This window comes from Isoptericola sp. NPDC057653, assembly GCF_042799955.1.
Classification (GTDB): Bacteria; Actinomycetota; Actinomycetes; order Actinomycetales; family Cellulomonadaceae; genus Isoptericola.
The window spans coordinates 1,440,111-1,667,581 of record NZ_JBHVHP010000001.1; the positions used below are offsets into that span (position 1 = coordinate 1,440,111).

Annotated in this window: 206 protein-coding genes, 4 tRNA genes and 1 pseudogene (1 of these 211 only partly in view); 151 read left to right on the forward strand and 60 right to left on the reverse strand. The window is 74.0% G+C overall.

All coding sequences use genetic code 11. From position 1 onward, the window contains the following. Positions 1-193 precede the first annotated feature (193 nt). Both ACFU9A_RS06470 and ACFU9A_RS06475 read right to left on the reverse strand, forming a co-directional pair. Positions 194-1,240: a GNAT family N-acetyltransferase gene (locus ACFU9A_RS06470; RefSeq protein WP_430574434.1), complete on the reverse strand. Its 1,047-nt coding sequence runs from the start codon at positions 1,238-1,240 to the stop codon at positions 194-196. A 223-nt stretch (positions 1,241-1,463) separates the two neighbouring features. After that, positions 1,464-2,132 carry a GntR family transcriptional regulator gene (locus ACFU9A_RS06475; protein ID WP_430574435.1) on the reverse strand — a complete coding sequence of 223 codons (669 nt, stop codon included), beginning with the start codon at positions 2,130-2,132 and terminating at the stop codon, positions 1,464-1,466. Between the two features lie 174 nt (positions 2,133-2,306). Here ACFU9A_RS06475 and ACFU9A_RS06480 point away from each other — a divergent pair, with 174 nt between their 5' ends. Genes ACFU9A_RS06480 through ACFU9A_RS06495 form a run of 4 tightly spaced genes read left to right on the forward strand, consistent with a single transcriptional unit; the run spans position 2,307 to position 6,496 of the window. Beyond that, positions 2,307-3,731, forward strand: coding sequence for a hypothetical protein (locus tag ACFU9A_RS06480; protein WP_430574436.1), 1,425 nt, complete (start codon positions 2,307-2,309; stop codon positions 3,729-3,731). Further along, positions 3,728-4,519: an SDR family NAD(P)-dependent oxidoreductase gene (locus tag ACFU9A_RS06485; protein ID WP_430574437.1), complete on the forward strand. Its 792-nt coding sequence runs from the start codon at positions 3,728-3,730 to the stop codon at positions 4,517-4,519. Before ACFU9A_RS06480 ends, ACFU9A_RS06485 begins: the two co-directional genes overlap by 4 nt. 7 nt (positions 4,520-4,526) lie before the next feature. Then, complete coding sequence (locus ACFU9A_RS06490) at positions 4,527-5,687, forward strand: enolase C-terminal domain-like protein (protein ID WP_430574438.1); 1,161 nt, start codon at positions 4,527-4,529, stop codon at positions 5,685-5,687. Next, the gene (locus ACFU9A_RS06495) at positions 5,684-6,496 is read left to right on the forward strand and encodes an SDR family NAD(P)-dependent oxidoreductase (RefSeq protein WP_430574439.1); all 813 of its coding nucleotides are present in this window, start codon (positions 5,684-5,686) and stop codon (positions 6,494-6,496) included. The genes ACFU9A_RS06490 and ACFU9A_RS06495 overlap by 4 nt, the downstream gene beginning before the upstream one ends. A gap of 9 nt (positions 6,497-6,505) precedes the next feature. Here ACFU9A_RS06495 and ACFU9A_RS06500 read toward each other — a convergent pair whose 3' ends face one another. Both ACFU9A_RS06500 and ACFU9A_RS06505 read right to left on the reverse strand, forming a co-directional pair. Beyond that, a complete protein-coding gene (locus ACFU9A_RS06500) occupies positions 6,506-6,835 on the reverse strand; it encodes a nuclear transport factor 2 family protein (RefSeq protein ID WP_430574440.1) in 330 nt (109 codons plus the stop codon). A 44-nt stretch (positions 6,836-6,879) separates the two neighbouring features. Then, the gene (locus ACFU9A_RS06505; RefSeq protein WP_430574441.1) at positions 6,880-7,647 is read right to left on the reverse strand and encodes an SDR family NAD(P)-dependent oxidoreductase; all 768 of its coding nucleotides are present in this window, start codon (positions 7,645-7,647) and stop codon (positions 6,880-6,882) included. 93 nt (positions 7,648-7,740) lie between these two features. Between ACFU9A_RS06505 and ACFU9A_RS06510 the strand changes: the two genes are divergently transcribed. Both ACFU9A_RS06510 and ACFU9A_RS06515 read left to right on the forward strand, forming a co-directional pair. Next, entirely contained in the window at positions 7,741-8,742 is a 1,002-nt protein-coding gene (locus tag ACFU9A_RS06510) for a C-terminal binding protein (RefSeq protein ID WP_430574442.1), read from the forward strand. Positions 8,743-8,786: 44 nt separating this feature from the next. After that, positions 8,787-9,641, forward strand: coding sequence for a fumarylacetoacetate hydrolase family protein (locus ACFU9A_RS06515; protein WP_430574443.1), 855 nt, complete (start codon positions 8,787-8,789; stop codon positions 9,639-9,641). A 15-nt stretch (positions 9,642-9,656) separates the two neighbouring features. Here ACFU9A_RS06515 and ACFU9A_RS06520 read toward each other — a convergent pair whose 3' ends face one another. Together ACFU9A_RS06520 and ACFU9A_RS06525 are read right to left on the reverse strand one after the other, a co-directional pair. Beyond that, complete coding sequence (locus tag ACFU9A_RS06520) at positions 9,657-10,523, reverse strand: SMP-30/gluconolactonase/LRE family protein (RefSeq protein ID WP_430574444.1); 867 nt, start codon at positions 10,521-10,523, stop codon at positions 9,657-9,659. A 107-nt stretch (positions 10,524-10,630) separates the two neighbouring features. Continuing rightward, positions 10,631-12,565, reverse strand: a complete 1,935-nt coding sequence (locus ACFU9A_RS06525) for a phosphoenolpyruvate carboxykinase (GTP) (RefSeq protein WP_430574445.1) — start codon at positions 12,563-12,565, stop codon at positions 10,631-10,633. Positions 12,566-12,698: 133 nt separating this feature from the next. On the opposite strand from ACFU9A_RS06525, the gene ACFU9A_RS06530 reads away from it, so the two are divergent. Further along, complete coding sequence (locus tag ACFU9A_RS06530; protein WP_430574446.1) at positions 12,699-14,192, forward strand: helix-turn-helix domain-containing protein; 1,494 nt, start codon at positions 12,699-12,701, stop codon at positions 14,190-14,192. A 24-nt stretch (positions 14,193-14,216) separates the two neighbouring features. Here the strand turns inward: ACFU9A_RS06530 and ACFU9A_RS06535 are convergent, their stop codons facing one another. Beyond that, positions 14,217-15,539: a hemolysin family protein gene (locus ACFU9A_RS06535; protein ID WP_430574447.1), complete on the reverse strand. Its 1,323-nt coding sequence runs from the start codon at positions 15,537-15,539 to the stop codon at positions 14,217-14,219. Positions 15,540-15,702: 163 nt separating this feature from the next. After that, positions 15,703-16,494, reverse strand: coding sequence for an ABC transporter ATP-binding protein (locus tag ACFU9A_RS06540; protein WP_430574448.1), 792 nt, complete (start codon positions 16,492-16,494; stop codon positions 15,703-15,705). Between the two features lie 181 nt (positions 16,495-16,675). Between ACFU9A_RS06540 and ACFU9A_RS06545 the strand changes: the two genes are divergently transcribed. Further along, the gene (locus tag ACFU9A_RS06545; protein WP_430574449.1) at positions 16,676-17,059 is read left to right on the forward strand and encodes a YybH family protein; all 384 of its coding nucleotides are present in this window, start codon (positions 16,676-16,678) and stop codon (positions 17,057-17,059) included. Positions 17,060-17,086: 27 nt separating this feature from the next. Here ACFU9A_RS06545 and ACFU9A_RS06550 read toward each other — a convergent pair whose 3' ends face one another. Next, complete coding sequence (locus tag ACFU9A_RS06550) at positions 17,087-18,403, reverse strand: alpha/beta fold hydrolase (protein ID WP_430574450.1); 1,317 nt, start codon at positions 18,401-18,403, stop codon at positions 17,087-17,089. Positions 18,404-18,458: 55 nt separating this feature from the next. Here ACFU9A_RS06550 and ACFU9A_RS06555 point away from each other — a divergent pair, with 55 nt between their 5' ends. Both ACFU9A_RS06555 and ACFU9A_RS06560 read left to right on the forward strand, forming a co-directional pair. After that, positions 18,459-19,190, forward strand: a complete 732-nt coding sequence (locus ACFU9A_RS06555) for a hypothetical protein (RefSeq protein ID WP_430574451.1) — start codon at positions 18,459-18,461, stop codon at positions 19,188-19,190. After that, positions 19,174-19,767 (forward strand): TetR/AcrR family transcriptional regulator, encoded by a 594-nt coding sequence (locus tag ACFU9A_RS06560; RefSeq protein ID WP_430574452.1) that lies wholly within the window; start codon positions 19,174-19,176, stop codon positions 19,765-19,767. The genes ACFU9A_RS06555 and ACFU9A_RS06560 overlap by 17 nt, the downstream gene beginning before the upstream one ends. Positions 19,768-19,967: 200 nt before the next feature. On the opposite strand, the gene glpK is transcribed toward ACFU9A_RS06560, so the two are convergent. From glpK to ACFU9A_RS06575, 3 genes are all read right to left on the reverse strand, one after another. Continuing rightward, positions 19,968-21,482, reverse strand: coding sequence for a glycerol kinase GlpK (glpK, locus tag ACFU9A_RS06565; protein ID WP_430574453.1), 1,515 nt, complete (start codon positions 21,480-21,482; stop codon positions 19,968-19,970). 77 nt (positions 21,483-21,559) lie between these two features. Then, positions 21,560-22,321 carry an MIP/aquaporin family protein gene (locus tag ACFU9A_RS06570; protein ID WP_430574454.1) on the reverse strand — a complete coding sequence of 254 codons (762 nt, stop codon included), beginning with the start codon at positions 22,319-22,321 and terminating at the stop codon, positions 21,560-21,562. A 111-nt stretch (positions 22,322-22,432) separates the two neighbouring features. Beyond that, the gene (locus ACFU9A_RS06575) at positions 22,433-24,178 is read right to left on the reverse strand and encodes an FAD-dependent oxidoreductase (RefSeq protein WP_430574455.1); all 1,746 of its coding nucleotides are present in this window, start codon (positions 24,176-24,178) and stop codon (positions 22,433-22,435) included. Positions 24,179-24,279: 101 nt separating this feature from the next. Here ACFU9A_RS06575 and ACFU9A_RS06580 point away from each other — a divergent pair, with 101 nt between their 5' ends. Together ACFU9A_RS06580 and ACFU9A_RS06585 are read left to right on the forward strand one after the other, a co-directional pair. Beyond that, the gene (locus tag ACFU9A_RS06580) at positions 24,280-25,233 is read left to right on the forward strand and encodes a sugar-binding transcriptional regulator (protein ID WP_430574456.1); all 954 of its coding nucleotides are present in this window, start codon (positions 24,280-24,282) and stop codon (positions 25,231-25,233) included. 57 nt (positions 25,234-25,290) lie between these two features. After that, on the forward strand, positions 25,291-25,809 hold the full coding sequence (locus ACFU9A_RS06585; protein ID WP_430574457.1) for an amino-acid N-acetyltransferase: 519 nt from the start codon (positions 25,291-25,293) through the stop codon (positions 25,807-25,809). 28 nt (positions 25,810-25,837) lie between these two features. Here ACFU9A_RS06585 and ACFU9A_RS06590 read toward each other — a convergent pair whose 3' ends face one another. Continuing rightward, positions 25,838-26,755, reverse strand: a complete 918-nt coding sequence (locus tag ACFU9A_RS06590; RefSeq protein WP_430574458.1) for an A/G-specific adenine glycosylase — start codon at positions 26,753-26,755, stop codon at positions 25,838-25,840. A gap of 764 nt (positions 26,756-27,519) precedes the next feature. On the opposite strand from ACFU9A_RS06590, the gene ACFU9A_RS06595 reads away from it, so the two are divergent. Beyond that, positions 27,520-28,374: a hypothetical protein gene (locus ACFU9A_RS06595; protein ID WP_430574459.1), complete on the forward strand. Its 855-nt coding sequence runs from the start codon at positions 27,520-27,522 to the stop codon at positions 28,372-28,374. A 90-nt stretch (positions 28,375-28,464) separates the two neighbouring features. Here the strand turns inward: ACFU9A_RS06595 and disA are convergent, their stop codons facing one another. Beyond that, positions 28,465-29,550 carry a DNA integrity scanning diadenylate cyclase DisA gene (gene disA / locus ACFU9A_RS06600; RefSeq protein WP_380321471.1) on the reverse strand — a complete coding sequence of 362 codons (1,086 nt, stop codon included), beginning with the start codon at positions 29,548-29,550 and terminating at the stop codon, positions 28,465-28,467. A gap of 9 nt (positions 29,551-29,559) precedes the next feature. Next, positions 29,560-31,005 carry a DNA repair protein RadA gene (gene radA, locus ACFU9A_RS06605; RefSeq protein ID WP_430574460.1) on the reverse strand — a complete coding sequence of 482 codons (1,446 nt, stop codon included), beginning with the start codon at positions 31,003-31,005 and terminating at the stop codon, positions 29,560-29,562. Positions 31,006-31,065: 60 nt separating this feature from the next. On the opposite strand from radA, the gene ACFU9A_RS06610 reads away from it, so the two are divergent. The 6 genes from ACFU9A_RS06610 (at position 31,066) to ACFU9A_RS06635 (ending at position 35,569) form a co-directional block, all read left to right on the forward strand. Next, positions 31,066-31,782 (forward strand): DUF2087 domain-containing protein, encoded by a 717-nt coding sequence (locus tag ACFU9A_RS06610; RefSeq protein WP_430574461.1) that lies wholly within the window; start codon positions 31,066-31,068, stop codon positions 31,780-31,782. Between the two features lie 97 nt (positions 31,783-31,879). Then, positions 31,880-32,506 carry a hypothetical protein gene (locus tag ACFU9A_RS06615; RefSeq protein ID WP_430574462.1) on the forward strand — a complete coding sequence of 209 codons (627 nt, stop codon included), beginning with the start codon at positions 31,880-31,882 and terminating at the stop codon, positions 32,504-32,506. 46 nt (positions 32,507-32,552) lie between these two features. Further along, positions 32,553-33,416: a pyrroline-5-carboxylate reductase gene (gene proC / locus ACFU9A_RS06620; RefSeq protein ID WP_430574463.1), complete on the forward strand. Its 864-nt coding sequence runs from the start codon at positions 32,553-32,555 to the stop codon at positions 33,414-33,416. Positions 33,417-33,437: 21 nt separating this feature from the next. Further along, a complete protein-coding gene (locus ACFU9A_RS06625; RefSeq protein ID WP_430574464.1) occupies positions 33,438-34,067 on the forward strand; it encodes a TetR family transcriptional regulator in 630 nt (209 codons plus the stop codon). A 39-nt stretch (positions 34,068-34,106) separates the two neighbouring features. Further along, positions 34,107-34,850: an ABC transporter ATP-binding protein gene (locus tag ACFU9A_RS06630; RefSeq protein ID WP_430574465.1), complete on the forward strand. Its 744-nt coding sequence runs from the start codon at positions 34,107-34,109 to the stop codon at positions 34,848-34,850. Further along, a complete protein-coding gene (locus tag ACFU9A_RS06635) occupies positions 34,847-35,569 on the forward strand; it encodes an ABC transporter permease (RefSeq protein ID WP_430574466.1) in 723 nt (240 codons plus the stop codon). Before ACFU9A_RS06630 ends, ACFU9A_RS06635 begins: the two co-directional genes overlap by 4 nt. Positions 35,570-35,591: 22 nt before the next feature. Here the strand turns inward: ACFU9A_RS06635 and ACFU9A_RS06640 are convergent, their stop codons facing one another. After that, complete coding sequence (locus ACFU9A_RS06640) at positions 35,592-36,263, reverse strand: potassium channel family protein (RefSeq protein WP_430574467.1); 672 nt, start codon at positions 36,261-36,263, stop codon at positions 35,592-35,594. 49 nt (positions 36,264-36,312) lie between these two features. Next, a complete protein-coding gene (locus ACFU9A_RS06645; protein WP_430574468.1) occupies positions 36,313-37,704 on the reverse strand; it encodes a TrkH family potassium uptake protein in 1,392 nt (463 codons plus the stop codon). Positions 37,705-37,768: 64 nt separating this feature from the next. On the opposite strand from ACFU9A_RS06645, the gene ACFU9A_RS06650 reads away from it, so the two are divergent. Then, positions 37,769-38,944 (forward strand): acetoin utilization protein AcuC, encoded by a 1,176-nt coding sequence (locus ACFU9A_RS06650; protein ID WP_430574469.1) that lies wholly within the window; start codon positions 37,769-37,771, stop codon positions 38,942-38,944. A gap of 39 nt (positions 38,945-38,983) precedes the next feature. Here the strand turns inward: ACFU9A_RS06650 and ACFU9A_RS06655 are convergent, their stop codons facing one another. After that, positions 38,984-40,222 carry an MFS transporter gene (locus ACFU9A_RS06655; RefSeq protein WP_430574470.1) on the reverse strand — a complete coding sequence of 413 codons (1,239 nt, stop codon included), beginning with the start codon at positions 40,220-40,222 and terminating at the stop codon, positions 38,984-38,986. 15 nt (positions 40,223-40,237) lie between these two features. On the opposite strand from ACFU9A_RS06655, the gene ACFU9A_RS06660 reads away from it, so the two are divergent. Together ACFU9A_RS06660 and ACFU9A_RS06665 are read left to right on the forward strand one after the other, a co-directional pair. Then, entirely contained in the window at positions 40,238-40,822 is a 585-nt protein-coding gene (locus tag ACFU9A_RS06660) for a TetR/AcrR family transcriptional regulator (protein WP_430574471.1), read from the forward strand. A 133-nt stretch (positions 40,823-40,955) separates the two neighbouring features. Next, positions 40,956-41,054, forward strand: a complete 99-nt coding sequence (locus ACFU9A_RS06665) for a 30S ribosomal protein bS22 (RefSeq protein WP_003792170.1) — start codon at positions 40,956-40,958, stop codon at positions 41,052-41,054. Positions 41,055-41,188: 134 nt separating this feature from the next. Here ACFU9A_RS06665 and ACFU9A_RS06670 read toward each other — a convergent pair whose 3' ends face one another. Continuing rightward, positions 41,189-41,992 carry an HAD family hydrolase gene (locus ACFU9A_RS06670; protein WP_430574472.1) on the reverse strand — a complete coding sequence of 268 codons (804 nt, stop codon included), beginning with the start codon at positions 41,990-41,992 and terminating at the stop codon, positions 41,189-41,191. A gap of 71 nt (positions 41,993-42,063) precedes the next feature. Here ACFU9A_RS06670 and ACFU9A_RS06675 point away from each other — a divergent pair, with 71 nt between their 5' ends. Both ACFU9A_RS06675 and ACFU9A_RS06680 read left to right on the forward strand, forming a co-directional pair. Beyond that, on the forward strand, positions 42,064-42,303 hold the full coding sequence (locus tag ACFU9A_RS06675; RefSeq protein ID WP_430574473.1) for a glutaredoxin family protein: 240 nt from the start codon (positions 42,064-42,066) through the stop codon (positions 42,301-42,303). Between the two features lie 19 nt (positions 42,304-42,322). Continuing rightward, entirely contained in the window at positions 42,323-42,985 is a 663-nt protein-coding gene (locus ACFU9A_RS06680; RefSeq protein WP_430574474.1) for a redox-sensing transcriptional repressor Rex, read from the forward strand. 93 nt (positions 42,986-43,078) lie between these two features. Here the strand turns inward: ACFU9A_RS06680 and ACFU9A_RS06685 are convergent, their stop codons facing one another. Next, entirely contained in the window at positions 43,079-43,627 is a 549-nt protein-coding gene (locus ACFU9A_RS06685) for a YceI family protein (protein WP_430574475.1), read from the reverse strand. Between the two features lie 103 nt (positions 43,628-43,730). Here ACFU9A_RS06685 and ACFU9A_RS06690 point away from each other — a divergent pair, with 103 nt between their 5' ends. From ACFU9A_RS06690 to ccsB, 6 genes are all read left to right on the forward strand, one after another. After that, positions 43,731-44,306, forward strand: a complete 576-nt coding sequence (locus ACFU9A_RS06690; protein WP_430574476.1) for a MarR family winged helix-turn-helix transcriptional regulator — start codon at positions 43,731-43,733, stop codon at positions 44,304-44,306. A gap of 61 nt (positions 44,307-44,367) precedes the next feature. After that, positions 44,368-45,012: a histidine phosphatase family protein gene (locus ACFU9A_RS06695; RefSeq protein WP_430574477.1), complete on the forward strand. Its 645-nt coding sequence runs from the start codon at positions 44,368-44,370 to the stop codon at positions 45,010-45,012. Further along, positions 45,009-45,647, forward strand: a complete 639-nt coding sequence (locus tag ACFU9A_RS06700) for a TlpA family protein disulfide reductase (protein WP_430574478.1) — start codon at positions 45,009-45,011, stop codon at positions 45,645-45,647. The genes ACFU9A_RS06695 and ACFU9A_RS06700 overlap by 4 nt, the downstream gene beginning before the upstream one ends. Beyond that, positions 45,647-46,423, forward strand: a complete 777-nt coding sequence (locus tag ACFU9A_RS06705; RefSeq protein ID WP_430574479.1) for a cytochrome c biogenesis CcdA family protein — start codon at positions 45,647-45,649, stop codon at positions 46,421-46,423. Before ACFU9A_RS06700 ends, ACFU9A_RS06705 begins: the two co-directional genes overlap by 1 nt. Next, complete coding sequence (locus tag ACFU9A_RS06710; protein WP_430574480.1) at positions 46,423-48,165, forward strand: cytochrome c biogenesis protein ResB; 1,743 nt, start codon at positions 46,423-46,425, stop codon at positions 48,163-48,165. Before ACFU9A_RS06705 ends, ACFU9A_RS06710 begins: the two co-directional genes overlap by 1 nt. A gap of 2 nt (positions 48,166-48,167) precedes the next feature. After that, the gene (ccsB, locus tag ACFU9A_RS06715; RefSeq protein WP_430574481.1) at positions 48,168-49,157 is read left to right on the forward strand and encodes a c-type cytochrome biogenesis protein CcsB; all 990 of its coding nucleotides are present in this window, start codon (positions 48,168-48,170) and stop codon (positions 49,155-49,157) included. Between the two features lie 127 nt (positions 49,158-49,284). Here ccsB and ACFU9A_RS06720 read toward each other — a convergent pair whose 3' ends face one another. Continuing rightward, positions 49,285-49,641 (reverse strand): PLD nuclease N-terminal domain-containing protein, encoded by a 357-nt coding sequence (locus ACFU9A_RS06720; RefSeq protein WP_430574482.1) that lies wholly within the window; start codon positions 49,639-49,641, stop codon positions 49,285-49,287. A gap of 55 nt (positions 49,642-49,696) precedes the next feature. On the opposite strand from ACFU9A_RS06720, the gene ACFU9A_RS06725 reads away from it, so the two are divergent. Continuing rightward, positions 49,697-50,059, forward strand: a complete 363-nt coding sequence (locus tag ACFU9A_RS06725; RefSeq protein ID WP_430574483.1) for a DUF4229 domain-containing protein — start codon at positions 49,697-49,699, stop codon at positions 50,057-50,059. Here the strand turns inward: ACFU9A_RS06725 and ACFU9A_RS06730 are convergent. After that, the gene (locus ACFU9A_RS06730) at positions 50,056-50,925 is read right to left on the reverse strand and encodes a 1,4-dihydroxy-2-naphthoate polyprenyltransferase (RefSeq protein WP_430574484.1); all 870 of its coding nucleotides are present in this window, start codon (positions 50,923-50,925) and stop codon (positions 50,056-50,058) included. The two genes, ACFU9A_RS06725 and ACFU9A_RS06730, sit on opposite strands and share 4 nt — an antisense overlap. A gap of 50 nt (positions 50,926-50,975) precedes the next feature. Beyond that, positions 50,976-52,202, reverse strand: coding sequence for an AMP-binding protein (locus ACFU9A_RS06735; RefSeq protein ID WP_430574485.1), 1,227 nt, complete (start codon positions 52,200-52,202; stop codon positions 50,976-50,978). A 117-nt stretch (positions 52,203-52,319) separates the two neighbouring features. Here ACFU9A_RS06735 and ACFU9A_RS06740 point away from each other — a divergent pair, with 117 nt between their 5' ends. Both ACFU9A_RS06740 and ACFU9A_RS06745 read left to right on the forward strand, forming a co-directional pair. Beyond that, a complete protein-coding gene (locus tag ACFU9A_RS06740) occupies positions 52,320-53,426 on the forward strand; it encodes a DUF3048 domain-containing protein (protein ID WP_430574486.1) in 1,107 nt (368 codons plus the stop codon). 73 nt (positions 53,427-53,499) lie between these two features. Beyond that, positions 53,500-54,558, forward strand: a complete 1,059-nt coding sequence (locus tag ACFU9A_RS06745) for a DUF3048 domain-containing protein (protein WP_430574487.1) — start codon at positions 53,500-53,502, stop codon at positions 54,556-54,558. A gap of 34 nt (positions 54,559-54,592) precedes the next feature. On the opposite strand, the gene ACFU9A_RS06750 is transcribed toward ACFU9A_RS06745, so the two are convergent. The 5 genes from ACFU9A_RS06750 to ACFU9A_RS06770 are packed head-to-tail and all read right to left on the reverse strand — an operon-like array spanning position 54,593 to position 60,954. Further along, positions 54,593-56,218: a PQQ-binding-like beta-propeller repeat protein gene (locus tag ACFU9A_RS06750; protein WP_430574488.1), complete on the reverse strand. Its 1,626-nt coding sequence runs from the start codon at positions 56,216-56,218 to the stop codon at positions 54,593-54,595. Between the two features lie 9 nt (positions 56,219-56,227). After that, entirely contained in the window at positions 56,228-57,811 is a 1,584-nt protein-coding gene (locus ACFU9A_RS06755; protein WP_430574489.1) for a PQQ-binding-like beta-propeller repeat protein, read from the reverse strand. A 22-nt stretch (positions 57,812-57,833) separates the two neighbouring features. Then, the gene (locus ACFU9A_RS06760) at positions 57,834-59,489 is read right to left on the reverse strand and encodes a PQQ-binding-like beta-propeller repeat protein (RefSeq protein ID WP_430574490.1); all 1,656 of its coding nucleotides are present in this window, start codon (positions 59,487-59,489) and stop codon (positions 57,834-57,836) included. Between the two features lie 50 nt (positions 59,490-59,539). Further along, on the reverse strand, positions 59,540-60,517 hold the full coding sequence (locus ACFU9A_RS06765) for a 1,4-dihydroxy-2-naphthoyl-CoA synthase (RefSeq protein ID WP_430574491.1): 978 nt from the start codon (positions 60,515-60,517) through the stop codon (positions 59,540-59,542). A 38-nt stretch (positions 60,518-60,555) separates the two neighbouring features. After that, positions 60,556-60,954 (reverse strand): winged helix-turn-helix transcriptional regulator, encoded by a 399-nt coding sequence (locus ACFU9A_RS06770; RefSeq protein WP_430574492.1) that lies wholly within the window; start codon positions 60,952-60,954, stop codon positions 60,556-60,558. A gap of 202 nt (positions 60,955-61,156) precedes the next feature. Between ACFU9A_RS06770 and ACFU9A_RS06775 the strand changes: the two genes are divergently transcribed. The 5 genes from ACFU9A_RS06775 to ACFU9A_RS06795 all read left to right on the forward strand — a co-directional run bounded on the left by ACFU9A_RS06775 (position 61,157) and on the right by ACFU9A_RS06795 (position 66,482). After that, positions 61,157-61,423 carry a DoxX family protein gene (locus tag ACFU9A_RS06775; protein ID WP_430574493.1) on the forward strand — a complete coding sequence of 89 codons (267 nt, stop codon included), beginning with the start codon at positions 61,157-61,159 and terminating at the stop codon, positions 61,421-61,423. Between the two features lie 76 nt (positions 61,424-61,499). Then, complete coding sequence (locus tag ACFU9A_RS06780; RefSeq protein WP_430574494.1) at positions 61,500-61,667, forward strand: hypothetical protein; 168 nt, start codon at positions 61,500-61,502, stop codon at positions 61,665-61,667. 64 nt (positions 61,668-61,731) lie between these two features. Next, on the forward strand, positions 61,732-62,748 hold the full coding sequence (locus ACFU9A_RS06785; RefSeq protein ID WP_430574495.1) for an o-succinylbenzoate synthase: 1,017 nt from the start codon (positions 61,732-61,734) through the stop codon (positions 62,746-62,748). Then, a complete protein-coding gene (menD, locus tag ACFU9A_RS06790) occupies positions 62,745-64,565 on the forward strand; it encodes a 2-succinyl-5-enolpyruvyl-6-hydroxy-3-cyclohexene-1-carboxylic-acid synthase (RefSeq protein WP_430574496.1) in 1,821 nt (606 codons plus the stop codon). Before ACFU9A_RS06785 ends, menD begins: the two co-directional genes overlap by 4 nt. A 96-nt stretch (positions 64,566-64,661) precedes the next feature. Then, positions 64,662-66,482, forward strand: coding sequence for a S1C family serine protease (locus ACFU9A_RS06795; RefSeq protein ID WP_430574497.1), 1,821 nt, complete (start codon positions 64,662-64,664; stop codon positions 66,480-66,482). A gap of 104 nt (positions 66,483-66,586) precedes the next feature. On the opposite strand, the gene ACFU9A_RS06800 is transcribed toward ACFU9A_RS06795, so the two are convergent. Next, positions 66,587-67,195, reverse strand: a complete 609-nt coding sequence (locus ACFU9A_RS06800; RefSeq protein ID WP_430574498.1) for a TetR/AcrR family transcriptional regulator — start codon at positions 67,193-67,195, stop codon at positions 66,587-66,589. Between the two features lie 154 nt (positions 67,196-67,349). Here ACFU9A_RS06800 and ACFU9A_RS06805 point away from each other — a divergent pair, with 154 nt between their 5' ends. Then, positions 67,350-67,940: a DUF6230 family protein gene (locus ACFU9A_RS06805; protein WP_430574499.1), complete on the forward strand. Its 591-nt coding sequence runs from the start codon at positions 67,350-67,352 to the stop codon at positions 67,938-67,940. Positions 67,941-67,968: 28 nt separating this feature from the next. After that, entirely contained in the window at positions 67,969-69,528 is a 1,560-nt protein-coding gene (locus tag ACFU9A_RS06810; protein WP_430574500.1) for a DUF6114 domain-containing protein, read from the forward strand. Between the two features lie 124 nt (positions 69,529-69,652). Here ACFU9A_RS06810 and ACFU9A_RS06815 read toward each other — a convergent pair whose 3' ends face one another. The 3 genes from ACFU9A_RS06815 to ACFU9A_RS06825 all read right to left on the reverse strand — a co-directional run bounded on the left by ACFU9A_RS06815 (position 69,653) and on the right by ACFU9A_RS06825 (position 74,107). After that, entirely contained in the window at positions 69,653-71,068 is a 1,416-nt protein-coding gene (locus ACFU9A_RS06815) for an isochorismate synthase MenF (protein ID WP_430574501.1), read from the reverse strand. Between the two features lie 70 nt (positions 71,069-71,138). Continuing rightward, on the reverse strand, positions 71,139-72,599 hold the full coding sequence (locus tag ACFU9A_RS06820; protein ID WP_430574502.1) for a nucleobase:cation symporter-2 family protein: 1,461 nt from the start codon (positions 72,597-72,599) through the stop codon (positions 71,139-71,141). Between the two features lie 152 nt (positions 72,600-72,751). Then, complete coding sequence (locus ACFU9A_RS06825) at positions 72,752-74,107, reverse strand: 8-oxoguanine deaminase (RefSeq protein WP_430574503.1); 1,356 nt, start codon at positions 74,105-74,107, stop codon at positions 72,752-72,754. Between the two features lie 180 nt (positions 74,108-74,287). On the opposite strand from ACFU9A_RS06825, the gene ACFU9A_RS06830 reads away from it, so the two are divergent. Beyond that, the gene (locus ACFU9A_RS06830; RefSeq protein ID WP_430574504.1) at positions 74,288-74,983 is read left to right on the forward strand and encodes a demethylmenaquinone methyltransferase; all 696 of its coding nucleotides are present in this window, start codon (positions 74,288-74,290) and stop codon (positions 74,981-74,983) included. A 97-nt stretch (positions 74,984-75,080) separates the two neighbouring features. Here the strand turns inward: ACFU9A_RS06830 and ACFU9A_RS06835 are convergent, their stop codons facing one another. Next, a complete protein-coding gene (locus ACFU9A_RS06835) occupies positions 75,081-75,275 on the reverse strand; it encodes a YtxH domain-containing protein (protein WP_430574505.1) in 195 nt (64 codons plus the stop codon). 290 nt (positions 75,276-75,565) lie between these two features. Here ACFU9A_RS06835 and ACFU9A_RS06840 point away from each other — a divergent pair, with 290 nt between their 5' ends. The 16 genes from ACFU9A_RS06840 to ACFU9A_RS06915 all read left to right on the forward strand — a co-directional run bounded on the left by ACFU9A_RS06840 (position 75,566) and on the right by ACFU9A_RS06915 (position 94,748). Then, positions 75,566-76,879, forward strand: coding sequence for a geranylgeranyl reductase family protein (locus tag ACFU9A_RS06840; RefSeq protein WP_430574506.1), 1,314 nt, complete (start codon positions 75,566-75,568; stop codon positions 76,877-76,879). Between the two features lie 82 nt (positions 76,880-76,961). Continuing rightward, positions 76,962-77,324, forward strand: a complete 363-nt coding sequence (locus tag ACFU9A_RS06845) for an NADH-quinone oxidoreductase subunit A (RefSeq protein WP_430574507.1) — start codon at positions 76,962-76,964, stop codon at positions 77,322-77,324. Positions 77,325-77,448: 124 nt separating this feature from the next. Then, on the forward strand, positions 77,449-78,000 hold the full coding sequence (locus tag ACFU9A_RS06850; protein ID WP_380245150.1) for a NuoB/complex I 20 kDa subunit family protein: 552 nt from the start codon (positions 77,449-77,451) through the stop codon (positions 77,998-78,000). Continuing rightward, entirely contained in the window at positions 77,997-78,731 is a 735-nt protein-coding gene (locus ACFU9A_RS06855; protein WP_430574508.1) for an NADH-quinone oxidoreductase subunit C, read from the forward strand. The genes ACFU9A_RS06850 and ACFU9A_RS06855 overlap by 4 nt, the downstream gene beginning before the upstream one ends. Beyond that, entirely contained in the window at positions 78,728-80,071 is a 1,344-nt protein-coding gene (locus ACFU9A_RS06860; protein ID WP_430574509.1) for an NADH-quinone oxidoreductase subunit D, read from the forward strand. The genes ACFU9A_RS06855 and ACFU9A_RS06860 overlap by 4 nt, the downstream gene beginning before the upstream one ends. Next, complete coding sequence (gene nuoE / locus ACFU9A_RS06865; RefSeq protein WP_430574510.1) at positions 80,068-80,925, forward strand: NADH-quinone oxidoreductase subunit NuoE; 858 nt, start codon at positions 80,068-80,070, stop codon at positions 80,923-80,925. Before ACFU9A_RS06860 ends, nuoE begins: the two co-directional genes overlap by 4 nt. Further along, entirely contained in the window at positions 80,918-82,252 is a 1,335-nt protein-coding gene (nuoF, locus tag ACFU9A_RS06870; RefSeq protein ID WP_430574511.1) for an NADH-quinone oxidoreductase subunit NuoF, read from the forward strand. The genes nuoE and nuoF overlap by 8 nt, the downstream gene beginning before the upstream one ends. Continuing rightward, positions 82,252-84,918 carry an NADH-quinone oxidoreductase subunit G gene (locus tag ACFU9A_RS06875; protein ID WP_430574512.1) on the forward strand — a complete coding sequence of 889 codons (2,667 nt, stop codon included), beginning with the start codon at positions 82,252-82,254 and terminating at the stop codon, positions 84,916-84,918. The genes nuoF and ACFU9A_RS06875 overlap by 1 nt, the downstream gene beginning before the upstream one ends. Further along, positions 84,915-86,267 carry an NADH-quinone oxidoreductase subunit NuoH gene (gene nuoH, locus ACFU9A_RS06880; protein ID WP_430574513.1) on the forward strand — a complete coding sequence of 451 codons (1,353 nt, stop codon included), beginning with the start codon at positions 84,915-84,917 and terminating at the stop codon, positions 86,265-86,267. The genes ACFU9A_RS06875 and nuoH overlap by 4 nt, the downstream gene beginning before the upstream one ends. Then, positions 86,264-87,064, forward strand: coding sequence for an NADH-quinone oxidoreductase subunit NuoI (nuoI, locus tag ACFU9A_RS06885; RefSeq protein WP_430574514.1), 801 nt, complete (start codon positions 86,264-86,266; stop codon positions 87,062-87,064). The genes nuoH and nuoI overlap by 4 nt, the downstream gene beginning before the upstream one ends. 47 nt (positions 87,065-87,111) lie before the next feature. After that, entirely contained in the window at positions 87,112-87,960 is an 849-nt protein-coding gene (locus tag ACFU9A_RS06890) for an NADH-quinone oxidoreductase subunit J (RefSeq protein ID WP_430575350.1), read from the forward strand. Beyond that, the gene (gene nuoK / locus ACFU9A_RS06895; protein ID WP_380241969.1) at positions 87,960-88,259 is read left to right on the forward strand and encodes an NADH-quinone oxidoreductase subunit NuoK; all 300 of its coding nucleotides are present in this window, start codon (positions 87,960-87,962) and stop codon (positions 88,257-88,259) included. The genes ACFU9A_RS06890 and nuoK overlap by 1 nt, the downstream gene beginning before the upstream one ends. 13 nt (positions 88,260-88,272) lie before the next feature. Then, a complete protein-coding gene (gene nuoL / locus ACFU9A_RS06900; protein WP_430574515.1) occupies positions 88,273-90,198 on the forward strand; it encodes an NADH-quinone oxidoreductase subunit L in 1,926 nt (641 codons plus the stop codon). Between the two features lie 25 nt (positions 90,199-90,223). Then, positions 90,224-91,852 carry an NADH-quinone oxidoreductase subunit M gene (locus ACFU9A_RS06905; protein WP_430575351.1) on the forward strand — a complete coding sequence of 543 codons (1,629 nt, stop codon included), beginning with the start codon at positions 90,224-90,226 and terminating at the stop codon, positions 91,850-91,852. Beyond that, the gene (gene nuoN / locus ACFU9A_RS06910; protein ID WP_430574516.1) at positions 91,849-93,597 is read left to right on the forward strand and encodes an NADH-quinone oxidoreductase subunit NuoN; all 1,749 of its coding nucleotides are present in this window, start codon (positions 91,849-91,851) and stop codon (positions 93,595-93,597) included. Before ACFU9A_RS06905 ends, nuoN begins: the two co-directional genes overlap by 4 nt. 95 nt (positions 93,598-93,692) lie before the next feature. Beyond that, a complete protein-coding gene (locus ACFU9A_RS06915; RefSeq protein ID WP_430574517.1) occupies positions 93,693-94,748 on the forward strand; it encodes a polyprenyl synthetase family protein in 1,056 nt (351 codons plus the stop codon). A gap of 64 nt (positions 94,749-94,812) precedes the next feature. Here the strand turns inward: ACFU9A_RS06915 and ACFU9A_RS06920 are convergent, their stop codons facing one another. Together ACFU9A_RS06920 and ACFU9A_RS06925 are read right to left on the reverse strand one after the other, a co-directional pair. Beyond that, complete coding sequence (locus ACFU9A_RS06920) at positions 94,813-95,385, reverse strand: prepilin peptidase (RefSeq protein WP_430574518.1); 573 nt, start codon at positions 95,383-95,385, stop codon at positions 94,813-94,815. Positions 95,386-95,469: 84 nt separating this feature from the next. Beyond that, positions 95,470-96,303 carry a UbiA family prenyltransferase gene (locus ACFU9A_RS06925; protein WP_430574519.1) on the reverse strand — a complete coding sequence of 278 codons (834 nt, stop codon included), beginning with the start codon at positions 96,301-96,303 and terminating at the stop codon, positions 95,470-95,472. 87 nt (positions 96,304-96,390) lie between these two features. Here ACFU9A_RS06925 and ACFU9A_RS06930 point away from each other — a divergent pair, with 87 nt between their 5' ends. The 20 genes from ACFU9A_RS06930 (at position 96,391) to ACFU9A_RS07025 (ending at position 137,144) form a co-directional block, all read left to right on the forward strand. Next, positions 96,391-97,467, forward strand: a complete 1,077-nt coding sequence (locus ACFU9A_RS06930; RefSeq protein ID WP_430574520.1) for a type III polyketide synthase — start codon at positions 96,391-96,393, stop codon at positions 97,465-97,467. A gap of 8 nt (positions 97,468-97,475) precedes the next feature. Then, entirely contained in the window at positions 97,476-98,003 is a 528-nt protein-coding gene (locus ACFU9A_RS06935; protein ID WP_430575352.1) for an isoprenylcysteine carboxyl methyltransferase family protein, read from the forward strand. A 7-nt stretch (positions 98,004-98,010) separates the two neighbouring features. Then, on the forward strand, positions 98,011-99,060 hold the full coding sequence (locus tag ACFU9A_RS06940) for an NAD(P)/FAD-dependent oxidoreductase (RefSeq protein ID WP_430574521.1): 1,050 nt from the start codon (positions 98,011-98,013) through the stop codon (positions 99,058-99,060). A 172-nt stretch (positions 99,061-99,232) separates the two neighbouring features. Beyond that, on the forward strand, positions 99,233-105,223 hold the full coding sequence (locus ACFU9A_RS06945; RefSeq protein ID WP_430574522.1) for an Ig-like domain-containing protein: 5,991 nt from the start codon (positions 99,233-99,235) through the stop codon (positions 105,221-105,223). 267 nt (positions 105,224-105,490) lie between these two features. Further along, positions 105,491-111,454 carry an Ig-like domain-containing protein gene (locus ACFU9A_RS06950; RefSeq protein ID WP_430574523.1) on the forward strand — a complete coding sequence of 1,988 codons (5,964 nt, stop codon included), beginning with the start codon at positions 105,491-105,493 and terminating at the stop codon, positions 111,452-111,454. A gap of 191 nt (positions 111,455-111,645) precedes the next feature. Then, entirely contained in the window at positions 111,646-117,705 is a 6,060-nt protein-coding gene (locus ACFU9A_RS06955; RefSeq protein WP_430574524.1) for an Ig-like domain-containing protein, read from the forward strand. Between the two features lie 68 nt (positions 117,706-117,773). Beyond that, positions 117,774-118,748, forward strand: a complete 975-nt coding sequence (locus tag ACFU9A_RS06960; protein ID WP_430574525.1) for an AAA family ATPase — start codon at positions 117,774-117,776, stop codon at positions 118,746-118,748. Positions 118,749-118,809: 61 nt separating this feature from the next. After that, entirely contained in the window at positions 118,810-120,159 is a 1,350-nt protein-coding gene (locus tag ACFU9A_RS06965; RefSeq protein ID WP_430574526.1) for a DUF58 domain-containing protein, read from the forward strand. Further along, positions 120,152-122,725, forward strand: coding sequence for a transglutaminase family protein (locus ACFU9A_RS06970; RefSeq protein WP_430574527.1), 2,574 nt, complete (start codon positions 120,152-120,154; stop codon positions 122,723-122,725). The genes ACFU9A_RS06965 and ACFU9A_RS06970 overlap by 8 nt, the downstream gene beginning before the upstream one ends. After that, positions 122,722-124,206, forward strand: coding sequence for an RDD family protein (locus ACFU9A_RS06975; RefSeq protein ID WP_430574528.1), 1,485 nt, complete (start codon positions 122,722-122,724; stop codon positions 124,204-124,206). The genes ACFU9A_RS06970 and ACFU9A_RS06975 overlap by 4 nt, the downstream gene beginning before the upstream one ends. Next, entirely contained in the window at positions 124,203-125,039 is an 837-nt protein-coding gene (locus ACFU9A_RS06980) for a PP2C family protein-serine/threonine phosphatase (protein WP_430574529.1), read from the forward strand. The genes ACFU9A_RS06975 and ACFU9A_RS06980 overlap by 4 nt, the downstream gene beginning before the upstream one ends. Beyond that, on the forward strand, positions 125,036-126,835 hold the full coding sequence (locus tag ACFU9A_RS06985) for a hypothetical protein (RefSeq protein WP_430574530.1): 1,800 nt from the start codon (positions 125,036-125,038) through the stop codon (positions 126,833-126,835). The genes ACFU9A_RS06980 and ACFU9A_RS06985 overlap by 4 nt, the downstream gene beginning before the upstream one ends. Continuing rightward, positions 126,836-128,449 carry a serine/threonine-protein kinase gene (locus tag ACFU9A_RS06990; protein ID WP_430574531.1) on the forward strand — a complete coding sequence of 538 codons (1,614 nt, stop codon included), beginning with the start codon at positions 126,836-126,838 and terminating at the stop codon, positions 128,447-128,449. It abuts the gene before it with no gap. Further along, positions 128,446-129,159, forward strand: a complete 714-nt coding sequence (locus ACFU9A_RS06995; protein WP_430574532.1) for a hypothetical protein — start codon at positions 128,446-128,448, stop codon at positions 129,157-129,159. The genes ACFU9A_RS06990 and ACFU9A_RS06995 overlap by 4 nt, the downstream gene beginning before the upstream one ends. Beyond that, positions 129,156-129,419: a hypothetical protein gene (locus ACFU9A_RS07000; protein WP_430574533.1), complete on the forward strand. Its 264-nt coding sequence runs from the start codon at positions 129,156-129,158 to the stop codon at positions 129,417-129,419. The genes ACFU9A_RS06995 and ACFU9A_RS07000 overlap by 4 nt, the downstream gene beginning before the upstream one ends. Positions 129,420-129,487: 68 nt before the next feature. Then, positions 129,488-133,960, forward strand: a complete 4,473-nt coding sequence (locus ACFU9A_RS07005; RefSeq protein ID WP_430574534.1) for an FtsK/SpoIIIE domain-containing protein — start codon at positions 129,488-129,490, stop codon at positions 133,958-133,960. A 139-nt stretch (positions 133,961-134,099) separates the two neighbouring features. After that, on the forward strand, positions 134,100-134,372 hold the full coding sequence (locus tag ACFU9A_RS07010; protein WP_430574535.1) for a hypothetical protein: 273 nt from the start codon (positions 134,100-134,102) through the stop codon (positions 134,370-134,372). Between the two features lie 14 nt (positions 134,373-134,386). Beyond that, on the forward strand, positions 134,387-135,850 hold the full coding sequence (locus tag ACFU9A_RS07015) for a hypothetical protein (protein WP_430574536.1): 1,464 nt from the start codon (positions 134,387-134,389) through the stop codon (positions 135,848-135,850). Further along, the gene (locus tag ACFU9A_RS07020; protein ID WP_430574537.1) at positions 135,847-136,482 is read left to right on the forward strand and encodes a hypothetical protein; all 636 of its coding nucleotides are present in this window, start codon (positions 135,847-135,849) and stop codon (positions 136,480-136,482) included. Before ACFU9A_RS07015 ends, ACFU9A_RS07020 begins: the two co-directional genes overlap by 4 nt. Continuing rightward, positions 136,479-137,144, forward strand: coding sequence for a hypothetical protein (locus ACFU9A_RS07025; RefSeq protein ID WP_430574538.1), 666 nt, complete (start codon positions 136,479-136,481; stop codon positions 137,142-137,144). The genes ACFU9A_RS07020 and ACFU9A_RS07025 overlap by 4 nt, the downstream gene beginning before the upstream one ends. A 16-nt stretch (positions 137,145-137,160) precedes the next feature. Here the strand turns inward: ACFU9A_RS07025 and ACFU9A_RS07030 are convergent, their stop codons facing one another. Then, positions 137,161-137,415, reverse strand: a complete 255-nt coding sequence (locus ACFU9A_RS07030; RefSeq protein ID WP_430574539.1) for a hypothetical protein — start codon at positions 137,413-137,415, stop codon at positions 137,161-137,163. 172 nt (positions 137,416-137,587) lie between these two features. Here ACFU9A_RS07030 and ACFU9A_RS07035 point away from each other — a divergent pair, with 172 nt between their 5' ends. The 6 genes from ACFU9A_RS07035 (at position 137,588) to htpX (ending at position 142,756) form a co-directional block, all read left to right on the forward strand. Next, complete coding sequence (locus ACFU9A_RS07035) at positions 137,588-138,415, forward strand: hypothetical protein (RefSeq protein WP_430574540.1); 828 nt, start codon at positions 137,588-137,590, stop codon at positions 138,413-138,415. 136 nt (positions 138,416-138,551) lie between these two features. Next, complete coding sequence (locus ACFU9A_RS07040; protein ID WP_430574541.1) at positions 138,552-138,848, forward strand: WXG100 family type VII secretion target; 297 nt, start codon at positions 138,552-138,554, stop codon at positions 138,846-138,848. A 244-nt stretch (positions 138,849-139,092) separates the two neighbouring features. Beyond that, entirely contained in the window at positions 139,093-139,389 is a 297-nt protein-coding gene (locus tag ACFU9A_RS07045; protein WP_430574541.1) for a WXG100 family type VII secretion target, read from the forward strand. Between the two features lie 136 nt (positions 139,390-139,525). After that, positions 139,526-140,107 carry a hypothetical protein gene (locus tag ACFU9A_RS07050; protein ID WP_430574542.1) on the forward strand — a complete coding sequence of 194 codons (582 nt, stop codon included), beginning with the start codon at positions 139,526-139,528 and terminating at the stop codon, positions 140,105-140,107. A 197-nt stretch (positions 140,108-140,304) separates the two neighbouring features. Beyond that, positions 140,305-141,717 carry an FAD-dependent oxidoreductase gene (locus ACFU9A_RS07055; RefSeq protein WP_430574543.1) on the forward strand — a complete coding sequence of 471 codons (1,413 nt, stop codon included), beginning with the start codon at positions 140,305-140,307 and terminating at the stop codon, positions 141,715-141,717. Positions 141,718-141,862: 145 nt separating this feature from the next. After that, positions 141,863-142,756: a zinc metalloprotease HtpX gene (htpX, locus tag ACFU9A_RS07060; protein WP_430574544.1), complete on the forward strand. Its 894-nt coding sequence runs from the start codon at positions 141,863-141,865 to the stop codon at positions 142,754-142,756. Between the two features lie 31 nt (positions 142,757-142,787). On the opposite strand, the gene ACFU9A_RS07065 is transcribed toward htpX, so the two are convergent. Further along, positions 142,788-144,656 (reverse strand): hypothetical protein, encoded by a 1,869-nt coding sequence (locus ACFU9A_RS07065; protein ID WP_430574545.1) that lies wholly within the window; start codon positions 144,654-144,656, stop codon positions 142,788-142,790. A gap of 105 nt (positions 144,657-144,761) precedes the next feature. Here ACFU9A_RS07065 and ACFU9A_RS07070 point away from each other — a divergent pair, with 105 nt between their 5' ends. Continuing rightward, a complete protein-coding gene (locus ACFU9A_RS07070) occupies positions 144,762-145,673 on the forward strand; it encodes a potassium channel family protein (RefSeq protein WP_430574546.1) in 912 nt (303 codons plus the stop codon). Here the strand turns inward: ACFU9A_RS07070 and ACFU9A_RS07075 are convergent. From ACFU9A_RS07075 to rarD, 3 genes are read right to left on the reverse strand one after another with little or no spacing between them, the layout of a single operon-like run. Next, on the reverse strand, positions 145,637-146,578 hold the full coding sequence (locus ACFU9A_RS07075) for an HAD family hydrolase (protein ID WP_430574547.1): 942 nt from the start codon (positions 146,576-146,578) through the stop codon (positions 145,637-145,639). The genes ACFU9A_RS07070 and ACFU9A_RS07075 overlap by 37 nt on opposite strands. Next, the gene (locus ACFU9A_RS07080; RefSeq protein WP_430574548.1) at positions 146,575-147,072 is read right to left on the reverse strand and encodes a YajQ family cyclic di-GMP-binding protein; all 498 of its coding nucleotides are present in this window, start codon (positions 147,070-147,072) and stop codon (positions 146,575-146,577) included. Before ACFU9A_RS07080 ends, ACFU9A_RS07075 begins: the two co-directional genes overlap by 4 nt. A 21-nt stretch (positions 147,073-147,093) precedes the next feature. After that, positions 147,094-148,032 carry an EamA family transporter RarD gene (rarD, locus tag ACFU9A_RS07085; protein WP_430574549.1) on the reverse strand — a complete coding sequence of 313 codons (939 nt, stop codon included), beginning with the start codon at positions 148,030-148,032 and terminating at the stop codon, positions 147,094-147,096. Between the two features lie 114 nt (positions 148,033-148,146). On the opposite strand from rarD, the gene ACFU9A_RS07090 reads away from it, so the two are divergent. From ACFU9A_RS07090 to ACFU9A_RS07120, 7 genes are all read left to right on the forward strand, one after another. Next, a tRNA-Tyr gene (locus tag ACFU9A_RS07090) sits at positions 148,147-148,228 on the forward strand. Positions 148,229-148,371: 143 nt separating this feature from the next. Continuing rightward, a tRNA-Thr gene (locus ACFU9A_RS07095) sits at positions 148,372-148,444 on the forward strand. A gap of 64 nt (positions 148,445-148,508) precedes the next feature. Then, positions 148,509-148,582 (forward strand) — tRNA-Met (locus ACFU9A_RS07100). 91 nt (positions 148,583-148,673) lie between these two features. Then, on the forward strand, positions 148,674-148,844 hold the full coding sequence (gene rpmG / locus ACFU9A_RS07105; protein ID WP_079572326.1) for a 50S ribosomal protein L33: 171 nt from the start codon (positions 148,674-148,676) through the stop codon (positions 148,842-148,844). A 29-nt stretch (positions 148,845-148,873) separates the two neighbouring features. Then, complete coding sequence (locus tag ACFU9A_RS07110) at positions 148,874-149,332, forward strand: MaoC family dehydratase N-terminal domain-containing protein (protein WP_430574550.1); 459 nt, start codon at positions 148,874-148,876, stop codon at positions 149,330-149,332. Further along, positions 149,332-149,757, forward strand: a complete 426-nt coding sequence (locus tag ACFU9A_RS07115) for a MaoC family dehydratase (protein WP_430574551.1) — start codon at positions 149,332-149,334, stop codon at positions 149,755-149,757. Before ACFU9A_RS07110 ends, ACFU9A_RS07115 begins: the two co-directional genes overlap by 1 nt. 165 nt (positions 149,758-149,922) lie before the next feature. Beyond that, positions 149,923-152,136, forward strand: coding sequence for an N-acetylmuramoyl-L-alanine amidase (locus ACFU9A_RS07120; protein ID WP_430574552.1), 2,214 nt, complete (start codon positions 149,923-149,925; stop codon positions 152,134-152,136). Between the two features lie 60 nt (positions 152,137-152,196). Here the strand turns inward: ACFU9A_RS07120 and ACFU9A_RS07125 are convergent, their stop codons facing one another. Beyond that, a complete protein-coding gene (locus tag ACFU9A_RS07125; protein WP_430574553.1) occupies positions 152,197-153,516 on the reverse strand; it encodes a C39 family peptidase in 1,320 nt (439 codons plus the stop codon). Positions 153,517-153,663: 147 nt separating this feature from the next. After that, entirely contained in the window at positions 153,664-155,736 is a 2,073-nt protein-coding gene (locus ACFU9A_RS07130) for a HelD family protein (protein ID WP_430574554.1), read from the reverse strand. A gap of 208 nt (positions 155,737-155,944) precedes the next feature. On the opposite strand from ACFU9A_RS07130, the gene ACFU9A_RS07135 reads away from it, so the two are divergent. Genes ACFU9A_RS07135 through ACFU9A_RS07155 form a run of 5 tightly spaced genes read left to right on the forward strand, consistent with a single transcriptional unit; the run spans position 155,945 to position 164,187 of the window. Then, on the forward strand, positions 155,945-157,513 hold the full coding sequence (locus tag ACFU9A_RS07135) for a pyridoxal phosphate-dependent decarboxylase family protein (RefSeq protein WP_430574555.1): 1,569 nt from the start codon (positions 155,945-155,947) through the stop codon (positions 157,511-157,513). After that, positions 157,510-158,898 (forward strand): lysine N(6)-hydroxylase/L-ornithine N(5)-oxygenase family protein, encoded by a 1,389-nt coding sequence (locus tag ACFU9A_RS07140; RefSeq protein ID WP_430574556.1) that lies wholly within the window; start codon positions 157,510-157,512, stop codon positions 158,896-158,898. Before ACFU9A_RS07135 ends, ACFU9A_RS07140 begins: the two co-directional genes overlap by 4 nt. Continuing rightward, positions 158,895-161,366: a GNAT family N-acetyltransferase gene (locus ACFU9A_RS07145; RefSeq protein WP_430574557.1), complete on the forward strand. Its 2,472-nt coding sequence runs from the start codon at positions 158,895-158,897 to the stop codon at positions 161,364-161,366. The genes ACFU9A_RS07140 and ACFU9A_RS07145 overlap by 4 nt, the downstream gene beginning before the upstream one ends. Next, entirely contained in the window at positions 161,363-163,543 is a 2,181-nt protein-coding gene (locus ACFU9A_RS07150) for a penicillin acylase family protein (RefSeq protein ID WP_430574558.1), read from the forward strand. Before ACFU9A_RS07145 ends, ACFU9A_RS07150 begins: the two co-directional genes overlap by 4 nt. Beyond that, a complete protein-coding gene (locus ACFU9A_RS07155) occupies positions 163,540-164,187 on the forward strand; it encodes a GNAT family N-acetyltransferase (protein WP_430574559.1) in 648 nt (215 codons plus the stop codon). Before ACFU9A_RS07150 ends, ACFU9A_RS07155 begins: the two co-directional genes overlap by 4 nt. A 27-nt stretch (positions 164,188-164,214) precedes the next feature. Here the strand turns inward: ACFU9A_RS07155 and ACFU9A_RS07160 are convergent, their stop codons facing one another. After that, positions 164,215-165,363: a LacI family DNA-binding transcriptional regulator gene (locus ACFU9A_RS07160; RefSeq protein WP_430574560.1), complete on the reverse strand. Its 1,149-nt coding sequence runs from the start codon at positions 165,361-165,363 to the stop codon at positions 164,215-164,217. Between the two features lie 97 nt (positions 165,364-165,460). Here ACFU9A_RS07160 and ACFU9A_RS07165 point away from each other — a divergent pair, with 97 nt between their 5' ends. Then, positions 165,461-166,735: an MFS transporter gene (locus ACFU9A_RS07165; RefSeq protein WP_430574561.1), complete on the forward strand. Its 1,275-nt coding sequence runs from the start codon at positions 165,461-165,463 to the stop codon at positions 166,733-166,735. After that, positions 166,732-167,964 carry a UDP-N-acetylmuramate dehydrogenase gene (locus ACFU9A_RS07170; RefSeq protein WP_430574562.1) on the forward strand — a complete coding sequence of 411 codons (1,233 nt, stop codon included), beginning with the start codon at positions 166,732-166,734 and terminating at the stop codon, positions 167,962-167,964. The genes ACFU9A_RS07165 and ACFU9A_RS07170 overlap by 4 nt, the downstream gene beginning before the upstream one ends. A 37-nt stretch (positions 167,965-168,001) precedes the next feature. Here the strand turns inward: ACFU9A_RS07170 and ACFU9A_RS07175 are convergent, their stop codons facing one another. From ACFU9A_RS07175 to ACFU9A_RS07195, 5 genes are all read right to left on the reverse strand, one after another. Continuing rightward, a complete protein-coding gene (locus ACFU9A_RS07175) occupies positions 168,002-169,027 on the reverse strand; it encodes a L,D-transpeptidase family protein (protein WP_430574563.1) in 1,026 nt (341 codons plus the stop codon). A 249-nt stretch (positions 169,028-169,276) separates the two neighbouring features. Further along, positions 169,277-169,561 carry an SHOCT domain-containing protein gene (locus ACFU9A_RS07180; protein ID WP_430574564.1) on the reverse strand — a complete coding sequence of 95 codons (285 nt, stop codon included), beginning with the start codon at positions 169,559-169,561 and terminating at the stop codon, positions 169,277-169,279. A gap of 129 nt (positions 169,562-169,690) precedes the next feature. Further along, positions 169,691-170,356, reverse strand: coding sequence for a response regulator (locus ACFU9A_RS07185; RefSeq protein ID WP_430574565.1), 666 nt, complete (start codon positions 170,354-170,356; stop codon positions 169,691-169,693). Beyond that, positions 170,353-171,552, reverse strand: a complete 1,200-nt coding sequence (locus tag ACFU9A_RS07190; protein WP_430574566.1) for a sensor histidine kinase — start codon at positions 171,550-171,552, stop codon at positions 170,353-170,355. Before ACFU9A_RS07190 ends, ACFU9A_RS07185 begins: the two co-directional genes overlap by 4 nt. 10 nt (positions 171,553-171,562) lie before the next feature. After that, entirely contained in the window at positions 171,563-172,606 is a 1,044-nt protein-coding gene (locus ACFU9A_RS07195; RefSeq protein WP_430574567.1) for a DMT family transporter, read from the reverse strand. Positions 172,607-172,677: 71 nt separating this feature from the next. Here ACFU9A_RS07195 and ACFU9A_RS07200 point away from each other — a divergent pair, with 71 nt between their 5' ends. The 3 genes from ACFU9A_RS07200 to ACFU9A_RS07210 all read left to right on the forward strand — a co-directional run bounded on the left by ACFU9A_RS07200 (position 172,678) and on the right by ACFU9A_RS07210 (position 176,188). Then, positions 172,678-173,571 carry a LysR family transcriptional regulator gene (locus tag ACFU9A_RS07200; protein WP_430574568.1) on the forward strand — a complete coding sequence of 298 codons (894 nt, stop codon included), beginning with the start codon at positions 172,678-172,680 and terminating at the stop codon, positions 173,569-173,571. Between the two features lie 37 nt (positions 173,572-173,608). Next, the gene (locus ACFU9A_RS07205) at positions 173,609-174,715 is read left to right on the forward strand and encodes a DNA glycosylase AlkZ-like family protein (RefSeq protein ID WP_430574569.1); all 1,107 of its coding nucleotides are present in this window, start codon (positions 173,609-173,611) and stop codon (positions 174,713-174,715) included. Positions 174,716-174,808: 93 nt separating this feature from the next. Then, positions 174,809-176,188, forward strand: a complete 1,380-nt coding sequence (locus tag ACFU9A_RS07210; RefSeq protein ID WP_430574570.1) for an aminoglycoside phosphotransferase family protein — start codon at positions 174,809-174,811, stop codon at positions 176,186-176,188. 79 nt (positions 176,189-176,267) lie between these two features. On the opposite strand, the gene ACFU9A_RS07215 is transcribed toward ACFU9A_RS07210, so the two are convergent. From ACFU9A_RS07215 to ACFU9A_RS07255, 9 genes are read right to left on the reverse strand one after another with little or no spacing between them, the layout of a single operon-like run. After that, positions 176,268-176,828: a hypothetical protein gene (locus ACFU9A_RS07215; protein WP_430574571.1), complete on the reverse strand. Its 561-nt coding sequence runs from the start codon at positions 176,826-176,828 to the stop codon at positions 176,268-176,270. Between the two features lie 46 nt (positions 176,829-176,874). Beyond that, positions 176,875-177,531, reverse strand: a complete 657-nt coding sequence (locus tag ACFU9A_RS07220; protein ID WP_430574572.1) for a response regulator transcription factor — start codon at positions 177,529-177,531, stop codon at positions 176,875-176,877. A 10-nt stretch (positions 177,532-177,541) separates the two neighbouring features. Beyond that, the gene (locus tag ACFU9A_RS07225) at positions 177,542-179,077 is read right to left on the reverse strand and encodes a sensor histidine kinase (protein ID WP_430574573.1); all 1,536 of its coding nucleotides are present in this window, start codon (positions 179,075-179,077) and stop codon (positions 177,542-177,544) included. Further along, complete coding sequence (locus tag ACFU9A_RS07230; RefSeq protein ID WP_430574574.1) at positions 179,077-179,445, reverse strand: hypothetical protein; 369 nt, start codon at positions 179,443-179,445, stop codon at positions 179,077-179,079. The genes ACFU9A_RS07225 and ACFU9A_RS07230 overlap by 1 nt, the downstream gene beginning before the upstream one ends. A gap of 7 nt (positions 179,446-179,452) precedes the next feature. After that, the gene (locus ACFU9A_RS07235) at positions 179,453-180,529 is read right to left on the reverse strand and encodes an adenosine deaminase (RefSeq protein ID WP_430574575.1); all 1,077 of its coding nucleotides are present in this window, start codon (positions 180,527-180,529) and stop codon (positions 179,453-179,455) included. 28 nt (positions 180,530-180,557) lie between these two features. Then, on the reverse strand, positions 180,558-181,211 hold the full coding sequence (locus ACFU9A_RS07240) for a response regulator (protein ID WP_430574576.1): 654 nt from the start codon (positions 181,209-181,211) through the stop codon (positions 180,558-180,560). Further along, positions 181,208-182,485 (reverse strand): sensor histidine kinase, encoded by a 1,278-nt coding sequence (locus ACFU9A_RS07245; protein ID WP_430574577.1) that lies wholly within the window; start codon positions 182,483-182,485, stop codon positions 181,208-181,210. The genes ACFU9A_RS07240 and ACFU9A_RS07245 overlap by 4 nt, the downstream gene beginning before the upstream one ends. After that, complete coding sequence (locus ACFU9A_RS07250; protein ID WP_430574578.1) at positions 182,472-183,344, reverse strand: ABC transporter permease; 873 nt, start codon at positions 183,342-183,344, stop codon at positions 182,472-182,474. The genes ACFU9A_RS07245 and ACFU9A_RS07250 overlap by 14 nt, the downstream gene beginning before the upstream one ends. Further along, positions 183,341-184,303 carry an ABC transporter ATP-binding protein gene (locus tag ACFU9A_RS07255; RefSeq protein ID WP_430574579.1) on the reverse strand — a complete coding sequence of 321 codons (963 nt, stop codon included), beginning with the start codon at positions 184,301-184,303 and terminating at the stop codon, positions 183,341-183,343. The genes ACFU9A_RS07250 and ACFU9A_RS07255 overlap by 4 nt, the downstream gene beginning before the upstream one ends. Before the next feature lie 221 nt (positions 184,304-184,524). On the opposite strand from ACFU9A_RS07255, the gene ACFU9A_RS07260 reads away from it, so the two are divergent. The 5 genes from ACFU9A_RS07260 to rplA all read left to right on the forward strand — a co-directional run bounded on the left by ACFU9A_RS07260 (position 184,525) and on the right by rplA (position 187,261). Continuing rightward, positions 184,525-184,600, forward strand: a tRNA-Trp gene (locus tag ACFU9A_RS07260). Between the two features lie 129 nt (positions 184,601-184,729). Further along, positions 184,730-184,990 (forward strand): preprotein translocase subunit SecE, encoded by a 261-nt coding sequence (gene secE, locus ACFU9A_RS07265; RefSeq protein WP_430574580.1) that lies wholly within the window; start codon positions 184,730-184,732, stop codon positions 184,988-184,990. A 62-nt stretch (positions 184,991-185,052) separates the two neighbouring features. Continuing rightward, a complete protein-coding gene (gene nusG / locus ACFU9A_RS07270) occupies positions 185,053-185,877 on the forward strand; it encodes a transcription termination/antitermination protein NusG (RefSeq protein ID WP_430574581.1) in 825 nt (274 codons plus the stop codon). A 111-nt stretch (positions 185,878-185,988) separates the two neighbouring features. Continuing rightward, positions 185,989-186,420: a 50S ribosomal protein L11 gene (gene rplK / locus ACFU9A_RS07275; protein WP_430548497.1), complete on the forward strand. Its 432-nt coding sequence runs from the start codon at positions 185,989-185,991 to the stop codon at positions 186,418-186,420. A gap of 130 nt (positions 186,421-186,550) precedes the next feature. After that, entirely contained in the window at positions 186,551-187,261 is a 711-nt protein-coding gene (gene rplA, locus ACFU9A_RS07280) for a 50S ribosomal protein L1 (RefSeq protein WP_430574582.1), read from the forward strand. Between the two features lie 105 nt (positions 187,262-187,366). On the opposite strand, the gene ACFU9A_RS07285 is transcribed toward rplA, so the two are convergent. Together ACFU9A_RS07285 and ACFU9A_RS07290 are read right to left on the reverse strand one after the other, a co-directional pair. Next, positions 187,367-187,948 carry a hypothetical protein gene (locus ACFU9A_RS07285; protein WP_430574583.1) on the reverse strand — a complete coding sequence of 194 codons (582 nt, stop codon included), beginning with the start codon at positions 187,946-187,948 and terminating at the stop codon, positions 187,367-187,369. Beyond that, on the reverse strand, positions 187,945-188,352 hold the full coding sequence (locus ACFU9A_RS07290; protein WP_430574584.1) for a DUF4383 domain-containing protein: 408 nt from the start codon (positions 188,350-188,352) through the stop codon (positions 187,945-187,947). The genes ACFU9A_RS07285 and ACFU9A_RS07290 overlap by 4 nt, the downstream gene beginning before the upstream one ends. Positions 188,353-188,643: 291 nt before the next feature. On the opposite strand from ACFU9A_RS07290, the gene ACFU9A_RS07295 reads away from it, so the two are divergent. The 44 genes and pseudogenes from ACFU9A_RS07295 to ACFU9A_RS07510 all read left to right on the forward strand — a co-directional run. Continuing rightward, positions 188,644-189,279, forward strand: a complete 636-nt coding sequence (locus ACFU9A_RS07295; RefSeq protein ID WP_430574585.1) for an RNA polymerase sigma factor — start codon at positions 188,644-188,646, stop codon at positions 189,277-189,279. Further along, complete coding sequence (locus tag ACFU9A_RS07300) at positions 189,276-189,791, forward strand: hypothetical protein (protein WP_430575353.1); 516 nt, start codon at positions 189,276-189,278, stop codon at positions 189,789-189,791. The genes ACFU9A_RS07295 and ACFU9A_RS07300 overlap by 4 nt, the downstream gene beginning before the upstream one ends. After that, positions 189,788-191,671 carry a S8/S53 family peptidase gene (locus tag ACFU9A_RS07305; RefSeq protein WP_430574586.1) on the forward strand — a complete coding sequence of 628 codons (1,884 nt, stop codon included), beginning with the start codon at positions 189,788-189,790 and terminating at the stop codon, positions 191,669-191,671. The genes ACFU9A_RS07300 and ACFU9A_RS07305 overlap by 4 nt, the downstream gene beginning before the upstream one ends. Positions 191,672-191,747: 76 nt before the next feature. Next, on the forward strand, positions 191,748-194,345 hold the full coding sequence (locus ACFU9A_RS07310; protein WP_430574587.1) for a CHAT domain-containing protein: 2,598 nt from the start codon (positions 191,748-191,750) through the stop codon (positions 194,343-194,345). A gap of 101 nt (positions 194,346-194,446) precedes the next feature. Next, a complete protein-coding gene (locus ACFU9A_RS07315; protein WP_430574588.1) occupies positions 194,447-194,569 on the forward strand; it encodes a hypothetical protein in 123 nt (40 codons plus the stop codon). Between the two features lie 289 nt (positions 194,570-194,858). Beyond that, positions 194,859-195,389, forward strand: a complete 531-nt coding sequence (gene rplJ / locus ACFU9A_RS07320; RefSeq protein WP_380322286.1) for a 50S ribosomal protein L10 — start codon at positions 194,859-194,861, stop codon at positions 195,387-195,389. A gap of 83 nt (positions 195,390-195,472) precedes the next feature. Beyond that, positions 195,473-195,862, forward strand: a complete 390-nt coding sequence (rplL, locus tag ACFU9A_RS07325; protein ID WP_430574589.1) for a 50S ribosomal protein L7/L12 — start codon at positions 195,473-195,475, stop codon at positions 195,860-195,862. Between the two features lie 459 nt (positions 195,863-196,321). Next, positions 196,322-199,834 carry a DNA-directed RNA polymerase subunit beta gene (gene rpoB / locus ACFU9A_RS07330; RefSeq protein ID WP_430574590.1) on the forward strand — a complete coding sequence of 1,171 codons (3,513 nt, stop codon included), beginning with the start codon at positions 196,322-196,324 and terminating at the stop codon, positions 199,832-199,834. 57 nt (positions 199,835-199,891) lie between these two features. Next, positions 199,892-203,773 carry a DNA-directed RNA polymerase subunit beta' gene (locus ACFU9A_RS07335; RefSeq protein WP_430574591.1) on the forward strand — a complete coding sequence of 1,294 codons (3,882 nt, stop codon included), beginning with the start codon at positions 199,892-199,894 and terminating at the stop codon, positions 203,771-203,773. Between the two features lie 445 nt (positions 203,774-204,218). Beyond that, on the forward strand, positions 204,219-204,593 hold the full coding sequence (gene rpsL / locus ACFU9A_RS07340; RefSeq protein WP_430574592.1) for a 30S ribosomal protein S12: 375 nt from the start codon (positions 204,219-204,221) through the stop codon (positions 204,591-204,593). After that, positions 204,593-205,063 carry a 30S ribosomal protein S7 gene (gene rpsG, locus ACFU9A_RS07345; RefSeq protein ID WP_430574593.1) on the forward strand — a complete coding sequence of 157 codons (471 nt, stop codon included), beginning with the start codon at positions 204,593-204,595 and terminating at the stop codon, positions 205,061-205,063. Before rpsL ends, rpsG begins: the two co-directional genes overlap by 1 nt. Before the next feature lie 113 nt (positions 205,064-205,176). After that, positions 205,177-207,279: an elongation factor G gene (gene fusA, locus ACFU9A_RS07350; protein ID WP_430574594.1), complete on the forward strand. Its 2,103-nt coding sequence runs from the start codon at positions 205,177-205,179 to the stop codon at positions 207,277-207,279. A 128-nt stretch (positions 207,280-207,407) separates the two neighbouring features. Next, a complete protein-coding gene (gene tuf / locus ACFU9A_RS07355; RefSeq protein WP_430574595.1) occupies positions 207,408-208,604 on the forward strand; it encodes an elongation factor Tu in 1,197 nt (398 codons plus the stop codon). A 482-nt stretch (positions 208,605-209,086) separates the two neighbouring features. Beyond that, entirely contained in the window at positions 209,087-209,395 is a 309-nt protein-coding gene (gene rpsJ, locus ACFU9A_RS07360) for a 30S ribosomal protein S10 (protein WP_013837837.1), read from the forward strand. Between the two features lie 13 nt (positions 209,396-209,408). Next, complete coding sequence (gene rplC / locus ACFU9A_RS07365; RefSeq protein WP_416342460.1) at positions 209,409-210,062, forward strand: 50S ribosomal protein L3; 654 nt, start codon at positions 209,409-209,411, stop codon at positions 210,060-210,062. Positions 210,063-210,067: 5 nt separating this feature from the next. Next, complete coding sequence (rplD, locus tag ACFU9A_RS07370) at positions 210,068-210,766, forward strand: 50S ribosomal protein L4 (RefSeq protein WP_430574596.1); 699 nt, start codon at positions 210,068-210,070, stop codon at positions 210,764-210,766. Further along, positions 210,763-211,065, forward strand: a complete 303-nt coding sequence (gene rplW / locus ACFU9A_RS07375) for a 50S ribosomal protein L23 (RefSeq protein WP_079572420.1) — start codon at positions 210,763-210,765, stop codon at positions 211,063-211,065. The genes rplD and rplW overlap by 4 nt, the downstream gene beginning before the upstream one ends. A 29-nt stretch (positions 211,066-211,094) precedes the next feature. Further along, positions 211,095-211,931 carry a 50S ribosomal protein L2 gene (gene rplB, locus ACFU9A_RS07380; protein WP_380321622.1) on the forward strand — a complete coding sequence of 279 codons (837 nt, stop codon included), beginning with the start codon at positions 211,095-211,097 and terminating at the stop codon, positions 211,929-211,931. Between the two features lie 15 nt (positions 211,932-211,946). Further along, positions 211,947-212,228, forward strand: coding sequence for a 30S ribosomal protein S19 (gene rpsS / locus ACFU9A_RS07385; RefSeq protein ID WP_075829208.1), 282 nt, complete (start codon positions 211,947-211,949; stop codon positions 212,226-212,228). Positions 212,229-212,286: 58 nt separating this feature from the next. Continuing rightward, positions 212,287-212,655 (forward strand): 50S ribosomal protein L22, encoded by a 369-nt coding sequence (rplV, locus tag ACFU9A_RS07390; RefSeq protein WP_079572426.1) that lies wholly within the window; start codon positions 212,287-212,289, stop codon positions 212,653-212,655. Then, positions 212,655-213,488: a 30S ribosomal protein S3 gene (gene rpsC, locus ACFU9A_RS07395; protein WP_430574597.1), complete on the forward strand. Its 834-nt coding sequence runs from the start codon at positions 212,655-212,657 to the stop codon at positions 213,486-213,488. Before rplV ends, rpsC begins: the two co-directional genes overlap by 1 nt. A 2-nt stretch (positions 213,489-213,490) precedes the next feature. Next, positions 213,491-213,910: a 50S ribosomal protein L16 gene (gene rplP, locus ACFU9A_RS07400; protein WP_380244191.1), complete on the forward strand. Its 420-nt coding sequence runs from the start codon at positions 213,491-213,493 to the stop codon at positions 213,908-213,910. Beyond that, positions 213,910-214,149: a 50S ribosomal protein L29 gene (gene rpmC / locus ACFU9A_RS07405; RefSeq protein ID WP_380321628.1), complete on the forward strand. Its 240-nt coding sequence runs from the start codon at positions 213,910-213,912 to the stop codon at positions 214,147-214,149. Before rplP ends, rpmC begins: the two co-directional genes overlap by 1 nt. Before the next feature lie 7 nt (positions 214,150-214,156). Then, entirely contained in the window at positions 214,157-214,447 is a 291-nt protein-coding gene (gene rpsQ, locus ACFU9A_RS07410; RefSeq protein ID WP_380244189.1) for a 30S ribosomal protein S17, read from the forward strand. A gap of 145 nt (positions 214,448-214,592) precedes the next feature. Next, the gene (gene rplN / locus ACFU9A_RS07415; protein ID WP_380321634.1) at positions 214,593-214,961 is read left to right on the forward strand and encodes a 50S ribosomal protein L14; all 369 of its coding nucleotides are present in this window, start codon (positions 214,593-214,595) and stop codon (positions 214,959-214,961) included. A gap of 2 nt (positions 214,962-214,963) precedes the next feature. Beyond that, positions 214,964-215,305, forward strand: coding sequence for a 50S ribosomal protein L24 (gene rplX / locus ACFU9A_RS07420; RefSeq protein WP_430574598.1), 342 nt, complete (start codon positions 214,964-214,966; stop codon positions 215,303-215,305). After that, on the forward strand, positions 215,305-215,880 hold the full coding sequence (gene rplE / locus ACFU9A_RS07425) for a 50S ribosomal protein L5 (protein WP_430574599.1): 576 nt from the start codon (positions 215,305-215,307) through the stop codon (positions 215,878-215,880). The genes rplX and rplE overlap by 1 nt, the downstream gene beginning before the upstream one ends. A 1-nt stretch (position 215,881) precedes the next feature. Continuing rightward, positions 215,882-216,067, forward strand: a complete 186-nt coding sequence (locus ACFU9A_RS07430) for a type Z 30S ribosomal protein S14 (protein WP_069386379.1) — start codon at positions 215,882-215,884, stop codon at positions 216,065-216,067. Between the two features lie 73 nt (positions 216,068-216,140). Beyond that, positions 216,141-216,539: a 30S ribosomal protein S8 gene (gene rpsH / locus ACFU9A_RS07435; protein ID WP_430574600.1), complete on the forward strand. Its 399-nt coding sequence runs from the start codon at positions 216,141-216,143 to the stop codon at positions 216,537-216,539. Positions 216,540-216,558: 19 nt separating this feature from the next. Next, complete coding sequence (rplF, locus tag ACFU9A_RS07440; protein ID WP_430574601.1) at positions 216,559-217,095, forward strand: 50S ribosomal protein L6; 537 nt, start codon at positions 216,559-216,561, stop codon at positions 217,093-217,095. Beyond that, complete coding sequence (gene rplR, locus ACFU9A_RS07445) at positions 217,095-217,466, forward strand: 50S ribosomal protein L18 (protein WP_430574602.1); 372 nt, start codon at positions 217,095-217,097, stop codon at positions 217,464-217,466. Before rplF ends, rplR begins: the two co-directional genes overlap by 1 nt. Before the next feature lie 43 nt (positions 217,467-217,509). Further along, positions 217,510-218,187, forward strand: coding sequence for a 30S ribosomal protein S5 (rpsE, locus tag ACFU9A_RS07450; RefSeq protein WP_430574603.1), 678 nt, complete (start codon positions 217,510-217,512; stop codon positions 218,185-218,187). Further along, positions 218,187-218,369 (forward strand): 50S ribosomal protein L30, encoded by a 183-nt coding sequence (gene rpmD, locus ACFU9A_RS07455; protein WP_079573239.1) that lies wholly within the window; start codon positions 218,187-218,189, stop codon positions 218,367-218,369. Before rpsE ends, rpmD begins: the two co-directional genes overlap by 1 nt. Before the next feature lie 2 nt (positions 218,370-218,371). Next, positions 218,372-218,836 (forward strand): 50S ribosomal protein L15, encoded by a 465-nt coding sequence (rplO, locus tag ACFU9A_RS07460; RefSeq protein ID WP_430574604.1) that lies wholly within the window; start codon positions 218,372-218,374, stop codon positions 218,834-218,836. Positions 218,837-219,149: 313 nt separating this feature from the next. Then, positions 219,150-220,448, forward strand: a complete 1,299-nt coding sequence (gene secY / locus ACFU9A_RS07465) for a preprotein translocase subunit SecY (protein WP_430574605.1) — start codon at positions 219,150-219,152, stop codon at positions 220,446-220,448. A gap of 101 nt (positions 220,449-220,549) precedes the next feature. Further along, complete coding sequence (locus ACFU9A_RS07470; RefSeq protein ID WP_430575354.1) at positions 220,550-221,107, forward strand: adenylate kinase; 558 nt, start codon at positions 220,550-220,552, stop codon at positions 221,105-221,107. Between the two features lie 13 nt (positions 221,108-221,120). Then, positions 221,121-222,005: a type I methionyl aminopeptidase gene (gene map / locus ACFU9A_RS07475; RefSeq protein ID WP_430574606.1), complete on the forward strand. Its 885-nt coding sequence runs from the start codon at positions 221,121-221,123 to the stop codon at positions 222,003-222,005. A gap of 239 nt (positions 222,006-222,244) precedes the next feature. Beyond that, positions 222,245-222,466: a translation initiation factor IF-1 gene (gene infA, locus ACFU9A_RS07480; RefSeq protein WP_012867920.1), complete on the forward strand. Its 222-nt coding sequence runs from the start codon at positions 222,245-222,247 to the stop codon at positions 222,464-222,466. Between the two features lie 70 nt (positions 222,467-222,536). Next, positions 222,537-222,650 carry a 50S ribosomal protein L36 gene (gene rpmJ / locus ACFU9A_RS07485; protein ID WP_009740505.1) on the forward strand — a complete coding sequence of 38 codons (114 nt, stop codon included), beginning with the start codon at positions 222,537-222,539 and terminating at the stop codon, positions 222,648-222,650. A 194-nt stretch (positions 222,651-222,844) separates the two neighbouring features. Beyond that, positions 222,845-223,219 (forward strand): 30S ribosomal protein S13, encoded by a 375-nt coding sequence (gene rpsM / locus ACFU9A_RS07490; protein ID WP_380321661.1) that lies wholly within the window; start codon positions 222,845-222,847, stop codon positions 223,217-223,219. Positions 223,220-223,293: 74 nt separating this feature from the next. After that, positions 223,294-223,698 carry a 30S ribosomal protein S11 gene (gene rpsK, locus ACFU9A_RS07495; RefSeq protein ID WP_380321664.1) on the forward strand — a complete coding sequence of 135 codons (405 nt, stop codon included), beginning with the start codon at positions 223,294-223,296 and terminating at the stop codon, positions 223,696-223,698. A gap of 162 nt (positions 223,699-223,860) precedes the next feature. After that, positions 223,861-224,877 carry a DNA-directed RNA polymerase subunit alpha gene (locus tag ACFU9A_RS07500; protein ID WP_380243303.1) on the forward strand — a complete coding sequence of 339 codons (1,017 nt, stop codon included), beginning with the start codon at positions 223,861-223,863 and terminating at the stop codon, positions 224,875-224,877. A 76-nt stretch (positions 224,878-224,953) separates the two neighbouring features. Then, entirely contained in the window at positions 224,954-225,475 is a 522-nt protein-coding gene (rplQ, locus tag ACFU9A_RS07505) for a 50S ribosomal protein L17 (protein WP_430574607.1), read from the forward strand. Between the two features lie 164 nt (positions 225,476-225,639). Then, positions 225,640-226,212, forward strand: a pseudogene (locus tag ACFU9A_RS07510) (alpha/beta fold hydrolase); the annotation flags it as partial. A 108-nt stretch (positions 226,213-226,320) separates the two neighbouring features. On the opposite strand, the gene ACFU9A_RS07515 reads toward ACFU9A_RS07510, so the two are convergent. Beyond that, positions 226,321-227,133, reverse strand: a complete 813-nt coding sequence (locus ACFU9A_RS07515; RefSeq protein ID WP_430574608.1) for an ROK family protein — start codon at positions 227,131-227,133, stop codon at positions 226,321-226,323. A gap of 30 nt (positions 227,134-227,163) precedes the next feature. On the opposite strand from ACFU9A_RS07515, the gene truA reads away from it, so the two are divergent. Beyond that, a protein-coding gene (truA, locus tag ACFU9A_RS07520; RefSeq protein WP_430574609.1) for a tRNA pseudouridine(38-40) synthase TruA crosses the window boundary here: on the forward strand, positions 227,164-227,471 show its beginning. The gene runs 589 nt beyond the window's last position; the window shows 308 of its 897 coding nt (coding positions 1-308); its start codon is at positions 227,164-227,166; its stop codon lies off the right edge, out of view.

The window sequence follows — 227,471 nt, forward strand, 5'->3', positions numbered from 1 at the left end:
CCCGGGGCTGCGGGTGGTCGGCGAGCGGTCCTGCGGGGCCGGGCGGGTCCTGCGGTGCGCCGACGGTGGTGCGCGTCGTTGCGCCGTCCCGAGCAGAGTAGCCAAATCCTATAGCAACGTCAACGGCTGACCGAGGAGCGTTTATGCAGGTCAGAGCGCTGAGGGCATCTCGTCGATGCCATAGCATCCGAGATCAGACGTAGTCTCCCGGCCAGTGGAACCCGGCGCCGACGGCGGACGGCGACCCCCGGAGCGCGTCCACCTCCGCCCGGCCGGCACCGACCGGCCGGAGCATCCCCGTCGCGTCGACCGACGGCGTGGCCTCGGCCAGCACCGCCCGGGCGAACGCCAGGCCGGCCGCGTCCTGCGGCAGCCGGACCTCGACCGAGGCGGCGCGGTGGTGACGGGCGCGGGCCAGCGCGGCGTCCGCGAGGGCGGTCGTGGCCGCAGGGTGCCCGGGGGCGGCCGGGTCGACGGCGAGCTCGCGGACCCGCAGGGTCGGGCCCGGCTCGAGGACCACGTACCCGATGACCTCGCCACCGGTCGCGCGCGCCGTGAGCAGCTCGCACGACCGGAACCACAGCGGGACCCGCCGCTGCCAGTGGTCCTCCGTGCGGACGGTGGCGAGGGGGCGGCGCCGGCCGTCGTCGCCCGTGTCGGCCGCGTCGTGCAGGCGGGCGAGCGCCCGCCACGGAAGCGCCGGGCCCCAGCCCTGGTCCCACGGGTCGCCCGGCAGGCGGTCGACGCGGACCGCGGGCGGGCCGGCGGGCCGGTCGTCGAGCAGGTCGGGAGCCGGGAGGTCGGGGGTCGTCGGGGCGGGGCGCGGGGGCCCGGTGAGCACGGGCACGCCGAACGTCTCGAACCCGCTGGACCGGTAGACGCCCGGGGTGCCGGTGAAGAGCAGCGCGACGTCCGTGCCGACCGCCGCCATCTGCTCGAGCGCGACGGCGAGCGCGCGGCGCACCAGACCGCGGCCCCGGGCCTCCGGCGCGGCCGCCACGTTCGCGACGCACCCGGCGCGCAGTGCGCGCGTGCCGTCCGCCGAGGTCACGACCCGTGGCGTCCAGTACACCGACGCCAGCACGGCGCCGTCCCGGCCGGGCGCGACGGCGAGGACGGTGCGCCCCAGGCGGCCGTCGTCGGACTCGTAGACCGGGACCATGAGGGGGGCGTCGAACGCCCGGGCCCACAGGGCGTAGAGCGCCGCGGCGTCGGCGGCGGAGGCGGTCCGGAGCTGCACGGCTGAGATGGCTGACCCCTTCCTGGCGGAGGCGCGGCGCCACCTGTTGACGGTTTGCTATAGCAGGATTAACGTCGGCCGCACGTTCGTCGGCGAGCGACGGACGAGCATCGCGCGGAGGGTCGGGCTGGCCCCTCGTCGCACCAGGACGGCCGCGCCGGGCGCGCCGCGGCCGTCCGCACCGCCCGTGCCGCCCGTGCCCCGCCGTCGCGCTCCGGAGCGCTCAGTCGTCGTCCTGCGTGTGCGGGGCGAGGCGTGCCGCCGCCGCCCCGACGTGCTCGGCCATCACCCGGCGGGCCGCCTCGGGGTCGCCCCCGGCGATCGCGTCGACGATCTCCTCGTGGGTCTGCGCGTGCGCGACGCGCGCGGCCGGCTCCAGCGCCACGTTCGCCGCCCGCAGGAAGCCCGTGATCCGGCTGCGGAGCTGCGCGTTCAGCGCCATGAGCATCCGGTGGTCGGCCATCTCCCAGATCTGCTCGTGGAAGCGCCGGTCCAGCTCGAAGACGCGCGCGGCGCTGCCCTTCTCGGCCGCCTGCACCATCTGCTGCACGATCTTGCGCAGCCGCGCCTCCTTGGCCGCGTCCCAGTCCTGCTGCACGCGGACGACGGCGAACTGCTCCAGCAGGGTGCGCAGGCTGGAGATCTCCTCGAGGTCCCGGCGGGTGAGCGCCGCCACGCGGGCGCCGCGGTGGGGGAGCCGTTCGACGAGCCCCTCCTCGGTGAGGCGGGTGAGCGCCTCGCGCACCGGGATGTGGCTCGTCCCCAGGCGCTCGGCGAGCTTGCGCTCCACCAGTCGTTCGCCGGGTTCCAGCTCGCCGGAGAAGATCGCCTCCCGCAGCTCCACGGTGACGCGGTCGGCCACGTTGAGGTCGGGCACGTTCTTCAGCGCCATTGCTACTCCGTCGGTCGGGTGGGGCAGGGGCCGGTTCCGGTTCGGTGGTGGCGCCGGCGGGGGTCGCCGCGCCTGTGGCGCGCCCCGCGGTCCACCCGGGTACGGCGCCTGGCCGGGGCCCGGCGCCGAGACGCACATGCTATAGCATCGGCGGCGTCGACGACTGGAGGATCGATGGCGACTCTGCACGACCGGGTGCCCGTGCCCGCGTTCCACGGCCTGGCCGGCGTCGCGACGCGTGACGTCAGCCCACCTGTGGGGATCCGCGCCCGCAACTGGGGGCCCGCGGACTGGGACGCCGCCGAGGGGCAGCACCGGTCCATGAGCCTGACGGCGGTGGCCCTCGCCGGGGCCGACGGCGACCCGGTGGTGACGATGACCGTCGACGGCACCTGGTGGCGCCGCGTCGACGACGAGGCCGGGGTGCGCCACCGCGTCCTCGAGGCCCTGGGCCTGCCCGCCGAGCGGCTCCTGATCTCCCTGTCGCACACCCACGCCGGCCCGGTGCTGTGCGCGGGCGACGCCGACCTGCCGGGCGGTGACCTCGTTCCGGGGTACCTCGACGCGCTCGCCGCCGCGGCCGTCGACGCCGGGCGCGAGGCCCTCGGCGCGCTGCGCCCCGCCGTCCTCGAGTGGACCACCGGCCGCTGCGCCCTCGCGGCCGACCGGGAGCTGCTCGTGGAGACGCCGGACGAGCCGCGGCCCGTCGTCGGCTGGAACCCCGAGGTGCCCGCCGACGACACCGTGCTGGTCGGCCGCCTCACCGCCGCCGCCGACGGCGACGGGCCCGGCCGACCGCTCGCCACGATCGTCAACTACGCCTGCCACCCGACCACGCTCTCGTGGCAGAACCGGCTCGTCTCCCCGGACTACGTGGGCGCCATGCGGGACCTGGTCCAGGGGGCGACGGGGGCGCCGGTCGCGTTCCTCCAGGGGGCGTCCGGCGAGCTCGCCCCGCGCCAGCAGTACACGGGCGACCTCGCGGTGGCCGACCGGCACGGCGAGGCGCTCGGGCACGCCGTGCTCGCCGCGCTCGCCGAGCTGCCCCCGCCCGGCACGTCCTGGGAGCTCACGCGGGTGGTGGAGTCCGGCGCGCCGCTGGGCGTCTGGGAGCCGGCGCCGTCCGCGGGGTCCACGACGCTCGCCGTGCGGCAGGAGGACGTCGAGCTCGACCTGCGCCCCCTGCCGACCATCGCCGAGCTCGAGCAGGAGTGGGCCGGCATCGACCCCGGCTCGCGGGAGGAGCGCCTGCGCCGCGCGCGCAACCTGCGCGACGGCTACGTCACCGGGCCCACCGTCCGGCACCCCGCGTGGGTCTGGCAGGTCGGCGACGCGATCCTCGTCGCGCACCCGGGGGAGGCGTACTCCCGGCTCCAGCGGACCGTCCGGGAGCACGCCGCCGGCCGACCCGTCGTCGTCGCCAACCTCACCAACGGGCCGGGCTTCGTCTACCTGCCCACCGACGTCGCGTACGAGCGCGGCGCCTACCAGGCGTGGCAGACGCCCGTCGCCCCCGGGTCCCTGGCCCGGCTCGAGGCGCACGCCGCCCGGCTCATCGACACCCTGCCCGGCACGCCGGGCGAGAAGGAGGACCAGTGACCGACCCGACCCCGACCCGGGCGCCGCTCGCGATCGTCACCGGCGGCGCCGCCGGCATCGGACGGCAGGTCGCCGAGCGGCTCGCCGCCGAGGGCCACCGCGTCGTGTGCCCCGACGTCGCGCAGCACGACCTGCCCGCCCTCGGCGACGGCCCCGTCCCGACGGCCGCGGGGCTCGTCTGGACGTCCCTGGACGTGACGGACCCCGAGGCCGTGCGCGCGACCTTCGACGACCTCGCCGCGCGGTTCGGCGGGATCGACGTGCTGGTGAACAACGCGGGCATCCAGCGCCACCGCGGCCTGGAGGACCTCACATTCGCCGAGTGGTCGGCCGTGGTGGACGTCAACCTGCACGGCGTCTTCTCGTGCCTGCAGGCCGCCGGCCGGCACATGCTCGCGGCCGGGCGCGGGGCCGTCGTCAACATCTCGTCGGTGTCCTCGCGCGGCTCCGCCGGCCGCGCCCCGTACGCCACGACCAAGGCCGCGGTGATCGCGCTCACGGCGACGGCCGGCGCGGAGTGGGCGGCGCGAGGCGTGCGCGTCAACGCGGTGGCGCCGGGGTACATCGACACCGGGGTGTTCCGCCAGGGCGTCGCGGCGGGGACCCTCTCGGAGGAGACGATCCTCGCGCGCATCCCCGCCGGCCGGCTGGCCGACGCGTCAGAGGTGGCGAACGCCGTCGCGTTCCTGGCCTCCGACCAGGCGTCCTACGTGGTCGGGCAGACCCTCTACGTCGACGGCGGCTTCATGGTCGACTACGGCGTGCCGCTCGCGAAGAAGCCGGAGTGACGCGCTGATGGCCCGCGTGACCGAGGTCCGCACGCACACCGTCGCCGTGCCGTTGCCGCAGCCCCTGCCGCTGGGCGCGATGACCGTGACGCGGCGCGAGTACGTCGCCGTGGAGGTGCTCGCCGAGCCGGAGCCCGGGGAGGCGGACGGCCCGCTGGTCGGCGTCGCCTACGCGCTCACGCGGGAGGCGCCGATGGCGGAGCTCGTCGAGCGACTCGTGGCGCCGCACGTCGTGGGGCGCCGGGTCGCGGGTCCCGACGACGTCCGCGCCGCCTGGGACGCGATGCTGCGCGGCTCGGCGATCGTCGGGCGGGTCGGCCTGGTGCGCCGGGCGATCGGGCTCGTCGACGTGGCCCTGTGGGACGTCGCCGGGCAGGCGACGGGCCGCCCGGTCTGGAGCCTGCTGGGCGCCGACCGCGCCCCGCGCCCGGCGGTCCTCGTCGCCGCGTACCCGACGCCGGGGCGCACCGCCGCCGACGTCGCCGACGAGGTGCTCGGGCACGCCGCCGAGGGGTGGCCGCTGCTGAAGATCTCGCGCTCGCCGGACCGCGCGCTCATGCGCGACGTGATCGCCCGGGTGCGGGCGGGGCTCGCGGAGCGCGGCCGGCGCACGGTCCCGGGCCGGGAAGGCCTCGTCGTCGACGTCGGCTTCGGCTGGCGCGACGCGGAGGAGGCACTCGCCGACCTCGCCGCCTGGGGCGTCGCGGCACCGGGCGGCGAGCCCGCCCTGGCGTGGCTCGAGGACCCGCTGCTGCCGGAGGACGCGGCGGGTGCGGCCCGGGTCCGGGCCGCGACCGGGCTGCCGCTGAGCATCGGCGACGAGGTCACCGACCCGGAGGTCCACGCCCGGCTCGCCGCGCTCGGCGCCCTCGACGTGCCGCGGGTCGACGTCGTCGCGATCGGCGGCCTCACGCCGGCCGCCGGGCTCGTGCGTTCCTGGCGCGGCGCCGGGGCGGCGCCGTCGAGCCACGTCTACCCGGAGGTCAGCGTGCACCTGGGCGTCGGGGTCGAGACCTTCGACCGGTCCCCCCACGGCAACCCCTACGACCCGGCGCCCCTGCTCGTGACGGGCGGGCCGACGTTCGAGGGCGGCCGCGCGACGCCGCCGGCGACGCCGGGCCTGGGCTTCGGCCTGTCCCCGCGGTTCTTCCCGGGGGCGGCACGATGAGCGCGCGCAGCGTCGTCGTCACGGGCTCCGGCAAGGGCATCGGCCGGGCGATCGCGGCCCGGCTCGCCGCCGACGGCTGGGTCGTGGTCGGCGTGGAGCGGAGCCGGGGGTCGGGCAGCGTCGAGGACGGGGTCTGCGCCGCCGTCGTGCTGGGCGACTCGCGGGAGCGCGGGGTGCACCGCGAGGCCGCCCGCCGGGCGCGGGAGCTCGCCCCGCTGGCGGGCTGGGTGAACAACGCCGGGGTCACGCGGACCACGCCCCTGCACGCCCTCGCCGACCCGGCGCGCGAGGCCGAGGTGGAGGCCACGGTGCGCGAGATCGTCGACATCAACGGCCTGGGCTACCTCTGGGGCGCGGCCGCCGCGGTGGAGGCGTTCACGGACCAGGTCTCGGGCGGGGCGATCGTCAACGTCGGGTCCATCCACGGGCGGGCCTCCTTCGCCGACCACGCCGCGTACGAGCTCACGAAGGGTGGGATCGACGCCCTCGCGCGCAGCGTCGCCGTCACGTACGGGCGCTACGGCATCCGCGCCAACACGGTCGCGCCGGGCGGTGTCCGCACGCCCCACCTCGAGGCGCAGATCGCCGCGGCCGCCGACCCCGCGGCCGAGGAGCGGCACCTGTCGCAGGGGCCGCCCCTGGGGCGGATCGCGACGGCCGAGGAGGTCGCGGCGGTCGTCGCGTTCCTGCTGTCCGACGAGGCGGCCTACGTCTCGGGGCAGTCGCTCGCGGCGGACGGGGCGTGGACCGCGTCCTTCGGCACGCCGCCGTCCGACCCGGAGCTCGACCGGCGCTACGGGCTGGCCTGAGGCCGCGCGTCAGGCCTTGAGCATGCTGGCGCGGGCGATGGCGCCGTCGGTGACGTCGAACGTCGCCACCGTCTCGCCCGTGCCGCTCGTGCTCGTCACGAGCTCGCGCGCCACGAGCCACCGCTCGCCGAACGCGACCGACGTCGTGATCTCGCAGTGCAGGGCGGGATCCTCGAAGCGCCCCGCGTAGAAGGTGCGCAGGGCGTCGCGGCCCACGAGGGGCTCGGGCGTCACGCCGGTCACGACGGCGTCGGCGGCGTACGTGGTGAGGAAGCGGTCGAGGTCGCGGGCGTTGAAGGCGTCGACCTGCTCGGCGACGACGGTGGCAGCGGTGGGCACGGGTCCTCCGGGTGGTGGGGTGATGGGGCGGTGGGGCGGCGGCCTCAGTCGATCCGGACGCCGCCGTTGACGTCGTAGGTGGCGCCCGTGACGAACGCGGCGCGCGGGTCGGCGAGGGAGCCGATGACCCAGGCGACGTCCTCCGGGGTGCCGAAGTCCCCGAGGGGGATGGACGAGGTGAGCGCGGCGCGCCCGGCGTCGTCGAGCTGGTCGGTGATGCGGCTGGTGACGGGGCCGGGGGTCACCGCGTTCACGCGGATGCGCTCGTCGGCGAGGATGCGGGCGAAGGACCGCGTGATCGCGAGGATCGCGCCCTTGGACGCCGCGTAGTGGACGCCCGTCCTGAGGGCGCCCTGCTGGCCGGCGATCGACGCGACGTTGACGATGGCGCGGTCGTCGTCCGAGCGGTCGGCGGCGTCCCGCCCGGCGCGCAGGAGCGGCAGCGCCGCGCGGGACAGCACGAAGGTGCCGCGCGCGTTGGTCTCCATGACCTGGTCCCACTCGTCGAGCTCGATGTCGTCCAGCGCGCGGTACGGGCAGGTGCCGCCGTTGTTGACGAGCACGTGCAGCCGGCCCCAGGTCGCGGTCACCTCGTCGACGAGCGCCGCGACGGACGCCGGGTCGCGCAGGTCGAGGCGGGACACGCGCACGTCCGCGCCCGCCCCCGCGCAGCGCTCTGCCGTCGCCGTCGCGCCCGCCTCGTCGTGGGCGTAGGTGAGCCAGACGTCGTGGCCCTGCTCGGCGAGGTGGACGGCGGACGCGGCGCCGATGCCGGAGCTGGCGCCGGTGATGAGGGCGAGTCGTCGGGACATGGACGGAACGCTATAGCACCCGGAAGGCGCCGCGCACCCGGTTCGAGGGCCGGGCGGTTGGGTGAGGAATGCTATCTGCTATAGCATTCCCGCATGAGCTCCGACACCGTCGTCATCACCGACTGCGACCTGCCGTCCACCGCCTGCGAGGACACCGTCGGAGCCGCCGGCCTGCGCGCCGTGCGCGCCGCGGCGCGCACCGAGGAGGAGGTCGTCGAGGCCGTGCGGGCGGCCGGGGGCGCCCAGGCGCTCGTCGTCCAGTGGGCACCGATCACGGCCCGCGTGCTCGACGCGGTCGGCGGACCCGGGGGCGTGCGCCTCGTCTCCCGGATGGGGATCGGCTACGACATGGTCGACGTCGCCGCCGCCACCGAGCGCGGCATCGCCGTCGCGAACACCCCGACCTACTGCATCGAGGAGGTCGCGTCGCACACGCTCGCGATGGTGCTCGGACTCGGGCGCGGGCTCGTCGGGTACGACCGTGACGTGCGGGCCGGTCGCTGGGCGCCCACCGCGGCCCGTCCCGCCGCCGTCCGTCCGTCGACGACGACGGTCGGCGTGGTGGGGTACGGCCGCATCGGCTCCGAGGTGGCGCGGGGCCTGGCCGCCCTGGGCTTCCGGGTGCTCGTGCACGACCCCGTGGTCCCGGCGGCGGACGTCGAGGCCGCGGGCCACCTGCCGGCGTCCTTCGAGGAGCTGCTCGCCGCCGTCGACGTCATCACCCTGCACGCGCCGCTCACCGACGACACCCGGCACCTGCTGAACCGCGACACGCTCGCCGCGGCGCGTCCCGGCGTCCTCGTCGTCAACACCTGCCGAGGGCCGCTCGTGGACGAGGAGGCCCTCGCGGACGCGATCGAGGCCGGCCACGTCGGCGGCGCGGCGCTCGACGTCTTCGCCCACGAGCCGCTGCCGGCCGGCAGCCGGCTGCGGTCGCTCGACACGGTCGTGCTGACCCCGCACGCCGCCTGGTTCTCGCCCGAGGCCATGGCCGACCTGCCCGTCCACACCGCGCGCAACGCCGTCGACTTCCTCGCGGGCCGGCCGGTGCCCTCGGTCGTCAACCCCGGGTTCGCCCGCGTGCTCGCGCGCTGACGCCGCCCCCTCCGCCCCCGCCGCCTCACGCCCCTGGAGCCTCCGTGCAGCTCGTCCGTCTCGGCCCCGCCGGCCAGGAACGCCCCGCCGTCCGCCACGACGGCGGCACGTACTCGCTCTCCCCGCTCACGCGCGACGTCGACGGGGCGTTCCTCGCGGCGGACGGCGTCGCGCGCACGCGCGCGGCCCTCGCCGCCGGAGGCCTGCCGGTGCTCGACGGGGCCGAGTTCCTGCGGGTCGGGCCGCCGGTGGCGCGGCCCACGGCCCTCGTCTGCGTCGGCCAGAACTACGCGGCCCACGCCGCCGAGTCGGGCGCCGCCCCGCCCGAGGCGCCGATCGTCTTCTGGAAGCACTCGAACACCGTGGTCGGCCCCTACGACGACGTCCTCGTGCCGCCGGGCGCCACGACCGTGGACTGGGAGGTCGAGCTCGGCGTCGTCGTCGGGCGCCGCGCCCGGTATCTCGCCTCGCCCGAGGAGGCGGCCGCGCACGTCGCGGGGTACGTCCTCTCGCACGACGTGTCGGAGCGCGACTACCAGCTCGAGCACTCCGGCGGGCAGTGGTCGAAGGGCAAGAGCTGCGAGACGTTCAACCCTCTGGGGCCCTGGCTCGTGCCGGCGGACGAGGTCGACGCCGGCGGGCTGCGCCTGCGTTCGTGGGTCAACGGCGAGGCGCGCCAGGACTCGACGACGGCCGACATGATCTTCGACGTGCCGTTCCTCGTCTGGCACCTGAGCCGGTACATGGTGCTCGAGCCGGGCGACGTCATCAACACCGGGACACCGCAGGGCGTCGCGCTGTCCGGCCGGTTCCCGTACCTGCGGGACGGCGACGTCGTGACCCTCGAGATCGACGGGCTGGGGCGCGCGGAGCAGCGCGTGCGCGACGCCGTCGTCTGACCCGACGGCGCGGGCTCAGCCGGCGAAGGGCAGCGCCGGCAGGCCGCGCACCCCCACCTCCACCCGGAACAGGGAGCCGGCCTCCGGCTCCGCGCCGGCCGCGAGACCCTGCCTGGAGGTCGTGACGTACAGCGTGTCGAGCCGCTCGCCCCCGAAGGCGCAGGCTGTCACCTGGGAGGCCGGCAGCCGGACCTCGGCGTCGGGCCGCCCGTCGGGCGCGTAGCGCCGCACGACCGACCCGCCCCAGAGCGCGACCCAGACCCCGCCCTCCGCGTCCACGGCGAGCCCGTCGGGGACGCCGTCTGCGGGGTCGACCGTGGCGAAGGGCCTCCGGCCCACCAGGCCCCGCGGGTCGACCGACGCCGCGACGACGTCGAGGAGGTCGACCCGGTGCGCGGCCGTGTCGACGTAGTAGGCGAGCGTCCCGTCGGGCGAGAAGCCCAGCCCGTTCGAGCAGCCGATGCCGTCGAGCACGACGCGGGTGGTGCCGTCGGGGTCGATCCGGTGCAGGGACGCCGTGGCGCCGGGGCCGGTGACCATCCCGCCCGCGTACAGCGCGCCGTCCGGCGCGGTCGCGCCCTCGTTGAGCCGCACCGCGGGGCCGTCGTCCAGCCGGGCGAGGGGGCGCAGCGGCCCGTCGTCGTCGTCCGCGACCGCGACCTCGCGCTCCAGCGCGACGACGAAGCCGCCGGCGGCGCGCGGCCGCACCAGCGCCGCGACGTCGCCCACGTGCCGGCGGTCGACCGCGCCGTCGGGGCGCACCGTCAGCAGGTCGCCCGCGAGCATGTCGACGAAGCGCAGCCCGCCCCACGCCGGCCACCAGACGGGGCCCTCGGCGTGGTGGGCGACGGGGCCCGTGACGTTCTCGGGGGTCGCGGTCATCCCGCGATTCTGCCGCCTCCCGGGGCGGCGTCCGGCACGCGGTGGTGCCGGGCGTGCCACGGGCCCGCCGGTGCCTCTCCGGCGGGCCCGAGCCTGAGGTGGCGCCGTCAGCGCTCCGCGCCGAGCCGGTCGCGCAGCAGGGACAGCTGCGCCCAGAGCTGGTCGGGCACGCGGTCGCCGAACGTCTCGAAGAACTCGCCGGTGAGGGCCGCCTCGGCGCGCCACGGCGCGACGGGGACGTCGAACAGCGCGGCGAGGTCGTCGTCGGACAGGTCGAGGCCCTCGGTGCGCAGGGCGCCCGGCGCGGGGAGGAGCCCGACGGGGGAGTGCACGGCGCCGGCGTCGGTGCGCAGGCCGCGCGAGCGGTCGAGCTGGGTGACGACCCACTCCACGACGCGCGAGTTCTCGCCGAACCCGGGCCACAGGAAGCGGCCGTCCTCGCCCTTGCGGAACCAGTTCACCTGGAACACCTTGGGCCGCTTGTCGGCGTCGAGCGCCTTGCCGACGCGCAGCCAGTGCGCCCAGTGGTCGGCCATGTTGTAGCCGCAGAACGGCATCATGGCGAAGGGGTCGCGGCGGAGCTCGCCGACCGTGCCCTCGGCCGCGGCGGTGCGCTCGGAGCTGATGGTGGCGCCCATGAAGACGCCGTGGTCCCAGCTGGTCGCCTGGGTCACGAGCGGCACGTTCGAGGCGCGGCGGCCGCCGAAGACGATCGCGTCCACGGGCACGCCCGCCGGGTCCTCCCACGCGTCCGCGATGGACGGGCACTGCGCCGCGGCCACGGTGAACCGGGAGTTCGGGTGCGCGGCGGGGGTGTCGGAGTCCGGCGTCCAGTCCTCGCCCCGCCAGTCGACGAGGTGCGCGGGGGCCTCGGGGGTGAGGCCCTCCCACCACACGTCGCCGTCGTCGGTCAGCGCCACGTTCGTGAAGATCACGTCGTGGGTGAGGGTGTCGATCGCCGTCGGGTTGGTCTCGACGCCGGTGCCGGGCGCGACGCCGAAGAAGCCCGCCTCGGGGTTGATCGCGCGCAGGCGGCCGTCGGGGCCGGGGCGCATCCAGACGATGTCGTCGCCGAGCGTCTCGACCGTCCAGCCGGGGATGGTCGGGCGCAGCATGGCGAGGTTCGTCTTGCCGCAGGCGCTCGGGAACGCGGCGGCGAGGTGGTACTGCCGCTGCTCCGGCGAGGTGACGCGGACGAGGAGCATGTGCTCGGCGAGCCAGCCCTCGTCGCGGGCCATCGCCGAGGCGATGCGCAGGGCGAAGCACTTCTTGCCGAGCAGCGCGTTGCCGCCGTAGCCCGAGCCGTACGACCAGATCTCCCGCGTCTCCGGGTAGTGGACGATGTACTTGGTGTCGTTGCACGGCCACGGCACGTCCTGCGCGCCGTCGGCCAGCGGGGCGCCCACGGAGTGCACGGCCGGCACCCACTGCTGGCCGCCGTCGATGAGGTCCAGGACGGCGGGGGAGACGCGCGTCATGACGTGCATCGACACGACGACGTACGGCGAGTCGGTGATCTCGATGCCCACCTGCGAGATCGGGCCGCCGACGGGGCCCATGGAGAACGGCACCACGTACATGGTGCGGCCGCGCATCGAGCCGGCGAACACGTCGGCCAGCTCCGCGCGCATCGCGGCGGGGGCGCGCCAGTTGTTCGTGGGGCCGGCGTCCTCCTCGTGCTCCGCGCAGATGAACGTGCGCGACTCGACGCGCGCGACGTCGGACGGGTGCGAGCGGGCGAGGTAGGAGTTCGGCCGCCTGGCCTCGTCCAGCTTGATCAGCGTGCCGGCCTCCACCATGCCGTCGAGCAGGCGCTGCTTCTCCGCGGCGGAGCCGTCGCACCAGACGATCTCGTCCGGCCGGGTCAGCGCGGCGACCTGCCGCACCCACGCCCGCGCGTCCTGCGGGGCCTGTGCCCGGGCGGCCGGTGCGGTCGCGGCGCCGGCGTGCTCCGCGGGTGCCAGCGCGTGCGGGGCCAGGGCGTCCGGGGCGAGCTCGGCGATCGCGAGGCGCGTGCGGCGCGGGTTCGCGGTGAAGGTCATCGGGTGCTCCGTCCGTCGGATGGGCCCCCGGCGTGCGCTGCCGGGTGGGCTGACTCCAGCGTCTCGCACCCCGGAACCGGCTTTCCAGCAGATCACCCGTGAAGATTCGCCGATCTTCACGTACCGTCAAACCATGGCGACGAAGGACGGCCCGGCGGCCGAGTCCCCGGACCTCATCACCCTCGGGCGGCGCATCCGGCACGCCCGCACGGCGCGGGGCCTCACGCTCGAGGCGCTGGGGGAGCGGGTGGGCTCGGCGCCCAGCCTGCTGTCGCTCGTGGAGAACGGCCGACGCGAGCCCCGGCTGTCGCTGCTGCGGTCGCTGGCCGAGGCGCTGGACGTCGCCGTGCCCGACCTCCTCGCCGACGAGCCCCCGTCGCGCCGCGCCGAGCTGGAGATCTCCCTCGAGCGGGCGCAGCGCGGGCCGCTGTTCGGGGCCCTCGGCCTGCCGTCGGTGAAGCCGAGCCAGAAGCTCCCGATGCCGGTGCTGGAGCAGCTCGTCGGCCTGCACTCCGAGCTGTCGCGCCGCGAGGAGGAGGCCATCGCCACGCCCGAGGAGGCCCGGCGGGCGAACACCGAGCTACGCAACGAGCGGCAGGGGCGGGACAACTACCTGCCCCAGATCGAGGCCCTCGGCGAGGAGCTGACCAAGCGCGCCGGGTACGCGGGGGCGGGCGCCCTGACGCACCGCACGGTGGCCCGCATGGCCGAGCAGCTCGGGCTGACCCTGCTGCACGTGGACGACCTGCCCCGGTCCGCACGCTCCGTGACCGACCTGGAGAACGGCCGGATCTACCTGCCGCCGGCGTCGATCCCGGGCGGGCACGGCCTGCGGTCCCTCGCCCTGCAGGCGATCGCGCACCGGGTGCTGGGGCACGACCGCCCGCGCAGCTACGCCGAGTTCCTGCGCCAGCGCGTCGAGATCACGTACTTCGCCGCGTGCTGCCTCATCCCGCAGTCGGTGGCCGTGGAGTTCCTCCAGCGCCGCAAGCGCGAGAAGGACCTGGCGGTCGAGGACTTCCGCGACGCGTTCGGCGTCACGCACGAGGCGGCCGCGATGCGGCTGACCAACCTGGCCACCGTGCACCTCGGCATCCCGCTGCACTTCCTGCGGGTGGGGGACGACGGCGCCCTGTTCCGCGGCTACGCCAACGACGGCCTTCCGCTGCCGCAGGACGTCACGGGGGCGATCGAGGGGCAGCTCGTGTGCCGCTGGTGGGCGGGCCGCGAGGCGTTCACGCGCCGGGACCGCGCCACCGAGTCCTACCAGTACACGGACACGCCGGCCGGCACGTTCTGGGACTCCGTACAGACGGGCACGGGCGCCGACGGGCGGCAGTTCTCCATCACGGTGGGGGTGCCGTACGCGCACGCCAAGTGGTTCCGCGGCCGGGACACCCAGGTGCGGCACAGCTCCACCTGCCCCGACCCGGCGTGCTGCCAGCGCCCGCCGGCGGACCTGGCCGAGCGCTGGGACGGCGTCGCCTGGCCCAGCGCCCGGATGCACCAGCAGGTGCTGGCGGCCCTGCCCCGCGGCGCGTTCCCCGGCGTCGACGACACGGACGTGTTCGCCTTCCTGCAGCGCCACGCCCCGGCCGCCGGCCCGGCGGACGAGACCGCGGGCTGAGGCCGGCGGGGACCGGGGGCCTCCTCAGCCCCGGTCCAGCCGCACCTCGCGGATGCGCCGGTCCTCCACCTGCGTCACCCGGAGCGTGCTCGCGGCCCTGCCGTCGCCGTCGCCCGGGTCGTCCAGGCCGTCCGCACCGTCCGCGCCGTCCAGGACGACGACGTCGCCCTCCTCCGCGAGCCGGCCCAGCCGGGCGAGGACGTAGCCCGCGACCGTCTCGTACGGCCCGTCGGGGAGCTCCACGCCGGTCGCGCGGGCGAACTCCTGCAGCGTGAGGCCGGCGTCGTAGGTGCCGGCGACGTGCACGGCGGCCAGCGGGTCGTGCTCGTCGCGGATGTCGCCGACGAGCTCCTCGACCAGGTCCTCGAGCGTCACGATGCCGTCGGTGCCGCCGTACTCGTCGACGACCAGCGCGAGGTGGGTCCGCGTGCGCCGCATGTCGGCGAGCGTGGGCAGCAGGCGCCCGGTGGCCGGCAGGTCGAGCACCGGCCGGGCGACCTCGCGCACGGTGCGCCGCCCGTCCGCCGGGTCGCCCGCGGCCCGGGCGAGGTCGCGCACGTGCACGAAGCCGAGCACGTCGTCGACGTCCGTGCCCGTGACCGGGTAGCGCGAGTAGGGCAGGTCGCGGGTGCGCTCCTGGGCCTCGGCGAGGGTGAGCGTCGCGTGCAGGAAGACGACGTCGCCGCGGGGGCGCATCACCTCGCCGAGCGTGCGTTCCGTCGCGGCGAACACGTCCGACAGGATGCGCCGCTCGTCCTCGTGGAGCCCCGGGTGGGCGGCGACGAGGTCGCGCAGCTCCTGCTCGGTGATCTCCTCGGACCGCTGGGTCGGGTCGCCGCCGAGCAGACGCACGACGGCGTCCGTCGAGCGCGAGAGCAGCCAGATGACCGGCCGCATGAGCACCGCGAAGCGGTCCAGCGGGGGCCCCACGACCAGCGCGACCTGCGCGGAGCGCTGCAGCGCGATCCGCTTCGGCACCAGCTCGCCGAGCACCAGCGACGCGTAGGCGATGACGAGGGTCAGCCCGACCAGGGCCACGGTCGCGGACGCGCCGGCGGGCAGGCCGGCGGACTCCAGCGCGGGCGCCAGGTCCGGCGCGAGCGTGGACGCGCCGTACGCGGCCGAGAAGAAGCCGGCCACGGTGACGCCGATCTGCACGGCGGCGAGGAAGCGGTTCGGGTCGCGCGCGATGGCGGCCACCCGCCGGCCGCGCGTCCCCTGCTGCTCCAGCCGGTCCAGCTGCGTGCTGCGCAGCGAGACCAGCGCGAACTCCGTCCCGGCGAACACCCCGCCCAGGAGGACGAACAGGAGCACGAGCGCGATGTTCCACCAGGTGTCCGCGTCCACCGGGGTCCTCTCCGTCGGTCGCCGGCCCGCGGGGGACCGACGGTCGCCGGCCCCGGCGTCGCTGCGGGTGCGTCACGGGGAGAACGCCCCGTGCCGGGTCCCGGTTCCGGCGCCGGCGCCGCGGTGCCGGTCGGACGCGGGTCAGGCGCGGGTCAGACGCGGGTCAGCGGAAGCGCTGCGCCGCCAGCGGGGCGGCCTCGGCGAGGCCGCGCACGGCCGGGTGGGCGTCGTCGTCGGCGCCTGCGGCGAGCACGTCGCTCATCGACCCGGACGCGACGAACGTGCCGTCGGCGAGCACGTGCACGGTGGGGCAGAGCCGGCCGACCAGCTCGACGTCGTGCGAGACCAGCAGCACGGCGGTGCCCTCGGCGCGGGTGGCCTCGGTGAGGCGGCGCACGATCTCGCCGCGCATGGCCGGGTCGACGGCGGTGAGCGGCTCGTCGAGCAGCATGGCGTCGGGCCGGGTGGCGAGGGCGAGCGCGAGGGCGAGGCGCTGCTTCTCCCCGCCGGACAGGGAGTGGATGGTGCGGCGCGCGAACTGCGGCTCCAGCGCGACGTCGTCGAGCAGCTCCTCGACGGTGCGGCCGCTCGCCCGGCCGGCCTTGCGGGCGTCGGACAGCGCGCCGGAGACGGCGCGCTCCACCGTCCACCGCGGGTCGGCGTCGAGCCCGTTCTGCGCGACGGTGCGGACCGCGGCGCGGAACTTCTTCTTGTCCCGCCGGCCCAGCTTGCCGACCGTGCGGCCCTCGAACGTCACGTGGCCCTCACGGATCCGCAGCTGCCCCAGCAGCGCCTGCACCAGCGTGGACTTCCCGGTGCCCGACTCGCCCACGACGCCCACCGGCTCCGCGCCCGGCAGCAGCGCCAGGTCGATCCCCTCCAGGATCGCCGGGCCGCCGTACCCGACCACCAGGTCGGCCGCGCGCAGGATCGGGGTGGGGGAGGTGGTGCTCATGAGGTCGCCTTCTGCTTCGCGTGGCGGGCCCGGGCGGGCGCCGCCGGTACGTCCGACGAACGACGGTACCCCGCGGTTCCCGCACCCCGGCGCGGTCGTCCAGATCTCCGCGGCGGTCCTGATCCCGGCGAGGTGGTCCAGAGCTCGGCGGGGGAGTCCCTGCGGCGGGCATACTGCGGAGATGGCAGCGGACCGGGAGTCGGTACGGCGGTGGGTCGCCGGGTACGAGGCCGCGTGGCGGGCCGGCGACGCGGACGCCGTCGAGAAGCTCTTCACCCCCGACGCCCGGTACGCGCGCTCGCCGTACGACCCCGAGGAGCTCGTGGGGCACGAGGCCGTCCGCGGGTTCTGGACCGTCGACGAGGACGCGTCGTTCACGATGACGGCCGAGCCGCTCGCCGTGGAGGGGGACGTCGCCGTCGTCCGCCTCGAGGTGCGCTACACCGCACCGCGCGAGCAGGAGTACCGCGACCTGTGGGTGCTGCGCTTCGCCCCCGACGGCCGCGTGGCCGACTTCGAGGAGTGGGCGTACTGGCCCGGGAAGGCCTGGACCGCGGCGACGTGAGTCAGGCGCCGACGTCCCCTGGCCGGCTCACGACCGTGCGCCGCCGCGGGCGTCCATGCGGGCGAGGAGCTTGGGGAGCACGTCGCCGAGGCGCAGGCCGTCGTGCTCGAACTCGTTGGTCACCCAGGCGCGGGCGTTCCCGACGTGCCCGGCGGTCTCGAGGGACAGGCCCGCGTCGACGAACATGTCGTCGTGGTAGACGGCCGCCTCGAGCGGGGCCTCGTTGCGGGCGAGGACGTCGAGGTCGTACAGGTCGTCCCAGCCGTCGCGCGCGGCGAGCGCGTCGGCGGCCGGGCGGAAGGGGCGCAGCGCGGCGACCTGCTCGAACATCCAGGGGTAGATCATCTCGCCGGTGAACAGCAGCGGCCGCGCGTCGGCGGCGAACGACGCGTCCCCGTCGCGCACGCGCTGCGCGGACCACGCGGTCGCGCCGGTGCCGGACTGCGCGTAGATCGACTCGTGCAGGACGGCGTACATGGCGTTGGTGGCGAAACCGGTGGCGGCCTCGACCTCCGCGAGGAACGTGTCGCTCAGCTCGTCGGGGGCCGCGTCGTCGAACGCCTCGTCGACGATCCAGTGCACCCGCTCGAAGCCGGGGCCCATGCCGAACGCCGTGCCGAGGGTCTGGAACCGCTCGACGGACAGGAGGTCCCCGCCGGGCAGGCGGACGTCGCCCACGGCGATGCGGTCGGCGATCCGGGCCACGCGCTCGACGTCGTCGGGGTACCGCTCGCGGTAGAGCGCGTTCTTGGCGACGACGCGCGGCTGGGTGCGCCGGTAGACGTCCTCGGCGCTCGCGGTGAGCCCGGCGAGGCCGCCGGTGACGTACGACGCGGCCACGGCCTCGGGCGCGCGCGACAGGTAGGTGAGGGTGAGGAAGCCGCCGTACGACTGGCCGAGGGTGGACCAGCGACGCCCGCCGTAGACGGTCTCCCGCACGTGCTCGGCGTCGTCGACGATCGCGTCGGCGCGGAAGTGGGAGAGGTGCTCGGCCTGGGCGTCGGCGGACCCGAGGGCGGTGAGGGCGCCCGCGCGCACCGCCGTCGACCGGCCCGTGCCGCGCTGGTCGAGCAGGACGACCCGGAAGCGCTTGATCGCCTCGCCCACCCAGCCGTCCGGGCCGGTGGGGCGCGGGCCCTTGCCGCCCGGGCCGCCCTGCAGGAAGACGAGCAGGGGCAGGTCGTCGCCCTGGCGGGTGGGGTCCACGAGCTCGCGCACGAAGAGAGAGATCGTGCGGCCGTCCTCGGGGTGCGACCAGTCCAGCGGCACCGTGAGGGTGCGGTCGGTGACGTGGACGCCGGGGATCGTGTACTCGCGCGTGGTAGTCCTGCCCGTGGTGCTCACCGGCACAGCCTAGGCCGGGTTGCATTAATGGAGTGCGTGCTCCAACAATAGGGTCGTGCCCCGAACCGCTCCCGCGTCCGTGACCGAGGTCCGACAGCCGCGTGCCGTGCCCCTGCTCGTCCTCGCGGCGACCGTCCTGCTCGCCGTCGGGCTGGGCTTCGGCCTCCCGCCGCTCGCCCGCTGGCTGGAAGGGGTCCTGGAGGCCGGCCCGCTGCCGGTCCTCGGCCCGGTCGAGCTGCTCGCCGGGCTGCCGCTGACCTGGTCCGTCCCGATCCTCGGCGGCCTCGGTGTGGTGGCCGGGACGCTGCTGGCGCTGTCGACGATCGGGGAGGCGCTGCGCCTCACGGTCGCCGCCGACCACCTGGAGCACCGCACGGACGACCAGGAGGGCTGGGTGGAGCGGAGCGACGTCGCCGACGTCTTCCGCGACGGCCGGTACCTGGTCCTCCTCGGCCCGGGCGGCGCACCGCGCGCCCGGCTGGACGCGGACACCCTCCGCAAGGCCGAGGTGCGGGGCGCCTTCGAGGCGCGCGGCTGGCCGTGGCGCGACGCCGACCCGCACGAGCACGAGTACGAGCGGTGGGTGGACGGCCGTCCGGGCTTCGCCCCCGCAGAGCACGCGCTGCTGCGCCGCCGGCTCGCGGAGCGCAAGGACGCGGGCGCCGTGGCGGAGGTCGACGCCGAGCTCGGCGCCCACGGGATCGCCGCGCGCGTCCAGGGTGACCGGCTCCAGGTCCGCCGGTGCGGCGTCCCCACCGTCGAGGACGCCCGTGGCACGCACCGTTGACCCGGCGCGCCACGAGGCGCGCCGCCTCCAGATCGTCGCCGCCGGGCTGACCGTCCTCGCGGAGCGCGGGTACGAGGGGGCGACCACGGCGGCGATCTGCCGTCAGGCCGGCATCGGCTCGGGCACGTTCTTCCACTACTTCGCCACGAAGACGGAGCTGGTGCTCGCGATCCTGGAGCTGGGCACGGCCGAGACGGTCGAGAAGGCGGCCGCCCTCGAGGGCCGCACCGACCCGCTCGGCGTCCTGCTGGATCTCCTGGAGGGCTGGGCCGACGACGCCGCCGACCCGCGCATCCCCGGCTTCGTGCGCGCCGTCGCCGGCGTCATGCACCTGCCGGCGGTCGCCGCGGCCCTCGCGGCCGACGACCAGGCCCAGCGCGACCTCCTCGTCCCGTGGATCGCCCGCGGCCAGGCCGCGGGCGGGGTCCGCACCGACCTCGCGCCCGCCCGCATCGCCTCGTGGCTCGTCCTGCTCTCCGGCGGCTTCCTGGAACGCGTCGCCACCGACGACCGCTTCACCGTCGACGGCGAGCGCGCCCTCCTCCTCGCCACGGCGCAGGACTTCCTCCGCGGGTGACCGCGCGGCGGGCAGGTCCGCGCCGCCGTGCGGATCCCAGCTCCGGCAGCAAGCCACACCCCGGGCAGAGCTCGAACGCAGAGCGGCGGGGACGGACCTCGTGCGGGCGGTCGTAGGTGTTCCCGAAGTGGAGGGCGCCCTGGCGCCCGTGAACGCGACCGCCCGCACGAGGTCCGTCCCCGCCGCGGGTTCAAGCAGAACTACTGCACGTCAGCATCAACCCAGTCGAAGGTCTTCGACACGGCCTTCTTCCAGGACCGGTAGAGGCGCTCACGCTCGTCCTCGGCCATGGCCGGCGACCAGCGCTTGTCCTCCGCCCAGTTCGCGGTGACGTCCTCCTCGCCCTTCCAGAACCCGACGGCGATGCCGGCGGCGTAGGCGGCGCCGAGCGCCGTCGTCTCGGCGACCTTGGGCCGCACGACGTCGACGCCGAGCTGGTCCGCCTGGAACTGCATGAGCAGCTCGTTCTGGACCATGCCGCCGTCCACCTTGAGCTCCGTGAGGTCGACGCCGGAGTCCAGCTTCATCGCGTCGACGACCTCGCGGGTCTGGAAGGCCACGGCCTCCAGCGCCGCGCGCGCGATGTGGTTGCGGTTGACGTACCGCGTGAGGCCGACGAGCGCGCCGCGCGCGTCGGGCCGCCAGTAGGGCGCGAACAGGCCGGAGAACGCCGGCACGAAGTAGGCGCCGCCGTTGTCCTCGACCTTGCGGGCCAGCCACTCGACGTCGGGGGCGTCCTCGAACATGCCGAGGTTGTCCCGCAGCCACTGGATGAGCGAGCCCGTGACGGCGATGGAGCCCTCGAGCGCGTACACCTGGGGGGCGTCGCCGATCTTGTAGCAGACGGTGGTGAGCAGGCCGTTCTTGCTCGGCACCTTCTCCGTGCCGGTGTTGAGCAGCATGAAGTTGCCCGTGCCGTACGTGTTCTTCGCGGTGCCGGTCTCGAAGCAGGCCTGGCCGAACGTGGCCGCCTGCTGGTCGCCGAGGATGCCGGCGATCGGCACGCCGGGCACGAGGCCGCGGGGGCGGCCCTGCCCGTACACCTCGGAGGAGGAGCGGATCTCGGGCAGCATCGACATCGGGATGCCCATGTCCGCGGCGATGTCCTCGCGCCAGCTCAGGGTGTCGAGGTCCATGAGCATGGTGCGCGACGCGTTGGTCACGTCGGTGACGTGGACGCCACCGTCGGGGCCGCCCGTCATGTTCCACAGCACCCAGGTGTCGGTGTTGCCGAAGAGGAGGTCGCCGCGCTCGGCGGCCTCGCGCGCGCCCTCGACGTTGTCGAGGATCCACTTGACCTTGGGGCCGGAGAAGTAGGTCGCCAGCGGCAGGCCGACGATCGCCTTGTACTTCTCGGGGCCCTCGGAACCGCCGAGCTCGTCGACGATCGCCTGCGTGCGCGTGTCCTGCCACACGATGGCGTTGTAGACGGGCTTGCCGGTGTTCTTGTCCCACACGACGGCGGTCTCGCGCTGGTTGGTGATACCGATGGCCGCGAGGTCCGTGTGCGCGAGGTTGCCGCGGGTGAGCGCGAGCCCGACGACCTCGCGCACGTTGCTCCAGATCTGCTCGGCGTTGTGCTCGACCCAGCCCGCCTTGGGGAAGATCTGCTCGTGCTCGAGCTGGCCGGTGGAGACGATCCGGCCGGAGTGGTCGAAGACGATGGCACGCGAGCTCGTCGTGCCCTGGTCGATGGCGAGGACGTAGTCAGCCATGGGGGATGCCCTTCACGTCGGTGTGGTGGAAGAGGGGGACCGGCCGGGCCCGGTGGGGGCCCGGCCGGCGGGGTCGGTCAGGAGTAGGCCGCGCCGAGCAGGCCGGCGAGCACGCCACCCACGAGGGGCCCGGCGACGGGCACCCAGGAGTAGGCCCAGTCGCTGGAGCCCTTGCCCTTGATGGGCAGGAAGGCGTGCGCGATGCGGGGCCCGAGGTCACGTGCAGGGTTGATGGCGTACCCCGTGGGTCCACCGAGGGAGGCGCCGATGCCGACCACGATCAGTGCGACCGCGAGCGGCCCGAGCCCGGAGGGGGACTTGCCCGAGACGACGACGAAGAACACCAGCACGAAGGTCGCGATGACCTCGGTGATGAAGTTCCAGCCGTACGAACGCAGCTCCGGCCCGGTCGAGAACACCGCCAGCTTGGTGGCGGCGGGGGCCTCCTGGTCGAAGTGCTTCTTGTACACGATGTACGCGAGCACGGCACCGATGATCGCGCCGATCATCTCGGCGCCGAAGTAGATGAACATGTTGCTCACGGTGGGCTCGATCGTCGCGGTCACGCGGCCCTCCGGGCCGGTGAGCGTGGCGAACGGCAGCTGTGCCGAGTAGAGGCCGATGGTGACGGCCGGGTTGAGGTGGGCGCCCGACTTGTACGCGGTGAACACACCCGCGAACACCGCGAGACCCCATCCGAAGTTGATGAGGAGCCAGCCGCCGTCGAAGCCCTTGGTTCTCGGGAGTATCACGTTGGCGACGACGCCGGCTCCCAGCAGGATCAGCGTCGCGGTCCCGAGAATCTCGGACCAGAACGCCTGCATGATCAATGAGTCCATCGTCGGTTCTCTTTCTCTTGAGGGACCACGTTGTCCTCTCCGGGACCGGAGAGCCCGCGACGGGCGGCGACGCCCTGCGGGTGCCCGGCCGGTCGCCCGGCCGGGATCGGATCAGCCCCGCAGGGGCTGCATGGCGGCGACGTCGGGCGCACGCAGGCGGACGGCCTCCGCGCTCGAGTCGTCGGGCTGGAGCTCCGCCTGGTCCTCGGCCTGGGCCCGGGCGGTGTAGGCGTCGACCTCGGCCTGCCGCGCGGCGGCGTCCCAGCCGAGGAGCGGCGCGGCGATGTCGGCGATCTCGTCGAGCGCGGCCAGGCCGCGATCGGACACCTCGTAGACGAGGCGGGTGCGGTGCAGCAGCAGGTCCTCGAGGTGCAGGGCGCCCTCGTGGCTGACGCCGAAGTGGATCTCGGCGCGCAGGTAGGCGGGGGCGTGCTCGAGCGGGCGGGCCAGCGACGGGTCCTGCTCGCACAGGTCGACCAGCTGGCGCAGGGACGACCCGTACCGGTGCAGCAGGTGGTCCACCATCGCGGGCTTCCACCCGAACTTGGCCGCCCAGGTCCGTGCCAGGCGCCGCGTGGCCTGCAGGCCGACCGCGCCGAGCAGCGGGATCTGGTGGGTGATCGACGGGAGCGCGGCCGCGCGCTGCCCGATGGCGAAGTCCACGGCGTCCTTCGCCATCACGCGGTAGGTGGTGAGCTTGCCGCCGGCGATGACGGTGAGGCCGGGCACGGGGCTCGCGACGGTGTGCTCGCGCGACACCTTGGCGGAGCTGGTGCCCTCCTTGGTGCCGGGCTGCAGCAGGGGGCGCAGGCCGGCGTACGTGCCGATGATGTCGTCGCGGCTCAGCGGGTGGGCGAGCACGGCGTTCGCGTGGTCGAGGATGTAGTCGATGTCCTGCGCCGTGGCGATGGGGTGCGTCGGGTCCTGGTCCCAGGGGGTGTCGGTGGTGCCGACCACCCAGTACCGGGACCACGGGATCACGAACAGCACGGACTTCTCGGTCTGCAGGATGAGGCCGACGGTGCCCTTGATGCGCTCGCGCGGGACCACGATGTGCACGCCCTTGGACGCCAGCACGCGCAGGCCGCCCTCGTCGCCGGCGAGCGCCTCCGTGTCCTCGGTCCACACGCCGGTCGCGTTGATGACGTGCCGGGCGCGCACGGTGATCTCCTCGCCGCTCTCGAGGTCGACGAGCACGGCACCGTTCACGGCGCCCGTCGCGCCCTTGGTGAGCCCCACGACCTGGGTGCGGGCGGCGGCGTGCGCGCCGTAGCTCACGGCCGTGCGCACGAGCGTGGTGACGAGGCGGGCGTCGTCGACGGAGGCGTCCCAGTACTGCACGGCCCCGATGGCGGCGTCGTGGGCGAGGTCCGGGAACTTGCTCGACATCTGGCGCCGGCTGAGGTGGCGGTGCAGCGGCATGGCGCGGCGGCCCGGGGCCAGCGAGGCGAGGGTGTCGTAGAGGGCGATGCCGGCGCCGACGTACGCGCGCTCCCACACCCGGTGCTCCAGGGGGTAGAGGAACGGGACGGGCTTCACCAGGTGGGGCGCGATGTCCTTGAGCAGGAGGTCCCGCTCGGTCAGCGCCTCCTTCACCAGGTGGAAGTCGAGCATCTGCAGGTAGCGCAGTCCGCCGTGGACCAGCTTGCTGCTGCGGCTCGACGTGCCGGAGGCCCAGTCCTGGGCCTCGACGATCGCGGTCGACAGGCCGCGGGTGGCGGCGTCGAGCGCGATGCCGGCGCCGGTGACGCCGCCGCCGATGACGAGGACGTCGAGCTCACCGCTCGGGGACTGGGAGTCCTTCAGCGCGGCGAGCGCCTGGGTACGCGACTCGGCCGTGAGGCGGGTGGAGGCCATCGGGGGGTTCCTTCCGATCGACGACGACGCTCCCAGGGCAGCATCCCCAGCACGTCCGCGCAAGCCAGGTGCACGAACGTGCAGGATGAGAAACTGGGGCCATGGCGAGCTACCGGGAACGCGACGTCGTCATGGCGGCGACCATGTACTACCTGCAGGACATGAAGATGGAGACGATCGCGCGCCATCTGCGCACCTCGCGGTCCACCGTCTCGCGGCTCATCAAGCGGGCCCGGGAGACCGGCGTCGTCGAGATCACGTTGCGTCCCGGGCCGTCCCGGGCACCCGGCCTCAGCCAGGAGATCGCCGAGCGGCACGGCATCGACGCCTACGTGGTGCCGGTCGCCGACTCGGCCAACGACGACGACCGCCTGCAGCAGGTGTCGATCACCACCGCCCGACTCCTGGCCCGCTGGTTCGACTCCGACATGGTGCTCGGCGTCGCCTGGGGCACGACCCTCGCCGCCATCACCGAGCACCTGCCGCACAAGCCGACCCGCGGGGCCGCCGTCGTGCAGCTGAACGGCGCCGCCAACACCAGGACCTCGGGCATGACCTATGCCGGCGACCTGATCGCGGGCTTCGGGACCGCCTTCGACGCGTCCGTCCACTACTTCCCCGTCCCCGCGTTCTTCGACTTCGCCGAGACCAAGGCGGCGATGTGGCGCGAGCGCTCCGTGCGCCGCGTGCTCGACGTCCAGTCCCGCGCCGACATCGCCCTCTTCTCCGTCGGCGCGCTCACCGGCGGCGTCCCGTCGCACGTGTACTCGGCCGGGTACCTCGACCCCGACGACGTCGCCGTCCTCGACGCCGAGGGGGTGGTGGGCGACGTCTGCACCGTCTTCATGCGCTCGGACGGCACCTACCGCGACATCACCCTCAACGCCCGCGCCACCGGCCCCGCGCCGGCCGAGCTGCGCCGCATCCCGCGGCGGCTGTGCGCCGTCGCGGGCGACAACAAGGTCGTCCCGCTGCAGGCGGCGCTCGCGGCCGGCGTCGTGACCGACCTGGTCATCGACGAGGCCACCGCCGTCGCACTCGTGGAGGAGTCGTGAACGTCCGTGCACCGGGACGCCCGCGCCCGCCGCGGCGCACGCTCGTAGAGTGACGCCGTGCCCCAGGACCACGGCGCGTCGTACGCCGTCCGCCCCGCTCTGCCGGCCGACATGCGGGCGGTGCGCCGCCTGGTGGAGCCGTACGCCGAGCGACGCATCCTCCTGGCCAAGGAGATGGTCGGGTACTACGAGGCCGTGCAGGAGTTCCTGGTGGCCGCCGATCCCGACGGCGAGGTCGTGGGCTGCGGCGCCCTGCACGTGATGTGGGACGACCTCGCCGAGGTGCGCACCCTCGCCGCCGACCCGGCGTGGCGCGGGCACGGCGTCGGGCACGCGATCGTCGAGGGGCTCGTCGGCCGAGCACGCCAGCTCGGGCTGCGCCGCGTCTTCTGCCTCACCTTCGAGGTCGGCTTCTTCCGCACCCACGGCTTCCGTGAGATCGACGGCACGCCCGTGACGACCGACGTCTACGCCGAGCTGCTGCGGTCCCACGACGACGGCGTCGCCGAGTTCCTCGACCTCGCGCGGGTCAAGCCCAACACCCTCGGCAACACGCGGATGCTGCTCGAGCTCTGACCGCCTCGCCCGGCCGCCCGCGACCCGCCTAGGTCGGCAGGTGGTACCGGCCGGCGTCGTCCTGCTCGACGAGGCCGTCCTCGACGAGGCCCGCGAGGCAGCGGTCCACCTGCGCCTGGTCGGGGCCGGAGTCGGCGAGGAGCGCGCGCGGCAGCGGGTCGGTGGCGGTGCGCAGCGCGGCCATGACGCGGCCCCGCACCTGGCGGTCCGTGCCGTGCCAGGCCTGGGTGCGGCGGCGGTGCGCGTGGGCGTCGGGCGGGTGCCCGGCGGCGCGCCACGCGCACAGGTCGGCGACGGGGCAGGCGCCGCAGCGGGGCGCGCGGGCGGTGCACACGACGGCGCCCAGCTCCATCGAGGCGCCGGCCCAGCGGGCGGCGGTCGCGTCGTCGCCGGGCACGACCGCGGTGGCGAGGGCGCGCTCCGCGGCCGTGGGCGACGGCGCGCCGAGCGCCGTGCCACCACGGGTGCGGGCCAGCACGCGCCGCACGTTGGTGTCGACCACCACGGAGCGGCGGCCGAACGCGAACGCGCGCACCGCCGCGGCCGTGTACTCGCCGATGCCGGGCAGCGCGCGCAGCTCCTCCTCGTCGTCGGGAACGGCGCCGCCGTGCCGCTCGACGATCGCGGCCGCGCACTGCTGCAGGCGCAGCGCCCGGCGCGGGTAGCCGAGCCGGTCCCAGGCGCGCAGCACGTCGGCGGTGGAGGCGGCGGCGAGGTCGGCGGGCGTCGGCCACCGCTCCAGCCACGCGCGCCACACCGGCTCGACCCGCACCACCGGGGTCTGCTGCAGCATCACCTCGCTGACCAGCACGCCCCACGGCGTGCGGTCGGGGCGTCGCCACGGCAGGTCGCGGGCGGCGTCGTCGAACCACGCGACCGTCCGCGCGACCAGCGGGTCGGGGGACACGGTGGCCGACGTCGGCGGGGCGGGGTGGACGGGCGGCACGGTCGCCCATTGTGTCCCATCGAGTGTCAGACCTCGCCGCCGGCAGGTCACGGGTGCGGTGGCCGGCGGCGCGGCTCCGCGAGCGGCGAACCGGCGCGTCGTACGGTGGCGCCGCAGCACGGTTCGAGACGGAGGAGTGGCCCGTGGCACGTGCGGACGACGGGCGTCGGGGTGGCAGCACCTCGCGCGGCGCCGGCGCGCGCTCCGGCGCAGGTCGGGCGGGCGGTTCCGGCGCGTCCGGGCGCTCGGGCGGCACGTCGTCGGGCAAGCGGACCTCGGCCGGGTCGTCGCGGTCGACGACGTCGCGCGGGTCGACCACCGGCGCGGGCAAGGGCGGCGCGAAGCCGGCCGCGAAGAAGCCCTCGACGTCCGCCCCCCGGAGCGGCTCGAAGGCGACGCCGAAGCCCGCCCCCCGGAGCGGCTCGAAGGCGACGTCGAAGCCCGCCGCGAAGCAGGGACCGAAGGGCGCTGCGCGCGGCGCGGGCGCCCGGTCCGGGTCCGCGGCCGGCGCGCGGTCCACGGGGACGGAGGCCTCGTCCGCGCGTTCGTCGTCGACACGTTCGTCCTCGACACGTTCGTCCTCGACACGGTCGTCGTCGACGAGGTCGTCGGGGTCCCGCGGCGGCAACCGCCGGGTGGTCACGGCGTCGCAGTTCGTCGCACCCGGTGCGTCGCGCGGCGGTGCGCGCTCGGCATCGGCCGGCCGCACGGCGTCCCGGCCCGCCAGGTCGCGGACGGCGCCGCGTCGTTCACGCCGTTCGACCGTGGTGTCGCTCCTCGTCGTGGTGCTGCTGTGCGCGACGGGCGTGGTCGGCGGCTACGGCGTCGGGCGTGCGGTCGACGGCGTGCGGGGGATGCTCGCCGGGCCGGAGAGCCTGCCCGCGGACAAGGTCGCCGCGCCCGAGCCGCTGAACGCCGGCGGCCCGTGGACGACGTGCGCCCCGGAGAACGTGGAGCTGCGCCTGTCGTCGAGCGCGTCGACCGTGACGGCCGGCTCGCCGCTGTCGTTCATGGTGCGGGTGACCAACGTGGGCCGCGTGCCGTGCACCTTCAACGGCACCGCCGCGAGCCGCGCGGTGACGATCACCGACGCCACAGGCAAGGAGCGCGTCTGGTCGTCGTCCGACTGCGCGGACGGCTCGCGGATGCTGCTCCTGGGGCCGGGTGACCTCAACGCGGGCGAGGTGCACTGGAAGTCGCAGACGTCCGGGAAGGGCTGCACGGGGCAGCCCGCGGTGCCCGCCGGCACGTACCAGGCGACGGCGTCGCTCGTCGACGTGCCCGGCGCGAAGAGCGACCCCGTCACCTTCACCGTCGCCGCGAAGGCGAAGGCCAAGGCCGACACCGCGACGGACGACGCCGACACCCAGGACGCGAAGGGTGACGGCGCCGCCGCGACCGATGACGCCGCGGATGACGCGAAGACCGGTGACGCGAAGACCGGTGACGAGAAGGCCGGTGACGAGAAGACCGGCGACGCGGCCGACTCGTCGTCCGACGGCGCCAAGGGCGACGACGCGCAGGGCGAGGACACCGACCGGGGCGGGAAGGACGAGGGCGCCGGGCGCGCCGCCGACCGCAAGGCGGCGGCCGACGAGAAGGCGTCCGAGCGGGGCTGATACCGACGTGGCCGACGGGCTGCCCGACCTGCGTGCGCGACCCGCAGGCCGACGCCGGGAGCCGGCGCGCCGGGTCAGGTGCGGCTCAGGTCAGACGTAGCGCTCGAGGATGCTGGACTCGGCGAGGCGCGACAGGCCCTCGCGCACGGCGCGCGCCCGCTGCTCGCCGACGCCGTCGACGGCCATGAGGTCGTCGACGCTCGCCGCGAGGAGCTTCTGCAGCCCGCCGAAGTGCCCGACCAGTCGCTCGATGATGGCGGCGGGCAGGCGCGGCACCTTGGACAGGAGCCGGTAGCCGTGCGGCGCCACCGCGGCGTCGAGGGCGACGCCTCCGCCAGGCAGCTCCAGCACGCGGCCGATGTGGCCGAGGTCGAGGAGCTGCGCGGAGTCGAGGGCGGCGAGGTCGGCCTGGACCCCGGTGAGGGAGCGGCCGCTGCGCTCGAGCTCGACGTAGTCGCGGACCACGAAGTCGCGGTCGGCGCCGATGCCGCCGATGAGCTCGTCGAGCTGCAGGGCGAGGAGGCGGCCGTCCGCTCCGAGCTCGACGACGTACCCGTCGATCTCCTCCGAGATGCGGCGCACCATCTCCAGGCGCTGGACGACGGAGCAGACGTCGCGCACGGTGACGAGGTCCTCGATCTCCAGCGCGGACAGGGTCCCCGACACCTCGTCGAGGCGGGAGCGGTAGCGCTCCAGGGTGGCGAGGGCCTGGTTCGCGCGGCCGAGGATGGTGTCCGGGTCCTCGAGGACGTGCCGGTGCGACCCGACGTAGATGGCGATGATCCGCATCGACTGGCTGACGGAGATCACCGGCAGGCCGGACTGCTTGGCGACGCGCTCCGCGGTGCGGTGGCGGGTGCCGGACTCGCTGGTCTCGATGGACGGGTCCGGCAGCAGCTGCACGGCGGCGCGGCGGATGCGCGTGGCGTCGTGGTCGAGGACGCACGCGCCGTCCATCTTCGACAGCTCGCGCAGGCGCGTGGCCGAGAACTGGACGTCGAGCTCGAAGCCGCCGGAGCACATCTGCTCCACGGTCTTGTCGAGGCCGAGGACGATGAGCGCGCCCGTGCGGCCGCGCAGGATGCGCTCGAGGCCGTCGCGCAGCTCGGTGCCGGGGGCGACCGCGGCAAGCGTCTCCCGGAGCAGGGCATCGGAGTGCACGGAGGAGGGAGCCACGGGGGAATCCTACGACGCGGAGGGCCGCTCGCCCCGGCGATCCGCCGATCGGACGCCGACCCCCGCGAGGTCGACGGCCTCGGCGAGGTGCCGGGCCTCCAGGAGCTGCATCCCCGCAGGCGCCTTGACCGACGCGCCGGCCGGCACGACGGCCCGGACGAAGCCGAGGCGCGCGGCCTCGCCGACCCGCCGGTCGAGCCCCGTGACGGGCCGGATGTCGCCCGCCAGACCCACCTCGCCGAGCGCGACCGTGCCGGTGGGCAGCGGCTCGCCGGTGCGCGCCGACACGATGGCGAGGGCGGTGGCCAGGTCGGCGGCGGGCTCGGTGACCCGGGCGCCGCCGATCGTCGAGACGTACACGTCCTGGTCGGCGAGCCGCAGGCCGGCGTGCCGGTGCAGCACCGCGAGGATCATCGCCAGGCGGGACGACTCGACGCCGCTCGTCGTGCGCCGCGGGTTCGCCAGGGGCGACGGCGCGACCAGGGACTGCAGCTCCAGCGCGAGCGGGCGCCGGCCCTCGAGCGTCACCGTGACGCAGGTGCCCGGCACGCCCGCGCCGAGGTGGGAGAGGAACAGGCCGCTCGGGTCGCTGAGGCCGATGATGCCCTTCTCGGAGAGCTCGAAGCAGCCGACCTCGTCCGTGGGGCCGTAGCGGTTCTTCACGGCGCGCACCATGCGCAGCCGCGAGTGCCGGTCGCCCTCGAACTGGCACACGACGTCGACCAGGTGCTCGAGCGTGCGCGGGCCGGCCACCGTGCCGTCCTTGGTGACGTGCCCGACGAGCAGCACCGGCACCTGCCGCTCCTTCGCGACGGCGATGAGCGAGGCGGCGACCTCGCGCACCTGGCTCACGCCGCCGGGCGCGCCGTCCACCTCCGCCGACGCGATGGTCTGCACGGAGTCCACGACCAGCAGGTCGGGCTGGTTGGCCTCGATGTGGCCCAGCACGGTGCCGAGATCGGTCTCCGCGGCGAGCAGCAGCGTCGGCGCCAGCGCGCCCACCCGCTCCGCGCGCAGGCGGACCTGCCCGGCGGACTCCTCGCCCGTCACGTAGAGCACGGTGCGCGCGTCGCGGCCGTCGGCGCCGCGCGCGTAGCTGGCCGCGACGTCGAGCAGCAGGGTCGACTTGCCGACGCCCGGCTCGCCCGCCAGCAGCACGACCGCCCCGGGCACGAGCCCGCCGCCGAGCACCCGGTCCAGCTCGGGCACCTGCGTGGGCGCCGCCTGCGCGGCCGCGACGTCGATGTCCCCGATCGGGCGCGCCGGCGCGCGGCCCGGGCTGGTCGCGACCGTGCGCGGCCCGGCCGACGCCGGGCCCTCGTCCGTGACCGTGCCCCACTCCTGGCACTCGCCGCAGCGGCCCACCCACTTGGGGGTGGTCCACCCGCACTCCGTGCAGCGGTAGCCGGGGCGGGACTGCTTGGCGCGGCTGCGGGACGACGTCGTGGTGCTCACGTCGACAGACGCTAGGCCCCGGCACCGACACCGGCGCAGGGAGCGCGCGATGATGGCCGGGTGGCCCCCGAGAACCCCGACGTGACCCGGTTCCTGCACGACGGGCGCCTGCTGGCGATGCCGCGGCGGTGGGAGCACCGCAGGGCGGTGGCGCGCTGGCTCGCGCACGCCACGCTGCCCGACCTGCTGGAGCCGCTGGGGGAGCGCGAGCTCACGGACCGGCTGGCGGAGCTCGCCGCGGACCCGGTCGGCGCGCGGCGCGCGATGGTCGACCTGGGGACGGTGCACCGCACCCGCGACGGCGCCGAGTACTGGCGCACGGAGCTCACGGAGTACGACGGGCTCACCCCGGACGAGGTCGTCGAGGACGTGGACACCTCCGAGGGCCTGCACCGCACGCTGCACCTCGACGGCCGCCGGGTCGACTCCGTCGCCACGTTCTACGACGAGCTGAACCGCGTCTTCATGGCGGGCGAGGACTGGGACCTCGGGCCGAGCCTCGACGCCCTGGACGACCTGCTGCACGGCGGGTTCGGCGCCGCGCACGGCGCGGACCGGGTCACGGTCGTCTGGCACGCCTTCGACCGCTCCCGCGACGCCCTGGGCTTCGCCGCGACGCGCGCGTACTACCTGGCGAAGCTCGGCGACCCGCGGTTCGACGCCGCCCTGTTCCGCGGACGCCTCGCCGACCTCGAGGCCGGGCGCGGCCGGACGTACGCCGAGCTCGTCCTGGAGGTGTTCGCCGACCACCCGGACGTCGAGCTCGTGCTGCGCTGAGCCGGGGCGCCTCGACACGCGCCGGAGGAGCCGCCGACACCGGGACGCGCGCCCTAGGCTGCGTCGTGCACCGCCGCCGACCCCGCAGGAGGACATCGTGAGCCAGGCACGCACGGGCGGGAACGGGCGCCCGTCGCCGGAGGTGTTCCGCCGTCGTCGGATCGTGGTGGCGTCGGCCGCGGGCGCGCTCGTGCTGGTGGTGGTGCTGCTGACGGCGTTCGTGTGGCCGGGGTTCGCGCGCGAGGAGCCGGAGCCGCAGGCCACGGTGACGGCGCCGGTCCCGACGCCGACGATCGCGCCGAGCGGGCGCCCGGAGTCGCAGACGGCGTTCCTCAAGGCGCAGCCCGACACCGTGCTGGCGCTGGCGCTGCAGGGCGTGACGGAGGACAAGGACCGCGAGAAAGAGGCCGACGCCGTCGAGGCGTGGCAGCTCACGTACGCGGACGGCGCGGGCGACGCCGCGACGACGGTGCAGGTCGAGGCCGGCCAGTGGGAGGACGACGACGCCGCGTCCGCGGCGTACGAGGCGCTGGTCAAGGCGGCCGGCGAGCCCACCGGTGAGGGCGACGTGACGGTGGACGGCAAGACCGTCGGGGCGTACGTCGTCACCCCGGGCTCGGCGACGGGCACCGCCGTCGTCACGTGGCGCAACGGCACGGCCGTGCTGCAGGCCACGGGCCCGGCGGACCTGGTCGAGGACTTCTACTCCGCGTACCCCCTGTAGCCCGCGCGTCGGCCCCGAGGGTCGCGCGGGACGTACCGTGGTGCCCGTGAGCGAGCAGACTGACGAGCAGGCCGGCGCCCCGACGAACAGCCGGACGGACGGCGTGAAGATGGCGTTCCTGGGGACGGGCAACATGGGCGAGGCGGTGCTCGCGGGGGCGCTGTCCGCGGGGGTCGCGCCGCAGGACGTGGTGGCCACCTCCCGCCGTGCCGAGCGCGGCGCCCACCTCACCGAGCGCTTCGGGGTGCGCGCGACGACGGACAACGTCGCCGCCGTCGAGGGCGCGCACGTCGTCGTCGTCGGCGTGAAGCCGAAGGACGTGGGGGCCATGCTCGACCGCGTGGCCGACGCGCTCGAGCCGGGCGCCGTCGTGGTGAGCGTCGCCGCCGGCCTGCCGCTGTCGTTCTTCGAGCAGCGCCTGCCCGCCGGCACCCCCGTGGTGCGGGCGATGCCCAACACCCCCGCCCTGGTGGGCGCCGGCGTGACCGCGGTCGTCGGGGGGTCGGCCGCCCGCGAGGACGACGTCGCCCTGGTGGAGCAGGTGCTCGCCGGCTCCGGCCACGTCTTCCGCGTCGCCGAGAAGGACATCGACGCGTTCGGCGCGCTCGCGGGCTCGGGCCCGGCCTACGTCTTCTACGTGGTCGACGCGATGGCGGAGGCCGGCGTGCTGCTCGGCCTCACCCGCGACGTCGCGCGGCGCCTCGCGGTCGAGACCGTGCTGGGCTCGGCGAAGCTGCTCGACGAGACGGGCGAGCACCCCGTCCTGCTCCGCGAGAAGGTCTCCTCGCCCGGTGGCACCACGGTGGCCGCGCTGCGCAAGCTCGACGACGGCGGCGTGCGTGCCGCGTTCCTCGACGCGCTCGAGGCCGCGCGCGACCGGTCCCGCGAGCTCGCGGCCGAGCACGGCTGAGCCGGGCCGGAGGGTGGCGGGATGACGGGCGACCTGGCGGACGGTCCGGAGGCGGCCGCGCGCCGCGGCCGACGGCCCGCGGGCGCCGGCACCCGCGAACCGGTGCTGGCGGCCGCCCGCGAGGAGTTCCGCGAGCGCGGTTACGAGGGCGCTTCCGTCCGTTCGGTCGCCCGGCGCGCCGGCGTCGACCCGGGCACCGTGCGCCACTGGTTCGGGGACAAGACGCACCTGTTCACCGCCTCAGTGGGGCTGGCCGACGTCGACCCTGCGGCGATCATGCGCGCCGCGACCGAGGGCGGCCCGGTCGAGACGCTCGGTGTCCGGCTCGTCCGCTCGGTCGTGGACGTGTGGGACGCGGACTACGGCGAGACGGTGCGGCTCGTCGTCCCGGCGGTCATGTCGGACCCCGGACTGCGCGCGCTGCTGCCGCAGTTCCTCGGTGCGGAGCTGCTCGGGCCGATCGTGCGCCGCCTCGACGTCGACGACGCACGTCTGCGCACGGGGCTCGTCGCCTCGCAGATGGTGGGCGTCCTCATGACCCGGTACCTCGTCCCGCTCGAGCCCCTGGCGTCGCTGCCGGCGGACCGGGTCGCCGCGCTGGTCGGGCCGACGGTGCAGCGCTACCTCACCGGCGAGCTGGTGCACGGCTGACCGTTGCGCGCAGTGTCGTCGAGGAGCACAATTCACCACATGGGGAATAATGACGGGGCCATCCGGGTCCGCGGCCTGCGGGTCGAGCGGGGCGGCCGGCCGATCATCGACGGCCTGGACGTCACCGTGCCCGCGGGCCAGGTGGTGGGGCTGCTGGGGCCGTCCGGCTCCGGCAAGACGACGCTGCTGCGCGCGGTCGTCGGGGTCCAGGCCCGGGTCGCGGGTGAGGTGACCGTCCTGGGCGAGCCCGCGGGCGCTCCGGCCCTGCGCCGCCGCGTGGGCTACGTGACGCAGGCCGCCTCGGTGTACACCGACCTCACGGTGCTGCAGAACCTGCGCTACTTCGCCCGGCTCGCGGGGCTGCCGGCCGCGGGGGCGGAGGCGGCGGTGCGCCGCGCCGTCGCCGCCGTCGACCTGGGCGGGCACGAGAAGCAGCGGGTCGCCACGCTGTCCGGCGGCGAGCGGTCGCGCGTCTCGCTCGCCGCCGCCCTCGTCGGCGACCCCGAGCTCCTGGTGCTCGACGAGCCCACGGTCGGCCTCGACCCCGTGCTGCGCCGGGACCTGTGGGCGATGTTCCGCCGCCTCGCCGGGGAGGGGCGGGCGCTGCTGGTCTCGAGCCACGTCATGGACGAGGCCACCCAGTGCGACCGGCTCCTGCTGCTGCGCGACGGGGCGCTCGTCGCCGACCTCACGCCCCCCGAGCTCCTCGCCCGCACCGGCGCCCCCGACGCCGAGCGCGCGTTCCTCGCGCTCATCGACCAGCAGGCGGAGGAGGCCCGATGACCCTCACCCTCACGACCGCGAGCCGGGTCCTGGCGCAGCTGCGCTTCGACCACCGCACCGTCGCGCTCATCCTCGTGCTGCCGTGCCTGCTGCTGGGGCTCATCGCCTGGATGTTCGACGGCACGCCCGTGCTCGACCAGTTCGGCCCGATGCTCGTGGGGCTGTTCCCGCTGATCGTGATGTTCCTGGTGACGAGCGTCGCCACCCTGCGCGAGCGGCAGTCGGGCACCCTCGAGCGGCTCATGACGACGCCGCTGCGCAAGGGCGACTTCGTGGCCGGCTACGCGCTGGCGTTCGCCGCGCTCGCGCTGCTGCAGTCGCTGGTGGTGGTGGGCTTCGCCCTCGTCGTCGGGATGGACGTGCTCGGCCCGCTCTGGCTGGTGATCGCCGTCGCGATGCTCGACGCCGTCCTCGGCTGCTGCCTGGGCCTCGCCGCGTCCGCGCTCGCCCGCAGCGAGTTCCAGGCCGTGCAGATGATGCCCGCGGTGATCTTCCCGCAGCTCATCACCTGCGGCCTGCTCATGCCGCGCGACCAGATGCCCGAGGTGCTCGAGTGGCTCTCGCGCGTCTTCCCGCTCACCTACGCGGTGGAGGCCATGCAGACGCTCGCCGCCGGCGGCGAGTGGGCGGACGTGCAGGGCGCGGTGGGCGCCATCGCGCTGTTCATCGTCGGCGCCGTCGTCCTCGGCGTCGCCACCCTGCGCCGTCGGACCGCCTGAGGGTCCCGTCTCCCCGGGGGCCTCAGGGGCGGGCGGAGAACCGCTCCAGCAGGTCGGCGTGGCCGGAGCAGACCAGCAGGTCGTTGGCGCTCACGCGGGTCTCGGGCGTCGCGTAGGTGAACTCGACGCCGGGCGACTTCACGCCGATGACGGTGACGCCGTAGCGCTTGCGGATGTCCGACTGCGCGAGCGTGAAGCCCTGCATCTCCTTCGGCGGGCGCATCTTGACGATCGTGAAGCCGTCCTCGACCTCGATGTAGTCGAGCATCTTGCCGCTCACGAGGTGCGCGACGCGGGAGCCGGCGTCGGCCTCGGGGTAGACGACGTGGTGCGCGCCGATCCGGGTGAGGATGCGGCCGTGCTCCGCCGAGATGGCCTTGGACCAGATCTGCGGCGTCCCGAGGTCCACGAGGTTGGCCGTGATGAGCACGGACGCCTCGAGCTCCGTGCCCACGCCGACGACGGCGACGCCGAAGTCCTTGGCGCCGAGCTGGATCAGGGCCTCCGACTCCGACGCGTCGGCCTCCACCAGGGGCAGGCGGCCCGACCACTGCGCCACGAGCTTCTCGTCGCGCTCGACGGCGAGCACGTCCTGCCCGAGCCGGTCCAGCGTCGTCGCGAGCGACGAGCCGAAGCGCCCCAGGCCGATGACGAGCACGCCCGCGTCGCGCGCGGGAGCCTTCTTGTCCGCCACGGTTCTCCTCTTTCCGGCAGGTCGTCTTCACGCAGGTCGTCAGGTGGGGTCACCCGATGATCGGGCGTTCCTCGGGGAAGCGTACGATGCGTCGCCGGTCGCGCAGCGCCAGGGCGCCGAGCAGCGAGATGACGCCGACGCGCCCCACGAACATCAGCGCGCACAGCAGATACTTCGCGGCGTCGGGCAGGCCCGCGGTGACGCCGGTCGACAGGCCCACCGTGGCGTACGCGGAGATGACCTCGAACAGCGCCTCGGACAGGCGCAGGTCGGTGAGACGCAGCAGGGCCAGGCACGACACGAGCACGGCCGTGGCGCCCACGAAGACGACCGCGATCGACAGGCGCAGGGTGTCGCGGGGGATGCGGCGGCCGAACACCTCGGTGTCGGCGTCGCCGCGGGCCTCGGCGACGATGGCGAGGAGCATCACGGCGAAGGTCGTGACCTTGATGCCGCCCGCGGTGGACGCGGAGCCGCCGCCCACGAACATCAGGGCGTCGGTGAGCAGCCAGGTCTCCTGCGTCATCTCGTGCACCGGCACGGAGCTGAAGCCCGCCGAGCGCGGCATCACGGACGCGAAGACCGACGACAGGATCTTGGTCGCGAAGTCCTGGTCGCCGAAGGTCGCGGGGTTGTTCCACTCCATCGCGCCGATGAGGATCGCGCCGGCCACGAGGAGCGCGAGGCTGGTGGTGACCGTCAGCTTGGTGTGCAGCGACAGGGCCCGGACCCAGTGCTTGTGCTTGCGGCGGCGGTTGGTGATGACGTTGAGGATGACGGGGAAGCCGAGCGAGCCGATGAACACGCCGAGGGCGATCGGCACCAGGACGAACCAGTCGGACGCGAACGGGAGCAGCCCCTCCTGCGTCGGCACGAACCCCGCGTTGTTGAACGACGAGATGCCGTAGAAGAGCGCGTGCCAGGCCGCGGTCCCCGCATGGTCGCCGAGGGCGAGGAAGCGGGGGAAGAGCAGCAGCGACAGGCACAGCTCGATGGTCGTGGCGGTGATGATGATGGTGCGCAGCAGCGCGCCGACCTCGCCGAGCCGCTCGGTCTTCGTCTCCGACGCCGTCAGCAGCTTCTGCGTGAGGCCCAGCCGGCGCGACACGGCGAGGCCGAGCAGCGACGCCAGCGTCATCACGCCCAGGCCGCCCACCTTGATGCCGACGAGGATGACGACGTGCCCGAACTCCGACCAGTAGGTGGCGGTGTCCTGCACGACGAGGCCGGTGACGCAGACCGCCGACGTCGCGGTGAACAGCGCGTCGACCATGGAGGCGCCGCGGCCGGACGCCGTCGCCCACGGGGTGAGGAGCAGCAGCCAGATCACCGTGATGACGGCGGCGAACACCGTCATGGCGAGCCTCGCGGGGTACTCGCGGGCGGCGCGGTTGGCCCAACCGCGCAGCGAGAGCCCGCGACCGCCCCACGTCCCCGGCACCCTGTCCCCTCTCGCCCTTCAGTCGCTGGGCACAGCCTGCCACGCCGTCGGCTACCGTGACGGGATGCGCGTCGCCCGGCTGCTGTGGAGCCCTGAGCTCCTGCGCTACGACTTCGGCCCCGGGCACCCGATGGCGCCCGCCCGGCTCGACCTGACCATGCGGCTCGTGGCGGAGCTCGGCCTCCTCGACGAGCCCACGCTGGAGCTGGCCGACGTCGAGCCGGCCCCCGACGAGGTCATCGAGTCGGTGCACGACGCCGCCTACGTCGCGGCGGTGCGCCGCGCGGCCGCGACGGGCGCCCCGGACCTCGCGCGCGGGCTCGGCACCGAGGACGACCCGGTGTTCCCGACCATGCACGAGGCGGGCGCCCGCCTCGTCGCCGCGTCGGTGGACGCCGCGGAGTCGGTGTGGTCGGGGCACGTGCAGCACGGCGTGAACATCGCGGGCGGCATGCACCACGCGCAGCGCGGCGCGGCGTCCGGGTTCTGCATCTACAACGACGCCGCGGCGGCCGTGCAGCGGCTGCTCGACCTCGGTGCGGAGCGCGTCGCGTACGTCGACCTGGACGCCCACCACGGCGACGGGGTCGAGTCGATCTTCTGGGACGACCCGCGCGTCCTCACGGTGTCGGTGCACCAGGACGGGCACACGCTGTTCCCGGGCACCGGCAACGCGGGCGACACGGGCGGCACCGCGGCGCAGGGCACGGCGGTGAACGTCGCGCTGCCGCCCCGCACCGACGGGGCGCACTGGCTGCGGGCCGTGGACGCCGTCGTGCCGGCGGTGGTCCGCGAGTTCCGGCCGCAGGTGATCGTGTCGCAGCACGGCTGCGACGCGCACGGCAACGACCCCCTCACGGACCTCGACGTGGGCGTGGCGGCGCAGCGCACCGCCGCCCGGTGGGTGCACGCCCTCGCGCACGAGCTCGCCGACGGCCGCTGGGTGGCGCTCGGCGGCGGCGGGTACGCGGTGGTCGACGTCGTGCCGCTGGTGTGGGCGAGCCTCGTCGCGGAGGCCGCGCACGCGCCCCTGCCCGCGTGCCTGGAGCTGCCCGAGTCCTGGCGCCGCGAGGTGGAGGAGCTCTCCGGGCTCGACCCGGCCGAGCGGCTCGCCGGCGGCGAGATCTCCTGGCGCCCCTGGGGGGACGGCTACGACCCGGCCGACGACGTCGACCGTGCGATCCTCGCCACCCGCCGGCACGTGTTCCCCACGTGGGGGCTGGACCCGTACCGGGACTAGGGGACCGGCCGGCCGGACGGCCCCGCGGCCCCGCGAAGGTCACGTGGTCCGGCGCCCGCGCGGTCCCCGCCGCGGTGCCGCGAGGAGCAGGGCGGCGGCCGTCACGAGCCCGGCGACGATCGCGGCGGCGCTGAACACCCGCAACGAGGCGGCGCCGACGACGACGCCGGCGAGCAGCGGGCCGACGGCGGAGCTGGTCTGCCCGAGGGCGGTGACGACGCCGAACACGTGGCCCTGCTGGTGGCGCGGCACGGTCGCGTACTCGACGTTGACGAACATCGTGCCGTAGACCCCTCCCGCGGTCCCGAAGACGAAGGCCACGGGGAGGAGGGCGCCCAGCGGCGCGGCGGTGCCGAGCGCCAGGAACATCGGCACGACCGCCGTCACGACGGCGAGCGGCGCGAGGCGGCGGCGGGACAGGCGGCGCTCGACCCGTGCGCTCGACCACGCACCCAGGATGCTGCCGACACTCTGCGCGGTGAGCACGAACCCGAGGGCGGCCGGGCTGCGCAGGACCTCCGTCCCGTACACGGGAGCGATCACGGTGGCCCACGCGGACGACAGCAGCCCCAGCACCAGGGACCCCGCGAGCATCAGCCGCAGCACCGGGCTCCGCCCGATGACGCGCAGCGCGCCGGCGACCGTCGGCGGCCGCTCCTGCGCGTCCTCGGGCTCGAACCGGGGCAGGAAGGCCCGGACCAGCAGTGCGGACACCAGGAACGTCACCGCGTCCGCGACGAGGACCAGCGGCGCGCCGGCCGCGGCGATCGCCGCGCCGGCGACCGGTGCCCCGATCGCCCCGGCGAGCGCGAGGGACGCCAGGTTCGGCCCGCTCACGGCGCCGGTCGTCGTCCCGCCGCGCTCGGCGGCTCCCGCGAGCAGCAGGTAGCTCGCCGCCACCGCGGGAGTCCGCAGGAACCCGTTGACGGCGACGAGGGCGAGCAGGAGCCCGAAGGGGAGCGCGCCGAGCTCGAACAGCGCGGGGACGGCCAGGACGGCGACGCCGCTGACCACGTCCGACAGCACGCGCGTGCCGCGGGCGCCGAGCCGCTGGATGAACCACCCTGCGCAGGCCGAGGCGACCACGACGGCGGTGAACTCGCACGCGGCGACGACACCGGTGAGGGCGGGGTCCCGGGTGATCGAGAAGGCGAACCACGGCAGCGCCACCAGGCTCATCGCGCCGCCGACGGTGGACACGAGGTTGGCGACGACCAGCATCACGAGCGGCACGCGCGACGGCGCACGCACGAGCTCGGGGAGTCCGGACCGGGTCATGCGTACACTGTATACATGGCGGGGAAGAAGCAGCAGACGGCCGTCCGGCGCGAACAGATCCTCCGGGCGGCGCTCGAGCTCACGGACGAGGTCGGGGTGGAGCGGCTCTCCATGCGGACCGTCGCCGAGCGGGTGTCGCTGTCGGCCATGGGGCTCTACCGGCACTTCGCCGACAAGGCGGAGATCCTCGACGCCCTCGTCGGCCGGGTGCTCGCCGACGTCGCCACCGGCGACCTCCCCGCCGAGTGGCGGCCCCGCCTGCACGCCGTCGCGCAGCAGCTGCTCGACGCCGCCGTCCGGCACCCCGAGGCGTTCCTGCTCGTGCTCAACCGGCCGTACCGGGCTCCCGAGGCGATCCGCGTCATGGAGGCGACGTACGGGATCCTGCGGGACGCCGGCGTCGACCCCGACCAGCTGCCGCGCGTCGAGCGCCTCGTGAGCACCGCCCTGATCGGCTACGCCGCCGCGGTGGGCAGCGGGGCGTTCTGGTCGGGCGGTTCCCCCGACGGCCCCCCGATGGAACCCGGGGCGCCGGAGTGGAGGGACGAGCTGCGCCGGAACGTCGACGACCTCGGTGCCGTCATCCTGCGCGCGCGGTAGCCGCCGGGTCAGGCAGCCCCTCAGCATCGGGTACCCTGGGGGACGGACTTTTCCGCGTTGGTCGGCTGCTCCTGGAGACAGGGCTCCTGGGACCAACCGTGTTCCACCGACCGACAAGCATTGTGAGGACCTCATGGGCTCCGTCATCAAGAAGCGCCGCAAGCGCATGGCGAAGAAGAAGCACCGCAAGCTGCTGCGGAAGACGCGTCACCAGCGTCGCAACAAGAAGTGAGCTCGTCCGCCGGCTGATCCCGGCGGGCAGCGAGCACGAACGGGCCCGGCACCTCCACGGAGGCGCCGGGCCCGTTCGCACGTCCGGACCGGTGTCGCCCGTCCGGACGTGCCGCCGGCGTGGCGAGGGTGCCGTCAGCGGCCGCGCAGGCGCTTCTGGATGCTGCGCAGGGCCAGGCCCGCCACCCAGGCGGCGCCCGCCCACGACGCGGTCTTCATGCCCCGGCCCGCGACGCGGCGCCCGCGCCCGCGGAACTCGCGGATGGGCCAGCCCACCTCCTTGGCGTGCCGGCGCAGGCGGGTGTCGGGGTTGATGGGGCACGGGTGCCCCACGGTGCGCATCATCGGCAGGTCGTTGAGCGAGTCGCCGTACGCGTACGAGGCGGACAGGTCGATGCCCTCGCGCTCCGCGAGCTCGCGCACGGCGGCGGCCTTCGCCTCCCCGTGCATGAGGTCGCCCACGAGGCGGCCGGTGTAGAAGCCGCCGGAGTGCTCGCCGATGGTGCCGAGGCAGCCGGTCGCGCCCAGGCGGCGCGCGATGAGGCCGCCGATCTCCACGGGGGTCGCGGTCACCAGCCACACCTGGTCGCCGGCGGCGAGGTGCTCGTCGAGCAGGCGCTTGGTTCCCGGGAAGATGCGCAGCTCGAGGACGGTGTCGTACACGTCCTCGCCCACGGCGGTGATCTCCGCCACGGAACGGCCGGCGATGAGCGACAGGGCACGGCTGCGCACCGACTCGATCTGCGTGCGCGACTCCCCGAACACCAGGTACTTCGCCTGGATGAGCGCGAACCGCACCAGGTCGCGGGTCCCGAAGAACCGGCGCTGGTAGAGGGCGCGTGCCAGGTGGAACGCGCTGGCGCCGCGGATGATCGTGTTGTCGACGTCGAAAAACGCTGCGGCGCGCACCGGCGTGGACGACTCGGCGGGCGACGGCATGCGGTCCACTGTATCGGCGCGGCTAGGCTTGGTAGGTGAGCATGCCGCAGGGATCCGCAGGTGAACCCCGGGTGCTGCTGTACACGAAGCAGGGCTGCCACCTGTGCGAGGACGCTCGGGCGGTCGTCACGGACGTGTGCGAGGCGGCGGGGGAGGCATGGCGCGAGATCGACATCGAGGTCGACGACGCGCCGGGCGGTGATCTGGTGGAAAGGTACGGGGACTACGTGCCCGTCGTCGAGGTGGACGGCGTGCAGCAGGGTTTCTGGCGGGTGGACGGCGCGCGGCTGGCGCGCCGTCTGGCACGCTGAGCCCGGGGAGGACGACGGAGTGATCGAGCTCGGTGAGGCGACGGTGCCGGCCGCGACGGTGGCGCGGCTGCCGTACTACCTGCGCGCCCTGCGTGACCTGGCGGAGGCCGGGGTGACGACGACGTCGTCGTCGGAGCTGGCGGAACGGTCCGGGGTGGGGTCGGCGCAGCTGCGCAAGGACCTGTCCTACCTGGGGTCGTTCGGCACGCGCGGCGTGGGCTACGACGTGCAGTCGCTGGCGCAGTACATCGCGACGGCGCTGGGGCTCGAGTCCGAGCACCGGCTGGCGATCGTCGGCATCGGCAACCTGGGGCACGCCCTGGCCAACTACTCGGGCTACGCGGCGCGCGGCTTCCAGGTGGTGGCGCTGCTCGACGCGGACCCGCAGGTCGTGGGCCGGACGGCGGCGGGCCTGACCATCGAGCACGTCGACCGGCTCGAGGAGGTGCTGGCGCGCACGGGGGTGTCGATGGTGGTCCTGGCCACCCCGGGGCCGGTGGCGCAGCCGATCGCCGAGCGCATCGTGGGCTGCGGCGTGCGCGAGATCCTGTCGTTCGCGCCCGTCGCGCTCCAGCTGCCCGACGACGTGGTCGTGCGCTCGGTGGACGTGGCCGGCGAGCTGCAGATCCTGGCGTTCCACGCCGCCGCCCGCGCGGCGACGAACGGCACCGCCGCGAGATAGCGGCCGCGCCGGGGTGGTACGAGAGAGCGCCGAGGTCGTCCGGCTCGGACGACCTCGGCGCTCTGCGAGCTGCCTCGCGGGGAGGGAGCGGGCTCAGGCCTGCTTGATGGCCGAGACGTCGAGGGCGATCTTGACCTTGTCGCCCACCAGGACGCCGCCGGTCTCGAGCGCGGCGTTCCACGTGAGGCCGTACTCCTTGCGGGAGATCTCGATCTGCGACTCGAACCCGGCGCGGGCGTTGCCGAACGGGTCGGTGGCGGTGCCGGTGAACTCGGTCGGGAGCTCCACGGAGTTGGTCACGCCGTTGATGGTGAGGTCGCCGGCGATCGTGTAGTCGTCGCCGTCCGTCGAGATGCCCTTGGAGACGAAGCTCCAGACCGGCTTCTCCTCCGCGTGCCAGAAGTCGGCGCTGCGCAGGTGGTTGTCGCGGTTCTCGTCGTTCGTGTTGACCGACGCCGCGTCCAGCTCGGCCGCGACGTTGGAGGACTCGAGGTCGTCGCCCACGGTGATCGAGCCGCCGGTGATCGCGATCGTGCCGCGCACCTTGGCGATCCCCGCGTGACGCACGGAGAAGGAGGCGGTGGAGTGGGCGGTGTCGATGGCGTAGGTACCGGTGTTCAGGCCTGCGGGCAGCGCGGTCATGGGTGTCTCCTCGGAGTAGGTCGTGCGGTCGGTGTCACTAGGTAGTTGAGCACTCAACTACCGTCACGAGGGGGAGAACACGCCGGTCTCGTAACCTATTCCCGTGGGCGGGACGAACGAGGCGCGGCAGCGCGAGGACGCGGAGACGCGATGGCTCGACGAGAGCCAGCAATGGGCGTGGCGACGCTTCCTGGAGGGGACGGCGCGCTTCTTCGAGGCGCTGGGCACCGCGCACGACGAGGGGCTGCCGGTGACGCTCGGCGAGTACCACCTGCTGGTCCAGCTCTCCGAGGCGCCCGAGCGCACGCTGCGGATGTCGGCGCTCGCGGAGTTCCTCGCCCTGTCGCGCAGCCGGCTCACGCACACCGTCGACCGCATGGAGCAGCGCGGGCTCGTGGTCCGCACCCCCGTGCCGGGCGACCGGCGCGGCGTGAACTGCGTCATGACCGACACCGGGTACGCCGCGCTCGTCGACGCCGCGCCGGGCCACGTCACCGCCGTCCGGCGGCTGCTGGTCGACGCCCTCGACCCCGCCGAGATGGCGGTCCTGGGCCGCGCGATGGCGAAGGTCGCCGCCACCGCGAAGGGTCTCGACCCCGCCGTGGAGCTCGCGGGCGAGCCGGGTGCGGGCGTGCCTCCCGCCGAGTCGCCGCAGGACGGTCCCGCACCCGGGGCGTGAGCGCCGTCACCCCTGGCTGGACGGGACCTGGGTACCCCGGAGTTCTGGGACACTGGGACCCATGGCCACCACCACCGTCCATCTCGTGCGGCACGGCGAGGTCCACAACCCGGACGGGGTCCTCTACGGGCGCATCCCCGGCTACCGCCTGTCCGACCGCGGTCAGGCGATGGCGCGCCGCGTGGCGGAGCACCTGTCCGGCACGGGCCACGACGTCGCCGGCGTCGTCGCGTCCCCGCTGCAGCGCGCGCAGGAGACCGCGACCCCGACGGCCCAGGCCTTCGGCCTGACCCTCGCCACCGACGACCGCCTCGTCGAGGCCGGCAACCACTTCGAGGGCACGACGATCGGGAGCAACCCGGCGCAGCTTGCCCACCCCCGCTACTGGCGCTTCCTGTGGAACCCGCTGCGCCCGTCGTGGGGCGAGCCGTACGCCGAGCAGGTCGCGCGCATGCGCGCCGCGGTGGACGACGCCCGCCGCGCGTACGCCGGCCACGAGGTGGTGCTGGTCAGCCACCAGCTGCCCGTGTGGGTGACGCGGCGCTCGTTCGAGGCACGCTCGCTGGCGCACGACCCGCGCCGGCGCGAGTGCTCCCTGGCGTCCATGACGTCGCTGCGGTTCGAGGGCGACACGTTCGTCGGCCTGCACTACACCGAGCCCGCCGCCGACCTGCTCGCGGGCGCCGACCCGGTGCCGGGGGCATGATGCGCACCACCTCCTCGCGCGCGCTCCGGCGCGCGTCCGCGGCGGTCGGCGCCGTCCTCGGCCTCGGCCTCCTCGCCGCGTGCGGCGCGCAGGACTCGGGCGCCGGCGACGTCGTCGGCCAGGGCTTCGTCTCCGGCGACGGCTCGGTGAAGCAGTGGGACGCGGGCGACCGCGGCGACGTGGTCACCGTGCAGGGCACCACCTTCGAGGGCGACGACGTCAGCACCGCCGACTGGCTCGGCGACGTCGTCGTCGTGAACACCTGGTACGCCGGCTGCGCACCGTGCCGCGCCGAGGCCCCCGACCTCGTGGCTCTCGCGAACGACCGCGAGGCGGACGGCGTGCGCGTCCTGGGCATCAACACGGAGGACGAGGCAGGCGCCGCCACCTCGTTCCAGCGCACCTTCGACGTCCCGTACCCGTCCGTCGCGGACAGCACCGGGAAGGTCGTGGCCAAGCTCTCGGGGGTCGTGCCGCTGCAGGCCGTCCCGTCCACCGTCGTGCTCGACGCCGAGGGCCGCGTCGCGGCGCGCGTCATCGGGCAGGCGGAGGCGTCCACGCTCGACGCGATCGTCGACGAGGTGCTCGCCGAGTCGTCCGGCGGCTCGGGCGACGGCGCGGCGAAGGGCGCCTGATGGGTGACACCTTCGCGGTCACGGCGTTCAGCGGCTCGATGCTGCTGGCGCTGCCGGTGGCGCTGATCGCCGGCCTCGTGTCGTTCGCCTCGCCGTGCGTGCTGCCGCTCGTGCCCGGCTACGTCGGGTACGTCAGCGGGATGGCCGCCGCCACGGCCGGCGGGTCGCAGGCCCGCCCCGGGGCGCCGCGGGACCCGGGCCGCCGGCGCGTCGTCGCGGGCGTGGCCCTGTTCGTGCTCGGTTTCACCGCGGTGTTCGTGGCGCTCATGGCCGCGGCCGGGGCGCTCGGCTCGTACCTCGTGCAGTGGGAGACCACGATCATGCGGGTCCTCGGGGTCGTCGTGATCCTCATGGGTCTCGCGTTCCTCGGGGCGATGCCGTTCCTGCAGCGCGAGCGGCGCATGCACCTCAGCCCCCAGGCGGGCCTGTGGGGAGCGCCCCTCCTCGGCGTCGTGTTCGGCCTGGGCTGGACGCCCTGCATCGGCCCCACCCTCGCCGCCGTCCAGGCGCTGTCGCTCGACCAGGCGTCCGCCGGGCGCGGCATCGCGCTGGGCATCGCGTACTGCATCGGGCTGGGCGTGCCGTTCCTCCTGGTCGCGCTCGGGCTGCAGTCGTCGCAGCGCATGCTCGGCTTCCTGCGTCGCCACCGCCTGGCCATCCAGCGCGCCGGCGGCGCCCTGCTGGTGCTGGTCGGCCTGGCGCTGGTCACGGGCCTCTGGGCCGCGTGGACCAGCCAGCTCCAGGGCTGGGTCAGCGGATTCGCGACGGTGGTGTGATGAGCGAGAAGGCGACCTACCGCCCCGAGGGCATCAACGACGCGTTCGTCGAGGGCCGTCCGGACGACGCCCCGTCCGCGCCCGCGGACGGGCCGCAGAAGCCCGGTGGCACCCCGACCCTGCCCTCCCTGGGCTGGCGCGGCACGCTCCGCTGGACGTGGCGTCAGCTGACGAGCATGCGCGTGGCGCTCATGCTGCTCATGCTGCTCGCCGTCGCGGCCGTGCCCGGCTCGATCCTGCCCCAGCGGGGCCAGGACGCCGCGGCCGTGCTCGAGTACCTCGGCGACCACCCGACCCTGGGGGAGTGGCTGGACCGCTTCGGCTTCTTCGAGGTCTACAGCTCAGTCTGGTTCTCCGCGATCTACCTGCTGCTCTTCATCTCGCTGGTGGGCTGCATCCTGCCGCGCACGATCGCGCACGCCCGCGCCCTGCGGAACCGCCCGCCGAAGACCCCGGTGCGGTTCGGCCGCTTCCCCGCGACGGCGGAGGCCGGCACGACGGCGTCGCCGGACGAGGTGGTCGACGCCGTCGCCACCCACCTGCGCGGGCCGCTGCGCCGGCTGCCCACCTTCCGGGTGGACGTCGGCGCCGAGGAGCCCCGCCTCGGGCGCCCGGCCACCCGCACCGTCGCCGCCGAGCGCGGCTACCTGCGCGAGTCCGGCAACCTCCTGTTCCACCTGGCGCTGCTCGGCCTGCTCGTCTCCGTCGCCCTCGGCCAGCTCATGCACTACCGCGGCCAGGCGATCGTCACGGAGGGCCGCGGCTTCGCCAACGCCGTCGTCGACTACGACACCTTCGACAAGGGCGCCTGGTTCCGGCCGTCGTCGCTGTCGCCGTTCTCCATGACCCTCGACTCGTTCGAGTCGACGTTCGCCTCCGACACGGTGGCGTTCGCCCAGGCGCGCGACTTCACCGCGTACGTGACGGCCACCGAGCCCGACGGCTCGTCGCACGCCGAGACGATCAAGGTGAACGAGCCGCTCACGGTCGACGGCGCCAAGATCTACCTGCAGGGCAACGGCTTCGCGCCCGAGATCACGGTGAAGGACGGCGCCGGCGAGCTGGCGTTCTCCGGCCGGGTCCCGTTCCTGCCCGAGGACACCATGTACACGTCGCGCGGCGTCGTGAAGGTGCCGGACGTGTCGAAGGGCCAGGAGCAGATCGGCCTGGTCGGCTACTTCCTGCCCACCGCCGTCGTCGACGCGGACGGGTCCGCCCGCTCCGTCTTCCCGCAGCCGCAGAACCCGCTGATGGTGCTCGAGGTGTACCGCGGCGACCTGGGCCTGGACGACGGCGTGCCGCAGAACGTGTACCGCCTCGACACCGCGAGCCTCACCCCGTCGGTGGACGAGGACGGCGCGACGATCAAGCTCCTGGTGAAGCCGGGGGAGACCGTCGAGCTGCCGGACGGCCTCGGCACGGTGACGCTCGGCGAGGACGTGCCGCGGTACGTCGCGCTCGACCTGCGCCACGACCCGTCGCTCGCCTGGGTGCTCACCTTCGCCCTGCTCGCCCTGGGCGGCCTCGCGATCTCGCTGTTCACGCCGCGCCGTCGCGTGTGGGTGCGATCATGGGAGACCACGGACGACGACGGTCGGTCCGTCACGCACGTCGAGCTCGCCGGGCTCGCGCGCGGTGACGACGCCGGCCTGCAGCGTGAGGTCGACAAGGCCCTGGCGTCGGTGCCGGGCCGGGTGGACGACACGCCCGACGACAACCCGAAGACAGCCACGGAGGACTGACCATGCAGATCGCCGAGCTGAGCGTGCTGCTCGTGTGGGGCGCGGCCACGGCGCTCACGATCGCGCTCGTCGCGTTCGCGATCGACCTCGGCCGCCGCACCGAGCAGCGGGCCGACGCCCGCGCCGAGGCGCGCACCCCGGTCGCGGTGGGGGCCGGTGCTCCGGCGCCGGAAGCGCCCGCCGACGCGAAGGGCGGTGGGGCGGCGCCGCCGGCCCCCGCCCGCCGACGCGCGGCCGGGATCGCGATGTCGACGACGTGGCTGGGCACCGCCATGCTGCTCGTCGCGATCGTGCTGCGCGGCATCGCCGCGGGCCGCACGCCGTGGGCCAACATGTACGAGTTCACGCTGGTGGGCTCCTTCATGGCCCTCGCCGTGTTCCTCGGCATGAACGTGCGCAAGGACTTCAAGTTCCTCGGCGCGTTCGTCACCGGCCTGGCGGTGCTGTTCCTCGTGCTCGGCCTGAACGTCTTCTACGTGGCCGCGACCGGCGTGCAGCCGGCGCTGCAGAACTACTGGCTCGTCATCCACGTGGGCGTGGCGATCAGCGCCACCGGCATCTTCACGGTGGCGTTCGTCTCGTCGGTGCTGCAGCTCGTGCGCGACAGCCGCGACTCGGGCTCGCCGTACCTCCAGCGCCCGGGCTTCCGCTGGCTCGACCGCGTGCCGACGCCGACGTCCCTGGAGGCGCTGTCCTTCCGCCTCAACGCGGTGGGCTTCGTGCTGTGGACCTTCACCATCATCGGCGGCGCCATCTGGGCCGAGCACGCCTGGGGCCGCTACTGGGGCTGGGACCCCAAGGAGGTCTGGAGCTTCGTCATCTGGGTCGTCTACGCGGCCTACCTGCACGCCCGCACCACGCGGGGCTGGGACGGCCGCCGCGCCGCCTGGTTCGTGATCGTCGGCTACCTGTGCGTGCTGTTCAACTTCACCGGCGTGAACCTGATCTTCAACGGCAAGCACTCGTACTCGGGCCTCAACACCGACGCCTGACCCGCCAGGGCTTCGGGGCACGACAGAGGGGACCGTCCGGCACCGGACGGTCCCCTCTGTCGTGCCCACGGTTCAGGGCCGTCGCCCTCGCGCCTCAGGGGGCGTCGCCCCCAGTGCCCCAATGCCCTCAGGGGGCGTCGCCGTTGCCGCCGGACTCGCGCTGGCGGCGGCGCTTCTCCTGCTCCAGGCGCCAGAGGAACTCGGGGTCGTCGTCGGGGGCCACGGGCCCGGAAGGGCGGCGCGGGCCGGAGGGGCCGCGGCGGCCCGGCCGCGAGGAGTCCCCACGGCCGCCGGAGGCGCGGCGGCTCGCCTGCTTGACGACGATCCACGCGACGGCGCCGAACAGCGGCAGCAGCACGATGATCACCGCCCACAGCCACCGGGGGAGGCCACCGCGCTCCTCCTCGTCGGAGCCGGCGAGGTCGAGGAGGGCATACAGGGCGAGCCCCACCACGAGCAGCGGCAGGATCACACGCGCGAACATGCCCCCAGCCTAGTTCGGCGTCGGAGTGCTCAGGAATCGCGCCTACCCTGGACGGGTGCCCCTCGTGATGTACACCGTCTGGCGGATCCTGCTGTTCGTCGCCGCGCTCGGCGCCGGCTACGTGCTCGGCCTGCGCAGCTGGCTCCTCGTCCTCGTCGCCGCCGTCGTGGCGTTCGCCGTGTCCTACCTGGCGCTCGCCGGGCCGCGCGAGGCCGCGGCCGTCTGGCTCGCGGAGAAAGAGCAGCGCCGCAAGGACGGCTCGGCCAAGCACGACGTGGACACCGACTTCGAGGACGCCGTCATGGACCGGGAGTCGGCTGAGTCCGCTGAGTCCGCTGAGCCCGCTGAGCCCGCGGAGCCCGCGGACGGTGCCGGCAGCACCGGGACCGCCGCAGGCGGCTCCGAGCGCCGGGCCTAGAGCGCCAGGCCCAGCCCCAGCAGCACGCCGTACGCCAGCTCGAACATGCCGGTGCCGGCGAGCACCCGCACCAGCAGCGGCCCGCGGGCCCCGGCCATGACGGGGACCACCAGCAGCGCGGCCGGCAGCAGCAGCACGGTGACGAGCATCGCCCACGGCGACCACGCCGCGCACACCATCCCCAGCACCACGGGCAGCACGATGCACGCCGCGTACCAGCGGCGTGCGCGGTGGTCGCCCAGCCGGACGGCGAGGGTGCGCTTGCCCGCGACGACGTCGGTCGGGATGTCGCGCACGTTGTTCACCATGAGCAGGCCGCAGGCGATCATCCCGACGCCGACGGCGCCCAGCACGGACGGCCAGGTGAGGGTGTCGGCCTGCGTGTACGTGGTGCCGAGCGTCGCGACGAGCCCGAAGAACACGAACACGCCGACCTCGCCGAGGCCCGCGTACCCGTAGGGGTGCTTGCCGCCGGTGTAGAACCAGGCCGCGAGCACGCACAGCACGCCCACGGCCAGCAGCCACCAGTGCCCGGTCACGGCGCACAGGGCGAGCCCCAGGACGCCGGCGACCGCGAACGAGCCGAACGCGGCGCCCTTGACGCGGCCCGGCGCCGCGATGCCGGAGGCCGTGAGCCGCAACGGGCCCACACGGTCGACGTCGGTGCCGCGGACGCCGTCCGAGTAGTCGTTGGCGTAGTTGACGCCCACCTGCAGGGCGAGCGCGACGCCGAGCGCGAGCACGGCGGGCAGCCAGGCGAAGGCGTCGATGTCGGCCGCGGCCCCGGAGCCGATGAGCACGGGGGCCGCCGCCGCCGGCAGCGTGCGGGGTCGTGCGCCGGCGATCCACTCGCTCGAGCTGGCCATGGTTCTCCGTCCGTCGGTGCGGCGCCCGGGCGTCGCGGGTCGCGAGCAGGTCAGGCGCGCGCCTCGTGCTCGCGGACGAGGGCGACGACGCCGCCGCGGTCCACCTTGCCGGGACCGCGCAGGGGGAGCGCGGGCGCCCGGTACACGCGGCGGGGCGCGGACGGCGCACCCAGCCTAGTCGCGACGGCGGCCCGCACCCGCGCCACGTCGTCGGGGGCGAGCGGCGCGAGCACGCTCGATGCGGAGGGGAGCGCGACGACGGCGACGAGGGCCTGCCCCCACTCCGGGTCCGGGACGCCGACGACGCACGCCTCGCCCCCCAGCAGCTCGCCGACCAGCGCCTCCACGGGCGCGGGGGCCACGTTCACGCCGCCGGTCACGACGACGTCGTCCGCGCGACCGAGCACCTGCAGCGTGCCGTCGGGGGCGAGCCGGCCGAGGTCGGAGGTGCGGAACCAGCGCGACCCGTCGTCGTCGGTGCGGAACGCGGCGGCCGTGGCGGCGTCGTCGCCCAGGTACCCCGCGGCAAGGGTGGGCCCGCCGAGCTCCACGACCCCCACGGCCCCCGAGCCGTCAGGCTCGGTGCTCGGTACACCCCGCGCCGGACCTGACGGGTCGGCGGGACGCACGCGGACCCGCACGCCGCGCAGGGGCGCGCCGTCGTAGACGCACCCGCCGGCGGTCTCGGACATGCCGTACGTCGTGACGACGCGCACCCCGGCGTCCGCGGCCTGCGCCAGCAGCGCGGGCGGGGACGCGGCGCCGCCGAGCAGCACCGCACCGCACCGGGCCAGCGCCGCCAGGCCGCGGGCGGCGCCGTCGCGGGCCGCGGCCAGCAGCCGGTGCACCTGCGTGGGCACGAGGGAGACGTACACGGGCCCGTCGCCGGCGAGGGCGGGCTCCAGCAGGTCGGCCAGGCCGTCGGGCGTGAAGCGGGCGTCGGGGTCGGCGGCCGTCAGCGGCGTCCCCGCCAGGGCCGACCGCACCAGCACCTGAAGGCCGGCCACGTGGGTGGGCGGCAGCGTCAGCACCCAGTGCCCGGCACCGCCGAGCCGCTCGTGCGTCGCCGTCGCCGACGCGCGCAGGGCGTCGGCCGTCAGCGCCACCTCGCGAGGCGTGCCCGTCGAGCCGGACGTGCGCACGACGAGGGCCGTCCCGGCGGGCGGCGCGCCCGTCGTCGTCCGGGGGAGCGGGACGACGGCGGGGCCGCCGTCGAGGGCGGCGCGCAGGGCGTCGCGGAGCGCGCCGACGGGCGGGGGGAGCGAGGGACCGGGCACCGCACCAGGGTAGGTCCGGGCCGGCGGCGGGCTGCCGTAGGGTGGTCCGGTCCCGGCCCGGGGAGCCCGCGGGCCGACGCCGGACGCACGTCGAGGAGGACGTCGAGGATGCCCACGATGCCCCGCACCCCGGCCCGCGGTGCCCGCCGCGCCCGGACCGGAGCCGCCGCCGCGCTCGTCGCGCTCGCGCTGGTGACCACGGCCGCCTGCGGCGCGGGCGAGCCGGCCGCCCCGCCCACCGTCACCGCGGCCCCTGACGTCGCCGTGCCCAAGGCGACCCCGCCCGACCCCGTGAAGCCCAAGCCCAAGCCGAAGCCGGTGGTGTGGCCGCTGACGGGCAAGCGGACGGGGACCGCGAAGGTCCCGGCCCGCCCCGCCGTCGCCGTGAAGATCGAGAACTCCACCGCGGCGCGCCCGCAGCGTGGCCTGCAGTCGGCAGACATCGTGTGGGAGCAGGTGGTCGAGGGCGGGATCAGCCGCTACGTCGCCGTCTACCACTCGTCCCTGCCGTCCGCCGTCGGCCCGGTCCGGTCCGTGCGCCCGATGGACCCGGCGATCGTGGCCCCGATGCACGGGATCCTTGCCTACTCGGGCGGGCAGCCGCCGTTCATCCGCGCCGTGGGGAAGGCGGGGGTGCAGTCCGTGACGATGGACAGCGGTGACCCGGGCTTCTGGCGCAGCGGGGACCGCTACGCGCCCCACAACGTCTACGGCTCGGTGAAGACGTTCGCCAAGCAGGCGAACAAGAGCCGCGCGACGCCGCCGCGCGCGCAGTTCTCGTACGCGGCGAAGGCCGGGCAGGGGTCGGCCGCGACCCACGACCGCCGCGGTCACGTCGCCGACGTCCGGCTCTCGCCGGCGCAGCGCACGGTGTGGCGGTGGAAGGCGAAGACCGCGACCTACGCGCGCTACGACGGCTCCACCCCGTCGATGTCCTCCGGGAGCCAGCTGCGGGCCCGCAACGTGCTGGTCCTGTCCGTCGCGATGAAGAACACGAAGTACCGCGACCCCAGCGGCGCCCCCGTCCCCGAGACGCAGATGGTCGGCACGGGGAAGGGCGTGCTGCTCACCCGGGGCAAGGCGCTGAGCGTGACCTGGAAGAAGAAGGGCACGCGCTCGCGGATCGTCCTCACGACGCCCGGCGGGAAGCCGGCGAAGCTCGACCCGGGCAACCTGTGGATCGAGCTGGTGCCGCGCGGGAGCGGGTCCTGGCGGGTGAGTTGACGCCGGATCCGGGGGCCGGCGACATACGGTGAGGTGTGACCGCGAGCACAGCCCGCCGCCCTCCGGAGGACGCATGACCGCCACGCACCGCACGCCCCACGTCCGCGCCGCGGCCGCCCTCGCGGTGGCCGCCGTCCTGGCGCTCGGGGCGTGCTCGTCCGGCGGGCCCGCGCCCACCGCGTCGCCGGACACGACCGCGGACAAGGGCGCTCCGCCCGCGCCGGAGATCCCGCCGGCCTGGCCTCTCACCGGCGTGCCGTCGGACGAGGTCGCCGCCCGTCCGGCGCTCGCCGTCAAGATCGAGAACGCGCCGCAGGCCCGGCCGCAGACGGGCCTCGAGGACGCGGACATGGTCTGGGAGGAGGTCGTCGAGGGCGGCATCACGCGCTTCGTCGCCGTCTACCACTCGCACGTCCCGAAGACGGTGGAGCCCGTGCGCTCGGTGCGGCCGATGGACCCCGACGTCGTCGCCCCGCTCGGCGGCATCCTCGCCTACTCGGGCGGGCAGGCGCCCTTCATCAAGGAGGTCGAGAAGTCCGGCACGCAGTCCGTGATCATGGACCGCGGCGACGCCGGCTTCTCCCGCGACCCGGACCGCGCCGCCCCGCACAACGTCGTCGGCGACATGCAGGCCTTCCTCGACCAGGCGGACGGCGACCGGAAGGCGCCCCCGCCCGCCCAGTTCCGGTACGCGGACGCGGCGGGAGAGGGCACGGCGAGCGCGGACGGGTCGGCGGCCGCCACCGTCGACGCGAAGCTCAGCCCGGCTCAGCACAGCGTGTGGGACTGGTCGGGCAAGCAGAAGCAGTGGCTGCGCAGCGAGGGCTCGCAGGAGTCGGTCTCGTCGGCGGGGAAGCGGCTGGCCGCCACCAACGTGCTGCTGCTGTCCGTCGACGTGGTGAACACGACGTACAAGGACCCGGCCGGCAACCCCGTGCCCAAGACCGAGCTGGTCGGGAAGGGCAAGGGCGTGCTCGCCACGGGCGGCAAGACGGTCCCGGTGCAGTGGTCGAAGAAGGACCAGAAGTCCCCCGTGGAGCTGACGCGGGACGGCGAGCCCGTGGAGCTCGACCCGGGCAACACGTGGATCGAGCTCGTCCCGAAGGACGGCGGGAGCTGGGAGATCTCCTGAGCGCGCCGCCCCTGCGCCGCCCTCAGCCCAGCCCTCAGCCCAGCCCGGACACGGTCTCGCCGCCGGTCACGAGGTGGCCGCCCACCGTGTACATGCCCCACAGGTCGTGGTCGTCGGCGCGCGACTCCCACGCGATCGTGCCGTCCCGGAGGTCCGCGGCGACCAGGCGGAAGCCGGAGCGCATCTCGCCGGTCTCGGCGTCCATGACCGTGGCTGCGGGGATCGCCAGCAGCAGGCGCGTCCCGTCGGTCGCCCTGCCGGCGACGTACCCCTCGGTCGTCGGGTCGTCGGCCATCTGGTCGAGCGACCACCGCTCGACCCCGGTGTCGGCGTCGAGCCCGGTGATCGACGACTCGTCCGCGACGACCACCGTGTCCCCGACCCGCGCGAGGGGCACGCTGAGCGTCGTGATCGGGTGGGCCCACAGTGCCTCGTCGTCCTCGCCGACGGCGACGAGCGTCGCGGTGTCGCCGTCCGGTGTGGCGCGCAGGGCGAGCACGGGGCCGTCCGGTGCGGTGTCGAGCGCGGGCGTCACGACCCATCCGTCCACGGTCGAGCGGACCTCGGCGTCGGCGTCGAGGAGCGTGCTGGTGTCGCCGGACACGAGATAGCCGCCCCCCGCGATCGAGGAGATCGAGGCCGCGACGTCGTCACGCTCGATCTCGGCCCCGGTCGCGGTGAGGACGCGCGAGACGTTGCACGCGCTGACGACGGTGTAGGTGGGCATGGCCGTGACGTAGGCGTCGAGGGACAGCCTGGACCCGGCGGCGTCCTCGATGATGCCGCAGGCCGTGAGGTCGTGGGGGCTCAGCGCGACGGTGACCTCGGCGCGGACCTCGCCGGTGCGGGCGTCCTCGAGCCGCAGCGTCGGGTCGCGCCAGCCCGCGGCGCGCAGGCTGCGCAGTGCGGCCGCCGGGTCGTCCCCCTCGTGCCACTCGACGGAGGACGTGTCGCCGGTGCGGGTGTCGAGCAGGGCGACGGCTCCTCCGGCCGCCGGCCACGCCTGGCGGTGGACGGGGCGGGCCCCGGACCGGATGAGGTCGCTCCAGTCCAGCTCACGCTCGGCGACCACCGAGCCGTCGGCGTCGAGCACTGTCGCGGTGGACCCGGCGTCGCTGACGCAGACCACGGTCTCCGTGATCTCGGGCGCCTCGGGCGGAAACGCGGGGGAGGTCCCGCACCGGCCACCCCCGTCGAACACGTGCTCCCACACCGTCTCGCCGGTGCCGGCGTCCACCGCGGTGACGCCTCGCCCGTCACCGGCGACGAGCACCCCGTCCGGGAGCACGGCTTCCAGGTCCGAGCCCCCGGGCAGCGACCAGGTCGGGGCGACCGGCTCCGACAGGTCGTCGACGGCGCCGGGCAGGCCGCGGACGGCGTCGGCGCGCTGGCGCTGGTCGTGGGCGTCGAGCACGCCGGGGCCGACGGCGGCGGTGGTCGCGGCGAGCAGGACGACGGCGGTGGACGCGGCGATCGTGGCACGGCTGCGTCGGGACAGGCGCCGCCATCGTGTGACGGCGCGGTCGCGGAGCGCGGCGAGGCGGCGGGGCCGGTCGTCGTCGGGGTCGGGCATGCCAGGCAGGTCGTCGGGCTCGCGCTCGTCGTCGGGCACGAGCTCGAACGTGGTCATCGGCTCGGGGCGACGGAACCTCGGCGGCATGGCCGGAGGCTATCGGCCGAGACCATGGGCGGCCGCGCCGTCCGTGCCCAGCAGCACCGGGTGTCCCCCCGCGGCGACGATGCGCTGCGGCGACGCCTCGAGCTCGCGCGTCCACGCGACGGCACCGTCGCGAAGATCGACGGCGACCAGCCGGGTGGTGCCGTCCAAGGTCGTCGAGACGAGGAGGACCCGCGTCCCGTCGGTGACCGCGCCGAGGACGTACTCGCCGGGGCCCTCGGCGCCGCCGCGCATCACCTTCTCCCCGGCCCAGCGTTCCTCTCCCGTGGCGGCGTCGAGGCCGACGACGCGGCCACCGTCGACGAGGACCAGGGTCCCGCGCACGCGGGCCACGACCGAGGTCAGGGTCCGGACGTCGTGCGACCACACCACGTCGCCCTCGTCGGTCACGGACGTCAGCCGCCCGTCGACCTGCCCGGTCCGGTCCACGCCGATCGCGACGAGCGGGCCGTCGGGCTGGTCGTCCACGAGGGGCGACATCACCGCGCCGGGCACCGTCGCGACGAGGGCTCCGGACGTGTCGAAGATCCGGCTCTGCCGGCCGGGGACGGACACGCGCCCGTCGGGCAGCGACGCCGGCCAGCCCGCGAGGTCGTCGTCGACCGGGATCTCGGCTCCCGTGGAGGTGAGCGCGACGACGGCGTCGCAGACCTGGGTCGTCGTGAGGTCGCCGGCGAAGGTCCAGGGGTCGAGCTCCAGGATCATCTCGGAGTCCCCGCCGTCCTGGTAGCCGCAGGTCTGCAGGTCCACGTCGTCGAGGGCGATGGACGCCACGCCCCGCACATCCCCGGTGACGGCGTCCTCGAGCCGCAACGTCACGGCGTGCCATCCGGCGCGCTGCACCGCCCGGAGCCGCTCGGCCTCGTCGGCCTCGACCGGGACGGAGACCGACAGGCTGGACGTCGTAGCGACGACGGCGACGGCTCCGTCGCCGGCCGGCAGGACCTCCCGCCCCTGGACCGTGCGCGTGCCGAGCACCTCCCCGGACGGGTCGAGCGCCGTGACCTGCGGACCGCCCGCTGCCGCGCCGACGCAGACGAGCACGTCGGGGGCCACGGCCGGTCGCACCGCGCCCATGGTCACGGCGGCCCCGCACCGCGGGGCCTGGCCCACCGGGCGGCGCCACCGCTCCCGGCCCGTCGTGGGGTCGGCGGCGACGGCGTCCTCGCCGTCGGTCACGACGACGGTCCCGTCCGCGAGGACGGTCCCTGTGGTGCCGCCGCTCCCGAGGTCCCAGGTCTCCGCCAGGGGCTGGGACAGGTCGTCGACGGCGCCGGGCAGGCCGCGGACGGCGGCGGCGCGCTGGCGCTGGTCGTGGGCGTCGAGCACGCCGGGACCGACGGCGGCGGTGGCGGCGGCGAGGACGACGACGGCGGTGGACGCGGCGATCGTGGCACGGCTGCGGCGGGACAGGCGGCGCCAGCGGTCGGCGACGCGGTCGCGCAGCGCGGCGAGGCGGCCGGGTCGGTCGTCGTCGGGGTCGGGCATGCCGGGCAGGTCGTCGGGCTCGCGCTCGTCGTCGGGCACGAGCTCGAACGTGGTCATCGGCTCGGGGCGACGGAACCTCGGCGGCATGGAGGGAGGGTATCGAGCCTGCTCAGCCGAGGCCGCGGGCGCCCGTCCCGGTGCCCGAGATCATCACCACGTGCCCGTCGACGGCGACGAGCGTGCCCAGGTTCCCCCGGAGGTCCGCCTGCCAGACGGTGCGGCCGTCGCGGGCGTCGAGGGCCAGCAGCCGCGGGTCGGAGCCGGTCTCGTCGGAGATCGCGAGCAGCACGCGGGTGCCGTCGGTGACGACGCCGTCGACCTGCTCGCCCACACCCTGGTCGTCGCGCTCGAGGGTGTCGTCGAGCGACCAGCGCTCGGCTCCGGTCGCGGCGTCGACGGCGAAGACCCGGGCGTCGTCCGTGACCACGACCGTGCCGGCCACCCGTGCCGCCACCGACGGGAAGCCCTCGGTCGGCACCGACCACAGCGCGCTGCCGTCGCGGCCGGACGCCGTGAGGCGGAGGCCGCTGCCGCCGTCCCGCGTGGCGGCCCCGCTGTCGACACCGAGGCCGGCCTCGTCCTGCGCAGGGCCCTCCAGCGAGAGGAACGCGCCGTCGGGGTCGGTGTCGACCGGCGGCGGGAGGGGCCAGCCGGGCACCGTGGCTACCTCGTCCCCGGCGGCGTCGTAGTAGGTGCTGCTGCTCTCGCCGGGAACCACGGTGCCCCCGCCGGGCAGGGTCTCGGGAGCGCCTCCGGCCGTGGCGAGGTCGCGCACCGCGCCGTCGGCGGCGACGCTGACGCCCCCGCCGCAGACGTAGAGGTTGGTCCAGGTGGCCGACGTGTCGACCCACGGCACGGCTTCCACGGTGACCTTGCCGTCGTGCTCCTCGTAGCGCTCGCAGCCTTCGAGCTGGTCGTTCCGCAGCCGCACCGTGGCCTCGGCGACGGTCTCGCCGGTGAGCGCGTCCTCGAGCCGCAGGGTGGGGTCGGTCCACCCCGCGCCGCGCAGGGCGCGCACGAGGGCGTCCGGGGAGTCGTCGTCGGGCTTCGGCACCGTGACGGCGGTCAGGGGGGCGACGACGGCGATCGTCCCGTCCGCCGCCGGCCACGCCTGCGGCTCGGTGGAGGCGACCCCGACGAGAGGGTCTCCCACGCCGTCCAGGTCCCGCGTGCCGACGACGGTGCCCGCGGCGTCGAGCACGGTGACGACGCGGCTGCGGTCGGGGCCGCCGAAGCACACGACGCGCTCCGCCGGGAGTGCGCCGCGCGGCCCGAACGTCTGTCCGGGCGCGCAGGTCGGGTTCTCCCCGACGTCCTGCTGCCAGATCTCCGTGCCGGTGCCGGAGTCGATCCCGGTGAGGACCGTGCCCTCGGAGGTGAGCAGCACGCCGTCGGCGAGGACGGCGACACCCCCCTCCCCGGCCGCCACCTTCCACGTCTCGGCGAGCGGCTCGGTCAGGTCGGTGACGACGCCGGGCAGGCCCCGCGCGGCGTCGGCGCGCAGGCGCTCGGCGCGGGCCTCGAGCATCCCGGGGACCACGGCGGCGGCGGCCACGGCGACCACGACGACGGCGGCCGACCCCGCGACCAGGACGCGCCCACGGCGGGAGAGCCCGCGCCAGCGCTCGGCGGCGCGGTGGCGCAGCGGGGCCGCGTCGGGGGCGTCGTCACCCGCCGGGCCGGGGCGGCCGTCGTCCTCCCGCTCGTCGTCCGGCACGAGCTCGAACGTCGACATCGGCTCGTGGCGACGGAACCTGGGCGGCATGTCCGGAGGCTACCGGCGACGGGCGCAGGCAGCCCCCGCAGGGTCGGCCGTCAGAAGGCGTACGGGAAGCGCGACCAGTCGGGGTCGCGCTTCTCGAGGAAGGCGTCGCGGCCCTCGACGGCCTCGTCCGTGAGGTAGGCCAGGCGGGTGGCCTCGCCGGCGAACACCTGCTGGCCCATGAGGCCGTCGTCGGCGAGGTTGAACGCGAACTTCAGCATCCGCACGGCCTGCGGGGACTTGCCCGCGATGGTCCGCGCGTACTCGATCGCGAGGTCCTCGAGGTCGGCGTGCTCGGCCACCTCGTTGACGCCGCCCCAGCGCTCGGCGTCGTCCGCGGAGTACTCGCGGGCGAGGAAGAAGATCTCCCGTGCCCGCTTCTGGCCCACCTGGCGCGCGAGGTACGCCGAGCCGTAGCCGCCGTCGAACGAGCCGACGTCCGCGTCGGTCTGCTTGAACCGCGCGTGCTCCCGGCAGGCGATCGAGAGGTCCGCCACGACGTGCAGGGAGTGCCCACCGCCCGCGGCCCAGCCGTCCACGACGGCGACGACCACCTTGGGCATGGTGCGGATGAGGCGCTGCACCTCCAGGATGTGCAGCCGACCGGCGCGGGCGGGGTCGACGGCGTCCGCGCCGTGCTGCGCGCCGCCGCCGTCCTCGGCCGTCGTGTACTGGTAGCCGGACCGGCCGCGGATGCGCTGGTCGCCGCCGGAGCAGAACGCCCAGCCGCCGTCCTTCGGCGACGGCCCGTTGCCCGTGAGCAGCACGGTGCCGACGTCGGACGTCATGCGGGCATGGTCGAGGACGCGGTACAGCTCGTCGACGGTGTGCGGGCGGAAGGCGTTGCGCACCTCGGGCCGGTCGAAGGCGACGCGCACCACCGGCAGGTCGCGCACGACGGCACCGTCCGCGTCGCGCTCCACCCCGCGGTGGTACGTGAGGTCGGTGAGCCCCTCGAACCCGGCGACCTCGCGCCAGCGGGCGGGGTCGAAGGTCTGGGACACGGGCCGGGGGAGTGGTGCGCTGCTCACGGCGTCACCCTAGCCTCGGGCCGGCGACGGCGGCGGGGTCAGGGCGCCGCCGGCTCGCCGGACGCGTGGCGGCGGTCGTACTCGGCGTGATGCCGCTCGATCTCGGGGTTGTGCTCGACGGCCCACTCGGCGAGCGTGACGGCGGGACCGATCAGGGTGCGGCCCGTGGCGGTGAGGTCGTACTCGACACGCGGCGGCACCTCGGCGTGCACGGTGCGCCGCACGAGCCCGTCGCGTTCGAGCCCGCGCAGCGTGCGCGTGAGCATGCGCTGGGAGATTCCGGAGACGCTTCGCTGGAGCTCGGTGAAGCGGAGCGAGCCGCCGTCGAGGGTGGCGATGACGAGCAGGCTCCACTTGTCCGCCACGCGGTCGAGCACCGCGCGGATGGTCCGGCCGCCGTCCCCCCGGATCAGGCAGGCCTTCTCGTACGACGACATGTGGACCTCCCTGGCCGTCACGCACACGGGTGTGCCTTTTGTGAGCTCTGCCCCACGGACTCATCATGGGGCCACTTACCAAGCGTAACCAAGGAGCTCGTCATGGCCGTCGCCTACTGGGTCGTCGTCGCACTGCTCGCCGTCGTCTACCTCTATTCCGGGGGGGAAGAAGGTCGCGCAGAGCCGCGACCGGCTGCGCCCGATGATGGCGTGGGTCGACGACCTGCCGCTGGGCCTGACCCGGACGATCGGTGCGCTCGAGCTGCTGGGCGTGGTCGGCCTCGTCGTGCCGCCCTTGACGGGCGTGGCGCCATGGCTCGCGCTCGTCGCCGCCGTCGGCCTCGTCGCGCTGCAGGTCGGGGCCACCACGCTGCACCTCGCGCGTCGGGAGGCCGGGGCGATCTGGCTCAACGTCGGCCTGCTCGTGCTGGGCGGGCTCGCGGCCTGGCTGGCGACGGTCTGGCTCTGACGGTCGCGACGAACGGGGTCGCGGCGCGCCCGACGTCATCCTGGTCCTGGGTGCTCCCGGGGCGCACCCTGGAGGCATGAGCACGCGGGAACCCGACGACGACGTGGTCGACCCGGAGGACGTGGCGCACGAGATCTTCGTGTACGACGCCGAGACGGTCCGCCGCGACGCGCAGCGCATCGGTGGACGCCCCGCTCCCAGCCCGCTGTCGTTCGAGCCGGGTCTGACGGAGTTCACCGACTGACCGGGGCGTCCCCGCGGACGGGGCCACCCGGCGTCCCGGCGCGCGCGCCGCGTAACCTGAACGCGTGCAGCTCCTCCGTGAACTGGTGTACCGCACCCCGCTGACCACCCGGTTCCGGGGCCTCGACGTCCGCGACGGCCTGCTGCTGCGGGGCGACGCCGGCTGGGGCGAGCTGTCCCCCTTCTGGGACTACGACGACGCGGAGTCCGCGACGTGGCTGCGCGCCGCGCGCGAGGCCGCCGACGTCGGCTTCCCCGCCCCCGTGCGCGACCGGGTTCCCGTCAACGTCACCGTGCCCGCCGTCGGCCCCGAGCGGGCCCGCGAGATCGTGCTCGCGTCCGGCGGCTGCCGCACCGCCAAGGTGAAGGTCGCCCAGCGGGGCCCCGTCGCGGGCGGGCGGCCCGGGCCCCTCGAGCCGCTCGCCGAGGAGGAGGCGCGCGTCGCCGCGGTCCGCGCCGCGCTCGACGAGCTGCACGGCCCGGGCGTCGGCGCGGTCCGGGTGGACGCGAACGGGGGCTGGTCCACCGCCGAGGCGCTGGCCCGCATCCCCGTGCTCGACGCCGCCGCCGGCGGCCTGGAGTACGTGGAGCAGCCGTGTGCCACCGTCCCCGACCTGGCGGCCGTGCGCCGCGGCCTGCGCTCGCCCGTCCCGGTCGCCGCGGACGAGTCGATCCGCCGCGCCGCCGACCCCTTGCGCGTGGTGCGCGAGGACGCCGCGGACGTCGTCGTGCTCAAGGTCCAGCCGCTCGGCGGCGTGCGCGCCTGCCTCGACCTCGCCGAGCAGGTGGGCCTCCCCGTCGTGGTGTCGTCGGCGCTGGAGTCGTCCGTGGGCCTCGCGGCCGGGGTGGCGCTCGCGGCCGCGCTGCCCGACCTGCCGTACGCGTGCGGCCTGGCGACCTCGCAGCTGCTGGTGCACGACGTCGTGGCCGAGCCCCTGCTCCCTGTCGACGGCGCCCTGCCGGTCCGGCGACCCGCGCCCGACGCCGACGCGTTCGCGGCCGCCGAGGCCGACCCCGGGACCCGCGACCGCTGGCTCGCCCGCTACGGGCGCCTCGCCGCGCTCCTCGAGGAGGCCGCATGAGCGCCGCCCTGCCGCCGTCGGTCGTCGCCGCGCGGGCCGTGGTCGCCGACCTCGTGCAGCAGGGCGTGCACGACGTCGTCCTGGCGCCGGGCTCGCGGTCCGCGCCGCTCGCGTACGCCCTGGCCGAGGCGGCCGAGCGGGGGTGGCTCACGCTGCACGTGCGCGTCGACGAGCGGTCCGCCGGGTTCCTGGCGCTCGGCCTCGCGCGGGGCAGCGAGCCCCTGCTGCGGCACGCCGGCGGAACGCCGGTCGAGGTGACGCGCCCGGTGGCCGTCGTGACGACGTCCGGGACCGCGGTGGCCAACCTCCACCCGGCGGTCCTGGAGGCGCACCACACGGGCGTGCCGCTGGTGCTGCTCACCGCCGACCGGCCCCACGAGCTCCGCGGCACCGGCGCCTCGCAGACCACCGACCAGGTGGGGATCTTCGGCACCGCCGTCCGGTACGCCGTCGACGTGCCCGCCCCGGACGGACGCGACGGCGAGGTGCGCGACCTGCTCGGCACGCTCGGTCGCGCGCTCGTCGCGGCCCAGGGGCTGCGCGACCGCCACCCCGGCCCCGTCCAGGTCAACCTCGCGTTCCGCGACCCGCTGCACCCGCCCGCCCCGCTGTCCCCGCTCCCGCCCGAGGAGACGTGGCCCGAGGGCTTCCGCCGCACGACCGTCGTCCCGCCCGCCCCTGGACCGGGGAGCGACCCGGCCCTGCAGGGCGACCCCGCCCGCACGCTCGTCGTGGCGGGAGACGGCGCCGGGCCGGACGCGCGCGCCGTCGCGGAGGCGCAGGGCTGGCCGCTCCTCGCCGAACCGTCCTCCGGGGCGTGCGGAGGCCCGAACGCCGTCGCCGCGTACCGCTCGGTGCTGGGGGTCGCTGAGCTGGTCCAGGACGTGCAGCACGTGGTCGTCTTCGGCCGCCCCACGCTGTCGCGGCCCGTGCAGCGGCTGCTGGGGCGGCCGGGCGTCGTGGTCACAGTCGTGGCGCCCGACGGCGGACCGTGGCCGGACGCCGCCCGGAACGCGGAGGCCGTCGTGCCCCGGCTCGCCGACCGATGGTCGTCGCCCGCGACGAGGTCCGGGAGCGACGACGGCTTCCTCGCGCGCTGGCAGGCCGCCGGTCGGGCGGCGGCCGACGTCGTGGCCGCGGCGACGAGCGACGACGCCCTGGCGGCCGGGCTCCACGAGTCGCGGCACGCGGCGCTCGCCGTCGCGCGGGCGGTGGCCTCCGTCCTCGGCCCGGACGACGTCCTGGTCGTGGGGTCCTCCAACCCGGTCCGCGACCTCGACCTCGTCCTCGGGCTCGACCACCCGCAGGCGGGCGACCTGCCGGACGTGCTCGCCAACCGCGGCCTGGCCGGCATCGACGGCACAGTCTCGACCGCGACCGGCGTCGCGCACGCGGTCGCCCGCCAGGGCCGCCGCACGCGGGCGCTGGTCGGCGACCTCACGTTCCTGCACGACGTCGGCGGGCTGCTGCGCGGTCCGCACGAGCCGCCCGTCGACCTCGAGATCGTGGTGGTCAACGACGACGGCGGGTCGATCTTCGCCACCCTCGAGCACGGCGAGCTGGCGGCGTCGGACGACGGCGCGGCCACGTTCGAGCGGGTCTTCGGCACGCCGCACGGCGCGAGCCTCGGGCCGCTGTGCGCGGGGTACGGGGTCGACCACCAGCTGGTGCTGGACGTCGGGTCGCTGCGGCACGCGCTGCAGGCGCCGACCCGCGGCGTCCAGGTCATCGAGGTGCGGGTGCCGCGCGCCGACCGCCTCGCGGAGTCCAGGGACCTGGCCGCGAAGGTCGCGGCCGCGGTCCGTGCGACTCTCTGACCTGCGACGACATGATTCGCAGGAACTTCTCAGGTTGATTCAAGGACCACATCAGGATGGGCTGGTGTCCTAGGGGCACACATCGAGGAGGGCATCATGAGCACCGACAACCCGGGCGCACCGCAGCCGTCGGGCGCCGACGAGCCGAACCGCAGCGCGAACCAGCCCGCCGAGCACCCGGCCGAGCAGCCGGGCGCCGCGGAGCAGGCCGCCCCGCAGCCGGCCTCGCAGGACACCCAGCACCTCGCCGTGCAGCCGACCCAACAGCTGCCGACGACCCCGGCGCAGCAGCCGACGCCGCCGCAGCCCACGCAGCAGCAGCCCGCGCAGCAGGCCGCGGCGCACCAGCAGCCCGCGGCGCCGCAGCCGCGCTACGGGCAGATGGCCGGCGGATCGCCGTACTACGCGCAGCAGCAGCACCAGCAGCAGCCGTACGGTCAGCAGCAGCCTTACGGGCAGCAGGGCCAGCACGGCCAGCACGGCCAGCAGCACGGCCAGCAGCCCGGCCAGCCCTACGGCCGGCCCGGTGACCCGTACGCGACCTCGCAGCACCCGTCCCAGGGCGGGCCTCAGGGCGGCGCGACCGCGCAGCGCCAGCGCCCGGTGTGGGTGCCGGTGACGGTCGCCGCGGTCGCGGCCGCCATCCTGGCGAGCCTCGGCACCGCCGCCGCGACCGGCGCGTTCGACGCGGGCAACCCGTCGTCGCTGGCCAGCGTCGGCTCGTCGTCGAACCAGTCGGCCGACGAGGCACCGGTCAAGAACTCGACGTCGACCAACCCGAACTGGGAGGCCGTCACGACGGCCGTCGCCCCGTCCGTGGTGGCGATCCAGGTGCAGAGCCAGGCCGGCGGCGCCGAGGGATCGGGCGTGGTGTACGACGACAAGGGCCACATCCTCACCAACAACCACGTCGTGTCCGGCGCCCAGAACGACACGGTGCAGGTCACCCTGTCCGACGGTCGCCTGTTCGAGGCGACCATCGTGGGCACCGACCCCACCACCGACCTGGCCGTCGTCCAGCTGAAGAACCCGCCGGACGACCTGAAGCCGGCGTCGTTCGGCTCGAACGACGAGGTCAAGGTGGGCGACGCCGTGCTGGCCGTCGGCAACCCGCTGGGGCTGGCGAACACCGCCACGACGGGCATCGTGTCGGCGCTCGACCGGCCGGTGTCGGCCTCCGGCGAGGACGGCAGCACGCAGGTCGTCACCAACGCGATCCAGATCGACGCCGCGATCAACCCGGGCAACTCCGGCGGCCCGCTGTTCAACGCCCAGGGCCAGGTCATCGGCATCACGTCGTCGATCGCCACCCTGTCGGGCGGCTCGAGCAGCAGCCAGTCGGGCTCGATCGGCCTCGGGTTCGCCATCCCGGTGGACCTCGCGACCAACATCGCGGACCAGCTGATCAAGGACGGCACGGCGCAGCACGCCTTCCTGGGCGTGACGATGCAGGACGCGACGGCCACGGCCGACGGCGTCACGCGCCGCGGCGCCGAGGTGATCGACGTGTCCTCCGGGTCGCCGGCGGCCGACGCCGGCCTCAAGCAGGGCGACGTCATCGTCGCGATCGACGACAACGCCGTGAACGGCGCAGAGTCGCTCACCGCGTACGTGCGGGAGAAGGCGGCCGACCAGAAGGTGACGCTGACCTACGTCCGCGACGGCAAGACGCAGACCGTCGACGTCACGCTGGCGGTCAAGGACGAGTCGTCGACCACCGGCCAGGGCGGCCAGGACCAGAACGGCCAGAACGGCCAGGACGGTCAGGGCGGCCAGAACGGTCAGGACGGCCAGGGTCAGGGACAGGACGGCCTGGACCAGGGCGGCCAGAGCCAGGGCGACGGCTCCGGATCGACCGACCCGGGCAGCCTGCCGAGCTGGCTGCAGGATCTCCTCCAGGGCGGCAACGGCAGCTGACCGGACCACAGACAGCCCCGCGGGCCCGCGACCACCTCCCCCTCCCCGTCGCGGCCCGCGGGGCTTTGCCGTGCCCGGCCGCGTCGACGTCGCGGCCGGCGGGGTCAGCCGGCGGTGGCGGGCGTCGGCCGCAGGGCGGCGAGGACGCCCAGGGCGCTGCGCTCGAGGAAGTCGGCGAGGTCCGACGGAGGGATGCGGGGGTCGGTCGCGGCCTCCACGAGAGCCTGCTCGGCGAACGAGATCCAGGCGTGGAGGGCCACGTCGAGCAGGGGGCTCGGGGAGACGCCGATCTCCTGGAAGGCGTCGCGCAGGTGGCCGGCGAGGACGTCGCGGGCGTGCTGCACCGTGGTGCGCACCTCCTCGTCGCCGGAGGCCGCGCCGCGCACCAGGGAGTAGAAGGTCGCGTCGTGGTCGTGCACGAACTCCACGAACCGGTCGAGGGTGTCGCGCAGGCGCTCGCGGGGCGGCAGCTCGGGGCGTGGCTGGGTCGCGTGCAGCATGGCGTCGCGCGCGGTGCGGACGATGGCGGAGTGCAGGCCCTGGCGGTTGCCGAAGTAGTAGTGCACGAGGCCGGGGGAGACGCCCGCCTGGGCCGCGAGGTCCTCGACGGTGACGGCCTCCAGCGGCCGGTCGGCGAGGGCCGCGACACCCAGGGCGACGAGCTGCTGCCGACGTTCGTCGGGGCTCATCCGGGTGCGTCGCGCGGCTGCCATGACCAGAGCATATGACCGTTCCGTGAGGTCGTGGGCGTGCCGGGACCCGGGCCGGGACATGCCGCTGGGGTTCTATTGACGGCGCCTCAGTAAGGGGCGTACCGTCGCCACTCGTCGGCGACACAGGGGTCGCCATGTCGTCTGTGGAGGGGAAATGAAGCTCAGCGCACTGACGCGCACGCGCCGAGGCCGTGCCATGCTCGCCGCGGTCCCGACGGTCGCGGTCATCGGTGTCCTCATGGGCGGCGTCGCCCAGGGAGCGGTGCCCGTGTCGATGGCCATCTCGGGCCAGCAGTTCAAGATCGCCGCGGACTCCCTCGAGGGTACCGGCTTCTCGCAGTACGCCGGCCAGGCCAAGGACGCCGACGGCAAGGCGCAGCCGGTCGCGATCGCGAACATCAAGGACGCGACGCTGCACAACCTCTGCCAGTCGGTGAAGGTGCCCGGCATGCCGCTGGGCCTGCTCATCTCGGCGGGCACCAACCCGAAGAACCCCGTGAAGGCCACGGACCTCCAGATCGGCATGAGCGACCTGCGCGGCACCGCGACGTTCAACCAGATCCGCATCGGCGTGGACGCCTCGACCGTGAACACCAAGGAGCACGGGAGCAAGGGCGACTTCGCCATGGACTCCGACGCCATCGACATCCAGAACCTCAAGCAGGTCTCGTCGAGCACGTCGGCCGCGGTCTTCAAGCTCACCGACCTGCACCTGAAGATCTCCGACGGCACCGAGTGCTTCTGAGTCGCCCCGGAGCCATGGAGGAGTCCGCGTGAGCGACGAGAACACCTCGACCCCCGAGGCGTCCCCCGAGGCGCCGGCCGCGACCCGCCGTCAGCGGTTCGCCGCCTGGCGGAGCGGCCGGCCCTTCTGGGGCGGCACGCTGGCGGTCCTGGCCGGCCTGGTGCTGTGGTTCTCCGGCCGGCTGCAGCTCGACAACTTCGAGATCCAGCTCGGCATCGAGGGCATGCAGACCACGCTGCTCCCGGTGGCCCTGGTGCTCCTCGGGGTGCTGGTCACGACCCAGCCGCAGTTCCGGGTGTTCTACGGCGTCATCACGCTGGCGATCTCGGTGTACTCCCTGCTGGCGGTCAACCTGGGCGGGTTCGGGGTCGGCATGATCCTGGGCGTCGTCGGCGGCATCCTCGCCGTGTCGTGGATGCCGCGCACCGCCGCGGGGCCCGAGGAGGCCACGGCCTCCGACGACGAGGCGGTCGCACCCTCGGCGGACCCCGCCCCCGAGGCGGGCGTCGAGCCCGCCGACCCGCGGGCCGACGGCGAGGAGGTCACGCTCGCCGAGCTCCTGCCCTTCGAGGAGAAGCCGGCCCGGAGCGGACGGCACGCGGCCGTCGCGGCCGCGGTGGTGGTGCTCGCCCTCGGCAGCACGGGTGCGACGGCGGTCCAGTCCGGCGCTGTCGTCCCGGCGCAGGTGCGCACCGCGTCGGACTGCTGGGACCCGCTCGGCTGGCTCGAGTGGATCTGCGGCACCGCCGACGAGCCGGAGGCGACGCCCAGCCCGTCGCCCTCGGCGACGGGCGACGTCGGCGGGTCCGGCTCGACCGACGACGGCACGGCGACCGACGGGGGCGCCGCCACGGAGCCTGGCGGCTCGTCGTCCGACGACGGCACCGCGACCGACGCCGGCGAAGGAGCCGACGGCGGCTCGACCCCCCAGACGGCCGGTGACGCGGCGGGCGGCAAGGACGCGAAGGGCGACAAGGGCGACAAGGCCGACGAGAAGACCGACGGCGAGCAGCCGACGGAGAAGGAGGCGAAGGAGTCCGTCCAGGAGGAGGCCCGCCTCGAGCTCGGTCCGTGTGCGCGGATCACGTTCGGCGGCGAGTACGACATCAACGTCTCGCTCCCGGGCGACTGCGGGAAGCGCGAGGACGCGAACACCTTCTCGCTCGACGGCGACCTCGAGACGCGCGACCTGCAGCTCCCGCTCACGGGCATCAACGGGATCGACGTCGTCAACGTCCCGGTGACGAACGACGGCCCCCGGCGCGACGCGCTGCGGCTCTCCGTCGACTCCGTCAAGGTGCCCGGGTTCTGGCTCAAGACGTACGCCGACAACGACGGCACGCTGGGCGGCACGGTCACGGACGCCGACTACGTGTCGATGCAGGGCAACGCGCAGATGTACATCTCCTCCATCCACGCGAACCTCCCGGACGGCGACGACTGGGCGGAGCTGGGGGAGCAGCTGACCAGCGGCGCGTCGCTGGTCGAGATGCTGCTGGCCCTCACGGACGCGCGGATCGGCCTCATGGGCGCCACCTCCGACGTCCAGGTCTGGTCCGACTTCCGCGAGCAGGTCTGGGAGGACTGACCGCCGAGGAGGTCCGAAGGGCGTCGAGGTAGCTCGCGCCGGCGGGTGGGCATCGTGCCCCACGCCGGCACGCGAACCACCTCGACGCCCTTCGTGCTCCCCCGGCCTCGGGGGAGCGGGCGGGTCAGTCCGCGCCGAGCGCCCAGCGCATGGGGACGAGCTTGGCCTCGGACTCGGCGAGCTCGGCCTCCGGGTCGGAGGCGGAGACGATGCCGCACCCGGCGAACAGGCGCACGTGCCGCGGGTCGGTGGGGGAGAGCTCCGCGGAGCGCAGCGCGATGCCCCACTCGCCGTCGCCGTCCGCGCCGACCCAGCCGACGGGCCCGGCGTACCGGGACCGGTCCATGCCCTCGATCTCGCGGATGAGGTCGCGCGCGACGACGGTCGGCGTGCCGCAGACGGCGGCCGAGGGGTGCAGCGCGGCCGCGAGCGTCAGGGACGACGGCGGCCGGTCGTCACCGCCCGGTGCCACGCGGTCGAGGACGCCCGTGACGTCGGACGCGAGGTGCATGACGTTCGGAAGGTGCAGCACGAACGGCGCGTCGGGGACGTTCATCGAGGAGCAGAAGGGCTCCAGGGCGCGGGCCACGGAGCGCACGGCGTACTCGTGCTCCTCGAGGTCCTTGGAGGAGCGCGCGAGCTGCGCGGCGTGCAGCAGGGCGTCGTCGTCCGACATCCCGGCCTCGCGACGGATCGTGCCGGCCAGCACGCGTGAGGTGACCAGCCCCTTCTCGCTGCGCACCAGGAGCTCCGGGGTGGCGCCGACCATGCCGGAGACGGAGAACGTCCAGCAGGCCTCGTACCGGTCGGCGAGGCGGCGCAGCAGCCACCGGGGGTCCAGCGGGTGCTCGGTGGTCGCGAGGACGTCGCGGGCGAGCACCACCTTCTCGAGCGCGCCCGACTGGATGCGGGCCACGCCCTCGCGCACCACCGCGGGCCAGTCGTCCGCCGCGACGGCGCCGTCGGAGAACCGGACGCGGCCCGGCGCGGGCACCTCCGTGCGGGGCTCCCGGCGCAGCGCCTCGGTGCCGGGGGCGGCGTCGATGCTCGCGCCGGGGGCGATGGTGGTCATCCACGTCACGCCGCCGCGCCGTCCCACGACGACCCGCGGCACCACCAGGGATCCGTCGGGTCGTCCGTGACCGACGTCGTCGCCGTCCTGGTCGTCGAGCTGGCCGGCGTCGTCGAAGGCGAAGGTGCCGAAGGCGACCGGGCCCGTGCCGGGCAGGTGCACCTCGTCGCGGACGACGGCGCGCGCGAGCGTGGCCTGCCAGGCGGCCTCGGCGTCGGCGAACCGGCCGGGCCCGAACGTGTCGAACCGCAGGGCCTCGCCCCAGCCGACGATGCCGTCGCCGCGCCGCACCCAGCTGAGCGGCCGGGCGTCGGGCAGGAGGTCGACGAGGGCGGTGAGGCCGCCGGGGAGGTCGTCGATCCGGGAGGTGCGGACCAGGAGCGCGAGGGGCTCGGTCGCGGGATCCGGGGTGGTGCCGGTGGCCGCGCCCGGGAGGGGTCGCGGAGCCGGCAGGGGCGTGGCGGACATCGGCTCCAGGGTACGCCCGGAGGCCCGCCACGCCCCGCTCACGGTGCGCTGCTCACCCGCGCCGCGCGGGTCAGGAGGTGGACGCGCCGTCGCGCCGCTCGTTCGAGCGGTTGAGGACGCCGTCGTCGGCCAGGTCCTCGAGCTGGTCGTCGTCGACGGCCTTGCTCGCGGTGCCCTTGACGAACACCGAAGGGTTCTCCGGCGTGCCCGCCTTGATGTGGTTGAACAGGATGTTCAGCAGGATCGCCATCAGGGCGGCCGAGCTGATCCCCGAGTGGAAGATCGTGCCGAACCACGTCGGGAACTGGTCGTAGAAGTCGGGCTTCGCGATCGGCACCATGCCGAACGAGATCGACGCCGCCACGATGACGAGGTTCATCGAGTTGCTGTAGTCCACCTTGGCGAGCGTGCGGATGCCCGACGCCGCCACGGAACCGAACAGGACGACGCCGGCGCCGCCCAGCACGGGGGTCGGGACGGCGGCCACGACGCGGCCCAGGATGGGGAGCAGGCCGAGGACGACGAGGATCACTCCGCCGGCCGACACCACGAACCGCGACTTGATGCCGGTGATCGCGACCAGGCCGACGTTCTGCGCGAACGCGGACTGCGTGAACGAGCCGAACACCGGCGACACGACCGACGACGCCATGTCGGCGCGCAGGCCGTTGGCGATCCGCTTGCGGTCGACCTTGGTGCCCACGATCTCGCCGACGGCGATGATGTCCGCCGTCGTCTCCGTGAGCGTCACGAGGATGACGATGAGCATCGACACGATCGCGGCGACCTCGAAGGTCGGGGTGCCGAACGCGAACGGTGCGGGGAAGGCGAAGATCGGGCCCTCGCCCACGCCGGCGAAGTCGGCCTTGCCGAGCGCGAGGGCGATGAGCGTGCCGGCCACGATCGCGATGAGGATCGACAGCCGCGAGACCGTGCCGGAGCCGACCTTCGACAGCAGGATGACGATCGCGAACGTGAGGAACGCGAGGCCGATGTTCCCCACCGAGCCGTAGTCGGGTGCGTCGGCGTTGCCGCCCATCGCCCAGTTCGCCGCCACCGGCATCAGCGTGAGGCCGATGGTCGTGATGACGACCCCGGTGACGACCGGCGGGAAGAACCGGATGATCTGCGCGAAGAACGGCGTGATGAGGAACCCGATGGCGGAGGCGACCAGCACCGCGCCGAGCACGGCCCGGATCCCGCCGCCGCCGCCCACGATGGCGACCATCGTCGACACGCCGGCGAACGACACCCCTTGCACCAGCGGCAGCTGGGAGCCGAAGAACTTGATGCCCCACGTCTGCAGGACGGTCGCGAGCCCGCCCATGAACAGCGAGGCGGCGACGAGCGTCCCGATCTCGGCCGGGGTCAGGCCGGCCGCGCTCCCGACGATGAGCGGCGGGGCGATGATGCCGCCGTACATCGTGAGGACGTGCTGGAAGCCGTACCCGAACGTGGCGCCGAGCGGCAGGCGCTCGTCCTCGGGACGGGTCGGGCTGGTCGCCGGCCGGGTGGTTGCGGACCGTGACATAGCGGACCTCCTTGTTCGCTATCAGAGTCGTCTATCTTCCGGCTAGTGGAAGAAGCCTTCCACTATTCGACCGGCAAAGTGTGATCTGTGTCAACCCCTTCCGGATCGCGGATCGGGGTCTTCGTGCGGTCTGCGGTGGGGGGCGCCGCGTGTCAGCCGGCGACGAGGCGGCGTGCGGCGTCGCGGTGCTCGGCGAGCAGCGCGGGCAGGTCGAGGTCGACGACCGCGCCCTCGACGACGCGCCAGTCGCCGCCGACCATCACGCGGTCGGCGCGGTCGGCGCCGCACAGGAGGAGGGCGGCGACCGGGTCGTGCGAGCCGGAGAACCGCGGCTCGTCCAGGCGCCACAGCGCGAGGTCCGCCTGCCTGCCGACGGCGAGCACGCCGAGGTCGTCGCGGCCCAGCACGCGGGCCGAGCCGCGGGTCGCCCAGCCGAGGGCGCGCGCCACCGGCACCGACGCGCCGTACTTGAGGCGCTGCAGGTAGAGGGCCTGGCGCGCCTCGAGGATCATCGTCGACGCGTCGTTCGAGGCCGAGCCGTCGACCCCGAGCCCGACGGGCACGCCCGCGTCCTCGAGCTCCAGGACGCGCGCGATGCCGGACGCGAGCCGCATGTTCGACGTCGGGCAGTGCGCCACGCCCGTGCCCGCCGCGCCGAGGCGCGCGATCTCCTGGTCGTCGAAGTGGATGCCGTGGCCCAGCCAGGCGCGGTCGGTCAGCCAGCCCACCGACTCCAGGTAGTCGACGGTGCGCATGCCGAAGCGTTCGCGGAGGAAGTCCTCCTCGTCGATCGTCTCGGCGAGGTGGGTGTGCAGGCGCACGTCGAGGCGGGCGGCCAGCTCGGCCGTGTCCTGCATGTTCTGCGTCGTCACCGAGAACGGCGAGCACGGCGCCAGCGCGATCTGGACCCGCGCCCCCGGGCCGCGCTCGTGGTAGGCCGCGACCAGGCGCTCGGAATCCGCCAGGATCGTGTCGGCGTCCTGCACCACGGACTGCGGCGGCAGGCCGCCGTCGTCCGTGCCGAGCGTCATCGAGCCGCGCGTGAGCGTCGCCCGCATCCCGAGCTCGCGGACCGCCGCGACCTGGATGTCGATCGCGTCGTCCAGGCCCGCGGGGAAGACGTAGTGGTGGTCCGCGGCGGTCGTGCAGCCGGACAGCAGCAGCTCGGTCAGCGCGACCTTCGTCGCGAGCTCGTGGGCGCGCGGCGTGAGGCGCGCCCACACCGGGTACAGGTTGACCAGCCAGGGGAACAGCTCGGCGTCCGCGACGGGCCCCCAGGCCCGGGTGAGGGTCTGGTAGAAGTGGTGGTGCGTGTTGATCAGGCCGGGCGTGACCACGTGCTCCGACGCGTCGAACGTCTCGTCGACCGTGGTGGCGGGGGTCCCGCCGGCGGCGACCAGCTCGGTGATCACGCCGTCGTCCACGACGACGCCGCCGCGCGCGTCGGGCGCCTCGGGGGAGTCGTCCGCGGTGAAGACGGCCAGCGGGTTCTTGATCCAGGTGCTCATCGGTGCCTCCTGACGGCGGCGTCCTGGGACCGGCGCCGCGTCGCGCCGGCTCAGTGGGCCTGTCTGCCGATCCAGGGAGCCACGGCCGCACGCCGTCCTCGACCCGGACGCTAGGCGAGGCGCGCGGCGCCGTCAACGGGTCGCGCGGGCCGCGCGGGCCGTCGTGCGACGATGACGTCCATGTCGCGCGCCAGCCTGGAGAAGAAGCCCGCCGAGGTCGCGTCCATGTTCGACGGCATCGCGCGGCGCTACGACCTCGTCAACGACCTCGTCTCTCTCGGGCAGGACCGCCGCTGGCGCCGGGCCGTCGTCGAGGCCGTCGCCGCCGTCCCCGGCGAGAAGGTGCTCGACCTGGCGGCCGGCACCGGCACGTCCAGCGAGCCGTTCGCCGCCGACGGCGCGCTCGTCGTCCCCTCCGACTTCAGCCTCGGCATGCTCACGGTGGGCAAGGCGCGCCGCCCCGACCTCTCGTTCGTCGCGGGCGACGCCACCCGGCTGCCGTTCGCCGACGGCGCGTTCGACGCCGTGACGATCAGCTTCGGGCTGCGCAACGTGGTCGACACGGACGCCGCGCTGCACGAGATGCTGCGGGTAGTGCGGCCCGGCGGGCGGGTCGTCGTCTGCGAGTTCTCCACGCCCACCTGGGCGCCGTTCCGCGTCGTGTACCAGGAGTACCTGATGCGGGCGCTGCCCGTGGTGGCGGGCGCCGTGACCCGCGACCGGGGCTCGTACGACTACCTGGCGGAGTCGATCCGCGCCTGGCCCGACCAGGCCGCGCTCGGCCGCCGGCTCCTCGCCGCCGGGTGGGAGCGGGTGTCGTACCGCAACCTCGCCGGCGGCGTCGTCGCCCTGCACCGGGGCGTCCGCCCGGCCTGAGGCGGCGCCGGGGCCGGGCTTTGCTCTTCGGCAGGTGGTGGATCTCTTCGGTCCGCGGTCGTGCCGAACAGGTCCACCACCTGCCGAACGGATGCCCTCAGCTGCCGGCGGTGCGCTCCTTGGCGAAGTCCGTGACCGTCGAGGTGACGTCCGAGACCTTGGCCTGCACGCGCGGGTCGTTCCACGTCTCCGTCGCCCAGTCCTTGGCCTTGTCGAGCTGCTGCCGGCCCTTCTCGGTGCCGAGCAGGTAACCGAGTGCTGCGCCGACGACGAATGCGGGTCCTGCCTTCATGGGTGGAGCCTCCTGGAGATCTCGCTGCGGTCGATGTCGCGGGTCGTGGGCACGACCGTAGGCACGTCGGGGCGGGCACGCACCCCGCGACATGCCGATGTCCGCACCCTTGCGGACCTGCGGCGACGCAGGCCCGGGGCCGTGCCGCGGGAGGTGCCGCGGCAAGGAAGGGTTACCTTCCTACACATCGCCCCGCGAACGTGACTAGAGTGCTCGACAAGAGTTGTGATGGGGTTCACAAATCGACTCCGGCACCGTCGCCGGGGCGCTCGAGGGAGCGAGGTGAGCACGTGCGCGCAGGTCGTTCGGACGACGCTGACGTGATCGTGGTGGGCGCCGGCCCGGCCGGGACGTCCACCGCTCACTGGTGCGCGTCCGCGGGCCTCGACGTCCTCCTGCTCGACAAGGCGTCCTTCCCCCGCGACAAGGTCTGCGGCGACGGGCTGACGCCCCGCGCGGTGGGGGAGCTGGCCCGCATGGGCCTCGGCACCCGCGCCGAGGACGGGTGGATCCGCAACGAGGGTCTGCGGGTGGTCGCCGGTGCGCGCTCGTGGGAGCTGCCCTGGCCCGACCTCGACTCCTACCCCGGCTACGGCATGGCCCGGGCCCGCACGTCGCTCGACCACCGCCTCGCCCAGCACGCGCAGGCCAGCGGCGCCAAGCTCCTCGAGCGCACCAAGGTGACCGGCCCGCTGCTCGACGACCGCGACGGCCGGGTCGTGGGCGTCCGCGCGCAGCCGCTCGACGGCCGGGGCCGCGCCGACGGCGACGAGGCCGTGTACCGCGCGCCCGTCGTCGTCGCGGCCGACGGCGTCTCGTCGCGCTTCGCGACCGGGCTCGGCATCACGCGCCGCGACGACCGCCCGCTGGGCACGGCGGTGCGCACCTACTTCCGCACGGAGGGCACGTCCCGCCACGAGGACGCGTGGATGGAGTCGCACCTCGAGCTCTGGGACGGGGCGCCCGGCGCGTCGAACCTGCTGCCCGGCTACGGCTGGATCTTCGCCCTCGGCGACGGCACGGCCAACGTCGGCCTCGGCTCCGTGAGCTCGACGCCCGCCCGCCAGTCCGCCACCGGGCACGACTACCGCGGCATGCTCCAGGCCTGGATGCGCAACGCCCCCGAGCACTGGGGGTTCACCCCGGAGAACCAGGTGGGTCCGGTGCGCGGCGCGGCGCTGCCGATGGGCTTCAACCGCAGCCCGCTGTACTCCGGCGGCGCGCTCCTCGTGGGCGACGCGGCCGGCATGGTGAGCCCGTTCAACGGCGAGGGCATCGCCTACGGCCTCCAGGCCGGGCGGGTCGCCGCCGACGCGATCGCGCAGGCGCGCACCCGCACCACCGACGACGCGCGGGAGCGGACGCTCGCGTCCTACGCGGACCGGATGCGCGCGGACCTCGGCGGCTACTACACGCTGGGCCGCTGGTTCGTGCGGCTCATCGAGCACCCGCAGATCATGCGGCTGTGCGTCCGGTACGGGCTGCCGCGGCCGGTGGTCATGCGGTTCGTGCTCAAGCTGCTGTCCGACTGCTACGAGCCGCGCGGCGGTGACTGGGTGGACCGGGTCATCGCGGGGCTCACCAGGGTGGTCCCGGCGGCATGAACGCACACGAGCACAAGGGAGTGGTCGAGATGCACGAAGTCGGTCGCGGCAGCGGCGAGGCGGCGCGGACGGGGGGCCTGCGATGACGAACCCGTACGTGCCGGTCCTCATGCTCATGGGCGTGGCCCTGGTGCTCGCCGTGGGCGGCGTGGCGGCGAGCGCCGTCATCGGCCCCAAGCGCTACAACCGCGCCAAGCTCGACGCGTACGAGTGCGGCATCGAGCCGACGCCGCACGCGGTGGGCGGCGGGCGCCTTCCGGTCAAGTACTACCTGGTCGCGATGACGTTCATCGTCTTCGACATCGAGGTGGTCTTCCTCTATCCGTGGGCGGTGGACTTCGCGGCGCTCGCCGGCTTCGGCGTGGTGGCGATGCTGTCCTTCCTCGCCCTCATCACCGTGCCCTTCGTCTACGAGTGGCGACGCGGCGGCCTGAGCTGGGTCTGACCCGGCGCACGGCAGCACCACCCGGCACGACCTGCACGACCAGCACGACCCAGAACGACACGGCACTACGGACGGCGACGATGCCGGCACGATCCGGCACCGATGCTCACGAAGGGGAGGGGTCATGGGCCTGGAAGAGGCTCCGTCGGGCTTCCTGCTGACGACGATCGAGGACCTGGCCGGCTACCTGCGCAAGGCGTCCGTGTGGCCGGTGACGTTCGGGCTGGCGTGCTGCGCCATCGAGATGATGGCGGCCGGCGCGTCGCGGTTCGACCTGTCGCGGTTCGGCATGGAGGTCTTCCGGGCGTCGCCGCGGCAGGCCGACCTGATGATCGTCGCGGGCCGGGTGAGTCAGAAGATGGCGCCGGTCGTGCGGCAGGTCTACGACCAGATGAGCGAGCCCAAGTGGGTGCTGTCCATGGGCGTGTGCGCGTCCAGCGGCGGCATGTTCAACAACTACGCGATCGTGCAGGGCGTCGACCACATCGTGCCGGTCGACGTGTACCTGCCCGGCTGCCCGCCGCGCCCGGAGATGCTCATCAACGCGATCCTCGCGCTGCACCAGCACATCCAGGACTCGCCGCTGGGCGTCAACCGCCGCGAGGCGGCCGCGGCCGCGGAGGCGGCGGCGCTCGAGGCCACGCCGACGTTCGAGCTCAAGGGGCTGCTGCGATGACGGGGGAGGTCGTCGCCGGCGGCGAGCCGGCCGCGGACGGTCGCGGGCCCGAGGTCGTCGAGGTCCGTCAGGGCATGTTCGGCGTGCGGGGCTCGGGCGACACGTCGGGCTACGGCGGCCTGGTCCGCCCGGTGGTGCTGTCCGGCCCGGCGACGCGCCCGTACGGCGGCTGGTTCGACGAGGCCGTGGACGTGCTCGCGGAGGTGCTCGGGGAGGCCGGGGTCGCGTTCGACGACGCCGTGGAGCGGGTGTCCGTCGACCCGCAGACCGCACCGCCGAGTCCGGACGCGGAGCTGACGCTGCACGTGGCGCGCGAGCACCTCGTGGCCGTCTGCCGGGCCCTGCGCGACGACCAGGACCTGCGCTTCGAGCTCAGCCTCGGCGTCTCGGGCGTGCACTACCCGCAGGACGAGGGCCGCGAGCTGCACGCCGCCTACCACCTGACGTCCGTGACCCACGGGCGCCGCGTGCGCCTCGAGGTGTCGGTGCCGGACGCCGACCCGCACATCCCCTCGACCACCGGGGTGTACCCCACCAACGACTGGCACGAGCGCGAGACCTGGGACTTCTTCGGCATCGTCTTCGACGGCCACCCGGGCCTGGCGCGCATCGAGATGCCGGACGACTGGCCCGGGCACCCGCAGCGCAAGGACTACCCGCTCGGCGGCATCCCCGTGGAGTACAAGGGCGCCACGGTGCCGCCGCCGGACACGAGGAGGCAGTACTCATGACCTCGGGGACATTCAGCGCCACCAAGGCGCCGACGGACGAGTTCGACCCCGGCATCCCCGGGTTCGAGGCGTCCGGCGGCGACTGGGACGAGATCGCCCGCGAGGCCGTGGGCGAGGAGCGCATCGTCGTCAACATGGGCCCGCAGCACCCCTCCACCCACGGCGTGCTGCGCCTCATGCTGGAGATCGACGGCGAGACGGTCACCGAGGCCCGCTGCGGCATCGGCTACCTGCACACCGGCATCGAGAAGAACATGGAGTTCCGCACCTGGACGCAGGGCACCACGTTCTGCACCCGGATGGACTACCTGGCGCCCCTCTTCCAGGAGACGGCGTACTGCCTCGCCACGGAGAAGCTGCTGGGCGTCACGGACGACGTGCCCGAGCGGGCGTCGATCATCCGGGTGCTGATGATGGAGCTCAACCGCGTGGCCTCCCACCTCGTGTGCCTCGGCACGGGCGGCAACGAGATGGGCGCGACCACGGTCATGACCATCGGGTTCACGGCCCGCGAGGAGATCCTGCGGCTGTTCGAGGCCGTCACCGGACTGCGCATGAACCACGCGTACGTGCGGCCCGGCGGCGTCGCGCAGGACGTGCCGGAGGGCTTCGAGGACCAGGTGCGCGGGGCCCTGCCGAAGATCCGCACGTACCTCGGCCAGCTGGGCGACCTCATGCTCGCCAACCCGATCTTCAAGGCGCGCCTCACGGACGTCGGGGTGCTCAACCTCGCCGGGTGCATGGCCCTCGGCATCACCGGCCCGGTGCTCCGCTCCGCGGGCCTGCCGTACGACGTGCGCAAGGCGTTCCCGTACTCGGGGTACGAGACCTACGACTTCGACGTGCCGACGTCCACCGACGCGGACTGCTACTCGCGGGTCGTGCTGCGGATCGAGGAGTGCTACCAGTCGCTGCGGATCGTGGAGCAGTGCCTCACGCGGCTCGAGGACACCGCCGGCGCGCCGGTCATGGTCGCGGACAAGAAGATCGCGTGGCCGGCGCAGCTCGCGGTCGGTGCGGACGGCCAGGGCAACTCGCTCGACCACATCCGCCAGATCATGGGCACCTCGATGGAGGCCCTGATCCACCACTTCAAGCTCGTCACCGAGGGCTTCCACGTCCCGGCCGGGCAGACGTGGCAGACCGTCGAGCACCCGCGCGGCGAGCTCGGCGTGCACGCCGTGTCCGACGGCGGCACCAAGCCGTACCGGGCGCACTTCCGCGACCCGTCGTTCAACAACCTCCAGGCGGTGTCGGTGATGTGCGAGGGCGGCCAGGTGGCCGACGTCGTCGTCGCCGTCGCGTCCCTGGACCCCGTGCTGGGAGGGGTCGACCGATGACGGCAGAACCCACGAGCGCGCGCTCGCAGGCCCGGTACGACGCCGACACGCTGGCGTCGCTCACCGCCGACGCCGCCGCGATCAAGGCGCGCTACCCGGACCCGCGCTCCGGCCTGCTGCCGATGCTGCACCTGGTGCAGTCGGTGGACGGGTACGTCAGCCGCGACGGGATCATGTTCTGCTCCGAGCAGCTGGAGCTGACGCCCGCCGAGGTGAGCGCCGTCGCCACCTTCTACACGCAGTACAAGCGGCACCCCAACGGCACCTACACCGTGGGCGTGTGCACCAACACGCTGTGCGCAGTCATGGGCGGCGACGCCATCTTCGACGAGCTCAGCGAGCGACTCGGCGTCGGGCACGACGAGACCACCGACGACGGCGCGATCACGCTCGAGCGCGTCGAGTGCAACGCGGCCTGCGACTACGCGCCGGTCGTGATGGTCAACTGGGAGTTCTTCGACAACCAGACGCCGGAGTCGGCCACGGACCTCACCGACCGGCTGCGGGCCGGGCAGGAGGTCGCGCCGACGCGCGGCGCGTCGTCCGTGTGCTCCTTCAAGCAGATGAGCCGCGTGCTGGCCGGGTTCACCGACGGCCGCGCCGACGAGGGCGTCGGGGCGGGGGAGCCGACGCTGGCGGGCCTGCGCCTCGCCCGCGCCGCGGCGGCCGTCGACGCGGTTCCGGAGGGTGCGGGGGAGTCCCCGTCGTCCCCGGACACCCCGTCCTCGGACAGCCCGCCCGCGGTCGCGGACCCGGCGGAGGTGCCGCCCGAGACCGGTGGCGCGCAGTCGTCGGCCGAGCGGAAGCCCGCGACCGAGGAAGACGTCGAGCCGAAGGGTGGCAGCGATGACTGACCTGATGCCGGTGCTCACGGACACGTGGGACGCGGAGCGGTCGTGGAAGCTCGCCGCGTACGAGGCGGCCGGCGGGTACGCGGGGCTGCGCAAGGCGCTGACGATGGAGCCGGGCGACGTCGTGCAGACGGTCAAGGACTCCGGCCTGCGCGGACGCGGCGGCGCCGGGTTCCCGACCGGGATGAAGTGGGGCTTCCTGCCTCCTCCGGACGGCGGCCCGCGCTACCTCGTGGTCAACGCGGACGAGTCCGAGCCGGGCACCTGCAAGGACATCCCGCTGATGCTCGCCAGCCCGCAGCACCTGGTGGAGGGCATCGCGATCACGAGCTACGCGATCGGCTGCCACCACGCGTTCGTCTACGTGCGCGGCGAGGTGCTGCACGTGTACCGGCGCCTCATGGCGGCGGTGCAGGAGGCGTACGACGCAGGGTTCCTCGGCAAGGACGTGCTCGGCTCCGGCTTCGACCTGGAGGTCACCGTGCACGCCGGGGCCGGCGCGTACATCTGCGGCGAGGAGACGGCGCTGCTCGACTCCCTCGAGGGCAAGCGCGGTCAGCCGCGCCTCAAGCCGCCGTTCCCCGCCGTCGCGGGCCTCTACGCGCGGCCCACGGTGGTGAACAACGTCGAGTCGATCGCGTCGGTGCCGGGCATCGTCGCGCGCGGCGCGGACTGGTTCGCCGGCATGGGCACGGAGCGGTCGCAGGGGCACGGGCTGTTCTCGCTGTCCGGGCACGTGACCCGGCCGGGCCAGTACGAGGCGCCGCTCGGCATCACGCTGCGCGAGCTGCTCGACCAGGCCGGCGGCATCCGCGCCGGGCACCAGCTGAAGTTCTGGACGCCCGGCGGCTCGTCGACGCCCCTGTTCACGGCGGACCACCTCGACACCCCGCTCGACTACGAGTCGGTGGGCGCGGCGGGGTCGATGCTCGGCACCCGCGCCCTGCAGCTCTTCGACGAGACGACGTGCGTGGTGCGGGCGGTCAGCCGGTGGACGGACTTCTACGCGCACGAGTCGTGCGGCAAGTGCACCCCGTGCCGCGAGGGCACGTACTGGCTCAAGCAGGTGCTGCACCGCATCGAGGCGGGCCGGGGCGAGGAGCGCGACGTCGACCTGCTGCTCGACCTGTGCGACAACATCCTCGGGCGCGCGTTCTGCGCGCTCGGCGACGGCGCGACGTCCCCCGTGACGTCGAGCATCCAGCTCTTCCGCGACGAGTACCAGGCGCACATCGACGGCCACGGCTGCCCGTTCGACCCGAGCGCCAGCGCCCTCTTCGCGTACACCCCCAAGCAGACGCCGGCGCTCGCCGGGGCGGGAGGTCACTGATGACGGCGACCACGGACAAGCCGGGCACGGGCGGCGGCCAGGTCGACAAGCCCGTGGAGACGGTGACGCTCACCATCGACGAGGTCGAGGTCACCGTGCCGAAGGGCACGCTGATCATCCGGGCGGCCGAGCAGGTGGGCATCCAGATCCCGCGGTTCTGCGACCACCCCCTGCTGGAGCCGGCCGGCGCGTGCCGCCAGTGCCTGGTCGAGGTCGCGATGCCCGACCGCGAGGGCAACGTGCGGCCGATGCCGAAGCCGCAGGCCTCCTGCACGATGACGGTGACGCCCGGGATGGTCGTCAAGACGCAGCGGACGTCCGCCGTGGCCGACAAGGCGCAGCACGGGGTCATGGAGCTGCTGCTCATGAATCACCCGCTGGACTGCCCCGTGTGCGACAAGGGCGGCGAGTGCCCGCTGCAGAACCAGGCGATGAGCAACGGCCGCGCCGAGTCCCGGTTCGAGGACGTCAAGCGCACGTTCCCCAAGCCGATCGCCGTCTCCACCGAGATCCTGCTCGACCGCGAGCGGTGCGTGCTGTGCCAGCGCTGCACCCGGTTCAGCGACGAGATCGCGGGCGACGCGTTCATCGCCCTGCAGGAGCGCGGCGCGCACCAGCAGATCGGCCGCTTCGACGAGACGGTGCTCGACTTCGCGCCGCCGCAGGGCGAGCCCGCGGAGGCCACGTTCGGGTCGGCGGCCGTCACGGCCGGCGGCCAGCCGTTCGCGTCCTACTTCTCCGGCAACACCGTGCAGATCTGCCCGGTGGGCGCGCTGACCGGCGCCGCCTACCGGTTCCGCTCCCGGCCGTTCGACCTCGTCTCGACGCCGGGGATCTCCGAGCACGACTCCTGCGGCGCGGCGATCCGCGTCGACCACCGCCGGGGCGTCGTCCTGCGCCGCCTGTCGGGCGAGGACCCGGCGGTCAACGAGGAGTGGATCACCGACAAGGACCGCTTCGCCTTCACCTGGCAGGCCGCGCCGGACCGGCTCACCGCCCCGCTGGTGCGGGACCGGCAGCTCGACGCCGACGGCACGGTCGTCTCGCGCGGGGAGCTGCGGCCGGCGTCGTGGGTCGAGGCGTTCGAGCTGGCGGCCGAGGGCCTGGCCGCCGCGCGGGCGGCCGGCGGCGTGGGCGTGCTGCCGGGCGGCCGCCTCACGGTCGAGGACGCCTTCGCCTGGTCGCGCTTCGCGCGCACCGTGCTCGGCACGGACGACGTCGACCAGCGGGCCCGCGTGGGCTCCGCGCAGGAGACGGCGTTCCTCGGGCACGCGGTGGCCGGCACCGGGACGGGGGTGACCTTCGGCGACGTCGAGGCCGCGCCCGCGGTGCTGCTGGCGGGCCTCGAGGCCGAGGAGGAGGCCGGCATCACCTTCCTGCGGCTGCGCAAGGCCGTGCGCGCCCACGGGACGAAGGTCTGGTCCGTGGCGCCCTTCGCGAGCCGCGGGCTCGCCCGCCTCGACGGCACCCTGCTGCCCGCGGCCCCGGGCACCGAGGCCGAGTGGCTGGGCATCCTCGCCACCCGCGCCGACGGCGGCCTCGTGCCCGCCGACTCCGACGCCGCGACGCTGGGCGCGGTCGCCGAGGGGCTCGCCGCCCCCGGCGCGCTGATCCTCGTCGGCGAGCGGCTCGCGTCGTCGCCCGGTGCCTACGGCGCCGCGCTGCGGCTCGCGGCGGCCACCGGCGCGCGGGTCGCGTGGATCCCGCGCCGCGCGGGGGAGCGCGGCGGCCTGGAGGCCGGGCTGCTGCCCGGGCTGCTGCCCGGCGGCCGCCCCCTGACGGACCCGGCCGCGCGCGCCGAGGTCGCCGAAGCGTGGGGGATCGACGCCGACGCCCTGCCGGCCGCGCCCGGCCGCGACGCCGCGGAGATCCTCGACGCGCTGTCCGTCGGGCAGCTCGGCGGCGCCCTCGTCGGCGGCGTCGAGCTGGCCGACCTGCCCGACCCGGCGCACGCGCGGACGGCCCTCGAGGCCGCGGGCTTCGTGGTCTCGCTCGAGGTGCGCCGGTCCGAGGTCACGGAGCTGGCCGACGTCGTGCTCCCCGTCGCCCCGCCCGCGGAACGGGCCGGGTCGTACTGGAACTGGGAGGGGCGCGTGCGCGCGTTCGGCCAGGCGCTGGACTCCGCCGCGCTGCCCGACCACCGCGTGCTCGACGCGCTGGCCGCGCAGGCCGGCGTCGCGCTCGGCGCGGCGACGCCGTACGACGCCCACCGGGCGATCGCGGCGCTGCCCGCCTGGGGCGGTGCCCGGGTCGCGGCCCCCGCGGGGGAGCCCGTGGAGCCGCCCGAGGTGCCCGCCGGCTCGGCCGTCCTCGCGACCTGGCACCTGCTGCTCGACGACGGTGCCCTGCAGGACGGGGAGCAGTTCCTCGCCGGCACGGCCAAGCGGCCGGTCGCGCGGATGTCCGCCGCCACCGCCGCCGCCGTGGACGTCTACGACGGGGACCGGGTGACCGTCGCGACCGACCGTGGGTCGCTCACCGTCCCCGTCGCGATCACCGAGATGGTCGACCACGTGGTCTGGCTGCCGCTCGCGTCGCGCGGCAGCCGCGTGCACGACACGCTCGGCGCCGTGCCGGGCGACCTGGTGCGCATCGGGCCGCCCGCCGAGCCGGTCGGCGCGGGCGCCCCGGCAGGCTCGACCGACGAACAGGGAGGGGCCGCATGATCCCCGGGGTCGCCGCCGACTTCAGCAACGACTGGTTGTGGGTCTCGCTCATCAAGGCCGTGCTCATCGTCGTCTTCCTGCTGACGAGCGTGCTCTTCGCGATCTGGTTCGAGCGGAAGGTCGTGGCGCGCATGCAGGTGCGCCCCGGCCCCAACTGGCACGGGCCCTTCGGCCTGCTGCAGTCGCTCGCCGACGCGATGAAGCTGCTGCTCAAGGAGGACGTCAACGTCACCCGCGCGGACCGGGTCGTGTACCTGCTGGCGCCGATGATCTCCGTGTTCTGCGCGCTGCTCGTCTTCGCGGTGATCCCGTTCGGCCCCGAGGTGACGATCCCGTTCACCGACTACTCGACGCCGGCGCAGCTCACCGACTTCCCGGTCGCGATCCTCTACGTGCTGGCCTGCGCGTCGATGGGCGTCTACGGCATCGTGCTCGGCGGCTGGTCGTCCGGCTCGACCTACCCCCTGCTCGGCTCCGTGCGCTCCACGGCCCAGGTCATCTCCTACGAGCTGGCGATGGGGCTCTCCCTGGTCAGCGTGTTCATCATGGCCGGCTCGATGTCGACGTCGCAGATCGTCGCGTCGCAGGCGGGCATCTGGTGGTTCCTGCCCCTGCTGCCCGCGTTCGTCGTCTACGTCATCTCGATGATCGGCGAGACGAACCGCCTGCCCTTCGACCTGCCCGAGGCCGAGGGCGAGCTCGTCTCCGGCTACATGACCGAGTACAGCTCGATGAAGTTCGCCTGGTTCTTCCTGGCGGAGTACATCAACATGCTCAACGTCTCGGCCGTCGCGACCACGCTGTTCCTCGGCGGGTGGCGGGCGCCGTGGCCGCTCTCGGCGATCAACGACGGGATGTTCAACACCGGCTGGTGGCCGGTGCTGTGGTTCCTCGCCAAGCTCTGGCTCGTCATGTTCGTGTTCGTGTGGGTCCGCGGCACCCTGCTGCGCCTGCGCTACGACCAGTTCATGTCGTTCGGCTGGAAGGTGCTCATCCCGGTCGCGCTGTGCTGGGTCGTGGTGCTCTCCGTCTTCCAGTACCTGGGCCTCGCCGGCATCACGCGCACCCAGCTCATCACCGGCGTGGCCGTCGCGGCCGTGGTCGTCGTCGCGCTGCTGTGGTTGTGGCCCGAGCGCAAGAAGCCGTCCGGCGCCGCCGCGTCCGGGCAGCCACCGGGCGGCGCGCGCCGGCCCGCCGGCGAGTTCGACGCCTTCGCCGACGGCTTCCCCGTGCCGCCGCTGCCGGGCCAGACCCTGCCGCCGTCGCCCCGCGCCCGCCGGCACGTCCCGCAGGCCGCCGACGTCCCGGCCGCCGCCTCCGCCGTCGACCGATCCGAGGAGACGCGATGACCGACAAGCCGTACGAGCCGCTGCGCCCGAGCAAGGGTCCGCTGGGCGACCTGTTCGCCCCGGTGGCCGGGTTCGGCGTGACGTTCTCCTCCATGTTCCGGCCCACCGTGACGGAGCAGTACCCGCGCAAGAAGACGCCGCCGCAGCGCCGCTACCACGGCCGCCACCAGCTCAACCGGTACGCCGACGGGCTGGAGAAGTGCATCGGGTGCGAGCTGTGCGCGTGGGCCTGCCCCGCGGACGCGATCTACGTGGAGGGCGCGGACAACGCCGACCTGCCCGACGGCGAGCACATGTCGCCCGGCGAGCGGTACGGCCGCGTCTACCAGATCAACTACCTGCGCTGCATCTTCTGCGGGCTGTGCATCGAGGCGTGCCCCACCCGGGCGCTGACGATGACCAACGACTACGAGCTGGCCGGGCCCGACCGCGCGGGGATGATCTACGAGAAGCAGGACCTGCTCGCCCCGCTCGCCGAGGGCATGCTCGCCGCGCCGCACCCGATGGTCGAGGGCACCACGGACACCGAGTACTACCGGGGCGAGGTCACCGCGCCCACGGCCGAGCAGGTGGCCTGGGTGCGCGAGCACCGGCCCGACGACGCCACGCTGGACGCCGCCGAGCGGGTGGTGCACGGCGACGCGCCGCCCCCGACGCCCCGCCGGCACCGGCTGCGCGGCAGCGCCACCAAGGCGGCCGTCGCGACCCGGCAGGCCGCGGAGGGCGGGCACGTCTCGGACGGCACGGCCGGCGGCGCGTCCGGCGGCGTCGCGCCCACCGCCGGAGCCCGGTCGTGACCGCCTCGGGCGCGGAGGCCGCGCTCTTCTGGGTGCTCGCGCCGCTCATGGTGCTCGCCGCGCTCGGGCTGCTCTTCGCCCGCAGGGCGGTGCACGCCGCGGTCTGCGTGATGTTCGTGATGGTCGGCCTGGCCATCTTCTACGTCGCGCAGGAGGCGCCGTTCCTCGGCGTCGTGCAGGTGGTCGTGTACACGGGCGCCGTCATGATGCTCTTCCTGTTCGTGCTGATGCTGGTGGGCGTCGACGCCGCCGACTCGCTGACCGAGACGATCCGCGGCCAGCGCTGGGTGGGCGTCCTGTTCGGCCTCGGGCTGGCGGTCGTGCTGCTCGGCGTCATCGCGCAGGCGACGTTCCCGCCCGCGGTCGGGCTCGCCGAGGCCAACGCGGTCACCAACCCCGTGGCGCTCGCCCGGGTGCTGCTCGGCGACTACGTGCTCGCCATGGAGGTGGTCGGCGTCCTGCTGGTCACAGCGGCGCTCGCGGGCCTCGTGCTCACCCACCGCCGCCGGCTCAGCGTGCGGCCCACCCAGCGGGTGCTCGCCGCCGCGCGGGTCGCCGGCATCGAGCAGGGCCGCACGCTCACGCCGCTCCCGGCGCCGGGCGTGTACGCGCAGAACAACGCGATGGACACGCCCGCCCTCGGCCCGGACGGCGCCCCGCTGCCGCACTCGGTGCCCCGGGTGCTGCGCATCCGCGGCCAGGAACGGTCGGCCACGGCGGTGCTCGCCGAGGAGGAGACCCTCGTGCCGCGCGACGACCTCCGCCTCATCGGCGTCGGGCCCACTCCGGGCACGGCGGTCGAGCAGGCCGGCGACCCGGTCGCGACGGGTACGGCCGGTCCGACGCCGTCCGACGACACGGACGGTGCGGACGACGAGGACGGGGAGGTGCGCTGATGGAGATCACCAACTACCTGGGGCTGGCCGCGATCCTGTTCGCGATCGGCGCGACGACGGTGCTGCTGCGGCGCAACGCCATCGTGGTGTTCATGGGCGTGGAGCTGATGCTCAACGCCACCAACCTCGCGTTCGTGACGTTCGCGCGCATCCACGGTGACGTGACGGGCCAGGTGCTCGCCTTCTTCGTGATGGTGGTCGCCGCCGCCGAGGTCGTGGTGGGGCTCGCGATCATCATCACGATCTTCCGCTCCCGCCGGTCGGCCTCGGTCGACGACGTCAACCTGCTGCAGAGCTGAGAGGCCTCCGACGATGCAGACTCTCTCCCTCGCCCCCTGGCTGGTCGCGACCCCGATGGCCGGCGCCCTCGTGCTGCTCCTCGCGGGGCGCCGCAGCGACCGGTGGGGCCACTGGCTGGGCGTGCTGGCCAGCGCCGCGACGTTCGTCGTGGGGCTGGTGATGCTGCTCGACATGCTGGGCACGCCCGCCGACCAGCGCGTGGGCACCCAGACCGTGGGCACCTGGATCGAGACCGGGCCGCTGCACGTGGACCTCGGGTTCCAGGTGGACCCGCTGTCGATGACGTTCGTGATGCTCGTGACGTTCGTCGGCACGCTCATCCACGTCTACTCGGTGGCCTACATGGACCACGACGTCGACCGGCGCAGGTTCTTCGGGTACCTCAACCTCTTCGTCGCGGCGATGCTGCTGCTGGTGCTCGCCGACTCCTACCTGCTGCTGTTCGTGGGCTGGGAGGGCGTGGGCCTGGCGTCGTTCCTGCTCATCGGGTTCTGGGACGGCAAGCGCGAGAACGCGGTCGCCGGCAAGAAGGCGTTCGTCATGAACCGCGTGGGCGACATGGGGCTCATCGTCGCGATGATGCTCATGCTCGCGACGTTCGGCGCCGTGGACTTCGCGACCGTGCTCCCCGCCGCGGGCGAGGGCGCGGCGGCGGCCGGCCAGGGCACGATGACGGCCATCGGCCTCATGCTGCTGCTGGCCGCGTGCGGCAAGTCCGCGCAGCTGCCGCTGCAGGCCTGGCTCGGGGACGCGATGGCCGGCCCGACGCCCGTGTCGGCGCTGATCCACGCGGCCACGATGGTGACCGCCGGGGTGTACCTGCTGGTGCGATCCGGGCCGATCCTGGAGGTGGCGCCCGACGCCCAGCTCGTCATCGCCGTCGTCGGCGCGCTCACGCTGCTGTTCGGCGCGATCGTCGGCTGCGCCAAGGACGACATCAAGAAGGCCCTCGCGGCGTCGACGATGTCGCAGATCGGCTACATGATGCTCGCCGCGGGCCTGGGCCCGGTCGGCTACGCGTTCGCGATCTTCCACCTGCTGACCCACGGCTTCTTCAAGGCGGGGCTGTTCCTCGGCGCCGGGTCCGTGATGCACGCGATGGACGACGACGTGAACATGCGCCGCTTCGGAGGCCTGGCCCGGCTGCTGCCGGTCACGGCGATCACGATGGGGCTGGGCTGGCTCGCCATCCTGGGCGTGCCGCCGTTCTCCGGCTTCTGGTCGAAGGACAAGATCATCGAGGCGGCGTTCGTCGGCGAGGGCTGGCGGCCGTGGGTCTTCGGCATGGCGGCGCTGCTCGGCGCGGGGATCACCGCGTACTACATGTCGCGCCTGTTCTTCATGACGTTCCTGGGCCGCCGGCGCTGGAGCGACGGCGGGCCGGGCGACGACGGCGCCCCGGTGCGGCACCCGCACGAGTCCCCGCGCCTGATGACGTGGCCGATGATCGTGCTGGCCGCGGGGTCCGTGGCCCTCGGCGGCATCCTGGCGCTGGGCGACCGGTTCGTCACCTGGCTGGAGCCCGTCACCGGGCAGGCGGAGCACCACGAGCCGGTGCTCCCGGTGTGGCTGCTCATGACGCTCACCCTGCTGCTCGTGGTCGTGGGCGCGCTGCTCGCCTTCCGGCAGTACGCGGTGGCGGCCGTCCCGGTCGAGCCGCCCCCGGCGCCCGTCCTCGTGCGGGCCGCGCGCGTCGACCTGCACCAGGACGACGTCAACGAGTCGCTGGTCATGCGGCCGGGGCAGTACCTGACGCGCTCCCTGGTGTACCTGGACCGCGCGGCGGTGGACGGCGGCTGGCTCGGGCTGGCCGGCGGGATCGGGCGGTTCGGCGCACGGCTGCGCCGGCTCCAGAACGGCTACGTGCGCTCGTACGCGGCGACGATGCTCGGCGGCCTCGGGGTCGTGGGGATCGTCGTGTGGGCGCTGGCGAGCTGAACGGACGAGGACGGAAAGGATGACGATGTCCACAGGGTTCCCCTGGCTCACGGTCCTCATCGTGTGGCCCCTGGTCGCGGCGGCAGCCACGGCCCTCACCGGCGTGGGGCGCGGACGCCCCGCGGCGGGCGCGGTCACCGGGGCGGGGAGGTTCGGGGCGGGCACGGCCCGCACGGTCGCGCTGGTCGGCGCGCTCGTCGAGGTGGCGCTGCTGGTCGGGGCGTTCGCCGCCTTCGACACCGGCGACGCCGGCACCCACCAGCTCACCGAGACGCACTCCTGGATCCCGGCGCTCGGGGCCAGCTACGCGGTCGGGGTCGACGGCGTGGGCCTGCTGCTCGTCGCGCTGTCGGTGGGCCTCGTGCCGCTGGTGATCCTCGCCGCGTGGAAGGAGCAGGGCGGCGACCACGCGAAGCTGCGCCGCTACCTCGCCACCGTGCTGGTCCTCGAGGCGTTCATGGTGACGGTGTTCGCGGCGCGCGACGTGTTCCTCTTCTACGTGGTCTTCGAGGCCATGCTGATCCCGGCGTACTTCCTCATCGGCGGGTTCGGGCAGGGGCCGCAGCGGAGGTACGCCGCCGTCAAGTTCCTGCTGTTCTCCCTGGCGGGCGGCCTCGTCATGCTGGTCGGCGTCATCGCGCTCTACCTGCAGGTGCCGGCGGGGGACCGCGGACCCGCGACGTTCCTCACCGACAACCTCACCGGGCTGGCGCTCGACCCGACGGCCGAGAAGCTCATGTTCTGCGCCTTCTTCCTCGCGTTCGCGATCAAGGCGCCCATGTTCCCGGTGCACAGCTGGCTGCCCGACGTCACGCAGAACGCGACGCCCGGCACGTCGACGCTGCTGATCTGCGTGCTCGACAAGGTGGGCACCTTCGGAATGCTGACCCTGTGCCTGCCGCTGTTCCCCGAGGCCAGCCGGTGGGCGGCACCGTTCGTCGTCGTGCTCGCGGTGATCTCGATCCTGTACGGCGCGATCCTCGCCATCGGGCAGAGCGACGTGCTGCGCCTCATCGGCTACACCTCGGTGTCCCACTTCGGCTTCATCATCCTGGGCATCTTCACGTTCACGTCGCTCGGCACCGCGGGCTCGGGCCTCATGATGCTCAACCACGGCATCTCGACCGGCGCGCTGTTCCTGATCGCCGGGTTCGCGATCGCCCGGCACCCGCGCCAGAGCCAGCTCATCGGCGACTACGGCGGCCTGCGGAAGGTGGCGCCGATCCTGGGCGGCACCTTCCTCGTGGCCGGCCTGTCCGCCGCGTCGCTGCCCGGCCTCGCGACGTTCGTCTCCGAGATCATGGTGTTCCTCGGGTCGTACTCGCGCTGGCCCGCCGCGGTCCTCGTGGCCGTGCCCGCCGTCGTCCTCGCCGCCGTGTACGTGCTGCTCACCTACCAGCGCATGTTCACCGGCGCGACGACGCCCGAGCTCGAGAGCGCGCGCGACCTCGACGGCCGCGAGAAGACGGTGGCCGGGGTGCTCGTCGGCGCGCTGCTGGTGCTCGGGCTCGTGCCCGGCCCGGTGCTCGACTACGTCCGCGCGCCGGGCGAGGTCTCCGTCCAGCAGGTCGGGGAGACCGACCCGCCGCCCGTGATCCAGTCGTCGGCCGTGGACGCCGCCTCGTCCGCCGCCACCGAGGGGAGCCAGCTGTGAACGACTTCGTCGCACCGCCCATCGACTGGGCGGCCGTCTCCCCGGTGCTGATCGTGCTGGCCGCCGGCGTCCTCGGGGTCCTGCTGGAGGCGTTCGTCCCCGCCCGCGCGCGGCGCGCCACGCAGCTCACGCTCACCCTCCTGGCCCTGGTCGGGTCGCTGGTGGCGGTGGGCCTGCTGTGGGGCCGGGTGCAGGACGGCGCGGTGTCGGTGGTCGGCGGGTCGTACCTGCTGACGCCGTTCGGCCTCGGCGTGCAGGCCGTCGTCGCGATCTGCGCCGTGCTGGGCGTGCTGGTCGTCGCGGAGCGCACCACCGCCGGCCAGGACGCGTTCGCCCCCTCGGCCGCGGCCGTGCCGGGCACCGCCTACGAGGACGAGACCCGGAGGGCGGGCCTGCAGCAGACCGAGATCTTCCCGCTGATCCTGTTCGCGACCGGCGGCATGCTGCTGTTCCCCGCCACGGACGACCTCATCGTGATGTTCGTGGCGCTCGAGGTGCTCTCGCTGCCGCTGTACGTGCTGTGCGCGACGGCGCGCCGCCGGCGCCTGCTCAGCCAGGAGGCGGCGTTCAAGTACTTCGTGCTCGGCGCCTTCGCGTCCGCGCTGTTCGTCTTCGGGGTCGCGCTCGTCTACGGCTTCGCCGGCACGGTGCGCCTGCAGGAGATCGTCGCGGTGCTCGCCGACCCGGCGACGTCGCCGCTCGGCACGATGCCGGCGCTCGTCGTGGTGGGGCTGCTGCTCGTGCTCAGCGGCCTGCTCTTCAAGATCGGCGCGGCGCCCTTCCACGCCTGGACGCCCGACGTGTACCAGGGCGCCCCCACGCCCGTCACCGGCTTCATGGCGGCGTGCACCAAGGCCGCGGCGATCGGCGCGCTGGTGCGGGTGCTGTTCACCCTCGCCAACGGCCTGACGCCCGAGTTCCGGCACGACCTCGAGGTCGCCCTGTGGGCGGTCGCGATCCTCACGATGCTGGTCGGCACCGTCGCCGGTGCCGTGCAGACGGACGTCAAGCGCATGCTCGCGTACTCGTCGATCGCGCACGCGGGGTTCCTCGTGGTCGGCCTGGTCGGGATGGACGAGGTCGGCTCCCGCGCCGTCCTCTTCTACCTGCTCGCGTACGGCCTGGCCACGATCGGCGCGTTCGCCGTCGTCACCCTGGTGCGCGAGCGCACGGTGACCGGCGACGAGTCGCCGGGCGACGGGCCCGTGCCGGACGACGGGGTCGTGCTCGGCGAGGCCACGCGCCTGGCGCAGTGGGCCGGGCTCGGCCACCGGGCGCCGTGGCTGACCGCCGCGTTCTCCCTGTTCCTGCTGTCGATGGCGGGGATCCCGCTCACGGCCGGGTTCGTCGCCAAGTTCGGCGTGTTCTCCGCCGCGGTGGAGGCGGGGGCGTGGCCGCTCGCCCTGCTCGGCGTCCTGGCCTCGGCCGTCGCCGTGTTCTTCTACGTGCGCGTCATCGTGCTCATGGTGCTGACCCCTCCGCCCGGGCGCGACGCCGTCGCGGCGGCGGGCTCGACGGCGGCCGGGGAGGGCGGGCCGGAGGCGGGGTCCTCCGGCGGCGGCACGGCGACGCTCACCGGCGCGGCGACCCGCACGCTGGTGTCGCGGACGGTGGTGACGGTCGTCGGCTCGCGGGGGCCCGCGGCGTTCGCGATCGCGGTCTGCGCGGTGGGCGTGCTGCTGCTCGGCATCCTGCCGGCGGGGGCGCTGGACCTCGTCGGCCAGGCGGCGCAGTTCCGGCCCTGAGCGGCGGCCGCGGCGGGGTGATCGTGAGCGACCCGACGCGTCCGGCGGGCGGTTTCGGTGCGGTGTTCCGGGCCGGGGACGGATAGGTTCGGACCGTGACTCGCGCACCTTCCGCGCCGGCCTCCGGGTCGGGGCACACGCCGCCCTCGCCGCCGCCGGCGATCCCGCTGTCCGACCCTGCGCTCGCCGCACGGCTCGCCGAGCGGATGACGCTGGTCGACGCGGCGCTCGACGAAGCCGTGGCCTCGGCCGACACGCTCGCCGACGACGCGTCGCGCCACCTCGTCGCGGCGGGCGGCAAGCGGTTCCGTCCGCTGCTGACGCTGCTCGCGGGGGAGCTGGGCGACGGCTCGCGCCCGGAGCTCGTGGACGCGGCCGTGGTCGTGGAGCTCACCCAGGTCGCGTCGCTGTACCACGACGACGTCATGGACTCCGCGCCCGTGCGCCGCGGCGCGCCCGCCGCGCACACCGTGTGGGGCAACTCGGTGGCGATCCTCGTGGGCGACCTCCTCTTCGCGCGCGCGTCGGCGCTCGTCGCGGGCCTCGGCCCCGAGGCGGTGGTGCTGCAGTCGCGGACGTTCGAACGCATGTGCCTCGGCCAGCTCCACGAGACCATCGGCCCGCGCGACGGCGAGGACCCGGTGCAGCACTACCTGCAGGTGCTCAGCGACAAGACGGCGTCGCTCCTCGCGACGTCGGCCAAGCTGGGCGCGATGTTCGGTGGCTGCGCGCCGCAGACGGTGGACGCGGTCGGTGCCTACGGCGAGAAGGTGGGCGTGGCGTTCCAGCTCGCCGACGACGTGCTCGACATCGCCTCGTCCGGTGACGAGTCCGGCAAGACGCCCGGCACCGACCTGCGCGAGCACGTGCCCACGATGCCGGTGCTGCTGCTGCGCCAGCGGGTCGCGAGGGGCGAGGGCACGGACGAGGACGCGGCGCTCGTCGCACGGCTCGACGGCGACCTGTCGGGCGACGACGCCCTCGCCGCGGTCGTCGCGGACCTGCGCGCCCACGAGGTGCTCGCCGAGACCCGCGAGGCCGCGGCCCGCTGGGCGCGCGAGGCCGCCGCCGAGCTCGGCCCGCTGCCCGCGGGCCCGGTCCGCGAGGCGCTGGCGGACCTCGCCACGGCCCTGGCGGACCGCACCGTCTGAGCACCCGCGGGACCCCCGTGGCGTCCCGGCGGCGGGTTCGGGCGCCGACCGTCGGGGGCAGCGGTCACGCGAGGCGGGCGGCCGTGAGCGCCACCGCCGCGCCCGCCAGCATGAAGGGGCCGAACGCGATCGCCGTCGTCCGCGACGCCCGGCGGGTGGCGAGCAGCACGAGGGCGGCGAGCCCGCCGAGCAGGAACGGCAGCAGGGCGGCCGCGGCCCAGGTGGCCCAGCCGGCCCAGCCGGTCGCCACGCCGAGCAGCACCGCGAGCTTGACGTCCCCGAGCCCCATCCCGGCCCGGTGGACCAGGTGCAGCAGCAAGTACACCGCGCCGAGCGCGAGCCCGCCCGCGAGGGCGCGGACCAGGGCCGGCCCGTCGCCCGTGGCGAGGGCGGCGACCCCGAGCAGCACGACGACGAGCGCCGTCCCGGGGCGGGTGAGGGCGTCCGGCAGCCGGTGGGTGCGCAGGTCGACCACCGCCAGGGCGACGCCCACGCAGGCCAGGACGACGAAGGCCGGCGTGGCCCAGCCCGGTCCGCTCGCCCACACGGCCCAGACCGCGGCGGGGAGCGCGCCCACGCCGACGGCCCGGCGGACGGGGGCGAGCTCGCGCCGGGCGCGGTCGAGGGGCGAGGGCATCCGAGCATGCTAGGGGCGTCGCCCCGGGCGACGGAGCGCCCGTCCACAGGCACGCGCCAGGTCCGCAGGTCAGGGTCCGGAGGGCTAGAGGGACACGGCGAGCACGAGCTGCCCGAGGCACACCACCGCGACCGCCATGCTCAGGAGGAACGGCGCGCGGCTGCGCGGCCGGACGACGCCCACGACCCCGGCGCCGACCGCGAGGGCCACGGCCGCGCCGGTGAGGGCGACCGCCGTCGGGCCGGGAGCCCCCTCCGGCCCGACGAGCGCGACCACGCTGCCCGCGGCCAGCACCACCGGGGCCAGGACGCTGGAGGCGCGTCGTCCGAGGCGGTGGGGGAGGCCGCGCACGCCGGTCGCGTGGTCGTCCTCCAGGTCGGGCAGCACGTTGGCCACGTGGGCCCCCACCCCGAGCAGGGCCCCCGCGCCGACCAGCCAGGCGGGCACGGCGGGCCGCCCGGCCGCGAGCACGACGAAGGCGGGCAGCAGGCCGAACGAGACGGCGTAGGGCAGCCACGAGGCCACCGTCGACTTGAGGCCGGCGTTGTACGCCCACGCGCTCGCGACGGCGGCCAGGTGCAGCAGCCCGGGCCGCAGCCCGGTCGCCAGGGAGAGCAGCGCGCAGGCGGCCAGCGCGCCGAGGGCCGCGGCGCGCAGCGTCGCGGGGGAGACGGCGCCGGTCACCGTGGGCTTGTCGCGGCGTCCGACGCGGGCGTCCCGCGCGGAGTCCAGCCAGTCGTTGCTCCACCCGACGGAGAGCTGGCCCGCCCCGACCGCCGCGGTGACCAGCAGGGCGCGCGGGAGGGTCGCCCCGGCGCCGAGCGCCAGCCCGAGGCCGAGCAGCGTCACCACGGCCGCGGGGGGCGCGTGCGCGGCGACGAGGAGCCCGCGCCACCGCGCCGTCACGCCGACCGTCATGACCGGAACCTAGCGCGGTCCGGCGCCGTCGGCAGGTGGCGGGCCCGCGCCCGCGCGGGCGACCCCGAGCGGTGCCACGATGCCCCCATGTCGCGAGTCCTGGCCGTCGCACCCGTCCTGCCCGGCCCGGCGCACCCGCAGGAGCGGATCGACGACGTCGTGCTGCCGTTGCTCGCGGCCGACGCGTCGCGCCGCGCCCTCGCGCGCCGGCTGCACGCGTCGTCGGGGGTGCGCACCCGCCACCTGGCGCTCCCGCTGCCCGCGTACGCCGGGCCGACGTCCTTCGCGCAGTCCAACGCGCACTTCGTCCGGGAGGGCACCGACCTGGCGGAGCAGGCCGCGCGCACGGCGCTCGCGGCCGCGGGGGTCGACCCGCAGGACGTCGACCTGCTGTTCTTCACCTCGGTGACCGGGATCGGCGCGCCGTCGATCGACGCGTCCCTCGTGGGCCGGCTCGGGCTGCGGCAGGACGTGCGCCGGGTGCCGTCGTTCGGGCTGGGGTGCTCGGGCGGCGCGGCGGGCCTCGGCCTGCTGCACGAGTACCTGCGCGGCCGTCCGCGGGGCAGGGCGCTCCTGGTCTCGGTGGAGCTGTGCTCGCTGACGTTCCAGCGGGACGACGCGTCGACCGCCAACCTCGTGTCGTCGGGCCTGTTCGGGGACGGGGCGAGCGCCGTCGTCCTCGGGGGCGAGGACGTCGCGGTCCCGGCCGGCCGGCCGGTCCCCGAGGTCGTGGCGACGCGGAGCCGGCTCTACCCGGGTACCGAGGACCAGCTCGGCTGGGACGTGCGGGACAGCGGGTTCGGCATCGTGCTCTCGGCGGAGCTGCCCCACCTGCTGCGCGCGCACCTCGCCGGCGACGTCAAGGACCTCCTCGCCGCGCACGACCTGGAGGTGGCGGACGTCGGGACCTGGGTGGTGCACGCGGGCGGGCCGAAGATCGTCGACGCCGTCCGCGACGCGCTGGGCCTCGACGAGGCGGCGCTGGCCCGCACCCGCTCGACCCTCGAGGCGCAGGGCAACCTCTCGTCGTCGTCCGTGCTGCACGTGCTGGCCTCGACGCTCGACGACGGCGCGCCGCCGCCCGGGGGGTGGGCGGTGCTCATGGCGTTCGGACCCGGCGTGTCCGCCGAGCTCGTCCTCCTGCGCGGGCGGGAGGTCGCGTGAGCACGTCGGTGGCGCTGTACGTCGCGCTGGTCCTCGCGACCGGGGCCGAGCGGGTCGCCGAGCTCGTCGTCTCGGCCCGGCACGCCCGCTGGTCGTTCGCGCGCGGCGGGGTCGAGTCGGGGCGCGGCCACTTCCCGGCGATGGTGGCGCTCCACACCGGGCTGCTGCTCGCGTGCGTCGCCGAGGTGGTGCTGCTGGACCGGCCGTTCCTGCCGTGGCTGGGCTGGCCGATGCTGGCGCTGGTGCTCGCGAGCCAGGCGCTGCGCTGGTGGTGCATCGCGACGCTCGGGGAGCGCTGGAACACCCGCGTGATCGTGGTCCCGGGGCTGCCGCTCGTGTCCGGGGGGCCGTACCGGTGGTTCCGGCACCCGAACTACGTGGCGGTCGTCCTCGAGGGCGTCGCGCTGCCGCTGGTGCACACCGCCTGGCTGACCGCCGTCGTCTTCACCGTCCTGAACGCGTGGCTGCTGCTCGGGTTCCGCGTCCCCGCCGAGGAGCGCGCGCTGCGCCTGGCGGACGACGCGCGCGCCGGGTGAGCGCGCCGTGACCCCGGACGCCGACGTGGTCGTGGCCGGCGGCGGGCCGGTCGGGCTGGCGGCCGCCCTCGAGGCCCGCCGCGCGGGGCTCGACGTCGTGGTCCTCGAGCCCCGGCCGGCCCCGGTCGACAAGGCGTGCGGCGAGGGGCTCATGCCGGGCACGCTCGCCGCGGTCCGCCGGCTCGGCGTCGACCCGCCCGGTCACGACCTGGGTGGCATCTCCTACCGGCAGGGCGACGTCGTCGCGGACCACCGGTTCGCCGCCGGCCCCGGACGCGGGGTGCGCCGGACGGTGCTGCACGCGGCGCTGCACGAGGCGGCCCGGGACGCGGGGACGGTCGTGCTGGCGCGCCGGGTCACGACCGTCGAGCAGCGCGGGGGGCTGGTGACGGCGGGCGGCCTGCGGGCGCGGTGGCTGCTCGCCTGCGACGGGCTGCACTCCCGGGTGCGGCGGGAGACGGGTCTGGAGGTCGTCGCGCCGCGCGCGGTGCCGGGCCGGGGCCGGCGGGCGGCGGACCGGCGGCGCTTCGGCCTGCGGCGGCACTACCGGGTGGCGCCGTGGTCCGACCTGGTCGAGGTGCACTGGGGCCCGCGCGTCGAGGCGTACGTGACCCCTGTGGCCGCGGACCTCGTCGGCGTCGCGCTGCTGGGCCCGGCCGGCGTCGACTTCGACGCCGAGCTCGCCACGCTGCCGCGGCTCGCCGCGCGGCTCGAGGGAGCGGCGGCCGGGCCGCTGCGCGGCGCCGGACCGTTGCGCGTGCGCTCCGCGGCCCGCACCGCGGGGCAGGTCCGGCTGGTGGGCGACGCCTCCGGGTACGTCGACGCGCTCACGGGGGAGGGGCTGCGCGTGGGGCTGGCGCAGGCGCGCGCGGCGGTCGAGCACCTCGACGACCCGGCCGCCTACGAGCGCCGCTGGGCGCGCGTCACCCGGGACTACCGCCTGCTGACCACCGGCCTCGTCGCCGCCGCGGGCTCGCCGCTCCGGAGCGCGGTCGTGCCCGCCGCCGCGCGGCTGCCGCGCGTCTACGGGACAGTGGTGGAGCGGCTGGCGCGCTGAGCGGACGGGTGCCCGGGGTATCAGGTGCGCGACGGGGCGCTCCCTGTGGACAGACGGGGACAAACCCCTGTCGCCTGTGGGTGGGGTCTGCCTATCCTGGGCCGGCGATCGCACGGGGGCGTCACCGCCTCGTGTCGGGTGTCTGCCCAGGTCATCGTCCTCCGGGGGAATCTTGAGCTTGCTGACGCGGCTGCGCGCCGACCGTCGTGCGTCCGTCTCCACCGCTGTCGTCGTCGCCGTCGCCGGCGGCGTCGTGACGGCTGCCGTGCTGTACGACGGCCAGGCGACGGCGGACGTCGACCTCGACGACTCGGGCGTGTGGGTGACGAACCAGGCCTCGGGCCTGGTGGGTCGGTTCAACACCGAGGCCAAGGCGCTGGACGGCACGATGCTGGCGGGCAGCTCGGCGTTCGACGTGGACCAGCAGGCGGGTCAGGTGCTCGTCGCGGACGACGGCAGCAGCGCCGCGAACGTCGTGGACGTCGCGCGGCTCAAGTTCCACGCGACGACGCAGCTGCCGGCGGGCGCCGAGGTCTCGCTCGGCGGTGGCCGGGTGTCCGTGGTGGACGACGAGTCGGGCTCCCTGTGGGTGACGTCGCTCGAGGGGCTGTCCTCCCTGGACACGGAAGAGACGGACCCGACGGCGGAGCTGGACGGCGCGGCCACGTCCGTGGTCTCGGAGTCGGGCGTCACGTACGCCGTGGTGCCGGGCCGGGACGTGCTGTGGACGGTGGCGCCGGGCGAGGAGCCGTCGACCACCGAGCTCGGGATGCTGTCCGAGGGCGACGACGTCGTGCTCACGACCGTCGGTGACGACCTCGTGCTCCTCGACCGGACCACCGGCGAGCTGCGCCTGCCCGGCGGCGACGTGGTGGACGTGGCCGACGCGCAGGGCGCCCGGCTGCAGCTGCCCGGCCCGTCGTCGTCCTCCGTCGCGTACGCGACCTCCGCGGAGCTGGCGCTGCAGCCGCTGGGCGGCGGCACGGCCACGTCGCGCAAGGCCTCGGGCACGCCGGCGTCCCCCGTGCAGCTCGGCGGCTGCCTCTACGGCGCCTGGTCGGGCTCCGGGCAGATCGTGCGCGACTGCGAGGGCACGGACCGCGACGTCGACGAGGTCCTCGAGGGCATCGACCGGTCCACGGAGCTCGAGTACCGGGTGAACCGGAACAACGTGGTGCTCAACGACCTCACCGCGGGCACGCTGTGGATGGCGCTCGAGGACTACCAGAAGGTGGACGACTGGGACGTCCAGCTCCCCGAGCAGGCGGAGGGCTCCGACGAGGACGCGGAGGACGCGAAGCCGGAGCTGGTCGACAACACCGTGGTGGACCGGGAGAAGCAGGACCCGCCCGTGGCGAAGGACGACGACCTCGGGCTGCGGCCCGGGCGCACCACCGTGCTCGACGTGCTGTCGAACGACCTCGACCCGGACGGCGACGTCATCACGGCGTCGCTGGTGGGCGAGCAGCCGGGCGGGCTGCGCGTGGAGCGGGTCATGGGCGGCAAGGCGCTGCAGGCGGTGGTGCCCGCGGACGGGACCGGCTCGACGACGTTCACCTACGAGGCCGACGACGGCCGCGGCGGCACCGACCGGGCCACCGTGCGGCTGCGCGTGTCGCCGGAGGACGAGAACGCCGCGCCGGAGCAGGAGGGCAGCCCGGTGCTGCGGGTGCAGCAGGGCAAGACGGCGACCATCAAGGTGCTGCCGTACTTCCGCGACCCCGACGGCGACGACGTGTACCTCGCCACCGCCCGTTCGACGGTGCAGGGCGACGAGGTGCGGGCCTACCCGGACGGCACGGTGGAGTTCCGCGACGGCGGCACGTCGACCGGGCGCAAGAAGGTCAGGCTGACCGTCGGCGACGGGCGGGGCGAGGTCGTCGAGGGCACGCTGGACGTCGACGTGCTCAGCGAGGGCAACGAGCCGCCGGTGGCCGTGGGCGACCACGTCGTCGCGACCGCCGGCCAGCCGGTGACGATCGAGCCGCTGACGAACGACACCGACCCCAACGGCGACGAGCTGCGCCTCTCCAAGGTCAGCCCGGCCGCCCCGGCGGAGATCACGCCGAACCACGACGCGGGCACGTTCACCTTCCTGGCGCAGGAGCCGAAGTCCTACGACGTGCTCTACCAGGTCAGCGACGGTCCGTCGTCGACCACCGGCGTGGTGCGCGTGGACGTGCAGGACCCGAAGGAGGCGAGCGGCGCGCCGATCGTCGTGAGCGACGCGGCGATGCTGCCCGCGGGCGGGTCCGCCCTCGTGGACGTCCTGGCGAACGACACCGACCCGACGGGCGGCGTCCTGGTGGTGCAGTCGGTGCGGGTGCCGGACGACGCGGGCGTGAGCGTCGCGGTCCTGTCCCACCAGATGCTCCGGATCACCGAGACCCGGCGCATCTCCGAGCCGGTCGTCCTGGAGTACACGGCGTCGAACGGCAACGACACGTCGACCGGGCAGGTGCGCGTGCTGCCGGTGCCGCCGCCGGACCGGCTGCAGCCGCCGAACGCGGCACCGGACGAGGTCACGGTGCGCGTGGGCGACTACGTCAACATCGACGTGCTGGCCAACGACTCCCACCCCGACGGCCTGGAGCTGACGCTCGGCGAGGAGCTGGAGCAGTCGGTGGACCCGGAGCAGGGCGACCTGTTCGTCTCCGAGGACCGGCTGCGGTTCCGCGCCGGCCCCGAGGCCGGCACCGCCTACGCGATCTACACGGTGCGCGACCCGAACGGGCAGGAGGACTCCGCCCAGGTCACGATCCACGTCCGCGGCGGCAAGGACAGCGCGGCGCCCGTGCCGCACGACGTCGACGCCCGCACGCTCGCGGGCGGGACGGTGCGGATCCCCGTCCCGCTGGACGGCATCGACCCCGACGGCGACTCCGTGCAGCTCACGGGCCTCGCGACGGGGCCCGCGCAGGGTCGTGCCGAGGTGGTCGACGGGTACGTCGACTACGAGGCGAGCGAGGACGCCCGTGGCCTCGACTCCTTCCGGTACACCGTCCAGGACGCCCGCGGCGAGGTGGCCACGGGCGTGGTCCGGGTCGGCATCGCGCAGCCGCCCGCGACGAACCAGCCGCCCGTCGCCGAGGACGACGAGATCACCGTGCGCCCCGACCGGCGCGTCGCGATCCCGGCGCTGGGGAACGACTCCGACCCCGACGGCGACCAGGTGGGCCTGGTCCCGGGGTCGCTGGAGGGCGGCGACGACCTCAGGGCCAAGGTGTCGGAGGACCGGATCGTCGTGCAGACCCCGGGCGAGGAGGGGACCACGACCTTCTTCTACGCGATCGAGGACACGTACGCGGCGCGCGGCTCGGCCGCCGTGAGCGTGACCGTCGCGAAGGACGCGCCGCTGCAGCGGCCGGTCGCGCGCGACGACTCCGTGCCGGTGGCGGACCTGCTCGGCAAGACGACGGTGACCGTCCCGGTGCTGGACAACGACGAGGACCCGGACGGGTCCACCGACGACCTCGAGCTCGAGACCGACTCGTCCGCCGCGACGGTGACGCCCGACGGCGAGGTGCAGGTCGAGCTCGCCGAGCAGCGGCAGGTGATCACCTACACCGTGACGGACGTGGACGGGCAGAGCGCGAAGGCGTTCGTCGTCGTCCCCGGCCTCACGTCGGTGCAGCCGATCCTCAGGCCGGGGCAGGCGCCGCTCGAGGTGCCCTCGGGCGAGTCCCTGGACGTCGACATCGCCGACCACGTGCTGGTGGTCGAGGGCCGCAGCCCGCGCCTGACGACGGCGGACGAGGTGACCGGCCTCGAGGGCGAGGCCGAGGTGACCGGCACGACGACGCTGACGTACACGCCGCGGGAGGACTTCACCGGACCGGCGGGGGTGACCTTCGAGGTGACGGACGGCGACGGCCCCGACGACCCGGAGGGGCACACGGCGGTGCTGACGCTGCCGATCACCGTGCTGCCGCCGGACAACCTGCCGCCCGAGCCGGGCTCCCCGTCCGGCCAGGTCGCGGCGGGGGAGGAGAACGTGGTCGACCTCGGCCGGTTCGCCAAGGACCCGGACGGCGACGACCTGCGGTTCGAGCTCGGCGCGCTGCCGAAGGGGCTGCGCGCGACGACGGCGGGCTCGCGGGTCACGCTCGAGGCGTCGCCCGACACCCCCAAGGGCACCACGCTGACGGTGCCGTTCACCGTGACCGACGACGAGCACCCGCCCGTGGACGGCGAGCTCGCCGTCGAGGTGGTGGCCTCGACCCGGCCGCTGGCGCGCGCCGTCGACGACACGGTCGACGACGCCCACCAGGGCCGGGCGGTCTCCGTGCCGGTGCTCGCCAACGACTCCAACCCGTTCTCCGACCGCGGGCCGCTCGAGCTCGTCGGCGACGCCGTCCTCGAGACCGGGCAGGGCGGCACCACCGTGGACGGCGACCAGGTGGTCGTCACCCCGCAGGCCGACTTCGTGGGCACGATGGTGGTGCGGTACACGGTGCAGGACGCCACCAAGGACCCCGACCGGCAGGTCGAGGGGCGCATCACGGTGAACGTCGTCGGCGCGCCCGAGGCCCCGGCGACGCCGGTCGTGGAGGAGGTGCGCTCGGAGACGGTCGTGCTGTCGTGGACCCCGCCGGGCAACAACGGCTCCGAGATCACCGGGTACACCGTGACGTCGAGCCGCGGCGACACGTTCGACTGCGCCACGACCACCTGCACGCTGGGCGGCCTGACCAACGACGTGACCTACACGTTCACGGTGGTCGCGACCAACGACGTCGGGCCCTCGAAGAAGTCGCCGCCGTCGGCGGAGGCGCGTCCGGACGAGAAGCCGGACCCGCCGGCCGCGCCCCAGCTGGAGTTCGGGGACGGCTCGCTGACGGTGACGTGGGACAACGCGACGTACTCCGACCGGTCGCAGATCTCGTCGGTGACCCTGGAGATCTCGCCGGCGCCCGCGAACGGCCAGACGCAGAAGGTGGGCGTCACCGGCGAGCGCATCGCGTGGGACCACCTGACGAACGGCACGGCGTACAAGGTGCGGATCCAGGCGGTGAACTCCGCGCCCGACCCGTCGGACTGGGGCGCGTGGTCCACCACGATGGTGCCGGCCGGCCCGCCGGACGCCCCCGCGGCGCCGTCGGCCTCGCGCGTCGACGACGCGCTGGGCGGCCAGGTGAAGGTCACCTGGGGCGCGCCGGAGGACAACGGCGACGCCGTGAAGAAGTACTACCTCGACGTCTTCAAGAACGGCTCGAAGGTGGAGACCCGCACGGTCTCCGGCACCTCGCAGAGCCTCGAGGGGCTCGACCGGAAGGGGAGCTACGCCTTCGCGGTGACGGCCGAGAACAAGGCGGGCAAGGGCGGCACGAGCGGGAGGTCGAACGCGGTGACGCCGTTCGGCAAGCCCGGCGTGCCGGGCGCCGCGAGCGCGAAGGTCGGCACGGGGATGAGCGGCCAGGCCGCCGTCTCGTGGGGCGCCGCGAACGACAACGGCAACCCCGTCACGTACACGGTGGCGACCGACAAGGGCGGCAGCACGACGACCACCGGGACGTCGACGCGGTTCTCCGGGCTGTCGAACGGCACCGCCTACCGGTTCCACGTCCAGGCGTGCAACGCGGCGGGCTGCTCGGACTGGACGGCCTGGACCGGCGCGGTCACGCCGTTCGGCCCGGTGCCCGCGCCGTCGGTGAGCGCCACCGGCCAGAGCAACGGCGTGAAGTTCACGTGGGGCACCACCGAGAACGGCCGACCGGTCACCGTGAGCGTCACGGGGGCGTTCACCTCCTCCGCCGGGTCCGGCACGAAGACGGTCACGGTCGACCCGGGCCAGAACAAGCGGGTCTGCGTCACGGCGAAGGACAAGGAGGGGCAGTCGAACCAGACCTGCAAGGACGCCTCCGCCCTCCAGGCGGACGCCTGGGTGACCCGCGGGCCGAGCGCGAAGGGGCAGCCGGGCTGCACGGACGGCTCGTGCGCGTACTTCGTGGTGAACACGAAGAACTTCAAGCCCGGCACCCACCACGTGAACTGCTACGGCGACGACCGGGACGGGTGGAGCGACATCACCGAGTCCGGCGCGGGCTACGACATCAGCCTGCCCGAGTCGGGGAAGAAGCAGCTCCTGTGCTACTTCGGCTACCCGGGCAAGCAGGTGGCGGTGAAGATCGACGGCAAGGAGTACCGGCGCACCACCTGGTGACGGGCCCTCCCGGGGGTCCGCGGGCCCGGCCACGGGGACCTGCATGGGGACCTCTCCCCATGCCCGGGGACCGGGATTCCTTGCCTCGGGCGGGTGAATTCTGGCTATCCTGTCCGCGCGATCGCACCGCGCCGACGTCGGCCCGGGCGGGGGGAGTTCGACCCGGGTCGTCGGCCAACAGGGGAGTCATTCAGCGTGTTCACGCGTCTGCGCGGAAACCGTCGCGCGTCGGTCTCGACGGCAGTGGTCCTGGCAGTCTCCGCGGGCATGGTGACCGCGGCGGTGCTCTACGAGGGCCAGGCGACGGCGGACGTCGACCTCGACGACTCGGGCGTGTGGGTGACGAACCAGGCCTCGGGCCTGGTGGGTCGGTTCAACACCGAGGCCAAGGCGCTGGACGGCACGATGCTGGCGGGCAGCTCGGCGTTCGACGTGGACCAGCAGGCGAGCCAGGTGCTCGTGGACGACAAGGGCACCCATGCGGGGAGCGTCGTCGACGTCGCGCGCCTGAAGTTCGGCTCGACGACGAAGCTGCCGGGCGCCGCCGAGACCTCCATGGGCGGCGGGCGCGTCGCCGTCGTGGACGGCGAGTCCGGGTCCCTGTGGGTCACCACCGTGGACCGCTTCGCCGGCCTCGACACGCAGAAGGCGGACCCGACGGCGGAGCTCGACGGGGCGGCGTCCGTCGTCGTGTCCGAGGGGGGCACCGCGTACGCCGCCGTGCCGGCCCGGGACGTGCTGTGGACGGTGGCGCCGGGCAAGGACCCGGCCACGACGAAGCTCGGGATGCTGTCCGAGGGCGACGACGTCGAGCTGACCACGGTGGGCGACGACCTCGTGCTCCTCGACCGGACCACCGGCGAGCTGCGCCTGCCGGGCGGCGACGTCGTCGACGTCTCCGGCGCCCAGGACGCGCGCCTGCAGCAGCCTGGCCAGGGTTCCGGCTCGGTGGCGTACGCGACCGCGGACTCGCTGGTGGTGCAGCCGCTGGGTGGCGGCGCGGCCACGTCGCGGCAGGCGTCGGGCACCCCCGCCGCGCCGGTGCAGCTCGGCGGCTGCCTGTACGGCGCGTGGTCGGGCTCGGGGCAGATCGTGCGCGACTGCGAGGGCACGGACCGCGACCTCGACCAGGTGCTCGAGGGCATCGACCAGTCCACGGAGCTCGAGTACCGCGTGAACCGCGGCAACGTGGTGCTGAACGACCTCACGGCGGGCACGCTGTGGATGGCGCTGGACGAGTACGAGAAGGTCGACGACTGGGACATCAAGCTCCCGGAGCAGGCCGAGGGCTCCGACGAGGACGCGGAGGACGCCAAGCCCGAGCTGGTCGACACCACCGTCCTCGACCGGAAGAAGGAGGACCCGCCCGTCGCGAAGGACGACGACTTCGGCGTCCGCCAGGGCCGGGCGACGGTGCTCGACGTGCTCTCGAACGACCTCGACCCGGACGGCGACGTGATGACCGCGTCCCTCGTCGGCGACCAGCCGGACGGCGTGCGCGTGGAGCGGGTCATGGGCGGCAAGGCCCTGCAGGCGGTCGTGCCCGCCGACGCCACCGGCTCGGCCACGTTCACCTACGAGGCCGACGACGGCCGGGGCGGCACCGACCAGGCCACGGTCAAGCTCCGGGTGGTGCCCGAGGACGAGAACGCCGCGCCCGAGCAGGAGGGCAGCCCGGTGCTGCGGGTGCAGCAGGGCAAGACGGCGTCGATGAAGGTGCTGCCGTACTTCCGCGACCCGGACGGCGACGACGTCATCCTCCTCACGGCCGCGCCGACGGTGCAGGGCGACGAGGTGCGGGCCTACCCGGACGGCACGGTCGAGTTCCGCGACGGCGGCACGTCCACGGGACGCAAGAAGGTCAAGCTCACGGTCGGCGACGGCCGGGGCGAGGTCGTCGAGGGCGTGCTGAACGTCGACGTGCTCGGCGACGGCAACCAGCCGCCGGTCGCGGTCGGGGACCACGTGGTGGTCACGGCCGGCCAGCCGGTGACGGTGGAGCCGCTGAAGAACGACACCGACCCCAACGGCGACGAGCTGCGGCTGGCCAGCGTGGCCGACGCCGCGCCCGCCGAGATCACCCCGAACTACGACTCGGGCACGTTCACGTTCCTGGCCCAGGAGCCCAAGTCCTACGACGTGCTCTACCAGGTGAGCGACGGCCCGGAGGCCACGACGGGCGTCGTGCGGGTCGACGTGCAGGACCCGGACGCCGCGCAGGGCGCGCCCGTGGTGGTCGCGGACACCGCGCTGCTGCCGTCGGGCGGCTCGACCCTCGTGGACGTGCTGGCCAACGACACCGACCCGGCGGGCGGCGTGCTCGTGGTGCAGTCGGTGGACGTGCCGGACGACGCGGGGGTGAGCGTCGCGGTCCTGGGGCACCAGATGCTGCGCATCACCGAGACCCGGCGCATCTCCGAGACGGTCACGCTGCGCTACACCGTCTCCAACGGCACCGAGACCGCCACGGGCCAGGTGCGCGTGCTGCCCGTGCCGCCGCCGGACCGCCTGCAGCCGCCGAACGCCGCGCCGGACGAGGTCACCGTGCGCGCGGGCGACTACGTGAACGTCGACGTGCTGGCCAACGACTCGCACCCGGACGGCCTGGAGCTCACGCTGGCCGACGAGCTGGAGCAGTCGGTGGACCCGGCGCAGGGCGAGCTGTTCGTCTCCGAGAACCGCCTGCGCTTCCGCGCGGGGTCGAAGCCCGGCACGGCGTACGCCATCTACAAGGTGCGCGACCCGAACGGGCAGGAGGACTCCGCCCAGGTCACGATCCACATACGCGGCGGCAAGGACAACGCCGCGCCGCTGCCCCGCGACGTGGACGCGCGGGCCCTGTCCGGGGGCACGGTCCGCATCCCGGTGCCGCTGGACGGCATCGACCCCGACGGCGACTCGGTGCAGCTCACGGGCCTGGCGACCGGCCCGGCCCAGGGCCGCGCCGACGTCGTCGACGGGTACGTCGACTACGCGGCCAGCAAGGACGCCCGCGGCCTCGACACGTTCCGCTACACCGTGCAGGACGCGCGGGGCGAGGTGGCCACGGGCGTGATCCGGGTCGGCATCGCGCAGCCGCCGGCCACCAACCAGCCGCCCGTGGCCCAGGACGACGAGGTCACCGTGCGCCCCGACCGCCGGGTCGCCGTCCCGGCGCTGGAGAACGACTCCGACCCCGACGGCGACCAGATCGGCCTCGTGCCGGGCGCCCTCGAGGGCGGCAAGGACCTCGGGGCCAAGGTGTCCGAGGACCGGATCGTCGTGCAGTCGCCGAGCGCCGAGGGCACGACCACCTTCTTCTACGCGATCGAGGACACGTACGCGGCGCGGGCCTCGGCGTCGGTCAGCGTGCAGGTCGCGAAGGACGCGCCCCTGCTCGCCCCGATCGCGCGCGACGACTCGGTGCCCGTGGCCGACATCCTCGGCCGCACGTCCGTGACGGTGCCGGTGCTCGACAACGACGAGGACCCCGACGGCGCGGCCGACGACCTCCAGGTCACGACCGACGCCACGGGGGTGACCGTGACGCCCGAGGGCGAGCTGGACGTCACCCTCACCGAGCGTCGCCAGGTGATCACCTACACCGTGACGGACGTGGACGGGCTCACGTCGAAGGCCTTCGCCGTCGTGCCGGGCCTCGCCGCGGCCGAGCCGATCCTCAAGCCGGGGCAGGCACCGCTGGAGGTTCTCGCCGGCGAGTCGCTGAAGATCGACATCGCCGACCACGTCCTGGTGGTCGAGGGGCGCACGCCCCGCCTGACCACGGAGGACCAGGTCACCGCGCTGGAGGGCGGCGTCGAGGTGACCGGCAGGACCACCATGACGTACACGCCCCGGGACGACTACACGGGCCCGGCCGGCGTCACCTTCGAGGTCACCGACGGCACCGGCCCGGACGACCCGGACGGCCACTCGGCCGTGCTGACCCTGCCGATCACCGTGCTGCCCCCCGAGAACCTGCCGCCCGAGCCGGGCTCCCCGTCCGGCCAGGTCGCGGCGGGGGAGGAGAGCGCCGTCGACCTCGGCCGGTTCGCCAAGGACCCGGACGGCGACGACCTGCGCTTCCAGCTCGGCAGGCTGCCGGGCGGTCTCGGCGCCACCCTGAAGGGCGGCCGCGTGACGCTCGAGGCGTCGCCCGAGACCCCGAAGGGCACCACGCTCACCGTGCCGTTCACGGTGACCGACGACGAGCACCCGCCGGTGGACGGCAAGCTCACCGTCGAGGTCGTCGCGTCGACGCGCCCGCTCGCGCGCGCCGTCGACGACGTCGTCAAGGACGCGCACCAGGGCAAGCCGGTCTCCGTGCCGGTGCTGGCCAACGACTCCAACCCGTTCGCCGACCGCGGGCCGCTCGAGCTCGTCGGGCAGCCGGTCGTCGAGACCGGCCGCGGCGACGCGACCTCGGACGGCAGCAAGGTCGTCGTCACGCCGAAGGAGGACTTCGTCGGGACGCTCGTGGTGCGCTACACGGTGCAGGACGCCACCAAGGACCCGGACCGCCAGGTCGAGGGCCGGGTGACCGTCAACGTCATCGGCGTGCCGGAGGCGCCGTCGAGGCCCGTGGTCGAGGAGGTGCGGTCCGAGACGGTCGTGCTGTCGTGGACGCCGCCGGCGAACAACGGCTCCGAGATCACCGGGTACACCGTGACCTCGAACCAGGGCGACACGTTCGAGTGCGCCACCACCACCTGCACCCTGACGCCGCTGACCAACAACGTCACCTACACGTTCACGGTCGTCGCGAACAACGAGGTCGGGGCGTCCGACCCGTCCCCGGCCTCCGAGGACGCCCGTCCGGACCAGAAGCCGGACCCGCCGGCCGCGCCCCAGCTGGAGTTCGGCGACGGCTCGCTCACCGTGACCTGGGCCAACGCCTCGTACACCGACCGGTCGCCGATCACGTCGGTGAACCTGGAGATCTCGCCCGCGCCGGCGAACGGCGAGACGCAGAAGGTGGGCGTCACCGGGCAGCGCATCGTCTGGGAGGGACTCACCAACGGCACCGCCTACAAGGTGCGGATCCAGGCCGTGAACGACGCGCCGGACCCGTCCGACTGGGGTACCTGGTCGACGTCGGAGATCCCCGCGGGCAAGCCCGACGCGCCCGCGGCGCCCACGGCCTCGCGGGTCAGCTCGGAGATCGCCCCGGACGGGGGTCAGGTCGACGTGTCGTGGACCGCGCCGAACGACAACGGCGACGCCGTGAAGGCGTACACCGTGGACGTCCTCAAGGGCGGCTCCAAGGTCGACACGCGCACGGTGACGGGCGCGACGTCCACCACGTTCGAGGGCCTCGACACCAAGGGCTCGTACACGTTCGCCGTCACCGCGGAGAACAAGGCCGGCAAGGGCGGCACGAGCGGCGCCTCGAACGCGGTGACGCCGTACGGCAAGCCGCCCACGCCCGGCGCGCCCAGCGCGAGCGTCGGAAAGGGCATGAGCGGGCAGGCGAAGGTGTCGTGGGGCGCCTCCGACGACAACGGCGCCGCGGTCACCTACACGGTCGCCACGGACCAGGGCGGCAGCACCACGACCACCGGGACGTCCATGACGTACGGCGGGCTCTCGAACGGCACCGCCTACAAGTTCCGGGTCCAGGCCTGCAACGCCGGCGGCTGCTCGGCGTGGACGGCGTACTCGGGCGCGGTGACGCCGTTCGGCCCCGTCCCGACGCCGACCGTCTCCGCGACGGGCGGCGACCAGAAGGTGTCGTTCAGCTGGTCGACCAGCACCAACGGCCGGGACATCTCGGTGAAGGTCAGCGGCGCCCTGTCGAGCTCGGCGAAGTCCGGCAGCGACACCGTGAGCGCGGGGTACTCGCAGACCAAGGAGATCTGCGTGACGGCGACCGACACGGAGGGCCAGTCGAACCAGAAGTGCGCGGCGGCCACGTCGGACGCTGCGCCGCAGCCGTCGCTGACGCTCCAGCGGGGTACCAGCGCCGACGGCGAGCGCGAGTACGGCGCGTGCGACGGGGCGGCATGCGCCTACCTGCGGATCACCGTCCGCGACGCCAAGCCGAACACCACCTTCACCTACGAGTGCATCGCGGACGGCCGGAAGTTCAACACCGCGGGCACGAACTGGATGAAGGCCCCCACGGAAAGGACGAGGACCGACGCCAACGGCAACGCCGGACCCCGCGACCTGTGGTGCTACTACGGCGGCGGCGGTGACAGCGTGAAGGTCACGACGAACCTCGGCCTGACCAGCAACACGGTGATCTGGTGACGACGGCCGGTCGGTGACCGCATCGTGACGATTGCCCGGGAACGCCTCGGGCATGGGGACCTCTCCCCATGCCCGAGGGGCGGAATCGGTATCCCGGGCGGACGAAGACTGGCTATCCTGTGCGGGCGCTGGGTGCGGTCGACGAGGGGCGTCGGACGGTCGGCGCCCACACATCCGGGGGAACAGTGAGCGTGCTCTCGCGCCTGCGTGCCGACCGCCGTGCGTCGATCTCGACCACGGTGGTCCTCGCGCTCTCGGGCGGCGTCGTCGCCGCGGCCGTGCTGTACCAGGGCGAGGCGACGGCCGACGTCGACCTGGACGACTCGGGCGTCTGGGTCACCAACGAGTCCTCCGGCCTGGTGGGCCGGTTCAACACCGAGGCCCGCTCGCTCGACGGCACCATGCTCGCGGGCAGCTCGTCCTTCGACGTGGACCAGCAGGCGAGCCAGGTCCTGGTGAGCGACGACGGCTCCAGCACCGGCAACGTGGTGGACCCGGCCCGGCTGAAGTTCGCGTCCAGCACCGCGGTCCCCGCCGGGGCCGAGGCCTCGATGGGCGGCGGGCGCGTGGCCGTCGTCGACGACGAGTCCGGGTCCCTGTGGGTCACGAGCCTCGACCGGTTCGCCGCGCTCGACACGACGAAGGCGAAGCCCACCGCGGCGCTCGACGGGGCGGCGGACGTCGTCGTCTCCGAGTCCGGCATCGTCTACGCCGTCGTGCCCGCCCGCGACGTCCTGTGGACGCTGGAGCCGGGCGAGGCCCCCCGCACCTCCGGGCTGGACCTGACCTCCGAGGGCGACGACGTCGTCCTCACCACCGTGGGCGACGACCTCGTCGTGCTGGACCGCACCCGCGGGAAGCTCCGGCTGCCGGGCGGCGACGTCGTGGACGTGGCCGAGGCGCAGGGCGCGCAGCTCCAGCTCCCGGGCGCGGAGGGCACCTCCGTCGCCTACGCGACGAGCGGCGCGCTCGTGGTGCAGCCGCTGGGCGGCGGCGCGTCGACGACGCGGAAGGCGTCCGGCACCCCGGCGCAGCCCGTCCAGCTCGGCGGCTGCCTGTACGGGGCCTGGTCCGGCACCGGGCAGATCGTGCGCGACTGCGAGGGCACCGACCTCGACGTCAGCAAGGTGCTCGAGGGCATCGACCAGGACACGCGGCTGGCCTACCGCGTCAACCGCGGCAACGTCGTGCTCAACGACCTCACCGCCGGCACCCTGTGGATGGCGCTCGACGAGTACGAGAAGGTCGACGACTGGGACGTCCAGCTCCCCGAGGAGGGCGACGGCGACGACCCGAACGCGGAGGACGACACCCCCGAGATGGTCGACCAGACCGTCGTCGACCGGGAGAAGCAGGACCCGCCCGTCGCGAAGGACGACAAGATCGGCGTGCGGCCCGGCCGCGCCACCGTGCTCGACGTCCTGGCCAACGACCTCGACCCCGACGGCGACGTCATCACCGCCGCCCTGGCGGGCGACCAGCCCGACGGCATGACGCTGCAGGAGGTGCTCGGCGGCGCGGCGCTGCAGGCCGTCGTCCCCGAGGACGCGACCGGCTCCATGACGTTCTCGTACGTGGTCTCGGACGGCCGCGGCGGGCACGACGAGGCGAGCGTCCACCTGAGCGTGGTGCCGTGGAGCGAGAACGAGGCGCCCGAGCAGACCGGCGAGCCGGTGCTCACCGTGCCGCAGGGCGGCAAGGGCGAGATCCGCGTGCTGTCGTACTTCCGCGACCCGGACGGCGACGACCTGCTGCTCGGCACGGCGGCGTCCGCGGTCAAGGGCGACGAGGTGCGCACGTCCCCGGACGGCACGGTCGAGTTCCGCGACGACGGCAAGACGACAGGGCGCAAGAAGGTCGCGCTGACGGTCAACGACGGCCGCGGCAAGAGCACCGAGGGCACGCTCTGGGTCGACGTCGTCGGCGCGACGCAGAAGCCGCCCGTCGCGGTGGGCGACCACGTGGTGGTGGCCGCGGGCCAGCCGGTGACGGTCGAGCCCCTGAAGAACGACTCCGACCCGAACGGGGACGAGCTCCGCCTGGCCAACGTCAGCGAGGCGTCGCCGGCCCGGATCACGCCGAACTACGACGCGGGCACGTTCACGTTCCTGGCGCAGGAGCCGAAGTCCTACGACGTGCTCTACCAGGTCACCGACGGCCCGAACGCCACCACGGGCGTGGTGCGCGTGGACGTGCTGGACCCGGACGAGGCCACCGGCGACCCGGTGGTCGTGGCGGACACCGCGCTCCTCCCGGCGGGCGGGTCGACGCTCGTGGACGTGCTGGCGAACGACAGCGACCCGGCGGGCGGCGTGCTCGTGGTGCAGTCGGTGGACGTGCCGGACGACGCGGGCGTCGCCGTGGCCGTGCTCGGGCACCAGATGCTGCGCGTCACCGAGAGCCGCCGGATCTCCGAGGCGGTCACCCTCACCTACACGGTCTCCAACGGCTCCGGCACGGCGACGGGCCAGGTCCGCGTGCTGCCGGTCCCGGCGCCGGCGCGACTGCAGCCCCCGAGCGCGGCCGCGGACGAGGCGACGGTGCGCGTGGGCGACTACGTGAACATCGACGTCCTCGACAACGACACCCACCCGGACGGGCTGGAGCTCACCCTCGACGACGAGCTGGTGCAGACGGTCGAGCCCGAGCAGGGCGAGCTGTTCGTCTCCGAGGGGCGGCTGCGGTTCCGCGCCGGCCCGAAGGCGACCACCGCCTACGCCATCTACACGGTGACGGACGAGAACGGCCAGGAGGACTCCGCCCAGGTCACGATCCACGTCCGCGACGGCAAGGACAACCGGCCGCCGACGCCGCCGGACGTGCAGGCGCGGGTCGTGTCCGGGGGCACCGTGCGCGTGCAGGTGCCGCTGGACGGCGTCGACCCGGACGGCGACTCCGTGCAGCTCGTCAACCTCGTGAGGCCGCCGGTCAAGGGCATCGCGGAGATCGTCGACGGGCGCTACGTCGACTTCAGGGCGACGCGCGGCGTCGTCGGCCAGGACTCCCTCACGTACGCCGTCGTCGACGCGCGGGGCGAGACGGCGGAGGGCACGGTGCGGATCGGCATCGCCCCGCCGCCCACCACCAACCACCCCCCGCTCGCGGAGGACGACGTCGTCACGGCCCGGCCGGGGCGCAACGTCGCCGTCGCGCCGCTGCGCAACGACTCCGACCCGGACGGCGACCAGTTCGGCCTCGTGCCCGGCGCCCTGGAGGCGAAGGAGCCGCTGACGCCGAAGGTCGAGGGCGAGCGGATCGTCGTGCGCACCCCGGACGACGACGGCTCGTACGGCTTCTACTACGCGATCGAGGACTCGTGGGGCGCCCGCGCGATGGGCGCGGTGACGCTCGAGGTCGCCGAGGACGCGCCGCTGCTGCCGCCGGTCGCGCGCGACGACGTCGTGATGCCGGGCGCCGTCAAGGCCGACCAGTCGTCCGTCACGGTCGCGGTGCTCGACAACGACGAGGACCCGGACGGCGCGGCGAGCGACCTGGCCGTCTCGGTCGACGCCGACACGGCCACCGTCGGCGACGACGGCGTCCTCGAGGTGCGCCTCACCGCCGAGCGCCAGCTCCTGACGTACACCGTGACCGACCAGGACGGCCTGCAGGCCAAGGCGTTCGTCCAGGTGCCGGCGTCGAAGCAGCCGAGCGCGGACGCCGAGGACCCCGAGGGCCCCGCGCCGATGCTCAAGCCGAGCTTCTCGCCCCTGAAGGTGCGGTCGGGCGAGGCGCTCACCGTCGACCTCGCGGACGCCGTCGTCGTCGCCGAGGGCGGCAAGGTGGCGATCGCCGACGCCGGCAGCGCGAGCGCGGTGGCGGGCGCCGTGGTCGTCAAGGACAAGCAGCGGCTCGTCTACACCTCCGACGAGGACTACGTCGGGCCCGCCGCCGTCGGCGTGCTGGTCACCGACGGCCTGGGCGACGGGCCCGAGGACGACGCGCACACCGCGATGGTCCAGGTGCCGATCACCGTGCTGCCGCCGGAGAACCTGCCGCCCGAGCCCGGCGCGCCCTCGGGCAGCGTCGCGGCGGGCGAGGAGAGCACCGTCGACCTGGCGCGCTTCGCGACCGACCCCGACGGCGACCCGCTGACCTTCTCGCTCGGCTCCGCGCCGAAGGGCGTGAGCGCCGTCCTCACCGGGTCCGTCGTGACGCTCCAGGCGGCGCCCGAGACCACCAAGGGCACCAGCCACACGATCCCGTTCACCGTGTCCGACGGCGAGAACTCCCCCGTGAAGGGCTCGCTCACCGCGACGGTGGTCGCCTCCACGCGCCCGCTGGCGAAGGCGAACCCCGACACCGTCGACGGCGCGCACCAGGGCAAGGCGGTCGCCGTGCCCGTGCTGGCCAACGACATCGACCCGTTCGCGCCGAAGGGCCTCGGGCTCATCGGCAGCGGCGTGGAGACCGGCGACGGCGAGGCCGTCGTGGACGGCGACAAGGTGGTCGTGACGCCCGCGGGCGACTTCGTCGGCACCCTGGTCGCCTACTACCGCGTCGAGGACGCGACCCAGGACCCGGACCGGCTCGTCGAGGGCCGGATCACCCTGTCCGTGCTGGGCGTGCCCGAGGCGCCCGCGACGCCGGTCGTCGAGGAGGTGCGCTCCGAGACGGTCGTCCTGTCCTGGACGCCGCCGCTCAACAACGGCGCGGACATCACCGGCTACACCGTGACCTCGAACCGCGGTGACGCGTTCGACTGCGCCACGACCACGTGCACGCTCGACGGGCTGACCAACAACGTGAAGTACACCTTCACCGTCGTGGCCACCAACGAGGTGGGGGACTCCCCGGCGTCCCCGGCCTCCGCCGAGGCCCGGCCGGACGAGAAGCCGGACCCGCCGGCGGCGCCGTCGCTGGCGTTCGGCGACGGGTCGATCGACGTCACCTGGGTCAACGCGACCTACACCGACCGCTCGCCCATCAAGTGCGTCAACCTGCGGATCTCGCCCGCGCCCGCGAGCGGCGTCACCGAGGTCGCCTGCGTCACCGGGCAGAGCTACACGTGGGACGGGCTGAAGAACGGCACGGCGTACACCGTCGCGGTGCAGGCCGTGAACGAGGCGCCCGACCCGTCCGACTGGGGCGCGGCCTCCGCGGAGGAGATCCCCGCCGGCGTCCCGCTCGACCAGGCCGCCCCGACCGCGTCCCGCGTCTCCGACCCGCTGGGCGGCAAGATCGCCGTCAGCTGGTCGGCGCCGAACTCCAACGGCGACGCCGTGCGGACGTACCACGTCACCACCCTCAAGGGCGGCGCGGCGGTGAAGACCGAGTCGGTCTCCGGGACCTCGTACAGCGCGACCGGCCTGGACAACGAGGGCACGTACACGTTCACCGTGGTGCCCGAGAACAAGGCGGGCAAGGGCGCGTCCAGCCCGGCGTCCAACGCGGTGGTGCCCTTCGGCAAGCCGGAGGCACCCACCGGGGTCGCCGCGTCCGACGGCAAGGGCACGCCGGTCGTCTCGTGGAACGCCGCGGACGCCAACGGCTCGCCGGTGACGTCCTACACGGTCACGGCCTCGAACGGGCAGACCATGACGACGTCCGGCCGCAGCCTGTCGTTCACGTCCGGCCTGGCGAACGGCACGTCGTACACGTTCACGGTGACGGCGACCAACGCCGGCGGCACGTCGTCCGCCAGCGGGAGGTCGAACGCGGTGACGAGGTACAGCGCGCCGTCCGCGCCCAGCGTGAGCTGGACGAAGACGGCGGGCGACGACGGGTACTTCACCGTCAGCGGGCCGGGCAGCTGGAACGGCAAGACCGGCACGGTGAGCTGGACGCTCTCCGGCTCGCAGAGCGGCAGCGGCGACGGCACGGGCCGTGTCGACGTCGCGGGCGGCTGGTCGAAGAGCTACACCGTCTCCGTCAAGGCCTGCAACACCGCCGGCTGCACGTCGGGCAGCAGCGCGAGCGGCACCACCGACCCGCCGCCCCCGCCGCCGCAGGTGACGGTCAGCAAGGGCCCGATCTCGCACGTCGAAGGCTGCAACACCGACGCCTGCAACCGCTACCGGGTGAACGCCAACTCGACGTTCCCCACGGGCACGCACACGTTCGAGTGCTGGTCCAACGCCGACGGCCAGGACAGCAACATCGTCCGAGCGGGACGCTCCTACTCGGCGTACCTCGCGGCGAACGGCTCCGTCGACCTGCCGTGCGTGCTCGGCATCACCAACGGCGCCCAGGCCTGGGTGATGGTGGACGGCAGCTTCAGCATGTCCGTCCGCACGACCTGGTGGCACTAAACGTCCTCCACCCGCTCCCTACAGGCACTGACCCGACATCCGACGCACGACCCTGGAGAGATGAAGCGATGAGCACGATGACCCCCGAGCAGGCGACCTGGTTCGCCCAGACCTTCGACCGCCTCGTCGGGAACGTCGCGCAGGCCGTGCTGGGCAAGGAGGACCAGATCCGCCTGGCGCTCACGTGCATGCTGGCCGAGGGCCACCTGCTGCTGGAGGACGCGCCGGGCACGGGCAAGACGATGCTCGCCCGGTCGATGGCGGCGAGCGTGCAGGGCACGAACCACCGCATCCAGTTCACGCCGGACCTGCTGCCGTCCGACGTCACGGGCGTGACGATCTACGACCAGAAGTCGGGCACGTTCGAGTTCCACAAGGGCCCGATCTTCGCGAACATCGTGCTCGCGGACGAGATCAACCGTGCCTCGCCGAAGACGCAGTCCGCGCTCCTCGAGGTGATGGAGGAGGGGCAGGTCACCGTCGACGGCGTCACGCACGCCGCGGGCAGCCCCTTCATGGTGGTCGCGACGCAGAACCCCATCGAGCAGGCCGGCACCTACCGCCTGCCGGAGGCGCAGCTGGACCGCTTCCTCATGAAGACCTCGATCGGCTACCCGGACCTCGCGTCCACGGTGGAGATCCTCGCGGGCTCGGCCGTGCGCGACCGCAGCGCGGGCCTGCAGCCCGTCATCACCGGCCAGGCCGTGGTGGAGATGGCGAACCTCGCCGCCGCCACCCACGTGGACCCGGCCGTGCTCGAGTACGTCTCGCGCCTGGCGGAGGAGTCGCGCGCGGCGGCCGACGTGCACGTCGGCGTCTCCGTGCGCGGCGCGCTGGCGCTGGTGCGCTGCATGAAGGTGTGGGCGGCGGCGCACGGGCGCAACTACGTGCTGCCCGACGACGTGAAGGACCTGCTGCGGCCCGTGTGGGCGCACCGCCTGGTCCTCGACGCCGAGGCGGAGTTCGGCGGTGCCACCGCGGAGGGCACGATCGACCGCCTGCTCAGCGACGTGGCCGCCCCGCAGGAGCGCCGCTCGGCCTGACGGCGGGCCCCCGGCCTGACCGCGCACCCGGTCCGACAGCGAGGAACTAGGGGAGAACCCCATGACGACCACCACCGAACGGGAGACGGACGCGCCTGCCGCGCAGGACGCCCCCTCGACCCCGGAGCAGGACGCCTCGGCCGCCCCGAGGGCGCCCCGCCGCACGACGCGCCGCCTCCTGGCGGGCGCGCGCGGCGCGGGCGCCGGCGCCGCGGCCGCGGTCCGCTCCGTCGCCGGCCGCGCCTGGGCGCGCACCACGCCCGTCCTGGGCGTCGTGTCCGCGTTCGGGTGGGCCGTCCTCGTGCTCACCGCGGCGGCCTGGTGGGCCGGCGTGGTGCTGGGCTGGGAGGAGTGGGCCGTCGTCGCGGTGACCGTGACGGTGGCGCTGCTCGGCGCGGTCGTGTTCGTCCTCGGGCGCCTGCGCTACGACGTGACGCTCGACGTCGCGTCGCGCCGCGTGGTCGTGGGGGACCGGGCCGTCGGCCGCCTGCTGGTGCGCAACGGCTCGTCGCGCACGATGCTGCCCGCCGTCATGGAGCTCCAGGTGGGGCAGGGCATCGCCACGTTCCCCGTGCCGCGCCTGCGCCCGGACAGCGAGCACGAGGAGATCTTCGCCGTCCCGACGCACCGCCGCGCGGTGATCCCCCTGGGCCCGGTGCGCTCCGTGCGCGCCGACCCGCTCGGGCTGCTGCGCCGCGAGCTCACGTGGACGGAGCCGGAGGAGCTGTTCGTGCACCCCCGCACGCTGCCGCTGTCGGGGTCGTCCACGGGCCTGCTGCACGACCTGGAGGGCCGGGTCACCCCCGACATCTCCGACTCGGACGTGTCGTTCCACGCGCTGCGCGACTACGTGCCGGGCGACGACCGCCGGCACATCCACTGGAAGTCCACGGCCCGCACGGGCCAGCTCATGGTGCGGCAGTTCGAGGAGACGCGCCGCTCGCGCCTCGCGGTCATCCTCTCCACGCGCGAGGAGGACTACGCCGACCCCGAGGAGTTCGAGCTCGCGGTGTCGGTGTGCGGCTCGCTGGGACTGCAGGCCATCCGCGAGGACGGCGGCCTCACCGTGCTGGTCCAGCGAGGCCGGGTGCGGGGGGACCACCGCACGCGGCTGCTGGACGACCTGACCCGGCTGGAGCTCCAGCCCGCCCGCACCAGCCTCGCGGAGGTGGCGCGCGTCGCGTCCGCGACGGTGACCGACGCGTCCGTCGTCGCGGTGGTCGTGGGCAGCCGGGTGACCCCGACCGACCTGCGTGCCGCCGCCGTGCGCCTGCCCGTCGACGCCCGCCTCGTGGCGATGCAGTGCGTGCCGGGGGCGAAGGTGAGCCGGGGCCGGGTGGCCGACATGCAGGTGCTCACGCTCGGCGAGCTGCCGGACCTGCCGAACGCGCTGCGGAGGATGAATGACTGAGGGCTACGCCCCCGCCGAGGACCCGGACGACCGGACCTCGCACGCCGGGCCGACCGGTACCACCGGGAGCACGGGGCACACGGGCGGCACGTCGCGCACGGGCGGCACCTCGCGCACCTCGGTGCGCGCCGGGACCACCCGCGCCAAGGGACGCCGCGACGACCGCCGGCGGGCCGTGACGGCCGCGGGCGCGGTGGACGGCGTCGTGCTGCTCGCCCTGCTCGGCGTGGTCGCGGTCGGCTTCGCGCCGGCCTGGGGCACCACCGGGTACCTCCTGCCGGCGGTCGGCGGGGCGGTGCTCGGCCTGCTCGTCGCCTGGCTCGGCGCGTGGCTGCGCTGGTCGGTGCTGCTCACGAGCGCCGCGACCGTGCTCGCCTACTTCCTGTTCGGGGGCGTGCTCGCGCTGCCGGGCACCGCGATCGCGGGGGTCGTCCCGTCGCTGGACACGCTGCGGGAGCTCGCGGTCGGCGCGGTGCACGGCTGGAAGGCGTTCGTCACGACGGTGCCGCCGATCGCGTCGTTCCCCGACCTCGCGGTGGTGCCGTACCTGCTGCTGTACCTGGCGGCGGTGCTGGCGGGCACGATCGCGTGGCGCGCGCGCCGCGCCGCGTGGGCGCTGCTGCCCGTCGTGGTCGCGCTGGCCGGGGTGGGGCTGCTCGGCACGATCCTGCCGGCCTACCCGCTGGCCCAGGGCCTCGTCGTGGCCGTGGTCGGCCTGCTGTGGGCGTCGTGGCGCGCGGCGGAGAGCCGCATGGGCGCCAACCGCCTGCTGTCCGACGCGAGCCGCTCGGCCACCCGCCGGCTGCGGGCGCAGCGCGTGCGCGGCGGCGCGGTGCTGCTCGCGCTCGGCGGCGTGGCCGCCGTCCTGGTGGCGCCGCAGGTGGCCCAGGGCGAGCGCCTGGCGCTGCGCGAGATGATCACGCCGCCGCTCGACCTGCACCAGTACACGAGCCCGCTGGTCGGCTTCCGGCACTACACGAAGGACCTGGCGGAGACCGAGCTGTTCAGCGTCGACGGCCTGCCGGAGGGCGGCCGCGTGCGGCTCGCGACCCTCGACACCTACGCCGGCACCGTCTACGACGCGTCCAGCGGGCGTGCCACGGGCGTGTTCAACCGCGCGGGCGAGGTCGTGGACACGGTCGCGGCGGGCACGCGCACCCCGGTCGACGTCACGGTGCTGGGCTACTCGGGCGTGTGGGTGCCCGACGTCGGCCAGCTCGCCGGCATCCGGTTCACGGGCGACCGCGCCGCGGAGCTCGCGGCCGGCACCTACTACAACGCGACGTCGGGCACGGCGCTGACGACCGCGGGCCTGCGCCCCGGCGACGGCTACGAGATCGACTCCGTCGTGGCCGCGCCGCCGGACGAGAAGACGCTCGCCTCCACACCGATCGAGCAGGTCGCGCTCCCGAAGCCGCAGGACGTCGCCGACGCCGTGCCGGCGAAGTCGGCCCAGTTCGCGGCCGACGCGACGGACCCGTTCGAGCGGCTCACCAACATCCGCGACACCCTCAAGGCCACGGGCGTGTACTCCAGCGGCCTGGAGAACCAGCCGCCGTCGCGCCCCGGCCACTCGGCCGCGCGCATCGACGCCCTGCTGGCGCAGGACGAGATGGTGGGCGACGACGAGCAGTTCGCCACCGCGTTCGCCCTCATGGCGCAGCAGGCCGGCGTACCGGCGCGCGTCGTCATGGGCTTCTACCCGGAGAAGGACACCGTCAAGGCGGGCGAGCCGTACGTCGTCACGGGCGAGGACGTGCACGCCTGGGTCGAGGTGCCGTTCGAGGGCTACGGCTGGGTCCCGTTCGACGTGATCCCCGACGAGGACAACAAGGTCGAGCCGCTGCCGCGCTCCAAGCAGGTGCCGAAGCCGCCGGTCCTCGAGACGCCCGAGTCGCCGGAGGAGCCGCCCCAGGCGGAGGCCGGCGACGTCGAGGAGGACGACCAGGACGACGACCAGTCGGCGATCGACTGGCGCCAGGTCATGATGATCGCGGTCACGGTCGGCGTGCCGCTCGCGATCCTCGCGCTGCCGCTGCTGCTGATCCTCGGCTTCAAGCGCCGCCGGCGCCGGGGCCGTCGCACGGCCCCCGTGGTCGCGGACCGGGTCAGCGGCGGCTGGCGCGAGGTCGTCGACGTCGCCACCGACCTCGGCGCGGGCGTGCCCCGCGCGGCCACCCGCCGCGAGGGCGCCCGCCTGCTGGCGGAGAAGCTGCCGGAGTCGACCTCGGGCACGGTGCTGCTCGCGCACCGCGCGGACGCCTCGGTCTTCGGGTCGGGCACGCCCACCGACGACGAGGTCACGCAGTACTGGGCCGACGTGGACCAGGCGGTGGGCGAGATGCGTGCCGGCGTGCCCTGGGGCCGCCGGGTCGCCGCGCGGCTGTCGCTGCGCTCGGTGCGCGGCGCGGACGCCCCGCCGCTGCCCGCCGTGCTGCGCGGGTGGGTCGCCGCGGTTCCCGGGGTGTTCGCCCAGGCAGGGCGGGCCGTCGTCCGCCCGGTGCATGACAGGATGGCGCGCGCGCGTCGCCGCAAGCAGCGCGCCCGGCGGCAGGAGGATCGATGACCACGACGTGCACCGCCTGCGGTGCCACCGAGCAGAGCGGCGCGTTCTGCTCCGTGTGCGGCACGCCCACGGTGGCGACCGCTTACCGCGCGCCCGCGGCCTCCGGCCCCCCGACGGGGAGCCTGGAGGTGACGACGGAGCCCGAGCTGCGCGAGCGCACGCGCCGGGCGCCCGCCGGCCTGGTGCAGGCCGCCGCCGGCGCGCCCGGGGTCGCACCGGGCCGGCCGGCGGAGCCGCCGCTGGCCGGTGTCGGCCGGCGCGCCGGGGCGTACCTGCTCGACCTGCTGACGCTCTCCGTGCTGTCGGGCATCGTCGCGACGGTCGTCGTCGTCGCCACCCGGCTGCCGGCGCGCGTCGCGGACCTCGCCGCGGCGACGACGACCATGGGGCAGGCGGCGGCCGCGCAGGAGCTGATGGGCGCGTACACGGTCGTCGCCCTCGTCTCCGGCCTCGTGGGCCTCGCCGGCTGGGTCGGCCTGGCGCTGTGGGACGGCCTCGCCGGCCGCACCGTCGGGAACAGCCTGCTCGGGATCCGCACGGTCTCCGCCGAGGGCGGCGGCCCGATCGGCGCGGGCCGCGGGCTGCTGCGCTGGCTCGTCCTGGCGCTGAGCGGCGTCGTGCCGCTCGTCGGGACCGTGCTGGTGCTGGTCTCGCCCACCTTCGACGCGTCGGGCCGCCGCCAGGGCTGGCAGGACAAGGCGGCCCGCAGCCTGGTGCGCGACGTCCGCAACGAGACCCCGCGCAGCTTCGCGCCCGCCTCGCCCGCGAGCCCCGGCGGCGCGCCCGCCCCGGCGGCCGGCGCGTCGCCCGACCCGTGGGCCTTCCCCGGCGGCGAGGGGCGCGAGCAGCTCCCCGCGGGCGGCGTGATCACCGGCGTGCCGGGGTCGGCCGCACCCGCCGGCACGGCCGGGGACGGGCTGTCCGGCATCGAGGCGCACACCGTGCACCGCGGCGCCCCCGGGACCCCCGCCGCCCCGGCGGGCCCGGTCCCGCCGGCGACGCCCGTGCAGGCGCCGGCCCAGCCGCCCGCGCCGCTGCCCGCACCCGTGCAGCCCGCCCCGGAGGCGGACGACCTCGAGGACCTCGAGGCGACGCGGTTCAGCGTGTCGTCGCGGCGCAGCGCCGGCGACGGCAGCGCCCCGCCGCGGATCGTCGTGGAGGTCGACCCGGACCGCCGCGTGCACGTCGCGACCCGCACGCTCGTCGGTCGGGCGCCGCAGCAGGACGGCGGGGCCCCGGCGACGCTGCTGCGCGTCGACGACGCGACGCGCTCGGTGTCCAAGACGCACCTCGAGCTCGTGCCGTCCGCCGGCGGGCTGCAGGTCACCGACCTCGGCAGCACCAACGGCAGCGCGGTCATCGACCCCGCCGGCGCGGTGCAGGAGCTCTCGGCCGGCCGTCCGGTCACGGTGGGCGCGGGCTGGGTCGTGCAGGCGGGCGCGCGGCGCCTGACCGTCGTCGGGCAGGACGCCGGCGCATGACCGTTCCCGTCAGCCTCGGGCTGCTGTGGGGTGCGGCGACGCACCAGGGCGCGCGCCGCAAGCTCAACGAGGACTCCTACCTCGCGGGGGGCTCCGTCTTCTTCGTCGCCGACGGCATGGGCGGGCACGACGCCGGGGAGGTGGCGAGCGCCGCCGCCGTCGAGGCGCTCACGCCGCTCGGCGACGCCGACGTCGTCGGGGTGGACGCCGTGCGGGGCCGCGTGCGCGCCGCGCACGACGCCGTGCGGGCGATCGAGACCGCGCCCGGCCGCGGCGCCGGCACGACGCTCGCCGGGGTGGTGCTCACCGAGCAGGGGGGCGAGCCGTACTGGCTGGTCGTCAACATGGGCGACTCCCGGACCTACCGCAGCGCGGACGGCGTGCTGGAGCAGGTGAGCGTGGACCACTCGGAGGTCCAGGAGCTCCTGGACGCCGGCCGGCTCACGCCGGAGCAGGCGCTGACCTACCCGCGCCGGCACGTCGTGACGCGCGCGCTCGGTGCGCCGGACGACCCGGAGCCGGACTTCTGGTTCCTGCCCGTGCACCCGGGGGACCGGATGCTCGTGTGCTCCGACGGGCTGACCGCGGAGCTGACCGACCGGCGGGTGGCCGAGGTGCTGCTCGTCGAGGCCGACCCGCAGGTGGCCGCCGAGCGGCTGGTCCGCGAGGCGCTCGTCGCGGGCGGCCGGGATAACATCACCGTCATCGTGGTGGACGCCACGGGGCTGACGGAGGCCCTGGAGAGCACGGCGCCGAGGGACGGGCGCGCGGGCCGCGATGACGACGAGGACACGGTGCCCCGGCGGTCGCCGTGGAAGGGGGCCATGACGTGACCGTGCGCTACGTGATCGGCCCGGCGTATGCCGTGGTCCGAGGTGGTGCCGTGGTGGTGCTGCCGGAGAAGGTGACGCCGGAGCTGGTCGACGAGCTGTGGACGAGGCTCGGGGACGGCGGCGGGGTGGTCCCGGTGCTGGAGGTGCTCACCGGGTCGTTCGGCGCGAGCCTCGCCTCGCTGCCGCCGTTCGCGATCGCCGTCGCCGACGGGCGGCGGGTGCAGGTCGCCAGCCGCGGCGCGACGTCCGTGACCATCGACCGTGCGGGCGGGCGCGAGCACGTCTCCGGCGAGGGGGTGACCACCTGGGCCGAGCGCACGTTCGACGAGGTGATCGACCTGTCCGTGCAGGTGGGCGTGGCCGAGCCCTCGCACCTGGTGGACGCCCGCGCGCTCCCGCTGGACGCGGGCGTGACCCTGGTGACGTCGGTCGGCGCGCGGCTGACGGGCGACGCCCTGCCGACGGCGCCGGTGCGGCACCCGGAGCGCGTGCGCGAGCCCTGGGAGGACGACGCGGCGGCCGAGGACGACGCGCCGCCGCCCCTCGTGCGCGGGGCGGCGGTGCCGACGCCCGCGCCGTCCGGCCCGGCGACGCCCGAGCCGGTCGAGCCGCCCGCGCCGTCGACGCCCCTGGTGCCGAGCCCGGTGCCGAGCCCGGTGCCGAGCCCGGTGTCGAGCCCGGTGTCACCCGCGCCGCCGACCGTTCCCGTCCTGGACGGCGTGCCGGTCGCCGAGGCGACCATCGCGCCGGAGGCCACGATGGTGCCGAGCCTGACGGTGGTGCCGGTCGGCGCCGACGACGCCGTGGACGGGCCCGCCGAGGACGCCGCGGACGCGGCCGGGGCGGCCGACCTCCCCGCTGCCGCGGGCGGCGCCGGCGACGAGCCGCCGCTGGAGGAGACCACCGGCTACGGGCACCTGTGGGGCTCGACGGTGCACTCGTCCGTCGAGGCCGCCGCCGTCCGTCCCCCGGGGGAGGACGAGGAGGAGGACGGCGAGCCCGACGCCGCGCCGGCGTCCGAGGCGCCCGCCGCGATCGTCTCCGCCGTCCCCGCCTCGCAGGCTCCGGAGCCCGCCGCGGCGCCCGGCCCGTCGGGACCGGTCCCGGCCGCTCCCGCGCCGGTCACCCCCGTGCCGCCCGCCCCCGTGCCCGGCGCGCCGGCGGAGCCGGCGGCCGACGGCGGTGCCGACGAGATCGACGGCAGCACGGTGCTGTCCTCCGCCATCGCGGACCTGCGGTCCACCGCGCCGGGGCCGCAGGCCGCCGCGCCGGCCACGGGCGTGCCCGGCGCGCCCGTCCCGCCCGGGCCGGCGTTCGCGTCCGCGCCCGCTCCCGGCCGGCCGATGATCCTCGCGCGGTCCTGCACCGCCGGTCACCCGAACCCGCCCCAGCGCGACGACTGCGCCACCTGCGGGCAGTCGCTCGTGGGCGAGGCGCGCCAGGTGCCGCGCCCGCCGCTCGGGACGATGGGCGTGTCCGGCGGCCCCCGGGTCACGCTCGACCGGCCGGTCGTCGTCGGGCGCAAGCCGCGCTCGCCGCGGGCCTCCGGCGACGACCTGCCGCGGCTGGTCACGGTGCCGAGCCCGCAGCAGGACATCTCCCGCTCCCACGTCGAGGTGCGCCTCGAGGGCTGGCACGTGCTGGTCAGCGACATGAGCACGACGAACGGCACCACGCTGCTGCGGTCGGGCCAGCCGCCGCTGCGGCTGCACCCGGGCGAGCCGGTCATGGTCGTCTCGCGCGACGTCGTCGACCTGGGTGACGACGTGACGCTGACCTTCGAAGGGATCCTCTGAGTGAGCCGCAAGCGTCCACCGTCACCGCCGCCGGAGATCGAGGGGTTCGAGTACGTCTCCCTCATCGGGTCGGGCGGCTTCTCGGACGTCTTCCTCTACCAGCAGCGCCGACCGCGTCGTCGGGTGGCCGTGAAGGTCCTGCTGCACGAGTGGACGAACGAGGGGCAGCGCGAGGCCTTCGAGGCCGAGGCCGACCTCATGGCCACGCTGTCCACCCACCCGTCCATCGTCACGATGTACGAGGCGGACGTCGCCTCCGACGGCCGTCCGTTCCTCGCGATGGAGTTCTGCTCCCGGCCGAACCTGGGCGCGCGCTACCGCAGCGAGCGGCTCAGCGTGCCCGACGTGCTGCGGATCGCCGTGCAGGTCGCGGGCGCCGTCGAGACGTCGCACCGCGCCGGCATCCTGCACCGTGACATCAAGCCGGCGAACATCCTCGTCACCGAGTACGGGCACCCCGCGCTGACCGACTTCGGCATCTCGTCCACGCTGGACGACGCCGGCCGCGCGGAGGGCATGTCCATCCCGTGGTCGCCGCCGGAGTCGTTCGCGGAGCCGCCGCGCACGGGCGTGGCCACCGACGTCTGGGGCCTCGCCGCGACCACGTACTCGCTGCTGGCCTCCCGCACGCCGTTCGAGGTGCCGGGCGGGTCGAACTCCAGCGCGGACCTGGTGGCGCGCATCGAGTCGGCGCCGCTGCAGCAGACGGGCCGCAACGACGTGCCCGCCTCGCTCGAGCGCGTGCTGAGCACGGCGATGGCGAAGAACCCCGAGGCCCGGTACCCGACGTCCCTCGCGTTCGCCCGCGCCCTCCAGGCCGTGCAGACCGAGTTGTCCTTCGCGGTCACGCCGATCGACCTCCTCGACGACCGCGGCCAGGTCCGCGACGACGACGGCGACGCCCCGGGCGACGAGGACGAGGTCGGCACCCGGCTCCGCGAGGTCGTGTCGGTCGACCCGCGCGGGCCCGCGGCGGCCGCCGCGCTCGCGGCGACCGGTACCGCCGCCCCGCCCCGACCCGCCTGGACGTCGTCCGTCCCGGCCCCGACGGCGTCGACGGTCACCGGCACGGCGCCCGCGCTGGCCGACGACCTCGGCGACACGGTGCACCGCTCGATGGCGCCCGCGGCGCCCGCCCGGGTCGACGCTCCGGCCGCCCCCGCCGAGGCGCCCGCGCCGCGCCGCAGCGGCGTGGTCGTCGGCCTGGTGGTGGGCCTGGCCGTCCTGGTGACCGCGCTGGTCGTGACGCTCGCCGTCGTGCTGTGGCCGGACGGGGAGTCGCCCGAGGACCCGGTGACGCCCGTCGCCACGGGACAGGGCGACGACCCGGCCCCGCCCGCGGACAACCTGGGCGGCCTCGTGCCGTCGGTCACCGAGCTCGAGGGCAAGGCGAAGGGCGACAAGGTCGTCTTCACCTGGACCAACCCGGACCCGCAGGACGGCGACGCGTACGGCTGGCGCGAGGCCAAGGCCCTGGGGGAGGCGCACTACCAGAAGGTGACCGAGCCGACCGTCACGGTGCCGAAGGAGAAGTCCGGCGAGACGTGCGTCGAGGTCGTCGTCGTGCGGAGCGGCGCGTTCTCGGTGCAGCCGCAGGGGGTGTGCGTGGGATGAGCGACCTGGCGGTGGAGTTCGCGGGCGAGTGGTTCCGGCCCGAGCCGGGCTCGGTGTTCGAGATCGGTCGCGAGGGCGACCTCGCGCTGGACGACAACCCGTACCTGCACCGGCGGTTCCTGCAGCTCACCCACGCGTCGGGGCTGTGGTGGCTGGGCAACGTCGGCAACCGGCTGTCCGCCACCGTGTGCGACGCGGCGGGAGGCGTGCAGTCCTGGCTCTCGCCGGGCACGTCGCTGCCGATCGTCTTCCCGAACACGTCGATCGTGTTCACGGCCGGGCCGACCACCTACGAGCTGCTCGCGGCGCTCAGCCCCGCGCCGTACGCGGAGATCCGCTCGGAGGAGCCCGAGGGCGGGGCGACGACGATCGGGATGATCCCGTTCACCGTCAGCCAGCGCCAGCTCGTGGTGGCCCTCTGCGAGCCGATGCTCAAGCGGGACGGCACGGGCCTGTCGGAGATCCCGTCCTCCGCCGAGGCGGCGGCGCGCCTCGGGTGGACGACGACGCGCTTCAACCGCAAGCTCGACAACGTGTGCGAGAAGCTCGACCGGGTGGGCGTGAAGGGCCTGCGCGGCGGGTCGGGCGGGCTCGCGACCAACCGCCGCGCGCGCCTGGTCGAGTACGCGGTGGCGTCCCGGCTGGTGACCTCTGACGACCTGCCGCTGCTCGACCTGCCGTCGGACGGCGACCCGAAGGACGCCGAGTGACCCGCCGCCGGCGCCCCGAGCCCTGGCAGCTCGTCGTGGTGACGGCGATCGGGGGCGCCGCCATCGCGTTCGTGATCGTGGTGGTGACCGGCGTGCTCGCCGACGGGGTGGGCACCGGCGATCCCCTCGACTTCTACCGCGCGATCGGCCGCGAGCTGACCGACCCCGCGACCTGGCGCGTCGTGGGCCTGAGCGCGGTCGTGGTCGCGGCCGTGACGGCCGTGGTCCTGGCGTTCACGCGCCGCGGCCGGGGCGGCTGACCCCCCGACGTCCCCCGCCGGCCGCTCGGCCGCCGGACAGAACCTGACCGAACGAACCGAGGAGAGCGATGCGCGTCAAGGTGACGCTCCGGCGCCCCGACACCACGCACGACGACGTCGTCGTCACCGCGGACGCGGGCGCGACGATCGGGGAGGTCGCCTCGACGATCGCCCGCGTCGACCCGTCCGGCACGGAGGAGACGGACCGCCGGCGGCGCACGCTGGAGGCCCGCCTGCCCGGGCAGGACCGGCCCGTGCGGCTGCCGGCCGACGCCGCGCTCGGCGAGGCGTGGATCGGCTCGGGCGCGGAGGTCGCGATCGTCGACCTCGACCGCCCGGGCTTCGACTACCAGCCCTCGCGCGACGTGCGCGCCACCCTGCGGTTCTCGGACGGCGGCGTCATCGACCTGCCCGAGGGCAGCTGGGTGCTGGGCCGCGCGCCGGGCTGCGACGTCGTCCTGAGCGACGCGCTCGTGTCGAAGCAGCACCTGCGCCTGGACGTCTCGGACGTCGTCGACGTGGTCGACCTGGGTTCGGCCAACGGCCTCCTGGTCGACGGCGCGCACGTCCAGCGCCTGCGCGTCGAGGGCAGCCAGCGCGTCACCGTGGGCGACACGGTGATGACGATCGAGCGGCGCAAGCCGCAGACGCTCCAGGGGGTGGCACCGAAGGCCGGCCCCGTGCCGTTCACCCGCTCGCCGCGCGTCGAGGCGCGGTACAAGGGCGAGCAGTTCGACGCCCCCGAGGTGCCCGCGGAGACGGAGCCGCAGCCGTTCCCGCTGCTGGCGATGCTCGCCCCGGTCCTCATGGGCGGGTTCATGCTCGCGATGGGCCGCGGGATGATGTCGCTGGTCTTCATCGCGCTCTCGCCGATCATGCTGGTCGGCAACTACCTCACACGGAACATGCAGACCAGGAAGCGCAAGGAGCGCGACATCGCCCGCTTCGAGGAGCGGCTCGACGCGCTGCGCGAGGCGCTGGGCGGCGAGGAGGAGACCGAGCGCTCGGTGCGCCTGCGCGAGGCCCCGGCCACGCCGCACGTGTTCGCGGAGGCGATGCGGCACGGCCCGATGCTGTGGACCCGCCGCCCGGAGCACTGGAGCTTCCTCAACGTGCGGTTCGGCATCGGCACGATGCCGTCGCGCAACACGGTGAAGGACTCCGCCAAGGGCTCGATGATCAAGGAGTACCAGGACCGCCTGGACGCCGTGGTCGAGCGGCACGAGAACGTGTCGGGCGTGCCCGTGGTGGAGAACCTGTACGACGCCGGCGCGCTCGGCTTCGCGGGCCCGCCCGCGGCGGTGGCCGGCAGCCTCAACGCGACGCTGCTGCAGCTCACCGGCCTGCACTCGCCGGCGGAGCTGGTCGTCACCGGCATGGTCAGCCCGGTGTGGACCAAGCACCTGCAGTGGCTCACCTGGATCCCGCACACGTCCTCCCCGCAGAGCCCGATCGAGGGCCACCACCTCGCCGACTCCGCCAGCGGCGCGGCGCGGCTGGTCGCGGAGCTCGAGGAGCTCGTCACCACCCGCCTGCGGGCGGCGCGCGGCGGCGCCCAGCGCCGCGGTGCGATCGACGAGGACGACGCCGCCCTCGAGCGTGGCTCCGACGTCGGCGGCAAGAAGGCCGAGGCGGGCACGAAGTCGCCCGTGCCGGCGGTCGTCGTGGTGATCTCGGACGACATCGACGTGGACCGCGCGCGCCTCGTGCAGCTCGCGGAGCAGGGCCCGGACGCGGGCGTCTACCCGCTGTGGATCTCCGCGGACACCGCGTACCTGCCGGCCGCGTGCCGCACGTTCGTGGACCTGGGGGAGCACGGCCCGCGCGTCGGCATGGTGCGCCTGGGCCGCTGGGTGGACGACGTCGAGCTCGAGGAGGTCGACGCGTCGACGGCGCTCGACTACGGCCGCCGGCTCGCCCCCGTGTTCGACGCCGGCGCGATCGTCGCCGACTCGTCCGACCTGCCCCGCTCGGTGACGATGCCCGCGCTGCTCGGGCACGACCTGTTCGAGGACCCGGGCGCCGTGCTGGAGCGCTGGCGGCAGAACCTGTCGGTCTACGACCGCACGCAGGCGGTGCCGCGCAAGCGGGCCGGCTCGCTGCGCGCCATCGTCGGCTCGGCGGGTCTGGACGCCCAGCACCTCGACCTGCGCTCCCAGGGCCCGCACGCCCTGGTGGGCGGCACGACGGGCGCCGGCAAGTCCGAGTTCCTGCAGGCGTGGGTGCTCGCGATGGCGGCGGAGTACAGCCCGGACCGGGTCACCTTCCTGTTCGTGGACTACAAGGGCGGGTCGGCGTTCGCGGACTGCGTCCAGCTGCCGCACTGCGTCGGCCTCGTGACGGACCTCAGCCAGCACCTGGTGCTGCGGGCGCTGACGTCGCTGCGCGCCGAGCTGCACCACCGCGAGCACCTCTTCAACCGCAAGAAGGTCAAGGACCTGCTCGAGCTGGAGAAGCGCGGCGACCCGGAGACGCCTCCCGCGCTCGTCATCGTCATCGACGAGTTCGCGGCGCTGGTGGGCGACGTGCCGGAGTTCGTCGACGGCGTCGTCGACGTCGCCCAGCGCGGCCGCTCGCTCGGCATCCACCTGATCCTGGCCACGCAGCGCCCCGCGGGCGTCATCAAGGACAACCTGCGCGCCAACACGAACCTGCGCGTCGCGCTCCGCATGGCGGACGAGTCCGACTCCAGCGACGTCGTCGACATCAAGGACGCGGCGCACATCGACCCGGCCATCCCCGGCCGCGGCGTGGTGAAGACGGGCCCGGGCCGCCTGCAGGCGTTCCAGTCCGGGTACGCGGGCGCGTGGAGCAGCCGGGCCCCGGAGCGGGCCGCGATCGAGGTCGCGGGCCTGCACTTCGGCCGCGAGGAGCGGTGGGAGGAGCCCGTCGACCCGTCGGCCGTCGTCGACGACGGGCTCGACCTCGGCCCCAACGACCAGCAGCGCCTGGTCGCGCGGGTCACCGAGGCGTTCGAGGCGGGCCGCCTGCCCGTGCCTCGTCGTCCCTGGCTGGACTCGATGGCCGACGCGTACGACCTCACGCGCCTGCACCAGCGCACCGACACCGAGCTGCTGCTGGGCGTGGCCGACATCCCCGAGCAGCAGGCGCAGCGGCCCGTGTACTTCGTGCCGGACGTCGACGGACACCTGGGCGTGTACGGCACGGGCGGCGCCGGCAAGAGCACGGCGCTGCGCACGCTCGCCGCGGCCGCGGGCATCACCCCGCGCGGCGGCCCGGTGCACGTGTACGGCCTGGACTTCGCGGCGGGCGCGCTGCGCATGCTGTCGTCGCTGCCGCACGTCGGGACGATCGCGCGCGGCGACGACGTCGAGCGCGTGGTCGGCCTGATGCGCATGCTGCGCGACGAGCTGCAGCGCCGCGGTGAGGCGTTCGCGGCGGTGTCGGCGTCGAGCGTCACCGAGTACCGGCAGCTGTCGGGGCGCGTGGACGTGCCGCGCATCCTGCTGCTGGTCGACGGGTTCCCGGGCTTCCGCGACGACTTCGAGGTGGGCGCCGGCCGCGCGGAGTGGTTCGACGTCTTCCGCGACATCCTCAACGACGGCCGCGCCCTCGGCATGCACGTCGTGTTCACGGCCGACCGCTCGGGCGCGGTCCCCACGTACGTGCGCTCGATGGTGCAGCGCAACCTGCTGCTGCGGATGACCGACGACGGGTACCTGGCGTTCAACGCCCCCCGCGACGTCATCACCTCGAGCTCGCCCAACGGCCGCGCGCTCGTCGACGGGCTCGAGGTCCAGGTCGCCGTCATCGGCGGCACGACGTCGGTGTCCGCGCAGGCGGCCGCGACGGAGAAGCTGGGCCAGTCGATGCTGGCGGCGGGCGTGCGCCCGGCGCCCGACGTCCGCGTGCTGCCCACCGAGTACGGGGCGGGCGAGCTGCCGCCGCGGGTGGACGGGCAGCCTGTGCTGGGCCTGGACGGCATCACCCTCGGGCCGGTGCCGTTCGAGCCCACGGGCACGATGGTCGTCGCCGGCCCGCCCGGGTCGGGGCGCAGCAACGCGCTCGTCGCGATCGCGCGGGCCGTGCTCCGGGCCAACCCGGACGCGCGGATGTACCTCTTCGCGCAGGGCCGGTCGGCGATCGCCGACAAGCTGCCGTGGACGGAGGTCGCCACCGGGGTGGAGAAGGTCAAGGCGCTCGCCACCGACCTGCTCGCCGCCGTCCAGGACGAGGACGTCGACCCCGGGATCGTCGTGCTGATCGAGGGCATCAACGAGTACCTGCAGTCCCCGGCGGACAAGCCGATCCAGGACCTCACCAAGGCGATCCGGGGCAGCGACCACCTGCTCGTCGCCGAGGCGGAGACGGCCGGCTGGTCCGCGACCTGGCCGCTGCTGGGCGAGGTGAAGAACGGCCGGCGCGGCCTCATCCTGCAGCCCGAGAACCTCGACGGCGACACCATCCTCAAGACGTCGCTGCCGCGCGCCGCCAAGGGGGAGTTCCCGGTGGGCCGGGGCGCGTGGATCGCCCGCGGCAAGCACACGCGGGTGCAGCTGCCGCTGGTCCTGGACGACTGAGGGGCGGCCGGGCGGGTCGATGGGGAGGTCTCCCCATCGACCCGTGCCGTCGCCCTCGGCTACGGTGCTGCCCGGCGGCCGGACGACGAGCTGCACAGGACGAGGGGGAGCTGTGGCCGGGTACGACCTGTCGATCGACATGGATCAGCTGAGGACGCTCAAGGACGACCTCAAGGCGATCTCGACGGAGCTGGAGAACGCCGACTCGAACGCGGAGGCCGCGGCCAAGGCGACGGGTCACGACGACCTGCGCGACCGCGTCAACGACTTCTCCGACAAGTGGGAGATCAAGCGCGGCGAGATGCTCGAGAACGTCAAGAAGCTGTCCGACATCATCGGGCAGATCGCCGACACCTTCACGGAGATCGACACCGAGCTGGCCAAGTCGCTCGAAGACGCGGCGAAGAAGTAGGGGGACCCAGGAACATGGCGGACACCCAGTGGCAGGAGCTGGACGGCGAGGCTGACGTCGTCCAGACCAAGGGCCGCAAGTACACCGACCTCGCCGAGGCGATCGGGCGGTCGGTCAGCACCCTCCAGCAGATCGTCGACGACACGAACACCACGGCGAAGTCGATGGAGGCCACGCGCAAGCTCGCCGGCGAGGTGCGCGAGGACATCGAGAAGGCCAAGGAGCGCTACTCGTACACGGGCGACGCGCTGACGACCTACGGGGCCGCCCTGCGCAGCGCGCAGAACGAGGCGGACCCGGCGGCGGCGCGGCTCCGGACCCTGCGCGACCAGCTCGTCGACGCGCAGTCCACGGCGCGGGGCGCGAACGACGGGGTCGACGACCTGCCCGACGACGCGACCGACGCCGAGAAGAGCGAGGCGAAGAACTCCGCGCGGACCGCGAACGGCGCCGTGCACGACCTGGAGGGCGACATCGCCGTCCAGGAGGGCTACTGGAACGACGGCCACGACGCCAAGAACCGGGCGGCGAGCACCGCGATCGGCAAGATCGAGGAGGTCGTGAGCGGCGACAAGGTCAACGGCCTCAAGGACAGCACCTGGGACAAGGTCAAGAACGTCGTCAAGGGCATCTACAAGGTCTTCAAGATCATCTGCGACATCGCGGGCATCCTGGCGATCTTCCTGTCCTGGGTCCCGATCCTGGGCCAGATCCTCCTGGTCCTCGCCGCGATCGGCTCGATCATCTCCATCATCGAGAACATCGTGAAGTTCGCGCGGGGGGACATCGGGTTCGGCGAGATGCTCCTCGGCGTCGGCCTCGGCGTGATGGGCCTCTTCGGCGGCAAGGCGATCGGGTCGTTCGCCAAGTACGCGAAGGCGCGCTCGGTGGTGCAGACCTCCGCCCGGATGAGCAGCCGGGCGTCGAAGCTGAAGTTCGGGAGCGCGCTGCTCAAGAGCTCGCGCAAGACCATGGCGATGACCAAGGGCCAGCGCGTGACCGAGGTCCTGAAGTCCCCGTTCGTGCGGTCCGCGGGCGACAAGGCCGTGGCCGGGATGGTGAAGAACGGGCTCTACAAGAACGCGTTCAAGTCGTGGCAGAAGTCGAACTTCCCGCTGCCCTACAAGGATGGCGCGGCGCGCTTCGCCATGGGCAACGACGACGTGATCGACATGGTCTCGCACTTCAACATGACCGGCCTGCGGATCGACGGGGTCACCAGCGCGACGCAGGCCGTCGCGACGGTCGGCGCGGTCTTCCACCAGACGGCGAGCCTGGCCAACAACTCGGCCCGGCTCGGCATGGCCATCGCCGGCGGCGACGGCTGGGGCTCGTACGGCGAGGGCAACTCGCTGGCCTCGAGCGGCGCGGGCGGCAGCTGGGGCAAGATCTCCGGCGGTGCCGGCAACGTGCACGGCGCCATGGACGGCTTCAACGACGTCTTCGGCAACAACGGCTACGTGGCGGGGTCCTGGTGACCCGGCGCATCGCGGGCTTCGAGCTGCGGCTGCCGGAGTCCTGGTACGCCGTCCCGACCGAGGCACCGGACCTGGTCGGGGACTGGGCGCGGTCGACGGCGGCGGGGATCGTCGCCGAGGCGGGCACCTCGGGGGGCCTCGACGTCCCCGCCGAGGAGCTTGCCACCAGCCTGGCCGCCGAGCTGGAGGACGTCGGGCGCGCGGTCGCGGACACGGGGATCCCCGGGCTCGTCACCGCGGCCCTCGTGCGGCGCCCGGAGCTCGGCGTCGTCGACGCGATGGTGACCGTGACGGCGCAGCCCGACCTCGCCCAGGAGGAGTTCGCGGCGCAGCTCGCGGCCGGCGTGGAGAGCTCGCAGGAGCACGACTACGCGTTCGCGAGCCGGTTCGACGGGACCAGCGACTCGGGCACGGTCGAGGGGCTGCACGCGATGATCACCCACTTCGGGGAGCTCGGCGACGACGCCAGCGGCGTGCTCGAGGAGCGCGTCGTGCTCGGCGTCTTCCCGCCCGCCACCCCGGACATGGTCGAGGTGACCGCCGTCGCGCGTAGCGTGGGCACGTTCGACGACATGCCCCAGGAGATTCTCGACCTGCTCGTGGGGCTCACGGTGGAGACGGAGACGGCATGACGCAGGCGGCGGCACCCGAGCTGAAGGTGCTCGGGGGCGTGGTGCGGATCATCGTGCCCGGCACGTGGGTGAGCATCCCGCTGGAGTCACCGGAGAAGGCCACGGCGTTCATCAAGCGCCTCGTCCGTCGCCAGGTGGGCACCGCGGACCGGCTGGCGCGGATGCGGCGCCAGGCGCTGGACGAGCTGCTGGCGACGGCGCGCGACGCCGTGTCGATCGGCGTGCACACGTACCTGATGTCCCTCGAGCTCGCCCCGGGCGTGCCGTTCCCGGCCGCGATCCTCATGTTCGACGACGAGTGGCCCGCCGCGGCGGCCCCGCTGCTGGCCGACGGCGACTACGCCGGGGCGCTGCGCGCGGCCTACCCCGAGGGCGAGGTCGCCGTGCAGCGCAACGGCCGCCCGGCCGCCCGCGTCGTGGAGATGTCGCAGGGCCAGGCGGGCGAGGGGGACGACGCGGTCGACGTGCTGACCATGCGCCTCGAGTACCACATGCCCCACCCGAAGGACCCCGCACGGATGCTCTTCGTCCGCGTGAACGTCACGGACATCCCGTCGGCGGAGCCGTTCGCGGTGCTCTTCGACGAGATCGTCGACTCGATCGAGTTCATGGACGACGACGCCGCCGCGGCCGAGGGCGAGCAGCGGGCGGCGTCCGCCTGACCGTGAGGCCCGGGTGTCAGGCGCCCGGGTCGTCCTGCGCGGCGTTCCGGCGGGTGCGGCGCACGACGGCCAGCCCGGCCCAGACGCAGGCGGCGACCACGACCAGGGCGAAGGTGACCCAGCCGCCGATCGCGGCGAACGCGTCCGGTGCGGCGGCGCTGAGCACCACGGCGAGCACGCACGCCACCACGACCGCGCCCAGCGCGTAGGTGGCCGGCCGCATGGCCTGGTTCGCCGCGGCCTCGCGCTCCCTGTCCCTCTTGCTGCTCATGCGGGTCCGTCCCTGTCGTCGGTCTCGTCGGTCTCGTCGGTCGGGTGGTGCGGGGGCTGCCACCCGCGCCGCGTCGCCGTCGTCCCGCACGCACCCCGGGGGGTCCGCGGCCTCGGCGGCGCGGTGCCGACGCTAGTGTGGCACCCCGGAGCCGGACCGACGTGGAGGAACCATGCCCGGAACGACGGCCGACGGCCGGGGAGCGCCGGCGGGCGACGGCGCACCGCCCCCGCGCTGGAGCGTGACCCTGCGCCCGCTGGGCTACCTGGTGGTCGGGGTCGTGTGGACGGCGATCTGGCTGATCGCGGTGCTCCTCCTGGTGGGCTCGGTGCCGTACCTCGCCTTCGTCGACTCCGCGAGCCTCGTGGCCGGTGTCGAGGACCGGCTGTCGGACCCGCTGGGCGCGCTGGGCCTGCTGGTCGTCGCGCTGCCGGTCCTGGCGCTGGCGGTCGGCGCGGGCGGGTGGCACGTGCTGACCGCGTCCTGGCCGCTCGCCGTGCTGTCGTTCGTGTACGTGGGGCGCGGCCTCGACCGCCGCTACCGGGGCGAGAAGCTCTCGTACACCACCCACGGCGCCTGGGGGAGCACCTTCGGCCCGCCCACGCTCGCGGGCGTCGCGCTGTCGCTGCAGCCCGTGCGCCCCAGCCCGTTCACCGACCGGGTGATGCGGTACTACGCCGCCGGATGGACGGTGGACGGCCGTACCGTCCTGGCGATGCTGCCCGCGGGTCTGGCGTGGCCCTTCGCCGTGGCGGCGCTCGTGCCGGGGGTGTCCGGGACGGTGCACCTGGTGGCGGCCGTCGTCGCCGTCGGCCTGCTCCTGACGTCCTTCGTGCTGGGGGTGCGGGCGTTCCGCCGCCGGTTCTCCGGCGCGGCCGACGCCGCGCCCGACGACCGGCCGCTGACGGCGCTGACCCCCGACGAGCGCCGTGCGCGGCTGGCGCACCTGGAGCGGCAGCGCCGGGCGCGCCTCGCGCGCGGCGGCCCCGGCGACGCCTGAGCGGGCCCGCGGGCCCACGGCGCATGGGGAGGCCTCCCCATCGACGCGTGCTCGGGGCGCCCGCTAGGGTCGTCACCGCACCACGGATCGGCCGCTAGGGGGCCGGCCGAACCACCGATGAGCTGAGGAGCTTCCCATGGCGAACATGAACGTCACCTACGACGAGCTGCGGTCGCAGGCGGGTCAGCTGCGCAACGGCCAGCAGCAGATGACCGACATCCTGCACAACCTGCAGTCCCAGGTGAACAACCTCGTGTCGTCGGGCTTCGTGACCGACCAGGCGTCGGGCGCGTTCCAGACCTCCTACGAGGAGTTCACGACCGGTACCACGCAGGCCATCGAGGGCCTCGAGGGCATGGCGTCGTTCCTGGAGCAGGCCGCGCAGACGCTGTCCGACGCGGACTCGCAGCTCGCGCAGGGCATCCGCGGCTGATTCCGGCCGAGGTCGAGGGGCGGTCCGGGTACTCCCGGGCCGCCCCTTCGTCGTCCGGGCGGTGGGGTGTACGCGACCGGGCGCCGGCCCCTCCCTACGGGGGACGACGCCGGGTGGCACCGCGTGCGCATGGGGAGCCCTCCCCATCGACGGCTGCTCGGGGCGCCCGCTAGGGTCGTCGACGGAACGACGGATCGGCCGCTAGGGGGCCGGCCGAGAACCGACGAGAACGAGGAGCTTTCTCATGGCGAACATGAACGTCACGTACGACGAGCTGCGGTCGCAGGCGGGTCAGCTGCGCAACGGCCAGCAGCAGATGACCGACATCCTGCACAACCTGCAGTCCCAGGTGAACAACCTCGTGTCGTCGGGCTTCGTGACCGACCAGGCGTCGGGCGCGTTCCAGACCTCCTACGAGGAGTTCACGACCGGTACCACGCAGGCCATCGAGGGCCTCGAGGGCATGGCGTCGTTCCTGGAGCAGGCCGCGCAGACGCTGTCCGACGCGGACTCGCAGCTCGCGCAGGGCATCCGCGGCTGATTACGGCCGAGGTCGAGGGGCGGTCCGGACTCCGGGCCGCCCCTCGTCGTCTGCGGCGCCCGCCGCCGCACTCCCGCCTGCCGCGTCCCGTGGCGCGCGACCCCGAACCGTCCCGAGACGACGCCCTGGAGGCAGCATGGACTCCCGTACCCGACGCCGGTGGTTCGTCGCCGCGCTCGTGCTCTTCCTGGCGCTCTCGGTGGTGCGCATCGCGAGCACCGTCGCGCGCGACGGCGTCGACGGCGCCGTGATCTGGATCGCCCTCCTCGTGGTGGCGGTCATCCTGGTGGTCGCCCTGGCGGTGGTCGTGCGCCGGGCCGGCGCCGTCCGGGACCACGTCACGCGGCTGCGGCCCGGCGCGGTCGTCGTGCCGGCGTTCACGACCGCGGACACGCTCGACGAGGCGCGCGCGGCCGGTGTCCGCACGAAGGGCATCTCGGGGATGGGGGGCAACCCTGTCGCCCTCGCCGTGGGGAACGGCGCCGTCGAGGTGTGGGTGGGCCGCGAGGAGGGACCCCGCTGGGTCGTGCGCCGGGTGCCGGCGGGTGTGGCGCAGGCGCGCGCCGTCTACGGCTCGCGCGAGTCCGGTGCGGTGCGGGTCGCGGACGGGACGGCTGCGGTCACCGTGGTGCCCGCGTACCGACCGCTGCGGGCGGCCGGCGGGGCGGGGCGCGAGGACCTGGAGCGCGCGGTGCGCGAGCTGACCACCGCCCCGTGACGGCCGGCGCGCCGTCGTGTGTCGGATGCCCCCGGCACCGGTGACCGCCAAGCGAGACGACCTGTTCACCGGATGAGACGGTTGTGGCACCCTGGGTAAGGCTGGACCCTGAAGGTGAGGTAAGCCTCACCAGTTCGCAGGAGAATCCTCCTAGAATCGAACGCCACGCATCACCGATCCGGAAGGCGTACCCCGCAGTGAGCAGCATCCGACCTCTGCGCGTCGCGATCGTCGGCGCAGGCCCCGCCGGCATCTACGCGGCGGACATCCTGTCGAAGACCGACCTCGACGTGAGCATCGACCTCTTCGAGCGCCTGCCCGCGCCGTTCGGCCTCGTGCGCTACGGCGTCGCCCCGGACCACCCGCGCATCAAGCAGATCATCACCGCGCTGCACCGCGTGCTGAGCCGCGGCGACGTCCGCCTGCTGGCCAACGTGGACTACGGCGTCGACCTCAAGCTCGACGACCTGCGCCAGTTCTACGACGCGGTGATCTTCTCGACGGGCGCGATCAAGGACCACGAGCTGCCGGTTCCCGGCATCGACCTCGACGGCTCCTACGGCGCGGCCGACTTCGTCTCCTGGTACGACGGGCACCCCGACGTGCCCCGCACCTGGCCGCTCGAGGCCCAGCAGGTGGCCGTCCTGGGCGCGGGCAACGTGGCGCTCGACGTGGCGCGCATCCTCGCCAAGCACGCGGACGACCTGCTGCCCACGGAGATCCCGGCCAACGTCTACGAGACCCTCAAGACCTCGCCGGTCACGGACGTGCACGTCTTCGCCCGCCGCGGCCCGGCCCAGGTGAAGTTCTCGCCGCTCGAGCTGCGCGAGCTCGGCCACGTGCCCGACGTCGACATCGTGGTCTACCCGGAGGACTACGACTTCGACGAGGGCTCGATGGCCGCCGTCGAGTCGTCCAACCAGACCAAGCAGGTCGTCAAGACCCTCACCGACTGGACCCTGGTCGACCCGGCCACGCAGAAGGCGTCCCGCCGGCTCCACCTGCACTTCCTGCACGCGCCGGCCGAGATCCTCGGCGAGGACGGGAAGGTCACCGCGCTGCGCACCGAGCGCACCGCCCTGCAGGGCGACGGCACCGTCAAGGGCACCGGCGAGCACCACGACTGGCCCGTGCAGGCCGTCTACCGCGCGGTGGGCTACTTCGGCTCCCCGCTGCCGGAGATCCCGTTCGACGAGCTCAAGGGCGTCATCTCCAACCGGGAGGGGCGCGTGGTCGACCTCGACGGCGAGCACCTGCCGGGCGTCTACGCGACGGGCTGGATCAAGCGCGGCCCGGTCGGCCTCATCGGGCACACCAAGTCGGACGCGTCCGAGACGATCCGCCACCTCGTGGAGGACGTGACGGGCGTGGGCGACGGCGGCGACGTCGCGACCGGCGACGTCGAGGGCGGGCGCACCGCGACCCAGGCGGACCCGCAGGCCGTGCTCGACTTCCTCGCCGACCGCGGCGTGGACGTCGTCGAGTGGGACGACTTCGTGCTCCTCGACGAGCACGAGAAGACCCTCGGCGAGCCCCACGGGCGCGAGCGGATCAAGGTCGTGCCGCGCGACGAGATGCTCGACATCGCCAAGGGGCGCGCCACGTCCTGACGGCGACCGGCAGGTCGACCGACAGTGCGACCGACCACACGACGGCCCGGGCGGGAACCGCCCGGGCCGTCGGCGCGTTCAACCCGTGGGATCCTGCCGGTGCGCGTGCACCGGGCAGGGCGCACGGAAGGAGACGGCAGGACACATGGGCCACCAGCACTTCAACGGTCTCAAGACGGCGGCGCTCTTCGGCGTCATGTGGGCCGTGGTCCTCGGTCTGTGGGCGATCTTCTTCCGCGGCAGCACGGGGATGCTCGTCGTCTTCGTGGGGATCGGCCTGGTCACGACGTTCGTCGGCTACTGGAACTCGGACAAGATCGCGATCCGCGCGATGCACGCCTACCCGGTCACGGAGCTCGAGGCGCCCGAGATGTACCGCATCGTGCGGGAGCTCTCGACGGAGGCCCGCCAGCCCATGCCGCGCCTCTTCATCTCGCCCACGCAGGCGCCGAACGCGTTCGCGACGGGGCGCAACCCCAAGAACGCGGCCGTCTGCTGCACCGAGGGCATCCTGCGCCTGCTCGACGAGCGCGAGCTGAGAGGCGTGCTCGGCCACGAGCTGATGCACGTCTACAACCGGGACATCCTCACGTCGTCGGTCGCGTCCGCCATGGCGGGAGTCATCACCTCGCTGGCGCAGTTCCTGCTGATCTTCGGCGGCGGCGACCGCCGCGAGGGCGGCAACCCGCTCGCCGCGCTGGCGATGGCGATCCTCGCGCCGTTCGCGGCGATGCTGATCCAGATGGCGATCTCCCGCACCCGCGAGTACGACGCGGACGAGGACGGCGCCAAGCTCACCGGCGACCCGATGGCGCTCGCCTCCGCCCTGCGCAAGCTGGAGTCGGGCACGGCCAAGGCCCCGCTGCCGCAGACCCGCGAGCTGCAGAACGTCTCCCACCTCATGCTCGCCAACCCGTTCCGCGGCGCGGGCATGGCGAAGATGTTCTCCACCCACCCGCCGATGGCGGACCGCATCGCCCGCCTCGAGAAGATGGCCGGCGGCACGGGCTTCGGGCCCGGGGGGATCACCCGCTACTGATCGCCTGGAACCGGCCTCGCGCGTGGTGCGTTCACCGCGCGAGCACCGCGAGGAGGAAGGCGGCCGCGCCGAGCGCCGCGACGATCGTGGGCCGGGACGGCCGCCGGCGCGTCGCCGTGTCGGCAGTCGCGGACGCCGCGCCCGCCGCCCGCGCGGCGAGGATCCGCTCGCGCGCGACGAGCGGGTCGGAAACCCCGGGCAGTAGTCGTTCGCCGTCGGGCGGTACGGCGAACATGAGCGCGTCCGGCTCCTCGACGCTCGACGCGCGGGTCCGGACCACCAGCGCCCCGGGGTCGGCGAGCACCGCGGCCACCCGTGACCACGGGTACCTCGCGTCGAGCACGGCACCGTGCTCCACGAGGCCACGCGGGGTCACGCGCAGGGCGGCGGTGGCCGACCAGGACCACGCGTGCAGCAGCCCGGCGACGAGCGCCGAGCCGACGAGCCCCGACCAGACCTCGGTCCCTGGCGCGAGCCACCAGCCCACGGTCGCCGCCGCGGGGACGGCGACCCACGGGGCCCACCGCCCGGTCCTCCGCACGACGGCCAGCACGGCTCCGTCGATCCGGCCTGCTCCTGCCGACGCGGGACGGCCGCCGCCGCGCCGGCCCCGGCGGGCCGGTGCCGGGCCGGTCTCCGTCACGTACCAGGCCCCGTCGGGCGCACGGAGGGCGAGGGGCGCGCGGTCGTCGTGGAGGCCCACGACGAGGACCTCGGTCCCGGCCCAGGTCGGCGGGAGGTGCGGACCGTCGGGGTCCGCCGGGCGTTCGTCGTCCTCCCAGCCGGTGCGGGCGATCGCGAGGAGCTCCTCGTCCGTGACCTCCTCCACCGGGCGCCCGTAGGGGCCGTCGTCGGCGTCGTCCCCGTCGTCCTCGGCAAGGGCGTCGGGCGCGTGGTCGCGGATCGGGGTGAGGCCCGCCAGCGGTCCGGTGCGCAGCACGGGGGAGCGCGGCGCCTCGACGGGTGCGAGCAGGACCTCGTCGTCGCGGTCCCAGCTCGCCCGCAGGCGGATCGCGGGTCCGCCGTGGGTCAGGAGCGCGGTGACGCGGCGTCGGCGGCCGGCCTCCCGCAGCAGCAGGAACGGGCCGCCGACGATCCCGATCCCCGAGACGAGGAGCAAGATCGACGAGTCGGCGGGGTCGTCCACCAGCTCCGCCCGGCCCGAGCCGTCATACCGGACGGTCACCACGTCGCCGACCGCCGGTGAGGACTCGGGCGGCGACACGCTGATGCGCAGCCCGTCGACGTCCACCACGACGTCGTACCCGTCGTCCGAGATCTCCACGACGGTGCCGTCTGCCGTGAGAGCGGTGGCCCGGAACTGTCGGTCGGCGGCCAGGTCATGGGCGAACAGGGCGGCCGCGCCGACGGCTGCCACGACCAGCAGCACACCCGCGACGGTCCATGGCCCACGCCATCGCTGGGCCATCCGACGACCCGTGGGAGCCAGCTCGGGGACCTGCACCGGCGCGGTGGACCACGCGCGTGCCGCCGCGGCCTGGTGGCGCCGCGGGGACGTCGCGAGCAACCCGATGCAGGCCAGCAGGACCGCGCCCGACAGACCGGCGACGAAGGCTCCCGAGCCGGGGGCCTCCCCGAGCGACGGCGCGGCGAGGGCCGCCGCGCCCCACCACGCCCCCGCCGGCACGGAGAACCACAGGGCGACCAGGCTCCCGAGCAGCAGTCCGACGAGCAGCCCGGTGAGCCAGTAGTCGGGCGACTCGACCTCGGCCGCACTGAGGGGGATGTCGTCCTCCGGCGATAGCGCGACCGCCAGGGCGGCGGAACCGACGAGGACCACCGACCCCACGGCGGCGAGGGGCACCCGTCCCGGTCGGGGCCGCCATGCGGCGAGCGCGGCCGCGCCGGGTGCGGGCGACGCGCCCGGTGAGCTGTGCATGGCGGCGAGAGTAGTCGCTCGCCCGCACCGCTCCCCGGGGGATCACCCGTTCCGGGCACTCGCTCGGGCGGCGGGTCCCGCCCGGTTCTGCGAGGCTGACCTGCGATGACCCCAGCCCCGCTGGGCGGCGCCGAGGACGCGGCGACGCCCGGGCCGCCAGAGCCACGGCCGGCCCCCCACCCGGACGGCGGTCACGCGCGCCTGCGGCGCTGGCAGGCGGCCACCGAGTGGCCGCTCACGGCGGTCTCGCTGCTGTTCCTGGTCGCGTACGCGATCCCGATCGCCCGGCCGGACGTGTCGGCCGACGTGCGGGCGGTCTGCACGACCGTCCTCGCGCTGACCTGGCTGCTGTTCGTCGTGGACTACGTGGTGCGCGCCCGCCTGGCGCCCCGCACGTGGACGTACGTGCGGCGGCACCCGCTGGAGCTGGCGGTCGTGGTGCTCCCGGTGCTGCGGCCGCTCCTCCTGGTGTCCGTGGTGGTGCGCCTCAACCGGGCCAACGCCGTCCGCCTGCGGGGCCGGGTGGTGCGCTTCGCGGTCGCGGGGACGTTCCTGCTCGTGCTGGTCGGGGCGCTCCTGGTGACGCAGGCGGAGCGCGGCGCGCCCGGCGCGAGCATCGTGAACCTCGGCGACGGCTTCTGGTGGGCGATGGTCACCATCACCACCGTGGGCTACGGCGACATGGTCCCGGTGACCCCGTCCGGCAGGGTGGTCGCGGTCTGCCTCATGCTCGGCGGGGTGGCGCTGCTCGGCGTCGTGACGGCGACGCTGGCGTCGCTGCTGGTCGAGCGCGTCGCCCGCGGTCCCTCCGGCGACGCGGACGACGAGGGCGGCGCGGGCGTGGGCGTCGACGACGTGCCCCTGGGTCGGGTGGCCTCCCCGGAGCAGGTGGCCCTGCTCACCGCCGAGGTCCAGGCGCTGCGCGCCGAGATCGTGGCGGCACGGCGACAGGAGGAGCGGGACGAGCGGCGGGGGAGAGGTCAGCGGGGCGCCGCGCCCGGGGCCGTGGACCCCTGAGCGTGGTGGGGTGCGATCCCGGACGCGGCCCCGAGCGCTGCCTCCAGCGCGACCGCCACGCCGTCGTCGTCGTTGCCGGGCACGACGGCGTCCGCGCACGCGAGGACGTCCGGGTGGGCGTTGGCGACGGCGTGCCCGCGGCCCGCCCAGCGCAGCATCGGCAGGTCGTTGGGCATGTCGCCGAAGGCCCACACGTCGCGGGCGTCGACGCCCAGGCGCGCGCACCAGCGCGCCAGCGCGACGTCCTTCGTCACCCCGGGCGGCAGGAGCTCGGCGAGCCCGGCCGCGCCCGAGTAGTGCAGCTCGGCGCGGCCGCCGGCCACGGCCTGCACGTGCTCGAAGAAGGCCTCCTGCGCGGCGTCGTGGACGGCGCCGCGCTGCACCACGCCGAAACCCTGCGCCGTCGTGCCCGGGCGGACGGCGAGCAGCTTGGCGACGGGGTCGCCGGTGGCGCCCAGGGACCCCTCCACCGGGGCGGCGCGGAGGCTCCGGTCGAGGCCGGGCTCGCCGTCGGGGAACCAGGGGTCGAACGCGGGGCCGCGGACGGTCTCCACGGCGAGCCCGACGCCGGGGACGGCGTCGCGCAGCTCGGCGACGAGGTCGCGCACCACGCGGTCGTCGAACCCGCAGGTGTCGAGGGCGCGGCCGCTGGCCAGGTCCCACACCGCGGCGCCGCCGAGGCAGATCACGCGCCCGTGCCCGCCCACGAGGTCGCCCAGGGCGTGCAGCCAGCGCGGCGGCCGCGCCGTGACGAAGACGACCTCGGCGCCGCCGGCCTCCGCCGCGAGCAGGGCGCGCCGCGTCCGCTCGGAGACCGTGCCGTCCGAGCGCAGGAGCGTGCCGTCGAGGTCGGTCGCCACGACCCGCGGCAGCACCTGCGCGCCGGCCGCCGCCCCGGTCGTCACCGGTAGTTGACGAACTGGAGCGCGACGTCGAGGTCGGCGCCCTTGAGGAGGGCGATGACGGCCTGCAGGTCGTCGCGGGACTTGCTGGTCACGCGCACCTCGTCGCCGGTCACCTGCGTCTTGACGGCCTTCGGGCCCTCGTCGCGGATGATCTTGGTGATCTTCTTGGCGCTCTCGCCCGCGAGGCCCTCCTTGAGCGAGCCCGCGAGGCGGTACACCTTGCCGGACGCCTGCGGCTCCTTGTCGGCGGTGTCGAAGGCCTTGAGCGAGACGCCCCGCTTGATGAGCTTGGTCTGGAAGACGTCCAGGGCGGCGAGCACGCGCTCGCTGGAGTTCGCCTCGATGACGATGGTGTCCTGGCCGCTCCACTCGATGGACGCGCCCACGCCCTTGAAGTCGTACCGCTGCGAGATCTCCTTGACGGACTGGTTGAGCGCGTTGTCCACCTCCTGGCGGTCCACCTTGCTCACGATGTCGAACGACGAGTCGGCCATGACGGTCTCCTTCGGGTGGGGTCAGGGTTCGAGGACCACCGTAGTGCGTGCCTGCGCCGCGAGGCGGGAGACCCGGGCCTGCCGGCTGCCGTCGACGGTGAGGATCACCAGCGCCACCCACACCAGCGCGAACCCGGCCCAGCGGGTGGGCGGCATGTGCTCGCCGAAGACGAGGAGGCCGAGCAGGAACTGCAGCACCGGCGTGAGGTACTGCAGCATCCCGACCACCGAGAGCGGCAGCCTGCGGGCGGCGGCGGAGAAGAGCAGCAGGGGCAGGCCGGTGACGACGCCGCACGCCGCGAGCAGCAGCGCGTGCCCGGCGCCCTCGGTGGCGAAGGTGCCGGCCCCGGTGGCGCCCAGCCAGCCGAGGTAGGCCAGGGCGAACGGCGTGGCGACCGCGGTCTCGGCGGCGAGGCCGGGCAGCGCACCGACGCCGCGGCCCACGCGGTTCTTCACGAGCGAGTAGAGCCCGAACGCCCCCGCCAGCACCAGGGCGATCCAGGGCAGCCCGCCCACCCCGGTGGAGATGACCACCACGGCCGCCGCGCCGAACCCTAGGGCCACCCACTGGGCGACGCGCAGCCGCTCGCGCAGGACGAGCACCCCGAGCAGCACGGTGAGCAGGGGGTTGATGAAGTAGCCGAGCGCGGCGTCGAGCACGTGGTCGGTGAGCACCGCGTACACGTACGTCGTCCAGTTGACGACGATGAGCACCGAGGCGACGGCGAGCGCGCCCATGGTGCGGCCGCTGCGCAGGACGGCGACGAACGACCCGAACGTCCGGGTCACCAGGAGCAGCACCACGCAGAACACGAGGCTCCACACCACGCGGTGCGCGATGATCTCGACCGGGCCGGCCGGCTCCAGGAGCGGGAAGAAGAGGGGCATCGCGCCCCAGAGCACGAACGCCGAGAGCCCGAGGGGCAGTCCCCACCGGTCGGGGGAGGAGGGGGTCGTCACCGGCTCACCGTAGCCGGGCGGCGACCGGGTGACGCGGGCCACCGGCGGACGATTTCCGCCTGGGCCGCCCGGGGCGTTATGGTTCTACCCGCGAGCTCGTCCGCGAGCCCGCACGGCAGGTTGCCCGAGCGGCCAAAGGGATCTGACTGTAAATCAGACGGCTCAGCCTTCGGGGGTTCGAATCCCTCACCTGCCACCGCGACGGTCGGGGCGCCACCTCTGGGTGGTGCCCCGTCCGACGTCCGGAGAAGGTCCTCGCGACCCCGGTGCACGGTGTGATCGAGCGGGCATCCCGCGGATTTCATCAGGTGCCGCGAGCCGTGTAGAGTCTTCTCCGCTGCCCCGATAGCTCAGTCGGCAGAGCGTCTCCATGGTAAGGAGAAGGTCAAGGGTTCGATTCCCTTTCGGGGCTCTGTGGTGTGACGCGGGACCGTCGTCCGTCTATGCGGGCGACGGGTCCGCGTTCCGTCACGTGCGGCGGGGTAGCTCAGCTGGTCAGAGCGCACGACTCATAATCGTGAGGTCGCGGGTTCGAGCCCCGCCCTCGCTACCGCCACTCCTAACGGTTCGACGGCCGGCGTCGGACCGGCCTGTTCCTTGACGCACGTTGCGCCTTCCGGGGGCGCGAGAGGTGACACACCATGGCTGCTAAGAGCGCGGACGTCCGCCCGAAGATCACGCTGGCCTGCGTGGACTGCAAGGAGCGGAACTACATCACGAAGAAGAACCGTCGCAACGACCCCGACCGTCTCGAGCTGGCGAAGTTCTGCCCGCGCTGCGGCAAGCACACCTCGCACCGCGAGACCCGCTGACGCCTCGGTCGACACGACACCTCACCGACGTGGCGAACCCCGACTTCGCCGGCCGCGAGTACCCGGCCGGCGCCCCCTACAGCGTGGGGCGCGAGAAGCTTCGTGAGTTCGCGTGCGCCGTCGGTGCCCTGGACCCCGCGCACCACGACCTCGTGGCGGCGCGGGGTCTCGGCTATCCGGACCTCGTCGCGCCCCCCACGTTCGCCGTCGTCGTCGCCCAGCGGGCGGAGTCGCAGTACGTGCAGGACCCGGACGCCGACATCGACTTCTCGCGCGTGGTGCACGCCGACGAGAAGTTCGTGCACCATCGGCCGATCGTCGCCGGCGACGAGCTGGTCACCGTGCTGCACGTCGACTCCGTGACCCAGCGCGCCGGCATCGCGATGGTCACCACCCGCTGCGAGATCTTCGCGCAGGCCGACGACGGCACGCGCGAGCCCGTCTCCACGGTCTCCTCCAGCCTCGTGATCCGCGGGGAGGACTCCTGATGGCCCGCCCCGTCCTCGCCGAGCTGTCCGTCGGCGACGTCGTCGCCACCGCCGCGATCGAGCTGGACCGGGCCCGCCTCGTCCGGTACGCCGGCGCCAGCGGCGACTTCAACCCGATCCACTGGGACGAGTCCTTCGCGACCGGCGTCGGCCTCCCGGGCGTCATCGCCCACGGGATGCTCACCATGGGCTCCGTCGTCGGCGTGGTCACCGCGTGGGCGGGGGACCCGGGCGCCGTCGTGGCGTACCAGACGCGCTTCACCAAGCCGGTCCCGGTGCCCGCGAGCGGCGTCGCCGTCGTCGAGGTCTCCGCGGTCGTCGGGGCGATCGACGCCGAGGCCGGCACCGTCCGCGTCGACCTCACGGTGACCCACGAGGGCGCCAAGGTACTCGGCCGGTCGCAGGCGACCGTCCGCCTCTCCTGACGCCCCTCTCCTCGCCACCCGCACCGCCCGTCGCGCGGGCCGGGACCGGTCGCGCGTCCGCAGGACGAGATTTTTTACGCCTAGCACTTCTCATGAAACGTGATTTCACGGTTCGATGACGTGGTGCGCCCCGAGCGCACTCCGTCCTCGAGAGGAGCACTCCCCGTGAGATCCGTACGACGACGCACCACCGGGCTGGCGGCCGCCGGCCTGCTCGTTCCCCTGATCACCATCCCCGCGGTCGCCGCGGGGGCCGGTCCCTCCACCGCCCCGCCCTCCGACGTGAGCTGCGACGCCGTCGTCGCGGCGCCGGACCGGGAGTCGGCGTTCGCGGCCGCGAGCGACGCCACCGGGGTCCCGGCCGACCTGCTCAAGGCCGTCTCCTACATGGAGTCCCGCTGGGACCAGCACGCCGGCGCGCCCAGCGCGGACGGCGGCTACGGCCTGTTCAACCTGCTCGACCACGCCGCCGAGGCGCCCGACGGGGCCGGCAAGGACGCCACGCCCCGCACCGCCGTCAGCGAGCTCGACCGTGCCGCCGCCCTGACCGGGCTGTCGGTCGCGGAGCTGAAGTCGGACGCCGGCGCCAACACCTGCGGCGCCGCCGCTCTCCTGTCCTCCTACCAGGCGTCGGCCGGGCAGGGCACCGGCGGCTCCCTCGCCACGTGGGAGACCGCGGTCGCGCGGATGGGCGACGCCACGACGTTCGCCGACCGGGTGTACGCCACGCTCCGCACGGGCGAGTCCCGCACCACCGACGACGGCGGGCGCGTCACCCTCGCGGCCCAGCCGGCCGCCGTCCTGCCCCGGGCGGCCGCGACGACGGCGAGCGACCCCGCCGCCGACTGCCCGGCCGACCTCGGCTGCGACTGGATCCCCGCGCCGTACGAGAAGGGCAGCGCCGACCTTCCCGACGACACGGGGAACTACGGCAACCACGACCAGGCCGACCGCACCGGCGCGGGCGGGCCGTCGATCGACTACATCGTCATCCACGACACCGAGGGCGGGTACGCCGGGACGCTCAACATGGTCCAGGACCCGAACTACCTCGCGTGGAACTACACGGTGCGCTCGTCCGACGGGCACACGGCCAACCACCTGCAGCCCGACGACGTCGGCTGGCACGCGGGCAACTGGTACATGAACATGCACTCGATCGGCATCGAGCACGAGGGCTGGGCCGGCACGTCGGGCTGGTTCACCGAGGCGATGTACCAGTCGTCGGCGGAGCTCGTGCGCTACCTCGGCGAGAAGTACGACGTGCCGCTCGACCGCGCCCACGTCATCGGGCACGACCAGATCCCGGGCATCCTGCCCGGGTCCACCAAGAGCGTGCACTGGGACCCGGGCCCCTACTGGGACTGGGAGCACTACTTCGAGCTGCTAGGCGCGCCGATCGGCGGCGGCCTGACGCCGACGACGGACGTCGCGCCCGGCGACGTCGTCGAGGTGGTCGCCGGCTACGACGACAACGCCAACCCGGTCACCGGCTGCCAGCAGGCGTCGCCGGGTTCGGGCGACTGCGTGGCGGGCGCGGGCACCAACTTCGCCGTCGCGTACCAGCAGCCCTCGCTCGACGCGCCGTACGCCCGCGACCCGGGCTGGAAGCCGAACGGCGCGGACGGCACGACGTACGCCAGCGACATCAGCGCGCGCGTGACCTCGGGCCACAAGCTCGTCGTCGCGCAGGTGCGGGGTGAGTGGCTCGGCGTGTGGTGGGCCGGCTCGCTGGTGTGGCTCCACAACCCGGCCGACCGGCCGGTGGTGGTCCCCGGCACCGGCAGGACCGTGACGGTGAGCGGCGCCAAGGCGGCCGCGATCTACGGCCGCGCGTACCCCGAGGCGGCCGCGTACGCGCCCTACCCGGGCATCGCGACGCAGGCCGTCACGCCGATCGAGTACACGATCGGGACCGGTCAGAGCTACGTGGTCTCCGACGACACCGTGACGACCGACTACTACAACGCCAAGTCGTTCGACGGCTCGATCCCCGACGACCGCACCGACGTGCGCGGCACCGACACCTACTACCAGCTCTGGTACGCCCACCGGCAGGTGTTCACCCGCGCCGCCGACGTCGTCCTCCACGACCCCGTGGTGACCGACGTCGAGGGCCCGTCCGTCGCGGGCAGGCCCGAGATCGGGAAGGTGCTGACCGCCGACACCGGCGAGTACCTGCCCGGTGCGGAGCGCCTCCGCGTCGAGGTGCAGTGGCTGCGCGACGGCGAGCCCGTGCGCGGCGCGGACGGCAGGCGCTACCACCTCACCGGCAGGGACCGCGGCGCGGACATGTCGGTCCGCGTGACCGTCTCGGCCCCGGGGTACACGTCGGCGACGTTCACCTCCGACGCCGTCGGCCCGGTGCGCCCGCACTGACGCCCGACACAGAGGAGGACCCCCGGGCTCACCGGAGCCCGGGGGTCCTCGTGCGTCAGGTCACCAGTTGGCGGTGGCGCCCGCGACGTTGCGGGGCAGCTTCACGTCGTGCGGGTGGATGACGTACGCGATGCCGTCGGTGGAGGTCTGCCACACGCGCTCGAAGTTCTCGCGGGTGTAGACGTTCCGCACGTCGGCGTCGGTCGCCTTGTTGGGGTCGTTGATGACCGGGTCGCCGTCGGCGGTGAAGCCCACGATGGTCACCAGGTGGCCGTCGGTGCCGTAGCCCGCCTCGGGCATCTCCTCCTTCGCGAAGTTGATCGAGACGACCAGCGGGATGCCCGCGGCGATGAACCGCTCCGCCTCCGCGAGCGAGCGGAGCCGGGTCACGAACGTCTCCAGGCCGTACTCGTGCGCGTACGCCGTGTTGAACGGCCAGTTGCCCGCGCCCTCGTACGTGTAGTCCCACGCGTTGATGGCGGCGTGCGCCACCTGCGGGTCGCCGTTCGGGGCGACTATCCCCTCGAGCCGGTCGGCGGGCACCCGGTACTTCTTGCCGTACGAGTACTGGATCATCGTGGTCGACGTCGGCGAGCACCACACCTGGCCGCCGCCCCCGAACTCGGGGTACTCGCCGATGTGGATCAGCTGCGAGTAGCCGGGCACGTCGAGCTCGACCGCGCGGCCGAGCGTGAAGTCGCTGGTGCCGGTGTACGCGGAGTCGGGCAGGTACTCGTTGGTCATCGTCGTCACGCCCGACAGCCGCGGGGTCGCCGTCGACCCCGCCGGCCGGTAGAGCGTGACGCGGGTCTGGAAGGCCTCGGGCTCGTGGCCGGTGCGCGCGATGAACGTGTCGGTGGACAGCGCGGCGTCGGCGTCGTTCTGTCCTTTCAGTGACGTGCGGTGGATGTCGCCGACGGAGCCGTCCGTGGGCGCGAAATCGGCGCCGGACGCCCAGCGGCCCATGACGAACCACTTGGTCCAGGCGCCGTCGGCCTTGCGGCCGCGGAACTCGACCTCGACCCACGTGCCGGTCGGGGTCGTGGCGTTCCAGGAGGTCAGGGACTCGTCGACGGCGTACCCGGTCTCGACGACCGGCGACGTCCACGTCCCCGTCTCGTAGTCCACCGCGCTGCCGTCGCCGAACGGGTCGGTGTACGCCGTGGTCGGGCCACCGGCATCCCGCACGCCCAGCGTGCCGTGCGCTCCGGGGCGCAGGTTCTCCCACTCGCCCTGCCGCAGGTCGGCGATGCCCTGCCAGTGGGTGGTGGTGATCTTGTGCCCCGATGCCGCGGGGTCGTCGGGCGGCGCGGCGCCGGCGGCCCCCGCGGTCGGTGCGATCACCGCCCCCGCTGCCAGTGCCGCCGTCGTCGCTCTCATCCAGCTCCTCCGCACCATGCCTGTCACGGGTCCCTCCCCAGGGACAGGGGCGTGGGACGGTCCCCACCGCCCGTTGGCAAAGACTTTCCCAGAAACTGTGGCGTGTGTCACGACCTTGCGCGTGGCCGCGGCCGCGGGGGAGGGGCGCTAGGCGGCCAGCTCGACCGGCACGTCCTCGTCGTGCCGCACCGCGAGCGACGTCACCGCCCGGGTGAGGCACACGTACAGGCGGCGCAGGCCGGACTCGCGGTCGACCTCCCCGGCCACGACCCCGGCCGGGTCGTCGAGGACGACGTGGTCGAACTCCAGGCCCTTGGCCAGGGAGGCCGGGACCAGGTCGAGCCGCGCGTCGAACTCGGTGGCCTGGTCGTCGGCGTCGTCGGCGTCGTCTGCGGCATCGGCGGCGGCGGCACTCGCTGCCCCGTCCTCCTCGCCGACGACGGCGAACTCCAGCCCGGCGGCCACGAGCCGGCGGCGGGCGGCGTCCAGGCCGGCGTCGGGCACGATCAGCCCCACCGATCCGTCGCGCGCGAGCGCGGCCCGCACCAGCTCCTCCGCCGGCGCCGTGGTGAGCACGAGCTCGCCGCGGGCCCGCCGCACGGCCACGGGCGGGGCGAGCTCGGGCGCGATCGTCGGGAGGAGGCGCGCCGCGTACTCGATGACGTCACCGGGCACGCGGAAGCCCGCGGTGAGCTGCTCGACGTGCCCGTCGGGCTTGCCCAGGTGGTGGAGCGCGTCCGCCCAGGAGCGCACGGCCCACGGCGTGGTCGCCTGGGCGAGGTCGCCGAGGACCGTGAGCGACCCCGTGCGGGCCCGGCGGCCGAGGACGCGCAGCATCATGGGCGACAGGTCCTGGGCCTCGTCGACGACGACGTGCGCCACCGAGGGCGCCCGCTCCAGCAGGTCGGCGAGCTCGTCGAGCAGCACGAGGTCGGCGAGCGTCCACCGGGCCGCCCCCGCGCTCCGCGGCGGCGCCTCCCAGGAGAGGGCCTCTCGCTCGGCCGGGGTGAGGACGTCGGCGGACATCTCCGCGAGGAACGCCGGGTCGGCCAGCAGGCGGTGGAGCAGCCGGGCGGGCGCGAGGGCCGGCCACAGCGTCGCGGCGTAGTCCTTGACCGGCTTGGTGCGCGCCAGGACGTCCCACGCCCGCTCGTCGAGCGCGTCGCCGGCCGCCTCGATCTGCTGCAGGATCCGGTGCGCCAGCGCGTACCGGAGCTGCTCGCGCCCCGCGTCGTAGCGCAGGTCGCGGCCCACCACGTGCGCGACGGCGTCCCGCGCCTCGTGGGCCGGCACGCGCCAGCGACGGGAGCCGCGCGGCAGGACCAGCGCCTCCGCGGGCTCGCCCAGGTGCGACCAGACGGCGCGGCGCAGCACCTGCGCCATGCGGGCGTCGCCCTTGAGGCGGGCTACCTCGGCCGGCTCCGTGCCGCGCAGGCGGCCGTGCGCGGCGACCACCTCCTCGACCGTCGTCTGCGTGGCGTCGACCTCGCCGAGCGCGGGCAGCACGTCCCGGATGTAGCGCAGGAAGCTCGAGTTCGGCCCGACGACGGTCATGCCCCGCCGGGTGACCTGCTCCCGGTGCGCGTACAGCAGGTAGGCCGCACGGTGCAGGCCCACGGCCGTCTTCCCCGTGCCGGGCGCCCCCTGCACGACGACCGTGCGGTCGAGGCCGCTGCGGACGATGACGTCCTGCTCGGGCTGGATCGTCGCCACGATGTCCCGCATCGGCCCGGTGCGCGGGCGCTCGATCTCCTGCTCGAGGATCTCCGAGTGCTCGACCTCGGTCGCGGCCGCGCCGGAGAGCACCTCGTCCTCGAAACCGGTGAGGACGCCCCGCGCGAAGCCGTACCGGCGCCGGGTCGTCACCCCCATCGGGTCGTCCCGGGTGGCGCGGTAGAACGCCGAGCTCACCGGGGCGCGCCAGTCCACGACCAGCGGGTCGCCGGCAGTGTCGGACACGTGCCGCCGCCCGACGTGGAAGACCTCGCCGCCGGACGGCTCGTCGCGGTCCAGCCGGCCGAAGAAGAGCGGCACGTGGGGGTCGTCCGCGAGCTGCGCCAGGCGTCGGGCCAGCGTGAGCTCCAGCGCCTCGGCGCTGATCCGGTCCCCGGCGTGGGCGGTCAGCCCCGCCGTGCGCTCGCGCATCCGGGCGAGCTCCTCGCGCGCCCGTTCCAGGTGTGCCCGTTCCCGGTCGAGCTCGGCATGGGTCACAGCGGGCACGGCTGACCTCCAGGACAACGGGCGGGTGGGAGCCGCAGGACATTACCCGGTCGCGGTGGTGGGGGCAACGTGCTCGGCGGCGGTCGATCGCGCCCGCACCGCCGGCGGCGGGGCGCCGATGTGATCTGCGTCCCAGCGGTTGGCATCCGGCCGAGGCGAACCTAAGTTAGGCCAGGCTGACCTCACTTCGACCACCCCGAGGAGACCCGTGACGAAGTCCTCCGCCCTGCTGGGAGCCGCGACCGCGGCCGAGTACGCGGGCGCGCTGCACGCCGTCGTGGACGACGTGGCCGCCCGCGTCGCCGCCGCCGAGCAGCCGTTCTGCGGCGCGAGCCGGCGCGAGCTGCAGGCGCTCGTCGACGACGTCGACCTCGACGGCCCGCCGGTCGGGACGCCCGACGCGCTGCGCGAGACCGCCGAGCTCTACGCCTCCCACGCCGTCTGGTTCCACCACCCAGGCTACGCCGCGCACCTCAACTGCCCGGTGGCGCTCCCGGCGGTCGGCGCCGAGGCGATGCTCGCCGCGATCAACACGTCGGTCGACACGTACGACCAGTCGACCGTGGCGACGCTCATGGAGCAGCGGCTCGTCGCCTGGACCGCCGCGCGCGTCGGGTTCGAGGCCGGCGACGGGGTCTTCACCTCCGGCGGCACGCAGTCCAACCTGCAGGCCCTGCACCTGGCCCGCGAGCGCGCCCTGACCGACGCGGCGGGCGCCCGGCTCGGCGGTGCCGCGCGGCGCGAGCGGCTCGGCCGCCTGCGCGTGCTCGCCACGGCGTCGGGCCACTTCAGCGTCGCGCGCTCCGCCCTGCTGCTCGGCCTGGACGACGACGCGGTGGTCGCGGTCCCGACGGACGCCGCCGGCCGGATGGACCCGGGCGCGCTCGCCCGCGCGCTGGTCGACGTCGAGCGGGCCGGCGACGTCGTCATGGCCGTCGTCGTGACGGCCGGCACCACCGACCGCGGCTGCGTCGACCCGCTGGTGCCGGTCGCGGACCTGTGCGACGCCGTCGGGGCCTGGCTGCACGTGGACGCCGCGTACGGCGGCGGGCTGCTGCTGTCGCCGCGCCGCCGCCACCTGCTGGACGGCGTCGAGCGGGCCCGCAGCGTCACGGTGGACTTCCACAAGACGTTCTTCCAGCCGGTGTCGTCCAGCGCGCTCGTGGTGCGCGACCCCGCCGACCTGGCCCGCGCGACGTGGCACGCCGACTACCTCAACCCGGCCGAGGAGTCGGGCGAGCCCAACCCCGACCTCAACCTCGTGGACAAGTCGCTGCAGACCACGCGCCGGTTCGACGCCCTCAAGCTGTGGGCCACGCTGCGCGCCGTCGGCGCGGACGGCGTCGGCGCGATGGTCGACGCCGTGTGCGACCTCGCGGCGGCCGTGCACGCCGACCTCGCGGGCGACCCCGAGCTGCGCCTCCTCGCCCCGACCGACCTGTCGACCGTGCTGTTCCGGTTCCAGCCGGACGGCGTCGACGACGCCCGGGCCGACGCCCTCGTGCCCCGCGTGCGTCGCGTGCTCTTCGACTCCGGCCGCGCCATGGTGGCCAAGACGGTGATCGACGGGCGCCCGTGCCTCAAGCTCACCCTGCTCAACCCGGACGCGACGCTCGACGACGTCCGCGACGTGCTCGACCTGGTGCGCTCCACCGCGCACGGCCTGCTCGCCGGCCAGGAGCTGCTCGAGCTCGACTCCCCGCCCTGCCGCGCGGTGCACCCGCGGCTGGAGCGCACCGTCACGACCGACGCAGCCCTCGAGGGAGCAGCCCGATGACCCGCACCTACGACCTCCTCGGCATCGGCATCGGGCCGTTCAACCTCGGCCTCGCGGCGCTCGCCGACCCGCTGGACGACGTCGACGCCATCTTCCTCGACCAGCGCGACGCCTTCAGCTGGCACCCGGGCATGATGCTCGAGGGGGCCACCATCCAGGTGCCGTTCCTGGCCGACCTGGTGACGATGGCGGACCCGACGTCGCCCTGGTCGTTCCTCGCGTTCCTCAAGGCGACGGGCCGGCTCTACCCCTTCTACATCCGCGAGTCCTTCTACCCGCTGCGCGCCGAGTACGACCAGTACTGCCGGTGGGTGGCCGACCGGCTCACCACGCTGCGCTGGGGGCGCGAGGTGGTCGGCGTGGACCGCGACGACAAGACCGGCGACCTCGTCGTCACCGCCCGCCTCGCCGCCGGCCCGGGCCAGGCACCCCGCACCGAGACGTACCGGGCGCGCCACGTCGTCCTCGGGGTGGGCACGACGCCGCAGCTGCCCGGGCCGCTCGCCGGCCTGGCCGCGGAGTCGGCCCGGCACCCGGGCGCCGGGCCTGTGGTGCACAGCGCCGACTACCTGCCGCACCGCGACGCCCTCGCCGCGAGCGGCGCGGTGACCGTCGTCGGCTCGGGGCAGTCGGCCGCCGAGGTGTACCGCGACCTGCTCGAGGACGCGTCCCCGCAGGCCCACCGCGTGGACTGGGTGACGCGCTCGACCCGGTTCTTCCCGATGGAGTACACCAAGCTCACCCTCGAGATGACGTCGCCCGAGTACACCGACCACTACCGGGCGCTGCCCACCGAGCTGCGGGAGATCCTCGGCCGCGAGCAGCGCGCGCTCTACAAGGGCATCAGCGGCGACCTCGTCGACGAGATCTACGACACCCTCTACCGCAAGTCCGCCCTGGGCCGGGAGCTGCCGACCACGCTCCTGTCCGACACGGAGGTGGTCGAGGCGCGGTACGACGCCGAGGGCGCGGGCGGCGCCGGGGAGTACGTGCTGACCCTGCGGCACGGGCAGCTCGGCACGACGGCGGAGCACCGCACCCGCGCGGTCGTGGCCGCCACCGGCTACGGCTCGGGGGTGCCGGGCTTCGTCGCGCCGGGGCTGGTGGACCTCGACGAGCTCGGCCGCGTCGACGTCGCGCGCGACTACACCGCCGGTGCCGGCGGGCGCCTGCACGTGGGCGGCACCGAGGCGCACACCCACGGCGTGACCGCCCCCGACCTGGGCTTCGCGCCGTGGCGCAACTCCGTCATCCTCGCGCAGGTCACCGGTCGTGAGCCGTACCCGGTCGAGAGCCGCATCGCCTTCCAGACCTTCGGCCTGCCCGGGGGCGTCGACGCCGCGCCCGCGCCGTCGTCGGCCGCGGTGGGGGAGGTGGCGCGATGACCGTCACGACCGAGCCCCGCACCGCCCGCGCGTCCGCGGACGCCGTCGCGCTCGAGCCCGTGGACCCGGCGCGCGACGTCACGACCCTGCACGCCTGGCTCGCCCATCCCGCGTCGGCGTTCTGGCGCATGGGGCACCTGACCGAGGGCGAGGTGCGGGCCTACCTCGAGGCCGTCGTCGCCGACCCGGACCAGGACGGCTGGCTCGGACGCGTGGAGGGCCGGCCCGCCTTCTACACGGAGACGTACGACCCGGCCCGCGTGCTCCTCGCCGGCGTGCACGACGCCGTCCCCGGCGACCTCGGCATGCACCTGCTCGTCGCGCCGCCGCCGGCCGACCCCGGCGACCGCGTCCCGGGCCTCACCGACGCCGTGATGGCGGCCGTCGTGCGGTTCTGCCTCGCGCCCGAGGGCCGTGGCGCGGCGCGCGTCGTCGTCGAGCCCGACGTGACGAACCGTGCGATCGCCGCGAAGAACGCCGCCGCGGGCTTCCGCGTGCTGCGCGAGGTCGACGTCAGCGAGGGCGACGGACCTGGCGGGCACGTCAAGCGGGCGGCCCTGAGCGTCTGCACGCGCGCGGACTTCGCGGCGTCGCCGCTGGGTGGCCCGAGCGGCGTCGACCTCGCCCCGCACCTGCGCCCGGGCCTCGCGGCGCAGGCGCACCGGCACCTCGCCGCGAAGGCGCTCGCCGAGCTCGCGCACGAGCGGCTCTTCCGCCCCGAGCCGGACCCCGACGGTCGTGAGCGGTACGTGCTCGCGCTCGACGGCGTGACCTACCGGTTCACGGCGCGCACGTTCGCCCTGGAGCACTGGGTGGTGGACCCGTCCTCGATCACCCGGACGGCCGGGCCGCCGGCCGCCGAGGGCGTGGAGCTGCCCGTGGACGCGCTGGAGCTCGTCGCCGAGCTGCAGCCGCTGCTGCAGATCCCCGACGACCTGGTCGCGACCTACCTCGAGGAGCTGTCCTCGACCCTCGCCGCGGCCTGCGCCAAGCGCGACCGCGAGCTGAGCGGAGCGTCCCCGCAGGTCCCCGAGCTGCTGGCGGCGCTCGCCCCGGACACCGCGGACCCCGCAGGCGGCCTCGACGGGGCGGACGACGACCGACGCCGCGCCGACGCGTTCCAGGCCACCGAGGCGGCGATGACCGAGGGCCACCCGGGCTTCCTCGCGAACAACGGCCGCATCGGGTTCTCGCTGGACGACTATCTCGCGTACGCGCCGGAGCGGGGCGAGCGGATGCGCCTGGTCTGGCTGGCGGCGCGGCGCGAGCACTCCCACCTGGCGCTCGGGGACGGCCTCACCGAGGCCGGCCTGTACGGCGACGAGCTCACCGGTGCCGAGCGCGCCGCCTTCGCCGGCCGCCTCACCGCGCGCGGCCTCGACCCGGCCGAGTACCTCTACCTGCCCGTGCACCCGTGGCAGTGGCAGCACCGCGTGCCGGTCACGTTCGCGGCCGACGTCGCGCGGGGCGACCTCGTGCCGCTGGGGCCCGGCGCCGACGAGTACCAGCCGCAGCAGTCCATCCGCACGATGTTCAACCGGACGCGGCCGGAGCGGCACTACGTGAAGGTGGCGCTCGCGATCCAGAACATGGGCTTCCTGCGCGGGCTCTCCCCGGCCTACATGCGCGCCACCCCCGACATCAACGACTGGGTGGCCGGCGTCGTCGAGGGGGACGCGACCCTCCGGGCGAGCGGCTTCGGCGTGCTGCGGGAGCGCGCGTCGGTCGGCTACACGGGCGACGTCTACCACCGCACCGCCCGGCCCAGCGCGCACCGCAAGATGCTCGCCGCGCTCTGGCGGGAGTCGCCGGTGCCCCGCACGGCGCCGGGGGAGCGGCTGGCCACCATGGCGAGCCTGCTGCACCGCGACGCCTCGGGCCGCGCGCTCGCGACCGCCCTCGTGCGCGCGTCCGGGATCGCGCCCGAGGCCTGGCTGCGCGCCTACCTCGACGCCTACCTGTACCCGCTGATGCACTGCCTGCGCGCCCACGACCTCGCCTTCATGCCCCACGGCGAGAACCTCGTGCTGGTGCTGCGCGACGGCGTGGTGCGGCGGGTCTTCATGAAGGACATCGGCGAGGAGGTGGCCGTCCTCGGGCACGGCGCCCTCCCGCCCGGCGTCGAGCGCGTGCGCGCCGCCGTGGACGCCGACGAGAAGGCGCTCGCGGTCTTCACCGACGTCTTCGACGGGGTGCTGCGCCACCTGGCCGGCATCCTCGCCGTCGACGGCGTGCTGCCCGAGGACCGGTTCTGGGCCGTCGTGGCGGACGTCGTGGACCGGCACGGGGCCGAGCACCCGGACCTCGCCGGGCGCGTCGACCTGCGCGTGCCGCGCTTCGCGCACTCGTGCCTCAACCGGCTGCAGCTGCGCAACACGCTGCAGATGGTCGACCTCACCGACCAGTCCGCCTCCTTGCTGTACGCAGGGACGATGGCCAACCCCGTCGCCCGCCCGGGCACCCCGTGAGCCGACCCTTCGAGCTCTTCCGCGACGACCTGGGCGTGCCGCACGTGCGCGCGGGCTCCGAGGCGGACCTCGCGTTCGGGCAGGGGTACGTCACCGCCCTGGACCGCGGGTGGCAGCTCGAGGTGGACCGCTGGTACGGCGAGGGGCGGCTGGCCGCCCGCGTCGGCCCGGCGGGCCTGGAGTGGGACCGGTTCGCCGTCCGCGTGCGCCTGGCCGACACCACCCGGCGGGTGTGGGCGGCGCTCGCGGCCCCCGAGCGGGACTGGCTCGCCGCCTACGCCGACGGGGTGCGCGACGGCCTGGACGCCGGCGGCCGGGACGCGCCCGAGCGGGCGGAGCTGGCCCGGGCGCTCGGCGGCGCCCCGCTGCCCGCCGACGAGCCGTGGCACCCGTGGACCCCGGTCGGCACGTTCCTGGTGCACCACGTCCTGTTCAGCGGCTTCCCGCACCTGCTGTGGCGCGAGCACGTGGCCCGCACGCTCGGCCCCACGCTCGGCGCGGCGGCCCTCTCCTGGTGGGGCGGGGACGACGGCGGGAGCGGGGGCCCGTCGTCCGGCTCCAACGCGTGGGCGCTGCACGGGTCGCGCACGGCGTCCGGCGCGCCGCTGCTCGCCGGCGACCCGCACCGGTTCCTCGAGCTGCCGGGCGTGTACCAGCAGGTCAGGCTCGCGCGGCCGGGGCACGACGTCGTCGGCCTGGCGTTCCCGGGCGTGCCCGGCGTGCTGCACCTCGGGCAGGCCGAGACGCCCACCGGGTCGGTGGCGTGGGGCATCACCAACGCGATGGCGCACCACGTCGACCTCGTCGCGGAGGCGTCGCACGGCGACGACGTCGGCGCGACCGAGGTCGTCGCGTCGGGCGCCGAGACCGTCCCCGTGCGCGGCGGCGAGGCCGTCGAGGTGCCGTGGGCGGAGACCCCCCGCGGCCCGCTCGTGACCGACCGCCACAGCCTCCGGTGGCCCGTCCGCGTCACGGCCGACGCCGGGGTGGCCGCCTGGCGGGCGCTCCAGGGCGCGCGGACGGCGCGCGAGGTCGCGGCCGCCTTCGCCGGCTGGGTGGACCCGGTGAACCGGGTGCTCGCCGCCGACTCGTCGGGGGAGGTGCTGCGCCTGACCGCCGGCCGCGTCCCGGTCGTGCCGCCCGCGGAGCGCGTGATGCCCCGGGCCGTCGAGGACGTGGCGCGGTCGGGGCAGGCGGGGCGGCGGGCCGGGCCGGAGTGGCTCGGCCTGCCCGCGCCCACCGCCGTCGTCGACGTCGCGGTGGACGCCAACGACCGGTCCGGCCGGCCCGGCCACGACCTCGGCCTCGTGTACGCCCCGCACCGGGCGGCCCGGGTGCGTGCCCTGCTCGCCGCACCGCCGCCGGGCGGGGAGACGGCGCGGTCGCAGGAGCGGGTGCTCGCCGACACCCGTGACGGCGGGGCGCCTGGGCTAGTCGCGTGGCTGGAGCGGGCGGAACCCGGGTCGGAGAACGCCCGGCGGCGCGCGGGGCGCCTGCTGGCCTGGGCGGCGGCGGGGGCCCGGACGGACGCCGACGACGCGGACGCCGCCCTCTTCGCCCGCTGGCGGGACGCCCTGGTGCGCCGCGTCGCCGCCGACCCGGCGCTGGCCCCGTTGCACGCGCCGCACGGCCTGCCGGCGGTGTTCGCGCCGTGGCTCGACGTCGTCGCGCGCGTGGGCGACGCCCTGCCCGCCGTGCTCGCGTCCGGCGTCGTCGGCTCCCGGGCCGCCGCCGCGGCGGCGCTGGCGGACCTCGACACGCTCGACGGGCCCGCCGACGGGGACGACGCCGAGACCTGGGGCGACCTGCACCGCCTGGCCCCGCTGCACGCGCTGGACCTGGTGCCCGGCGCGACGGCGCCGGTCGTGCCCCGCGCGCCCCTGGGCGGGACCGGCGACGCCGTGCGCTGCACCGGCGGGGTCCCCGGGGTCACGACCGCCGCCTTCCGCGGCTCCGTGGCGCGCTGGGTGTGGGACCTCGGCGACCGGCGCCGCAGCCGCTGGGGCGTGCCCTTCGGCGCGTCCGGCGACCCGCGCTCGCCGCACTTCGCCGACCAGCACCCGGCGTGGGCCGCCGCCCGCACCACCGTGATCGAGACCGACTGGGCGCGGCTGCGCCCGGTACCCCTGCCCACCGGCCGGCCCCTGGCCGACGACGACCGACGGAGCTCCCGATGACCGACGACCCCCGACTGCTGACCGGACGCCGCGGCGAGGAGGTGTGGCGGGCCGGCGCGCCGGGCGCCGGCACGGTGACCGCGCACGTCCTCGACCCGGTCGCGGACCTCGACGTGCTGCACGCGTGGGTGAACCGCCCGTACGCGGGCTTCTGGGGGCTCGGCGGCCTGAGCCGCGACGACCTGAGCGCCACGTACGCGTTCGTCGACTCCCTGCCCACGCACCACGCGTACCTGGTGCGGTGGGACGGCGAGCCGGTGGTGCTCGTGCAGCTCTACCACCCGGAGGACGACCCGGTCGCGACCGCCTACGACGTGCTGCCCGGCGATGTCGGGATGCACTTCTTCAAGGGGAGCGACGGCCCGGCGGCGCGGTACGGGGTCGCCCCGTGGGACGTCATCGGGCCCGCGGTGCTCGGCCTCGCGCTGGCCCTGCCGGGCGCCCGCCGGCTCGTGGTGGAGCCGGACGCGCGCAACGAGCGCGCCCTGGCCCGCATGGTGGCCTTCGGCTTCGAGCCCGCCGGCACGGTGCGCTTCGAGTCGCCGCAGGGCCCGAAGGAGGCGGCTCTGGCGTTCCTCGGTCGCGAGCGCGGCGACGCGATCCTGGCGGCCGCGCTCGCGGCGGGTGCGGGGGCCACGGGCTGAGCGGGGCCCGGGGCCGGGACGGGCCGGCTACGCCTGCGCGTCGGCCGGCCGCACGGCCGCCGGCACGGGGCCGGTGGTGGTGCCCGGCACGAGCTCGACGGGCAGCGTGGTGCAGGTCGGCTCCTCGCCGGCGAGCACCCCCAGCACCGCCCGGCCGAGGGCCGCGCCCTTGGCCTGCAGGGGCTGGTGCACGCTGGTGAGCACGTCGGGGGAGAGCCACGGCAGGTCGATCCCGTCGAAGCCCGCGATCGACACGTCGTCGGGCACGCGCAGGCCGAGCTCGCGGGCGGCGATGACGGCGCCCGCGGCGAGCAGGTCGGAGTGCGCGACGATCGCCGTCGGGCGCTCGGTCTCCGGCACCCAGGCGCCGAGGATCTCCGTGGCCGCGTCGCGGCCGTGCTCGACGAGGGACGCCGGCGTCTCCCAGGAGATGACCGGCTCCACCTCGTCGCGCACGCCGTCGAGGCGGTGCCGCGTGGAGGTGCGGTCCGCCTGAGCGAGGCGGGCCGCGTCGATCGGGCCGGACCGCTCGACCGCGTCGAGGGGGAGCGTGATCTCCGCGATGCGGGTGTGGCCCAGCTCCTTGAGGTGGCGCACGGCCAGCGCGGTGCCGGCCCGGTCGTCGAGCGCGACGAGCGGCGCGCCGTCCACGCGACCGCCCTCGCCGACGACGACGGGCACGTCGCGGCGCCGCAGCGCGGCGAGGGTCGCGTCGTCCCTGAGCACGCCCCACACGAGCACGGCGACGTCCATCGCGGCCGACTCGAGCAGCGGGTCCACGGCGGGCACGGGGGCGGCCGGGGTGGTCCCGTCGTCGGCACGTGCGGGCGCCGCCGCTCCGCGGACGCCGGGGATGAGCAGCACGCCGAGCCCCTCGGTGCCGAGCACGTCGACGAGGCCGTCGAGCACCTTGACCGCCACGGGGTCGCGGAACGCGCGCCCGGGCTGGTCGCCGATGACGACGCCCACGATCCCTGACCGCCCCGACCGGAGCTGGCGGCCCAGCGGGTTGGGGCCGTGGTAGCCGAGCTCGGCGGCGGCGGCGAGCACCTTGTCGCGGGTCTCGGCGGTGATCGGGCCGGCGCCGGAGAACGCCAGCGAGGCAGTGGAGACCGAGACGCCCGCGAGCTCGGCCACCCGGGCCAGCGTCGGTCGGGCGGCGGTGCTGCGTCCCATGAGGCTCCTTCGGGCGGTGTCGGGGCGCCAGCCTACCGGGGGATTCCGGGGTTCGAATCGATTTGACCAGCGCGGCGGATTCCGGAAACGTCAGACCGTGACCTCCGCTCGCCCTGCCGCACCCCGGCACGCCGTCCGCGCCGCCTGGGCCGTCTTCGCCGTCTTCGTCGTCGCCGGGATCGGGATGGCCACATGGGCCTCCCGCATCCCCGCCGTCCGCGACGGCCTCGGCTTCCAGGCGGACGAGATGGGGCTGCTGCTGCTCACCGGCGCCATCGGCTCGCTGATCGCCCTGCCGCTCTCCGGCATGATCGCGTCGCGCATCGGCGCGGGGCGCACCTGCGTGTCGTTCGCGGCGCTCGCGGCCGCCGGCTTCACCGTCGCGACCCTCGCGGTCGAGGGCGGCAGCCCGCTGTGGGTCCGCGTCGGGCTGTTCCTCGGCGGCATGGGCGTGGGCATCTGGGACGCCGCGATGAACCTCGAGGGTGCCGTCGTCGAGCGGCGGCTCGGCCGGTCCGTCATGCCGCGCTTCCACGCGGGCTTCTCCCTCGGCACCGTCGCGGGCGCCGGCCTCGGCGCGCTCGCCGCGCACGGCGGCGTGTCCCTGCCGCTGCACGTCATCACGGTGATGGTCGTCGACCTGGTCGTGGTCGTCGTGTGCGTACGGTTCTTCGAGCCGACGACGGCGCACGCCGAGGCCCCCGCCGCGGGTGCGGCGACCGACACCCAGGCGGACCCGGCCACGGCTGTCGACGCCGGCGGCGGCCACTCGCTGCGCGACACCCTGGCGACCTGGCGCGAGCCGCGCACCCTGCTCGTCGGGCTCGTCGTGCTCGCCGCGGCGCTCACCGAGGGCGCCGCGAACGACTGGGTCAGCCTCGCCGTCGTCGACGGCTTCGACGCGCCGCAGTCCACCGGCGCGATCGGCCTGGCCGTCTTCCTGTGCGCGATGACGCTCGCCCGGCTCGCCGGCACGTCGCTCATCGACCGGTACGGCCGCGTCACCATGCTGCGGATCTGCGGCTCCGCCGCCCTGGTCGGCGTGGTGGCCTTCGCGCTCGTCCCGTCGCTGTGGGTGGCGCTGGTCGGGGTGGCGATCTGGGGCGCGGGGGCCTCCCTCGGGTTCCCGCTCGGTATGTCGGCGGCGTCCGACGACCCGCGGCGGGCCGCGCTGCGCGTGTCCGTCGTCTCGACCATCGGCTACTCGGCGTTCTTCGTCGGGCCGGCCCTCATCGGCTTCCTCGCCGAGCACGTCGGGTACCGCGACGCGCTGCTCGTCCTGGCGGTCCCCGTGGCCCTCGGGCTGCTCGTGGCCGGAGCCGCACGGCCGCTGCCGGCCGCCGCCGACCCGGCGCGTACGCTGGACGCGTGAGCCTTTCCGCCGTGCCCGCCTCGCCTGCCACCGAGCCGCCCGCGACCGCCGCGGACCGCTCCACCTCGACCCCCACGCTCTCCGAGCTGACGACGCTGCGCGTCGGCGGGCCCGTCGACGCGTACGTGGAGGCCGAGTCGGAGGCGGAGCTGATCGACGCGGTGCGCGCGGCGGACGACGCCGACCAGCCGCTGCTGGTGATCGGCGGCGGCTCGAACCTGCTGGTCGCGGACGAGGGGTTCGCGGGCGTCGTCGTGCGCGACGTGCGCCAGGGCCTCGACGCGGACCTGGCCGACTCGTGCGGCACCGACGGCGCGTGCGGCGGCGCGAGCCTGCGCCTGCCCGCGGGGCAGGACTGGGACGCGTTCGTCGCCGAGGCCGTGGCGAACGAGTGGGTGGGCGTCGAGGCGCTGTCGGGCATCCCCGGCACCGTCGGCGCCGCCCCGGTGCAGAACATCGGCGCGTACGGGCAGGACGTGTCCGGCGTCGTGGCGTCCGTGCGGACCTGGGACCGCGCCACCGGCCAGAGGAAGACCTTCCCGCTCGCGTCCCTCGGCTTCGGCTACCGCACGTCGCTCCTGAAGCGCACGATGCGGTCCGGTGGCGGCGAGGGCGCGCCCTGGTACCCGACGCCCCGGTACGTGGTGCTCGAGGTGAACCTGCAGATGCGGCTCGGCAGCCTGTCCGCGCCCGTCGGCTACCGCGAGCTGGCCCGCCGCCTCGGCGTCGAGGTGGGCGAGCGCGCCCCGTCGGCCGAGGTGCGGCAGGCGGTGCTGGAGCTGCGCGGCGGCAAGGGGATGCTGCTCGACGGCGTGGGCGGCGCCCCGGAGCCCGACCACGACCGCTGGTCCGCGGGGTCGTTCTTCACCAACCCCGTGCTGCCGGCGGACGCCGCGGACGAGCTGCCCGAGGACGCCCCGCGCTTCTCCGTGCGCTCCGCGACGCCCGAGTCGACCGTGAGCCCGAGCCTCGGCGCCGTCGACACCACGCTCGTGAAGACCAGCGCGGCGTGGCTCATCGAGCACGCCGGGTTCACCAAGGGCTTCGGCCTCGCCGGCGAGCACAGCCCCGCGCGCCTGTCGACGCGCCACACGCTCGCCCTGACCAACCGCGGGGGCGCGACGGCGGCCGACCTCGTGGCGCTCGCGCGGACCGTGCGCGACGGCGTGCGCGACACCTTCGGCGTCGAGCTCGAGCCCGAGCCCGTCCTGGTCGGCACCGCCCTCTAGGCCCGGTGGTAGGCCCGGTGGTAGGCCCGGTGGGTGGTCAGTAGAGGACGACGGGCGTGCCCTTGGGCATGCCCCACGAGTCCCACAGCCAGTTGATCGCGGCGTTGGACACGCGTACGCACCCGTGCGACGCGGGGAAGGGCGGGATCGACGGCGAGCCGTGCACCGCGTACCCGCCGGAGAAGTACTTGGGCCGGTACATCGAGCCGAGCTCGAGCGTGGACTCGTGCATCCCGTTGCGCTCCATGTACACCGCGAACGAGCCGCGCGGCGTCGACGCGTGGTACGTGCGGCCCTTGGCCTCGTAGGTGTCGCCGTTGCCCGACGACGCGTTGAAGATCCGCGTGACCTTGCCGTTCTCCACGGTCATGAGGAGCTGGCGGTCCAGGTCGATCTCGACCGCCTTGCCCGACGACGAGTGCGCGCTGGGCCGGACGCCGTCGTCGAGCGCGGCCTGCGTCTTCGGCCCGACGACCCCGTCGCGGTACTGGCCCGCCGCCTTCTGCAGCGCCCAGACCGCCTGCTGCGTGGCCGGGCCGTACGTGCCGTCCGCGTCCTGGAGGAAGTAGCCCAGCTCCTGCAGCCGCTCCTGCAGGGCGGTGACCTTCGCCCCCGAGTCGCCGTAGGAGATCAGCTTGTCGCGCGCCTCGGCGGCCTTCTTGGCGGCGGCCTCGTCCGCGGCCTTCTGCTCCTCCGCCTCCTTGGCGGCGGCCTCCTCGGCCGCCTTCTTCTCCGCGGCCTTCTTCGCCTTCTCGGCCGCCTTCTTCTCGGCTTCCTTCTTCTCCGCCGCCTTCTTGGCGGCGTCGTCGGCAGCCTTCTGGTCCGCCGCGTCCTGCTCGGCCTGCTGCTGCGCCGCGTCGTCGGACGCCGAGCCCTGGACGCCGTCGTCCGGGGTGGAGCCGTCCGCGGGGGCCGAGGAGGTCGCCGTCGGGGCGGTCCCCGGTTCGGCCTGCCCGCCGTCTCCCGACAAGGGGGCGCAGCCCCCGAGCACGAGGGCGAGCACCACCGGCACGCCGAGGAGCGACGCCGCGCGGCGTCGCCGGGTCGTGGGAACCGTACGCATCGTGTCCCTTCCGCGCCGGTGTGGCGGCGTACCGGGTGCGCCGCGGGGTACCACCGTGCCCCGCGACCGCCCCGACCGCGACCGCAGCACTCCGGTCGTGTCGTGATCGTGACCTGTGACAGGTCGGTCACCTGCCACGACGCTCGGGGCGGCGAAAAGGTTGTGCCGAGGGTCGGCTCTCGAGCACGCGACCGCTCGCGTCACCGGGGCGGACGGCGCGAGCGGTCGCGTGCTCGACGGTGGGCCGGGTCAGCGGCGGTCCTCCTTGAGGACGGCCAGGCGCTGCCGGTACTCGGCCTCGTCGATCTCGCCGCGGGCGTACCGCTCGCCCAGGACGTCGACCCCGCCGGCGCCGCCGCGGGCCCACGGCGGGCCGTAGCGCCGCGCACGGCGGGCGATGAGGAACACGACGGAGGCGAACAGCAGGAACCACAGGATCGGGAAGACGATCCACCAGCCCGGCCCCCCGCCGGCGGCGTACGGGTGCGCGACGACGGCCGCGGGGACGGCGATCGCGGTGGCAGTGGTGAGCATCGTGGACTCCTCGTGACGGTGGGTCCGCCCTGTGCGGGCCCTCGACCACCACCGTCGCCCGGGGGGACGGGCCGCGTCGTCAGCCGGGCGTACCGACCCGGGTGGTCCCCGGGTGCCGCCCCGCCGGGCTCAGCCGGACCAGCCCGGCCGCACGACGCCGCCCTCGTACGCCGCCACGACGAGCTGCGCGCGGTCGCGGGCGCCCAGCTTCGCCATCACCCGCGAGACGTGCGTCTTGACGGTGGACTCCGACAGGTAGAGCGTGCGCGCGATCTCGTCGTTGGACAGCCCGCCGGCCACCTCGACGAGCACCTCGCGCTCGCGGGCGGTGAGGTCGCCGAGGCCGGGCGGGGGCGGTACGTCGCGGGTCGCGTCGGCCACGCGGGCCAGCAGGCGCCGGGTGACGCCGGGGGACAGGAGGGCGTCGCCCGCGGCGGCCACGCGCACGGCCCGCACCAGGTCCGCGGGCTCGGTGTCCTTGACGAGGAAACCGCTCGCGCCGCCGCGGACGGCCTCGGCCACGTACTCGTCCAGCTCGAACGTCGTCACGACCACCACGTGCACGCCGCCCGTGCCCGGGTCGGCCACGATGCGGCGCGTGGCCTCCAGCCCGTCGGCGCCGGGCATCCGCACGTCCATGAGGACGACGTCCGGCAGCAGCTCCAGGGTGAGGCGCACCGCCTCGTCGCCGGTGGCGGCCTCGCCCACCACCGTCATGTCGTCCTCGGCGTCGAGCAGGGCGCGGAAGCCGCCGCGCACGAGCGCCTGGTCGTCGGCGAGCAGCACGCGGATCATGCGTCCTCCGTGGGGTTCTCGGGCAGCGGGATGGCGGCGTCGACGAGGAAGCCGGCGCCGACGGTCGCGGGCCGGGGCCCCGCGCGCAGGGTGCCGCCGGCGCCCTCGACCCGCTCGCGCATGCCGCGCAGCCCGTAGCCGTCGGGGCGCGGCCCCGACGGCGCGGCCGGGCCGCCGTCGTCCGACACCACGACCCGCAGGGTGCGCTCCGCGCGCTCGCCGCGGACGTCGACCCGCGCGACGACCGACCGGGCCCCCGGGGCGTGCCGGCCGACGTTCGTCAGGGCCTCCTGCACCACCCGGTACGCGACGCCGGCGAGGTGCGCCGGCACGGCGCCGTCGGCCAGGAGGCCCGGCTCGACGTCGAAGCGGACGTCGACGCCGCGGGCGCGCAGCGGCTCGGCCAGCCGGGGCAGGGCGGCGAGGTCCCAGGTGGGGGTGCGGGGCTCGGGCGCGGCGTCGTCCTCGCCGCGCACGACGCCGAGCACGGCGCGCACCTCGTCGAGGGCGTCGCGGCTCGTGGCCTTGATCGACGCGAGCGCCGAGCGGGCCTGCTCGACGTCGCGGTCCAGCAGGTGCAGGCCCACGCCTGCCTGCACGTTGATCGCGGACAGGGAGTGGGCGAGGACGTCGTGCAGCTCGCGCGCGATCCGCAGCCGCTCGGTCGCGACGGCGGTGCGCTCCCGGTCGGCGCGGGCGGCGCGCAGCGCGGTGGCGCGGGCGAGCCGTTCGCGGACGCCGGTGGCGATCAGCAGCGCGACGGCGGTCCACGCCGCCCCGCCGAGGAGGGCGGCCGACCGGGGCGCGTCGTCGCGCAGGGCGGCGGCGCCCACGACGGTGCCCCACATCAGCAGCGCCCCCGACCAGGCGATCGCCCGCGCCCGGGCCGCGGGGCCGGTGAGCAGCACCATGACGAGCACGCCGACCGTGCCGCCGAACACCGGGCCCCACGCGTACCCCAGCACCAGGTACGCCCCGAGGGCGCCCACGGCCAGCAGCACGGCGAGCGCGGGGCGGCGGGGCAGGGTCAGCAGCACGAGGGGCCCGACGAGCGCGAGGGCCAGGCCCAGCGCGTCGACGCCGCGGGCGTCCGGCTGCCAGTGCGACGCACCCAGGGTCCCGACGGTCACGACGACGGCGAGCGCCAGCGCCAGGAACAGCCGGGGGCGCCAACGGTCGAGGGGGCCGCGCTCCATGCCGGGCACGCTACGCCGCGGCGGGGGGCGGCGCGTCCGACCGGGGTGCCGTGCGACGTCGTCCCCGGGGACCACGCCGCGTCGTCCTGGTGGTCGTGCTGGTGGTCGACGAGGCGGCCGCCGTCGCGCCGGCGGGTCGGTCGCGGGCGAGCAGGACGGCGCCCAGCACGAGGCCGATGCCGACCGCGGCCGCCGGCGTCACGTGCTCGCCGAGCACCGCGACGGCGAGCACCGTCGCCCCGACGGGCTCCAGCAGCGACAGCAGCGCCGCCGACGTCGCGCTGACCCCGCGCTGCAGGCCGGCGTAGAACGCGAGGTACCCGACCGCCGTCTGCACCAGCGCGAGGAACGCGAGCGTGACCCACGCGGTGGCGTCGAGCGAGCCGAGGGCGAGTCCCGCGGGGGCCGCGGGCACGAGCGACGCGAGCCCCGCCAGGGTGAACGCGGTGGCGACCAGGGGAGCGGGGGCGAGCCCGGGCAGGACGCGGCGGTTGACGACGGTCGTCGCGCCGAACGCGACCGCCGCGACCAGCGCGAGCGCGACGCCCCACCCGGCATCGCCGCCGGCGTCGGCGGGCCGGCGCACGTCGCCGACGAGCGCGAGGCCGGCGACCGACGCCGCGAGCGCCACCAGCACCGGGAGGCGCGGGAGGCGCCGGGCCCGCAGGGTGCCGTGGGCGGCCACGACCAGCGGCGCGCCGCCGAGCGCGACCACGGTCGCGACGGCGACGCCGACCTGGACCACGGACTGGAAGTACGCCGCGCCGAAGACGGCGGCGAGGGCGGCGGTGAGCAGCACGTGCCGCGCGGAGGCGGCCGTCCGCGGGATGGCGCGCAGCTGCCCGGTGACGGCGGTGACGCCGAGCACGGCCAGCCCGCCCAGCAGGAGCCGCAGGGCCGACACCGCCGTCGGGGACATCGCGCTGTGGGCCGTGATCGTGGCGGCCGCGACGCCCCCGGTGCCCCAGAGGAGCGCGCCGGTCGCGACGAGGACGGCACCCCCGCCGAGGGCGGGCGCGGGAGGGGCCTCGGCACCGGGTCTCGTCGTCGTCACCGGCCCATCGTCGGACGAGGGGGTGCTTCAGATCAATCGAAGTTCTCCGCACTCGGGCTTAAGGTATTTCGATGCACCTCGACCCGCGCCGGCTCGCGATCCTCCTGGCCGTCCACCGCCACGGTGGCATCGTCGCCGCCGGCGAGGCGCTGGGGGTGTCCCCGTCGGCGGTCTCGCAGCAGGTCGCGCGTCTCGAGGCGGAGTCGGGGCAGCGACTCGTGGACCGGCAGCCGGCCGGCGCCGTGCTCACCCCGGCGGGCCGGCTGGTCGTCGAGGCCGCGGAACGCATCGAGGCCGAGCTCACCGACACGCGGCGGGCCCTCGCGGAGCTCGCGGGCGAGCCCAGCGGCACGGTCGCCGTCGGCGCCTCGCCGACGCTGATCAGCGGCCTGCTGGCGCCCCTCGCCGGGCGACTCGCCCGCACCTCGCCCGGGCTCGACGTCCACCTGCTGCAGGCGGAGGGCGAGGCGGCGCAGCGGGAGCTGCGCCGCGGCGGGCTCGACCTGATCCTCACCGAGACCGAGAGCGACATCGGGCGGTCCACGCCCGCCGGAGCGCGCGACGTCCCCGTGCTCGACGAGCCGTGGCTCGTGGTGCTCCCGTCGCACCACCCGGTCCCCGAGAGCCTGACCGACCTGCGGCACGCGACGTGGCTCGGCGCGGAGGCCGGCCACGCCGCCGACCGGGTCGTGCAGCGTGCCCACGCCGCGTCGGGGGCCACGGCCCCGCTCACGCACCGGTACGACGACTACACGGTGGCGCTCTCCCTCGTCGCGGCGGACCTCGGCGTCGCGGTCGTCCCGGCGCTCGCGGTGCCGGGCCTCCTGCCGGGCACGGTGCGGGTCGTCGCCCTGCCGGGGCTGGGGACGCGGCAGATCGTGGCCCGGCACCGGACGACCGGCGGCGCACCGGGGCCCGCGACGCTCGCGGTGCTCGACCACTTGCTCGCCGCCGCCGCCGGCTGACCCGCGCGCTGTCGGCGCCCGCCGCTACGGTCGCGACATGACCGGCGACGCCGCCGCGCCGGTGGTGCGGCTGACCCGAGACCAGGCCCGGCGCATCGCCGTGCGGGCGCAGCTGCTCGACGCGCGCCGCCCGGACGACCTCGTGGCGACGGTCGAGCACCTCCTGGTGCTGCCCGTGGACCCCACCGCCGCCGTGGCGCCGGCGGTGGACCTCGTGCCCTGGTCCCGCCTCGGCCGCGCGACCTGGCCGGGCGCGGTGGAGGACGCGCTGGCCGACCGCATGCTGTTCCGCCTCGGGGGCACGGTGCGCTCCATGGAGGACCTGCCGCTGTACCTCGAGCAGATGTCCCGGTGGCCGTTCGGGGACTGGCGCGCGAGCTGGTTCCACGACAACGCACCGTTCCTCGACGACGTCCTCGCGCTGCTCCAGGACGCCGGCCCGCTCACCGCGCGCGACGTGCCGGACACCAGCGTGCGGCCGTGGCGCTCCAGCGGCTGGACGGGGCACCGCAACGTCACGCAGATGCTGGAGTTCGCGTGCCTGCACGGCGACGTCGCGATCGCCGGGCGGCGCGGGCGCGACCGGCTGTGGGACCTGGCCGAGCGGGTCTACCCCGACGTGCCGCCGCTGCCGCGGGCGGAGGCGGCGCGCGAGCGCGTCGCCCGGCTGGTGCGGGCGCGCGGGATCGTGCGCCCCCGGGTCCCGGGGCTGCCCGGGGACGAGGACTACCTCGACCTCGCCGGGACGCCCGTCACCGTGGAGGGCACCGAGCGGACCTGGCTCGCCGACCCGGAGGCGCTCGCGGCCGTCGACGAGCCGTTCGAGGGCCGCACCGCGGTGCTCTCGCCGTTCGACGCCCTCGTGCACGACCGCGCCCGGCTGCTCGAGATCTTCGACTTCGACTACGTCCTCGAGATGTACAAGCCGCGGGCGCGGCGGCGCTGGGGCTACTTCGCGCTCCCGGTGCTCCACGGGGACCGGTTCGTCGGCAAGGTCGACGCCACCGCCGACCGGAAGGCGGGCGTGCTGCGCGTGGACGCCGTCCACGAGGACCTGCCCTTCGAGCCGGACGTCGCCCAGGCCGTGCGGGGCGAGCTGGCGGACCTCGCCGGCTGGCTCGGGCTGGACGACGTGTCGCTGTAGTCCGGCCCGCCGCGGCCGGCTCCCCGCGGGCAGATGAGAGGCGTCTCATCCGCGTCTCACCCCGCGCTCGCCCCGGGACGGTCGGATGGCGGGGTGCCGACCTCCCCGCCGCTCGCCGCGCCGCCCACCAGAGCTCCCGCCACCGCGCCCGCCACCGCGCCCGCCACCGCGCCCGCCACCGCGCCCGACGACCACCGCGCGTGGCTCGACCTGCTCGCCGGCGACGGCGCGGCCGGGGTGCTGGGCGCGGCGCTCGCGGCCGACGGGTCCGAGCTCGAGTCCTGGTCGGTGCGGCAGGTGCACGCCCGCCCGGGCGCCGAGGTGACGGTCGCCTACGAGGTCGTGGCCCGTCGTGCGGGTGCCGGCGGCACGCTCCGCGCGCGGGAGCACCTGTGCGCGTCGAGCGCGCCGGGGTCCGTGTTCCGTCGGGCTCGCGGCGCGGTCCGGGACGGGGACCCGCTCGGCCCGGGCGTCGTGCGGCTGGACGACGGCGGGCGGAGCCTGCACGTGTGGCGGCACCCGCACGACCCGGCGCTGCCCGGCCTGGCGGCGGGCAGCACCCCCGCGGGGGTGCGGGAACGGCTGCGGGCGGCGGGCGTGGACGCCGAGGTGCTCGCCCTGGAGACCGTCACGTACCGCCCGCTGCGCCGCGCGGTGCTCCGGGCGCGCACCACCGCCGGCACCGTGTACGTCAAGGTGGTGCGGCCCTCCCGCGCCGACGCCCTGGTGCGGCGGCACGTGCTCCTCGCCGGCGCCGACGGGGTCGTCGCCCCGCGGGTGCTCGGCGGGCCCGAGGCGCCGGGGGACGGCGTCGTGCTGCTGACGGAGGTGCCGGGCGCGTCGGTCGCCGACCTCCTCGCGCGGACCCCGGCGGCCGGCCGGGCCGACTGCCTCGACCCGGCGGAGGTCCTGCGCGTCGCGCACGGGCTCCCCGCCGCCGGCGTGTCCCTGCCGCCACGCGCGCCGTGGGCGGACCGGCTCGACCACTACCTGGGCGCGCTGGCGGCGCTGCACGGGGCCGACCCCGGGCGCCTCGCGCGCCTGGGCGCCCGGATCGGCGCCGTCGTCGACGCCCGCGACCCCGGCCCCGTCGTCACGACGCACGGCGACCTCCACGCGGCGAACCTCCTGCTCGACCCGGCGTCGTCGGCCCCTGGCGCGGGGCGACCGGCGCGCGTCGGCGGCCTGCTCGACGCCGACACGCTCGGCCCGGGACACCTCGTCGACGACCTGGCGTGCGCCGTCGCGCACCTGGCCGTGCTGCCCGCGCTCGCGCCCGCCGCGTACGCGGGCACGGAGGGCCTGGTCGCGCGCTGCCTCGACGTCTTCGGCGGCGCGGCGGACCCGGCGCTCCTGCGCGCGCGGGCCGCCGCCGTCGTGGCCTCGCTGGCCGCGGGGGCCGACACGGCGGCGCGCGCCGCCGCCTTCCTCGCGGTGGCCGAGCGCCTCGCGGCGGACGCGGCGGCTTTCTGAGAGACCTCTCACCTGCGGCTCCCCGGCGTCTCACGGGGGCCGCGAAGGCTGGGAACCAGGCGGGCAGGACGCCCGGCCATCACGGGGGCACGACGCCGCCGACGACACGAAGGAGCAGCACCATGAAGGCACGCAGCGCATGGATCGTCACCGGGGCGCTCGGCGCGGTCGGCCTGGGCGCCGTCGCCGCCGCGGCGCAGGGCACCGTCGACGACGCGCCGTCCGACGACGCCACCACCGCCACGGTGCGCGTCGCCGACGACCACGGGGGCGCGACGCCCGACCCGACGTCGAGCGCGAACGCGGCCACCCCGCCCGTCGAGTCGGCGGACCCGTCGCCGTCTGCGGTGCAGAACGCGTCGACCGTCACCACTGTGACCGCGCAGTCCGCGCAGTCCGCGAAGACGGCGCCGACGGCACAGTCCGCGAAGTCCGCGCCGTCCACGCCGTCTGCGAAGTCGGCCCCGACGCCGCAGTCGCCCGCCAGCCCGAACACGCCGGCCAGCCCGAACACGCCGGCCAGCCCGAACACGCCGGCCAGCCCGGTCAGCCCGGTCACCCCGCAGTCGGCCCAGAGCGCCCCGACGGCGCCGTCCGCCGACTGACACCGTCCGCACTCGCCGAACAGGCGGTGGTGCACGTTCTGAGCGTTCAGAACGTGCACCACCGCCTGTTCGGCACTCGGGTCAGGCCAGCCGGTAGCCCATGCCCCGCACCGTGACGAACCGCTCGACGCCGAGCTTGTTGCGCAGGTAGCGCACGTACACGTCCACGACGTTGGACCCGGGGTCGAAGTCGTACCCCCACACGCGCGACAGGAGCTGCTCGCGGCTGAGCACCTGCCCGGCGTTGCGCAGGAACGCCTCGGCGAGCGCGAACTCGCGGGCGGACAGGTCCACCTCGACGCCGGCGGCGGTGGCGCGCCGGGTGCGCAGGTCGAGGCTGAGGTCGCCGTGGCTGAGCACGGTGACCTCGCCGGCGGGCTCGACGCGCAGCCGCAGGCGGATGCGCGCCAGCAGCTCCTCGAAGCGGAACGGCTTGGGCATGTAGTCGTCGGCGCCGCCCTCGAGGCCGGCGACGGTGTCGGTGACGGAGGTGCGGGCGGTGAGGATGATGACGGGCAGCGTCACCCTCGCCTCGCGCAGGCGCCGCAGCACGGTGAAGCCGTCCTGGTCGGGCAGGCCGAGGTCGAGCACGAGCAGGTCGAAGTCGCCCGTGCACGCGAGGTCGAACGCCTCGCGCGCGGTGCCGACGGTGGTGCTGGCGTACCCGGCGGCGCGCAGTCCCTTGGCGATGAAGGAGGCGATCCGGGTCTCGTCCTCGGCGACCAGGATCTGGCTCACGGCGTGGTCCTCACGGTGCGGTCCTTCCGTCGGGAGGGGGAGGGGGCGGCGGCACGGCCGGCGGCAGGTGCGGGGGAGTCCCCGCGTCGGCGTCGGGCACCGGGAGCACGGGGATCTCGACGGCGAACAAGGAACCCCGACCCACGACGGACTCGACCGTCGCCCGGCCGCCGTGCCCGTGGGCGATGGCGGCGACGATGGCCAGCCCGAGGCCGGAGCCGTCGCGGCGCTCGCCGTCGTGCTCGGCGCGCGCGAAGCGCTCGAAGACCCGGCCGAGGTCGTCGGGCGCGATGCCGACGCCCTCGTCCCGCACCCACAGGCGGACGCTCGAGCCGTCGGCGGTGGTGCGCGACCCGATGGCGACGACGCTGCCGGGCGCGGAGAACTTCACGGCGTTGGCGGCGAGCTGCAGCCACGCCTGGGTGAGGCGCTGCGCGTCGGCGAGGGTGCGCGCGTCGGTGCGGGCGTCGACGAGCCAGGTGCGCTCGCCGAGGGTGCGCGCCTTGTCGAGGACGTCGTCGGTGAGGCGGCCGAGCTCGACGGGTGCGGGGCGCACGAAGTCGGGCTGCCCGACCGTCGCGAGGGTGACGAGGTCGTCCACGAGCCGGTGCATCCGGTCGAGCTCGTCGAGCGTGAGGTCGCGCGTCTCGGCGGCGTCGGCGGGGTCGGCGGGGTCCATGAGCTCGAGGTGGCCGCGCACGATGGTCAGCGGGGTGCGCAGCTCGTGCCCGACGTCGTCGAGCAGGCGGCGCTGCGACTCGAAGGACCCCTCGAGCCGGTCGAGCATCGCGTTGACGGCGCGGGTGAGGTGCGTGAGGTCGTCGTTGCCGGTCTCGGGGATGCGCGCCGACAGGTCGGTCTCGCCGATCTGCTGCGCGGTGTGCGCGAGGGTGCGGATGGGCCGCAGCAGCCGGCCGGCCAGGAGCCACCCGACGACGCCCGCGACGACGAGCGCCGCGAGCGCGACCAGGGCGTAGCCGCGGAAGACGGCCTGGGTCTCGGCGTGCTCGGCACCGCGGTCGTAGGCGAGGACGAGCGCGGCGGGGGCATCGGAGGTCGCGCCGCCGGCGGCCCCGGGCAGCGCGCGGACGGGGGCGACGAGGGCGCGGTAGTCGGCCGTGGAGGTGGTGACGGTGCGCAGCAGCACGCGGTCGGCGTCGACGAGCGGCGTGACGGCTGCGACGAGCTCGGGGTCGTCCTGCAGCCGCACCTCCACCTCCTGCTGGGTGACGAGGGGGCGCTTGCCGGTGCGCAGCCCGAGGACGCCCTCGTTCCGGGCGGGCACCTCGAGCTGGATGGCGGCGACCACCACCTCCTCGGGCGAGGAGAACGGCAGGCCCGTCACCGGGTCGACGCCGGAGGCCGCCAGGGTGCGCAGCTCGTCCGCGCTCTCCACGAGGTCGGCGTCGATGCGCTCGTCCACCTGCCGGTGGGTGAGCAGGAAGGCGGTGGCGCCGGCGAAGCCCAGGGCGAGAGCCGTGAGCGCGAGCATGGAGGCGAGCAGACGCGTGCGGACGGTGAGCCCGCGCCGGACGGCCCGCGCCATCAGCGGCCCCCGCCGGCGGTCGGGGTGGCGGTCGGGGTGGCGGTCGCGTCGTCGTCCGGCTCGTCGTCGTCCGGTCCGTCGTCGTCGTCATCGTCGTCATCGTCGTCGTCCGTCGGCGGGGCGGGCGCCACGTCGTCATCGTCGTCGTCGTCGTCGTCGGTGGGGGTGGGCGACGGCCGGGGCGAGGACGTGGGGGACGGTGTCGACGGCCCGGGGGAGACGACGACCACGCCGCCGACGTCGCGGTCCTCGGGCTGCGAGCCGGCGGCCGAGGCCACGAGGGCGACGATCGCCGCGACGAGGGCGGCGCCGAGCCCCCAGGGCACGACCCTGCGCCACCCCCGCCCCGCGCGCTCGCCGTCCGTCATGCCGGGATCATCCCGCCGGCGGATGAGACGCAGATGAGAGCCCGTCGTCGCCGCCCGGCCCCGGGTCGGGCGCCGCGAGCCACGCGTCGACGTCGGCCAGCATCGCGCGCCGGGCGGACCCCGACGCGCGGCTGGCGCGCACGGACGACCGGGCGAGGTCGGCCAGCTCGGGGTCGGTGAAGCCGTGCACCTCGCGGGCGGCGACGTACTGGTCGAGCAGCCGGGAGGAGAACAGGAGCGGGTCGTCCGCGCCGAGGGCGACCCGGGCACCCGCCTCGACCAGGGGCCGCAGCGGCACCTGGGACGTGTCGGCGTACACGCCGAGGCCGACGTTCGACGCGGGGCACACCTCGAGGGCGATCTCGCGCTCGACGAGCTCGGCGAGGAGCGCCGGGTCCTCGCCGGCGCGCACCCCGTGGCCGAGCCGGTCGGGGTGCAGCGAGTCGACGACGTCGCGCACGTGCGACGGGCCGAGCAGCTCGCCGCCGTGCGGCACGGACGCCAGGCCCGCGCGGCGGGCGATCCGGAACGCGGCCGCGAACTCGGCCGTGTCGCCGCGCCGCTCGTCGTTGCTGAGCCCGAACCCCACGACCTCGCCCGCGCCCTCCCCGGCGTACCGGGCGGCCAGCCGGGCGAGGGTGCGGGCGTCGAGCGGGTGCCGCATCCGCGACGCCGCGACGATCACCGCCACCTCGACGCCGTGCGCGGCGCTCGCGGCCCGCGCGGCGTCGAGCACGATCTCGACCGCGGGCGTGATCCCGCCGACGAACGGCGCGTACGACGTGGGGTCCACCTGGATCTCGAGCCGGCGCGACCCCTCCGCGGCGTCGTCCGCCGCGGCCTCGTCGACCAGCCGGCGCATGTCCGCCTCCGAGCGCACGCAGGCGCGCGCCGCGTCGTACAGGCGCTGGAACCGGAACCAGCCGCGCTCGTCCGCGGGCACCCGCAGCGGGTCCCCGTCGGTCAGCGCGCCGGGCAGGCGGACGCCGTGCTCCTGGGCCAGGTCGCGCAGGGTGGGCACCCGCATCGAGCCCGTGAAGTGCAGGTGCAGGTGAGCCTTGGGGAGCTTCGCCAGATCGCGCACTGCGCCAGTCTGCCCCGAGCGCGCCCGATCAGGGCAGCCAGCCACGCTCCCGGGCCACGGTGACGGCCGCCGTGCGGTCGTCCACGCCCAGCTTCGCGAACGCCCGCAGCAGGTGCGTCTTGACGGTGGCCTCGGCGATGAACAGCTCCCGGCCCACGGCCGCGTTGGACAACCCGCGCGCCACCAGCCCCAGCACCTGCGCCTCGCGCGCCGTCGGCCGCTCGGACGCCGTGCGCACGCTGGTCACGAGCCGCGTCGCGACCCCGGGCGCCAGCACGGTCTCGCCGCGCGCGGCCGCCCGCACGCCCGCGACGAGCTGGTCGCGGGGGGTGTCCTTGAGCAGGTAGCCGGTGGCCCCGGCCTCCACGGCGCGCAGGATGTCGGCGTCCGTGTCGTAGGTCGTCAGCACGACGACGTGCGGCCCGGTCCCGGCGATCCGGGAGGTGGCGCCCACGCCGTCGAGGCGCGGCATCCGCAGGTCCATGAGCACGACGTCCGGGCCGAGCTCGGCGGCCAGCGCGACGGCGGCCTCGCCGTCGGGGGCCTCGCCCACGACCTGCACGTCGGGCTCGCCGTCCAGCATCCCGATGATCCCCGAGCGCACGACGGGGTGGTCGTCGGCGACCAGCACGCGGACCGTGGCCCTCGGGCCGTCCGTGCCGTCCGTGCCGGCCGCGCTCACGCGGCGTCCCCGGCCGGCACCCGGACCTCGACGCGGGTGCCGCCCTGCTCGCCGGGCCCGACGTCGAGCGTGCCGCCCACGGCCGAGACCCGCTCGCGCATGCCGGCGAGGCCGAGGCCGTCCGTGTGCCCGGTGGAGAGGCCGCGGCCGTCGTCGATCACCTCGAGCCGCACGCCGGGCGCCGGGCCGGCGGGGTCCGCGGGCGCTTCGTGCGTCAGCCGGATCGTCACCGCGTGCGCACCGGCGTGCCGCCGCACGTTGGCCAGCGCCTCCTGGGCCGCACGCAGCAGCACGACGTCCGCGGCCGCGTGGCCGGTCGCCCCGCCGGGAGCGGTCGTGCCGGCGACGTCGAGCAGGACGCGCGCACCCGTCTCGACGGTGAACCGCTCGGCCAGGCGTCGCAGCGCCTCGGCCAGCGTCGAGCCCTGGAGGGGCACGGGGGCGAACGCCGCGACCAGGGCGCGGGCCTCGGCGAGGTTGTCGCGCGCGGTCTGCTCCACCAGCACCAGGCGTTCGCGGGCCCGGCCCTGCTCGCCCCGGTCGAGGGCGGCCGTCGCGGCCTGCGCCTGCGTCACGACGCTCGTGAAGCCCTGCGCCAGGGTGTCGTGGATCTCGCGGGCCAGGCGCTCGCGCTCCGCCGTGACGCCCGCCGCGTGGTGGGACTCGGCGAGCTCGGCCTGCGCGTCACGGAGCTCGCCCAGCAGCCGGGCCCGCTCCTCGGAGAGCCGCATCGTCGTCGCGACCCACAGCCCGAGCATGACGGCGAAGGCCAGCGCGATCGCCATCTGCGGTGCGGCCTGCAGCAGCGTCGGGACGTCGAACCCGCCCTGGAAGGAGATGCCCACCGTCGACGCGGCCGCCAGCACCACCGACGCCACGACCGCCCGGCGCGGCGGGTCCAGCAGCATCCACAGCTGCGTGAACGCGCCGAACAGCAGCAGCGTCGCGATGCCGTTCTGCGCCACCGTCACGGCGGTCCCGGCGATCAGGACGACCACGTACGCCGTGGCCGTGCGCTGGTCGCGCGTCCGCGCCGCACGGGCGCCCCAGAGCGCGTAGGCGAGGAGGATCGCCGCCATCGCGCCGTACGCCACCCACAGCTGCGGCCCGCGCTGCCCCGCCGACGGGAGCGCGACGGCGGTGAGCAGCACGATCGCGACGAACGTGCGGTCCCACCAGACGACCTGGCGCTCCCAGTCGTCGTCGACCACCGCGGCGTACCGGTCGGGGGCGGCGTCAGGCGGGTCGGCCGCGCCGTCGTCAGCCGTCGTCACGACGCCGCCACCGGAAGGTGCGCACCCCGACGACGAGCCCCACGATCAGCCATACGGCAAGTACACCAGCGGTGGCGAGGTGCTGCCACGACCCGCTGGTCTCCAGCGCCGCCATGTCCGCGGGCAGGAAGACGGACCGCATGCCCTGCGCGATCCACTTCAGGGGGAACACCGAGGCCAGGGTCTGCATCCAGGCGGGCAGGGCGAAGAACGCGAAGAACACGCCGGAGACGAACTGGAGCACCAGCACGACCGGCGTCACGACGGCGCTCGCCGACCGGCCGGAGCGCGGCAGCGAGGAGAACGCGACGCCGCAGACCGTGCCCGTGGCCGTGCCGAGCACGAAGACCCAGGCGAACGTGGCCCAGCGGCCGGCGTCCGAGGGCATCGGCACGTCGTAGACGAGGGCCGCGACCGCGAGCAGCAGGGCCGTCTGCACGACCGAGGTCGCGAGCGTCAGCAGCACCTTGCCGCCGAAGTACGCGGACGACGGCAGCGGGGTGGCGCGCAGGCGGCGCAGCGTGCCGTCGTCGCGCTCCACGGCGATGGAGATCGCCAGCGACTGGAAGCTGGTGAGCACGACGCCCGTGGCGACCATGCCGGGCAGGAAGTACTGCGCGAAGCCGATCTCGGCGACCTCGGTGCCCTGGTCCTGGCCGCCGAACACCGTGGCGAAGATCGCCAGCATGAGGATCGGGTAGGCGAAGACGAAGACGACGGCGTCGCGCTCGCGCCAGAACTGGCGCAGCTCGACGCCGGCGCGCACGAGCGAGAGGGGCAGCACGCCGGGCAGCCCGGCGGGGGTGCGGGCGGCCGGCCCGGCGCCGCTGGCGGGTGCGGTCGGGGCCGTGGTGCTCATGCGTCGCCTCCGGGGGTGACGAGACCGAGGTAGACGTCCTCGAGGCTCGGGCGGGTGATGGACAGGTCGGCGACCTCGCCGTCGGGACCGGCGACGGTCGCGACGAGGTGCGCGGCCAGCGCGGTGGGCGTGTCCGTGCGCTCGGTGCGCCGCGCGCCGTCCTGGGTCCAGGACACGACGGGCGTGCGTGCCCCGGGGCCGCCGAGGGACCCGGGCGTGCCCTCGGCCACGACCTGCCCGTCGCGCACGACGGCGACGCGGTCGGCCAGGTGCGCGGCCTCGGCGAGGTCGTGGGTGGTGAGCAGGATCGTGGTGCCGGCCTCGCGCAGGCCGAGGACGAGGTCCCAGAACGCCCGGCGGGCCTGGGGGTCGAAGCCGGTGGTCGGCTCGTCCAGGAACAGCAGCTCCGGGTCGCCGACGACGCCGAGCGCCACGTCGAGGCGGCGTCGTTGCCCACCCGAGAGCGAGCGGACCCGGGCGCCGGCCTGGGACGTGAGGCCGACCGCCGCGACGACCTCGTCGGGGTCGCGCGGTGCGGGGTAGTAGCGGGCCGTGGAGCGGACGGACTCCGCGACCGTGAGCTCCGCCTGGTCGCGGGAGTCCTGGGCGACGACGCCGATCCGGGCGCGCCAGGCGCGGCCCGCGCGGGCCGGGTCCTCGCCGAGCACGCGGACCTCGCCGCCGTCGCGGGCGCGGAAGCCCTCGAGGATCTCGACGGTGGTCGTCTTGCCGGCACCGTTGGGCCCGAGGACGGCGACGATCTCGCCGGCGTCGAGGTCGAGGTCGAGCCCGTCGACGGCTCGCTTGGCGCCGTAGCGCCTGGCCAGGCCGCGGACGCGGACGGCCACGTCGCCGTGCGGGTGCGGCGCGGCGGGGCGGGACCGGGTCCCGGTCGAGGATCGCGGGCCGCGCAGCGCGGTGGACGGCGGCGGGGCCGGTGCGGGGGTCGGCGAGGTCATGCCCCGAGCCTGGCCGCCCGGCGGGGGGCGGCGGGAGCCCCGGACGGGGGGACCCGGGGTCCACCGATCGGTGGACGGACCGGAGGTCCGGGGGCCCGCGCGGAGGCGGTTCGACCCACGCCTGCGCGTCGCGTACAGTTGTCCCTCGGTGGTTGATGCCCGCCATGCTCGAACGCGCCCTTCCGGGTGGTTCGGGACTGGACGGCGGGGGTCGAGCACGAAGGGTAGTGGCGCAATTGGTAGCGCAGCGGTCTCCAAAACCGCAGGTTGCAGGTTCGAGTCCTGTCTACCCTGCCAGCGTGATCCCCCGCGGGGCCGCGCGCAGCGGGGCCATCGCATGACCCCGGAACGCCAGGAGTCAGTGCCGTGGGTGCGTCACCGGCAGGTGGCGTGGCCGCGGCGGGAACGCGAAACGGGGTAGTGCGAGTGAGCGAGTCACCGGCCGAGGCCGTGGGGACGCCCGGCGGCGGCAAGTCGGCCACCGGCAAGCGCCCGCACCTGTTCGCGCGTATCGCGCTCTTCGTGCGCCAGGTCGTCGCGGAGCTCCGCAAGGTCGTCACGCCGACCCGTTCGGAGCTGATCAACTACACGATCGTCGTCCTGGTGTTCGTCGTCGTGGTCATGCTCTTCGTGACGGCGCTCGACTGGGTCATCGGTCTGGGCGTCCTCGCACTCTTCGGCGACTGACCGCGGCAGGCCGCCGGTCGCCCGCCCCCGAAGCAAGCAGATTCCAGAAAGCAGGTTCGTTCGTGTCCCAGGATCCGCTGGACCAGACGGAGAACGTCGACCCCACCCAGCCCGACGCCGACGGCGCCGAGGCGGACCTCGACGTGCCCACGGACGCGGAGCCCGAGTCGGGCACCGAGGACGCTGCTGACGAGACCGGCGCCGAGGACACCGACGAGGCCGCGGAGGACACCGACGAGGACGAGCGCCCGGCGGACGCCGACGGCGACGTCGTCGAGGACCCGGCCGAGGAGTTCCGCCGCACGCTGCGCTCGCAGCTCGGCGACTGGTACGTCATCCACTCGTACGCCGGTTACGAGAACCGTGTGAAGGCCAACCTGGAGAACCGCATCCAGAGCCTGAACATGGAGGACTACATCTTCCAGATCGAGGTCCCCATGGAGGAGGTGACCGAGATCAAGAACGCGCAGAAGAAGACCGTCCGCCGCGTCCGCATCCCCGGTTACGTCCTCGTGCGCATGGACCTGACGGACGAGTCGTGGGGCGCCGTGCGCCACACGCCGGGCGTCACCGGCTTCGTCGGCCACACGCACCAGCCCGTGCCGCTGACGCTCGACGAGGTCTACTCGATGCTCGCGCCGGTGTTCGTCGAGGCCGCCCCCGAGGCCGGCAAGGCCGCTGCCGCGTCCGGCGCGTCGGCGAAGGCGCCGGTCGAGGTCGACTTCGAGGTCGGCGAGTCGGTCACCGTCACGGACGGTCCGTTCGACACGCTGCCCGCCACGATCTCCGAGATCAACGTCGAGGCCCAGAAGCTCCAGGTCCTCGTCTCCATCTTCGGCCGGGAGACCCCGGTCGAGCTGTCGTTCAACCAGGTCGCGAAGATCTGATCAGCCCGGTCTGACGTCTCGCGCGGCGCGGCCGCGCGAAACGGGACGCAGCACTGCAACCGGGTCATCGCCCACGGCGTCGGCCCACGAACAGAGAGCAAGGAACGCGACATGCCTCCCAAGAAGAAGGTCTCCGGCCTCATCAAGCTCCAGATCAAGGCCGGCGCGGCCACCCCCGCGCCGCCGATCGGTCCGGCGCTCGGTCAGCACGGCGTCAACATCATGGAGTTCTGCAAGGCCTACAACGCGGCCACCGAGTCGCAGCGCGGCAACGTGGTGCCGGTCGAGATCACGGTCTACGAGGACCGCTCGTTCACCTTCATCACGAAGACGCCGCCGGCCGCCGAGCTCATCAAGAAGGCCGCCGGTGTGGCCAAGGGCTCCGCGACGCCGCACACGGTCAAGGTCGCGCAGCTCTCCCAGGACCAGGTCCGCGAGATCGCCCAGACGAAGCTCCAGGACCTCAACGCGAACGACATCGACGCCGCGATGAAGATCGTCGCCGGCACCGCTCGTTCGATGGGCATCACCGTCGCGGAGTGATCCGCGGGCGAGCCGCCCGGCCGTGACCTGGTCACGTCCGGGCGGCCCGCACCAAGTCCCGGCGAACGACGTCGGGCACGTGGCAGGGTCCGCGCGGACCCGCTCACCACGACTGCAGAAGGAGAAGCAGATGGCAACGCGCAGCAAGGCGTACCGCGCCGCGGCGGAGAAGATCGACCGCGACGCCCTGTACGCCCCCCTCGAGGCGGTCCGCCTCGCCAAGGAGACCGCGACGGTCAAGTACGACGCGACCGTCGAGGTCGTGTTCCGCCTGGGCGTCGACCCCCGCAAGGCCGACCAGATGGTCCGTGGCACGGTCAACCTGCCGCACGGCACCGGTAAGACGGCCCGCGTGATCGTCTTCGCGAACGCCGCCAAGGCCGAGGAGGCCGTGGCCGCCGGCGCCGACGAGGTCGGTGGCGACGAGCTCATCGCCAAGGTCGCGGCGGGCTACACCGACTTCGACGCCGCCGTGGCGACGCCGGACCTCATGGGCAAGGTCGGCCGCCTGGGCAAGGTGCTCGGCCCCCGTGGTCTCATGCCGAACCCGAAGACCGGCACCGTGACGATGGACGTGGCCAAGGCCGTGTCCGACATCAAGGGCGGCAAGATCGAGTTCCGCGTCGACAAGCACTCGAACCTGCACTTCATCATCGGCAAGGCGTCCTTCGACGAGAAGGCGCTGGTGGAGAACTACGCCGCCGCGCTGGACGAGGTCCTGCGTCTCAAGCCGACGTCGTCCAAGGGCCGGTACATCACCAAGGCCACGATGACGACGACGATGGGCCCCGGCATCCCGCTGGACCAGTCGCGTACCTCGAAGCTGCTCGACGAGGCGTGATCGACGCGTGATCCCGCAAGGGACTCGCTGAACCGCACCGCACGACGGCCCGGCACCCACGAGGGTGCCGGGCCGTCGTCGTCTCCGGGTGCGGGCGGCGGGCCGTCACGGCCCGTGGTGGTGCCCCTCGAGCCCGGGGAGGTCGGGCAGGTGGTGCTCGCTGTGCGGGACGGCCCGCGCCCCGGCCTCGGTGTCGGTGAGGCCCGCCGACGTGACCGTCGAGACGGCGACCGCCCCGGCGAAGAGGACCGCCAGCGCGGCGGTCGGGCGGCGGGCCCGGACGCGCCCGCGGTCCGTCGGCGCGCCGTCCGGCACCACGCGGCGGGGCCGGGTGAGGACGCCCACGGCGGCGGCCGCGGCCAGCTGCAGGGCCGTGACCGCCGCGGCGGCGGCACCGAAGTGCCCGCCCGGGGCGAACGCGACCAGAACCCCGGCGACGCTGCCCGCGGTGAGCGCCGCGACCGCGGCCCGCGCGAGCGCGTCGGCAGGGAGGCGCCGCGGACCCACGCCCCGGAGGACGCCGAGCGCCGCGACGAGCTCCGCCGCGCCCGCCAGCAGCGCGAGCCACCCCTGCGGCGCCGGGAGGACGCCCCGCACCAGCCCCAGGTTGACGACGCCCGCGCCCAGCAGCGCGAACGCGAGGAGGGTGCGGCCCAGCGGCACCGCCGCCGTGGCGCCGGGGGTCATGCGGTGGCGACCGCCGACGCCTGGGTGCGGTCGGCGGCGAGGCCCACGCCCAGCAGCAGGACGGCGCTCGCCAGGTGCAGCACGTTGTCCGCCCCGTTGAGCGCGATGATGTTGGCGCCGGTGCCGACCAGGAACAGGCCGAGCACGCCGACCAGGAGGTAGACCGCGCCGATGGTGACGTTGACGCCCTTGGCGGCGCCCACGGAGCGGGAGGCGATCAGCAGGGCGGCGCCGACGCCGAGGTGGACGATGTTGTGGAGCGGGTTCACCTCGAACAACAGCAGGTTCGCGCCCTCCGTGGCGGCAAAGCCGACGCCCGACGTGACGACGAACCCGGCGAGGCCGACCAGCAGGTAGACGGTGCCGAACACTGCGGCGAGGAGGCGGTTCGCGGACGAGGACATGATGGCTGCTCCTTCTTCTCGGGCGCGGGGACGTCCCGCGCTCACCCGGGGTTCGGAACGGCGGGCGCTGCGGATGGGTGCACCTGCACCGGCGTGTATCAGGAGGTCGGCGGGCCCCTCCCTCCCCGTGACGACGAGAGCGCGGCGCCCTGCGGGCCCGCCCTGCGAAGGGGTGATGGCATGACGACGCAACGTCACCCTTCATCCGTCCCGACGGGCGCCGTAGGCTCGGAGGTTCCGGGGCGCAGCCGTCCCGGCTTCTCGACGAGCCCTCACGAGGTGCGAACAGTCATGACACGAGCCACGGAGGAACCGCTCGGTGGGGCGCCCGACGCCGACGAGAGCCTGGGCGACCGGGCCGCGCGGGCCATCCTCGAGTTCCGTGAGGGGCGCACCGACGCCCTGACCGACCTGGTCCGCGAGGCCAGCCCGCTGCTGTGGCACACGGTGCGCGCCCAGGGTGTCGACCGGGACGTCGCCGACGACGTGGTGCAGTCCACCTGGGCGGCGCTCGTGCGGCACGCGGACACGATCGCCGAGCCGAAGGCCGTGCTCAAGTGGCTCCTCGTGACCGCCCGCCGTGCCGCGTGGGAGTCGGTGCGCAAGGGCCGCGCCGACCTGCGCCGCCGCACCGAGCTGCCCGACGACGTCACGGAGGGCTCCGCGGCCCTGCCCGACGCCGGCCCGGGCCCGGAGGCCGAGGTGCTCCGCGACGAGCGCGACCGCCTCCTCTGGTCGTCCCTGCGCCGGCTCCCGGAGCGCTGCCAGGAGCTGCTGCGACTCGTCTCGCTCGCCGACCGCCCGGACTACAAGGCGATCTCGGCGTCGATCGGCATGCCGGTGGGAAGCATCGGCGCCACACGGGGACGGTGCCTGGCGAAGCTGCGCGCCGTCCTCACCGAACAGGGGGAGGCCTCGTGGACATGAACCTGAAGCACGAGAACGCATGGGGCGCGCCCGTGCCCGGCGAGGACGAGCCCCTGGACGAGCGCGACGTCGCCGTCCTGGAACGCCTCGGCCGCGCCGTGCAGGCGGTGGACCCGATGCCCGACGGCCTCGTCGAGCGGTCGCTGTTCGCGATGACCCTCGCCCGCCTCGAGGCCGAGGTGATGGACCTGCAGCAGATCGAGGCGCCCGTCGGCTCCGTCCGCGGCGACGCCCCGCCGCTGGAGGCCCGCACCATCACCTTCACGCACGAGCGCCTCACGGTGATGATCGCGCTGTCCACCGACGACGACGGCACGCACGTGCGCCTCGACGGCTGGGTGGCTCCGGCGGACACCCTCGTCGTGGAGCTGCGCCAGCCCGGTGGCGAGCGCACCACCACCGCCGACGACGACGGCCGCTTCGCCTTCACCGCCGTCGACCGCGGTCCCGCAAGCCTGCTGATCCGACTCGAGGAGGAGACGTCCGTGACGACGCCCGTGGTGGAGCTGTGAGCGACACCCCCCAACGCCTGCAGTGGCGTACGCGAGCACTCGACCCGACCGACGCGCGCCGCACGGGGACGCAGCCGTCCCCGCAGCCGACGTGGTACGTGGGGGACCGGCTGCTGCTGGACGTGGAGGCGCCGCCGCGCTCCGGCCCGGCACCGCGGTGGCTCCGGCGGCTGCGGCACGCCGCGTGGCGCCACGGGGTCAACGTCGAGATCGAGCCCGAGACCTACGAGGACCTGGACCTGCTCTCCGAGGCCGCCGATCTCGGGGACTTCGACGACGCCCTCCGTGCCCGGCTCCGCCAGGTCTTCGGCACGTCGGCGGTGCTCGTCCGGTTGAACGAGGGAGGCCTGCCCGACGGCTGGAACCTCCTCACCGCGGTGCAGGGGAGCTGGGACCAGCACGACTCGAGACCGAGCGACGACACCCTCGGCTTCTCGCTCCCGTGGCCGGCCGGCCGCGTGTCGGTGCAGTCCGCGGACGGCCCGGGCGAGGTATCGCTCGGGCTCGACCACATTATCGTCCCCGGCGGCATCGGTGGCGGCGCCGGCAGCCAGCCCAGCACCTTCACGGCGACCCAGCCGTTCATCACCGGCAACCCGATCACGGTGGGGCACCCGATCACGGTGGGGCACCCGATCACGGTGGGGCACCCGATCACGGTGGGGCACCCGATCACGGTGGGCCACCCGGCGACGGGTCTCGCGGAGTACACGACCCCCGGGTCTGGTGGGCGGCAGCCTGTCGCGTGGGTGGGGGCCGTCCCCCGGGGCGAGATCCCTGCCGGAGGCACCCCGTTCGTCGGGGCGGACGGCCGTCGCCGACCGGTGGTGGCGCTGATGGACACCGGCGTCGGCCCGCACCCGTGGTTCGGGCTCGACGGCGCGCGGCGGCCGGCCGGCGTCGGCTGGACGGAGGAGGACCGGGACCGCGAGGACGTCGTGCTCCGGGACCCGGAGATCCTCGGGAGGCCGGTCGGACTCAGCCCGCGGCCGGCGCACGCGTACCAGGACCCCGAGGTCGGGGGCGTCTCGATCGACCCGCTCGTCGGCCCTCTCGACCCGGTGGCCGGCCACGGCACCTTCATGGCGGGTCTCGTCCACCAGCAGTGCCCCGACGCCGTGATCCTCGCCCCCCGCGTCTACGGGGGCTCGGGCATCGTGTCCGAGCGCGACCTGCTCCGCTCGCTGCGCCGGCTCCTCCTGTGGCACCTGCTCGGCCTGGCCGGCATCGACGGGTACGCGCCCGTCGACGTGGCGGTCCTGTCGCTCGGCTACTACCACGAGCGTCCCCGCGACGAGGACTTCGACCTGCCGCTCGGCACCGTGCTGCGCGAGCTGCGTCGTTGGGGGGTCGCGGTCGTCTGCTCGAGCGGCAACGACGGGCAGGTGCGCGAGACGTTCCCCGCGGCATTCGCTCCCCGGCTCGACCGCCGCACGGAGCCGCCGACGCCGGTCGAGGCGCTGTCGGCGGACGAGCCGCCGCTGGTCGCCGTCGGCGCCCGCAACCCGGACGGGACGACCGCGCTGTTCAGCAACGACGGCGACTGGATCACGTGCCTGCGACCCGGGTCGGCGCTGGTGAGCACCGCTCCGGTGACCATGGACGGGGTGCTCGCGCCCACCCGGTTCATGCGCGAGCTCTACTCCAGCGGGTTTCGCGCGACGATCGACCCCGAAGGGTTCGAGGGAGGGTTCGCGATCTGGAGCGGCACGTCGTTCGCCGCACCGGTGCTCGCGGGGGAGCTGGCCCGGCACCTGCTGGACGGCGGCCTCGGTGAACCGCAGAGGCCGACCGGTCCGGGCGGGGACAGCGCCCGTTGCGACCTGGTGTGGGGGGCGATCAGCCGCAGCACCGGGCTGACGGTCCCGGAGCGGGGCTAGCCGGTCACCTCACGACGACCGGCGACGAGCCGTGCGGACCTGCCGCCCGACGTGAGGGACGACGTACCCTCACCGGGTGGCAGGTCCACTGGAACGCGCGCACCGCCTGTATGCCGACGCCCATGCTGCGGAGGACATCGGCGGGTTCGTGCGTGCGCTCGCGGTCTACCAGGACCTGGTCGCGCTCCTCGACGGTGGGATGCCTGACGGTGAGCTCGAGGAGAGCGACCAGAGGGCGAGCATCGTGCTGCGTGTGCGCGCCCAGCTGGGGACCGCCCGCGCGGTGTACGAGACATCCGGTGACCTCGGCGAGGCGCTGGCGCTGCTCGCGCTGGCGGAGGGGGTCTGTGAACGGGGCGGTCTCGACGCCGAGATGATCGCGGTGCATGGGCAGCGGGGCCTGCTGCTCCTTCGCTCCGGTGACCTGTCGGGCGCACGGGACGCGTTGGATCGAGTGGCCCCTGGCCCGGACGCCGAGCCGTCGTTCGACCTCGGGAGCGTCCTTGTCAACCGCGGCGCCCTGCACCTGGAGGTGGGAGAGGTCGCGGCGGCCGCACGCGATCTCTCCGCCGCGGCGGGGATCGCGCGGGCGCTCGGGAACACGGTCCTGGAGGCGGCTGCCCGCCACAACCTCGGGTACGCGGCGTTCCTCGGCGGTGATCTTCCGGCAGCGCTCCGAGAGATGGCGGACGCCGCGGGTCTGGGCGAGCGGCCCGAACCGGTGGCGCTCCTCGATCGTGCGCGGGTCCTCGCCGAGGCAGGGCTCGTCTCCGACGCCGTCGACGCGCTGTCGGAGTCCGTCGCGATGCTCGACGGCGGCTCTGCCGTGGTCCTCGCCGAGGTCGAGCTCGCGCTCGCGACATGCCTCATGGACCTCCGCCGCTTCGACCGGGCCCGCGAGTCCGCGCGGTCCTCCGCGCGGGGGTTCGATCGCGCGGGCAACGCGCCGTGGCGTGCCCGGGCACGGGTCGTCGAGCTGCAGGCGCAGCTCGGCGCGGACCGATTCGCTTCCCGGCCTGGAACGCGCGCCACCCTCCGGCGGCGTGCGGGACGCGCCGTCGCGCTGGCCGACCTGGGCAAGACCGCCGGTGCAGTCGGGCGGCTGACGGTCTCCTACCCGGCGCTGCTCATGGCCGCGGAGTGGTCGGTCATGGCAGGCGACCTCGACGAGGCGCGCGCTCTCCTGGCGCGGGTGCCCGCCGACCTCGGCGACGCGCCCCTCTCGCTGAGGGTCGAACGGTCCGCGATGACGGCCCAGGTGGCGTTCGCCCGTGGCTCGCGCAGTGCTGGCGTGCGCGCCGTGCGGCACGGGCAGCGCACGCTGGCGGCGCACCGCGGGCTCGGTTCCGTCGAGGCGGTCGCCGCGACGGGGCTGCACGCGCTCCGACTGAACCTGGTCGACGTCCGTGCCGCGCTCGCGACGGGTGACGCTGCGGCGGTCTTCGACGCGCTCGAGCGCGGCCGTGCCGCCGCCGCGGGGACCGCGCGGCTGGTCCCGCCCGACGACGCGCGCCTTGCCGAGCTGCTCGAGCGCGCCAGGGCGGAGCACCAGGCGGCGCTCGCCCTCGGGGCGACGGCGACCCCCGAGGGCATCCGCGACAAGCGGGGGCACCTGGTGGAGGCCCGGCGCCTGCAGGACGAGGCGCGGGAGCTCTCCTGGCAGGTGGAGGGTGAACGGCGCCCCGTCGAACCGGTCTCGGCACGGGAGGTCCGGGCCGCGCTGCGGGCCGCGCCGGCCCCGCGCGACGCAGACGTCGTCGTCTCCTACAGCACGCTCGACGACGAGCTGTTCGCCGTGCGCCTCGATGCCCGGGGCTCCACCCTGCACCGGCTGGGTGCGCGGTCCGCCATGCTGGAGCAGGCGCGTCGTGCGCGGGCCGACCTCACGGTGGTGTCGAACCCGCTCATCCCGGCGGCTCTGCGCGACGCGGCGGGCCGGTCGTTGGCGCAGAGCCTTGCGCGGCTCGACGACCAGCTCGTCCGGCCGCTCGGCGGCGCGGGGGACTTGCACGTGGTAGCCCGCGGTCAGCTCCTCACGCTGCCGTGGTCGGCCCTGACGTCGCGGGTCGGCCGGCGCACCTGGGTGGGGGAGCGGGTCCACCTCGTGCGCTCGGCCGACGGCCCCGCGGTCCACCGTGACGACGTCGTCGTGCTGGCCGGCCCGGACACTGAGGGCGGCGTCGCGGAGGCCGAGGCGGTGGCGGCGGTGTGGTCGTCGGCACGGGTGCTGGTCCGGGGCGAAGCTACCGTTCATGAAGCGGTGCGGGCGCTCACCCGGGCGCGGGTGGTGCACCTGGCAGCGCACGGCACGCACGCGCAGGACAACGCGATGTTCTCGTCACTCCGCCTCGCGGACGGACCGCTCTTCGCCCACGAGCTCGACGGGGTGGGTCTCGCGGGCGCCACCGTGGTGCTCTCGGCCTGCGAGCTGGGGCTGTCCTCCTCGGACGTGGGCGGGGAAGCCCTCGGGTTCGCGAGCGTCCTGCTGCGCCACGGTGCGGACGCCGTGATCGCCGCGGTGGCGCCGTTGCGCGACGACGTCGCGGTCCGCGTGATGCCGTCCCTCCACGCGGGGCTGCGTGACGGGCTGCGGCCGGGGGAGGCTCTCGCGCGCGCCGTCGCGGACGAGCCCGAGCCCGTGCCGCTGGTGTGCTTCGGCCCGCTCGTCTTGTGATGTGGACGACACCTTGCCATCGCCACTGGCGCCGGCTGTGATGGGGGCGCCGAGTCTCGGCAGTTCGACTGAGACTGGGGACACCGACGGAAGGACGTTCGATGAAGACACGCGCCGCCCGCGTCATTGCAGGTCTGCTGCTCGCCGCCACCGCCGTGGTGGGCGCAGCGGCCACGGCGTCTGCCGAGCCCCCGGGCCCGCAGCACCCGTTCTCCACCCACTGACTCCGACGCATCGTCGCCTATGGGGCGGTCGGTGGTCCGGCGGGAGCGTACCGGACCACCGACCGCCGTCGTGTACAGTTCTCAGGTAACCCAAGACCGCCGGTCGTCAGACGCTGCCCGGGCTCGCCCAGGAAGCCGAAGACCGAAGTCCCGCGAAGAGTGCGGGGGCCTGCGTAGGTGACACGACGACGATCACACAGTCCGCTGTGAGCTCCGAGCCCCGTGCGCACCTGCGCCGGGGCTCCTTTCTTTTCCGGGTACCGGTGGCACCACCACCGGAAGGATTGCCATGGCGAGGCCGGACAAGGCAGCCGCTGTCGCGGAGGTCGCGGACAAGTTCCGTGACTCGAACGCGGCCGTGCTGACCGAGTACCGCGGGCTCACCGTCGCGCAGCTCAAGGAGCTGCGTCGGTCGCTCAGCGGCAACGCAACCTACGCCGTGGTGAAGAACACGCTGACCTCCATCGCGGCCAAGGAGGCCGGGATCGACGCCTTCGAGGCGGACCTCAAGGGTCCTTCCGCGATCGCGTTCGTGACCGGTGACCCGGTCGAGGCCGCCAAGGGTCTGCGTGACTTCGCCAAGGCGAACCCTGCACTGGTCATCAAGGGCGGTGTCCTTGACGGGAAGCCGCTGACCGCTGCAGAGGTCACCAAGCTCGCGGACCTCGAGTCCCGCGAGGTCCTGCTGGCCAAGACGGTCGGCGCGATGAAGGCCAAGCTCTACCAGGCTGCCTACGCCTTCACCGCGAAGCCGGCCCAGGCCGCTCGCGTCATCGATGCCCTGCGTCAGAAGCAGGAATCGGAGGCCGCTGCCGCCTGACGGCGGTACGGCGAGAACACCCCCCTCTGCTTCTGCCGGGCCCCGCGAGGCCCCAGGACGCACCAACCGAAAGGAACGCCATCATGGCGAAGCTCAGCACCGACGAGCTCCTGTCCGCCTTCGAGGAGCTCACCCTCATCGAGCTCAACGAGTTCGTGAAGGCCTTCGAGGAGAAGTTCGACGTCACCGCCGCGGCCCCGGTCGCCGCTGCCGTCGCCGCCCCCGCCGCCGGCGGCGGTGCCGCCGAGGCCGCCGAGGAGAAGACGGAGTTCGACGTCATCCTCGAGGCCGCCGGCGACAAGAAGATCCAGGTCATCAAGGAGGTGCGCGCGCTCACGTCCCTCGGCCTGAAGGAGGCCAAGGACCTGGTCGACGGCGCCCCGAAGCCGGTCCTGGAGGCCGCGAACAAGGAGACGGCCGACAAGGCCAAGGCCGCCCTCGAGGGCGCCGGCGCCACCGTCACCGTCAAGTGATCGCCGCGGCCTAGCCGCGCATCGCTTCCTGCGAGGCCCGCATCCCTTCGGGGGTGCGGGCCTCGCTGCGTCCCGGCGGGAGGCGCCCGCGGGACGGTTGTGGAGGTGTCGTGCCGTGACCGACGTCGCGCGCCGACGCCTGGCATCCCGGCCATAGCACGGGTTAGGCTGGTCCGACAACCGTTTCTTGGGCGGCATATGGCGGCCACCGAGACAACGTCCTCAAAGACCCAGAACCGAGGGCGTCCGCTCGTGTGCCCGCGCGAGTGGACAAACGATGAAGTTCTGGCTACGCTAGCGCTTTGCGCTCGCTTGTGCCCCGACGCGTCCCCGCCGACGAAGCCCCGCCCTCCGTGTCACGTCTTCGTGACCCCATGGGGCGGTCCACTCCCGCGGTCCGGCGCCTCCAGCCCTCGCAGAGCGTACAGCGTGCCATCGAACTGCAGGGAAGGACCCCTCTTGGCTGCCTCGCGCACCCCTTCTGTTCCGTCCGCCGACGCCATCGCGAACCGCACCGCTTCCCGCCGCGTCTCCTTCGCCAAGATCTACGAGCCGCTCGAGGTCCCCGACCTCCTCGGGCTGCAGACCGAGAGCTTCGACTGGCTGCTCGGCAGCCCCGCCTGGCAGGCCCGGGTCGAGGCGGCCACCGCCGCCGGCCGGTCCGACGTCCCGGCCACCTCGGGCCTGGAGGAGATCTTCGAGGAGATCTCGCCGATCGAGGACTTCGGCCAGTCGATGTCCCTCTCGTTCTCGAACCACCGGTTCGAGCCCCCGAAGTACACGGCTGACGAGTGCAAGGAGAAGGACTTCACCTTCGCCGCGCCGCTGTTCGTGACCGCCGAGTTCGTGAACTACACGACCGGTGAGATCAAGAGCCAGACGGTCTTCATGGGTGACTTCCCGCTCATGACCGCGCGCGGCACGTTCATCATCAACGGCACCGAGCGCGTCGTCGTCTCGCAGCTGGTCCGTTCCCCGGGCGTCTACTTCGAGCGCACCCCCGACAAGACGAGCGACAAGGACGTCTTCTCGGCGAAGGTCATCCCGTCGCGCGGCGCCTGGCTCGAGTTCGAGATCGACAAGCGCGACGCCGTCGGCGTGCGCGTCGACCGCAAGCGCAAGCAGCCCGTCACCGTCCTCCTCAAGGCCCTCGGCCTCACGGAGGCGGAGATCCGCGAGGAGTTCGCGGACTTCCCGTCGGTGCTCGACACCCTCGAGAAGGACCACGTCCACACCCAGGACGAGGCCCTCGTCGACCTGTACCGCAAGATCCGTCCGGGCGAGCCGCCCACGGTCGAGGCCGGTCGCGCGCTGCTCGAGAACTTCTACTTCAACCCGAAGCGCTACGACCTCGCGAAGGTCGGCCGCTACAAGATCAGCAAGAAGCTGGGCGTCGACGCGCCGCTGGCGGACTCGACGCTGTCGGTGACGGACGTCGTCGCGACGATCAAGTACCTGGCCGCGCTGCACGCCGACCTGGTGACCATCCCCGGCACCCGGGACGGCCAGCCGACCGAGGTCCGCGTCGAGACGGACGACATCGACCACTTCGGCAACCGTCGCATCCGCGCCGTCGGCGAGCTCATCCAGAACCAGGTGCGCACGGGCCTGTCCCGCATGGAGCGCGTGGTCCGCGAGCGGATGACGACGCAGGACGTCGAGGCGATCACGCCGCAGACGCTGATCAACATCCGCCCCGTGGTCGCGTCGATCCGCGAGTTCTTCGGCACCTCGCAGCTGTCGCAGTTCATGGACCAGAACAACCCGCTCGCTGGCCTGACGCACAAGCGTCGTCTGAACGCCCTCGGCCCGGGTGGTCTGTCCCGCGACCGCGCCGGCATGGAGGTCCGTGACGTCCACCCGTCGCACTACGGCCGCATGTGCCCGATCGAGACCCCTGAGGGCCCGAACATCGGCCTCATCGGCTCGCTCGCGTCGTTCGGTCGCATCAACCCGTTCGGCTTCATCGAGACGCCGTACCGCAAGGTCACCGACGGCAAGGTCACGGACGAGATCGTCTACCTGACCGCCGACGACGAGGACCGGCACATCATCGCCCAGGCGAACACCGAGCTCGCCGTGGACGGCACGTTCCTCCGCGAGCGCGTGCTGGTGCGCACCAAGGGCGGCGAGACCGACGACCTGCCGCCGGCCGAGATCGACTACATGGACGTCTCGCCGCGCCAGATGGTGTCCGTCGCGACGGCGCTCATCCCGTTCCTCGAGCACGACGACGCGAACCGCGCGCTCATGGGCGCCAACATGCAGCGCCAGGCCGTGCCGCTGGTGCGCTCCGAGGCGCCGCTGGTCGGCACCGGCATGGAGCGTCGTGCGGCCGTCGACGCCGGCGACGTCATCGTGGCGACCAAGCCCGGTGTGGTCACCGAGGTCTCGGCCGACCTGGTCCTCGTCGCGAACGACGACGGCACCACCGGCTCGTACCGCGCCGCGAAGTTCCGCCGCTCGAACCAGGGCACCAGCTACAACCAGCGCGTGCTCGTGGACGAGGGCCAGCGGGTCGAGGTCGGCTCCGTGCTGGCCGACGGCCCGGCGACCGACGAGGGCGACCTCGCGCTCGGCCGCAACCTGCTCGTGGCGTTCATGTCGTGGGAGGGCCACAACTACGAGGACGCGATCATCCTGTCGCAGCGCCTCGTGGAGGACGACGTCCTCTCCTCGATCCACATCGAGGAGCACGAGGTCGACGCCCGCGACACGAAGCTCGGGCCCGAGGAGATCACGCGGGACATCCCGAACGTCTCCGAGGACGTCCTGGCCGACCTCGACGAGCGCGGCGTGATCCGCATCGGTGCCGAGGTCGGCGCGGGTGACGTGCTGGTCGGCAAGGTCACCCCCAAGGGCGAGACCGAGCTGACCCCGGAGGAGCGCCTGCTGCGCGCCATCTTCGGCGAGAAGGCCCGCGAGGTCCGCGACACGTCCCTCAAGGTGCCCCACGGCGAGCAGGGCACGGTCATCGGCGTGCGCGAGTTCAACCGGGAGGACGGCGACGAGCTGCCCGCCGGCGTGAACCAGCTGGTGCGCGTCTACATCGCCCAGCGCCGCAAGATCACCGTCGGCGACAAGCTCGCCGGCCGGCACGGCAACAAGGGCGTCATCTCGAAGATCCTGCCGCAGGAGGACATGCCGTTCCTCCCCGACGGCACGCCGGTCGACGTCATCCTCAACCCGCTGGGCGTGCCCGGTCGGATGAACGTCGGCCAGGTCCTCGAGACCCACCTGGGCTGGGTCGCCAGCCGCGGCTGGGACATCGAGCTGGCCGAGGGCGACGACCTCTCCTGGAAGGAGACGCTGCCCGCGGTCGCGGCGAAGTCGGAGCCGCGGACGCCGGTGGCGACGCCGGTGTTCGACGGCCTCGAGGAGTCCGGCCTGCGCGGTCTGCTCTCGACGACGCTGCCGAACCGTGACGGCGAGCGCATGGTCGCCACCGACGGCAAGGCCCGGCTCTTCGACGGCCGCTCCGGCGAGCCGTTCCCGGACCCGGTGTCGGTGGGCTACATGTACATCCTCAAGCTCCACCACCTGGTCGACGACAAGATCCACGCGCGCTCGACCGGCCCGTACTCGATGATCACGCAGCAGCCGCTGGGTGGTAAGGCGCAGTTCGGTGGCCAGCGCTTCGGTGAGATGGAGGTGTGGGCCCTCGAGGCGTACGGCGCGGCCTACACGCTGCAGGAGCTGCTCACCATCAAGTCCGACGACGTCCCCGGCCGCGTGAAGGTGTACGAGGCGATCGTCAAGGGCGAGAACATCCCCGACTCGGGCATCCCGGAGTCCTTCAAGGTGCTCCTCAAGGAGATGCAGTCGCTGTGCCTGAACGTCGAGGTGCTCTCGAGCGACGGAACCTCCATCGAGATGAAGGAGTCCGACGACGAGGTGTACCGCGCCGCGGAGGAGCTGGGCATCGATCTGTCCCGACGCCCCAACTCGGCCGCCACGGTCGACGAGATCTGATCCAGCGACCAGCTGAACTCCACGGACATTCGAAAAGCTTTGAGGAAGTAGGACATCTTGCTCGACGTCAACGTCTTCGACGAGCTGCGTATCGGCCTGGCAACGGCCGACGACATCCGTGCCTGGTCGCACGGTGAGGTCAAGAAGCCCGAGACCATCAACTACCGCACGCTCAAGCCGGAGAAGGACGGGCTCTTCTGCGAGAAGATCTTCGGCCCCACCCGGGACTGGGAGTGCTACTGCGGCAAGTACAAGCGCGTGCGCTTCAAGGGCATCATCTGCGAGCGCTGCGGCGTCGAGGTGACGCGCTCGAAGGTGCGTCGTGAGCGCATGGGTCACATCGAGCTCGCCGCCCCGGTCACGCACATCTGGTTCTTCAAGGGTGTGCCGTCGCGCCTCGGCTACCTGCTGGACCTGGCCCCGAAGGACCTGGAGAAGGTCATCTACTTCGCGGCCTACATGGTCACGTGGGTCGACGACGAGGCCCGCCACGAGGACCTCCCGAACCTCCAGAACGAGATCGACCTGGAGAAGAAGGAGATCTCGGACCGCCGCGACAACGACATCAACGCCCGCGCCCAGAAGCTCGAGGCCGACCTGGCCGAGCTCGAGGCCGAGGGTGCCAAGGCCGACGCGCGCCGCAAGGTGCGCGACTCCGCCGAGCGCGAGATGGCGCAGCTCCGCAAGCGTTCCGACGCGGAGCTGGACCGCCTCGAGCAGGTCTGGGACCGGTTCAAGAACCTCAAGGTCGCGGACCTCGAGGGCGACGAGATGCTGTACCGCCAGCTCGTCGACCGGTACGGCACGTACTTCGAGGGGTCGATGGGCGCCGCGGCGATCCAGAAGCGCCTCGAGAGCTTCGACCTGGAGGCCGAGTCCGAGTCGCTGCGCGAGACCATCCGCACCGGCAAGGGCCAGCGCAAGACGCGCGCGCTCAAGCGCCTGAAGGTCGTCAACGCGTTCCTCACGACGACCAACTCGCCCACGGCGATGGTGCTCGACGCCGTCCCGGTCATCCCCCCGGACCTGCGCCCGATGGTGCAGCTCGACGGTGGCCGGTTCGCGACGTCGGACCTCAACGACCTGTACCGCCGCGTGATCAACCGCAACAACCGGCTCAAGCGCCTGCTCGACCTCGGCGCGCCGGAGATCATCGTCAACAACGAGAAGCGGATGCTCCAGGAGGCCGTGGACTCGCTGTTCGACAACGGCCGCCGCGGCCGCCCGGTGACCGGGCCGGGCAACCGCCCGCTCAAGTCGATCTCCGACATGCTCAAGGGCAAGCAGGGCCGGTTCCGTCAGAACCTGCTCGGCAAGCGCGTCGACTACTCGGGCCGTTCGGTCATCGTGGTCGGCCCGCAGCTCAAGCTGCACCAGTGCGGTCTGCCCAAGCAGATGGCGCTCGAGCTGTTCAAGCCCTTCGTCATGAAGCGGCTCGTGGAGCTGAACCACGCGCAGAACATCAAGAGCGCCAAGCGCATGGTCGAGCGCACCCGCGGCGAGGTCTGGGACGTGCTGGAGGAGGTCATCCAGGAGCACCCGGTGCTGCTGAACCGTGCCCCCACCCTGCACCGCCTCGGCATCCAGGCCTTCGAGCCGCAGCTCGTCGAGGGCAAGGCCATCCACCTGCACCCGCTCGTGTGCGCCGCCTTCAACGCGGACTTCGACGGCGACCAGATGGCGGTCCACCTGCCCCTGAGCGCGGAGGCGCAGGCCGAGGCCCGCATCCTCATGCTCTCGAGCAACAACATCCTCAAGCCGTCGGACGGTCGTCCGGTGACCATGCCCTCGCAGGACATGATCATCGGCCTGCACCACCTCACGTCCGACCGCCCCGGTGGGGTGGGGGAGGGGCGCGCGTTCTCCTCGCAGGCCGAGGCGATCATGGCCCTCGACCGCGGTGAGCTCGACCTCAACGCCACGATCAGGATGCGGATGTCCGACCTCGTGCCGCCGACCAGCGGCTTCGAGGCCCCCGAGGGCTGGGAGCCCGGGCAGCCGCTGCTGTTCGAGACCACCCTGGGTCGCACGATCTTCAACGAGGCGCTCCCGATCGACTACCCGTTCCAGAACGGTGTCGTCGGCAAGAAGGAGCTCTCGACGATCGTCAACGACCTGGCGGAGCGCTACCCCAAGGTCGACGTCGCGACGTCGCTCGACGCGCTGAAGGACGCCGGCTACCGGTGGGCCACGCGTTCGGGCGTCACGATCGCGATCTCCGACGTGGCGATGCCGGAGATCAAGAACACGATCCTGGACGAGCACGAGCTGCGTGCGCTCAAGGTGCAGGACCAGTTCGACAAGGGTCTGATCACCGACGACGAGCGTCGCCAGGAGCTCATCGAGATCTGGACGCAGGCCACCGACAAGATCGCGTCGGTCATGCGCGAGAACCTCGAGAGCAACTCGCGGAACACGCTCTACCGCATGGTGTCCTCGGGCGCCCGTGGTAACTGGATGCAGGTCCGTCAGATCGCCGGTATGCGCGGCCTCGTGGCGAACCCGAAGGGCGAGATCATCCCCCGCCCGATCAAGTCCAACTACCGCGAGGGCCTGTCCGTCCTCGAGTACTTCATCGCCTCGCACGGTGCCCGCAAGGGTCTGGCCGACACGGCGCTGCGTACCGCGGACTCGGGCTACCTGACCCGTCGTCTCGTCGACGTGTCGCAGGACGTCATCATCCGCGAGGAGGACTGCGGCACCGAGCGCGGTCTGACGCTGCCCGTCGCCGAGCGCATCGGTGACGTGCTGGCGCCGCACCCGCGCGTGGAGACGAGCATCTACTCGCGCACGTTCGCGACGGACGTCGTGGACGCGGACGGCAACGTGGTGGCCGAGGCGGGCTCGGACGCGGGCGACGTGGTGATCGGCAAGGTCATCGCCGCCGGCGTCGAGAGCGTCAAGGTCCGCTCCGTGCTGACCTGCGAGTCGCGCGTCGGCACCTGCGCCAAGTGCTACGGCCGCTCCCTGGCCACCGGCAAGCTGGTGGACATCGGCGAGGCCGTCGGCATCATCGCGGCGCAGTCCATCGGTGAGCCGGGCACGCAGCTGACGATGCGTACCTTCCACACCGGTGGTGTCGCCTCCGCGGAGGACATCACGCAGGGTCTGCCGCGTGTCACCGAGCTCTTCGAGGCCCGCACCCCCAAGGGTGAGGCGCCGATCGCGGAGTACACGGGCACCGTGGCCATCGAGGACACGGAGCGCACGCGCCACCTGGTCCTCACGCCGGACGACGGTGGCGAGGAGATCCGCTACCCGGTGACCAAGCGTGCGCGTCTGCTGATCACGGACGGTCAGCAGGTCACGGTCGGCACCCAGCTGGTCCAGGGCGCCGTCGACCCGAAGAAGGTGCTCCGCATCCTCGGGCCGCGTGCCACGCAGAAGCACCTGGTGGACGAGGTCCAGGAGACCTACCGCTCGCAGGGTGTGGACATCCACGACAAGCACATCGAGGTCATCGTGCGGCAGATGCTGCGCCGCGTGACCGTGCTCGACTCGGGTGACTCGCACCTGCTGCCGGGTGAGCTCGCGGAGCGCGTCCGCTTCGAGGACGCGAACCGTCGTGCCGTGGCGGAGGGTGGCCAGCCGGCCTCCGGCCGTCCGGAGCTCATGGGTATCACGAAGGCGTCGCTCGCCACCGACTCGTGGCTGTCGGCCGCCTCCTTCCAGGAGACGACCCGCGTGCTCACCGAGGCGTCGATGAGCGGTCGTCGTGACCCGCTGCTGGGCCTCAAGGAGAACGTCATCCTCGGTAAGCTCATCCCGGCCGGTACGGGCCTGCCCCGCTACGGGAACATCCAGGTCGAGCCGACGGAGCAGGCGAAGGCCGAGCTCTACCCGAGCTTCGGGTACGACGAGATCGACTTCCCGACGCTCGGCATGGGCTCGGGCGAGGCGATCCCGCTGGAGGACCTCGACTTCGGCGACTTCCGCTAGAACCCACGGGTCTCCGCGCTTCGCCGCGGGGACCCGCCGGGACCCTGGATCCGCTGATCCGTCGGTCCTGAGCACCAGCTGGTCCCCAGGAGGGGCGCACGTCACAGCGTGCGCCCCTCCTGCACCTTTGACCCCGCTTGCTTCCGCGGGTAATCTTGGAAGCCGTGCCCGTGCCGTCGCGCGCGCATCCCGCTGTCAGTCCAGAGCCTTCGGCTCGGGCCGGCTGCCGGAGGCGTCGCCGACCTGAGCGCACAGGTACCCCGGGAAGATCGCTCGGACCGTCCGTGAGGGCGGGGGAGCGGGCCCGGGCCATCGAGCCGGTGGTAAGTGGCGTTGCGGTCCGTGAGGGCCGCGGGTGCCGCATGCGATCGGCACGCACAAGCCAGACAGACCACCGTCGAGGGCCGGCCGGCCCTCGAGAGCTCGAGAAGACGACGGAGACGTAGTGCCTACGATCCAGCAGCTCGTCCGCAAGGGCCGGAGCACGAAGGCCACGGCGTCGAAGACGCCCGCCCTCAAGGCTTCCCCCCAGCGGCGCGGCGTGTGCACGCGCGTGTACACCACCACCCCCAAGAAGCCGAACTCCGCGCTCCGCAAGGTCGCGCGCGTCAAGCTGTCCTCCGGTACCGAGGTCACGGCGTACATCCCCGGCGTCGGCCACAACCTGCAGGAGCACTCGATCGTGCTCGTGCGCGGCGGCCGCGTGAAGGACCTCCCGGGTGTCCGCTACAAGATCGTGCGCGGCGCGCTCGACACGCAGGGCGTGAAGAACCGCAAGCAGGCCCGCAGCAAGTACGGCGCGAAGAAGGAGAAGGCCTGATGCCTCGCAAGGGTCCGGCCCCCAAGCGGCCGCTCATCGTCGACCCCGTCTACGGGTCGCCCGTCGTCACGCAGCTGATCAACAAGGTCCTGCTCGACGGCAAGAAGTCCACCGCCGAGGCGATCGTCTACGGCGCCCTCGAGGGTGTCCGTGCCAAGACGGACCAGGACCCGGTCGTCGTGCTCAAGCGCGCGCTGGAGAACGTCCGCCCGGCTCTCGAGGTCCGCTCCCGCCGTGTCGGTGGAGCCACCTACCAGGTGCCCGTCGACGTCCGCCCCGTGCGCTCGACGACGCTCGCCCTGCGCTGGCTCACCGACTTCTCGCGCGCCCGTCGCGAGAAGACGATGACCGAGCGCCTGATGAACGAGATCCTCGACGCCTCCAACGGCCTCGGTGCCGCGGTGAAGCGCCGCGAGGACATGCACAAGATGGCCGACTCGAACAAGGCGTTCGCGCACTACCGCTGGTGATGCGCTCAGGACGGCTCCGGGTGACCCCCGGGGCCGTCCGCGGATCCGGAGCCGGCCGGGGGCCGGCCCTCCGGCCCGGCTCCCGACCTTCCACCGACAAGGGGTAAGACACCGTGGCACTCGACGTGCTGACCGACCTGAACAAGGTCCGCAACATCGGCATCATGGCGCACATCGATGCCGGCAAGACCACCACCACCGAGCGCATCCTGTTCTACACGGGTGTGAACTACAAGATCGGTGAGACGCACGACGGTGCGTCGACGATGGACTGGATGGAGCAGGAGCAGGAGCGCGGCATCACGATCACGTCCGCCGCGACGACCTGCTACTGGAAGAACAACCAGATCAACATCATCGACACCCCGGGTCACGTGGACTTCACCGTCGAGGTCGAGCGCTCGCTGCGCGTGCTCGACGGTGCTGTCGCGGTGTTCGACGGCAAGGAGGGCGTCGAGCCCCAGTCGGAGACCGTGTGGCGCCAGGCCGACAAGTACGACGTCCCGCGCATCTGCTTCGTCAACAAGATGGACAAGCTGGGTGCCGACTTCTACTTCACGGTCGACACGATCGTCAACCGCCTCAAGGCGAAGCCGCTCGTCATCCAGCTCCCGATCGGGGCGGAGAACGACTTCGAGGGTGTCGTCGACCTCCTCGAGATGAAGGCGCTCACGTGGCGCGGCGACACCAAGATGGGCGAGGAGTACGCGGTCGAGGAGATCCCGGCCGACCTCGTCGAGAAGGCCGAGCAGTACCGGGCCGAGCTCGTCGAGGCCGTCGCCGAGGCCGACGACGAGCTGCTCGAGAAGTTCCTCGGTGGCGAGGAGCTCTCGATCGCCGAGATCAAGTCCGGCATCCGCAAGCTCGTCATCCGGTCCGAGGCCTTCCCGGTCCTGTGCGGCTCGGCGTTCAAGAACAAGGGCGTCCAGCCCATGCTCGACGCCGTCATCGACTACCTGCCGACCCCGCTCGACGTCCCGGCCGTCCAGGGCCACGACGTCAAGGACGCGGAGAAGATCATCGAGCGTCGTCCGGACGAGACGGAGCCGTTCTCGGCCCTCGCGTTCAAGGTCGCCACGCACCCGTTCTTCGGCAAGCTCACCTACGTGCGCGTGTACTCGGGCAAGGTCGCGCAGGGCGCGCAGGTCCAGAACTCGACCAAGGGCAAGAAGGAGCGCATCGGGAAGCTCTTCCAGATGCACTCCAACAAGGAGAACCCGGTCGAAGAGGCGCACGCCGGCCACATCTACGCGTTCATCGGCCTCAAGGACGTCACCACCGGTGACACCCTGTGCGACCCGGCGAACCCGGTCATCCTCGAGTCGATGACCTTCCCCGAGCCGGTCATCGACGTGGCCATCGAGCCGAAGACGAAGGCCGACCAGGAGAAGCTCTCCACGGCGATCCAGAAGCTCGCCCAGGAGGACCCGACCTTCCGCGTCAAGCTGGACGAGGAGACCGGCCAGACCGTCATCGGCGGCATGGGCGAGCTCCACCTCGACATCCTCGTCGACCGTATGCGTCGCGAGTTCAAGGTCGAGGCCAACGTCGGCAAGCCGCAGGTGGCGTACCGCGAGACGATCCGCCGCGCCGCGGAGAAGATCGACTACACGCACAAGAAGCAGACCGGTGGCTCGGGCCAGTTCGCGAAGGTCCAGGTGACCTTCGAGCCGCTCGAGACGGCGGAGGGTGAGCTCTACGAGTTCGCCAACGCCGTCACCGGTGGTCGCATCCCGCGCGAGTACATCCCGTCCGTCGACGCCGGCATCCAGTCGGCGATGCAGCAGGGCGTGCTGGCCGGGTTCCCCGTGGTCGGGGTCAAGGCCACGCTGCTCGACGGCGCCTACCACGACGTCGACTCCTCGGAGATGGCGTTCAAGATCGCCGGCTCGATGGTCTTCAAGGAGGGCATCAAGCGGGCCGACCCGGTCATCCTCGAGCCCGTCATGGCCGTCGAGGTCCGGACGCCCGAGGAGTACATGGGCGACGTGATCGGTGACATCAACTCGCGTCGTGGGATGATCCAGTCCATGGAGGACGCGACCGGTGTCAAGGTCGTGCGCGCCCAGGTACCGTTGAGCGAGATGTTCGGGTACATCGGCGACCTGCGTTCCAAGACGCAGGGCCGCGCGGTGTACTCGATGCAGTTCGACAGCTACGCCGAGGTTCCTCGCAACGTTGCTGACGAGATCATCAAGAAGACCCGGGGCGAGTGAGTCCCCACAGGTCGACGACCTAGCACAACCATCAACCTGTAGGAAACCGCAACGCCCGCAGGGTTACGGCTTGATCGGCCGACACCTGCAACGTTCGGAACATCTACCCATTTCCCAGGAGGACCCCAGTGGCTAAGGCCAAGTTCGAGCGGACCAAGCCGCACGTCAACGTCGGCACGATCGGGCACGTGGACCACGGCAAGACCACGCTCACCGCCGCGATCTCCAAGACGCTCGCGGACACGTACCCCGACCTGCCGGCGAACACGCAGCGCAACTTCGACGAGATCGACGCCGCGCCGGAGGAGAAGCAGCGCGGCATCACGATCAACATCGCGCACATCGAGTACGAGACGCCCAAGCGTCACTACGCGCACGTCGATGCTCCGGGTCACGCCGACTACATCAAGAACATGATCACCGGTGCCGCCCAGATGGACGGCGCGATCCTGGTGGTCGCCGCGACCGACGGTCCGATGGCCCAGACGCGCGAGCACGTGCTGCTGGCCCGCCAGGTGGGCGTGCCCTACCTGCTCGTCGCGCTGAACAAGGCCGACATGGTCGACGACGAGGAGATCCTCGAGCTCGTCGAGATGGAGGTCCGCGAGCTGCTGTCGTCGCAGGAGTTCGACGGCGACAACGCGCCCGTCGTCCGCGTCTCCGGCCTCAAGGCCCTCGAGGGTGACCCCGAGTGGACCAAGAAGATCCTGGAGCTCATGGAGGCCGTGGACGAGAACGTCCCCGACCCCGTGCGCGAGCTCGACAAGCCGTTCCTCATGCCGATCGAGGACGTCTTCACCATCACCGGCCGCGGCACCGTCGTGACCGGCAAGGTGGAGCGTGGCACGCTCGACGTCAACTCCGAGGTCGAGATCGTCGGTATCCGCGAGCCGCAGAAGACCACGGTCACCGGTATCGAGACGTTCCACAAGCAGATGGACCAGGCCCAGGCCGGCGACAACACCGGTCTGCTCCTGCGCGGCATCAAGCGCGAGGACGTCGAGCGCGGCCAGGTCGTCGTGAAGCCGGGTTCGATCACCCCGCACACCGACTTCGAGGCTCAGGTCTACATCCTGGGCAAGGACGAGGGTGGGCGTCACAACCCGTTCTACTCGAACTACCGTCCGCAGTTCTACTTCCGTACCACGGACGTCACCGGCGTCATCACGCTGCCCGAGGGCACCGAGATGGTCATGCCCGGCGACAACACCGAGATGACGGTCGCGCTGATCCAGCCGATCGCCATGGAGGAGGGCCTCGGCTTCGCCATCCGTGAGGGTGGCCGCACGGTCGGTTCCGGCCGTGTCACCAAGATCATCAAGTGATCTGCTGATCCTCAGCTGATCGCCTGAAGGACCGGAGGCCCGGGCCCCGACAAGGGCCCGGGCCTCCGGTGCGTCCGGCGTCACAGCGGAAGAACCCCGTTCCGGCTTGGAATCGCGGGGTTCCCTGTGGCAAGATGTTCAGGTTGCCTGTCACGGGCGCGTTCTTTCTCGTGTCGAACAGTGTGTAGCACCACGGTGCGTGCGCCGGTCCGGATCTCCGGAACGGCCCGCGTCGCCTGGAGCGGATCCCCTCCCGGAGAGGGGTCGCGGGGTTGCCGGCTGTCGACGCGCTAGAGCGCCCCGTGGGACACATGTCTCGACAGGCCAGACAAACGTCGTGGTCCGCCCCGCGGACCACAATCAACGGCCCCACACCGAACGGTGTGTGCCCGGGTGCGCCGCACTGTTGTGACAACAACTGCGACACGCCCGAGCGCGGGGGTCGGACAGTAGCGGTTCGAGAGAGAGAGTCAGACGACGCCATGGCGGGACAGAAGATCCGCATCCGGCTCAAGTCCTACGACCACGAGGTCATCGACAGCTCGGCGCGCAAGATCGTCGACACGGTGACGCGCGCTGGTGCGACGGTCGTGGGTCCGGTGCCGCTGCCGACGGAGAAGAACGTCTTCACCGTCATCCGGTCGCCTCACAAGTACAAGGACAGCCGCGAGCACTTCGAGATGCGCACGCACAAGCGGCTCATCGACATCATCGACCCCACGCCGAAGGCCGTCGACTCGCTCATGCGTATCGACCTGCCTGCCGACGTGAACATCGAGATCAAGCTCTGAGGCTGGGATAGATATGACCAACCAGCAGAAGAACGTGACCGCGGTGCTCGGCACCAAGCTCGGTATGACGCAGCTGTGGGACGACGCCGGTCGTCTTGTCCCCGTCACCGTCGTGGCCGTCCCGACCAACGTCGTGACGCAGGTCCGCTCCGCGGACGCCGACGGCTACGCGGCCGTCCAGCTCGCCGCCGGCCAGATCGACCCGCGCAAGGTCACCAAGCCGCTCAAGGGCCACTTCGAGAAGGCCGGCGTCACGCCGCGCCGTCACGTCGCCGAGGTCCGGACCGAGGACGCCGCCGAGTTCACGCTCGGCCAGGAGATCACCGCCGCCGCCTTCGAGGCCGGCACCGTGGTCGACGTCGTCGGCACCACCAAGGGCAAGGGCACCGCCGGTGTCATGAAGCGCCACGGCTTCTCCGGTGTCGGCGCCTCGCACGGTGCCCACCGCAACCACCGCAAGGCCGGCTCGATCGGTGGCGCCTCGACGCCGTCGCGCGTGTTCAAGGGCCTGCGGATGGCCGGTCGCATGGGCCACGAGCGCATGACCGTCCAGAACCTGACCGTCCACGCGGTCGACGCCGAGAAGGGTCTGCTGCTCGTCAAGGGCGCGGTTCCCGGCCCCAAGGGTGGCGTCGTCGTCGTGCGTAGCGCCGCGAAGGGTGCGTGACCCCCATGGCTAACCAGACCGTCGACGTGCTCGACGCCCAGGGCAAGAAGGCCGGCAACGCCGAGCTTCCTGCCGAGGTGTTCGACATCGACACCAACGTCCCGCTGATCCACCAGGTGGTCGTCGCGCAGCTCGCTGCCGCCCGTCAGGGCACGCACTCCACCAAGACCCGCGGCGAGGTCCGCGGTGGTGGCAGGAAGCCGTACAAGCAGAAGGGCACCGGCCGCGCCCGTCAGGGTTCGACCCGCGCCCCGCAGTTCGCCGGCGGTGGCACCGTCCACGGCCCGCAGCCGCGCAAGTACGACCAGCGGACCCCGAAGAAGATGAAGGCCGCCGCTCTCCGCGGTGCCCTGTCCGACCGGGCTCGCGCCGGCCGCGTCCACGTGGTCTCCGGCTTCGGCATCGACGGTGCGCCGTCGACCAAGACCGCGGTCAAGACGATCGCCGCGCTCACCGAGCGCACGCACGTCCTCGTGGTCACCGAGCGCTCGGACGAGCTGACGATCAAGTCGCTCCGCAACGTCCAGCAGGTCCACCTGCTGACGGCGGACCAGCTCAACACCTACGACGTGCTCGTCTCCGACGACGTCGTCTTCACGGAGGGTGCGCTCGCCGCGTTCCTCGCCGGCCCGGCCACGGGCAAGAGCGTGAAGGCCGTCGCCACGGAGTCCGAGGCGGCCGAGACCGAGGAGGCCACCAAGTGACCGCCGTGACGAAGGACCCGCGCGACATCCTGATCGCGCCGGTCGTCTCCGAGAAGTCCTACAACCTCCTCGACGAGGGCAAGTACACCTTCGTCGTGGACCCGCGGGCCAACAAGACCGAGATCAAGATCGCGGTCGAGCAGGTCTTCGGCGTCAAGGTCGACTCGGTCAACACGATCAACCGCAAGGGCAAGGCGCGTCGCACGCGCTTCGGCCTGGGCAAGCGCAAGGACACGAAGCGCGCGATCGTGACCCTCCGTGAGGGCACGATCGACATCTTCGGCGGTCCGGCTTCCTGAGGCGCAGAGAGCAGATCGAGGACTAACCCATGGGAATCCGTAAGTACAAGCCGACGACGCCCGGCCGCCGCGGCTCCAGCGTCGCCGACTTCGTCGAGATCACGCGCTCGCAGCCGGAGAAGTCTCTGGTCCGACCGCTGTCCAAGACCGGTGGGCGCAACAACACCGGCCGCATCACGACCCGTCACAAGGGTGGTGGCCACAAGCGCGCCTACCGCGTCATCGACTTCCGTCGCCACGACAAGGACGGCGTGCCCGCCAAGGTCGCGCACATCGAGTACGACCCGAACCGCACGGCTCGGATCGCGCTCCTGCACTACGCGGACGGCACGAAGCGCTACATCATCGCGCCGAACAAGCTGTCGCAGGGTGACGTCGTCGAGGCCGGTGCCGGCGCCGACATCAAGCCCGGCAACAACCTGCCGCTGCGCAACATCCCGACCGGTACGGTCATCCACGCCGTCGAGCTCCGCCCCGGTGGCGGCGCGAAGATCGCCCGCTCCGCCGGCGCCTCCGTGCAGCTCGTCGCGAAGGACGGCCCGTACGCCCAGCTGCGTATGCCGTCCGGCGAGATCCGCAACGTCGACCTGCGCTGCCGCGCCACGGTCGGCGAGGTGGGCAACGCCGAGCAGTCGAACATCAACTGGGGCAAGGCCGGCCGCAAGCGCTGGAAGGGCGTCCGCCCGACCGTGCGTGGTGTGGTCATGAACCCGGTCGACCACCCGCACGGTGGTGGTGAGGGCAAGACCTCCGGTGGTCGCCACCCGGTCAGCCCGTGGGGCCAGCCCGAGGGCCGGACCCGCCGCCCGAACAAGCCGAGCGACAAGCTGATCGTCCGCCGTCGCCGCACCGGCAAGAAGCGCTGAAAAGGAGCCTGACAGATGCCTCGTAGCCTGAAGAAGGGCCCCTTCGTCGACGACCACCTGCAGAAGAAGGTGGACGCTCAGAACGAGAAGGGGACCAAGAACGTCATCAAGACCTGGTCCCGTCGGTCGGTCATCACGCCCGACTTCCTCGGTCACACCTTTGCCGTGCACGACGGCCGGAAGCACACCCCGGTCTTCGTCACCGAGGCGATGGTCGGCCACAAGCTCGGCGAGTTCGCTCCCACGCGAACCTTCCGCGGCCACGTGAAGGACGACAAGAAGGGCCGTCGCCGCTGACCCCCGGGTCAGCCGGACGACAGGCCCTGACGGTCTGAGAAAAGGAAGCAGGACAGCAATGGAAGCCAAGGCGCAGGCGCGGTTCGTCCGTGTCACGCCCCAGAAGGCCCGGCGCGTCGTGGACCTCATCCGTGGCAAGCAGGCCGCCGAGGCCGTCGCGGTGCTGAAGTTCGCGCCGCAGGCAGCGAGCGAGCCGATCCGCAAGGTTGTGGAGAGCGCCGTCGCGAACGCCCGGGTGAAGGCCGACCGCGCCAGCGAGCGCTTCGACGAGACGGAGCTCTTCGTCTCGGCGGCGTTCGTCGACGAGGGGCCGACGCTCAAGCGGTTCCGTCCGCGGGCGCAGGGGCGTGCGAGCCAGATCCTCAAGCGCACCAGCCACATCACGGTGGTCGTCGCACCGCGTGAGCAGAAGGAAGGGGCCCGATAGTGGGGCAGAAGGTTCACCCGCACGGGTACCGCCTCGGCATCACCACCGACCACCGGTCGCGCTGGTTCGCCGACAGCACCAAGCCTGGTCAGCGGTACCGCGACTACGTCCGCGAGGACGTGGCGATCCGCAAGCTCATGAGCACCGGTCTCGAGCGGGCCGGCATCTCCAAGGTCGAGGTCGAGCGCACTCGCGACCGCGTCCGCGTGGACATCCACACGGCGCGTCCGGGCATCGTCATCGGTCGTCGGGGTGCCGAGGCCGACCGCATCCGCGGCGAGCTCGAGAAGCTCACGGGCAAGCAGGTTCAGCTCAACATCCTCGAGGTCAAGAACGCGGAGATCGACGCGCAGCTGGTCGCGCAGGGCATCGCCGAGCAGCTCGCGAGCCGCGTCTCGTTCCGTCGCGCCATGCGCAAGGGCATCCAGTCCGCGCAGCGCGCCGGTGCCAAGGGCATCCGCGTGCAGGTCTCGGGTCGTCTCGGCGGCGCCGAGATGAGCCGGTCGGAGTTCTACCGCGAGGGTCGTGTGCCGCTGCACACGCTGCGCGCGAACATCGACTACGGCTTCTACGAGGCCCGCACCACCTTCGGCCGCATCGGCGTGAAGGTGTGGATCTACAAGGGCGACATGACCGAGAAGGAGTTCGCCGCGCAGCAGGCCACCGCCGCGCCCCGTCAGGGTCGTGGACGTGGGCCGGAGCGTGGGGAGCGCCGCGGTGGCGGTCGTCGTCCCGAGCGCCAGGCCCAGCCGGCCGCCGACAGCGCCCCCGCGTCCGACGCGGCCCCGGCGCCGGAGCAGGCTGCGGCCCCCGAGTCCGGAACGGAGGCCTGAGCATGCTGATCCCCCGCAGGCTCAAGCACCGCAAGCAGCACCACCCCAAGCGCTCCGGCGCCGCCAAGGGTGGCACCACGATCGCGTTCGGCGACTTCGGCATCCAGGCTCTCGAGCCGGCCTACGTCACGAACCGCCAGATCGAGGCTGCTCGTATCGCGATGACCCGCCACATCAAGCGTGGCGGCAAGGTCTGGATCAACATCTACCCGGACCGTCCCCTGACCAAGAAGCCCGCCGAGACCCGCATGGGTTCCGGTAAGGGTTCGCCCGAGTGGTGGGTCGCCAACGTCAAGCCCGGCCGGATCGTCTTCGAGCTGGCGGGTGTCGACGAGGAGCTGGCCCGTGAGGCCATGCGCCGCGCGATCCACAAGCTCCCGATGAAGTGCCGTTTCGTGGTGCGCGAGGGTGGTGCTAACTGATGGCAGTCGGAACCAAGGGCCTGGCCCCCGCTGACCTCGATGGCTTCGACGACGAGAAGCTCGTCGCCGAGCTGAAGAAGGCCAAGGAGGAGCTGTTCAACCTCCGCTTCCAGTCGGCCACCGGCCAGCTGGAGTCCCACGGTCGGATCAAGGCCGTCAAGCGCGACATCGCGCGGATCTACACGGTCCTGCACGAGCGCGAGCTCGGTATCCGCACGGCCCCGAGCGTGAGTGAGTGAGGCATCGATGAGCGAGAACACCAACGCGGTGGCCGCTGACGCGACCGAGCGCGGTACGCGCAAGGTGCGTCGTGGCTACGTCGTCAGCGACAAGATGGAGAAGACCATCGTCGTCGAGGTCGAGGACCGCAAGAAGCACCCGCTGTACGGCAAGGTCCTGCGCACCACCACCAAGGTGAAGGCGCACGACGAGCAGAACTCCGCCGGTATCGGCGACCTGGTCGAGATCATGGAGACCCGTCCGCTGTCCGCGACCAAGCGGTGGCGCCTGACGGAGATCCTCGAGAAGGCCAAGTGATCCAGAAGGTCTTCTGACCTTCGGCCGGGGTGGGCCGTGACACACGTATGCGGCCCGCCCCGACCACCTCAGCAACTATCCGTTCGGCAAGGCTCGCCCGGGACCTCTCGGGACGAGAACCAGCTCGACGACAGGAGATCAATCGATGATCCAGCAGGAGTCGCGACTGCGGGTCGCCGACAACACGGGTGCCAAGGAGATTCTCTGCATCCGTGTTCTCGGTGGATCCGGCCGTCGCTACGCCGGTATCGGCGACACGATCGTCGCCACCGTCAAGGACGCGATCCCCGGCGGCAACGTGAAGAAGGGCGACGTGGTCAAGGCCGTCGTCGTCCGGACCGCCAAGGAGCGCCGTCGTCCCGACGGTTCCTACATCAAGTTCGACGAGAACGCCGCCGTCATCCTCAAGAACGACGGTGAGCCCCGCGGCACCCGCATCTTCGGCCCGGTCGGGCGCGAGCTGCGCGACAAGCGGTTCATGAAGATCGTCTCGCTGGCGCCGGAGGTGCTCTGACCATGGCGAAGATCAAGAAGGGCGACCAGGTGATCGTCATCGCCGGTCGCGACAAGGGCAAGACGGGCCGCGTGCTCGAGGTCTTCAAGGACTCCGACCGCATCGTGGTCGAGGGCGTGCAGCGCGTCACCAAGCACGTCAAGGCCGGCCAGACGGCTCGCGGCACCCGCACGGGTGGCATCGAGACCGTCGAGGCGCCGATCCACGTCTCGAACGTGATGATCGTCGACCCGGAGACCAAGAAGGGCACGCGCGTCGGGTTCCGTACCGAGCAGGTCGAGCGCGACGGCCGTACCCGCACCGTCCGTGTGCGCGTCGCCAAGCGTTCCGGGAAGGACATCTGATGACCGAGACCACTCTCGAGGCCCCGGCCACCCCGCGCCTCAAGCAGAAGTACCGCGAGGACATCATCGCGGCGCTGCGCGAGGAGTTCGGCCACCAGAACATCCAGCAGGTCGCCGGTCTGACCAAGATCGTCGTGAACATGGGTGTCGGTGACGCGGCGAAGGACTCCAAGCTCATCGAGGGCGCGATCCGCGACCTCACCGCGATCACGGGGCAGAAGCCCCAGGTGACGCGGGCGAAGAAGTCCATCGCGCAGTTCAAGCTGCGTGAGGGCATGCCGATCGGTGCGCACGTCACGCTGCGCGGCGACCGGATGTGGGAGTTCCTCGACCGCCTGCTGTCGATCGCGCTGCCGCGTATCCGCGACTTCCGCGGCCTGAGCCCGAAGCAGTTCGACGGGCACGGCAACTACACCTTCGGTCTCACGGAGCAGTCGATGTTCCACGAGATCGACCAGGACAAGATCGACCGCGTCCGCGGCATGGACATCACGGTCGTGACCACGGCGACGACCGATGACGAGGGCCGCTCCCTGCTGCGTCGTCTCGGCTTCCCCTTCAAGGAGCAGAACTGACATGGCGAAGAAGGCCCTGATCAACAAGGCGGCCGCCAAGCCGAAGTTCGCGGTCCGCGCCTACACCCGGTGCCAGCGCTGCGGCCGTCCGCACTCGGTCTACCGCAAGTTCGGCCTGTGCCGGATCTGCCTGCGGGAGATGGCCCACCGCGGCGAGCTCCCCGGCGTCACCAAGAGCAGCTGGTAAAACCACTACGCCGTAGGTCCGGGCGGTACTGACGTATCGCCCGGATACCCCGGCGAGGAAGGGCTGGAGCCCAATGACCATGACAGACCCCATCGCAGACATGCTCACGCGTCTGCGTAACGCGAACTCGGCGCACCACGAGACGGTCACCATGCCGCACTCGAAGCTGAAGTCGAACATCGCGGAGATCCTGCAGGCGCAGGGGTACATCACCGACTGGAGCGTCGAGGACGCGAAGGTCGGCAAGTCCCTCACCCTGACCCTCAAGTACGGCCCGAGCCGCGAGCGCGCCCTCACCGGCGTCCGCCGCGTGTCGAAGCCCGGCCTCCGCGTCTACGCGAAGTCCACCAACCTGCCTCAGGTCCTCGGCGGCCTCGGCGTGGCGATCCTGTCCACGTCCTCCGGCCTGCTGACCGACCGTCAGGCCCAGGCCAAGGGCGTCGGCGGCGAAGTCCTCGCCTACGTCTGGTAATCCGGAAAGGAGAATCGCCATGTCTCGAATCGGCAAGCTCCCCGTTCCGGTCCCGGCCGGCGTGGACGTCACCATCAGCGGTGCGCTCGTGACCGTCAAGGGCCCGAAGGGGACCCTGGAGCACACGGTGCCCACCCCCATCACCGTCGCCCAGGACGACGGCACCCTCGTGGTGTCGCGCCCGGACGACGAGCGCAAGTCCCGTGCGCTGCACGGCCTCACCCGCACCCTCCTGGCCAACATCGTCACCGGTGTGACCCAGGGCTACGAGAAGAAGCTCGAGATCGTCGGCACGGGTTACCGCGTCGCCGCGAAGGGGCAGACCCTCGAGTTCGCCCTCGGCTTCTCCCACCCGGTGACCGTCACGGCGCCGGAGGGCATCACCTTCGCGGTCGAGAGCCCCACCAAGTTCTCGGTGGCCGGCATCGACAAGCAGCAGGTCGGCGAGGTCGCAGCGAACATCCGCAAGATCCGCAAGCCCGAGCCCTACAAGGGCAAGGGTGTGCGATACGCCGGCGAGGTCGTCCGCCGCAAGGTCGGAAAGGCTGGTAAGTGATGGCTCTCAAGGTTCTGGGCAAGGGCAAGGCCGTCGCTCGTCAGCGCCGTCACCTGCGCCTGCGCAAGAAGATCAAGGGCACCGCGACGCGTCCGCGCCTCGTCGTGACCCGTTCCTCGCGCCACATGGTGGCGCAGATCGTGGACGACACGGTCGGCAAGACCGTCGCCTCCGCCTCGACCCTCGAGGCGGACCTGCGTGCCCTCGACGGCGACAAGACCGCGAAGGCCCGCAAGGTCGGCGAGCTCGTCGCCGCGCGTGCCAAGGCCGCCGGCGTCGAGACCGTGGTCTTCGACCGCGGTGGCAACAAGTACCACGGTCGGGTGGCTGCGGTCGCCGACGGCGCCCGGGAAGCGGGGCTGGAGCTGTGATGGCCGACGTCCGCGATTTCGCACGGAAGATGAGGATCCTCTGATGGCTGCAGGGCAGCGCACCGGCGCCCCCCAGGGCGCCAACGAGTCCAACAAGACCGACGGCCGCCGCGGCGGCGGTGGCGGTCGTCGTGACGACCGCCGTGGCGGTGGCCGCGACCAGGCCGACAAGAACGCCTTCGTCGAGCGCGTGGTGACGATCAACCGCGTCTCGAAGGTCGTCAAGGGCGGTCGTCGCTTCAGCTTCACCGCGCTGGTCGTGGTGGGCGACGGCGACGGCACCGTCGGTGTCGGCTACGGCAAGGCCAAGGAGGTGCCCGCGGCGATCGCCAAGGGTGTCGAGGAGGCGAAGAAGAACTTCTTCCGCGTCCCCCGCATCCAGGGCACCATCCCTCACCCCATCCAGGGTGAGAAGGCCGCCGGCGTCGTGTTCCTGCGTCCGGCCTCGCCGGGTACCGGTGTGATCGCCGGTGGTCCGGTGCGCGCCGTGCTGGAGTGCGCCGGCATCCACGACGTGCTGAGCAAGTCGCTCGGTTCGTCGAACTCGATCAACATCGTGCACGCGACCGTCGCGGCCCTCAAGGGCCTCGAGGAGCCGGCGGCCGTGGCCGCCCGCCGTGGCCTGCCGCTCGAGGACGTGGCCCCGGCCGCGCTCCTGCGTGCGCAGGCTGCCGGACTTGCCGCCAAGGCGGAGAAGTCGGGCGAGAAGGTGGGTGCGTGATGCCTCGTCTGAAGGTCACCCAGGTCAAGTCCGCCATCGGCGGCAAGCAGAACCAGCGTGACACGCTGCGGACCCTCGGCCTCAAGCGGATCGGCGACACCGCCGTGAAGGAGGACCGTCCGGAGATCCGTGGCATGGTCACCACGGTGGCGCACCTCGTCACCGTAGAGGAGGTCGAGTGATCATGGCCGACAACACCGAGAAGGTGCAGCCGCTCAAGGTCCACCACCTGCGTCCGGCCGACGGCGCCAAGACCGCGAAGACCCGTGTGGGTCGCGGTGAGGCGTCGAAGGGTAAGACGGCGGGTCGCGGTACCAAGGGTACGAAGGCTCGCTACCAGGTCCCCACGCGCTTCGAGGGCGGGCAGATGCCTCTGCACATGCGCCTCCCGAAGCTCCGTGGGTTCAAGAACCCGTTCCGCGTTGAGTACCAGGTCGTCAACCTGGACAAGCTCGCCGCGCTGTACCCCGAGGGTGGCTCCGTCACCGTCGAGGGCCTCGTCGCCAAGGGCGCTGTCCGCAAGGGTCAGCCGGTGAAGGTGCTCGGCACGGGCGAGATCACCGTCAAGCTGGACGTCACGGTCGACCGCGTCTCCGGCTCCGCCAAGGACAAGATCCTGGCGGCCGGCGGCACGGTCTCCGAGGACTGACATCCGCTCACAGGGCCGGCGGCGCACATGCGCTGCCGGCCCTGTGTGCTCTCGGCGTGCACCGGCCGTCAGGCCGCCGGTATATGGCGTGTGGTCTGGCTCACTCGTCCCGGGCACGTAGAATCCGTCACGGTCCGCGCTGCGCACCCGCTTCTTCGGGCGGGTGGCGACGAGGTCGGGGTCTCCCCGGCCGGACCATGACCGAGTCGGCGTGACGGCGACGTGGCCCCCGGGCCGCGGCGTCGGGTGCTCGCGCCACACCTCGCCGGTCCCCGGCGACACGACAACCCGCCGCGGCGGGCCAGGAGGATAGGTGCTCAGCGCATTCGGCCGGGCTTTCCGGACACCGGACCTGCGGCGCAAGCTGCTGTTCACGATCGCGATCATGGCGCTCTTCCGGGTGGGGTCCCTCGTGCCCACACCCGGTGTCGACTACGGCAACGTGCAGCAGTGCGTCGCGGCCCTCGAGGGCAGCACGTCGCTGCTCGGGCTCGTCAACGTCTTCAGCGGCGGAGCCCTGCTGCAGCTCTCGATCTTCGCGCTCGGCATCATGCCGTACATCACCGCGAGCATCATCGTGCAGCTGCTGCGGGTGGTCATCCCTCGCTTCGAGGCCCTGCACAAGGAGGGCCAGTCGGGGCAGTCGAAGCTCACGCAGTACACGCGCTACCTGACGATCGCCCTCGCGATCCTGCAGTCGACCACGATCATCACCACCGCCCGCACGGGGATGCTGTTCCCGGGCTGCAACGTCGACGTCATCGCCGACGACAGCTTCATGACGGCCACGCTCATGGTCATCACCATGACGGCCGGTACCGGCCTGGTCATGTGGCTCGGCGAGATGATCACCGAGCGCGGCGTCGGCAACGGCATGTCGCTGCTCATCTTCACGTCGATCGCGGCGAACTTCCCGTCCGCCCTGTGGTCGATCGCCGGTGGCTCGAACGGCCCGCTGAACTTCATCGTGATGATCGCGGTGATCGTGATCGTGGTCGGCCTCGTCGTGTTCGTCGAGCAGTCGCAGCGCCGCATCCCGGTGCAGTACGCGAAGCGGATGGTGGGTCGCCGCATGTACGGCGGCACCAGCACCTACATCCCGATCAAGATCAACATGGCCGGCGTCATCCCGGTCATCTTCGCGGCGTCGATCCTCGCGATCCCCGGCCTGCTCGCGCAGTTCGGTGACCAGTCCGCGGGCTGGGTGGTGTGGATCTCCAACAACCTGGTCCAGCAGTCCGACCCGCTGTACATCGTGCTGTACGTGCTGATGGTCATCTTCTTCGCGTTCTTCTACACGTCGATCACGTTCAACCCGGACGAGGTCGCGGACAACATGAAGAAGTACGGCGGCTTCATCCCGGGCATCCGCGCGGGCCGGCCCACGGCCGAGTACCTGGACTACGTGATCACGCGCATCACGTCCGCGGGCTCGATCTACCTCGCGATCGTGGCGCTCATCCCCACGATCGTGCTCGTCGTGCTGGGGGTCACCACGAACATTCCGTTCGGCGGTACCTCGATCCTGATCATCGTCGGTGTCGGCCTCGAGACCGTGAAGCAGATCGACTCCCAGCTCCAGCAGCGCCATTACGAAGGGTTCCTCCGTTGACCGAGACGAACGAAGGCGGCACCACCGGTGCGACGCCGACCACCCGCCGCGAGCTCCACGGCGCCCCCAGCGCCGAGGCGCGGGTGACACGCCTGGTGATCATGGGGCCGCAGGGCGCGGGCAAGGGCACGCAGGCCGCGCGCCTCGCCGAGCTGTTCGGCATCCCCGCCATCTCGACGGGCGACATCTTCCGCGCCAACATCAAGGGCGGCACGGACCTGGGCAAGCTCGCGCAGGAGTACAGCGCCAAGGGCGACCTGGTCCCGGACGAGGTCACGGACCAGATGGTCCGCTCCCGCCTCGGCGAGGACGACGTGAAGGTCGGGTTCCTGCTCGACGGCTACCCGCGCAACGCGCACCAGGTCGAGGCGCTCGACGCGATCCTCGGCGACCTGGGCTGGGAGCTCGACGGCGTCATCGAGCTCACCGCCGCGCGCGAGGAGCTGCTGTCCCGCATCGCCAAGCGCGCCGAGATCGAGGGCCGCGACGACGACACCCCGGACGCGATCGCCCGTCGCCTCGACATCTACGACGAGCAGACGGCGCCGCTCACGGCGGCGTACTCGGAGCGCGGCCTGCTGGCCCAGGTGGACGGCATCGGCGAGGTCTCCGAGGTCACCGAGCGCATCGTCCAGGCGCTGGCCGCAGAGCTCGGCTGAGGTCGCGCACGCCATGATCTTCGGTTCGCGCGAGCGCGTCGAGCTCAAGACGCTCGAGCAGGTGCGCGTCATGCGGCGCGCCGGCCTGGTCGTCGCGTCGGCGCTGGACGCCGTGCGCGCGGCCGCCCGGCCCGGCATGACGACGGCCGACCTCGACGAGGTCGCCGCGCGCGCCATCGCCGACGCGGGGGCCACGCCCTCGTTCCTCGGCTACCAGGGCTACCCGGCGACGATCTGCGTGTCCGTCGGCGACGAGGTCATCCACGGCATCCCGGGTGCGCGCGTCCTCGAGGTCGGTGACGTCGTCTCGCTCGACTGCGGCGCGATCGTCGAGGGCTGGCACGGCGACTCCGCGCTGAGCATCGTGCTCGGCCCGGACGGCGCCCTCGACGTCGACGAGCCGGCGGACGCCCCCGGCGTCGACGCCGCCGACCTCGACCTGGTCCGCGCCACGCGGGCCGCGATGTGGGCCGGGATCGCCGCGCTCGCGGGCGGCAAGAAGCTCAACGACGTCGGGACCGCGGTCGAGATCGCCGTGGAGCTGGCGGGCGGGGCCTCGGGCGTCGAGTACGGCATCGTCGAGGACTACGTCGGGCACGGCATCGGCACCGCGATGCACCAGCCGCCGGACATCGTGAACTTCCGTACCTCGGACCGCGGGCCGCGGCTCCGCCCGGGCATGTGCCTGGCGGTGGAGCCGATGGTGACGCGGGGGAGCGGGGCGACGCGGGTGCTCGAGGACGACTGGACGGTCGTGACCGAGGACGGGTCGCGGGCCGCGCACTGGGAGCACACCGTCGCCGTGCTCGAGGACGGCATCAGCGTGCTGACCGCGGTCGACGGGGGCCGCGCCGGCCTCGCGCCGTTCGAGGTCGAGCCCGTGAGCCTCGAGGTGTGACGCACCACCCTCGGGACCGCGTTCGCAGCTCCTGGTGCGATCAGGTACGATGTTCTGTCGGGTGTAGTCCGTTCGGCAGTTCCTCGATGCAGCCCCTCACACTGGCGCTGCAGACCAGCACCGCACCGGCGTGAGCGCCGGTCGGTCGGGACGAGGGTGAGCAGGCGGCACGCACGACATCCGGACCTCCGTCACGCTGCTGACGGGCGCCCGGGGCCAGACGAGAGTTAGCGGAGGACATGGCAAAGAAGGACGGCGTCATCGAGATCGAGGGCAGCGTGGTCGAGGCCCTGCCGAACGCGATGTTCCGTGTGGAGCTTGCGAACGGCCACAAGGTCCTCGCACACATCTCGGGCAAGATGCGTCAGCACTACATCCGGATCCTCCCGGAGGACCGTGTCGTGGTCGAGCTCAGCCCGTACGACCTGTCCCGCGGTCGGATCGTCTACCGCTACAAGTAACCACCACCCCATCGAGCGCCGTCGGGGCGCCGGCACCTGCCGGCGCGCGTGCGGCGGCGGAGGAACACTGATGAAGGTCAAGCCGAGCGTCAAGAAGATCTGCGACAAGTGCAAGGTGATCCGCCGGCACGGTCGCGTCATGGTGATCTGCGAGAACCTGCGCCACAAGCAGCGCCAGGGCTGATCGCAGCCACCCGCTGACGGCGCGCTCGCCGTCAGCCGAAGCGCACCACCACGAACCTCGACCCCGCTCTTCCGGAGCGGCGCCCCTCGCGGGGCACGTCGAGAGGAACCTCCGGTCCAGGGGCCGGGGCCCGCGGTCTTCGCGGGAGGGCGGTGCGGCAGACCTCTGGACGAAGTACAGGAGCCGGAAGGCACATGGCACGTCTGATCGGCGTTGACCTCCCCCGCGAGAAGCGGCTCGAGGTTGCGCTCACCTACATCTACGGCGTCGGCCGTACCCGCGCCCAGCAGACGCTGGCCGCGACCGGGATCAACCCGGACCTGCGGGTCAAGGACCTCGGCGACGACCAGCTCGTCGCCCTGCGCGACTACCTGGAGGGCAACTTCCAGCTCGAGGGTGACCTGCGTCGCGAGGTCGCCGCCGACATCCGCCGCAAGGTCGAGATCGGCACCTACCAGGGCCTGCGCCACCGCCGCGGCCTCCCGGTGCGCGGTCAGCGCACCAAGACCAACGCGCGTACCCGCAAGGGTCCGAAGCGCACCGTGGCGGGCAAGAAGAAGGCCCGCTGATAGCAGTCCGTGGTGCGGTCGGCTCCCCGAGCTGAACCGCCCCGGTCCGATCAGACCAGGAGATCAGAGAACACATGCCTCCCAAGACTCGTGCCACGGCCGCGCGCAAGCCGCGCCGCAAGGACAAGAAGAACGTCCCGCTCGGCCAGGCGCACATCAAGAGCACCTTCAACAACACGATCGTCTCGATCACCGACCCGTCGGGCGCCGTGATCTCGTGGGCGTCCGCCGGCCACGTCGGCTTCAAGGGCTCCCGCAAGTCCACGCCGTACGCCGCGCAGCTCGCCGCCGAGTCGGCCGCCCGCCGCGCCCAGGAGCACGGTGTCAAGAAGGTCGACGTCTTCGTCAAGGGCCCGGGTTCCGGTCGTGAGACCGCGATCCGCTCCCTGCAGGCGACCGGCCTCGAGGTCGGTTCGATCCAGGACGTGACGCCTCAGGCGCACAACGGCTGCCGCCCCCCGAAGCGTCGCCGCGTCTGACTTTCCCGACGTCGTCGAGGCCCGGGGCCGAGTGATCGGCCCCGGGCCCCGCACGGCGCCGCAGCCTGCCCGGGCGGGTGGACCGAGTCCCGCCCCGGGGCCGCGAGCTCTCGCGGATCCGTGATGCGTCATATGGCGGACGCACACTGAAAGGACCTGACCGTGCTGATCGCACAGCGCCCCTCCCTGACCGAAGAGGTCATCTCGGAGTACCGTTCGCGCTTCTCCATCGAGCCGCTCGAGCCTGGCTTCGGCTACACGCTCGGCAACTCCCTGCGCCGGACCCTCCTGTCGTCCATCCCGGGCGCGGCCGTCACCTCCATCCGCATCGACGGAGTGCTCCACGAGTTCTCCACCGTGCCGGGTGTGAAGGAGGACGTCACCGAGATCATCCTCAACATCAAGAACCTCGTCGTCTCCTCGGAGAACGACGAGCCCGTCGTGATGTACCTGCGCAAGACGGGTGCGGGCGTGGTCACCGCCGCGGACATCGTGCCGCCGGCGGGCGTCGAGGTGCACAACCCGGACCTGCACGTCGCCACGCTGAACGACAAGGGCAAGCTCGAGATCGAGCTCACCGTCGAGCGCGGCCGTGGCTACGTGTCCGCGGCGCAGAACAAGAACGACGAGGCCGAGATCGGTCGGATCCCCGTCGACTCGATCTACTCGCCGGTCCTCAAGGTCACGTACAAGGTCGAGGCCACCCGTGTCGAGCAGCGCACGGACTTCGACAAGCTGATCGTCGACGTCGAGACGAAGGCCGCGATCGCCCCGCGCGACGCGCTCGCCTCGGCCGGCAAGACGCTCGTCGAGCTCTTCGGCCTCGCCCGCGAGCTGAACGTCGAGGCCGAGGGCATCGAGATCGGCCCGTCGCCGACGGACTCCGCGCTGGCCGCGGACCTGGCGCTGCCGATCGAGGAGCTCAACCTCACGATCCGCTCGTACAACTGCCTCAAGCGCGAGGGCATCCACCAGGTGGGTGAGCTCGTGGCGCGCAGCGAGGCAGACCTGCTCGACATCCGTAACTTCGGTGCGAAGTCCATCAACGAGGTCAAGGAGAAGCTCGCCGAGCTGGGCCTCTCGCTGAAGGACTCGCCGCTCGACTTCGACCCGTCCAGCGCCGCGTACTTCAGCGGTGGGGACGACGAGGCCACGTACACCGACGAGCAGTCGTACTGACGTCTCCGCGCCCGCAGCAGCCCGCTCGACCTGACCGGGCCGCGCGGCGCGGAACCACCCTCAAGGAGAACCAGAAATGCCTACCCCCACCAAGGGTCCGCGGCTCGGTGGCAGCCCGGCTCACGAGCGACTGATCCTCGCGAACCTGTCGACGTCGCTCTTCGAGCACGGCCGCATCACCACCACGGAGACGAAGGCGAAGCGCCTGCGCCCCCTGGCCGAGCGCCTCATTACCTTCGCCAAGCGCGGTGACCTGCACGCTCGTCGTCGGGTGCTGACCGTAGTCCGCGACAAGTCCGTGGTGCACACGCTGTTCACCGAGATCGCCCCGGCCATGGCCGAGCGCAACGGTGGCTACACGCGCATCACCAAGATCGGCAACCGCAAGGGCGACAACGCGCCCATGGCGGTCATCGAGCTCGTCACCGAGCCCGTGAGCCCGAAGCAGGCCGTCGTCAAGGAGGCCACGAAGGCCGCCGAGAAGGCTGCCAAGGCCGACGAGAAGCCCGCCAAGGTCGAGGACGAGGCCGCCGTCGAGGCGACCGAGGCCCCCGCCGAGGCCACCGAGGCCCCCGCCGAGGAGTCGAAGGACGCCTGATCCTGGCGCCTGAGCTCTGACGAGAGCACGACGCAGCCCCGCTCCACCCCCGGGTGGTGCGGGGCTCCGTCGTCCCCGGGCCGAGCCCCGTGGCTACCGTGGGGGTCATGGGAGCAGCCGGCGTGCCCGTCGTCCTCGTCCACGGATCGCGGACGTCGCGCACGATGTGGCGACGCCAGCTCGAGGCCCTCGCCGCCGCGGGCGTCCCGGCGGCGGCGATCGACCTCCCCGGGCACGGCGCCCGCCGCGGCGAGCGGTTCACGCTCGACGGCGCGGTGGACGCCGTGCGCGACGCCGTCGACGCGGCCGGGGGGCGGGCGCTCGTCGTCGGGCTGTCCCTCGGCGGGTACGTCGCCATCGAGCACCGCGCGCGGCACCCCGCGCAGAGCGCCGGCCTCGTGGCCGCGTCGTGCAGCACGGCCACCACGTCGCAGGTGCGCCCGGCGTGGCTGTCCGTGGCCCGGTGGATCGAGGGCTGGCCCGACTCCGGCGAGGGCCTCAACGCGTCCCTCGTCCGCCTCGCGCTCGACGAGGCGAGCGCGCAGGACATGGGTGCGGGCGGCTTCGCGCTGGAGGTCATGAGCGACGTGCTGCGGGAGCTGGCGCCCGCCGACGCGCTCGGGGCGCTGGCCGCGGCGGACAGCCCGGTGTGGATCGTCAACGGCCGGTACGACCACTTCCGGACCCAGGAGCGGGCGTTCGTGGCGGCCGCCCGCGCGGGCGGGGCGCCCGCGCGCCTGGTCGTCGTGCCGCACGCCCGGCACCTCGTGAGCCTCGACGCGCCCGTGGCCTTCTCCCGGGTGGTGCTCGAGGCGGCCGCGGCGCTCGCGCGGGGCGGCCGGTCCTCAGGCGAGCGGCAGGTCCCAGGCCCGCGCGCCGCCGACCAGAGCCGCGGAGTTCGGCACGACGACGACGTCGTCGCCGAGGCGGTCGAGAGCGGCGGGCGTGATCCGGCGCGAGTTGCCGCCGCCGAGGTAGAGCCGGTCCCAGCGGAAGACCGGTCGTAGCCCGTCGACCATCGCGACCACCCGGCGCGACCACAGGCCGTCGCCGAGGCGTCGGCGCTCCGGCTCGCCGATGTACTGGTCGTACGTCGCCCCGCGGCGGAACGGCGCGTGCGACCACTCGAGGTGCGGGGCGAGGCGGCCGCCGTCGAACAGCGCGGAGCCGAGCCCGGTGCCGAGCGTGAGCACGAGCTCCATACCCGACCCCGCGACGACGCCGGCGCCGTGCACCTCCGCGTCGTTGAGCACCAGGGCGGGCATGCCGAGGCGGCGCGCGAGGGCGCCGCGGACGTCGAAGCTGGCCCAGGCCTCCACGAGCTCGGGCAGCACCCGCGACCGGGGGCCGGACCGGGTGATGTAGTGCGGCGTGTGCACGACGACGCCGTGGCGGATCATGCCCGGCATCCCGAGCGTCGCCCGGTGCGCCGTGGGCAGCCGCCCGGCGATGTCCGCCACGGTCTCCAGGAGCAGCTGCGGGGGCAGCGGGTAGGGCGTCGGCACGCGGACCGGGGTGGCGTGCGCCGTGCCCGCGGAGTCGAGCACGGCGGCCTTGATGCCACCGCCACCGCAGTCGACGGCGAGGGTGAGCACGTCGGCGGGGGTGCCGTCGGGCCGGGGACCGGGGGTGTGCGCCGTGGCGCCTGAGTCGACCATCACGGGACATCATCCGGCCACAATGGGTCGGTGAGCACGCCGACACCTCCTGCCGACACCCTCCGGGTGCGCCTCGACCTCGCCTACGACGGCACCCGTTTCGCCGGCTGGGCCACCCAGCCGCGCCTGCGCACCGTGCAGGGGACGCTCGAGGACGCCCTCGCGACCATCCTGCGGACGGAGCCGCTCGGCCTGCCCCGGCCGCGGCTGACCGTCGCGGGCCGGACGGACGCCGGCGTGCACGCGCGGGGCCAGGTCGCGCACGTCGACCTCCCGCGCGAGCGGTGGGAGGCCATGCCGGGCCGTTCCGACCGGGAGCCGGGCGTGGCCCTCGCGGA

Bases quoted from the DNA above. Each gene is read 5' to 3' on its own strand.
- menD (WP_430574496.1), top strand. From the start codon at position 62,745: ATGAGCGCCGCCCTGCCGCCGTCGGTCGTCGCCGCGCGGGCCGTGGTC.
- rplA (WP_430574582.1), top strand. From the start codon at position 186,551: ATGGCAACGCGCAGCAAGGCGTACCGCGCCGCGGCGGAGAAGATCGAC.
- ACFU9A_RS06495 (WP_430574439.1), top strand. From the start codon at position 5,684: ATGAGCGCGCGCAGCGTCGTCGTCACGGGCTCCGGCAAGGGCATCGGC.
- ACFU9A_RS06705 (WP_430574479.1), top strand. From the start codon at position 45,647: ATGGGTGACACCTTCGCGGTCACGGCGTTCAGCGGCTCGATGCTGCTG.
- ccsB (WP_430574481.1), top strand. From the start codon at position 48,168: ATGCAGATCGCCGAGCTGAGCGTGCTGCTCGTGTGGGGCGCGGCCACG.
- rpsS (WP_075829208.1), top strand. From the start codon at position 211,947: ATGCCTCGTAGCCTGAAGAAGGGCCCCTTCGTCGACGACCACCTGCAG.
- ACFU9A_RS06665 (WP_003792170.1), top strand. From the start codon at position 40,956: ATGGGCTCCGTCATCAAGAAGCGCCGCAAGCGCATGGCGAAGAAGAAG.
- ACFU9A_RS07050 (WP_430574542.1), top strand. From the start codon at position 139,526: ATGGACTCCCGTACCCGACGCCGGTGGTTCGTCGCCGCGCTCGTGCTC.
- ACFU9A_RS06980 (WP_430574529.1), top strand. From the start codon at position 124,203: ATGACCGTTCCCGTCAGCCTCGGGCTGCTGTGGGGTGCGGCGACGCAC.
- ACFU9A_RS06695 (WP_430574477.1), top strand. From the start codon at position 44,368: ATGGCCACCACCACCGTCCATCTCGTGCGGCACGGCGAGGTCCACAAC.
- ACFU9A_RS06780 (WP_430574494.1), top strand. From the start codon at position 61,500: ATGAGCACGCGGGAACCCGACGACGACGTGGTCGACCCGGAGGACGTG.
- ACFU9A_RS06580 (WP_430574456.1), top strand. From the start codon at position 24,280: ATGGCGAGCTACCGGGAACGCGACGTCGTCATGGCGGCGACCATGTAC.
- rplQ (WP_430574607.1), top strand. From the start codon at position 224,954: ATGCCTACCCCCACCAAGGGTCCGCGGCTCGGTGGCAGCCCGGCTCAC.
- ACFU9A_RS06510 (WP_430574442.1), top strand. From the start codon at position 7,741: ATGAGCTCCGACACCGTCGTCATCACCGACTGCGACCTGCCGTCCACC.
- rpsQ (WP_380244189.1), top strand. From the start codon at position 214,157: ATGAGCGAGAACACCAACGCGGTGGCCGCTGACGCGACCGAGCGCGGT.
- ACFU9A_RS07155 (WP_430574559.1), top strand. From the start codon at position 163,540: ATGACCGACGACCCCCGACTGCTGACCGGACGCCGCGGCGAGGAGGTG.
- rpsM (WP_380321661.1), top strand. From the start codon at position 222,845: ATGGCACGTCTGATCGGCGTTGACCTCCCCCGCGAGAAGCGGCTCGAG.
- nuoE (WP_430574510.1), top strand. From the start codon at position 80,068: ATGACGGCAGAACCCACGAGCGCGCGCTCGCAGGCCCGGTACGACGCC.
- ACFU9A_RS06905 (WP_430575351.1), top strand. From the start codon at position 90,224: ATGTCCACAGGGTTCCCCTGGCTCACGGTCCTCATCGTGTGGCCCCTG.
- ACFU9A_RS07015 (WP_430574536.1), top strand. From the start codon at position 134,387: ATGGCGGACACCCAGTGGCAGGAGCTGGACGGCGAGGCTGACGTCGTC.
- rplR (WP_430574602.1), top strand. From the start codon at position 217,095: ATGGCTCTCAAGGTTCTGGGCAAGGGCAAGGCCGTCGCTCGTCAGCGC.
- ACFU9A_RS06740 (WP_430574486.1), top strand. From the start codon at position 52,320: ATGCCCCGCACCCCGGCCCGCGGTGCCCGCCGCGCCCGGACCGGAGCC.
- ACFU9A_RS06685 (WP_430574475.1), bottom strand. From the start codon at position 43,627: ATGACCGCGCTGCCCGCAGGCCTGAACACCGGTACCTACGCCATCGAC.
- ACFU9A_RS07080 (WP_430574548.1), bottom strand. From the start codon at position 147,072: ATGGCCGACTCGTCGTTCGACATCGTGAGCAAGGTGGACCGCCAGGAG.
- rpmD (WP_079573239.1), top strand. From the start codon at position 218,187: ATGCCTCGTCTGAAGGTCACCCAGGTCAAGTCCGCCATCGGCGGCAAG.
- ACFU9A_RS06970 (WP_430574527.1), top strand. From the start codon at position 120,152: ATGACTGAGGGCTACGCCCCCGCCGAGGACCCGGACGACCGGACCTCG.
- ACFU9A_RS07180 (WP_430574564.1), bottom strand. From the start codon at position 169,561: ATGCTCACCACTGCCACCGCGATCGCCGTCCCCGCGGCCGTCGTCGCG.
- ACFU9A_RS06745 (WP_430574487.1), top strand. From the start codon at position 53,500: ATGACCGCCACGCACCGCACGCCCCACGTCCGCGCCGCGGCCGCCCTC.
- rpsG (WP_430574593.1), top strand. From the start codon at position 204,593: ATGCCTCGCAAGGGTCCGGCCCCCAAGCGGCCGCTCATCGTCGACCCC.
- infA (WP_012867920.1), top strand. From the start codon at position 222,245: ATGGCAAAGAAGGACGGCGTCATCGAGATCGAGGGCAGCGTGGTCGAG.
- rplK (WP_430548497.1), top strand. From the start codon at position 185,989: ATGCCTCCCAAGAAGAAGGTCTCCGGCCTCATCAAGCTCCAGATCAAG.
- ACFU9A_RS07230 (WP_430574574.1), bottom strand. From the start codon at position 179,445: ATGACGGACGGCGAGCGCGCGGGGCGGGGGTGGCGCAGGGTCGTGCCC.
- ACFU9A_RS06875 (WP_430574512.1), top strand. From the start codon at position 82,252: ATGACGGCGACCACGGACAAGCCGGGCACGGGCGGCGGCCAGGTCGAC.
- nuoF (WP_430574511.1), top strand. From the start codon at position 80,918: ATGACTGACCTGATGCCGGTGCTCACGGACACGTGGGACGCGGAGCGG.
- ACFU9A_RS06540 (WP_430574448.1), bottom strand. From the start codon at position 16,494: ATGAGCACCACCTCCCCCACCCCGATCCTGCGCGCGGCCGACCTGGTG.
- ACFU9A_RS06655 (WP_430574470.1), bottom strand. From the start codon at position 40,222: ATGACCCGGTCCGGACTCCCCGAGCTCGTGCGTGCGCCGTCGCGCGTG.
- ACFU9A_RS06520 (WP_430574444.1), bottom strand. From the start codon at position 10,523: ATGACCGCGACCCCCGAGAACGTCACGGGCCCCGTCGCCCACCACGCC.
- rplB (WP_380321622.1), top strand. From the start codon at position 211,095: ATGGGAATCCGTAAGTACAAGCCGACGACGCCCGGCCGCCGCGGCTCC.
- ACFU9A_RS06480 (WP_430574436.1), top strand. From the start codon at position 2,307: ATGGCGACTCTGCACGACCGGGTGCCCGTGCCCGCGTTCCACGGCCTG.
- ACFU9A_RS07470 (WP_430575354.1), top strand. From the start codon at position 220,550: ATGGGGCCGCAGGGCGCGGGCAAGGGCACGCAGGCCGCGCGCCTCGCC.
- ACFU9A_RS06625 (WP_430574464.1), top strand. From the start codon at position 33,438: ATGACGGGCGACCTGGCGGACGGTCCGGAGGCGGCCGCGCGCCGCGGC.
- glpK (WP_430574453.1), bottom strand. From the start codon at position 21,482: ATGGCTGACTACGTCCTCGCCATCGACCAGGGCACGACGAGCTCGCGT.
- ACFU9A_RS06800 (WP_430574498.1), bottom strand. From the start codon at position 67,195: ATGGCAGCCGCGCGACGCACCCGGATGAGCCCCGACGAACGTCGGCAG.
- ACFU9A_RS06630 (WP_430574465.1), top strand. From the start codon at position 34,107: ATGGGGAATAATGACGGGGCCATCCGGGTCCGCGGCCTGCGGGTCGAG.
- rpsE (WP_430574603.1), top strand. From the start codon at position 217,510: ATGGCTGCAGGGCAGCGCACCGGCGCCCCCCAGGGCGCCAACGAGTCC.
- ACFU9A_RS07430 (WP_069386379.1), top strand. From the start codon at position 215,882: ATGGCGAAGAAGGCCCTGATCAACAAGGCGGCCGCCAAGCCGAAGTTC.
- rplN (WP_380321634.1), top strand. From the start codon at position 214,593: ATGATCCAGCAGGAGTCGCGACTGCGGGTCGCCGACAACACGGGTGCC.
- ACFU9A_RS07295 (WP_430574585.1), top strand. From the start codon at position 188,644: ATGACACGAGCCACGGAGGAACCGCTCGGTGGGGCGCCCGACGCCGAC.
- ACFU9A_RS06820 (WP_430574502.1), bottom strand. From the start codon at position 72,599: ATGTCACGGTCCGCAACCACCCGGCCGGCGACCAGCCCGACCCGTCCC.
- ACFU9A_RS06950 (WP_430574523.1), top strand. From the start codon at position 105,491: ATGGTGACCGCGGCGGTGCTCTACGAGGGCCAGGCGACGGCGGACGTC.
- ACFU9A_RS06635 (WP_430574466.1), top strand. From the start codon at position 34,847: ATGACCCTCACCCTCACGACCGCGAGCCGGGTCCTGGCGCAGCTGCGC.
- ACFU9A_RS06920 (WP_430574518.1), bottom strand. From the start codon at position 95,385: ATGCCCTCGCCCCTCGACCGCGCCCGGCGCGAGCTCGCCCCCGTCCGC.
- rpsJ (WP_013837837.1), top strand. From the start codon at position 209,087: ATGGCGGGACAGAAGATCCGCATCCGGCTCAAGTCCTACGACCACGAG.
- ACFU9A_RS07010 (WP_430574535.1), top strand. From the start codon at position 134,100: ATGGATCAGCTGAGGACGCTCAAGGACGACCTCAAGGCGATCTCGACG.
- ACFU9A_RS07250 (WP_430574578.1), bottom strand. From the start codon at position 183,344: ATGAGCACCACGGCCCCGACCGCACCCGCCAGCGGCGCCGGGCCGGCC.
- ACFU9A_RS06700 (WP_430574478.1), top strand. From the start codon at position 45,009: ATGATGCGCACCACCTCCTCGCGCGCGCTCCGGCGCGCGTCCGCGGCG.
- ACFU9A_RS06575 (WP_430574455.1), bottom strand. From the start codon at position 24,178: ATGGCCTCCACCCGCCTCACGGCCGAGTCGCGTACCCAGGCGCTCGCC.
- ACFU9A_RS06825 (WP_430574503.1), bottom strand. From the start codon at position 74,107: ATGAGCACCTGGATCAAGAACCCGCTGGCCGTCTTCACCGCGGACGAC.
- ACFU9A_RS06650 (WP_430574469.1), top strand. From the start codon at position 37,769: ATGCGCGTCGCCCGGCTGCTGTGGAGCCCTGAGCTCCTGCGCTACGAC.
- ACFU9A_RS06720 (WP_430574482.1), bottom strand. From the start codon at position 49,641: ATGTTCGCGCGTGTGATCCTGCCGCTGCTCGTGGTGGGGCTCGCCCTG.
- ACFU9A_RS06755 (WP_430574489.1), bottom strand. From the start codon at position 57,811: ATGCCGCCGAGGTTCCGTCGCCCCGAGCCGATGACCACGTTCGAGCTC.
- ACFU9A_RS06570 (WP_430574454.1), bottom strand. From the start codon at position 22,321: ATGGACTCATTGATCATGCAGGCGTTCTGGTCCGAGATTCTCGGGACC.
- ACFU9A_RS06815 (WP_430574501.1), bottom strand. From the start codon at position 71,068: ATGTCCGCCACGCCCCTGCCGGCTCCGCGACCCCTCCCGGGCGCGGCC.
- ACFU9A_RS07200 (WP_430574568.1), top strand. From the start codon at position 172,678: ATGCACCTCGACCCGCGCCGGCTCGCGATCCTCCTGGCCGTCCACCGC.
- ACFU9A_RS06670 (WP_430574472.1), bottom strand. From the start codon at position 41,992: ATGCCGTCGCCCGCCGAGTCGTCCACGCCGGTGCGCGCCGCAGCGTTT.
- rpmJ (WP_009740505.1), top strand. From the start codon at position 222,537: ATGAAGGTCAAGCCGAGCGTCAAGAAGATCTGCGACAAGTGCAAGGTG.
- ACFU9A_RS07070 (WP_430574546.1), top strand. From the start codon at position 144,762: ATGACCCCAGCCCCGCTGGGCGGCGCCGAGGACGCGGCGACGCCCGGG.
- ACFU9A_RS07290 (WP_430574584.1), bottom strand. From the start codon at position 188,352: ATGTCCTCGTCCGCGAACCGCCTCCTCGCCGCAGTGTTCGGCACCGTC.
- rplX (WP_430574598.1), top strand. From the start codon at position 214,964: ATGGCGAAGATCAAGAAGGGCGACCAGGTGATCGTCATCGCCGGTCGC.
- ACFU9A_RS07515 (WP_430574608.1), bottom strand. From the start codon at position 227,133: ATGGTCGACTCAGGCGCCACGGCGCACACCCCCGGTCCCCGGCCCGAC.
- ACFU9A_RS07185 (WP_430574565.1), bottom strand. From the start codon at position 170,356: ATGATCCGCGTGCTGCTCGCCGACGACCAGGCGCTCGTGCGCGGCGGC.
- ACFU9A_RS06750 (WP_430574488.1), bottom strand. From the start codon at position 56,218: ATGCCGCCGAGGTTCCGTCGCCCCGAGCCGATGACCACGTTCGAGCTC.
- ACFU9A_RS06925 (WP_430574519.1), bottom strand. From the start codon at position 96,303: ATGACGGTCGGCGTGACGGCGCGGTGGCGCGGGCTCCTCGTCGCCGCG.
- ACFU9A_RS07285 (WP_430574583.1), bottom strand. From the start codon at position 187,948: ATGACCCCCGGCGCCACGGCGGCGGTGCCGCTGGGCCGCACCCTCCTC.
- ACFU9A_RS06760 (WP_430574490.1), bottom strand. From the start codon at position 59,489: ATGCCGCCCAGGTTCCGTCGCCACGAGCCGATGTCGACGTTCGAGCTC.
- ACFU9A_RS06855 (WP_430574508.1), top strand. From the start codon at position 77,997: ATGACGGGGGAGGTCGTCGCCGGCGGCGAGCCGGCCGCGGACGGTCGC.
- ACFU9A_RS06490 (WP_430574438.1), top strand. From the start codon at position 4,527: ATGGCCCGCGTGACCGAGGTCCGCACGCACACCGTCGCCGTGCCGTTG.
- nuoL (WP_430574515.1), top strand. From the start codon at position 88,273: ATGCAGACTCTCTCCCTCGCCCCCTGGCTGGTCGCGACCCCGATGGCC.
- ACFU9A_RS06975 (WP_430574528.1), top strand. From the start codon at position 122,722: ATGACCACGACGTGCACCGCCTGCGGTGCCACCGAGCAGAGCGGCGCG.
- nuoK (WP_380241969.1), top strand. From the start codon at position 87,960: ATGGAGATCACCAACTACCTGGGGCTGGCCGCGATCCTGTTCGCGATC.
- rpsH (WP_430574600.1), top strand. From the start codon at position 216,141: ATGACCATGACAGACCCCATCGCAGACATGCTCACGCGTCTGCGTAAC.
- ACFU9A_RS07065 (WP_430574545.1), bottom strand. From the start codon at position 144,656: ATGCACAGCTCACCGGGCGCGTCGCCCGCACCCGGCGCGGCCGCGCTC.
- ACFU9A_RS06795 (WP_430574497.1), top strand. From the start codon at position 64,662: ATGAGCACCGACAACCCGGGCGCACCGCAGCCGTCGGGCGCCGACGAG.
- rplO (WP_430574604.1), top strand. From the start codon at position 218,372: ATGGCCGACAACACCGAGAAGGTGCAGCCGCTCAAGGTCCACCACCTG.
- ACFU9A_RS06995 (WP_430574532.1), top strand. From the start codon at position 128,446: ATGAGCGACCTGGCGGTGGAGTTCGCGGGCGAGTGGTTCCGGCCCGAG.
- nuoH (WP_430574513.1), top strand. From the start codon at position 84,915: ATGATCCCCGGGGTCGCCGCCGACTTCAGCAACGACTGGTTGTGGGTC.
- ACFU9A_RS06835 (WP_430574505.1), bottom strand. From the start codon at position 75,275: ATGAAGGCAGGACCCGCATTCGTCGTCGGCGCAGCACTCGGTTACCTG.
- ACFU9A_RS07190 (WP_430574566.1), bottom strand. From the start codon at position 171,552: ATGGAGCGCGGCCCCCTCGACCGTTGGCGCCCCCGGCTGTTCCTGGCG.
- ACFU9A_RS06545 (WP_430574449.1), top strand. From the start codon at position 16,676: ATGGCAGCGGACCGGGAGTCGGTACGGCGGTGGGTCGCCGGGTACGAG.
- rplF (WP_430574601.1), top strand. From the start codon at position 216,559: ATGTCTCGAATCGGCAAGCTCCCCGTTCCGGTCCCGGCCGGCGTGGAC.
- rpmC (WP_380321628.1), top strand. From the start codon at position 213,910: ATGGCAGTCGGAACCAAGGGCCTGGCCCCCGCTGACCTCGATGGCTTC.
- rplJ (WP_380322286.1), top strand. From the start codon at position 194,859: ATGGCGAGGCCGGACAAGGCAGCCGCTGTCGCGGAGGTCGCGGACAAG.
- ACFU9A_RS06860 (WP_430574509.1), top strand. From the start codon at position 78,728: ATGACCTCGGGGACATTCAGCGCCACCAAGGCGCCGACGGACGAGTTC.
- ACFU9A_RS06890 (WP_430575350.1), top strand. From the start codon at position 87,112: ATGGTGCTCGCCGCGCTCGGGCTGCTCTTCGCCCGCAGGGCGGTGCAC.
- ACFU9A_RS06965 (WP_430574526.1), top strand. From the start codon at position 118,810: ATGACGACCACCACCGAACGGGAGACGGACGCGCCTGCCGCGCAGGAC.
- ACFU9A_RS07140 (WP_430574556.1), top strand. From the start codon at position 157,510: ATGACCCGCACCTACGACCTCCTCGGCATCGGCATCGGGCCGTTCAAC.
- ACFU9A_RS06505 (WP_430574441.1), bottom strand. From the start codon at position 7,647: ATGTCCCGACGACTCGCCCTCATCACCGGCGCCAGCTCCGGCATCGGC.
- ACFU9A_RS06770 (WP_430574492.1), bottom strand. From the start codon at position 60,954: ATGTCGTCGTACGAGAAGGCCTGCCTGATCCGGGGGGACGGCGGCCGG.
- ACFU9A_RS06475 (WP_430574435.1), bottom strand. From the start codon at position 2,132: ATGGCGCTGAAGAACGTGCCCGACCTCAACGTGGCCGACCGCGTCACC.
- rplD (WP_430574596.1), top strand. From the start codon at position 210,068: ATGGCTAACCAGACCGTCGACGTGCTCGACGCCCAGGGCAAGAAGGCC.
- ACFU9A_RS06845 (WP_430574507.1), top strand. From the start codon at position 76,962: ATGACGAACCCGTACGTGCCGGTCCTCATGCTCATGGGCGTGGCCCTG.
- ACFU9A_RS06710 (WP_430574480.1), top strand. From the start codon at position 46,423: ATGAGCGAGAAGGCGACCTACCGCCCCGAGGGCATCAACGACGCGTTC.
- map (WP_430574606.1), top strand. From the start codon at position 221,121: ATGATCTTCGGTTCGCGCGAGCGCGTCGAGCTCAAGACGCTCGAGCAG.
- ACFU9A_RS07045 (WP_430574541.1), top strand. From the start codon at position 139,093: ATGGCGAACATGAACGTCACGTACGACGAGCTGCGGTCGCAGGCGGGT.
- rpmG (WP_079572326.1), top strand. From the start codon at position 148,674: ATGGCTGCTAAGAGCGCGGACGTCCGCCCGAAGATCACGCTGGCCTGC.
- ACFU9A_RS07115 (WP_430574551.1), top strand. From the start codon at position 149,332: ATGGCCCGCCCCGTCCTCGCCGAGCTGTCCGTCGGCGACGTCGTCGCC.
- ACFU9A_RS07205 (WP_430574569.1), top strand. From the start codon at position 173,609: ATGACCGGCGACGCCGCCGCGCCGGTGGTGCGGCTGACCCGAGACCAG.
- ACFU9A_RS07040 (WP_430574541.1), top strand. From the start codon at position 138,552: ATGGCGAACATGAACGTCACCTACGACGAGCTGCGGTCGCAGGCGGGT.
- ACFU9A_RS06960 (WP_430574525.1), top strand. From the start codon at position 117,774: ATGAGCACGATGACCCCCGAGCAGGCGACCTGGTTCGCCCAGACCTTC.
- rplC (WP_416342460.1), top strand. From the start codon at position 209,409: ATGACCAACCAGCAGAAGAACGTGACCGCGGTGCTCGGCACCAAGCTC.
- rplE (WP_430574599.1), top strand. From the start codon at position 215,305: ATGACCGAGACCACTCTCGAGGCCCCGGCCACCCCGCGCCTCAAGCAG.
- ACFU9A_RS07315 (WP_430574588.1), top strand. From the start codon at position 194,447: ATGAAGACACGCGCCGCCCGCGTCATTGCAGGTCTGCTGCTCGCCGCC.
- ACFU9A_RS06930 (WP_430574520.1), top strand. From the start codon at position 96,391: ATGTCGCGAGTCCTGGCCGTCGCACCCGTCCTGCCCGGCCCGGCGCAC.
- ACFU9A_RS07030 (WP_430574539.1), bottom strand. From the start codon at position 137,415: ATGAGCAGCAAGAGGGACAGGGAGCGCGAGGCCGCGGCGAACCAGGCC.
- ACFU9A_RS06775 (WP_430574493.1), top strand. From the start codon at position 61,157: ATGATGGCGTGGGTCGACGACCTGCCGCTGGGCCTGACCCGGACGATC.
- ACFU9A_RS07125 (WP_430574553.1), bottom strand. From the start codon at position 153,516: ATGAGAGCGACGACGGCGGCACTGGCAGCGGGGGCGGTGATCGCACCG.
- ACFU9A_RS06830 (WP_430574504.1), top strand. From the start codon at position 74,288: ATGTCGCGCGCCAGCCTGGAGAAGAAGCCCGCCGAGGTCGCGTCCATG.
- ACFU9A_RS07025 (WP_430574538.1), top strand. From the start codon at position 136,479: ATGACGCAGGCGGCGGCACCCGAGCTGAAGGTGCTCGGGGGCGTGGTG.
- ACFU9A_RS07225 (WP_430574573.1), bottom strand. From the start codon at position 179,077: ATGGCGCGGGCCGTCCGGCGCGGGCTCACCGTCCGCACGCGTCTGCTC.
- ACFU9A_RS06850 (WP_380245150.1), top strand. From the start codon at position 77,449: ATGGGCCTGGAAGAGGCTCCGTCGGGCTTCCTGCTGACGACGATCGAG.
- nuoI (WP_430574514.1), top strand. From the start codon at position 86,264: ATGACCGACAAGCCGTACGAGCCGCTGCGCCCGAGCAAGGGTCCGCTG.
- ACFU9A_RS06805 (WP_430574499.1), top strand. From the start codon at position 67,350: ATGAAGCTCAGCGCACTGACGCGCACGCGCCGAGGCCGTGCCATGCTC.
- ACFU9A_RS07035 (WP_430574540.1), top strand. From the start codon at position 137,588: ATGCCCGGAACGACGGCCGACGGCCGGGGAGCGCCGGCGGGCGACGGC.
- ACFU9A_RS07160 (WP_430574560.1), bottom strand. From the start codon at position 165,363: ATGGGACGCAGCACCGCCGCCCGACCGACGCTGGCCCGGGTGGCCGAG.
- ACFU9A_RS07145 (WP_430574557.1), top strand. From the start codon at position 158,895: ATGACCGTCACGACCGAGCCCCGCACCGCCCGCGCGTCCGCGGACGCC.
- ACFU9A_RS07255 (WP_430574579.1), bottom strand. From the start codon at position 184,303: ATGACCTCGCCGACCCCCGCACCGGCCCCGCCGCCGTCCACCGCGCTG.
- ACFU9A_RS06530 (WP_430574446.1), top strand. From the start codon at position 12,699: ATGGCGACGAAGGACGGCCCGGCGGCCGAGTCCCCGGACCTCATCACC.
- rplL (WP_430574589.1), top strand. From the start codon at position 195,473: ATGGCGAAGCTCAGCACCGACGAGCTCCTGTCCGCCTTCGAGGAGCTC.
- ACFU9A_RS07175 (WP_430574563.1), bottom strand. From the start codon at position 169,027: ATGCGTACGGTTCCCACGACCCGGCGACGCCGCGCGGCGTCGCTCCTC.
- ACFU9A_RS07300 (WP_430575353.1), top strand. From the start codon at position 189,276: ATGAACCTGAAGCACGAGAACGCATGGGGCGCGCCCGTGCCCGGCGAG.
- ACFU9A_RS06730 (WP_430574484.1), bottom strand. From the start codon at position 50,925: ATGGCCAGCTCGAGCGAGTGGATCGCCGGCGCACGACCCCGCACGCTG.
- rpsK (WP_380321664.1), top strand. From the start codon at position 223,294: ATGCCTCCCAAGACTCGTGCCACGGCCGCGCGCAAGCCGCGCCGCAAG.
- rplV (WP_079572426.1), top strand. From the start codon at position 212,287: ATGGAAGCCAAGGCGCAGGCGCGGTTCGTCCGTGTCACGCCCCAGAAG.
- htpX (WP_430574544.1), top strand. From the start codon at position 141,863: ATGGGCCACCAGCACTTCAACGGTCTCAAGACGGCGGCGCTCTTCGGC.
- rplP (WP_380244191.1), top strand. From the start codon at position 213,491: ATGCTGATCCCCCGCAGGCTCAAGCACCGCAAGCAGCACCACCCCAAG.
- ACFU9A_RS06660 (WP_430574471.1), top strand. From the start codon at position 40,238: ATGGCGGGGAAGAAGCAGCAGACGGCCGTCCGGCGCGAACAGATCCTC.
- ACFU9A_RS06525 (WP_430574445.1), bottom strand. From the start codon at position 12,565: ATGACCTTCACCGCGAACCCGCGCCGCACGCGCCTCGCGATCGCCGAG.
- ACFU9A_RS07005 (WP_430574534.1), top strand. From the start codon at position 129,488: ATGCGCGTCAAGGTGACGCTCCGGCGCCCCGACACCACGCACGACGAC.